Source organism: Brevibacillus sp. WF146, from assembly GCF_001673705.2.
GTDB lineage: Bacteria > Bacillota > Bacilli > Brevibacillales > Brevibacillaceae > Brevibacillus > Brevibacillus thermoruber.
In genome coordinates this window covers 2,838,823-3,069,508 of sequence record NZ_CP109943.1, presented here as the reverse complement: position 1 = coordinate 3,069,508, position 230,686 = coordinate 2,838,823, and the positions used below count along the sequence as shown (strand labels likewise).

Sequence of the window (230,686 nt, the reverse complement as noted above, 5' to 3'; positions counted from 1 at the left end):
CTACCGCCATGTAACGGTAGCCACCTCGGTCGTGCGTGCAAGTCAACCGGAGGTGTATCGCTTACTGACCGAACGGATTCGCGGGAATCCGTCTTATATCGAGACATTCGAGCGTCAGTTCTCGGATGATCCCGCCGACCGGATCAAGTCGTTATACCTGTACTCGCGCGAGCCTGGTACCGGCAAAACAACGACGGCCGCCGCGATTGCGAACGCGTATCTCATCGCGCACTATATCGGCAGCCTTCAACGGAATAGGCGACCGCTGGAGCGACCGGTATACTTCCTCGATGTGAACGAGTGGCAGACGCTGTTCAACCGGTTCAATCGTCCGCGCGTGCCGGACCATATCGCAGGGCCAGCGTCGGCGGCGTATTATCGCGCGATGGAGGCGGCGATGAGCGCGCCGTTCGCGGTGCTGGACGATATCGGCGTGCGTGACGCGACTGACGCGTTTAGGGGCGATCTACACGCGATTATTAACGCGCGGGTGACGAACCGGCTGCCGACCGTGTATACGTCGAACGTGCCGATCGAGGAACTCGCGCAAGTGTTTGACGCGCGGCTGGCGGATCGGGTCCGGGATCAATGCGCGGTGGTTCCGTTCGTTGGCGAATCGAAAAGGGGGGTGCGGAGATGAGACCGAGGATAAAACGAAATGCGATTCGGTGCTTACATTGCGGGGATGTCATCGAATCGAAACACCGCCACGATTACGTGACTTGTTCTTGCGGAAAGGTCGCGGTGGACGGCGGGCTGGATTATGGTAAGCGTTCCTTTCCGAGCCACCCTGGCGAGGACCATTACGAGGACTTATCCGAATATGAGGAGGATTCGCGATGACCCAACCGAAGCGCACCCGTCAGCGCCGCCAAAAGCCGCAACTATCCGCGGAAGAGTACGCGTATTGTAAGGACGCTACCATTCGGTATGACCACGCGCTCGACGAACGGTTTGGATACGGCGAGTTTGACTGGGACCGATACGTGTTTCTAAACGGTAAACTGGCGGAATGGTACGAATTGCTGCATAAACGCGGAGGTGTGACGGAATGATCCGATGGTTCCTGACGAAGTACCACGCGTGGCAACTGCGTCGGTCCATCCGGTTGGAGGCGAAGGCTCGCCGGTTGTGGGATCGGCATTTCGCGGAGTGGTACGTGTTGCACAGGTAAAACAAATTTGTACTATTGCCAAAATAACCCGGTAGGTGTACAATCTACTTGTACCTAACGGGAACAAACGTTCGTGAAACGAGGTGACTGCGTGTGGCATATGGCGAGCAGCTTTTATCGAAGGTGATCGACGCGAACGACCCGGCCGCCCTAACCCGTTACGACATCCGCGAGGAACACTTTGGCACGGAGGCCGAGCGGAGGGCCTACCGGTTCATCCGCGACTATGCGGCAGCCAACGGAGGGGCCGCGCCGGATTACCGGACGGTGGCGGCAGAGGTCGCGGGCTTTACGTACATGCCGGAGGTTGCGGATTCGTTCGAGTGGCTGGCGCGCAAGGTGAAGGAAGACGCGGGCAAGCGGTCGCAATACGCGTTCTTTACCGGCCGCGAGTTCAACGAGAAATACGCGTCGCTCCCGCCGGAGAGGTTCGCGGAGTGGGTGACGGAGGAGCTCGGAAAGATAACGGACCGCACCCGCGTTCGGACGAAAGTGGGAACGGACCTCAAACGGGATACGGACGCATTTCTCGACGAGTACCGCAAGCGCAAAGAGGGGCGCTCGTTCAAGATTTGGCGCAGCAAGTTTCCGACGATCAACCGCGAGATTGGCGGGTACCTTTCCGGCAACCTCTATACGTGGTACGGGCGGTCGGGGCGCGGTAAATCGATCTTTACGATGGAGGAGGCGATCGAGGCCGCGTTCCAGGGGGCGACCGTTCTCATATGGGCGATAGAGATGTCGCGGTTCGAATGGATGGCGCGCGCCTACTCGTCGATTAGCGCTCGGCTTGGCGTCTGCAACGCGCAAATTGACGGCGTGGATTACGAGGCGGGCTTCGAGAACCGCGCGTTGCTGGCCGGTAAGCTGACGGAAGAGTTCGAACGCGGGTTTGAGGCGTTCCTAGCGCGACTTAACGACGTGGTGCCGGGTACGATTATCGTGCGCGCGGTCGATGATCCGGACTTTACTTCGCGGCGCGTCCGTGATCTGGAAGCGGACATTATCGCGACAAAGGCGGATGTGGTCGTGATCGACCCGTACTACTACCTGACGTACGAGGCGAACACGTCGAAAACGGCGGGCGGGGACGCGGCGGAGACGTCGAAGAAGCTCCGGGCGTTGGCCGGACGTACGCAAACGGTGATTCACGGTATCACTCAGGCGGAGGAAGTCCGCGACGATAAAGATGACGAGGGGAATCGCGAGTTGCGGCCGCCGACGCGTGCTGAGTTGAAGAAGTCGAAGGCGTTCCTGGAGGATTCCGCGTTGACGCTCGGGATTGACACGCTGGACGGGATCGGCGTCATTCAACTGAACAAAGGGCGTAATGGAGGCGAGGGCGTCACGGTTGAGGTCGTGTATCTGCCGAATTATGGGATTGTGAAAGAGTTGGAGACGGGGGATGTGGCCGTTCAGCAATTCAAATCAGTTTTTTAGAAAAATCTTCTTGCAATACGAAATCGTATCTGGTAAATTTGAACTACGATACGAGATAGTATCGAAGATTTGAGGAATGGTAGGTAATTGAAATGGATTGCTTGAAAGAGGTACTAACCGCATCAGAGGTTGACCAACTGTGGAATAAGCCGCAAGGAACCACGAAGTTGAAATGCGTTCGCGGAGCCTTTACTGAAGAAGAGGCACGTAAATCAGGCGGCACATGGCTAGTCACTTATAGCGGCGCGGTTAGAGTCTTCGGCAACCCACCGGAAAGGAGTGATGAATCTGAAAGTAGACATCCGCGCTGAGCTCGAAGTCTTCCCGTGGAAGCGAGCTACCTGGACGCCGGACAAGTTAATCGCAGCCTCTCCGTTCCGCTACGACAGCACACCGTCCTTCTACGTCTGGCTCCACGATAACCCGGTAACTGGCGCGCGTGCAGGCGATTGGGGCGATTACGGCGCGGCCGATCCGGAATACCGACGCGGCGGCTTCGTCAAACTCCTCGCATTCCTCCGCAACGAAACGGAAGAGGAAACGCGCGAGTACCTGCGGTGGAAGTACGGGGACGGCCCGGTCGCTGCCGATGTCGAGCCGTTAACGCTAGACCTGTCGGGAGTTCTGCGGTTACACGAGCGAAAGCAGCCGTTGGACCCACGAATCCTAAACGTATGGGACCGCGAACATCCGTATCTTGGCCTACGCGGAATAAGCCCGGAGATACAGAAGGAGATGCGCGTTGGGTACGATATAAAGAGTAAAGCGATTACAATTCCGTGGTTCCTTCCGGACGGTTCGCTAGCCAACGTGAAGTTCCGTCGAGTCGATTTGAAGACGTTTTGGTACGTCAATGGCGGTTGGCCGATACGCGAGTTAATTTACGGAATAGACCTAATCTACCGAAAACGGGCGAAGATGGCCGTACTGGTCGAGGCGGAGATTGACGCGATGTACGTCATGACGGCGGGTTTTCCGGCGGTTGCGGTTGGCGGATCGTCATTTAGCGAGGAGAAGGCGGAGTTGTTGCGGAAGAGTCCGATAGAGGAACTGCGGATCGCGACGGACAATGACGAGGCGGGCGAGCGGTTGAAGGCGCAAGTGATCGAGAAGATGGCGGGATACTGCGAGTTGTATGACGTTGAGATTCCGGTTGGGTGCAAGGATGTTAACGAGGTGGGATCGTTAGAGGAGGTGGTGTCTATCGTGAAGGAAGCGGTGCCTTGTAGAGATTTCGCTGGCAAATTACTCTTTAAAGAGTAATCGGTGTCGGAGAGTAGGTAGATCCCTACTCCTTTTGACGCCTACGTCGCTTACGTTCCGACGGTTTCACCGGAATCCATTCGTACAGATCGTCGATATGGATTCCTAGTGCGTGGGCTACTGATTTTGCGTTGCCTAACGACATCTTCTTGACGTCATTCACCCAGTCGGAAACTTGAGAGGGCGGCATATTGAGCTTCTCACAAAGCTCCTGCTGCGTCATTCCGGCCTCTCTTAGCCTTCTTGCGAGTAGGCACCTTCCGACTTTGAAAGACATCAGGCACCTCTATACTTTTAATTAAATTTAATCCTCACAACTTCCTCAATCGGGACCCGTAGATAGCAGCACACCTTGTTTATGGTCTCGAGGGTAACACTTTGGTTCTTCTTGAACTTTGCCACCGTTGCCGGAGACAGTTTGCATTCCCTAACAAGGTCGATCAGTTGTATGTTTTTCTTCTCAATGGTCCGGAAGAGGGGGTCGTAGTTGATCATGGCCTTCCCTCCAGAAAGTAACTTTTCCGTATTCACAAAACTGTATTTTTGGAATATACTTCTATTATACAGGAAAGGAGGGAAAACATTCAAAAAAAGTCCGTAAAGCATGTACCAATTTTACTAGAAATCGTGCTTATTAAAGTATAGGGCGAATGGAGGGGACGATAAAGTGATCACAAATAAACAACTGAATAGGCTTGCAACAAGCGCAAAGCTAGGTTGTCCTGAGGCAAAGGATGAGCTGCTAAGGCATTACATCCCAATTATCGAAAGATTGTCTAAGAGCATCTGGTACTACATCGAGGACACGGACGCTTTTGAAACATACTGTTACAAGCGTTTAGAAGACGCTATCAAAAGGTTTGACCCAAGTCGAGGTTCTTTCTCGTGGCAAATGCAGTTCAGGTTACGTCAAGCAAAAAGCCATTTTCTGAAGAATAGGGGACGAAAGCTAAAACAGATACAGTCCCTTGACGATTTAGGCGAGGTTTCTGATTCTAAGACAAAAAGGAAAGAGTACTTCGAACCAATCGACGATTTGGCGGTCGTCGAGGACGAATTACTTGTGAAAGAAAAAATCGCCCTTTTGGCGAAGGGCGACTCCCGAAAGAAAGCGATTTTACTCGCTTGGTCCGATGGCTTCTACAATGACTCCGCACTCTCAGAGTTGTTGGCGCAACTCTTCGGAGGTAAACCGGAATCACATAGGCAAGCCATCAAAAGGTTTAGGTCTTTTTGTCAAGCATCTTTGGCGGAGATTGCTTGACGACCGTTGAGGGAAATGGAATAACGGCGTTTAGGCGTTACGTCGTTATTCCGCCCTCACTTACAGTATAACCAACGTTGATAAGCGTAATCAACCCAATGTCGATTTTTTCCAAGTTGAATAACTACAATATACAGTTTAAAAGTTTGACACCATTATGTCAAGCGTATTTGTCACGCCTAATTTTCGACAAACGAACGGAGGGACTACGATGCCTCACGCTAAGAATATACGAAAACCTAACGAAAGAGTTTCGCATCATCGCGATTTCTTCGATCCATTTGACGTATACGAGCGTTTCATTCGCGTAGGTTGCGAAGGCACGACGCTCGACTACGATTTGTTCACGGGCGGCCGCGAACGCCCTAAGCGCGGCAAATCGCTGCCCAGGGCGGTGAGGCTCGCATGACCCTCGCGATTGCTGCCGCCACCCCGCAGTTCACCGGCAAAATCACGGTCACCCAACACGCGATCGATGAAGCCGTAAAGGACTTCCGTGTTCCGCGTCAGACCGCCGAAGAGTGGATTCGGTCGAACCTGCGCAAGGCCCGGTTTATCACGAACACGATCTCGGAAGAAGGCAAACCGTCGCGCCTCTTCGGTTATCAACGGATCGCCTTCGTTCTCGCACCGGAAGAAAACATCGTTATCACGGTCTATCCAGCGAATCCAAAAGCGTTCCTGCGCGAAAAGGTCAACGCCCTGGTCACGCGAGAACTACGCAAGATCGAGCGGCACGAACGCGTATTGGAGCGCAAGATCGCGCTGACCAAAGCGGAACTCGAAATCGAGAAGGCGCAGTTACAACTCCGGCTTCTCCGCGCCAGATCGGCGGCGACGAAGCTCGCGTGCCAAGCGCGCATTAACGCAATTAACGAATACTTCACGCAACTTGACGCGGATTTGCTCGCGGTCAAGCACGAGAAGCGCGCGGTGGCTAAGACGGTGGTTGCGTATTTATGACGGAAAATGCCGACCATTCCGCGTCGGCAGCGTAGTATCAACGTACGGAACGGGACTGACCCGTGACGGTTGGTGCTACGCCGCGGGCGCGGGAAATTCCGGCGTCCGAAACGAGAAAATCCGTAAAGGAGCGTGAGCGAACGATGGCAAAACGCAATCGAAACCGCAAGGACCGTCAGACGCCGCAGTTCAAGTTTTTCCAGGTGTTCCGCGTTAACAAAGTGCCGGACGGTCCGCTGGGCGACCGACTGATGACGTGGATGCTGCGCGATTACAGCTAAAGCTAACGCGGCGTAACGAAAACTAACGAAAAGGAGCGATTGTATGAGCGGTATTTTCACGAAACGAGGCGCAGAGGCGGTCGAATCCGCCACGGCCGAAAAGGACGCGAAATCGAGCGCAATTGTTTCGTTCAAATCCGGCACGACGTTGAAGGTGCGCGTGAAGGGACCGGCCGATTCCGCCGAGTATTACGCGTACGGCATTTTTAACCGGGTGAATACGTTCGTTCCCGCGCAGCCAGCGACTCGTAACGCAAAAGGGTTCATCACCGCGAACCCGACCGTATGGGACCGCGCAGCCGACTACCTGTACGCGCAGGCCAAGGCGGCCAAGGACGCGGGCGATGCGGCGGCTGCCGAGGAACTGTCGAAAGAGGCGTACCTGTACAAAGGGAAACCGCGCTACCTGATCGGATTCGGTTCGCTTGAAACCGGCGAGGACATCGTCGTCGATTTGTCCGCGAAACAGGCGCGCGGCGTGCTCGATACGATCAAAAAGTACGCGAAGAAACTCGATAAGGTCGCGTTCGAACTGTCTAAGTCCGGCACATCGACGAGCACGGCCGTAACGCTCACGCCAATCCTCGATATGGACGAAGACCTCACGGAAGCCGAGCGCGCCAACTTCGTCAAATGCGGCGAGAAACCGTTCGACTTCGCGCTGTTCGACGACTGCCTCTATATCGCGGACGAACAGGAGCAAATCAAGAATCTCGTCGTGGCCGGGTTTGACGTCGCGAAGATCGGCCTGACGCTCGGGGCGGGCGCGAGCACGGATGAGGCGGAATCTGACGACAGCCTGCCGCAATTTTAACGAAGGGAGGCGGCCACATGGCGCAAGTAACGCAACGCGAACGCAAGATCACGCTCGCGATCAACGTGAGCAAAGCGGATGAACTCCCGCAGACGGCCGATCACATCCGCGATTTCCTCGACGCTCTCGACGCCGCGAACGAATACGATGTCGACCTCCACGTCGGCGTTAGCACTCCGCAAGAGGACGATAGGCAACCGATCGGATTCGGGGCGCACGCGGTTGGGCCGACGGTAGAAATCGAGTTAGACGAAGATGACGAGGAGGAACCGGATGGCCTCGAATACTAACAAGCGTGGAACGCACGCCGAGCTCGTCGCCATGACCGCGTTATTGGCGGCGGGCTACGAGGTGGCCGAACCGGTCGCGGCGGAAACCTACGATCTCGTCGCGAAGGAACCGGGCACGGGCGAGTGGCGGACGTTCCAAGTGAAGACGTTGCGATACCGCGACGATAAGGGCGGGGCGGGCGGCTATTACGTGCTAAACGGGACGCGCAATAACGGCGAGACGTACGAACCGGGAGCGGTCGACTATATGATCGGCGTGCTTGGTAACGTATGCTATCTCGTTGAGTGTACGGGGCAGTCCGAGTATTGGGCGGCGGCGGACGCGATTGACGGGAAGTGGCGGAAGCTGACCGTAAGTATGAACGAAGCGGAGGCGGTTTGATGAGCGATATCATCGTTCACGAAGGGAAGAAGTACCGGAAGGTTGACCGAAAGGCGACCGTTGGTGATCGCTTTCTCATCATCACACGCGCAACTGGGCCGCACTTTACGGAAGGCAAAGTATACACGATAGCCAACGTGTATGAAAATAAACCGGAAGTAGTGGATAATTTCGGGACGAAGATACCGATTATTGATTCGAGGTACGTCGTTCTGGAACCGGTAGTCGCCGACCTGTCCGCGCTCGAATCCGAACTGGCCGCGATGAAGGCGAAGGTGGCCGAAATGGAGCGCCAGTTGACGGAGGCTAAGGCGGCAAATCGGTTGAAGGTCGGGGATTATGCGAAAGTTGTAAATCAGATTGCGGGCTTTAGCACGAAAGGCCAGATCGTAAAGATTACGGAGGACGACGGTACAACCATTCCGTTTAGAACCGAGGGGTTGGACGGTAATTATACGGGCTGGTACTCGGAAGAAAGTCTCGTCCGCGCCACCGACGAAGAAGTCGCGGAGGCCAAGCGTAAACTGGCGCAAGACAAGATTCAGCCGGGCGTTTACGTTAAATTGCAAATTCCGGAAGGATCACGGCCGCGATACGGTTGGGGAGACGCCAGGAACGGAGACATCGGAAAGGTGGCGAGCCGTGACGGTAAGGAGGTTTGCGTTGACTTTCCGTCACACTCCGGATGGTGCGGAATTGTCCACGAACTCGTACTGGCAACGGAAGCTGAGCGCAAGCAAGCGGAGGAAGCCGCCAAATGGGCCGCGATCGGACGGAAGCCTGGCGAGTTTAAGGTCGGGGACATCGCGGAGGTAGTGGATAGTCCGGCAGCGTTACCGAACGGAACGTTTTTCGAGGTTAAAGAAGTAGGTGGCAGCTACGTTTACGACCACAAGGGGTACGTTTATATGTCACCGGGGAAGCAATTAAAACTCGTCGCACCCGTCGAATCCGTCGTCAACCTGCGCGTATCCTAACCGCCTTACGGCGACTACGCAGGGAGGTGACGATTATTGAACGTCCAACTTCGTCTCAGCCTCCGTTCCCCGACCGCAGAGGACAGCGAAAAGAAGGCGCGAGCAACCGAGGCTCAACGGAAGAAGGGCGCGGCTGAAACGGTCGAGCAGGCGTGGGAACGGATTCTATCGATGAAAAACTCTCCGACCGATCAAGAACGTTTGCTGGCGGTAAAACGCGCGATGGAGTCGGGTATTATAGGCGGATACCCGACCGTCGCGGGCAAACGGTTCAGCAAGGCGGAGGCGTTGCGGTTGTGGGCGGAGCTAAACGCCCGGCAGCGCGAGGAAAAGTTGGCGGAGATGGTACGGAACACCCCCGCCAACTACCGCCTGATCCAAACGGTCGCGCAGATGGACGCGTTAATGGCGGACCTGGCGAACGAACCGATCATCGCGGTCGACACGGAGACGACCGGCCTGGACTACTACGATGAAGACGTGATTGTCGGGATTTCCTTAACGCTCCCGAACGCCAACTATCACGTTTACATTCCGGTAGGGCACGATGAGGGCGAGCAACTGGCGCGAGAGTACGTGTTGGCGCGGCTGAAACCGGTGCTGGAAGACGAGTCGGTTGGCAAGGTCCTTCACAACTACAAGTTCGATGCGCACATGTTCATCAAACACGGGATTCGGATGCGTGGCCTCCGGTGGGATACGCAAATTGCGATGCACATTCTCAACGAGAACGAACCATCGTACGCGTTGAAGAATCTCGCGACCAGGTATTTGAACGAGCCGTCCGACACGTTTGAGACGCTTTTCGGAAAGGCGAAGTTCAATACGATTCCGCTGGACATCGCGCTCGTGTACGCGGCGAAGGACACGGATTTGACCTGGCGGCTGTACCGATTTCAACGGGCGCACTTCGAACGACTGCCGAAGCTCCTGGACGTGTACGAACGGATCGAAAATCCGTTGATTGACGTGGTGCTCGATATGGAGCGCGCAGGCTTCGTACTGGACACGGAGTACGCGAGCAGACTGGCGGAGGAGTTACGGACCGAGTTGGCGGAGATCGAACGGCAACTGACGGTTCACTTCGGAGACATCAACTTTAACTCGCCGGTCCAACTCAAGCCCGCGATTGAGGCGCTTGTTCGCGAAAAGATTGACTCGACCGATGTAAAGACGCTGAGGGCGTTACAGGACCGGCACGATGCGATCAAGCTGCTGTTGAAGTATCGCGAGGTTACGAAGTTGCTCGGTACTTACGTCGAAGCACTTCCGCAGCAGGTACGCGGTGACGGCCGGATTCACGCGAACTTCAACCAGGCGGCGACGGTGACCGGACGGTTCTCGTCGAACAACCCGAACTTCCAGAATCAACCGAAGTACGCGCGCAAGATGTTCATCGCGCCGCCGGGCATGGTCATCCTTTCCGGTGACTTCTCGCAGCAGGAACCGCGATTACTGGCGCACTTTAGCGGTGAGCCCGTACTGATCGAGGCATACCGAGCCGGACGCGACTTGTACACGACGGCCGCGGCGGAACTGTTCGGTGTGCCGGAAAGCGAGTGCGGTGACGGTTCGAAATACCGGAAGATGATGAAAACCGGTATCCTGGCGGTTATGTACGGTACGGGAACGAAGACTCTCGCGGGCCAGCTCGGCATCTCCGAGAAAGAGGCGGAAGACTTCATTCGCCAGTTCTACGCGAAGTACACGAAGGTCAAAGCGTGGATCGACGGTAATATCGCGTTTGCACGCCGTCACGGGTACGTCGAGATGTTGTACGGGCGGAAACGCCGGCTGCCCGAGATCAAGTCGCGCGACAAATGGGAACGGCTGCGGGCCGAACGCCAGTGTACGAACGCGATTGTCCAGGGGTCTGCCGCGATCCAAACGAAGCTGACGATGATCGAACTCGATAAGCTGTGCAAGCGCAAGGGCTGGCAGATGGCGTTTACGATCCATGACGAGATCGGGCTGTACGCGCCGAAAGATATTACGCTCGATGACGTTCGCGAATTTGAGTCGGTCATGTTGAACACCGTGACTCTTGCGGTGCCGAACAAGACGGATATTGAGATTAGCGAACGATGGGGCGAAGGAAAAAACGTGAAGGAGTGGTTCGGATTAGTCAGTTAGCCGACGATTTCAAAGCGATGCTCGACCGGTATCATTCCGCGCCCGAAGTTTGGGACGATCAACTTGACGCGTTGATCTACGAACAGCAAGCGAAAATTCTGCGGACCCGACGTTTCTTCGATTTCAAGTCGCAGCCGTACTTTTCCCCGTCGAGCGCTAACGCGTGCAAACGCGAGCTATACGAAAAGTTGCGCGGCGCGAAAAATGACGTTCAGCCCCGGCCGCCACATCAGGGCCGCTGGACCCGGCTGGGCACCGCGATCGGCGCGATGATCCAACGCGACCTCCTGTTCATCGAAAAGCATTACGAGAAGATATTCGGGGAGGCCCCGCCGTTCACCGTCGAGCGCACGCCGGAAGGCTACCCGGTCTGGGAGGATTTCGCAACGCGCCTCCACGTCATCGAACACGGAGGCCACCGGTTCGCCCTCTACGGAAAGCCCGACGGTATCCTCCGGTATAAAGACGGTCGTCGCGTCGGCCTCGAAATCAAGTCGAAGCAGACGACCGCGAGCAAGACCGGCTCCATGCGCGAGGCCGAAGGCAAGCACGTTGCGCAAACGGTTGTGTACACGGAGATGTACCGGGAGCCTGACGCGCCACTCGACGATTACCTCATTGTCTACGTCAACGCCGCGAAAAAGGATTGGGCGATGACGGACGAGGAGTACGCAAAGAACCCGGATTTGGTCGCGTTCCATATCACGGTATCGGATCGCGATAGGCACGTGCTCCTTGACGATTTGGCGAGCGTGGTGCAGGCGGTGAAAGACGGGACGCCGCCGCCGTTGGAACTCGACAAGTGGACGTTCAACAACTACAAGACCGCGTGTGCTCTTTCGCTCACGGACGAGGAGTTTGCGGCCTTGCGCGAGCAGGTACGGGCGATGCTCAAGTCGCGGCTACCGGAGTGGAAGAAGCAGCAGTATTATGACGCGTTCGAGCAAATCAAAGCGATGCGTGAGCAAAACGAGGTTGCCGGTTAGGCACGAAAGGAGAGTTGTGAAATGAACTCTATCAGAAAGCGCGAGATTGCGAGTACCGTATTCCGGAAAATTGACGATGGCAAGTTCATAGTGGTGAAAAATCGTAACGGAGAACTCTTCAAATCCCCGGCCACTTACACGGAACGCTTCGTACGTGCGTACGCCGCAATCGAGGATGACGTCGTGATTGAATCGACGAACGGACCGGACGGGGCGCCCGTCAATGCCTAACGTCTCCTACGAGTTTATCGAGCAGCTCAACGAAATGGACGACGAAATCCGTAATCTCCGCGCCTCCGCCCATGTGGCCGCCGACGACCTCCGCCAATTGGCCGCGACGTTGCACACGGTTGACCCCGAGGAGATTTACGATGCGCTGATTGATATTGCGCGAGCACTCGAAAGGGACGCGGGGATATATCGAAGGGAGGACGCGGAATGACGTATACAATCGAACGTATACGCAAAAAGAACGGCGAGGTTCACGAACGTGAGTTGCGCAGAAAGGGGCAACGCGTAGGTGTCGGCATGTTAGCGCTAGGCGCTCCGTTGATTCTCGTTTACGTCGACGACGAAAACAAGGTGCTGACGACATCCCCGGTCGAGGCATATAGCGAAACAGGAGACGCGCTGATCGTCCAAACGCGAAACACCGTGTACTGCCTACGCAAAGTATCGGAGGTGGCCGCGCATATCTCGTAAGAAAACCGAGTTACTTACGCTTTACCTCGGCCTCGACCTCTCGCTAAACCCCGGGTTCGCGGTAATTGGCGTAACCAACCGAAAACCGCACCTGGTCGCGGTCGCCCACGCCAAAACGGACGCGTCCGAGAGCCAAACGCTGCGTTACGAAATCATCGAATCGGTCGCGCTCCTGTTCATTCGCGAGCAATTGCGGGCGGGGCCGTTCTCCGGGGTCATCCGCGAGATTTGGCCGCCATCGCGCGATTACCGGTTGAACGACAAGATTCACGGGGCATGGTCGGCGGTGGACCGGGCGCTCGCGCGGTATGGGTACGAAGTTACCGCCAACATCACGCCAACGACCGTAAAGAAAACGGTGACCGGCAACGGTAAGGCGGAGAAGGCGGAAGTGGCCGCGGCGGTCCGGCGGTTGCTCGGGTTGGCGGAGGATTACCGGTTTGCGACCGATGATGAGTCGGATGCGGCGGCCGTGGTGCTGGCGTGGCTGATCGGACAAAACTTGATTGACGTGGAGGAGCGATAGAATGACTTTAACGGTACACGAACGTTACGCAATCGCGATGAAACACGCGAAGAAATTCGCGGGTAAATCGGCAGCGCGTCCGATACTGGCGGGTGTCTATCACGCGCCGGATGGATCGCTGGCCGTAACGGACGCACACCGGTTGCTGCGTGTCGAGAACGCACATGAGCGAACGGAACCCATCGTGCTTGACGCGAAGACGAACGCGCTCATCGACGGTATGTTCCCGGATATTTCACGCGTGATTCCGACATCATTTTGCGCGGAGTATACGGTGGGCGGCGAAACCCTGGACACGCTCATATTGGCGCATGAGATCGCGGTCAAGGTCGGGGGCAAGAAAACACCGTACGCTGCCATCACGGTAGTCTGCGGTGGGCCTACCGTTAAGACAACGTGCGGAACTGGCGTTTACGAGTACGCACCAACCGTTCGCATAGACCGTAGTGGTGACGACTTCACCGTCCACTACAACGCGCAATATGTTCTGGATGCACTGGTGGCGCTACGCGATTTCCGTCCGCAGACGGTAAGTATCCGTTTTACGGGCGCTCTGAGTCCGTTCGTGCTCGAATCGGATAACGGAGTGTTGACGCTGATTCTCCCGATTAAACGTCCGGAGGTGACGGAATGATGCATACATTTCTCGCTTGGACTCTTGCAGTCATCGGAGTAACCGCAGTATGGTTCGCGGGCGTTTCAATCACGGCATGGCTCGTTTCTACGCTCGTTGAATACCTGTTCGCGGTCGATTTCGGATTCTGGAAGGCGTTCGCAGCAATCGTGCTACTCGGCGTTATCAGTAACGTAGCATTCAGCGGTCTGCGCCGCGCGAATACGAGATGACCCGCCATTACGACGACTGGAACGCGCCATTCCCCGTCCGCAACCTCCGGTACTTGTGGCAGGAGCTCACGGACATCAACCGGAGAATCGCGTTGTACGAACGTAGGCTTGCGCAGTTGACCGCGCAGCGTGACGAAATTAGGCGTGCGATTAACGAGTTAGAACGTGATATAGCGAAAAGGAGCGGTGGAATTGACGAATACCCGACTACTGACCGATGAATTTATCGTGAAATACCCGGATGCACCCGCGCACATGAACGAGTTGGCGACGTTTGTGTTCTACCGGACGTACTCGCGTTGGCTGCCGGATAAAGGGCGGCGAGAAACGTGGAAAGAAACGTGTCGTCGCGCGGTCGAGTATAACGTTGGGTTGGCCGCCAAGCATTACGAGAAAATCGGGTACGCCGTGCCGTGGGACGAATTGCGTGCGGAGGCCGAGGCGCTGTTCGATAACATGTTCAACCTGCGCCAGTTCCTGAGCGGCCGTACACTCTGGGTGGGTGGTGCGGAAGGCGGCGTCGCGGATAAGTACCCTCTCGCGAACTTCAACTGCTCGTTCCTCAACATCCGTTCATGGTCGGACCTTGGCGACCTGTTCTATCTCCTGCTCGTCGGCACCGGCGTCGGATTCAAATGTACACGCAAAATGGCCGCCAACCTCGCGCCAATCCGCACGAACGTGACGCTCATTAACGCGCCATACGAGCCTGTTCCGGTCCACCAACGCCTGGAACGGACGCGCATTACGGAGCTGGACAATGGGTACGCGAAAATCTACGTCGGCGACTCGAAAGAGGGCTGGGTCGAGGCGCTGCGCTACTACTTCGCCGTCCTGACGGAACCGCGTTATGAACACGTCCATACCGTAAAAATCTCGTACAACAGCGTGCGCCCGAAAGGCGAGCGGCTGAAAACGTTCGGGGGCACCGCGTCAGGCCACGAACCACTCGCGGAAATGTTTACAGGGATCGACCGCGTACTGAAGAATCAGCTCGACCCGTCACTGGAGCCGTTGGAGCAGGTTTACAAATACGCTGGAGCATTCCGGATTCCAACAGAATATCGTCGCGTTCGTCCGATTCACGTTTTGGACATCGGAAACCTCATCGGCGCGAACGTAGTGGTCGGTGGCGTCCGCCGAACCGCCGAAATCTTCCTGTTTGACGCGGACGATTACGAGTGTCTGCTCGCCAAGTACGGAATCAACGGGATTTGGACGGAGGAGCAACTCGCGCAACACCGGAAGGTTCGCGCCATGTTGGAGGCGCGCGGTATCTGTCCGCAATGGATGTACGAGATCGACAAGATCGGAGACGGTCGTTTCGGATTGGATCACCGTCGCATGTCGAACAACTCTATCGCGTTCGAGACGAAGCCGAGCCGCGAGTTCCTCAACCTCGTGTTCGAGATCATGCAGCTTGAAGGGGAGCCGGGATTCATCAACCTGGAGGAAGCGCGTAGACGGAGGCCAAATGCTGAGGGCCTAAATCCCTGTGCCGAAATTTTGCTAGATTCCTACGGGGTTTGTAACCTGACAACTGTTAACGTGACGCGATTCGTCAACGAGAACGGTCTGGATATTCGCGGTTTAATGGAGGCACAAGCCATGTCCGCCCGTGCTGGTCTGCGCATGACTCTCGTGACGCTGGAATTGCCGCACTGGGATGTGGTGCAACAACGGGACCGACTGCTTGGTACGTCGCTGACCGGCTGGAAAGATGCGATGGCAGCACTTGGGTACGATAAAAGACGAGAGCGGGGCCTGCTGGCGCAATTAGGCGAGATAGCGCGTGTGGCCGCCGAAAGCTACGCGAAAGAACTCCGCGTCAGCGCGCCGCTCCTCGTAACCACCGTCAAGCCCGAAGGCACGTTGTCGCAGGTCGCGGGCGGCGTATCGTCCGGCCTCCACTGGTCGCACTCGCCGTACTACATCCGCCGTATCCGCATAAACGCGGCCGACCCGTTGGCCCGCGCCGTCATCGACCTCGGATGGCCGGTACATCCCGAAGTCGGCACGCCAGGTGAAACCGAAGAGGAACGGATGGCGAACGCGCGAACGCTCGTCATTGACTTCCCAGTGGCGTCCGGCGCGACGCGAACGAAAGATGACGTGAGCGCTGCGGAACAGTTCGAGACGTACTTCCGGTTCCAGCGGTACTATACCGAGCACAACTCGTCGAACACGATTACTGTGCGCCCACATGAATGGCCGGAGGTCGAACGGGTCGTGTACGAGAATTGGGACGATTTCGTGGGCGTATCGTTCCTAGCGCTCGATGGCGGAACGTATCAGCTCGCGCCATATGAGGCGATCACGCGCGAACAGTACGAGGCGCTGAAAGCGAGGATGAAGCCGTTCGATCCTGCGGTGTTGCAGCGGTATGAGACGGACGGGCAATCGGAACTTGACGCGAATGACGATTGTGCTACGGGCGCTTGCCCGATACGCTAACGGAGCGCCCCGCGCGCTCCTACCGGCTCCGGCCGTAATTAAAACGGAGGTGGCAATGTGAAGGTCATCCTTTGGTTCTTCGCGATATTTTGGTTCAGCGTTTTCGCAGCATTTCAATTCGGTTACACCCCGACACCTTGGACGATCGGAATTGCGCTGCTTCAATCCGCACTCCTCTTCGTGACCCAAGCGTTAGACACACGATAAAGGAGGCGCGCCCATGCCGTTACCACGCGATCACATCTTTTTCGGACTCGGCCCGAAATTGACCGATGAGCAGCGCGAATACGTCGATTCGATCTTTGACCGCCAGCTCACGATATGTAACGCGAAGGCCGGGACCGGCAAAACGACCCTCGCCGTGGCCGCCGCGAAACTCATCGGTAAACCGTTACTGTACGTGTTCAACCCGACGGAAGAACGCCGCATGGGCTACCGTCCGGGCACGCAAGAGGAGAAGGAGTCCGCGTACGTCGTACCGTTAATGGACGCTCTCCTCGCGATCAACGAGAATCCAGCGCAGGCAATCGTTGGTCACCCGCAGCAACAAGGCGGCTCCGGCAAGAAGTACGCAGCCGATCACGCGTGGGTCACCGCAAAGTCCCACGTATTCGCTCGCGGCACGAACATTCGCGGCATGACCGTGATAGTGGACGAAGCTCAAAATTTCACACGGTCGGACTTGCGGAAAGTGCTGACGCGAATACACGATGATTGTACCGTGGTCCTTATCGGCCATACCGGACAATGCGATCTCGTCGGCAGCCGGTCGGGGTTCGCGGACTATATCAAGCATTTCCGTGATAAACCGTACGCAAAGGTGTGCGAGCTGACGCGGAACTTCCGCGGGCGGTTGGCGACGGATGCGGACGCGATAGAGGAGGCGAAGTGATGTCGTACGGACTAACGAGAGAACAGCGTGAGCTGATCGAGAAAATCCGAATGCCTGGCGAAAGCGACGACCGTTTTCGCCAACGCATAATAGCGGAAACCGAACGGAGGGAAAGCGAATCTATGCGAACTATCCCCGTAAAAATCAAACGGCTGCACCCGGACGCAGTGATCCCGCAATACGCAACGGCAGACGCGGCTGGCTTCGATCTCGTCGCGGTTGAGGACGTGATCATCGCGCCAGGGGAAACGGTGAAGGTCTGCACGGGCCTTGCGTTTGAACTGCCGCCTGGCTACGAGTTGCAAATCCGGCCGCGGTCTGGAATCAGCGCGAAGACGAAGTTGCGGGTCGCGAACGCACCGGGGACGGTGGATGCGGATTATCGCGGAGAGGTTTGCGTGTTGATCGATAATGTTGCGCCGGTAGAGTACGAAATCCAGCGCAATCCACGTTTACTCGAATACGAAAGCGTAGTTGTCAAAGACAAGTTCATTCGGGAAATTGATGGATCGGAGTTCGTGACCGACGGGTGGGTTACGAAAGGAACGTACATCATCCGTAAAGGAGAAAGGATCGCGCAGGGCGTTCTCACCGAAGTCCCACGGGCGGCCTTCGAAGTAGTCGACGAGTTGAGCGAGACGGAGCGCGGGGCCGGCGGGTTTGGGAGCACGGGAACAGCCGTGTAAAAGGGAAAAGGCTGCCGTTAGGACAGCAGCCATATTCCGACCCACGGTACAATCTGCGCGACTGTCCGCAGGAACGCGGGTGTGATGTTGATATTGATCTTCATCACAAATCCCTCCTTTCACAATAGACTCACACTCTCACCACCATGTCCCTTTCAGTCATTTGCCCCTCTGGTTTAGGTTGGTTTGGTTTGTGAGCCCTTGAGAAAGGACTTGCTCATATTATACCACATAGACGAAACAATGGAAATTATTAGTTAGGAGGCGCGTTGGTTGCGACAATACCACGATCTTTGCCGACATATCCTCGAAAACGGCGTTGAAAAGTCCGACCGCACCGGAACCGGTACGTCGAGCATTTTCGGATACCAAATGCGCTTCGACCTGCGCGAAGGGTTCCCGTTACTCACCACGAAACGCCTCCACTGGCGCTCGATTGTCTACGAATTGCTCTGGTTCCTGCGCGGAGACACCAACGTCAAGTACCTCAACGACCACGGCGTAACGATCTGGAACGAGTGGGCGGACGAGTACGGTGATCTAGGGCCCGTCTACGGTAAGCAATGGAGAAAGTGGGATCGGTTCGATCTCGACCGGGTGTACGGTAATTATTCGCGAAAGCCGATCGACCAAATCGCGCAGGTCATTGAACAAATCCGCACGAACCCCGATAGCCGCCGCCTGCTCGTATCGGCCTGGAACGTCGGCGAGCTCCACGAAATGGCGCTGCCACCGTGTCACTTCGCGTTCCAATTCTACGTTGCGAGCGGACGCCTATCGTGCCAACTCTACCAACGGTCGGCCGACGTATTCCTCGGCGTTCCGTTCAATATCGCAAGCTACGCGCTTCTTACGCACATGGTCGCGCACGTAACCGGTCTCAAAGTCGGCGAGTTCATCCACACGTTAGGCGACGCGCACATCTACGCGAACCACATCGAACAAGTACGGACACAGCTCGAACGCGAACCACGCCAACTCCCGCAACTCGTAATCAAGCGCCAGGTAACGGACATTGACGATTTCACGTTCGAAGACTTCGAGATCGTCGGTTACGATCCGCACCCGCATATTCCCGGCAAAGTCGCAGTTTAAACGGTAACGAAAGGAGCGCGCAATCATCGCATCCATCACGCTAATCCACGCATTGCTCACCGCAATCTCAGTCGCTACGTCCGTACCATTCGCAGAAACGGAGTTATACGAAGTTACTGCGTACTCGGTTAGCGATGATTTCACGCCAGCCCACGGCATCACGGCATCTGGCGAGAGGGTCCGCGAGGGCGTAACCGCTGCCTGCCCGCCGGAGCTCCCGTTCGGCACGCGCGTCCATATCGAAGGCGTGGGCGAGCGCGTGTGCCAGGACCGTGGCGGCGCGATCAAAGGGCGGAGGGTGGACGTGTATATTGCGGACCGATCGGAGGCCTTACGGTTCGGGCGGCGGAAGTTGGGCGTAACGATTTGTGCGAAATCGGAACTCGCACGTTTAATACGGTAGAAGGCGCTTGACGCGCCGAAAAGAAAACGGGAGGGATACGATGAGCAACACAAACACAACGATTCTGACGGATGAAAACGGCGTGCAACGTGAATATCGTGAGGTCAGGCGGAAGGCGAACGTGGGGGAACGGATTAAAGTCGTAGATGACCGAAAAAGAGGCGATCACGACTTCGAATTAGGGGAGATACTTTATGTCATCCACGACAACCGGTGGCCTAACTCCAACCCGAATGGCGGCGTATCCGTGTCTGAGCACTTCCAGAAGGCCCGCAGTAAGTTCGAGGGTCGCGGGATTTACAACGACCGATACGTAGTACTTGAGCCGACCGACATTGTGATCATCGACGGCGTGCGGTATCGCGAAGAGAAACGAAAGGCGCGCGTGGGTGATCTGATCTATTATCCGGAAGATCAACGTTTCGCGGTGGTTATTGCCGATGAGGACGATCTAGCTAACGGTGATTGTACCTACTACTCGACCGCGATGAAGTACCCACACATTGTCCTCACGCCAATCAACGAGCCGCAAGCGCCAACGACTGTCGCCCCGCAGGTCATCAACGTCAATCTCACGATCACTGTCCAGCCGGGCGACGACGTGGCCCAGGCGGTCGCCGACGCGGTGAAACGCGAGTTGACGAAGTCTCAACGCCTATCATCCGCTGATCTATTCGTAAAGGCTGCGGAATCACTCGCGAACGAACCCGCACCGAAACCGAAGTCACCGCAACAACTCCGCGACGAGGTCGTGGAACGGGCGAAACGGGATGTAGCGGAGTTGGAACGAAGCTGGATTGCGAGCTGGCAATCAGCAAAAGGGGTCTCGTTCTGGCCGAAAGCGTGCGCAGAAAAAGGGCTAACACCAGTGCACTACGTTGAATACGTGGTCAACCGTGAAAAAAGAACCGTGGTAGCGTTGGTGAGGCGGATTCGCGGTAATGAAGTTGACTATCGCGGCATCGCCAAATGCGCGCCAGGCGGCGTATTCAACTCGCATATCGGCCGTGCCATTGCGTTGCGCCGAGCGTTAGGGCTTCCGGTGCCGACAGACTACGTCAATACGCCGCAGCCGACGGAGGTTCGCGTTGGGGATGTTGTTGAAACGGTCATCGGTGTATACACCGGAACGCGCGGTACAGTTGACGCCATTAAGCCGAGCGGCTTCGTGAGTGCTGATCGAGGCCTTACGTTTATAGACGAAAAGGGCAGTAGTCAGTGGCGATTTATCGATCGCGTAAAAGTTATCGACGACTCCCGCGAAGAAACGGAGGTGTCCGCCTAATGCCGATAAAACTCGCCCTCACCGGCCGGATGCGCTCCGGAAAGGACTCGGTTGCCGACTACCTCGCGCGCCAATACGGATTCGCCCGGTTCGCGTTCGGCGACGGCATCCGTAAGGTCTGCCGCGAGTTGTTCCCGGATCAATTCCGCGATAACCGCAATGGCTCCGCCAGGAAGCCCCGCGCGCTCCTGCAAGGCGTGGGGCAGGCGATGAGGGCGTTCGATGAGAGCGTTTGGATCAACGCGTGTATGCGCCACATACAAGACACGCGCGAATACCTCGTTTCCCCGATAAACGTCGTAATCACCGACCTCCGGCAGCCTAACGAGTACGAACGCCTCCGCGCGGAAGGCTTCGTCATCGTCCGCGTAAACGCCTCGGACGAAACGCGAATCCAACGCATGATCGACGCGGGCGACGCGTTCACGGCGGCCGACCTCGAGCACGAAACGGAGCGCCATATCGACACGTTCGCGGTCGACTACGAGATCGAGAACAACGGGAGCCTGGCGGAGCTGCACGCGAAGGTGGACGCGGTGATGGCGGAGATTATGGCGAAGGAGGCCGCCGAATGACCGGTTCTCGCGACGACCTCCGGTATTGGTACGAAATGGGCTACTTTTACGGGCGCAACGACGCGCTCGACGTCCGCCCGTATGACGCCAGGCTACCGCACGAGCGCGCTGATCTCACGGATTCAACAGGTCTTCGCGCCGAAACGCGTACCAATTGTTCACCCGCTCAATGTACACGTACCGACCCGGCTTGATATCTCGCTTCCGAATGAACGAACGGACGGACGCGTAGTACCGTTTCCCGTCGAAGGTGGCCGGAACCACCGTGTCGGGCACGTTGACCTCGCCCGGCCGCGCGATCCCGATGTTTCCGTTATCTTCGTCGTATCCGACGTGGCATTTGAACGATGCCCCTTCGGGTATGCCGAGTTTGGCGCGCATGGCTGCGTTCAAATAGAGGCGGCCGTGTTTATCAATAGTGATCGCGGGCTCTCCGCCCAATCTGAAATCGTGCGCAACAAACGCCATAAGAAGATCACACTCCGATCCGCATTATCTACCATTATACGCGGACGGACGGAGAGTATGCAAGGTTAACGAAAGGGGACGATTGATTGACGAATAGCATAACGCCACAACTCCGCTCAAGCGCAATAGGCGAGCGTTTGAGAACGGAGGCGAGCGCGTAATGGGCGTCTGCCGAGTAGACGTGGCGAAGCCTCATCGCGAACTAGCGGTCAGGTACGCGCTAAACGACCGGGAGGGCGTCGACGCGCTCCTCTCGGACGTTCACCGGTTGGGCGCGCGTCGGTTCGAACGCGGCGATTACGCGGCCTGTGACGTGTTGATCGATTTGGCGAGCGCAATAAAGGCGGCCGGACTGACACCACGCCAACGTGAGGCCTTGCGGTTGTATTACGTCGAGGATTTGACGTTAGAAGACGTGGGGGCCGCGATGGGGCTCACAAGCGGACGGAAGCGCGCGAGCCGGCTGGTGATTACCGGGTTGAACCGGATTGCGGCGGTGTTCGCGCGGTGGAATTACGGGGAGTTGACGCGGAACGAATTATGGGAACGGGAAACGAACGAAGGGGAGGGACCGAAAGATAACCGAGATTATGTATGAAAACGGAGACTATTGGGTACGTTCGACGAAACATCCTCGGAGTGGGAAAACGTATTACGAGGTTATCCGAAACGGAGCTACACACGGAATCGTCGTCGCAACTATCGGAGAGGGACCTGGCCCATATCTCGGCATAGAGCGAGCAACAAAGGAATGTGATCGTCGTACCGCCGCGACGAATAAGGAGGCTGCCGAATGAGTCGACGCAATAAACGAAAGTCTAACGAAACCACTACGAAACACTTCCGCGGTCATGCCGACTACAAATCCGCCTTTTCCGCGGCCGTCACCGAACTGGTTAACGGAGTGCGCGCCGGTTTGTTCCCGGACCGCACCGAACGGTCCCGCGCGATCGAGGCGCTCATCGACGAGTACATCGCGTCGACCGGCGAGTGCCCGGACCCTGCCGAATTGGAACGGTTGGCGAACACGGTGCTGCACGAGGAGTTGACGGACCAACGCCGAAATAAGCTGACCGCGCCAGAATACCCGTTTATGTCCGAGTGGCAGCTTGCCGTCCGACAGAACCGCGAGTACGACATCAAGCTAGCGGAAGAGATCGCGACGGATGGGCGGAGCCATAAACCGCCAACGCGAAGACACCGGACGGCGCGCGAGAACCGATTCGTCGACATGTACGCGAAGAGTAAGAACGCGGAGAGACGCAGGCAATATCGAAAGGATACCGCGCCGGGACATATCATTAGTTATCGTCTAAACGGAACAGATCGCCAGGAGCAACGTTGAGGTAATCGCAGAGTTTAGTGATCAGGTCGCGTGGGTAACGTTCCATTTCGTCGTTGTACATTTGGCGCACAGAATCGAAGCGGTAATCAATGTCTCGCGCGACCTTACGAATTGATAGATTGCGTGAGTCTATGATTTCTTTAAGTTTTGAACGAACTACGGGCATAGGGCGACCTCCTTTCGAGTTGATTTTAACACAGACACGGAAAACGTATCAAATATTTGTTGACACGTAAAGCGGGTCGTGTTATTCTAAAGACAACCAATCGACACACTAAAGGGGTCAAAAAGAACGGAGGTCGTCTGAATGAGAAGAACAAAGAAATCCGCGTACAATTGCATCGCCTACTTAGCGCTCAAAGTTAAGAACAGCGGAATCATCCAATCTCTCGCGGCTAAGTGTGAACGGGAAGGTGCTACACCCGAGATCGCCAAAATTCACTCCTCGCTTGTTTACTTTGTTGACGAATTCCCGTTGGATGGATTCGGTAAGTTCCCGAAATGTTGGACGGTTGCCAAGTACGATGACCTCTACCGCGAGTTATCCGAAGCATACGAAAATGCCGAAGCCGTTCTCGCGGAACAAACGGAGCTTCCCGACCTATCCGCGATGACCACCGTCGAAGCCATCGTTTGGTACACGCGAGAGGTCGCCCGTGTCTCTGCGATCAAACCGGGAACCCCCGGCCGCACTGAGCGGATGCAGGCACTCCTCGCGTGGAAACGCGCGCTAAACGAGCGGATCGACCTCGAACGCGAATACGCCGCCAAACTCCGCGAAATCTGCCGGTATGCCGGGTTCCGTAACGCGGGCAACTGGTTCGGCCTAACATACCGGTCCCTGCGGCACTCGCCAGACCAACGACTGCGGCGGGTGGCGCTCCGTAATGCTTGGCGCGATTTTGCGGAAGCGGGGCTAACGACAAGCCCGCGAAAATGTGACAACACGTTATAGACGCTGCAAGAGGACGGAACAGGCAGCCGCCAGACGCCGGACAGCTACGCGTTAGAGCGCCGTCCGGCCTTGCGGACTATTTTGCCCTTGAGGCTTCGCGAAAGTTTTGCCGTAAAGGCTTGCGCCGATGACTCCGGTACCTGCCGGATGAGGCGCGCCCTTAGCGGCCATAAAACTACCGTACCTTAGCGGAGGAATCCGCCGGTCACCTTTGATCCCGGCTTTCGCGCTATCAATGCCGCTTATCGAGAGCGTCGGCGCACCGGATTGGGGCGCGCCCCGGTCTTTTCACGACGCTTTCGCGCGGTTGAGCCGTCCGAAAACCGCGCACACACCGCACGTACGCGGACCAGGGCGGGTCCCGGCGCTCGACCCGGAATAGTACCCGCCGCGCTTAGTCGTGCGGAAATACGAACCCAAACGGAGGTACTCACGTATGAAAAAATTCGGCAAACTCGGTCTCATCGCATTCTTCGCCATTATCGCGGCCCTGTCCGTAGCATCCAGCGCGTTCGCTGACGGCGGCCCCGGTTGGTAATCGCGTAAGCTAACGGCTCGCTTCGGCGGGCCCCGGCGTTGGGATTCCGAATAAGCCGCGAGAGTAGAGCGGGTTACTGCCGATACGCCCGATCAGCGGCGACGGGCATGCGCACGTTTATAACGGCAAGCGTGCGTAATGCCTTTCGGAGTCCGAACGCTGGAAGATACGCAAGAGTCGTCCGAATCCGGGCGGCTTATTTTATTTTTACGAAAGGTAGGCGTTGTGACATGGCGGAAAATCCGCGCGAGTCGAACGGATACAAAGCGAAACTTTACGAGGGAGAACGCGTCATTCCTGCGCGCGAACTCGCAACTGGCGGGATTAGCGGAGAAGCGTTAGCGGAGATCATCGAGAGAGTCCGCGCGAAACCGGGCAGCGACCGTACGGCGATCACGTTCCGCCTCGACGTGGACGTATCGGACGCGCTAACGGGATTGAAGGCGCTCAGGCGCGAGGCTGACCGGGCGGTGGCCGCGTTGAAGGCGTTGGAGGCGGCGCTGGGTAGCGTGTCCTTGCGCCATGTTCGCGTTGGAGATTACGAGGAAACCGAGATACTTCCGTTGCGACCGGAGGTAAGCGAATAACCGAATAACGCAGGCTAAACGATGGCTCCCGACGGCGGTTTCGGGGGCCTTATTTAGGTTGCGTTGACGCTAAACGGGCGCTAGACATGCGCAGTCGAACGCGAGATATCCCCGACACTCGCTGCGCCCGTCGATTTAACAATAGTCGGGAAAATATCGCGAAGGGGAGCGAACTGGATGAGAGTTTCTTTTGATTGGCGGAATATCCTTTTGTGGGGCGTTGCATTCGGAACGGGAACAACGATGATTTGTCTCGGACCGGTAACGATATTCACCGAGAGGCCGGTTAAGGTCATTCGTAGAGGTGAACGCGAGTGAATCGTGAATACGGACCACACTCGCGCCAATCCATCCGTATCCTGCTCGAACATTTCGGTTATCGCGGAGAGTTCAACGTATATGAGGCCGCGGATAGAATCGTGGAATGGCTCCGGGGTCATTTCGTTAACGCCGATCGCGATGACGTGGTGCGACGAATATTATACGAGGTGAAAACGATTGAGTGAGCTACGCAAGCGAATGATGCGCGTTAGAAGCGGCGCACCAATCGGCAATATCGTTCCAATAGGTAATAACGGATACGGACGCGATGAGGCGGGCCGTATTTTTCGTTATATGACCGTTGAGCAAATCGAAGCGATCCGCCGGTGGAAGCAACTCGGAAAGGACACGCGGAAGTTCTCGTTCACCAACATGCGGAACATCCGCGAGATCACCGAGGGCCTATCGAGTAAATATTGCGGATACATCCTGCTCCTGCAGCCGCATATCCAGTACGAGACAAACGTATTGATCGCGGATGATTCGTCGGGCCGACCGGTCACAATCGATGACCTCGCGAAGATATGGAACGCGTCAAAACGGACGGCTCGTACGGTCATGGGCGAATTGGAGGCGCGGAGCATCGTATTTGACCTCGGAGGCCGGTTCGAGATCAACGACCGGTACCATTTTCGAAAAAAGGCGAGCGATGACGTTGACATGCTGATCAAGACGTTTTTTACCGCACTCAAACGGTTCAAGATGTCGGCGGCCGATTTCGGCTTCGTGTATAAGCTGCTCCCGTACGTCCACTATTCGACGAACGTGATTTGTTCGGACCCGTTCGCGGAGAATCCGGAGGACATCCGGTTCCTTAACGAAAAGCAGATCGCCGCGATCGTTGGGATGGCGGAGAGCAAAACGAAAGAGGCGCTCGCCCGGTTGAGGAAGGCGGGCATTGTCGGTGAATGGCGGAAGGGAGCGGACAAACGCGAGACGCTAACGGTGCTCAATCCGTACGTGTTTTATCGGAAGAATGGGCAGCCGGACGAAACGCTCCGGGCTCTGTTCGAGGCACATTCGTACTAGGGGCGTACAAAAATACGTCCCCTTTTTTGCACGATTTCGGGCAGATACGTCCCCTTTTTTGCACGCGATGCGAGGTGGGTTCCGCCTTACAGCCGCAAGGGATTCGGCGATTTTTCGAGGGCAAAACGGGTAAAATCGTTCTTTATCTTATACAACGTAAAGCTAACGCAGCCGAGGAGGAATCGGCTAACGCCGAGCGAGTTCGCCTGACGGCTCCTCGCCATCATCCCTTCTTCGCGAAGAAATATCATACATGAATGTCTTGCGCGGAGAAAGGCAGGGTAACCGAGGCGCGGAGCGTAGCGACGGGCCGACAGGCCGCAGCGTTAATCTTTTATCCTCGTTCTATTCACCCGCGAATACAAACGCGAAGGCTACCGCCTTCCACGGTGTATTCCCGTTATATCACGCAAAGGAGGCGTCACCAAACGATGGCGAAACGGTTGTCACCCGAACAGTACATCGCAATTGGATACCTCGCACAACCGCATAATGGCGGTAAGACAATCGCAGAGATCGCGAAAGAGTGCGGTGTATCGGAGCGTACGATCTACAACTGGAAGAACGACGAGACGTTCGAACGCGAGTTGATTGCGCAGATGAGGCGGAATGTCCGCGATATGATCCCGGCCGTAAATAAGGCGATGTTTGACGCGGCGATTGACGAGAGGAACGCGGCCGCAGCGAAACTGCTGTACCAGCAGGTCGGGCTGCTTACGGATAAGGTCGAGGTGGAAACGAAGGCTAGCGCAGATGTCCCGGACATTGACGAGTTGAAACGGATGGTCGCTGAAATGGACGCGGAATAGTGCGCTATTAATGTAGGGACGCGATAGGACGGTTGCGCTCCGTTTCATGCGCGGTCGATTTCGTCCGCTGCACGCCTCTGACGCGCGACCCCTCCGAAAATTTTCGAGCGGCCGCCTTCACCGTTGTATAAACGTTGCATAAACGGTCGATCACCGTGAAATCTACTTCGGTGGGGTATGTCGTAGAACCCGCGCCGTTATGCGGATGTATAAACGGTGCATAAACAAGGAAAACGGGTGACACGCGGAACCCGCGTCGTTACTGCGTTTGTGCGAACGCGGTGCGACCGAGGATAAATCTTATGTAAACAGCGTTATGCAACCGGATGAATAACGGAGTGGTTACGATTTGAGGAGGGGTACACCACCCCCGGCACCCCCTCTTCGGCCCGTCGACAGGCGCCGCTCAAATCCGCGCGTCAAAAATAAACTTTGAACTTTACCCCGCGAAAGCAGACGCAAGGCTACCGAAGCGCCTAATCGGTGGTCTTTTTGTGTTTTCGCAAGACCAACGGAAGGAGGACGAAAGGTATCGCTTGGGTCAACGGTAAATGGCTCGATAGACCAGCGCGCCAAGAATTGATCGATACGCTCCGGTTAGGCCGCGATAAGCTCCGCAAGAAACTCGATAAGGGCACGATTACCGCGGACGAAGCGGTACAACTCCGGTCCTGGCTCGTGGAGTTGAAGCGCCTCGAACGTATTCATCGCGCGGAGGTCGATCTCCTCTACTTCGCGTACGAATACTTTGGCGAAAAGTATAACCCGGACAATTCCGGCAACTGGATTCCGTGCGACATATCGGAAGCGCCCGAGTTCCACCACGAGTTATGCTCGATCATGGATACGGTCTCGACGCGCGAGGTTAACGCAAAGATCGCGTGGGCAGCTCCGCGTTCTCACGCGAAGTCCTCGTTCTTGTCGAAGGCGTTCCCGTTGCGAGAAATATGCTTCCGTAAGCGCCGGTATATCATCATCATATCCGAGACGCCATCGGTGGCAACCGCGAACCTCGATTGGCTCGCGAATCAGCTCAAGTCGAACGCGAAATTACGCGCGGACTTCGGCCCGTTGCTCCACCCGAAACAACAGGTGAACCCGAAGGATAATACGTCCGAATTCATCGCGTGGGAGGCGCGTGAAAACGACGAGCAGCGGTTGCTCACACTCGTACAAGCGGCATCTACCGGTCAGGCGTTGCGCGGACGGAACTGGAACGGGTATCGACCGGACTTGATCATCTGCGACGACCTTGAATCGAAGAAGAACACGAACACGGCCGAGCTCCGCCAGGAAATGCGCGACTGGTTTACGCAGACAGTAATGCCGCTCGGGGACCCGGCCGGAAAGAAAACCGCGATCGTGTTCATGGGTACGATGGTACACGCGGAATCACTGTTACGGTACGTGCTCGACCGCGCCGACTTTAAATCACGGCTGTTCAAAGCGTTAATAGACGAGCCAGAGCGTATGGACCTGTGGGAGAAGTGCCGCGACATCTATCTGAACGTGGACAATCCGAATCGCGCCGAAGATGCCGAGGCGTTCTATCTCGCGAACAAAGACGAGATGGACCGAGGTGCTCGCGTGCTCTGGCCGGACGTGCAGCCGTTGTGGAAGCTGATGAAATGGAAATGGGATAACGGCTCCAAGGCGTTCTCGACCGAGTATCAGAACACGCCGATTGACGAGGAATCGCAAATCTTTAACCCGGAGAAATTCCGGTATTACGACGAATCCGACTTGATCGACACAACCGGCCGCCCGTTGCCTCTCGATTTGTACGCGTTTTGGGACATAGCGTTCGGGAAGTCGAGCCGCGCGGACTATAACGCAGTCGTTACGGTTGGGCGCGATAGACGGACCGGTGTGATCTACGTATTGGACGCGTGGGCCAAACGGTGTCCGGCGCATGTCGCGCTAGAAGAGGCGGTCGATAAGATTAAATCGTTCGGCCACCGGATATTCGGCGTGGAAACGGTGCAGGCGCAGCACGACTTTTACCGTCAATTGCAGGAGAGACTCGCGAAAGAGCGGATATACGGCACGAAGTTGAAACCGATCGTCTCGCGCAAGAAAAAAGAAGAACGGATCGAAGCGTTGGAGCCGTTGGTCGAAAACGGCTTTTTGCGGTTTAACCGGAGTCATCGGCTGCTTCTCGAGCAAATGGAGCAGTTCCCCGGTGGCACGTACGACGACCTTCCTGATGCTCTCGCTGGCGCGGTAGAGTTGGCAGGCGGTGTCCGGCCGAAGCGTCGCGTGTTTTATACGAAACCTGACGGCATTTAACGACTTAAACGGAGGTGATGGCGTGTGTTCCAAATCGGCGAGTATTATCCGCCGTTAGAGCACGAGAAGCGGATCAATAGGTATCGCGCTAACAAAAAGCTCGTGCAGGGCTTCCATTACGACGTATTTGAACGCGTCCACAACCGATTATCGAAAACCCAACGGGATTTGATCTACGTGTCCGCGAACCTTCCAGGCGTTATCGCCAAGAAGAGCGCGGATTTTTTGTTCGGCGAAACCCCGACGATTACGGCCGGCAAGGAAAGCTCGCCAGAACAACGTGCGATCGAACGGATTATCGAAGAGAACGACCTCCACATCACGAACTATGAGGCGGCGCTCGGTAATTCGTACCGCGGGGACACGTTCTACAAGATCAAATGGGCGCAGACGTGGCGCGGTGCCTTACCGGAATCGATCGATCCGTTCCGAGTGATCATCGAGGCTCAAAACGCCTCGTACGTGTTTCCGGAAACGCTGCCGGGTAACTCGAAACAGATCATCGCGTACCACATCGCGGTACCGGTTCCGGTTGAAGATTCGAAAGGGCTAGAATGGATTCTAAAGGTGGAGTCGCACTATCCCGGCCGGATCGTGAACCGTGAGTACCGGATGCAGGCGATTCAGACCAATGTCGACAACGAGGTCGTCCTCTGGAAGATTTACGCGGAGATCGCGCCAGCCTTTAAGGTGACGGAAACTGGCGTCCCGTTCCCGTTGGTCGTTCACGTTCCGAACTTCGCGCTCGATGATTCGTGGGAAGGCATCGACGACCTTACCGAGCACCTTGCGTTGTTTGACGAAATCAATAACCGATTGAGTCAGATCGCGGTCATTCTCGACAAGCACGCGGACCCTGCCATCGCGGTTCCGTCCGGTGTGATCGAAACGGACGAGGACGGTAACGCGGTGTTCCGTGTGGGCTCGATGAAAGTGTTTGAGGTCGCCGATAAGAACGAGGTTATCCCGCAATACATCGTGTGGGACGGTCAACTTGAGGCCGCGTTCAAGGAGTTAGAGCGCTTGGTCGACTTACTTTTGACGGCGGCGGAGTTACCTGCGGTCGCACTCGGTAAGGATAACGCGGGTACTTCGGGAGCGTCCGGGCTGTCGATCAAGTGGCGGATGAACTCACTCCTCGCGAAGATCAACCGCAAGCGACAGTATTACGACAAAGGGCTTCGCAACGTCCTGTATATCGCGCAACTCCTTGAGCACGCACAATCGGGCGAGAAACTCGACTACACGCCTACATGGCCGAAAATCAACTTCAAAGATGGTCTGCCGGACGACGATCTCGAAATGGCGAATATCATGAGCATTCGTACCGGTGGCAAGCCGACGATTAGCCAGCGCACCGCGATTAAGCTGCTCGATGACCTGACCGACGAACAGGTCGAGGAGGAGTTGCAGCGCATTCAGAAGGAGGAGTCGTTCGCGGACCCCTCGATCTTTAACAAGGAGAGCGGAGGAGGCGGTGAATAATGCCGTTACCTCCCGACCCGACGTACGAGTACGAGATTAGCCGGTTGGTCGCGTACTATAAGCGGGCAATTGCCGATATTCTCCGTGAGTTAGAACGCTTGGACCTATCGGACATATCACGAGCAAACGTGCAAGCGGCGCTCGCTAGTATCGCGAAAATCCTCAAGGAGTTAGACGCTGATGCCACGGCATGGGTCGAGGAAAACGTACCCAAGGCGGCGCTCGACGGCGTTGCTCGCGCGATCCTCGCTATCGGCGTCGTTGATACGTTGGCCGAGGCGCAATCCATCGCGAGGTTTAACCGGTTGAACCAGAATCTTGTCGCGGCGGTCGTCGCGGATACACAAGCGGATTTGCTTGCCGTTACGAAAAACGTGAGCGGAAAAGTTCGTGCGGCGGTCCAATCGGCAGTCGCCGAATCTCTTCGCGCTAACTTGACGAAGGGAATTAGCGGTCGCCGTACGCTCAATCGCGATATTCTCACGAGTATGAAGCGGTCGCTCGGCGAATCGGTAAATACCGGTATTGTTGACGCGGCCGGCCGCCGGTGGAAGCCGGAAGTGTACGTTGATATGGTGTCGCGAACGAAAATGATGTACGCACACACGGAGGCAACGATAAACGAGGCGTTGGGGCGCGGTGTTCTGTACGGGCAAATTTCTCGTCACGGCGCGACGGACGCGTGCCGGAACTACGAGGGAAAGATCGTGAAGTTGACGCCGGACGCACCCGGTCCTTATCCGTATATCGGGGACCTCCGTGGTGGTCGCGACATCTTCCATCCGAACTGCCGCCATCTTGTGAATCCAATACGTAAGCCAGAAGGTGTCGAGTAATCTTGTCCTGGCGGATGACGTTAAAAGCCGCAAATTTTCGAGGCGTTGCTCGTTAAACACGAATTGGAGGTATTTCGATGTTCAAGCCGCTTAGTTTTCAATTCCCGGTGGATATTCAATACTTTGCGGAGGGTTCCGAACAAGGCGAAAGCCAACCGTCTGCGGAGACGAAAAATACCGAAACACAATCGGACACCACCGCCGATCAGCAATCCGACAAAAAGCCGGACGAGATTATGATTCCGAAATCTCGTTTCGACGAAGTAAACACAAAATTTAAGGACGTCCAAAAACAACTTGAGGAGCTCCTGAGAGAAAAACAAGAGCGCGAAAAGGCTGAGGCTGAAAAGCGCGGTGAGTTTGAAAAGCTGTACCAGGAGACTTCCAAACAGGCGGAGACGCTCAAACAGCAGGCCGAATCCCACGAAAAGCGGGTTCAGCAGTTAGAGAGTGTAATCCAACAGCTTCTTGATTCAAAACTTGAGGCCATTCCAGAAGAGTTTAGGGACTTGATCCCGAGCAACTTTACAGTGGAGCAAAAGCTCGAATGGATCGCGACCGCTGAGAAGAAAGGGCTGTTCGCGAAAAAACAGCAACAGCAAATTGGTGGCGACACAAACGCATCCGACAAACAGACGACGGACCTTAACTCTTTGTCCCCGATTCAGTTACTCAAGGCCGGTTACGGCTCTAAATAAGACGCCTTCTAAGGCGTCTTTTTATTTTCCATCAAACACTAAAGGAGAGATTTTTCAATGGCATTGACTCTTGTTGAAGCGTCTAAACTTTCTCAAGACACCCTGCAACGCGGCGTAATCGAAACATTCGCCCGCACTTCTTCTGTTCTGGAACTGTTGCCCTTTATGAACATCGCAGGTAACGCGTACGCCTACAACGTCGAGGGCACGCTGCCGGGCATCGGGTTCCGTGATGTAAATGAGGCGTACACGGAATCTACTGGCGTGATCAATCCGGCGTCCGAAAAGCTGTACATCGCCGGTGGCGACGTAGACGTTGACCGTTTCCTCGTCCAAACCCGCGGTAACATCAATGACATCCGCGCGATCCACACCGAAATGAAGGCGAAAGCCCTCGCGCTGGCTATTACAAATCAGTTCTTCAACGGTGACCAAGCGGTTGACCCGAAAGGTTTTGACGGTCTGAAAAAGCGCCTGACTGGTTCGCAAGTTATTTCCGCGAAGCCTGACGAGACTTCCGGGGCTGCCCTGACCATTACGATGCTGGATGAACTTATCGACGCCGTTGAAGGTGAACCGGATGTAATCTTCTGCTCGAAAGCTATGCGCCGCGAGATCAAGAAGGTAATCCAAAACCACAACGGTTACCAAGAGTCCTCCTATGACGCTTTCGGTCGTCCGGTAATGACTTACGGCGGTATCCCGATCCGCGTAATCGAAACCGACCAGCAAGGTAACGAAATTCTCCCGTTCAACGAAACGGTAGGTACCGACAATAACACCGCATCTATCTACGCCGTGAAGTTCGGTCCTGAGCAATACGTATCCGGCCTGCAAAACGGCGGCGTATCCGTGCGCGACCTGGGCGAGCTCGACAGCAAACCGGTATTCCGTACCCGTATCGAATGGTACTGCGGTATGGCCGTGTTCCATCCGCGCGCTGCTGCCCGCCTGAAAGGCGTTAAGAAATCCTAATGTCTGACTCTTGGGCGATCGGTTAACGGTCGCCCTCGTTTTCTAACGGAGGTGTTTGACGATTTATACGATTAAAACGCCTAATCCGAACTACAACGGCGTAACCGAAGGCGTCCCGTTCGTAAACGGAATAGCTCGCGTGGAGAGTGAGATCGTGCGGAACGTTCTCGTTAACAATTACGGATACATCGATGCGACTGAAAAACAAGAAAAAACGGAGGAACCCGCCCCTAAGCGCAAATCCTCCGGCAAATAAACGCCCGACGGAGGTGACCGCGAATGGCAGTGAATGTAACGGACGCAAACGCTTATATCGCGGAATGGGTCGTAGATAACGAGGATTGGACGGACGCGGACGATGCGAAAAAACAACGGATGCTGAACGTCGCCTCTCGTACGCTCTCCGTCAAGTACCCGACGTACGTGATACCGGACGCGGCCGTATACGAAACAGCGGCGGCGTTCGCGACCGCGTTCAACGACACGATGGTCCAGGCGCAGCGCGGCGTCCAATCGTTCTCGTTGTCCGGCGTCGCCTCGTTCAATTTCCGTGAGGCCGCACGCGATCTTGTCGATTTGATCCCGCAGACGGCGCTCGATCTGATCGCGGAGGAAAACCCGGACTTGCCGGGTCCGGCGAAACGGCGCGTGGGGTGGACGGTGCTATGACATGGCGTTAATTCCGTTGAAGAACACCGTTACGATCACGCCGGCGTCCGGAGGCACCGACGAATGGGATCGTCCGATTCCGGGAACGCCGTATCAATTGCGTTGTCGCATCCAGGAGGGCACGAAGTTGGTCCGGTCGGCAAGCGGTGCAGGCGGCGTCCACGGCGTCACCGCGCAAGAGGTCGTGTCGGTCGCGCAAATCTACTTCGATAAGATACCGGTCGATCCCGCGACGGGCCAAGCGCTCGGACTGACCGACACCATCACGTTCACCGACGAGACGGGAACGGTGCGAACCTATACGCCCATATCAATCGAGATCAAACGGGGGCTGAACGGTAAACCAATCCAGACGGTGGTGAATGTGTAGTGGCGCGCGAGTTCGAACTTGATCTGTCGAAGTTTATCCGCGACCTCAACGGCGCGACCGAGGCGATAGCGCGCGGGGCCAAACGGGGCCTCCACGATGCGCTCGACGACTGGCGGCGGGAGGCTACGGATATTGCGCCGTTAGACAAAGGGACGTTGCGGCGCGGAATCGATACGCGCATCGACGGCGAAGGTCTGGACCTGACCGGCGAAATCAGCGCGGTCGCTATCGAGGATTCCGGCAAGGGGCGGTTTAACTACGCGTACTACCTGCACGAAATCAAGGGTGAGATTAAGAATCCGACCACGCCCGGCACCGTCGCGAAGTTCCTCGACGAGCCCGCCAAACAACACGCGGACAAGTGGATGCGCGAGATCGAGGCGGAGATTAAACGCGAAGTTAAGAAACACGGATTCTAAGCGTGAGGTGAGCGGTTATGGCGCTACTTAACGAGTTGGCCTCCGTCGCCTCCTTCGTCGCGTCCGCCGTACCGGGCGCGTCCGTCAAATACGAAGTCCCAACGCAACCAACGAAAGACACGCTTGTCGTCCGCGTCCAGAACACGGATACGGCGTCGGAAACGGGCTACCATTACCGCGTTGAACGCACGTATCAGATCGTTGCGTATGGCGCGGACTCGCCCGCGTGCCTGACGAAAATGGACGCAATCACGCGCAAGGTTAACGATGGGGCAACGCTAATACCGATAAACGGCTCGCTCCGGTATATCCGTTGCGGGCCGTTCGCATTTGGCGCGGCGTTCCGGACGGAGAGCGGTCTGTGGGCGTGTGTTGGCGTGCTACAGACGGAGGTTCGCGAGGCGAGGACGCAAGAGCAATACGACAAGATCATGCACGTTTATCCGCGGTATTAACTGCGGATTCCGGTCGGGTGAAAGCCCGGCCTTTTACATTTGAGGGGAGTGATACGATGGCTGCTGGAACCTGGGACCCGACCGCGTTGCCGATTGAACCGGGCCTCTACATCAACTTCCAAGAGGCGGCCGCTACTGCCATCCGGGGCGGTGCGCGAGGGACCGTTGCGATTCCGTTGCTCAAATACGGAGCAAACGCAACTGCAAAGCAATTTTACACGGTAAGCAAGGAGAAGGAAGCGCAAGACCTGTTTGGTGCGGACAACATCGCATCCATCCGTCTTGCCCTCATGGGCGGCGCGAGAGACATTCTTGTCTACACGATGCCTACCGATCCTCAACCGGAGGACTACGCAGACATGCGCGATGCCTTCGATTCGCGCCAGTTCAACGTGTTTGTTTTCGACCAAGAGGCGGACGCGACCGAACAAGACCTGACGAAAGCGTGGGTCGAACGGAATCGGACGGAGGGCAAGCACTTCATGTTCGTTGCCGGAGGTACGGCGGACGAAGACGCGGACCCTGCGCTTGGCAACGCGCGTTCTACACGCTTGAAGCACGACTATATCGTGAACTTGATCGTGGGCGGTACGTTGAGTGGCAAAACGTACACGTCTGCAGAGTACGCGCCTTACCTGGCGGGGCTTATCGCAGGTACCGCGATTAACCGGTCGATCACGTACGCGCAGGTGGCGCTTGAAGACGTGAACAAACGCTTGACGACGACGCAGGTAAGGGAAGCGTTGGAGGCCGGATCGCTCGTGCTCATCCACGACGGCGAAAAGGTCAAGGTCGTAACGGGCCTCGTAACGTCCGGCAAGAAAATCCGCGTGATTCGCGCACGTCAAGCGATTGCGACGGACATTACGATGACGGCGGCCGACGCCTACATCGGCAAGATCGACAACAACCCGGACGGTCAGGCGGCGCTCATCTCCGCCATCAAGGCGTACCTCGAGCGGTTGGAGGCGAACAACGTGCTGATGGACCCGGCGGTCATGCTTGACCCCGAAAACGAGTCCGTGGGCGATTCGGTGTTCCTGCTGATTTCGTTCGCGCACGTCGACTCGATCGAGCGGATTTTCCTGACAATCAACGTATGAGGACGGTGAACGAATAGATGCCTGCTTTGGACTCGACGCGTTCGATTAACGGTAAGTTCGGAGAAATCTGGAAGGACGGGCGCTGGTTGAGTAACTTCTACTCGGGGGAGGCAACGGCCGACCTCCAATATGAAAAGGTTAAGCGATCTGGCAAGCGCGCAGACGGGAATAAGGTCGTGGGAGTCGAGTACTCCGGGACAATCAGCGGTTACAAGGTCACTTCCGAACTCGCGCAGGAGGTCGGGCAAGTCTTTGACGATCGCAAGGGCGCGTTTGTCTGCGAACTGGTCATGAAGCTCGATGATCCGGAAGCCTACGGATACGAGCGCGTACGTTTGAAAGGCGTTCAGTTTACGAAAGTGAACATCATGAAGTTTGAACACGGGAGTCTCGTTGAGGAAGAGTGGCCTTTCGTATATGACGGAGTGGAATGGCTCGACGCGATCACGGCTCAGTAAGAAAGGCGGCTTCGGCCGCCTTTTAATTTTCGCACGAAAACAACCTTTTGGAGGATGAAATAGATGGACGATCTGCTGAAAACCCTGCTTGATCGGGATACAAAGCCCGAAAAGGACGTCGAGATTGAGGGTCTTGGTACGGTAAGGGTTCGGGCCTTGGATGACAGCGACATCAAGAGGATTTCGGAGCGAACAACTTTTGGAAAGAAAGTCGATGAGGAAAAGCAGTCACTCCTGTTCATCAAGGAAGGGACTCCTTATATCGACTGGTCTAATCCCGAGCTGCTGGCTAAGTTTCAGACGGATGACCCTCTAACAGTCATCAAGAAAGCGCTGTTACCTGGTGAAAAAGTCAAGCTGGTTAACGAGATTCTGGGCATTTCCGGCTTCGACTTGGCCGACCTTGTTGCGAAGGCAAAAAACTCATAAAGGGCGGAGGCGAGGCGTTGCTGCTCCACGCGATCTTTCAGCGCCACGGTCTTCCGCCACACGAAGTATACAACGCTCCCCCAGGAGCAAAGGCGTTCATGTACGCCAGCATGTTACTGGAACTTGAGAACGAAGAAAAAGAGCGTCAGAAGGCGGGAAGGAGGTAGCGCATGGCCTACGATCTTATCGCAAGGTTACGCTTGATCGACGACATGTCGTCTCCTCTCCGCAGAGCCACCGCGAGCATCGAGCGGACAAACAACGCTGTTAAGCGGGTTACAAGAGCTACGAACGTGTACCGTGACGCTAACGGTCGGCTACGCGATGAAAACGGTCGGTTCGTGGCAGAAAACAATGGTCTAGCAAAGTCGTTTGGTTTGCTCAGCAAGGCACTCGGTGGCCTTGCGGTCGGGGCTGCTGCTACCACGGCTGCGGTCGCTTCGGTCGGCAAGGCGATGGACTTCGAGGCGCAACTGTCCAGCATTAAGGCGCTAACCGGTGCAAGCAGCGCGGAAATGGCGCAAATGTCGAAGTTGGCGCTGGACATGGGCGCACAAACGAAGTACAGCGCGCTCGAAGCTGCGCAGGGTATCGAGGAGCTGTTGAAGTCCGGCCTTACTCCGGCACAGGTGCAGGCGGGTGGCCTCGAAAGCGCGCTAAACCTCGCGACGGCTGGCGGGCTTGGCTTGGCGGAGGCGGCCGAAATCATGTCTACCGCCCTTAACGCGTACAAACGCGATGCCCTGTCGGCGGAACAGGCGTCGAACATTCTCGCGGGCACGGCGAACGCCTCTGCGACAAGCGTCCAGGAGCTCCGTTACTCGCTCGCGATGGTATCAGCGGTCGCGGCAGGCGTTGGCATGACGTTCAAAGACACGAATACCGCGCTTGGTTTGTTCGCGAATAACGGCTTGAAGGGTTCGGACGCGGGTACTTCGTTGAAAACGATGCTGGCGAACCTGCAGCCGACAACGAAAGAACAAATTGCGCTGTTCAAAAAGCTCGGACTGATGACGCAATCGGGAGCGAACGCGTTCTTCGACGCGAAAGGCAAGCTGAAAAGCCTCGAAGAAATCGCGGGCATTTTGCGCAAGTCGCTCGGTGGCCTCACGGATCAACAACGTATGATGGCGCTCGAAACGATGTTCGGCGCGGATGCTATCCGTGCTGCGACGATCCTCTTCAATGAGGGCGCGGACGGTGTACGGAACTTCCAGGCGGAGATGACGAAAGTATCCGCGTTGGACGTTGCGAAAGAAAAGATGAATAACGCGGCGGGCGCGGTCGAGCAGTTCAAGGGCGCGATTGAGACGTTACAGATTGCGGCGTTGACTCCGTTAATGCCGAAGATCAAGGAAGTCGCGCTGGCCGCAGCGGATGCTACCGAACGGTTTACGAAATGGTTAGGTACGCGTGAGGCTAAAGAGTGGGGAGACACTCTTATCAACATTTTGTCCATAGTGGGGCCGTTGATCGGCGGAGTGACTGCGGCCTGGGTCGCGTATAGGACTGCTATCGGCATCGCCACTGCGGCTCAGTGGGCATTTAACATCGCTGCTAACGCGAACCCACTCGGATTGATCGTCGTCGCCATCGGCCTTGTAATTGGCGCCGGGTACTTGCTGGTTAAGCATTGGGATACCATCAAGCAGGCGGCAAGTGACTTGTGGGTTACGCTGAAAAACGCGTTCGCCAAGGGCGTAAACTGGGTGATCGGGCACCTTAACAAGATGATCGACGCCATGAACAAGGTGCTCGAACATGTCGGAATCACTATTCCGCAGATTCCGGAAATAGCGTTGGACTACTCGGTGCAACAGCGTGAAATGGAGGATTTCCGCCAAAAACGCAACTTGGACATCGACGGATCGCACGCGGGCGGGCTCTCGTACGTGCCCTACGACGGGTATGTGGCGCGATTGCATAAAGGGGAGCGCGTTCTTACGTCCGCCGAGAATGAGCAATACACGAATGGCGGAGGCGGCGGAGTTCATATCGCAAAACTTGCGGACCAAATCGTTGTACGAGAAGATGCGGACATCGATCGGATCGCTATAGCTCTTGCGCGCGAAATCCGGAGACTGATGTAACCACTTTAAAAGTCGCCCCCACGTTGCTAAAATATAGAAAACGGAATCGGAGGCGATTATTCATGTTCTTCGGGCAGAAGCAGGCCGAAGTCGAAATTCACGATCTGCTCTTTGAGGGAGAGGAAGTCGTCGGGCACTATAAGTTAGTGCAAGACTTTATTTGTCTGACGAGCAAACGCATCATTTTCGTCGATAAAGCGATAACCTCAAATAAACGCGCGATCATATCCATTCCCTACGATAATGTGGAGTCCGTTGAGATGGAGCGCGGCAAAACGTTTTCGATTGGGCACGAGTTTACCATCGTCACGAAAAAGAAGGACTACGACATACACCTGGCGAAAGACGCAGACCCCAACGACTTCTACCGCACTTTGTCAAAACACATTTGCGCATAATTAAGATTCCCGGAGGTGATCCGCCATACCCAACGCGATCCAATTTTGGCTCTCGTTCAATAACGGAGCCGAACGCTTGCAACTCCCGGTCAACCCTCCGTCAATCCAAATATCGTCGTCCCACTCGTACGAGGAAGTCAACGTCCTGCAATTAGGCGAATACACCGTTATCGGTGACGCCAACTTGCGGGACTTTTCTTTTTCCTCGTTTTTCCCACGCGACTACAACCCGTCCTATTGCGAATACGAGGCGATTCCGGCGCCCTGGGACGCGGTACAGACGATTGAGGGCTGGATGAAGTCACGCCGTCCCATCCGCCTGACCATCACGGGAACGCCGATCAACGTCGCGGTGACCATCCGTTCGTTCAATTATGAACCGGAACGCGCAGGCAATCCAGGCGACATCTATTACGACCTCACGCTGAAAGAGTACGTGTTCGTCGACGTGAATAAGGTCGAGATTACCGGGAACAAGGCGATAGTCAGCACGCAAACAACTCGCCCGAACACGCGCGAAGTCCCGTCAACTTACACGGTAAAGCCCGGCGATAACCTGACGAAGATCGCGCTCCGGTACGGTAAAAAATGGCCGGAGATATACGCGAAGAACAAGTCCGTTATCGGCCCGGACCCTAACCGTATCTATCCCGGACAGGTGTTGACGCTCTGATGAACACGCAAGTTCTATACGATGGAACCCCGTTACCCGTCCAATCCGTAACGTGGTCGGGCGACATTACGCAGGCGGCGCGAAAGCTCGACGTATCGCTCGTCAACACAGTGGACGGTCGGACGCAGGCCCGGCGGATTGAACACGGAAAGGAGCTCCGGCTCTTGTACGATGGGCGCGAACTGTTCCGTGGGCCGGTTTTTGCGTTCGATATTGACGCGCGCGGACGGATGACAGCGACAGCATACGATGAAAACACGTACCTGACGCGTAACCAGGACACGCGCAAATTCGTGAATATGACCGCGAGTGCGATTGTTAGAAGGTTGTGCGCGGACTTCGGGATTCCGACGGGGACGATCGCGGATACCGGTTACGTGATCCCGAAGTTGATCCTCCGCGACAAATCGTTGTGGGAAATGATGATTACGGCGCTTACCTACACGCGCAAGCAAACAGGTAGGCGCTATTTTATTACCTCGCGCGAAGGCCGGTTGCAACTTCTCGAACGGAAAGAGCAGATCGTCCGGTGGGTTCTCGAAAATGGCCGGAACATCATCGACGCGTCCTATTCGCAGTCCATCGAGGACATGCGAACGCAAGTCAAGGTGATCGGTGGCGACCCGGATAAAAAGCCGATTATCGCGGTAGTGAAGGACGACGCGCTCATAAAACGGTTCGGTATCATGCAGCACCTCGAAAACGTGGACCAGGACATGACGGCCTCACAGGTTCAGCAGCGCGCGAAACAGTTGCTCGCGGAACTCGGCACAATCGACGATACCGCCCGTATTGACGCGCTCGGCAACCCGGACGTGACCGCAGGTACCGCGATCTATGTCCGTGAGTCCATGACGGGATTGGTCGGCGGCTTCTACGTTTCAACCGATTCGCACACGTTTAGCGGCGGCACACACCGGATGTCGCTGACGTTGAGCGCGACTGATGATCTCCCCGTCATGGAATACGAGGAGCCGCCGGAAGAAAAACGGAAGCGACGGAAAGGAGCGGACGACAAAGTTGACCTCATCCTCAACGCGAAAGGCATCGGATAGGATCGAAGGCTCCGGCGCGAGCCAACTCGTTCAACTTATCCGCCAGATCGGCTATAACGATTATGACCGGTTCGAACTCGCCACCGTCGTCGCGCCACCGCCCGAACTCCGTATCAAAATCGACAATATGGCGCTCGAACTCGAAGCCGACGACGTGTTGGTCGCGGAACACCTAACGCGACACAAACGAATCGTCACGATCAAACACGAACAGGACGCGGAGCGCGACGTTGGCGACACGGAACCGAAGCCGCGCGATAACGATAGCACCGGGTCGCTCGCGTGGACGTATTCGTACGTTGAGATGCAGTTTGAAGACGTGTTGAAGGCGGGCGACCGCGTACTCGTCGCGTCCATGAACGACGGGCAATCCTACGTCATTCTCGATAGGGTGAGGAAATATGGCGCTGAGTCCTCTTAGGCCGCTGGAAGAACGCGCGGTCGAAGTCGCGCCCACACCGCAACCATCGCGGACGTACGCGCTTGACTTCGAAACGGGCGAGGTTGGCGGCATTATCGACGGTGAGGCCGCGATCCGGCAGGCGATCCGGAAAGCGATCATGACGGCCAGGTTCCGGTATCCGATATACGGGGCCGAGCACTTATACGGTGCGGAACTCGAAGATCTCATCGGCCAAGACCTGCCGATCGAACTCTTGAACGCGGAAATCCCCCGGTTGATCTCCGAGGCGCTTCTCGTGGACGACCGGATTACTGACGTATACAACTTCACAATCACACGCGAAGGAGACGGCCTGTACGTCTCTTTTTTCGTTGATACGGCGGACGGCACATTACGCGAGGAGGTGACGTTATAAGCGTGGCTTACGAAGATCAAACGAAAGACGTGATCCACCAACGGATGCTCGATGCGAGCCCTCCGGACATCGACAAGCGGCCGGGTTCGGTCACATACGACCTGACGGGGCCGGTCGCGATTGAGGCGGAGGCCCTTTACGTCGAACTCGGCACGTTCAACGATAAGGCGTTCGCGGACACGGCGTACGACGAGTGGCTCGATAGGCGCGCGGCAGAGGTCGGACTGACCCGCAAGCCAGCCGTAAAGGCCACCGGTTTCGTCACGTTTACAGGCAACGAGGGGACGGTCATTCCGAAAGGGACCGAAGTGTACACGGACGGAGACGCGCCAATTTACTTCGTGACGACCGCGGACGCGACGATCACAAACGGAACGGCAACGGTCGCGGCCGAGGCGAAAGAGGCGGGCGCAACGGGCAACGTTGGCCCCGGCGCGATCAAGCTGACCACCGGTAATATCACCGGCATCACCGGCGTAACCAACACGGTGGCCTTCGATGGCGGCGTCGACGCGGAAAGTAACGAGGACTTCCGCAAACGCTACTTCGACCGTGTGCGCCGTCCGATCACGTCAGGCAACGCGTACCAATACCGGCAATGGGCGCTCGAAGTCGTGGGCGTCCGGGACGTGCGCGTGTATCCGGTATGGAACGGCCCTCTCACGGTGAAAGTCGTTGTGCTCGCGGACGAGGGCGTTCCCTCCCAATCGCTCCTTGACGCGGTTAAGACGCATATCGAATCGGTGCGGCCGATTGGCGCGGACGTGGCCGTAATCGGCGCGATCGACTACGGAATTGACGTGGCCGCGACGCTGTACCTGACGAGTGGGGCGGATTTGGGCGCGGTGCAGGCCGCCATTGTCGCGGAGATTAACGAGTACTTCCGCGAGCTGGCGTTCGGCGACCCGATCGTCCGCATTTCGCAGATTCAGCGGATTCTCCTCGATAACCCGAACATCACGGACTACGCGAACCTGACGCTGAACGGCGGTACGTCGAACATCGTGATTACTGGCGATGCGATTCCGGTACTGAGGACGGTGAACTTCGTTGCAGGCTAATGAGCGCGATATTCGGCAGGATATGCGGGATTATCTGCCCGGATATTACCGCGATTCTCGCGTAGTCAGCAACCTCATTGACCGCGAGGCCGACGAAATCATCGCGCTTAATGCGGCGGTCGCCGATACACTGGCGCAGTTTTTCGTCGATACCGCAACGTGGGGCCTCGCGCGGTGGGAGGCCATCTGCGGTATCAAAACGGACGAATCCAAACCGTTAGACGTCCGGCGCGCCATCGTCAAGTCCCGCCTGCAAGGGTTCGGAACGGTCACGGTCGAGGTCGTGCGGGGGCTTGCGGACACCCTGTACGGGGCGGCGACGCAGGTTACCGAGGACTTTACCGGGGCGCGAGTCGTGGTCAAACTCGTCGGCAAACGGGGCGTGCCGATCAACGCGGAGGACGTACGGAAGGAACTACGCGAACTCATACCGGCTCACCTGGACATCGCGCTTGAATTCTCGTGGTTCGTGTGGGACGAATTTGACGCGATGACCTGGGACGAGGCGGACAGCTTCGCATGGGACGAATTGGAGGTGTATATGCCGTGAGTAGCGGACAAACGAACACGCTTGGCCTTCACCGGTGGGTCGGAACGGACCGGGTATCACGCGCCGAGATCGTCGAGAACTTCGATATTATCGACGCGACCGCCGAAGACCTGTACGGGCAGATCGAGGACCTGCGGTTACTTATCGCGCGCCTTGACGTTGGTTGGTCGATCGCGGACGAGATCAACTTCCGGTATCCGGACAATAACGGAATCTTCTACGACATCCTAGACGGCAAGGGCGGCCGCGTAACGGCGGTACTCGCGGATGCCGCGACTTACACGACGGCGGCGCTGACGGCCGGGGCCACAACGGTTCCTGTCGGAAATAGCGCCGTTTTTGCGGTCGGCGAGGAGGTCACGATTTTCGACGATGTGAACGCGGAGAACGTGACGATCACGGCGGTCGCGGTCGGTGAGTTAACGGTGACGGCGCTCGCGCACTCGTATAAAGCGAAGGCGACCGTGGCGCGGACGACGGCCGTGACGGATGCCGTGAATGCACGGATGGGGTTCCCGACATGGGGAACGAGTGATATTGCGATTACGGAGGCGTGAGGATGCGCGATTCCAGAACGTGGATAACTTCGGATAACGGCCATTGGGAAGGGGGAGGAACATGTCGAGGATATTTACGACTTCTACTGGCGCTCAAACAGCCAATTCCGGATTTTGGGGTAATGCTCCGTCAACCTTTGCAAGAAAAATCAGGGTGGATAAACGGACTAAATTAACCGGCATTTATTTTCAAAACAGAGATACCAGCCAAGTCACCGTTAAAGCAGTGCTTTACACTCTAGGTGGTACAAGAATCGCTGAAAGTAATGCCACTACAGTTAACACCAACACCGACGCGATATTGTCTTTTATCTCGCCAGCAGAGATCGAACCTAACACAGACTTTTACATTGGTGTATATACCAGTGTTGGCAGGTTGGAAACGTATATAGCAGAAAATATCACAGCAAATGTAAGTGTGACTAGGGATGGGGTTACGTTTACATTTTATCCCTCAACATTTAGTTCGACTTCGGACGTTGCTCCAAACGGATCTACTGTCTCAACTAGTGAATTGTCAATTGGAATAGAGTTTACAACAAACAACCTACCGACGCTAAACCTAGCCTCGCCTACGGATAATCAAACATTATCCGGAGGTTCCACGTACACACTCGAAGGCACCGCGTCCGACCCCGACAACGGCAACGCAGTCACCGTCAAGTACGCGATCAACGGCGGCACCGCCCGCAACATCACGTCCGCCATCTCGGACGGCTCGACCGCGATCCCGTTCTCGAAGGCGCTGACGTTCCAAAACGGTCGCCTCTACGATGGCGGAACGGACGTGTCCGGACCTCTTGCGGAAAACACAACGTACACCGTCTCGGTATACGCGGTCGACGACCAGGGCGGAACGTCCACGGCAATCACTCGTTCGTTCACCGTGATCCTCAACCGGCCGCCCACGATCAACCTCGATCCGTACAACGCGAACCGAACGGGCGTATCCGAATTGGAGACGTTGACGTTCGCGGGCACGGTAACGGACCCCGAAAATGACAACGTATCGCTGACGGTGGCGGTCAACGGCGGCGCGCCCGTTACGCTAAAATCCGGCGTCGCGTCCGGCACCGCGTTCTCGTACAGCATTCCGGTATCGTCGCTCGTATTCGGCGCGAACACGATTACTTTCGTTGCGACCGACGTGAAGGGCGCGAGCACAACGAAGGCGCTGACGGTGAACAAAGCGGGAAGCCTAGCGCCAGTCAAAACGGCGGTCGTCCGGTACGTGATTACGCCGCCACTCGGTAGCGCGGCCGAGATTGCCGCGTGGGTGCAGCGGGAGGACGGCGACCTGACCATAGACGCGGCGGCTTCTATCGTCGGTAGCGCGGACCCGGAGACCTACGTGGCACTCACGAAGAATGCGTCGGTGCCGTTGGGCGACGGGACCATTGTCGAGGACGAGTTCGTGGGGGCCGCGGCGCAACCGGGCGCGAAGGTAGCGTTGAGGCTGACGTTCACGCGCGAGAACACTTCGTCGACCGCCGCAGTTAAAAAGATTATGGGAGGGATCGGTTGATGCCAAAGTTAAGGCCGCGCCGACCTGACGGCTGGTTCGGGCCACTGGTCGACGTGAATCCGGGCGAGCGACCGCCGACCGATCGCGAACGCATCCAACAGCTTGAGCGCGAAAACATCGACCTGATGCTCGCGCTCACGCAAGTATACGAAGAACTACTCGCACTTCAATCGGGAGGTACACCGTAGTGGCAACGATTTACTACCGATTAATCAAGGCCGGGCTCAAAACGCTGGACGACGTACCGGATAAACATAGAGCGGAAGTTCAAGCGCTACTTGACGCGGAGGCTGAGGCGTAGCCAATGCGTACGGTGGCGCTTTTTCTATTGCGAATCATATTCGGAGGTGGAAACGATATGGCGGTAATCTACGCGACGCTCATCGTAAAAGGGTACAAAACCATCTGCGACGTACCGAAACTGATCCGTAACGACGTACGCCAGGTCCTGATTCAATTGGACGCCGGGCACCTGGCAGAACCGACGTGCGCTGACGAGGTATAACGCGTATGGACGATATGAAAGAGATTCGCACGCAGTTGGCGGACGTCCGCGAATGGCTCGTGCGGCTGGATACGAAACTTGACGGAATGGCCGACGTCAAGAAAACGGCCGACGCAGCGAACGAGCGGTCGAGGGAGGCGATGGCTCTCGCGCAAGAGAACGCCCGCGACATCGCCGAGATCAAAGCGGACGACCGGCGTAAGTGGGGCGTCATTATCGGGATGGGCACGAGTTTTATCGGGTCCATCCTCATCTATTTTCTGACGAGGTGACGGGATGAAAACGTTCCTCAACGATCAAGACGGTCTTAGTGAAAAGGATTACCTCCTGCTCGTATCCACGACCGTCTTTTTCCTCTTCGTCGCGGTCGGCCTCGTACTCGTGCTGATGGGCCGGACGCTCGACCCCATGTACGTGACGCTGCTCGATATGGTCGCGCCGGTACTCATGACAGTTGCAGGCGGCGTATACGGTGTTCGCGCGGTACAGGAGTTTCGGAAGCAGCCACAGACTGCCGACGAGGTGCCACCGCGCAGAGAGGAGGAAGACAACCGTGGAACTACGAGTCCAATCTAAGTTTCTGACGCCCAACCCGTACTCTCGCCCCGGCACCCGTTTGAAACCCGTTAAAGGTGTCGTCATCCACTGGGTCGCGAACCCAGGCAGTACCGCGCTCAACAACCGCAATTTCTTCGAACGCAGAAAGGACGGCAAATCCGGTTACGGGTCCGCGCACTATATCGTGTGCCTCGACGGGTCCATCGTTCAATGCCTGCCGGAAACGGAAATGGCGTACCACGTCGGGAGCACCACGTATACGAGCGCGGCCCTTACGCGGCTATCCCGGTACCCTAACGATTGCACTATCGGAATCGAATGCTGCCATACGGATTGGGACGGGCGGATGACGGCAGAAACGTGGCGCGCGACCGTGAAGTTGGCGGCACAACTGCTGAAACGGTACGGGTTGACCGAGAATGACCTGTGGCTTCACAAGGAAGTCGTCGGCTGGAAGGATTGTCACCGCTGGTTCGTGAACAACCCGGCTGACTGGACGCGGTTCAAACGGGAAGTTGCGGAGGAAATGAAGGGCGGCAGCGCCAAGCCCCCGGAGGACAAAAAAGCGGAGGTCGTTTATCTGATGAGTAAATACTTCAAGGACATTCCCAAAGAGCTGGAGTGGTGTAAGGATCACGCGGACTCTCTGTACGAGAAGGGCGTGCTGAAAGGCGACGGGCAAGGCCATCTGAAACCGACCGACCCGTTATCGCGCGCGGAGGCCGCCGTGTTGATCGACCGCGCGATCGACTACGTCATGAAGGAGTTGACGCGGAAATGATCGACTGGAAAGCGAAACTCGGCTCTCGTAAGTTTTGGGCGCTGATTGCCGGTGTTGCAACGAGCGCTCTCGTTTTGTTCGGAAAAGACGCGGATACCATCACGAAGGTTGTCGCGTTGATCGGCGCGATCGGCTCGTGTGCGGTCTACATGTTTGCGGAAGCAAGCGTCGATGCCGCCCGCGCGAAAAACGAATAAACTACGCCCTGGTAGCGGAAACTCTCCGCCGCCGGGGCGTTATTTTTTTTGTCCCAAACGGTCGTGTTACGCTCTAACGGAAAGGAGCGTGTTATACCGGGAATCCATCGTTCTGGCGCGATACCGCCGCCAACTCAACCGGGTCGGACCGATACCCTACGCGGTAACATCGTTACCAACTGGCAAGGCAGCAGTCCTCTGCCGGTATCCCGACAGCGGGTTTACACTTATCCGACATACTTTTCTATGTACATATCGATGTTTGCCTTAAAGTCAGACCAATCCACACGTTCAACCTCTTCCACAAACTTTGCGATATCTTCCCCGTCTTCCCCAACTTCGACGAAACGACCCTTGAAGATCAGCACATAAGCAATTTCGTCGTCCACGCCGCCGCGAGACTCGAAGTAGTCCACCAATTTCTCCGGATCTTCAAAGCAGGAAACTCCGTTCTTGATACCCGTTTCCAAGCCCGCTTTTTCTAAAGCTGTTTCCCATCGTTCGTCGAGATCTTCAATAGCCTCAATCTCTTCAATTAACTCGTCGTCTACAATGTACTCCAGTGCACGGTCGATCTCACCTTGTTTCGCCTCTTCTAGTGACTTCCACAACCAAGGCCAGCTTACCGATTCCGGGGTAATCTCATACGCTCTCTGTTGTACCCGAAAGAAAATTTTCATATCCGTTCACCTCATTGGTTTATCTATCCTTATTATATCGCATAAACGATATTTGTAAACCCTTTTTCTTGAAAAAATATTGTATATACGATATGATTTATCCGAGGTGATCCAATGAAACGGCTGAAATGCGTAATAAAGATTGCGGAGCTGCGCGAACGGCTAGGAATCAGCAGTCAGAAGGATCTGGCTGATATGGCTGGGCTGCGTCCCAATGCTGTTAGCCAGCTGGAGCATGGATACAGGTGGAAGTCAGGAGAAAGGACATCACTGCAACGCGTTGATTTAGAGCACTTGGAAAAGATCGCTAACGCAATCTGGCGTGAGAAAGGAGTACGTGTGCAAATCAGTGATTTGATTGACTTCGTGGAAGTGGAGGAGTAAGCCGTGGAAGAGGCGGTGTACCAAGTATTCGAAGATTTGCTGCGTCGAGAGGACAGGCGCCCTCGTATGCGGGACTACATCAAAGAAGCTAGTAAACGGGAAGTATCCGGGGTTAAAGTTTTAAAAAAGCTATACGGAAGCTACAATCATGCAGTCGACAGGTTTTTGCAGTTGTACCACGAGCGGAACGGTTTCTACGAGATACCCGACTACCTTCTAGGGTGCATTGTTGGGACAGCTACGTTGGTCAAATCGACAGCACGTTCGGGCTTGGCGCTTCTGTTTTCATCATCAAACGCAAGCGAGTTGGAAACAATCAAGCCATTTCTCAACAGATATGCAGAGTGGGGGCCGAACGAGAGGGGGATGCATTTTATTGAGTGCTACGACTATAAACTGATATCATCGCTACATCACATGGGCTTCCCGGATCATCTACCGTTTCGCGCAACAGTTGATTTTGTCCGCGGTTACTGTGACACCCACGCTAGCCTCTTTTCGTATCAAAATAGACACGGGAATACTTGTCTCAGACTGGAGGTAACGGGTACGGAAGAGTTCGTCTCCAAGCTGCGCGATTTTCTAATTCAATTGAGTGCAAGTGAGACAAAGCTACAAAAAGCTCGTACAACTTGTAAGTGGCACATAAACACTCTTTCGTTAGTCAAGATTCGGGATCACCTGTATCCAGATGGCTGTGTGTGTAATCAAGCCAAAAGACAGTTGTTGTATTCTGTATGATTTGTTTTTCTCACGCTATTGCATAACGGAGTCGCTTCCGATTACAATAAGAACAAATGTTCGTATATTATCGGGAGGGATCACGTTGAAGAGAACGAAAATTAACGATCTATTCGGCAGCATGCGGATTATCCTGCCGGAACACAAGGCGGAGATTCAGCGGATGAATGCGGAACGGGGCCTCGAACCGCGCCCTACCGTTGATGAGGACGATTTTGGCGAGATGTGCTTCCGCATTTACGACAGCACGCAGTACGATTACGCGATTACCGTTAAGTGGTTCCGCGAGGTGAGCCGTGGCCTTGGCGTGTTTGAAACGGCATGGGGCGTGGTCAAAGAGATTGACGCGAATAGGCGGATGTTCAAACTCGTGAACGTTTGGGATTCCGTGTGGATTCGCGTTGAGGATGTCGTGAGTGTAACGAAGTGACCGCGTAACCACGAAAAAATTTCGCTCGGACGTACATATTCCAGCGCGCCCGCACATACGCTGATTGCGTAGGCACAGCGTTGGGGAAGAGTCTGCATATCGAAATAATACGGCCCTGGTACGGTAAAAACCCGCGCCAGGGCTCGTTTTTTATTTTCGGGACGCGCATAGGTAACGTAGTAACCGCGTAAGGTTACGACGAGGAGGTGGTTAGCGTGCCGAAACGAAAACGCATTAACCTATCGCCCGACGACGATACGAACGCGAAACTCGAACGCCTTGCGCACGCGTGCCGGAAGCATCCGACCACGTTCGCGCACTATCTCGTTAAGCTGTGCGTCAACAACGCCAACATCGTCGAGTTCGTGCAGCGGCAGCATAACGTTGAGGAACGGTTTAAAGTGCGGTGTCGGGTCGAAGGTGACACGTTGGTTTACGATTGAAAACGAAGGGGGAGCGTCACATGATCATTCTCTTTGTGCTATATTGCACCCGGTGCGGAGTTGAGATCGGAATAGGAACAGGAAATCTTTGCAGTCGCTGCGCCAAAGAACGGTAGCCTATCGCGTAAAATCAACGATAAGTTTCAGCGCGAGGAGTCCGGTTCCACTGGCAACAAGCGCGTATCCAGCGTAGACGAGAAACGGCATTTCACGACCTCCTAACGTTATGGATACGCGTAGTATCGCCAAACGAGAGGAGTGTTATACCGTGTTTTATTCGGTAGCTCTGCCGAGATTTCGGCGACAAAAGACCGAGGTGATACCGTGGCGCGATTTTTTCGACGAGATGGGGAGCGTATTAACTGCGCGGCAGAAACGGAAACTAAGCGCTCTCCTGGCGGGGGCAACGGCGGTATACGCGTTGCGATTGGAGCACGCGGAGGCGGCGGGGATTGCCGACAAGATCATCGGCGCGTTCGATCCGATCATACAGTTGGCGCAGGGGGTGTCGTACCCAATTGCGTTCCTAATGATATGCGGCGGCTTTCTCCTGATAATGGTCGGGCAGCGGTCGAAGGGCCTGTCGATGCTCAAGTGGGCGGCGGTGGGCTACGTGGGGATGCAGTTCGCCCCGGCGATCATGCAGATACTCGTGGGCGTGGGCAAGGCGATGGTAGCGCGGTAACCCCGTTCGTCCACCTACGGATAACGCCAGACTCACGCCTGAATAACGAATCCGTCGAGCAGTTCGCGCAAACACTCTGCGTTTACCAATCGCCACTCGAACGGTGGAACTCCGGCAAACGCCGCATCGAACGCGCGCCTTTTGTTTCGTTTGAGACGGTCCTGCAACGTGAAGGAACGTCATTCACCGTTACCGTCCTGCGGGAATACGAATCGATCGCGCGCAAGGCCATCGAATCAACGTGGCCGAACGTCACAAATACGGAGGTAGCCGATCCGTTCATCGCGCGCCCGGACGTAACGGCGACGCTCGAAATGAACTACCATTACATGTTCGCGATTCGTGTGGACCGGCGCGAAATATCGTTCTTGGCGTCACTCCTCGAAACGATCAACGCGCTTGACGAAGGCGACGCGGTTTACGTGCAGATGCTCGCGGTCCCGGCCGAGAAAGACTGGTACGAAGGCGCAGCGCAAGCGTACGAACGATTCAAGGCGGGCGAGATGCCGCAGAAATTCGCGCTGAACAAGCGAACGGCGGGACGTACGGCACTCAAACTCGCGACCAAAACGGTCCTCGGCGCGATTTCGATTGTAACCGAACTCATGACGGGCGAGGAACCGGAGCCGATCAACATCGACGGCGGAGAGCGCGCGGTCATCCTCCGCGACGGCAAACTCCGGTCGGAAACGCTGAACAAGACGCGAGGGGACGCGTACGACGTAACGGTGCGTATAGGTGTTGTGTGCGCGGATAAGGCGCGGGCGAAAGCGGTCATGCGGATGGTTACGATGGCATTCCGCGAACTGGACGGAGACAACCATTTCGTCGCGCATGAAACCGACGTAGACCGTACGTGGCGGAAGATGCGGGAGCGCACGGTAGGGCTCCGGCTTGCTCGCGATTACATGAGTATACCGGAGGTCTCCCGCCTGTTCCTGTTGCCGACGCGACCGTTGCAGGAGCGTTATCATATCGAGAACGTCCGACTGCTTGAAACCGGCATACCGGCGGAGATATCGGCGGGCGGCCTACGGTTGGGCACGGTAACGCACAAAGGCGCGGCACAAACGGTATACATGCCGACGGACAATTACGACGAGCTATGCTTGCCACGCGTAGTGATCGGCGGAATGGGCAGCGGCAAAACCACGTTCGGCGCGAACCTTATCGTCGAGGCAGTCCGTAATGGTTTCGGTGGCCTTGCGATAGACCCCGCGAAAGGCCAGATCGGCGATATGGTGGCGGCCGCGTTACCGAGTGACCGCGTTACCCGGATACGCATTGACGGCACGGCTCCGTTCGCGCTCGATTTCTGCGAGATCAACCGGTCGCCACGCGCCAGAAACCGACTGGCTAACGCGATCATCTCGTTCTTTAACACGGCGACCGACGAGGCGGGCGCGCAGACCGCACGTTACCTTCGCGCCGCGATCATGGCGATGCAAACGGCGCGGCTGGCGGAGATCATGCGTATTTTCGAGGACGACGCGTACCGGACCGCGTGTATCGAACGGATGAGAGCGGGAATGCACCGGTCGACACTCGAAGACTTCGGGCGAATGACGGAGGGGAAACGCGCTCAGATTCTCGCGCCGATATACAACCGCCTCGATACGATCCTAGGCGACGAGTATCTCGCGGAATGTTTCGAGTCCGATCGGTCACTCGATATGGTCGCGCTGATGAGCGGGCGGCGCGCGGTCGTCATTGACGTGCCCAAAGCGACACTCGGCGCTGAGGCGGTCGACCTCATCGTGAACCTCCTGTCGGTCAAAATTGACCTCGCGATGGTTCTGCGTGAGGAAGCGGATCAGTTCCCGTTCTTTATCGTATATGACGAGCCGCATCAGTTCCTCCGGTCGGCGCGTACGTGGAAGACAGCGGCGGTCGAATCGCGGAAATGGCGCGTGGGTTACGTGTGGATGTTTCACTCGTGGGAGCAGATACCGAACGACCTCGCGGAGATCATACGGAGTGCGGGGCCGCACTATACCGTGTACCGCGCGAGCAAGAAGACGTTCCGGGAGCTGGCGGAGGAACTTGCGCCGTTTACCGTGGAGGATTACGTGAAGATGCCGAGGTTTCACGCGCTGAACGTATTACGCGTGGGGGAGGCGCAGCATACCGTGGTGATGGCGAAGATGCAAAACTTGTCGAACGCATATAAATAGGTAGGAACTCGTGATAAAAGGTTACTATTGACTTCGAACGCTCCCTTCGTGTATACTTCGTAATTGTTAAGACGAGTCCGTAGGAAGAGTTTGAATCCGTGTGTCACCGTCGAATGACCGAATCAGGCAACCGTAAGGAATCGGGCAAATACGGATACTTCCGATACCTTCTAAGCCGTCGGTCGGGAGTTCGAATCTCTCCTGGGACGCCATTTTTCATATGCGGTCGTGGTGGAATTGGCAGACACACCATCTTGAGGGGGTGGCGGGGCGACCCGTGCGAGTTCGAGTCTCGCCGACCGCACCATCATGGCCCGTTGGTGAAGTGGTTTAACACAGCAGCCTTTCACGCTGTCATTCAGGGGTTCGAATCCCCTACGGGTCACCAAACGCGCATACGCATCCACGAAGCCTTTTGTGACAAAGGCTTTTTTTTCTGCTTATTGTCATGTACCGGAATAGAACCGAATAAAGGTGGGAATGGTGATAGAAGTGCCGCCGTTTTTCCCACTTTTGGGTCATTGCGATATGACGGGTTTTGAGGTACACTCCCAATTGAGAGAAAAACAAGAGAGAAATTTTGGAAAAACACTACCTGAGTCAAAACCGCGCAACATTTGACTCAGGTCGAGGAGAAGAACCCATGAGTGCATTGAGAGAGATCATTGAGGGATTATTCATCGGATTCACTTCTACGGTAGGGGTGGTGAGCACCTACCAAACGTTGGTATCATGTGCCGGCCTGTTCCGCAAAAACGAGCAGGTCACCCACGAACCGCAAAAGACATTTGCGGTGCTGGTGGCGGCACACAACGAAAGCGCAGTCATTGCGCCGCTCATCGAAAACCTGAAGCAACTGGATTACCCCCGCGACATGTACGATATCTTCGTGATCTGCGACAACTGTACCGACAATACGGCGGAGATTGTCAGAGCGCACGGCGCGTATGCGTGCGAGCGATTTGACGCGTCCAAACGCGGGAAAGGCTACGGCATCGAGTGGATGCTGGAGAACCTCTGGGCGATGCCCAAACAGTATGACGCTGTCGTTATGTTTGACGCGGACAACCTGGTGGAGAAAAACTTCCTGCGCGTGATGAACGATCGTCTCTGCAAAGGGGCGCGCGTCATCCAAGCCTACCTGGATTCCAAAAACCCGTTTGACTCGTGGATTACCCTCTCGTACGCCGTCACGTACTGGTTTACCAACCGGATGTGGCAGTTGGCCCGCCACAACCTGGGGCTGCCCAACACGCTGGGCGGAACCGGCTTGTGCATCGAGAGCAATCTGCTCAAGGAGATGGGTTGGGGAGCCACCAGCTTGACGGAAGACCTGGAGTTTGCCACCCGCTGTATCGAACGAGGCATTTACCCGACGTGGGCGCACGACACAAAAGTGTGGGATGAAAAACCGATTGATCTGAAGGCATCCATGCGTCAGCGGCTTCGCTGGATGCAGGGACATTACGACGTGGCAGGGCGTTACATCGGCACCGTCTTGAAAAACGGCCTGAAGCAACGCCGTCTCGGCATGCTGGACGCGGCGTTTTACCTGTTTCAGCCGATGTATGTGCTGATCGTCACCATGATGTCGCTGTTGTTCCTGGGACGCTTTTTTGAGATGGAGGCGTTGATGCCGATCGCCAGCTTCCTGCCGAACTGGATGATCTACGGATCGACGGCCGTTTTCTACCTGCTGCCGATTTTGGCCCTGTACCTGGACAAAGTGCCGCTGAAGGGATACTTCGGGCTGCTGCTGCTCCCGTTCTTCTTCCTGACCTGGCTGCCGATTCTGTTCTACGCGTTTTTCACCAAGAACAACCAGGTGTGGAGCCACACGTCGCACACGCGGGCCATTCGCATCGAAGAAATTCAACAGTAACCATAAACACGGAGAAAACCACAGGGAATTGCCCTGTGGTTTTCCTGTCTTTCGGTTCGCACGTCCAGCCTGACTTCTGTTATAATAAATGGATGGATGAATCGCCAGGCGGTGCCTGCCGAAGCCCGTTTGGCCGGCATCCCGACGGAAAGGAGCACAGCCATGAAACCAGCACCTGTACACGCGGAGGCCCCGCGCCTGTGGGGCGACAAGCGTTACCATACATGGAACTATCACTTGCGCCAGACGTTTCACGAGAAGGTATTCAAAGTGCCGCTGGACGGCGGTTTTACCTGTCCCAACCGGGACGGCACGGTAGCCACCGGGGGATGTACGTTTTGCAGCGCCCGCGGCTCGGGCGATTTTGCCGGCGACCGGCGGATGGATCTGGAGCGCCAGTTCCACGACGTGAAAACCCGCATGCACGAGAAGTGGCCGTCCGCCAAGTACATCGGGTATTTCCAGGCGTACACCAACACCTACGCGCCCGTGGACGAACTGCGCGAGATGTACGAGGTGATTTTGAAACAGGAGGGCGTGGTCGGCCTGTCCATCGCCACGCGGCCCGACTGCTTGCCGGATGACGTGGTGGAGTATCTGGCCGAGCTGAACGAGCGGACGTATCTCTGGGTGGAGCTGGGGCTGCAAACCATTCACGAGCGTACCGCCCAACTGGTCAATCGCGCCCACGATTACCAATGCTACCTGGACGGCGTGGAAAAGCTGCGCAAACACAACATCCGCATTTGTTCCCACATCATTTACGGATTGCCGGGCGAAACCCACGAGGATATGATGGAGACGGCCAAGGCCGTGGCCCATCTCGACGTGCAGGGGATCAAGATCCATCTGCTTCATCTGCTGCGCAAAACGCCGATGGTCAAGCAGTACGAGGCGGGGTTGCTGGAGTTTCTGACCCAGGAAGAGTACACCAAATTGGTGGTGGACACGCTGGAAATCCTGCCGCCTGAGATGATTGTCCACCGGGTGACGGGGGACGGGCCGCCCGACTTGCTGATCGGTCCGATGTGGAGCCGCAAGAAATGGGAAGTGCTGAACGGCATCGACGCCGAGCTGGAGCGGCGCAACAGTTGGCAGGGCAAGTTTTACGAACCGAAGACGACCTGACGCCATCCATGGCCAACAGGGACAAAGGGAGCCTGTACAGGGCTCCCTTTGCTGTTTTGTACGCGGTCAAGACCGTCGCAGCACTTTCCGCGCCTTCCCCGGGTAGTTGGTGATGATGCCGTCCACCCCCATTTCGGCTGCCTGCCGGATGCGGGCAGACTTGTCAATCGCCCACCCGAGCACTTGAAAGCCGCGTGCTTTCGCTTCTTCCACCAGGGGGCGGGTCAATTGGTCGTCCGGCACGTGGAGCTGATTCGTTCCGTAGCGGGCGCCCACTTCCCAAGGTTGCTGAAGCGGTCCGACGTACAGCAGGGCGGTGGCTTGCGAGGGCTCCAGCTCTTTTATGCGCAGCAGGCTGTCAAAGTTGAACGAGGAGACGACGGTTCGCTCCGTCAACTGGTAGCGCTTGATCAGGTCGATCACCCGTTCCTCCAGGTGAGGCTGGGGGACCAGAAAGTTTTTCAATTCGATGATAAACCGCAGTGGAGTAGGGGCGAACGCGTCCAGTACTTCCTTCAGCGACGGTATCCGCGTCTGGCTCGTGGGCGGTCGGGCGCCCTTGTCGGCCCGCAGCCGCCTAAGCTGCCGCCAGGTGTGCTGCTGAACGGCGCCAGTGCCGTTGGTGGTGCGCTCCAGCCGATGATCGTGAATGACCACCACTTTTCCATCGCGACTCAACTGCACATCCAGCTCCAGGCCGTCAGCGCGCCGCTTGAACGCGCCGTGAAAGGCTTCCATCGTATTTTCCGGATAGAGGCCGGAAGCGCCGCGATGCGCGTAAACGAGAGGGATCACGTGGCTTCCTCCTTCCGTAGGTCCTCCGCTTTGCCGCTTCTCCCTTACATGTATATGTATAAAGCCCCTCACTACGACCAGGTGGGAGGGGCTTGCGACGCCCCTTACGTGCAAGCGCACAGCACGATCACGAGCAGCACAAACAGCACCAGCACCAGGGCAAAATCGTTGGTATGGCGGAAACTCACAACGGACCCTCCTTCCCGGCAGTGAACCTTCTTGTTATTCTATGGCCGGCAGAAGCAAATGGCGCTCGCAAAAAACCGATCGGGCCGAAAGGAGGCAGCGGGCAATTTGTACACTGTGGAGAATGACCCTGGGCGCCAACGTGTTACAATGGGAGAAAACCGGAGAAAGGGGAACGCACATGAGCGATGTAGCCGCGATGCAGGCAGCAGGAGATTTGGTGGTCGATCACCGCAATCGGCGGGTGAAGCTGCATCTGTACGACAGCGGCCGAATCGGCGAGATGGACGCCGTCATGAGGCGGCTGGCCAGAGAGGCGGAAGCGACCAAACTGATTGTATACGGCAAAAAAAAGGACGTGCCGCAATGGCTTTCCCTCGGCTACAGGCAGGAAGGGACGATCGACGGTTTTTTCCGGGGGGAAAACGCGCAGATGCTCTCCTGCTTTCTGACGGAAGAACGGGCCGTATCCGCCGCGCCTCAAGTCGCGGAGGACATCTTGCAGCTCAGCCTGGCAAAAGCGGGCCGCGGGGAAGCCAAGCCGCTTCCGCCAGGGTACAGCCTCCGGGCGGCCACGCCGGCCGACGCAGACGAACTGGCCCGATTGTACCGGCTGGTGTTTGCCACCTACCCGACGCCGATGGACGACCCGGACTACGTGCGCAGGACGATGAGCGAGAGCACCTACTACGTCGTCGCCGAGCATGACGGCCGGATTGCCTGTGCCGCATCGGCGGAAGTGACGGAACGCTTCGGCTCCGCCGAGCTGACGGACTGCGCCACCCACCCGGACCACGTCGGAAAAGGGCTGCTGCAGCCGCTGTTTGCCGCTCTGGAAGAAAAAATGGAGGAGATGGGCATCTACTACCTGTACACACTGACACGGGCCCAATCTCCCGGCATGAATGTGACGGCAGCCAAGCACGGCTACCGGTACCGCGGACGGCTGATCAACAACTGCACCATTTTTTCCGGATACGAAGACATGAACATCTGGGTGAAGCCGCTGCGTCCCACCCGCGAGTAGGCCTACGCCTCGGCGGGGTACAACTGCTGCTGCAGGCGCCGGGCCATGAGGGCCAGTCGAAGCTGCCAGCGCTGATGGGCATCCTCCAGGCTGACCCCGGTTTTTTCTTCGATCTGGGTCAATCGGTATTTCAGTGTGTGCCGGTGAATATATAACGCTTGGGATGTCTGCAGGCCGTTGCCGTTATGATCCAGATAGGCGCTCAGCGTCTCCAGGAGCTGCTGGTTGTGCATGGCGTCGTAGCGGATCAGCGGGTCGAGCAGCGGCTGCCAGAGGGCCTCCAGCGTCTCCGGGCGGCGGTGGTACGGAAACAAAAACTGGTACCCCCGCATCTCCCCGAAGCGGAGCAAGGCGGGCGAGCGAGTCAGGAGCGGATACGCCTGCAGCGCGAACAGGGCCTCCTCGGCGGCCTCCGCCAGCGCGGTCAACTGGCCGCGCGGATTGCTGAGCGCCATCTGCAGGGGAGACGCAGGGTGCAGCCGTTCCCAGCGGGCAGCGAACTGCTCCAGCAGCAGCAGGCTGGTTCGGTCATGCGGCAGGATGAACAGCAGACAGTGGGGGCGTTCGCGGAGCAGGTAGGAGCGATGGTGCTGATCGCAGAGACGCCGCATCAGCGTAATGCACGCCTGATGCAGGTCGGACAGAGCGGCGCCGTCGCCGGTGCCCACTTTGACCGCGGCCACCATGTGACTGCCGGAGAGCGGGTAGCCCAGCATGCGGCTGCGGCTTTCCAGTTCGTCCGCACGTAGGGTGCGGCCGCTTAGCAATTCGTCCACGAAATCTCCCTTCAGCCGCCATTCCGTGGCCGCCACCGCCCGTTCCTTGACGTATTCCAGCGCGCAGAGGGTCGCCGCGTGCTGCAGGGCGACGTCGTCCAGCTCTTTCCACAGCCCGTCCGGTTTGGTCAGCGTGAGCGTGCCGAAATGTTCCCGGCTGGCGCGGATGGGCACCGCGTGCTCGCTGGTCTTTCCGCCCGCGCTCGTTTCACCGCAAGAACCGCCGTGTTGGACCACTTCAAACCCGAGCGCATCCACTAGTTTGACCGCTCCGCCGGTCAACTGGGCCAGCTCCGCCGCGATGGCGGGCAGCCCGCCTTTGGACAGCGCCGCCTCGATCATCCGGTTGTGGATCGCCTGCGAGTAGGCCAGCGTCTCAAACTGCCGGTTGACGATCGGCTGCAGGATCGCCTTGGTGATCGTGGAAAAGTTTAATTCCACCGGGATTTCGATCAACGGAAGCCCGAAGCGGTCCGCCATGTCGACGAGGTCGGCGGGAATCTCGCGCAGGTAAAAGCCCGTGTGCAGGGCGACGCCGCTCAGCTTCCGTTCGGCCAGCGAGGGAATCAGCGACGCCCGGCGACGGTCGTCCTCGGACAATCCAAATCCGGTCGTGATCAGAAACTCGCCTTCCTGCAGCCGGGTGACATCCTCCAGCACTTCCACGATCGTGACCCAGCGAATCGGGTTGTCCAATCCGGCGGCCCCTCCGACCAGCCGCGTTTGGACCATGTCGGGCAATTGCAGCGCTTCGCGAATCGTAATGGTCATGTTCAGTCCTCCCCCCTGTTTCCATCACCCGATTTCTTATACAAAATGTACAAAAGATTTCGTCTCTTTTCCACGCTTTTTTGCCAGCTCGTCGAATGGCGCGGACGCTCTCTTCCGCTAGGATGAAAAGAGAGAAAAGGCGAGGTGGCTATCATGCAGAGAAGCTATGTGATCAAGCCCGAATTGGGCAAATCGTATCCGTTCGTGTCCCACGGCAAGGGCATCTACCTGTACGACAAGGAAGGGAAGCGGTACATCGACGGCTGCTCCGGCGCGGTGACGGCCAGCATCGGCCACGCCGTGGAGGAAATCGCCGAGGCGATGTACGCGCAGGCCCGCAGCGTCTCCTTTGCCTACCGCTCCCACTTCAGCAGCGATGCGGTGGAGGAGCTGGGGGCCAAACTTGCGGAGTGGGCGCCGGGGTCGCTCAACTGGAGCTTTTTTGTCGGGAGCGGCTCGGAGGCGACGGAGACGGCGCAGAAGATCGCCATTCAGTACTGGCAGGAAAAAGGGTATACGAACAAAAACCGGATCATCTCCCGCTGGATGAGCTATCACGGCATTACGATGGGGGCGCTCTCCATGTCCGGCCATGTGCTGCGGCGCAAGCGCTTCGTTCCGCTGCTGGCCGACTGCCCGACGATCGCGCCGCCCTATCCGTACCGCCGGCCGGAGGGCATGCCGCTGGAAGCGTACGCGCTCGCCTGCGCCAACGAGCTGGAGACGGCGATTCTGCGCGTCGGTCCGGAGCATGTGGCCGCGTTTATCGCTGAACCGGTGATCGGCGCTTCGGGCGGCGCGGTGGTGCCGCCGGACGGCTATTTCCAGCGCATCCGCGAGATTTGCGACAAGTACCAGGTGCTGTTCATCGCCGACGAGGTCATGACAGGTGTGGGCCGCACGGGCAAGCGGTTCGGGATTGATCACTGGGGCGTGCAGCCCGACCTGATGGCCTTGGGCAAGGGGATGAGCGCCGGATACACGCCGATGGCGGCGGCGATGGCGACAGACGAGATCATCGAGACGATCGCGCGCGGGTCGGGATTGATCATGGCCGGCCACACGTACAGCGCCAATCCGCAGTCGGCGGCCGTTTCGCTCGCGGTGCTCCGATACGTGGAACAGCACCGGCTGGTGGACAGGGCGGCGGAACGAGGCGCCTACCTGTTGAGCCGCTTGCGGGAACTGGCCGACGAACTGCCGCTGATCGGAGAAGCGCGCGGACTGGGGATGCTGTGCGGACTGGAGTTTGTCAAAGACAAAAAGACCAGGGAGCCATTCCCGCTGGCGCAGGGCGTCAGCGCCCGGATTATCAAGCGGGCGTTTGAAAAAGGGCTGCTCATCTACCCGGCGACGGGCGGATTGGAAGGCGTGGCGGGAGACGCCGTCATCATCGCACCGCCGCTGACCATCACGACCGAGGAAATCGACGAATTGATCGCCATGCTGAAAGAAGCGGTCTCAAGCGTGCAGCAGGAACTGCGTCAGGAAGCGCTGCTGGTCTGACGGGCAGGGGGGAGGAGAAACATGGCCAACCGGTTTGACAAAGTGATTTCACTGGAAGAAGCATTAACGTATTTTCACGACGGGATGACGCTGCTTGCCGGCGGTTTCGGCGGGGTGGGCAATCCGCCCACCCTGATCCAGGGCATCCTCGACAAGGGCGTGCGGGACATCACGCTGATCAGCAACGACACCGCCTTTCCGCACATCGGCGTCGGCAAGCTGGTCACCGAGCGGCGGGTGAAAAAGGTGATCGCCTCCCACATCGGCTCCAATCCCAACGCCGGCGCCCAGATGACGGCCGGGGAACTTGAGGTGGAGTTCTGCCCCCAAGGCATCCTCGCCGAGCGCATCCGTGCCGGCGGAGTGGGGCTGGGCGGCATCCTGTCCGACATCGGGATTGGTACCATCGCCGAAAAAGGCAAGGAAAAAGTGATCGTCGACGGCAAGGCGTACCTGCTGGAGACGCCGCTGACGGCTGAGGTGGCGATCGTCTACGCCAAGAAGGCGGACCGCTTCGGCAATCTGGTGTACGACACGAGCGCCCGCAACTTCAACCCGTTGGTGGCGATGGCGGGCGACGTCACCATCGTGGAGGCGGAGGAGATCGTGGAGATCGGCGAGCTGGACCCTGAAGAGATTGTCACGCCAGGGGTGTTCGTCCAGGGAATCGTGCAGAGTGAAGGGGTGAACTGGCAATGGGCCTGGGAGAAGTAAACCGGACGGAAACCTACCGGGAGCGGATTGCCCGCCGGGCAGCGCAGGAGATCGAGGACGGCATGATCATCAACCTGGGCATCGGCATTCCGACGCTGGTGGCCGACTTCATTGCGCCGGAGAAACGGGTGCTGTTTCACGCGGAAAACGGCATTCTGGGCACCGGCCCCAGTCCGGCCAAAGGGGAGGAAAACCCGATGCTCTGCAACGCCGGCGGGTTTCCCGTCACGCTGGTGAAGGGAGCGGCGTTCTTTGACAGCGCCACCGCCTTCGCCATCATCAGACGGGGGCTGTTGGACATGACCATTCTCGGCGTGCTGGAGGTAAGCCAGCGGGGCGACATCGCCAACTGGATCGTGCCGGGCAAGCGCGTTCCGGGCATGGGCGGGGCGATGGAGCTGGCGCAGAAGGCCAAACAGGTGATGGTGCTGACCACCCATCTGGACAAGAACGGCCGTTCCAAAATCGTGCGGGAATGCTCCCTGCCCCTGACGGCGACGGCCGCCGCCGATCTGATCATCACCGACATGGCGGTGATGGAAGTCCGGGAAGACGGGCTGTATCTGCGCGAAGTGATGGAACCGTACAGCGTCGCGGACGTGATCGGCGCGACGGAGGCGGAGCTGAAGCTGGACGGCGATGTCGGCGTATTCCGCTGAGGCGGCTCGCGAAGGCCTGCTTTTATCAGGCAGGGGCGGGAAAGCGGCAGCGGTGATGCGGACAAAGCCGCCCGCCGGCTCCCGCATGCGAAACGGGCGCGAGGCAGATACCATTCGCCACGAAGGAAGAAGGAGGGGTACGATGGCAAACTGGCAGACTCTGATCCGCGAACAAATCGCCAAGGAGAAGGCGGCGGCCACGGAACTCCTGCAGGCATGGGTGCGGGAGGCAAGCGTGCAGGGCAAGGAGCGTTCCATCCAGGAGAGCATCGCCGAGACGCTGCACGCGATGGGGCTGGAAGTCGATCTGTGGGTCATGGAAGGGGACGAACTCCTACAGCATCCGTATTTCGTCTCCCCGCGGACTGTGTTCGCGGACAGCCCCAACGTGGTGGGCGTATGGAAAGGAACGGGCGGCGGCCGCTCGATCATTCTCAACGGGCACGTGGACGTGGTGCCGGCCGGCGACCCCGCCCAGTGGTCGCACGATCCGTTCAGCGGCGAAGTGGTGGACGGCAGGCTGTACGGCCGCGGCGCGACCGACATGAAAGGGGGAAACCTGGCCTCGCTCCTGGCGATCCAGGTGCTGCAGGCACTGGGGGTGCGGCTCAAGGGGGACGTGATCTTTCAAAGCGTGGTGGAAGAGGAGAGCGGCGGCGCCGGCACGCTGGCGACCATCCTGCGCGGCTACAAGGCGGACGCCGCCCTGATCCCCGAGCCAACCAACATGAAGATTTTTCCCAAGCAGCAGGGCTCGATGTGGTTCCGCCTGACGGTAAAGGGGCGTTCGGCCCACGGCGGCACCCGCTACGAAGGGGTGAGCGCGATCGAAAAAAGCATGCGGGTGGTAGAGGCCATCGCCCGATTGGAAAAAGAGCGGAACGACCGGATTGACGATCCGCTGTACGCCAAGCTGCCCATTCCCATTCCGATCAACATCGGGGTGATCGAAGGGGGCAAATGGCCGTCCTCCGTGGCCGATCTGGTCAAGCTGGAGGGACGGATGGGGGTGGCGCCGGGCGAGCGGATGGACGACGCACAGGCGGACATGGAGGCCGCCCTGCGCCGCTTGGCCGACGAAGACCCCTGGTTTGCCGCGCATCCGGTGGAACTGGAGTGGTTCGGGGCGCGCTGGGTGCCGGGGGCGGTGGCGGAGGATCATCCGCTGATGGACATCCTGCAGCGGCAGTTCGCGGCCGTGACCGGCCGGCGCGCCGTTGTGGAAGCCTCCCCGTGGGGCACGGACGGGGGCCTCTTGACGACGCTTGCCGACACGCCTGCCATCGTGGTGGGGCCGGGCGTCACGCAGGTGGCCCACTACCCCGACGAGTACATCGAACTGGACGCCGTTTTCCAATGCGCCGAAATCTTTGCCCTGACGCTGCTGGAGTGGTGCGGAACGGACGACGCGGCGAACTAGCTGGTGTGAGGCACGCAGCAAAAAGGGAGCGGCTCTCATGAGTCCGATCCCCACCTGCCGGAGCGTGCTGGTTGTGCGCACCTCTGGGCTGTACAGAAGCGTGATCCGCCACCTCTCGCCGCTTGCATGGCCGACGACCCGTTGGAGGAAGGCTGAAACGTGATGGAGAATGAGTTAGAGGAGCTGTGCACACCCCATCGCGAATGGAGGGAGGAAGAGGACGATGAAAAAAGGTTGCTATATTGGCGGACAGTGGGTGGAGACGGGTGCGTACGCGCCGCTGTACGCTCCGTACAGCGGAGAGGTGATCGCGGAAATCGCCCAGGCCGACCGGGAGACGGTGGAACGGGCGATCGGCGCCGCGCAGGAAGCGGCGGCGGTCATGCGGCGAATGCCGGCCTACCAGCGGGCCGCCATTTTGGAAAAAATCTCCGGACTGATGAACGAACGGCTGGAAGAAGCGGCGAAAATCATCGCGCTGGAAGCGGGCAAGCCGATCAAAACGGCGCGGGGCGAAGTGATCCGCACCATCCAGACCTACAAGTTTGCCGCGGAAGAAGCCAAACGGATTCACGGCGAGACGCTGCCGCTGGACGCCGCCATCGGCGGAGAAGGGCGCCTGGCGTACACCGTGCGCGAACCGTTGGGCGTCATCGGCGCCATCACGCCGTTCAACTTCCCGATGAACCTGGTTGCGCACAAGGTGGGGCCGGCCATCGCGGCAGGCAATACGGTAGTGCTGAAGCCGGCGTCGCAAACGCCGCTCTCCGCCTTTTTCCTGGCGGAGCTGGCCGAGCAGGCGGGGCTGCCGGCCGGCGCGCTCAACGTCGTCACAGGCAGCGGCGGCACCGTCGGCGACCTGCTGGTGACCGATCCGCGCGTCAAGGCGATCACGTTTACGGGCAGTCCGGCTGTCGGCATCAACATCCGCAACCGCGCCGGCCTGAAGCGGGTGACGCTGGAACTGGGCTCCAACTCGGCCGTGATCGTGGATCGCGACGCCAATCTGGACGACGTGATCCCGCGCTGCATTTTCGGCGCGTTTGCCTACTCCGGCCAGGTGTGCATCTCCGTCCAGCGGATTTACGTGGTAAAGGAGCTGTACGACACGTTCATGGAGCGTTTCGTCGCGGAGACGCGCAGGCTGCGGGGCGGCGATCCGCTGTCCGAGGAGGCCGACTACTCGGCGATGATCAGCCCGAAAGAAACGGAACGCGCGCTGGCCTGGATCGAGGAAGCCAAGCAGCGGGGCGCCCGCGTCGAATGCGGCGGCGAAACGGACGGCCGCGTACTGCAGCCGACCGTCTTGACCGGCGTCCCGACCGATGCCAAAGTCTCCTGCCAGGAAGTGTTCGGCCCTGTCGTCCTGATCAACCCCGTCGAGTCGGTCGCCGAGGCGATCGAACTGGTGAACGACTCCCGGTACGGCCTGCAGGCGGGACTGTACACCAACAATCTTTCGCTCGCGCTGCAGGCGGCTGACGCGCTGCACGTGGGCGGCGTGATGATCAACGACATCCCCACCTTCCGCGTCGACCACATGCCGTACGGCGGCGTCAAAGAGAGCGGCATGGGCCGCGAAGGCGTCAAGTACGCGATCGAGGAGATGACGGAGCTGAAGCTGGTTGTCGTGAAACGGTAGGGGAAGGACAAGAGAAGGAAAGGGTCAGCATCATACGGCACGGCGCCGCATCTTCGTCCAAACGATGCGCCAGCGCAGGAGAACGACCCGGCTGCCCCGCTGATGGCAGCCGGGCCGTTTTTTGCGGAGAAATTGCAGGAAAGTGTTGCAAAAATAGATGCAATTATGCTATAGTATAACTTGTCCATATCGCGGAGGGATACCGAAGTGGTCATAACGGGGCGGTCTTGAAAACCGTTAGGGCGCAAGCCCACGGGGGTTCGAATCCCTCTCCCTCCGCCATACCAGTAGTACCAAGGGTTTTACCAAATTGGACACTTTCTAAACAGACCGCGTGAAAAAGTCAAAAAAGATTGAGTCCGTCAGGGTAAAACTTACTACTTATAAACCAGACCGTTAGGGATGCAGGTAGAATTTTTCTACCTGCTTTTTCGTGTTTTCAAAAGGAGGTCTGTACATTGTAATGAGAAGGATGAAAAAGGAGAGGACGAATCTGCAACCAGTTTTGAACATCATGAAAAAGTGAGTCCGTCCGTTTCTCTCGAAGAGTTGATGAACGAGTTTATTTTGACAAAGAATAACGCTTAGTGAACTCTATATAGGTGGAACGAGAGTACCCCAATACCATGACAAATACCGGCACTTTTCGGACTGTACCGTCCACATCTACGTAATCACAGTCCCCAGTCGACCTGTGCATATTCACCAGGTTTCGTCTCGTAACGAAGAACAGCGGGAACTTGTTTGAGAGGACGGAAAACCTTCACATAGTCTTTCAAGATGGTACGCCCCCCGGTATCCCCCTTTTCTCGTAGAAGATCGAATAAAACCCCGCAGTTATAGATACCTTCTTGAAGACGTTCCTGCAGGAACGGTTTATACGGATCAAGCTTTGAACCACGAGATTTACGGGTTCCCTTTTCGGGGGAGAATTCACCCCGGAGATATCGGTGAACTGTATTTTGAGAATGCGGATTATTCAGAGTATGTCTCGAAAAGGGAATTGTCTGGACAATGCCTGCGTCGAATCCTTTTTCGGCCACTTGAAAGTAGAACTGCGCCCGCATTTGTTTGATGAAGCCGTCGATGTGGGAACAGCAATCAAGAAGTATATTGAATTTTATAACCACGAAAGGCCGCAAATACGATTGAATGGCATGTCGCCAAGCGAATTCCGAAACATTTTTCTCCAAAGTGCCTGACGGGTCAAATTCAATCCGTCTACAAAAAGGGGGTCAGATCAGCGAACCTGGGTCAATTATATCCCGGCGGTGACAAAATCATTGTACCCTATTGTGAAGGGTAGGAATTTATACAAAAAATCATTATGTTATTCGTTACCGCTCTCCAGTTATCTGGTCGGACAAGTCATGAAGCAGACAAAGGGCAAGCCCAACCCGCCGATGGTTAACAAGCTGTTTGTAGAGGCGATTGAACAGTGGTAATCCCGGTCATGTTACGCAACCTGAGCCCGATGTTCATGCGGGCTTGTGTTGTTTTCCTTTCGCAAAAAAAAAAATCCCCGCCAGACGCATGGCAGGGATTCAATCCATACTGTAAACGAAATCGACCAAACTGCGATGATCCTTTGGAAGCGGGTAATTTTCAAATACATTGCTTACATTCTTTGTAACCATATCATAATAAAAAAGTCCATATTGGTTATTGACATCCCTTCCTAAAATAAATAGACCTTCCGCATGAGCCCTCGGGTAAAAAGATTTCACTTCCTTAATACCCGGAACATCAAAATCTTCGACCTTTTGACTGTCGATATACAACATTTTTAACGTCCTGGGTTTGGACGAACCCATAAATGGATCATATGTCAGTAAGATTCTATTTGAATCAAGCTGCCTGGTCAGTCTGATTTCAAATTGATCCGTATGGTAGATCGGCTGATATTGTCCAAAATCCAAATCCATCAAATACAGAGTTTTTGGTCTAATATGTGTAACTTCCGTAACTTTAGGTGTTCTCATTTCGGAATCGGAAGCAGTAAGACTCAATAACTTCTTCGTCGTATAATTATAGGACAATGAGAAACACCAGGTGTCATCGTCGTCTGGATTTAGATAAGTAAATTCTCTCGTCGTCCGATCAAAAATTGCCGGTTGAGTAACGGTAGCGTATCGCGGTGCAACGTTTGTAATCATTTTGTTATCTACGATAAACAAATCGTTGAAAAGAAACTTGCCAAAGGTTAATTGTTTTCTTTCTTTCGTTATTAGATTATATTCATACAAATTATCAACTTCGTCACCTGTAACGCTATCACTAAAATACACCTTATTGTTCCGAAGATCTGCAAAAGCCACCGGATATCCAGGATCTATAGGAATCCTCAAGATCTCCGACATGTTTTGATCCCGAATCGAATAAAGGTATAACACCAAAGAAACCCCGTCATCATCATTTTTTCCATTATTATAAGCTGTAGCCGTTATATGTAAATATTCCTCTGATTCCCTTTTTGTGTTAACCTCGCGTGTATGATGATTTATAGCCAGGATAGCTAAGATAACAACAGCGATGATGCCGCTAAACGCTATCATTTTCTTTTTCATGTTCAAATAATACTCCTAAGCTAAAGATTTTGAATGATTTCTTTGTTGAAATGGTATACGCCATTACTTCTAAAACTTTTAAGAGAACAGCGTATACCATTTAAAGGATTAAACCCTAACAAACAACAATTGGCATATCGACTCGCGGTTAATAATAGGCTATCTAGGTATGCTCTGATCCGAAAATCTCTTATGGTAATACCTTACATTAGGCACTGAAGTATCTCTTGTATTCCCCGCAACCTTTTGCAAATTGCTTAATCCCCAAATATCGATAATAGCATCAGGCAAAGACCCTACAGATGCCTGATAAAAAGTAAAAACTTTATCTGTATCTAAATTTCTTAAGGTAATATCCATATCTCCCTTTTTCGAATAATCATACTCCTTATGAGTAGCACAATCATTGTCTTTCAGTTTATTATCTCTATTGCCGATTGAACCCGTAAAATAAGTCGCTCTGCCTGTTCCTAAAAAACTATCGTCACCAGCTTGATACGTCAATACGTTTCGATTATTCGTCCCCCATTTCCACTGAACATCGCCAGCAGCACTGGGAACCGCTTGTCTCGAATTGGCATTAGGATTCAACTCTGAAACTGGCTCATTATGAAGGGAATAACCAGAAGGATCGTTTTCGTCCACATAATAAATGTTGTTTAACTCGCCCGTAACTTCGTCGTAAACTACTTTCATTCCCGGATAGATTTTAGGTGGAGGCGCTTGAATATAATCACCCGCCAAACTCATTTGAAACGCTTTTATTGCCAATTCATTCTCAAGCTCAATCTGCCTGGCCTCTTCTTCTGTGGCATCTTCAGGAACATTCGCAATATGCGGTCCATCCAGGCTTCTGGAAGCCGGTCTAACATCGGAATTGGGATACCCGCCTTTTTTAATGACAATCTGAAGATTATCATCATAAATCAATACTGTGCCGGGCAACATGTATTGCGGTATCGGTTTGTCCTCACGAGCAGATGCTTCAAACGAACTCAAAAGTAACGTAGCCGACATGGTAACAACTAATAATGCACGTAACGTTCTTTTCATGAATGATCCCCTTTCTAAAAAATCCGCACTTACTGCTGTTTGAGTAGATAAATCGGTGAAGTCGCATCGTCGATTCCAGCAAACGTTCCACCTCACTTCTTTCCTCCATTTTTATGGTTCAAGCAGAATATACTCCCCCTTTCTTCCAATCTGCATTTTCGGAATAGCAGCAATCCTGTGTCAGATCGGTTTTAGTGACTCGGTGGATTTGGAAAATATTAGTTAATTGCATTTTACTGAGGGCTGGAATAAGATGTCAACCCAAATTTTACCTCATTACTATACTTGCATACTATTGAGGCCAGTACGATGAAAGGCGTTGACCAAACTGCGTGGAGGAGATGTAAATGGCCACTGTATATTCGACAGTAGCGGCCACGTTATGATAGGAACAGTAAGGCTGATCGTGATAGTTGGTTTGGAATAGGAAAAGCGCCCGCTTGTCCACAAACGGGTGTGCGCACCATTTCAAGGGGGAGATGTGTTTGGTAATATATTACAATTATAGAATTGGACATTTTCGCCGATATATGAAAGGAGGCCTGAAAGGAGCGTGTTTTGAGAGTGAATGCTGAACCCATTACCCCCACGTTTTATTTCGCCGTCTCATGGCGCAAAGCGGCAGCCATCCGCCGCGAACTGAACAAGCGATCCATCCCGCGCATGATCACTTCGCTGCCGAGCGGGGAAGTCGCCTTTCTGTTCCCGGACCTTCCGGTACACCTGTACGTACGCGTCCGGCAAATTTTCGGCATGCATGGAGTCCCGCTGTCCATTGTGGAGCCGACCCCGATCGTGCAGGAATAAGGGCCGCGGTCGGCACATTTTCCGACGCCGGTTGTGCCATTTCCCACGTCACCTGTACCAGGTGAGGCTGCAGCGTGGAGAGCCGGGCGAAACAACCGGAGACGTTTTCCTGGGAATGAGCCAAAGTTTTCATCGCCATCCATCCATTTGCGATCGATTCGTATGTACTCATTGATATATCCTATAGACGAAGCACCCGTGTTTCTTGGGGGCCTGCGGCGGCTTAGTACTGCAGATCGAGCCGCCGCTCTTTTTTGCAAAATTCAGCGGGCAGGGATTGTGACCAGCATCGGCCTGAGCAGAAGAGCGTTCGTTTTCCATATATTGATTGGAATAATATGCTGATTGAATATATACTACTCTCTATACTATGATATAGAAAACAACCCATAACCTTGAGTTCTTCTCCCTGACTTGCTTGGTCAGGGACTTTTTTTGTCTTCCCGGGTTTTTGTTTGCCCGGGAAATGTTTTTGTAATTTACATACTATACAGAATTTTTGGGATATAATAAAAGAAACGGGCAAGGAGGAGTCGGTATCATGAGCGACATGCAACGGGCGAGGCGTAACACGCTGGGGGATTTGCTGCGCCGCAGCAGGGGCCGTTTTCCGCACAAACCGGCGCTGCGTTTCGAAGAAGAGACACTTACCTACGAACAGTTGGACAAGGTGGTGAATCAGGCGGCAAACGCGCTGCTGGCGGCGGGACTGCGCAAAGGGGAGCGGGCAGCAGTCCTGTCGCGCAACTCCATGGATTTTGCCATCCTCAACTTTGCCCTGGCCAAGGCGGGGGTGGTGATGGTGCCGATCAACTACATGCTGAACACCGAAGACGTGGCGTATATTCTCGGACATGCCGAGGTGAGCGCCTGTTTTGCCTCACCGGAGTATCGGGCGGTGGCGGACGAGGCGATCCGGCTGTCCGGCTGTTCGCCGCTGCTGCGCTGTCTCATCTCCAAACCGGCCGTTCCGACGGGGGCATGGCTGCCGTTTCGCGAATGGATTCGGGACTGCGAGACGACGGAGCCGGAAGTGGATCTGGCGGACGACGACGTTGTTCACATCCTCTACACCAGCGGCACGGAATCAAAGCCAAAAGGCGTCATGCTCACCCATGCAAACGTGATTGCCGAATACGTCAGCACGATCATTGACGGCGGCATGACGGCAGACGACATTGCGGTACACGCGCTGCCGCTGTTTCACAGCGCGCAGCTTCACTGCTTCCTCGGTCCGTACGTGTACCTGGGGGCGAGCGGGATCATTCTGGAACAGGCCGTGCCGGACGTGATGCTGGAGACGGTGGAGACGTTCCGGGCCACCCAGTTGTTCTGCCCGCCGACCGTCTGGATTGCGCTGCTGCGTTCCCCGTCGTTTGCCGAACGGGATCTCTCCTCCCTCAAAAAATGCTATTACGGCGCGGCGATCATGCCGGTGGAAATTCTCAAGGAACTGAACGCGCGGCTGCCCAACGCACGGTTTTACAACTTTTACGGACAGACGGAAGTGGCTCCCCTGGCAACCGTTCTGAAGCCGGAGGACCAACTGCGCAAGGCCGGTTCTGCCGGGAGACCGGCGCTCAACGTGGAAACGAAAATCGTCGACGACAGCGGACGCGAGGTTCCTCCGGGGACGGTGGGGGAAATCGTGCATCGGACGAGTCACGCGATGCTCGGCTACTTCCGCGACGAGGAAAAAACGCGAGAGGCGTTTCGCCAGGGCTGGTTTCACAGCGGCGACCTCGGCATCATGGACGAGGAGGGGTACATCACCGTCGTGGACCGCAAAAAAGACATGATCAAATCCGGCGGGGAAAACGTCGCCAGCCGGGAAGTGGAGGAACTGATCTACCGCCATCCGAAAGTGTCGGAGGCAGCGGTGATTGGCGTCCCGCACCCCTATTGGATCGAAGCGGTCACGACAGTGGTGGTGCCGAAAGCGGGCGAGACGCTGACCGCGGAGGAAATCCTGGCGTTCTGCCGGGAGCGGCTGTCATCGTTCAAGGCGCCCAAATACGCGGTTATCACCGACAGCCTGCCGCGCAATCCGAGCGGGAAGATTCTGAAACGGGAGCTGCGTCTCCGTTACCAGTCGCTGGCGGCGGAAGATGAAAATCAAGTCGTTCCCTAAGCGTGCAGGTAGGGGCAGCCGCGTTTGCGCACATGAAACACCCCGGGCGAGCAGATGCTCGGGGTGTTTTGGGGTGGTGCAGATGGTTTTCCGGATTGACTTCCATTGACTGCCAATGGAAAAGTGTGGTATCCTTTCCTTACCGACCGGTAAGTAAGGGGGTCATGACCATTCGAACCGTGGACAAAATCACGAACCTCGCCCGTTCCCTGTTTGCCGAGCGGGGGTACGAGGCGACGGCGATGAATGACATAGCCGAAGGGGTGGGCATCAAAAAGCCTGCCATCTATACGTATTTCGCGGGAAAAGACGAGTTGTTCCTCGCCGTGTTCCGGCAGCTCGCGCAGGAATACCGGGAAAAAATGGACACCCTGTGGGATCGCGTCCGGGGAAAGAGCGTCCAGGAACGCCTGTCCGCCATGTTTGCGGGATACATCCGGGTCTTTGCCGGGCAGCCGGAATCTTCGATGCTGTGGAACCGGGTACTGCTTTATCCCCCTGCTCATCTGAAGGAGCAGCTCTGGGCCGAACTGCTGGAGACGGAGCGGCCGTTTGCCGAACGGCTGCGCCAGACGTTGGCGGACGGGGTGAACGAAGGGATCATCAAGGCCGATGGGCTGCATGAGCTGGAGCTGTCGTTTCGCTCGCTGCGCGAAGGCCTGCTGATGGCCTATCTGATCAATCCCGAACTGGATGCGGCCAAGATCGAACGGGTGTGGCATCATTTCTGGAACGGGATCGGCGGACAAGCGGCAAAACAGGAGGGAGAGGTGTGAGTCGGATGAATACGGGGACCGTGGTGGAATGCAGGGGATCGTTTCGCGAGATCGGGCGCCAGTACGGCGAGGCGTGCAGGGAAAACCTGCGAAACTCGCTGGACTTCATCTTCCGGGTGCTGACCAACGGGTACCGCACCACAAAGGAAGACGTCATGGCCCAAGCGGAAAAGTACATCCCCAACGTACAGGCGTTTGACCCCGATTATCTCGAGCAGGTGAAAGGGACGGCAGAAGCGGTCGGGTGCGACTGGCGGGAGATGTTCACGCTGCGCTGTGTCCTGGAACTGGGGGTGTACTATCAGAAGCTGCGCGGGCTGTGCACCTCGTTTGCCGTCGCGGGTGACAGGACGAGGGAGGGAAAGACCATCCTGGGGCAAAACATCGACTGGTTCCCTCACGTCCCGCTGGACATCGTGAAGATGGAGTACGAGAACGGCGTGCGCGTCCTCTCCGTGTCGCTGGGCGGGTTCGTGGAGTATTCGCTCAATTCGTCCGGGTACGGCATGTCGGCCAATTCGTTGTTTACCGCGCCCGACGGATTCCGCATCCACCTGCCGATTGGCTGCTACCTGCCCAAAGTGATGCGGCAGTCGTCCTTTGAGGAGGCGTTTTCCCTGCTCTGTCAGGCTGCGAGAGGCATCGGGTACTTTCATCTGGCCGACGCGTCGGGCAGGCTGCGCGGGATTGAGAGCGTGTTTGACGGCTATACGGTGATCGAGCCGTCCGGCGGCATGCTGTACCACACCAACTGCTACCTGACGGATTCCTACCAGGGGCAGGACACGGCCGGGACGATTCTGCCAGACAGCTTCGCACGCAAGGAACGGATGGCCGACCGCTTGGCGGATCTGGCCGGCGAGCTTACGGCGGAGCGGATGATGGACGTCCTGCGGGATCACGACAACGCCCCGACGTCGATCTGCAGGCACGTGGACCCCAATCAACCCGCCGAGTGGCAGATGACCACGGTAGCCTCTCTGGTCATGGTGCCGGAGGACGGCGTGATGCATGTCGCTTGGGGGAATCCGTGCGAAGTAGCATATCGCACCTATACGGTGTGACAATCGGCACGGTCTTCCTAAATGGGAAAGGAACAGCCCGCTTGACGGACGTGAACAGCCGTCAAACGGGTTTTTTTGTGTCTTGTGCGGCCGTCATGGACAAGCGGCCGCGCTTGGGGCTGGCGTGCGACGTCCTCCCGACGGTCTCGCCATCGCCGCCGGGAGGGCTTACGGCTCTACCTTCAACCCTTCCAGCCAATCGGCGTAACAGGTGTCGCAGACGAGTTCGTCGCGTTCCTGCTTGCCCTGGAAGAACGTGATCAGGTGAACGCTGTCCGTTTCATGCTCGCAGTGGCAGCACTTGTAGCTTCCCATGATCTTCCTCCCGTTTCACGTGTTGCTGGCGGACGCCGGCAGGAGCTGTCCGGCTCCTTGCTTATTGTGCCCCAAACAAAAAACCAACTCCCCCAAAGGGAGCTGGTGATGGTTGGCTGCCGCTACTTCACGGTGGCGACTGTCGGCTTGTCGGCGTGAATGACGTCGAACCGGTAGCCCTGCTGCTTCAAGAATTGAATGACTGCGGGAAGCGATTGGACCGTCGCCGCTTTTGTGGAGGCATCATGCATCAGCACGACGATTTCCCGCTGGTGTTTCACCTGGCTCTTCACATTGGCCAGCGCGCTCTCCGGCGTGTAGTGGTTGCTGCGGGCATCTCCGTTGGTGATGTTCCAGTCGATGAAGACATAGCCGCGTTTGGTCGCTTCCGCCTTGATGTCCTGCATGACCGTGTGGCTGTTGTTGTACACGTTTGGATTTTGGTACTTTCTGCTCACCGTGTTGGTGCTGCCGCCCGGGTAGCGGAACACGGTCGGCTTGACGCCCGTGGCGTGTTCAATCAACTGGTTGCCTTTTTCCAGATCGGCAAAGAAGGACGCGATGTCCCTGTAGATCAGGCGATAATCGTGCGAATAGGTGTGACCGCCGACCACGTGTCCTTCGGCGATGGCCCGTTTCAGCACGGCTTCACGGCCGGGAACATTTTTGCCGACCACGAAAAAGGTGGCTTTCACCTGATGCTGCTTCAGGATGTCCAGCACCTTGTCGGTAACTGGCGAAGGGCCGTCGTCAAAGGTGAGATAGGCCACTTTTTCCTGGGGCTGTTTGCTCTCGGCCGGCTTTGCCCCGGGCACTGCTGCGGAAGGAGCGGACGGTTTGGCCGTCGCCGGCGGTTTCGCCGTCTGCGCAGCGCCGGCTGGCGCCGGTGTGACGGATGCTGCCGGTTTGGCTGCGGGCGGCACAGGTTTTTCCGGCGGGACCGCCGGGTGAATCGCCGGAACCTGTTGATTCGCCGCCGGCTTGGTAACTGCGGGCTGCGGCTTCGAGGCCGGCTCCGAAGCGGGCACAACCGGCTTGCTGCGGATCGGTTCGATCGGCTGGTACGGCTGATCGCCGTAAATGAGAAACGCTTTCCGCTGTTCGCGGAATGCCGCCAGCTCGTCGGCGTACGTGCTTTCGATCGCCTGCGGCGACAATCCCTGCTCCAGGTACTGCCCGATTTTCCCGGTGCCCATTTCCTTGTCAAACACGCTGATCGTCTGGCCGCTCTTCGGCACCGGATAATGGTTCAACTGGCGGGCGTAGGCGAGGGTGTAGATGCCCGTCTTCGCCGGATTGAACCGGTACGGGTCGGTAATGTGCAGGCGCACCCCGCCGCGCGTTCCCTTGTCTTCCGGCAGGAACATCACCCCGGGAAGCAGGGCCCCGTTCAGCAGGTCGGCATACGCGTGGGAGTCAATGCCTTCGCCGCCGATCCAGGTAAAGTTGTCGGCCGGCGTGATTCCCGTTCCTTCGCCCAGCCCGGTCGCCATGTAGCCGAAAACGGCGGCCAGGTCGGGAATCTGGGGGGAGCTGGGAATCCAGGGCAGCCCGGTATCCTGGTACAGCATCTGGCGGGTGTACCCCTGCATGGGAATGACGGTCAGATCGACGCCGATGCTGCGGTTGAAGAATCGGGCCAATTCACCGATGGTCATGCCGTGCGCCAGCGGCAGGGTGTCGACCCCGATGAACGAACGGTACGGTGCCTCCAGCACGGGACCATCCACGATGGTGCCGCCGACCGGGTTGGGCCGGTCCAGCACGACGACCGGTTTGCCGAACTGTTTGGCCGCGGTCATGCAGGCGTGGAGCGTGGAGATGTAGGGAGAGGTCCGGGAACCGATGTCCTGCAGGTCGACGAGCAGCACGTCAATGTTCGCCAGCATCTCCTTGGTGGACATTGGTGCGGAGCCGTTCAGGCCGTACACCGGGATGCCGTAGACGGGATGGGTGTAAGCGGCGGCGTGTTGGCCCGCAGGCGTTTTTCCATCCAGCCCGTGTTCGGGGGCGTACAGCGCGGTCAGCGTGACGGTACGGTCGCGCCGCAGCATGTCGATCGTGCTGATCCCCTGGCTGTTGACGCCGGTCTGGTTGGTGACAAGGCCCACCTTTTTGCCCTCAATCACGTGGTGGAATTGATTGAACAGCACGTCGCTTCCCAATTGAATGACAGACGTGTTGGCGGAACTGCCGCCGGGAGGAATGATGGTGAGAATGAGTGCAAGGATGAGTAAAGGGAGCAGTTTTTTCATGGATCTTCGGCCTCTTTCGCGATGAAATGTCGTCGTTGTAAGTCCATTGTAACGGTTTTACGGGAGTAATTGGTTGCATTTTTGCAACAATTTGAAAATGGGTATTTGGGCGGAGGAAAAAGGTTGGAAGTGCGCTGCGGTTCCCAGCCTGCCAAGTGTCTGGCTGTCTGCTGCCCCGTACGCGTGCGTCCATTTATTTGACGCCGCATCTCGTCGAAACGTTGCGCGTCTCCCTTCAAAACTTGCAGATGGACAGGCGTCGGCGTCGAAACGTTCCGAAGCGGAGCGGCAGGTGTAAGAAAAGCTCGGCTTCGTGTGCCCGGCGGCCCTGCAGTGGCATTTGGAAAAGGGAAGATAAGGAACGCTCCTGCGGAGTAAGAACACCTCCGAGACTACACACTAGGGTGTAAGGAGGTGTTTTTGCGTGAAGCGAGTGGGAGTGCTGTGCGCAGCCCTATGGTTGGCCGCGGGAATTGCCGGCTGTACGCCGAACAAGCAGCAGGGGACGGAAGACTACGCTGGCCAGCCGGCGCGGTTTGACCCGTACGGCATCAACCTGAAAAATGACAACGTCGGACGGGACAAGGGACCGGCGGCGATGATCTACCAAAAGAACATCCACAACCGCGAGCCCCATCTGATCGCCCTGCTGGAACGCCGCGCGGAACGGATACCCGGCGTGCGGGACATCAAGGTGCTGGCGTACAAGGACAATCTGCTGATTGGCGTGCTGACGGCCGATACGCCCAAGCCGGACCAGGTCGATCCGACCCCGTCGATCCCCTTCGAACCCGGCTCGCCGAAACGGATCGACAACGGCCATACCGACCACATCCAGCAGCGGGTGGCGAGTGAGATGCGCAGCCGGCTGCAGGCGGAGACCCGTTACAACGTCATGTTCGTCTCCACCAACAAGGCCATCTACCAGCGAATCGCCGACCTAAACGAGCGGATCTCGCGCGGGGAGACGGCGAGGGAAGAGGAGTTCCAGACACTGTTGAACGACATCGGGTACACGACAAAAGGCTTTGACCTCGTCCATTGACGGTCCGGACGTCGGGCTGTTCCGTTGACGGTGCGCGGGGCCGTGCAGCAGGAGTCCGGTACCATGACGCGCACAGGCCGGAGCGGCTTTCCTCATCAGGGAGGCGCGGGGCGGCTGCCCTCATCGGGGAGGCGCTGTGCTCGCGGGCCGGGGACGATGTTGACATACGGCACAGGGAAAGGACCGCCTGACGGGCGGTCTGCCTTTTTTCGGGGGCTTGACGAAAAAAGGAAAAGGGCGTACACTCATTTTTGTACTGACCGGTCAGTTCAGAATTCGTACTAAGGAGGATGGGGAGGGATGGCCCGATCCAAGAAAGATCAGATCGCACAGGGAGCATTGAAGGCTTTTGCCCAGTACGGGTATAGCGACACCACGATGGATGCGATTGCCGAGGTGGCGCAAGTGGCCAAAGGTACGCTGTACTACCACTTTTCCACCAAGGAGGAACTGTTTCTGTACGTGATTGAAAGAGGAGTGAAGATGCTGATCGATTCCGTGGACAGCGTGATGAAACGCGGCCATGTGCCGCTGGATCAGCGCATGATGGGCGTATTGGATGAGCATCTTCGCTTCTTTTCCGAACACCGGGAGCTGTGTCTTCTCCTCCTGAGCTTTTTCACCGGCGACGAGCAGCGGGATCAGATGATCGGCAAGCTGCTGGCCGGGTATTTCAGCACGATGGAAAAATACTGGACCGAACTGAAGCAGGCCGGACATGTCGCCGAGGAGGCGGATGTGTGGACGCTGGTATCCGCGCTGTTTGGCATGGCCGGCATTACCGTGCTGCGCAAGCACTTCCGCAAGGAGCAGGCGACGGAAGCGGATGAGCGGACGCTGCGCCTGCTTTTGGCCGGCGTGCTGCGCGGTGAGCCTCAGAGCTGACGAAATCACAGGCGTTCGCAGGTAACAGACAAATCGGAAGGAGAGGAGAACGAACATGAACAAACGCGCATGGATCGGAATCGCCGGGTTCTTGACCGGCATTGTCGTGCTGGGGACGTATTTGCTGGGACCGGGAGCGGCCAACGTGGCGGGACAGCGTGGAACGCAGGTGACCGGCGTAATCGAGGGAACCGAGGTGGATTTGTCGTTTAAGATGGGCGGCTCGATTGCCGAGATCGCCGTAAAGGAAGGTGACGAGGTAAAAGCGGGGCAGTTGGTGGCAACGCTGAACAGCGACGAACTGCTGGCGAAACGGGAACAGGCGGAGGCCGCCTATCGCCTGGCGCTGGTCCGTCTGGAACAGGCGAAAAAAGGCGTGGCGATCACCGACAGCACCGTAAGCGCGCAGGTGGAACAGGCGAAAGCGGCAGTGGACGCGGCCAAAGCGCAGTACGAGGCCAGCAAGAACGGGGCGCGCTCCGAAGAAGTGGCCCAGTTGAAGGCGAAGCTGCAGGCCGCCCAGACCGCCAAGGACATCGCCGCCACCCAGTTGGAGCGGATGAAAAAGCTGTTTGCCGACGGAGCCGTTCCGCAGGCGAAAGTGGAAGAGGCGCAGATGCAGTACGAACAAGCGGAGGCCGAACTGAAAGCGACAAACGAACAGCTCAAGATGGCCCAGTCCGGAGCGCGCCAGGAGCAGCTGGAAGCGGCCAAGGCGCAGTGGGAGCAGGCGAAAGCCGCTTACGACCAAGCGGTGGCGTCGCGCGGACAGGTGGGTGTGAAACAGCTTGACGTCAAATCGGCGGAAGCGGGCGTTCAGCAGGCCAAAGGGGCGCTGGACGAGATTGACGCGTACCTGAAAAACACCAAGCTGACCGCACCGGTGGACGGCATCGTCAAGTCGGTCGCCGTGCAAAAAGGGGAGCTGGTGGCGCAGGGCTATACGGTTGTGACGCTGCAGGCGAAAACGGACAACTACGTGAAGTTTTACGTGGACGAATACGCGCTGTCCACGGTAAAGGTGGGCGACAAGGCGGCCCTGCACGTGCCGGCGCTGAACCGCGACGTGCAGGCGAAGATCGTCAGCGTGGCGCCCGCAGCCGATTTCGCCGTGAAGAAAGCGACCCAGGAACTGGGCGACAGGGACATCCGCTCCTTCCAGGTCAAAATGACGGTGACCGATCCCGAACTGCGACCGGGCTTGACGGTCGAGTGGAACGTCGAAGGGGCTGGTGTCGGTGAGTAACTTCTCCCGCCTGCTCCTTCAGGAGTGGCGCAACATCTATACGAACAAGACGATCCGCCTGGTGCTGTTCGTGGTGCCGCTGCTGTACATGACCCTGTTCGGGTTTTTGTACAGCCAAAAAAAGGTGATGGAGATTCCCACCGTGCTGGTGGACGCGGACCAGTCGGAACTGAGCCGCGAGCTGTACCGCGCCTTTGAGGTGGACCAGACCTTCCACATCACCCACATCGTCGGCACGGAAGCGGAGGCGATGAACCTGATCGACCGGGGACAGGCGCACATGGCCGTAATCATTCCCGCCGATCTGGAGAAAGACGTGAAGGCGGGGCGGGAGGCCGAAGTGCTGACCGTCATCGACGGCAGCAACATGCTGATTTCCAACACCGCGGTCCGGGCCGCCAACACCGTGATCAAGACGGTCTCGGCCGGCGTCACGCTGAAGAAGCTGGAGGCCCAGGGCGGCTGGGGAGAAGAAGGGAAAAACCTGTTCACGGGCATCGACTACCGCTACCGTGTATTGTACAACCCGACGTTCAGCTACTTGACGTTCATGGTCTTCGGTCTGGCCGGAACGGTGCTGCAGCAGGTGCTGTTTTTGGGCGTAGCCCTCTCCGTCGCCCAGCAGAAAGAAGCGGGGACATGGTCGTCCACCCTGAGGGAAAACGGCTTCTGGACGATTGCCTTGAGCAAGCTGCTGCCTTATCTGCTGGTGGCCACCTTTAATCTGATGCTGACATTTGTTTTATTGTTAAAGGGATTTGAGATCCCGTACCACGGCAGCACGGCCCATCTGCTGATCGTGGGCACCGCCTTTAACCTCGCCGTGCTGGCGATCGGATTCGCCATCTCGTTCTGGTCCAAGGACCAACTGCAGGCCACCCAGATCGCCATGCTGATCGCGGTGCCGTCGTTCATGCTGTCGGGGTACACCTGGCCGCTGATGTCCATGCCTGCGGCCGTTGCGGCCATTGGCAAGTCGCTGCCACTCACGTATTTCCTCAACGGCGTCCGGGAAATCCTGAACAAGGGACACGACCTGTCCTACCTGACACACGATCTGGCGGTCCTGGCGTTCATGGCGCTGCTCGGCCTCTTTGCGGCGTACGTCGCCTACCAGTTCCAGACGCGGAAAGCGGCCCTTCCCGAGGCGGAGTCGACAAGTGCATAGCAGGATATGGTGAAAAGAAATTCTTGTGTTGTAAAGAACCTATCCTTTATACTATTCAGAAAAGGGCGGATTCTTTCAACGCGAGGGGGACACTATGTCAGCGACTCATCTGAAGCAATTGTGCGAAGACACGTACACGAAGTTGAAGAAGGTAAGCATGGAGCTGGAGCGCTTTCTGAACCAAGTGACACTGGCGGGGCTTGTGGCCCAATCCGGCGATCCGGAGGAGTACGAGGCTTACTACCGCGACTATCTCTCCGACTTGCGGCACCTGCTGGTCTACTGCGAAAATGCATACGAGCGGCTGGGTGTGGCGCTCCGGCGAGCCAAGTTCAACGAGGAGTTTGCCGAAGAGGTTCTGTACCAGGTGTATCACTCCTGTGTGAACAACTTCTACTACCCCAAGGGGGAAGTGTACGACGAAGACGGACGTTATTCGTACACCGGTCATGACGCAATTATTTTCCGCAAAGAGGTAACCCCTGAGCTCAAACAACTGACCATTTCCCTGTCCAAGGTGTTTGAGCAGCTGCGTGACGATCTGCAGTACTACGAAACGGATTACATCACAAAGAAACGGATGCAAAAAGCGTAAATCGAGAACAGCCCTCCGAGGCAGACAGGCACGATCGGACCGTGCCGCTGCCGGGAGGGCTTTTTTGCGCAGTTGTCTGATCGATGCTTACACCCCAACGGGCTGCCGGATGCGGCGAACCAGCGCCTCCACCTCGTCCAGCATGGCGGCCCGTTCCGCTTCGCTCACGTACGGAACGGCGGCAAAGTTGCGGTAGGTCACGTCATAGCCGATCAGCTTCAGCGTCCCGTCCACAATCTGCTTGCGGATCACCTCGTCAAACCCGTCGGCGCGCATCTCCTGTTCCGACTGGCGGGTGGTGGTAAAGACGAGCGCCTGCTTTCCGCTCAGCATGCCGACCGGTCCGTCATCGCCGTAGCGGAACGCGAACCCGTCCGTAAAGACGCGGTCCAGGTACCCTTTCAGGATGGCGGGCGGTGACCACCACCAGACCGGGTAGATCATGACCAGCAGGTCGGCGTCGGTGACCAGTACCTGCTCCTCTTCCACATCGGCCTGGGCCCGGCCTTGACTGGCCAGGCGCATGTCCTCCCCGTCAAAGACCGGCTGAAACCCGATCCGGTACAGGTCGCGGACAACAGGACGGATGCCGGCCGCTTCACATGCGGTGACGACGCGCTGCAAGATTTGGTGGGCAAAGCTGGTGTTTCCTTCGTGGGCAAACACGATGCACGCTTTCATCGAACCCCTCCTGTTGCGGAATCACTCGTTCTTACAGTCCAAAGCGAAGACGGAGCAAAAACTTGTGCAGCAGTTCGCCGATGGTCTCCGGCTGCTTCACCTGGCCTGTGGCTGCCGGTTGAACCTGCCTGAGCGCCGCATTCACGTCGATCATGCCGAACCCGTACAGCTTGTCCTTGCCGGGAGGGCCCAAATCGACCGAGGACTGGCGAATAATCTGCATGACCTCCGTGTTTTTCAGGTGGGGACTGACGGAGCGGATGAGCGAAGCCAGCGCCGCTACGTGCGGACACGCCATGGAGGTGCCGGACAGGGCGGCGTAATCGCTGTGAATGTAGGTGCTGGGGATGTCGACACCGGGCGCGGCCACATCCACATAGTCCCCGAAGTTGGAAAAATCGGCCCGCTGTCTGTTGTGGTCGACGGCGGCGACGGACATGACCTCCTCGTAGGCGGCCGGATAGCTGGGCTGGTTGGTCGCGTCGTTGCCGGATGCGGCCACCAGCACCACGTTGTGGTCAAACGCGTAGCGGCATGCTTCCTTCAAGGCGGCCGACGAAGTGTAGTTGCCCACGCTCAGATTGATCACGTCGGCGCCGTGGTCGGTCGCCCAGTAAATCCCTTGGGCGATGTCGAATGCGGAGCCGGCCCCGTCTGCGCCGATCGCCTTGATCGGCATCAGCTTGCCGTTCCAGGACATGCCGGCGATGCCGTCGGCGTTGTTGGTCTTGGCGGCTATCACCCCGGCGACGTGGGTGCCGTGACCGTTGTCGTCCTGGGGGACGTTGTTGTCTTCCAGCACGTTGTAGCCGTCCACCAGTTTGCCGGCAAATTCCGGGTGGCGCAAATCAATGCCCGTGTCGACGACCGCCACCACGACGTCGCTGGAGCCCCGGCTGATGTCCCAGCTTTGTTCCATGCCAATCAGGGGGAGGTTCCATTGGTACTCGCGGTAATAGGGGTCGTTGGGCCGGCGGTTGGGCAGCAGCAGGTAGTTGGGTTCCGCGTAGACGGAATCGGGATGCTCCGCCAGTTTTTTCATCAACTGCCGGGTGGTCAAACTGCGCGACTTGATGATCATCGCCTGCCCATAATCCCGCTTGATCCGGCCGTCCACCGAGGCCAGCAGCTTCTGGATGGCGGCTTGATCGGGGCGGGGAGAAAAGCGAACCACGACCTCATGCTCCACATAGTGGCTGCGGTCGCGTGTATTGTGGCGCAGGGTTTTGATGTGGGCGCTCTTTTCCAGCCCGCGCCGCGTGTCTTTTACCTGCTCGATGTAGTTGATCCGCGGAATGTTCGCCGAAAGCGAAGTAACCTGGGGGTGAGGTTCGCTCATTTCCTGCTGCTGGTGCCAGCGAAGCGGGATCACGGCCAGCCCGACCAGAGCGATCGCTGCGATAATCGGGGGTAAGACTCGCACAAAAAACTCACTCCCTCCATGCTGTATAGATATAGCGTGCGCACGGAGGGAGCGATTATGACGGAAAAAGCTGACAGGCTTCCTCGTCTTAGTATTCCTCGTCTTCTAGATCAGGCCGAGCTGGCGCAGCCCGTACTGGATGCCCGCTTCATTGACGTGGCGGGTCACCATGTTGGCCAGCGGCTTCAACTGCTCGTGAGCGTTGCCCATCGCCACGCCCATGCCGACGTAGGCGAGCATTTCCCTGTCGTTCAAGCCGTCGCCGAACGCCACGGCCTCTTCCGGCTTGAGTCCGTAATGGCGCAGCACCGCTTCAATGCCGCGCGCCTTGGAGCCGTTGGGGGGCAGCACGTCGAGTACGACGCGGTGCCAGCGAACGAACGACACGTCGTCACGAAACCGGGTGAAGTAGAGGTGTTCCTCCTGTTCACTGCAGTAGAGAAACGCCTGGTAGATGGACGCGTCCTCCCAGAAGCGCTCACGACAGACGGGGGGCGCCAGGCGCAGGGAATGAAACGACTCGATTACGTGCGGATGATCGGCGGTGTTGGCATAACAGGAATTGGCGCTGAGGAATACCATCGGGTGGCCGTTGGCGCGGGCCGTCGCTTCCAGGTCGGCCAGCGTTTCTTTGGCCAGCGGCGTCTCGCGGATCAGCCGTCCCTCCGCGACCACGTACGAGCCGTTGAACCCGACATAGGTGTCGATCCCCAGTTCCTCGGCAACCGGCAGCAGATGGTACGGAGCGCGGCCTGTGGCGATTGCGACCCGGACGCCGTTTTCCTTCAACTGCCGGACAGCCCTCCGCGTCTCTTCGGGGATGGCATGATCGGTATTCAGCAGCGTCCCGTCAATGTCAAAAAACACAATTTTGTATGACATGATCTCTCCCTCTCCACAAACAGGAAAAAGGGAATGCCGGCGGGGACATCCCTTTTTTTCTCTTTAATTCGTTTAGAATACAGCCGTTTCCGTCTCGCTGTCAAACACGTGGCACTTGGACAAATCCATGCCCAGTTTGACGGACATCCGCGGCTTTATGCCTTCGCGGGCGTCGACGCGGGCCACAAGCTGCGTGCCGCCGACATTGGAAAAGTAGACGAACAGTTCGGAGCCCATGTTCTCGACGACGTCCACCTCCGCCGTGACGGTGCTGTCGAACGGATTGGCTTCGATAAACTGATTGTCGCTGTAAATGTCTTCCGGGCGGATGCCGAACGTGACCTGCTTGCCGGCATACCCTTTCTCCCGCAAAACCTTCGCCTTGTCTTCCGGGAATCGGACCCGCAGGTTGGCGGCTTCGAAAAGAAGCTGGCCGTCCTGCTCGGCGACGCGCCCCGTAATGAAGTTCATCGCCGGGGAACCGATAAAGCTGGCCACAAACTGGTTGACCGGGTGGTTGTAAATGTCGGTCGGGGTCGCCACCTGCTGGATGACGCCGTCTTTCATCACGACGATGCGGTCGCCCATGGTCATCGCTTCGGTCTGGTCGTGGGTCACGTAAATCACGGTCGTGTTGAGCCGCTGGTGCAGCTTCAGGATTTCCGTGCGCATCTGGACGCGCAGTTTGGCGTCCAGGTTGGACAGCGGTTCGTCCATGAGGAACACCTGCGGCTCGCGGACGATGGCTCGTCCCAGGGCGACGCGCTGCCGCTGGCCGCCGGAGAGCGCCTTTGGCTTGCGGTCGAGCAGGTGGGCGATGTCAAGAATCCGCGCCGCTTCCTGGATGCGCTTGTCGATCTCCGCTTTGGAAAACTTGCGCAGCTTGAGGCCAAACGCCATGTTTTCGTAGACGTTCATGTGCGGGTAGAGGGCGTAGCTTTGAAACACCATGGCGATGTCGCGGTCCTTGGGGGCCACGTCATTGACCCGCCGGTCCCCGATGTACAAGTCGCCTTCGGAGATTTCCTCCAGTCCGGCGATCATCCGCAGCGTGGTCGATTTGCCGCATCCGGACGGACCGACCAGCACGAGAAACTCGCGGTCTTCAATCTCCAGGTGAAAGTCGTGTACGGCGGTTACATGGCTGCCGTACCGTTTGTACACGTGATGGAGCGTTACTTTTGCCAACTCCGGCACCTCCGTCTTCCCGAAAGTTGCAAAGCTGTCGTTCCTGATCGCTGTACCCACATGTTACCAGTCGGGAATCGGCGGCTCTACGGTCAAATTGTACGAATTGTTTGGTCAATGTTGCCGAAACAGGAGAAACAACTGCAGCAGCACGGCATCGGGAAACTGCCGGGGGTCCAGGCCGGTCTCTTCCGTCAGCTTGTCCAGACGGTAGAGCAGGGAATTGCGGTGCAGAAACAACTGCCGGGCGGCCTCGCTCACATTCAACTGCCGGGCAAACAAGGTCTCCAGCGTCTCGATCTGTTCGCGGCTCAGCTTTGGTGCCGGCATCATGCGTGAGAGCGTGTCGCCCAACAGGGAGGCGGTGTCGGAAGGCAGGGAGGCGGCCCACCGCTCCAGCGGGAACTGCCGCCTGTCCGCGACCATGACCCGCGGCCGGTATTTCTGCAGGGCGCGGGAGAGGCGGAGGCAGTCGTCCAGCGCCTGGCCCAGGAGGGCTGGCGTCTCCACGGCCGGTCCGAGAATGACGCGCACGTTTTCCATCAGCTCGGTGGAGATCAGGTCGTGCAGGCCAAAGGCCCACTCCAGCCAGTCCTCCGTATCGCCGCCGTCCAGGGCGGAGACGGGAACGGCCAGGAGCAGGTGGGACGGACGGACCGGAAACAGCGAGACGGGGGCTCCTTTGAAAAAATTGTGCAGGAGCGGCTGCACTGCGGGCAGCTCAAACAGCCCTTCGCTCCGGGAGGATTCCAACAGGAAGCAGACGCGCCTCTCCCGCCACGCCCAGAGCCGTTCCAGTCCGTCGGGCGGGGAAGCGGGCTGGCCGGCCGCCACTTCCGTCAGCCAGGCGGTGACCTGTTCCTGGGCGGAGCCGGCCTGTTCGGGCTTGGCCAACAGCAGCGTCAGCAGCGCACGTGCGGCATCGGGCCACTGGGCCGGCCAAATGGCTACCATCCAGGTCCGGCCGGCGGAAGACCCGCTCTGCACGATCTCCCAGCCGGCCTGCTCCTGTGCGGCGCGGACGGCCTCGCTGTCCTCCTGCGCCACGTTCAGATACGCGATCGGCAGACCTGTCGCCTGCCGAATTCGTTTCACTTCCCGTTTCCATGCGTCCATATCCGGCACCCCGTTTCACAGCGAGATGCCATTATTATACCTTACTCAAGGGCCAGTGTGCGGGCGGCTTCTGTCGCAACCGCGCCCGGCTTGGCTGCGACGACGCCTGGTTTTGCGGCGGGGCTTTTCGTTCGAGCTGCAGCGGCTGTCTCCGCTGTCGGATGGCCGGACAGCGAGCCTGCGGGAACCAGCGTGTGCAGCGTGATCTCCGGACGGGAACGGAGACGGATGTTGATCCCCGTCTGCCCCAAGCCCTCGCTGATGTAAAAGGGGCGTCCCTCGTAGCGATGCAGCCCTTTTACCATGTTCAGCTTGGGCAGGCGGCCCATCTTGACGAGGTGAAACGGTTTGGGCCAGTGAATCTGCCCGCCGTGAAAGTGGCCGGACAGCAGATAGTCGTACGGATAGTCCCGCATTTCCAGGACGAGGTTGGGATCGTGCGTCAGTACGAGGCGCACGCCTTCTGCCGGCACATGCTGAAACGACGCGGCCAGGTTGCTGCGGCCGGTGGAGTAGTCGTCCACGCCGATCACGTGCACCGGCACTCCGTTGTGGAGCACCGTCTCGTGCTGGTTCACCAGCACCCGGCAGCCGATCCGTTCCAGCTCCGCTTTCAACAGCCCCAGCTTCGGGGGAGCCAGCACGTAGTCATGGTTGCCGAAGACGACGAAGGTGCCGAGGCGCGGTTTCAGTTTCATCACGGTTTCCACGTAGGCCACCGCTTTGGGAATATTTTTATGGCGGTCCAACAGGTCCCCGGTAATTGCGATCAAATCGATGCGCTGTCCGGAAAAGTCCCGGACGATCCGCTCCGCGTCGATGGAGATGTTTTCCATGTGCAGGTCGGACAGGTGCAGCACGGCAAGCGGCTCGAAGCTGGCGGATTCGCCGAGGCGTTCCGACGGCTGGACGGCCACGTTGACGCGGCGGGTGTTCAGATCAAACGTATTGCGGTAGGCGCGCGCAAGCAAAACGGCAAAAAGAGACAATATCAAAAACCAGAACATCTGGTGTCACCTCCGCTTTCTAGCAAACTACCTGATCATTATACAAGATTTTTTCCGCTTTCTCATAAGTAGGTTTCTGGCAGCAGGAATTTGTCGGGAAGTGCAGAAATATTATGAAAAAGCTGAATGAAGCAGTGATCCTTCAGTCATACAAGGAGAGTGAGAGAATGAAAGTCGAACTGATTCCGCCCACGGAAGGACGGTTCAACCTGCAGAACTACGAAGAGGCTTACGCCAACTTTGACTGGGCCGACGTGGAAAAGCAGTTTTCCTGGTACGAAACGGGAAAAGTCAACATCGCGTACGAGGCGATCGACCGTCACCTGCAGACGGAGCGCAAAGACAAAATCGCCCTGCTGTACAGCGACGCGACCAGAGACGAGCGCTACACGTTCGCACAGTTGAGCGAACTGTCCAACAAATTCGGCAATGTGCTGCGCAGCCTGGGCATTGCCAAGGGCGACCGCGTTTTCGTGTTCATGCCTCGTTCGCCGGAGCTTTATGTAAGCGTTTTAGGGACGTTGAAAATCGGTGCGATCGTGGGGCCGCTGTTTGAGGCGTTCATGGAAGCGGCTGTCCGCGACCGGCTGGAGGACAGCGAGGCGGTCGCCATCGTCACCACGCCTGCGCTGCTACCCCGCGTTCCGGTGAAAGATCTGCCGGCCTTGAAGCACGTCATCCTGGTCGGGGCCACGGACGGTCTCGAGGAAGGGCAAATCAGCTATGAAACAGCGATGGCATCCGCATCCCCCGAACTGGAGATCGAGTGGGTGGACCGCGAAGACGGCATGCTCCTGCACTACACCTCCGGCTCCACCGGCAAGCCGAAAGGGGTGCTGCACGTTCACAACGCGATGATCCAGCACTACCAGACCGGCAAATGGGTCCTCGATCTCCAGGAAGACGACATCTACTGGTGCACCGCTGACCCGGGCTGGGTAACCGGTACGGCCTACGGGATTTTTGCCCCCTGGCTGAACGGCGCCACCAACGTGGTGCGCGGCGGACGGTTCAAGCCGGAAGAGTGGTACGACACCATTCAAAAGTACAAGGTGACCGTTTGGTACAGCGCCCCGACCTCCTTCCGCATGCTGATGGGGGCAGGCGACGAAATCGTGAAGCGCTTCGACCTGTCGTCGCTGCGCCACATCCTCAGCGTCGGCGAACCGCTCAACCCGGAAGTGGTCTACTGGGGCATGCGCGTCTTCCGCCAGCGCATCCACGATACCTGGTGGATGACGGAGACGGGGGGACAGCTCATCTGCAACTACAAGTGCATGGCGATCAAGCCTGGCTCGATGGGCAAGCCCTTCCCCGGCGTCTACGCGGCCATCCTGGACGATCAGGGAAACGAACTGCCGCCCAACCGGATGGGCAATCTGGCCATCCGCACCGGCTGGCCGTCGATGATGCGCAACATCTGGAAAAATCCAGCGAAGTATGAGGAGTACTTCCGCTTCCCGGGCTGGTACGTGTCCGGCGACTCCGCCTACAAGGACGAGGACGGCTACTTCTGGTTCCAGGGCCGCATCGACGACGTGATCAACACCTCCGGCGAGCGCGTCGGTCCGTTTGAAGTGGAAAGCAAGCTGGTGGAACACCCGGCGGTGGCGGAAGCGGGCGTCATCGGCAAGCCGGACCCGGTACGCGGGGAAATCATCAAGGCGTTTATCTCCCTGCGCGCGGGCTACGAACCGAGCGAAGAGCTGATGGAAGACATCCGCAAATTCGTCAAGGAAGGCTTCGCCGCGCATGCCGCGCCGCGCGAAATCGAATTCCTCGACAAGCTGCCGAAGACGCGTTCCGGCAAGATCATGCGCCGCGTGCTCAAAGCGTGGGAGCTGGGCCTGCCGACCGGCGACCTGTCCACGATGGAAGACTGATCCCCGCCATAAAAGAAAAATCTCCTGTGCAGGATGCGCAGGAGATTTTTTGTGGTGCGCCCGGCATGGGCGGTAGCTATAGGGTGAAAGTCCCGAACGGGGGTTGGCTGTACCAACCGTTAGCCTAAGGCAAGGGTGTCCGCCGCGAGGCGGAATCTGAAGGAAGCCGGCGGCAAAGTCCCGACCTGAGGTACACGAACCCGATTTGAGGCTGTTGTACTTGGGCGAGCCTGCCGCACAAGGTGAAGCCCCATACAGCCAAAGGGTACAACAGTAAATTGGGCAGGTACATGGGACGAAGGCTACCGCTCTTACCCGGGGAGGTCTGCATGGTACGCCTACTATCGTTGGCAACCGCCTCCGTGAGGGGGCGTTGAACATGCAGAAGTCAGCAGAGGCCATAGTACCCCAATCGGGGACGCCTGAGGGGGAAGGGCCGAACATCAAGTCAGCATATGTCCCAACCTCTTTCGATACGGTGTGTCGAAGCAGAATTCAGAACTGGAACTTCCTCTGGAGAGTAGGGGTGAAGCCCCGAGGGTACAGAGAAGGGCTGAGCATCGTACGGCAAGCTTGGCGACATGTGCGCGGAGGAAGGAGTATCGTTATGGATCTGCTGGAGAAGGTTCTGTCTCGGGACAACCTCACGGCCGCCCTCAAACGAGTGGAAGCCAACAAAGGCGCTGCGGGAGTCGACGGTGTTTCAACTGAACAACTGCGCGACTACCTTCGCCTGCACTGGGCGACCATCCGGTCGCAAATCGAGACGGAAACCTACAAACCGACTCCTGTTCGCAGGGTCGAAATCCCGAAACCTGACGGGGGAATACGGTTGCTAGGCATCCCTACCGTGGTAGATCGCTTCATCCAGCAGGCCATCCTGCAGGTATTGACTCCCATCTTTGACCCAGAATTCTCCGATTCAAGCCTCGGATTCCGCCCGGGTCGCCGCGCTCACAATGCTGTGCAGAGAGCGCAACAGTACATCAAGGAAGGATTCCGGTATGTGGTCGACATCGACCTGGAGAAGTTCTTCGACCGGGTCAACCATGACATCCTGATGAGCCGGGTAGCCCGCAAGGTGAAGGACAAGCGTCTCCTTAAACTAATCCGCGCTTACCTGCAATCCGGAGTTATGGTCAACGGAGTGTGCGTCTCAACGGAAGAGGGTACACCGCAAGGTGGCCCCCTGAGTCCGTTGTTGGCCAACATTCTGCTGGACGACTTGGACAAGGAACTGGAAAGGAGGGGACACCGTTTCTGCCGCTATGCGGACGACTGCAACATCTATGTCCGCACCAAACGCGCGGGGGAACGGGTAAAGGCGAGCGTGGAGCGATACTTGACCAGGGTGCTCAAACTCAAGATAAACCAACAGAAAAGTGCGGTAGATCGGCCGTGCAATCGAAAGTTCCTCGGCTTTAGCTTTGCTCCGGGAAAAGAGGCACGGATACGCCTGCATCCCAAATCGATCATCCGGTTAAAAGAACGAATTCGCCAACTGACCAACCCGCATTGGAGCATCCCTATACAGGAGCGAATTCAAAAACTCAACCAATACCTCATGGGATGGATCGGATATTTTGCGTTGGCTGAGGCGAAAACCCACCTCCTGCGGATTGAGGAATGGATTCGCCGAAGGCTCCGTCTCTGCCTGTGGACGCAATGGAAACGAATCCGTACGCGATACCGCGAACTTCGTTCCCTCGGTCTTCCCCACAGCAAAGCACTGGAGATTGCAAATACCCGCAAGGGTGCATGGCGAACAACCAAATCTCCGCACATTCACAAAGCCCTTGGTATTACCTACTGGCAACAACAAGGGCTCATGAGTTTGGTGCAGCGATATTTCGCACTTCGTCAAGCTTGATGAACCGCCGTATACCGGACGGTATGTACGGTGGTGTGAGAGGACGGGGGTTAGTCGCCCCCTCCTACTCGATTTACGAATGGGAATGGCCGTGCGCATGGCCGCCTTTCGCGGGTCCCCCGTGTTCGCATGCCAGTTCGGCGTGCCGGACCGTTTCGTCTTCGATCTGGATGGTCACGTGGGAGATGCCAAACTCGTCGTGCAGCAGCCGGATCGCTTCGTTCAGGATCGGATAGCTGGGCCGGTCGTCCTCCACGGTCAGATGGCAGGTGAGCGAATCAAATCCGGACGTGACGGTCCAGACGTGCAGGTCGTGCACACCCTTTACCCCGTCGAGGTGCAGCAGGCGTTCGCTGACGCGGGCGACGTCAATGCGGGCCGGCGATCCTTCCATCAGGATGTTGACCGATTCCTTGGTCACGCGCCACGAGCTGAGCAGGATCAGGACGGCGACGACGATGCTGATCAGCGGGTCGGTGATGTACCAGCCGAACCAGAGCATCAGGAGCCCGCCGATGATGGCCCCGACGGAGCCGAGCAGGTCGCCCAGCACGTGCAGTAAGGCGCTGCGCACGTTTACGTTTTCCCGATAGTCGCCGCGCATCAGCACGTACGCGGCGGCGACGTTGGCGGCAAGCCCCAGCGAGGCGATCAGGATCATGGTGCCGCTCGCCACTTCCGGAGGGGTGCGCAGCCGCTCGTACGCCTCCCAGAGGATCGCCAGCGAGATCACGGCCAGCGTGACGCCGTTGGTCAAAGCGGCCAGGATTTCCAGGCGGCGCAGCCCAAACGTCTTTTGGTTCGAAGGAGGACGGGCGGCCACGTGCAGCGCCACCAGACTCAAGAGCAGGGCGGAGGCGTCGCTGACCATGTGACCGGCGTCGGACAGGAGCGCCAGACTGTTTGTCAGAATGCCGCCGACGATTTCCACGACGAGAAAGGCTGTGATGATCAACAGCGCGATCAGCAGGGCGCGCTTGCTGGCCCCTTTGCCGTGATGGTGATGGCCGTGGCTGTCGTCGTGGGCATGGCCGTGATGGTGATGCAAACCCATGCGGATTCCCCCTTACGTCACATGATGTCGGCCGGACGTGTGCAGGATGTGCGAGAACAGGTAACGCGCATCCTCGCCAACCCCGCCCAGGAGAGCGGAGGTCCGGCGGTACTGCCACGGCAGGCCGAGAAAGTAGAGGCCGGCGGCTGGCGTGACGCCGCGCCGGTGAATCGGACGGCCGTTTGCGTCCAATACGCCCGGGACATGAAGCCAGTCATACGTGCACCTGAATCCGGTCGCCCAGATGATGTTGGCCGCTTCCGCCTGACTGCCGTCCGAAAAGGTTGCGATGCGGCCGGACAGGCGGACGGTCCGCCCCGTCACGCGCAGCCGTCCCTCTTGTTCCAGGCGGTGGAGCTGCCGCTTGTAGCCAATGATCGGATCGGGCCGCCTGCTCAGCCATTGTCCCGGCAGGGTGGTGACGGGAATGGAGGTGAACCCGGACAGCTTGAGGTACCAAAAGATAGGTTTTCCCAAAAGACGCAGGGGAAGAAATGGACGCGGCCGCCCCATGGAGAGAACAACCGGTCTGGAGGCGGCCAGTTCCACAGCGATCTGGACCCCCTGAATTGCCGGACCCGGCCACCAGGACCGGTCCGGGGCGGAGCTGGCATTCGTTTTTGTACGCAGCCGTATGCAGTTGGACGACATCCGGGGCAGCATCCCGGTGGATCGCGGGGATCCACGGTGTCTGAAACGGTCCCGTGGCGATCACGACCTGCCGGGCGAACCACTGCTCCTGTCCACTGGCGACGAGAAACCCATCGCCGTGCCTCTCAACCGACGAGACGGGCGATTTCGTCCGGACAGGCAGGGAGAAGTGGGCGGCATACTGTTCCAGGTAGTCAGCCACGTCGTCTTTTGCAGGCAGTCCGTCCCGCTCTCCGGGGAAGGGCAGGCCGGGCAGGTCGCTGCAAGAGCGCGGGGTGAACAGGACGAGCGTGTCGTACCGCTGCCGCCAGCTATCGCCCACCCGCTCGCACTGGTCGACAATCAGGAAGCGGAGCCCCGCCTGCCGCAGGTAATAGCCCATGGCCAGCCCCGCCTGGCCGGCGCCGATCACCAGCACATCATACGCGTTCATACGATTGTCCCCTTTTCCCATGTGATGGCAAGAAAATCATAACATATTAACGTATGAACACTCAATCATATGTTTGGATGTTTGGGATGCATCTGCCCCTTCCAGGCGGTCAAACCTGGCGCAATGCCGGACGGCGACAAGCAAAGAAGCATGTTTCCGCGTTCTCCGCGGAGACATGCTTCTTACAGTGCCGATCAATTCGAAATAGTCGAAACAAATTTGCTGCCCAAACGGCCCGGTGTGTGCCGGATCAGCCGGTGGCAACCGACTCGGCGGCAGGCCGGGTGTAGACCCGATGGGGCTGGAGATCGCCCCGATGTCTGACGTACAGCGGCCCCCATGCCGGATTGGCATCGTGCATGCTTTTCAACACGGTGACCATGCGTTGGAAAATCTCCGGGATGTTGGCGCCCTGTCCCAGCGCGCCGGTGACGGCGGCAGCCACCACATGGGCGGCGTACATCCCCGACACGTAGCAATCGTTCAGGTCGCCGGCGGAGGCGAGATGGGAGCGAATGCTGGCGGCAATTTGCTCGTCGCGGTCGTGCCAGTTCTGGATCTGGGCCAGCGCGTGGTCCTCCAGGCTCTTCAACGGCGACTCCGCGATGGCGGCGGCGACGGCGGCGGCGGAACGCTTTGCCGTATCGGCGTCGACGGTCGTTCGCCCCAACACGATCGTGCCGAGGTCTTTGTCCGTTTCCGCCGCGAGGGCGTCCGCCCAGAGCGGCGCGCCGTCAAAACGGAGCAGCCGGACGGTCTCGGCCGCCAAGTATCCGCGCAGGATGTCAGCGGGGTGGGGATCGTAGTCGGGACCCGTATTGCGCAGCTTGGGCGTGCCTCCCCAAGCGCCGTTCAAGGCGCGGAAGTAACCGATCAAGCCAATGCCCGCGGCCGGACCCATGTTGAGAACGCCCAGCACGTCGGAGGCGGTTTCATCGATGCGGAGCGCCCAGTACTCGGCCAAGCTCCGGCTGAACTTTTGTCCGATAAGTTCCTGGCGGACAACCTGTGACAGCTCCTGCAGCAGCCCCGTATCGGCGTGCAGAATGTCGTGTCCGGCCGTTTCGTGGGCGAGCGCGGGCCAGGCGAGCAGGCCCTGCTTGGCATGGGAGGGGGGCAGGTTGACAATGCCCGTCTCCAGTCCAAAGTGGGCCGCGGCGTCCACCGGCCACGTGTACGGCCCGTACTGGGGCCGTCCCCATTTGACAAGCGGGGCAATCACGCTGTGGTCCGGAGGTTTGATTCCGGCTCGGTCACCCGCGCTGAGAAAACCGTCGTACAAGTCGCTGACCACTTCCTGAAAGGCATCCGTCGCGGTCTGTTCGTACCCTTCCCCGTTTTGCAGAATCGCCTGGACGATGTCCATGAGAAGACCCGCTTCCCGTTCCCGGTCCGGGTCGCGCTTGAGCAGTTCGTCAAATCCGGACTCGGACAGCTCGTCCAGTGCGCGTGCGATCGGCTGGAACACTTTCTCCCGATAAAGCGGCGGCAGTTTCTCCCGTGCCGCTTCCAGGCGAATCAGCAGCTGCCGGTAATCCGTCGGGTCGGCCGGTCCGGCGTTTGTATCCAACGCGGCCGTTTTCGCATCTTCCACACACGCCTGCAGGTTGGAAAAATCAGGGTGGTTCATCCGTAGCGCCTCCCATCGTCAAGAGATTTTCTCCGGACATGCGTCAACGTCAACCATCGTGAAAACGGACCGTGATCGGGGGGATCACCTCCTTTTCAGGTGTGGGCGAGACGGTTCGGCTTGGATGAGTGATGGATAGGAAACAGCGATAGGGAGAGGAAGCGATTCCGGAGCCGGGCAGCGGAGGAGAGATGAGCTGGCTCGGGAATCATGCCGGAATGGCTGCAGGGATTTGAAGTGGAACGGTTTGTGTGTGGCGGCGCTCCACGCCTGACAGGATGAGGTGTCGCACGCGATCGCCATCGAGCGCCTTGAACATGGCGGCCGCGCCTTTCGTTTCGTGCACGCGGGGGATCAGGCGGTCCCCTTGTGTCCGGCAGCGAACCGAATCCCGCATGCGTCGTGCGCAGGTTCCTCGTGCCGTTCCCTGGTGTTCACGCGATCACCTCTTGCAGCTATTATAAAACGGAATGGCTGGAAAAAAAAGTGTGTGAGTCATTTTCCGCCAATTCCTTTGTAAAATGATGAGGACAAGAATGGCTGCAAAGGGATGGAGGTAGCGAACGTGCTGGCCAAACTCCGAACGTTTTTCATTGAGATAATGGGCGCCGTCCTCCTGGGGCTGGCCGTCGTCTGGCTGACGGCGAGAAGCGGAGACGGCTTGTTTTCCCCGGGCAGGCTGGAGTTGTCCGGGCGCTGGCTGGACGTCAAAACCCTGTTTCTTAGCATTGTGCTGGAGGCAATTCCGTTTGTCCTGCTGGGCGTGTTTTTCTCCGCCTTTATCCAGACGTTCGTCACGGAAGAGCAGGTCCGCCGCTGGACGCCGCGCAATCCGCTGCTGGCGCTCCCGTTTGCCGGACTGCTCGGTTTTCTGTTTCCCGTCTGCGAATGCGCCGTCATCCCCGTGGTGCGGCGGCTGATCCAAAAAGGCATGCCTGTCCACGTCGGGATCGTCTTTTTGCTCGCCGGGCCGATCGTCAATCCGGTCGTGCTGTCGTCCACCTTTCTCGCGTTTCAGCGGCAGCCCGACATGGCGCTGTACCGGGCGGCAGCCGGTTTGATCGTCGCGCTTGCGGCCGGCGTGCTCGTCTGGCTGTTTGTCCGCCGCAGTCCGCTGCGCCTAGGAGTAGAGCGGCAGATTCTGCATGAGGCCGCCCATACGGAAGCGATCCGCGGAAAGCTGAGCGCCACCCTTTCCCACGCGGTGGACGAATTTTTTGACATGGGAAAATACTTGCTGTTCGGTGCCCTGATCAGCGCGCTGCTCCAGGTCTTCGTCAGCCGGGACACGCTGCTCTCGATCGGGCAGACGCCGCTCACCTCCCACCTGGTGATGATGGGGATGGCATACCTGTTTTCCCTGTGCTCGGAGGCGGACGCGTTTATCGCCGCATCCTTTGCCAACACGTTTCACGCGGGCTCGCTGCTTGCGTTTCTCGTCTACGGCCCGATGCTGGACCTGAAAAACACGTTGATGCTGTTCAGCACGTTTCGGGCCGGGTTCGTCGTGAAGCTGCTGGTGACGGTGACGCTCCTGGTGCTGGTCGTCACCATGCTGATGCCGACATGAGGGGAGGAAGATCGAGGTGCAACCGTCAACAGTCAAACGTCACTACATCATGCGCAGCCTGATCCTGCTGGGATTTACCCTGCTGCTCGCCGATCTGATCGTCACCGGCCGCCTCAGCCACTACCTGGCGCCCCGGCTGCACATGCTCAGCTACGTAACCGTCGCCATCCTGGCGCTTCTGACAGCCGTCAGCATCCGGCAGGCAGTGGTCGGTCCGGACTCGTACGAGTGCGACTGTGGAGACGCCCACAAGGTGCCGCGCAGTCCCTTCACCGCGCTGGTGGTCTACGGACTGTTTGCCCTGCCGCTGGTGATGGGGCTTGTGCTGCCGGACAAGACGCTGGGCAGCGCGGTCGCGGAAAAGCGCGGCGTCACGCTGCTGACCGGAGAGGGAAAATGGGTGCAATCCGTCGGCAGTTCGACAAAGCCGGGGTCGGATCAGGCGGGTTCGCCCGCGCCTGACGCCAACGCGATGACGGACGGGACGGAGAAGGCGAAAGGGGCGGGTGAGACGGGGAATACAACGGTGTCCGGCAATGGCGGCCCAGGCAGGTCCGATGCCCCCGAAAAAGCGGGGGACAGTGGGAGTCCCAACCAGTCGGCTCCGAAAACCGACGAGGAGATCCGCCAGCAATTTGCCGCCAACAGCTTCGGCGATTTTTACACGGACATCGCCGTATCCCTGTACAAGCAGCCGGTGATTCACCTGGACGACAAGCTGTTTCTCGACGGCCTGACGACGATGGAGCTGTACGCCAAGGAATTTGCCGGCAAGGAGCTGGAAACGCTCGGCTTTGTTTACCGCGAACCCGGTTTTACGCCGCAGCAGTTTGTCGTCGCCCGCTTTTCCGTCTCCTGCTGCACCGCGGACGCCACCGTCTTCGGCATCCTGGTGGAAGACAAGGCGGCGAGCAAATGGGCGACGGACAGTTGGGTGAAGGTGAGGGGGAAACTGGAGCTTCGCAGCGTGGACGGATACGACATGCTGGTGCTGAAGGCGACCCGGATCCAGCCCGTCAAGGCGCCCAAGGATCCGTACGTGTACTACGACTTCAACGCCGCTGCCCCATAGAAGCGGCTGGGGGACAGGTGAACGCATCACCTGTCCCCGTCATTTTTTCAGCAGACGGTGGCGGACCGCATAGGCGGCCAACTGTACCCGATTGGCCAACTGCAGTTTTTCCAAGATGTTTTTGATGTGGTTTTTTACCGTGTTTTCCGCGATAATCAGCGCGTCGCTGATCTCCCGGTTGGTTTTGCCGGCCCCCACGTACATGACGATCTCCCGTTCGCGCGGGGTGAGCACGTCCGGCGTCGGCTCGTCCAGTCTTTCCTCCTGGCGGAAGCGGTGAAGCAGCCGCGTCGCCATTTCGCGGGAGACGTCGCTGTCTTCCCCCAGAAGGGCATGCAGATAGGTGATCCAGTCGTCCGGCTCCAGGTTTTTCAGCAGGTACCCCTGGGCGCCGAACTGGATGGCGGTGATCAGGTCGCCGACATCGTCGGATACGCTGAGGATCACCACCTTGATGTGCGGGTACGCTTTTTTCACTTCCCGCGTGGCTTCGAGGCCGCTCCACCTGGGCATGTTGATGTCCATCAGCACCAGATCGGGCTGAAGCTGTCCGCAGAGGGTGTACGCCTCCTCTCCGTCGGCCGCCTCGCCGATCACCTCAAAGGACGGATCTTGTTCCAACAGGCTGCGGATCGCCATTCGCGCCATGGGATGGTCGTCGGCAATCAACACCCGGTATGCGTTCATCTCCCCATTCCTCCGTTTCCGGCCGTCAGCCGAATCTCCGTGCCACCTGCCGCGCGCTGGCGGATGACGATGGCGGCGCCCAACTGCTTGGCGCGCTCGCACATCATCGCGAGGCCGTATTTTTTCGCTTCGCCGTCAATCGGCGGGATTCCGATGCCGTCGTCTTCAATCACGAGCTGCCAGTTTCCGGGACCGGCGCCAACCAGCTTCAGCCACGCGTGGCGGGCATTGGCGTGCTTGCGGATGTTGGCAAACGCCTCCTGGATGACGCCGAACAACTGCACCTCTTCGGCCGGTGAAAAAAAGCCGTCGTCCAGCTTCACCTCCTGCGTCACATCCACTCCCGACAGCGCGCTCCACTGGGAGAGCCACTTTTCCACGCGCTGCGTGAAGCTGCTGCCTTCTTCGGGCAGGGAGCGCAGGTTGAAAATCGCCTGCCGGACGTGATTGTCGATGGCCGAAACAGCCACCCGCGCATCCTCAAGCTGTCCCTGCTTCAGCTTGACGTTGAGGAAAAAGAGCGACTGGGCGATGCCGTCGTGCAGTTCCCGCGCCAGCCGTTCCCGCTCCTCATACACTGCGCGGCGCGCCTGTTCTTCCACCAGCTTGGCATTCATCCGCTCGATCTTGCGGAACATCCAGGTGGCAAACAGAAACGAAAGCAGCAGGGTCAGGATCGTAATGTAGACGTTGCCTGTTTCCATCGACAGGTATTCGAGCAGAAAATCGTGCCGGACAAATTCAAAGCCGCCGATGATGAATGGCGGCAGGAGAACGGTCAGCCAGTAGAGGCTGCGGTACGTCATGCCAAAACCCCTTCCTTTTGCCTGATCCTTCAAACCTCGTATCTAGTATACCGAAGGAGCCGGGCGGATGATATACTCGGGTAAGAGCGAGAGACTGACAGGAGGAGAAAACATGAGCACGGTTGCAAAAGCGATGACCATCGCGGGTTCGGACAGCGGAGGCGGCGCCGGCATCCAGGCGGACCTGAAGACGTTCCATCAGCTCGGCGTCTACGGCACCAGCGCCATCACGGCGGTGACGGCGCAAAATACCCTGGGGGTGGCGGGGGTCTACCCGCTGCCGACCGAAGCGGTGACGCAACAAATCCGCGAAGTCCTGCGGGACATCGGCGCGGACGCGGCCAAGACGGGCATGCTGTTTGACGCGGCGATCATCCGGGCGGTGGCGGAGGAAGTGCGCGCGTTTCGCCTGGAAAAGCTGGTGGTCGACCCGGTGATGGTCGCCAAGGGCGGGGCCAAGCTGCTGCTGGACGAAGCGATTGACGCGCTGAAAACACACCTGCTCCCGCTGGCCGAAGTGGTGACGCCCAACCTGCCGGAAGCGGAGTGCCTGACCGGCATGACGATCCGCACGCCGGCGGACATGCGGGAAGGGGCAAAGGCGATTCACGCCCTGGGCGCACGCCATGTGCTGATGAAAGGCGGACACCTGGACGGCGAGGAGATCGTCGACATGCTGTACGATGGACAAGCGTTTTACGAAATGGCCCACAGCCGCATTCATACCCGGCACACCCACGGGACCGGCTGCACCTTTTCCGCGGCCCTGACGGCGGAACTGGCCAAGGGGAAACCGCTGGTGGAAGCAGTGGAGCGGGCCAACCGATTCATCGTCCAGGCCATCGCCACCGCACCGCAAATCGGCGGTGGGCACGGCCCGACCAATCACTGGGCAACCATTGAATAAAACAGCAGCAGAGAGCCCGAGGAGACCTCGGGCTCTTCGTTATGGAGGAAGGGCGGTCGAACGTCCGGGTGACGGCCCGAGCCGCCGATGCCAAACGTTCCGTCCGGCCGATGGCAGCCGTTCCAACTGACCGCAGCCGATCATTTGATGGAGACGGTAAAATCCCCATTCAGTTTCGCGGGATAATAGGACAGGGTAAACCGATACGTGGACGGAACGCCCTTCTCCGTTTTCCGTTTGAACAGTTCCCCATAATGCTGGAGGCCGCCGTCCGCGTAGGAAGTCCCCTGGACATGCTCGTACTCGTTGCCCCGGTCATCGGTAAAATCCCGGACATACGGGTGAAACTGGTGAAGATCTCGCTCCTCCACCCGCAGACCGAGGTCCAGCCCCACCACGTCTCCGTTCTGCCGCAGGGCTTCCACCCGCAGTCTGTCGTCCGGCGCCTGCAGCAGCCGGCCGGTTTTCGCGTCGATGACCACGTGCAATTTGTCCTTGTCCAGGGCCCGGATGCCGTCGGCTGTCACGTACAGCTTTTCCGGCGGGGTAAAGTAGCTGCTCTCCAGGTAGTAGACCACGCTGTCCTCGTCGACGGGACGGCTGGATACGCCGTTCCCCCAGAAGGCGAACGTCTCCCCTTTTTCGTTGACCAGACGCAGGTTGTCAAAGCCGAAGATGCGCTTGCTGTTTTTCGGGTCGAAGCGGATGGCCACCTCCGTCTGCGTCGGATAGACGGTGACGCGCTCCACCGTGATGGCCTGACCGTCCACGATCACCGTTTTGTTGACGGGGTACACCTTTTCTGTCAGGTCGGCGAATGTGGACTTGTCGATCGGGATGTCCACGGACAAGGGTTCCCATACCTGACCGTCCACGGACAGGGTGACCTTGGCGGTGATGCGGTCCGGGATCGGGACGTCATCTTGCATGTAGACATCCAGCTTGTTTTGATTCACGACCGCCTCCTCGTCAACAGGCAGGAGAGACCAAGAGATCCCCGCCTCCAACTGTTTTCCCGCCGGATCGTACAGTTCCAGATTTTCCAGCTCCGTCACATGTCCCGGCTCCGTGTACTTAATGGTGTAAAAAATCAGCATCCGTTTTTTGTCCATCAACACCTGATCCACCGTAAAGCTCACCTTGTCGCGGACGGCTGAAATGCCAACCGGCTGGGTCAAACCGTGGCGGGCTGCCATCTGCAGTCCCTTGTCGTACTGGATCAGCTCCACCAGCGGCTTCAAGCCGGGCACATGGCTGACGTAGGCGGCGACGGCGGGGGAGAGGCGGATGGAGAAGACCAGCCCCAGCATCAGCACGCAGGCGGTCAGCGCCGACCAGCCAATCCGGCGCAGGCGTTGCGTGCGCATCTGCCGCCGCCGCGCTTCCACCATGCCGGCCAGGATGTAGTGATCCGCCTGTTCCGGGACCGCCACATGCTGATACCGCTCCCTGATCTCGGTCAACTGCTGTTCCGTTTTTTCCCGGTCACGCACCGTGATCACCATCCTTTTCCCAGATCTTCGCGCAGGGCGCCGAGCGCCTTGTGCAGCCACGTCTTGATCGTGCCTTCCGGGTGGCCGAGCAGGGAGGCAATTTCCCGGATGGTCAAATCTTCAAAGTACTTCAAAATGATCACCTGGCGCTGGACGGGAGTCAGGCGGGACAGTGCCTCGTCGATCTGCATCCGGCTGTCGGTGTCCTCCACGTGGGCGGCCTCCCGTTCGGTCGGCTCCACCTGCCAGCGCCGCTTTCGCTTTTGCTCGTCAATGCAGGTGTGAATCATGATCCGCGTCAGCCAGGTGGACACGTAGGCGGGAGTTTTCAGCTTGGAGAGCTTCAGGTAGGCCCGGCAGGTCACTTCCTGCAGCGCTTCCAGGGCGTCCGTCTCGTTGCGGAAAAAAGCGTAGGCCACCTTGTACAGTTTTTCCTTGTGTGCGCGAATCAATTGGTAAAACGCGTCGTCGTCTCCGCGCTGCGCGGCCGCGACAAGCTGTTCCAGGTTCACGTCGACCCCTCCCGTCTTATTAGACGCCCGGGAGCGGCAAACGGTTTTGCCTGCGCGCGGTTGATCCGCTGTCCAGGTTGAACCGGATGCCCTGCAGCTGCTTACAGTATGGTATCGAGCATGGAAAGGACGGGTGGAACCAAACATGTGGATCAAATGGAGGACTATTCACGAATCATACGGATTGCCGCGAATGGCCCAGGAGTGCCGGCGGTATCTGGAAACGAGGGGAGTGCGGGTGAGGCTCTTGGCGCAGCGGACAAAGCGGGCCGGACACGTCTACGTGCTGCAGGTGCCTGCGGAGGAGCGGGAAGAGGCCGAGCAGTGGCTGCGCCGCTTCAAACAGACCTTGCAGTAGGTGCCAGCCAGGTTTCTCCGCGGTGGACGTTCGGCGGGCAGGAGATACTAGCCGGAGGAGGGAACCTGCCATGGAAACGACAAGGTTGAACAAGGCGGCATCGACGGACGGCAGCGAGGCGAACCTGTTTGAGCCGGATTTCGTCTTCTTTGAACCGGCCGCACTGGACTACCCGCTCGGCCGGGAACTGTACCGGCGGTATCAACAGCGGGGCCTGCCCATCCGGATGACGACCAGTCACAATCAGGTGCGCGGCATTCCGGGAGAGACGGAGGTGCAGCAGTACCGCAACGCCAAGCGGACACTGGTCGTAGGCGTGCGCAAGACGCTGAAGTTCGAGCCGTCCAAGCCGTCGGCCGAGTACGCCCTGCCGCTCGCCACCGGCTGCGCGGCCCACTGCCATTACTGCTACCTGAACACCAACATCGGCACCAGGCCGTACGTCCGCGTCTACGTCAACACGGACGAAATCTTTGCCCAGGCCGAGCGGTACATCCGCGAGCGGGCCCCCCGGATCACCCGGTTTGAGGCGGCCTGTACCTCCGACCCGGTCGGCATCGAGCACATTACCGGCAATCTGAAGCGAGCCATCGAGTTTTTCGGCAATCAGCCGCTTGGGAGGCTGCGGTTCGTCACCAAGTTTCACCATGTGGACTCCCTGCTCGACGCCCGGCACAACAAGCAGACCCGCTTTCGCTTCAGCATGAACGCGGACTACGTGATCAAGAACTTCGAACCCGGCACGTCCAGCTTTGAACAGCGTTTGGAAGCGGCCGGAAAAGTGGCCAGGGCCGGCTATCCACTCGGCTTCATTCTGGCGCCGCTTTACCGCTTTGACGGATGGGAAGCGGGCTACACCGATCTCCTGGAAAGGCTTCGGCAGCAGTTGGTCCCCGAGGCGATGGAGGACCTGACTTTTGAACTGATCCAGCACCGCTTTACCACAGTGGCCAAGAAGCTGATCTTGCAGCGATATCCCAAAACCAGACTGGAGATGAACGAAGCGGAACGCAAATACAAGTGGGGCAAGTACGGCAGAGGCAAATACGTCTATCCGGACGAGCAGGCCAAAGAACTGCAAGCCCACCTGGAGCGGGAGATTGCCCGGCTGTTTCCGCAGGCGAAAATCGAGTACTTCACCTGAAGCCGCTGATGATCAAGGGGCCATGCTCCGCCGTCCAGGGTATGCCGTATCAGACAACACCGGTTCGTTCGTTTTCATATCACGGGTCGGCCTGGCAGATTGCTGGCCGGCCCACAGGTTGTTTGCTGCCACAAAGCTGCCAATGTTTCCCCCATGAATCGAATCTTTTCGACAAACCGTGACCGTCCATGCTACAATATGGAGTGCTCTCATATCGTGGGAAAGGATTTGTACATAGTCATGAAGTCCATTTTGCTTACCGTCGAGGGGCCGATCGGAATCGGCAAAACATCGCTGTCCCGGGAAATCAGCAAGGCTTTCGGGCTGCAGTTGTTGGAAGAGATCGTCTACGAAAACCCGTTTCTGGGGAAGTTTTACGAGAACATCGCGGAGTGGAGTTTCCAACTGGAGATGTTTTTTCTCTGCAACCGATACAAGCAGCTTCAGGACATCCGCTCCCGGTACCTGCAGCAGGGCGTGTCCGTCGTGTCCGATTACAACATTTTCAAAAACACGATCTTTGCCAAAAGGACCCTGGACGGTGAAAATTTGCCAAAGTATTTAAAGATTTACGACATCCTCACCGAAGGTCTGCCGCAGGCCAATCTGGTTGTCTATCTGACCGCTTCGATCGACACCGTCATGAAGCGGATCGCGATGCGCGACCGGGACGTGGAGCGCAACATGGATGTGGGGTACATGAAAAACCTGATCGCCGATTACGACGAATTTATGAAAGCGTTTGAACGGTGTCATCCCGATACGCCGGTGATCAAGTTTCACTGCGACGATCTGGATTTCGTGCACAGGCCGGAGGATCTCGCCTACGTGCTCGGCCAGATCGGGCCGCAGATCAGGGCGCTGCAGGAATCGTGAGCGTTTCCAAAGGGCCAACCGCAACTACAGGAGAAGGAGTTACGTTCATGTCAGGATTTAGGAACAGCCATCTTCGCGAAAAATACGGCATACCGAGCAACGCCGTGATCACCATCGGCGGAACGGTCGGGGTGGGCAAGTCCACGTTTACGCGCGCGCTGGCCGAGCTGCTGGGCTTCCGCGTCTCCGTGGAAAAGGTGGACAACAACCCGTACCTGGGCCGCTTTTACGAGGATCTCTCCCGGTGGGGCTTTCACCTCCAGATTTTCTTTCTGGCGGAGCGCTTCAAGGAACAGAAGCGCATGTTCGAATACGGCGGGGGGTTCGTTCAGGATCGCTCGATCTACGAGGACACGGGCATTTTTGCCCGCATGCTGTACGAACAGGGGCACATGACCGAGGAAGATTACCAGACCTACTCCCAGCTTTTTGAAGCCATGGTGATGACGCCGTACTTCCCCCATCCCGACCTCTTGATTTACCTGGAGGGCAGCTTTGAGGACATTCTCAGCCGGGTAAAGGAGCGGGGGCGGCCGATGGAACAGCGGACGCCGGTCGAATACTGGCGGGATTTGTACGAGCGGTACGAACGCTGGATTCGCTCGTTTTCCGCCTGTCCCGTCCTGCGGATTAACATCAACGAGTACGACGTGGTGGCCGATCAGTCCTCGGTGGAAGTGGTCCTGTCCCGGGTGGCGGAAAAAATCCGCCTGGGTCGGTCGTTCCGCCGATAAGGCCAAGTGAGTGCATCACCCCCTGGCGGCGTGTACCCATGCCGATCGAGGGGGGTTTTTTCTGCGCGGAGGAACGGCTGCCGGTCTGGGGGATGACGCCCTGTCCTGTCGCGAGGGGCGTGGGTCTTCCGTCTTGCGCTGCACTTCGAGCCGGGCGAAATGGGCTTTGGCCCAATCCGGCTGTGGTATAATAGTGGCATCTTGGAAATCAAAGGAGCACAGAAATGGCAGAAGAATGGTTTGAACGCAGCTTTCGTGAAGATTACGTGCTGGTGTACCAACACCGCGACGATGCTTCGGCGGACGAGGAGATCGCCAATCTGCTGAAGCGGCTGCCGATTAAGCGCACGGGCAGGGTGCTGGACCTCTGCTGCGGGAGCGGGCGTCACTCGCGGGCCTTGGCTCGCCGGGGATATGACGTGGTCGGGGTGGACTTGTCGTCCGTCCTGCTGCAGTTGGCGGAGGAACAGAACTCGTTTTCCAACCTGCGTTTTTACCGCTACGACATGCGCCACATCCCGTTTCGGGAAGAGTTTGACATCGTCGTCAACCTGTTTACCAGCTTCGGCTACTTCGCTTCCGACGAGGAAAACGCACAGGTGGTCCAAAACATGGCCGCCGCATTGAAACCGGGCGGGGAAGTCGTCATCGATTACCTCAATCCGGCCTACGTCAAGGCCCATCTCGTGCCGCGCTCGACGAAAGAGGTCGCCGGCCTCTTCATCGAGGAGGAGCGCTGGATCGAAGACGGGTTTGTCAAAAAGCGGATCGTCGTCAACGATGCGGAGCAGCCCGAGCCCCGCGTCTATCTGGAGCAAGTGCGCCTGTTCTCCGTGGAGGAAATGACGGCCATGCTGCGCCGGGCCGGATTTGAGCGGATCGAAACCTACGGCGACTACGAATTCCGGCCGTACGAGGCGGAAACGTCGCCGCGCATGATTTTCTACGCCCGCAAGCGGCAGGCTGAGCGCTGATCAGCGTGACTAACCGGACGTGTCGGTGAATATGATGGTGGTAATTCCGTTCACCGAGCGAAGGGGGCGTGCTGATGAGCAGACTGACACTGGAACAGGTGAAAGTGTACATGAACAAAGTGCCCGGCTGGAGGCTGGTGGAAGACCGGATGGCGTTGGCCCGCACGTACCACTGTCCCGATTTTGCCGCCGCCGTCAGCTTCGTCAACCGCGTGGCGGAGCAGTTGGAACACGACAGCCAGCACGTCGAGATCCAGATCTCCGGCGGGGCGGTCACGTTTACGCTGACGACCCGGGACGCGAGAGGACTGACGGGCAAGGATTTTGCCCTCGCCCAGACAATCAGCAAGGTAAGCTAGAACGGCCGATGCGCCGCCCCGTTCATCCGGGCGGCGTTTTTGTTTGGCGGCCGCGGTCTGGTAAGATGGAGTTGTGTACATAATGAAACGGAGGGATTCACATGGAGATTCACCAGCACGATCAGTTGATGGCGGTGATGGAAAAGGAATTTCGCGGACAGGCGGCGGAGATTCAGTTTACCCAGTGGGACAGTGACGGCGAAGACGAGGAAGTGACGCAGTTTCGCGGTGAGCTGATTGACGTGCGGCTGTCGGACAACGAGTTTGGGGAAAAGGATCTGCAGTTGTCATTTGCCGTTGACGGCGACCAGGTCGTGGACATCCTGATGGAGATTCCTGCGGACGAAGAAGACCTGGCCGCTTTTGCCGACGGGCGCCTCTCCATTTTCGGCACGGAAGCGGAGATCGTTCTGAAACGATAAGCGGGCCGGCGGCTTGTTCACGCTGCGGAAACGGCCCGTTCGGCTGCAGCACGACAGGCGGCAGCAAATGGCGGCGGAAAACGATGTTCACTCGTTTGAAACCTGTCCGCCTTGTGGTATGATGGGAACGTCAACAAGTTGATTGGCAAAGGAGCAACAGCGATGAAAGCTAAGACGACAAAAGAGTCCCGAACCATTCAGGCTTCACTGGTACTGCCGTCCGATACCAACTTTCACAATACCATGTTTGGCGGAAAGATGATGTCCTACATCGACGAAGTGGGGGCCATCGCCGCCATGCGCCACTGCCGCCGGCCGGTCGTCACCGCATCCATCGACTCCATCGACTTCCTGACCCCCGTCAAGATGGGCCAATCCATCTGCCTGGAGGCGATCGTCTCCTCGACGGGAACCACGTCGATGGAAGTGTTCGTGAAAATCATCTCCGAGAACTTGATGACCGGGGAGCGTGCCCTGACCGCTACCTCGTTCCTCACCTTCGTCGCTCTCGACGAAGACGGCAAGCCGACACCGGTTCCGCCGGTCATTCCGGAAACGGAAGAGGAAAAATACCTCTTTGAGACCGCCGAAGAGCGGAAGCAGATGCGCAAGGAACGAAAGCGCAGCACGGAAGCTTTCATCGGCCAGTTGAACATCAAGAAAAGCATTTGACCTGCATCGTCAAATCGTTAAAACCCCGCGGATGGTCACGATCCGGCGGGGTTTTTGTTTGTGCGGTATGCCGATGGGGCCGAACGGTCACAATAATCGCGAACGAACGGTCGTGAATCGAGGGATGGGCATGGAACACGTGGAATGCGACGTCTCCCCGATGAAGGAACAAATCAAGCGGGATTTGCAGGAGATCGTCGAGAATTTGCAGCAGAGCATTTCCGTATTGGCAGACGAGAACAACTGCCTGCTGGGAAGGCTGGAAGAGGTCAAGGAGTGGTTTACCCGGATCGAGGCGAAAGCCGCCTCGTTTTATTTGCAGTGCTACCTGGGGCCTTACACTGATACCTACATGGACCTGACCATCGCCATCCGGCACCTGTCGGAGAGGCGCCACGGCGCGCTGATCGTGGTTCAGCGGAACGATCCGCTTGACCGCTTGATTCAGGCGGGCGTTCCCATCGGCGCGACGCTCAGCCATTCGCTGCTGGAGTCCCTGTTTTATCCGGGAAGCCCCCTGCACGACGGGGCCGTTCTCGTCCGCGCCAACCGGATCATGTCGGCAGGCAACGTCCTGCCTTTGTCCAGAGTGGACACAGGCGGACGCAAGCTGGGCACCCGTCACCGGGCGGCGATTGGACTGACGGAGCAAAGCGACGCGCTCGTCCTGGTCGTGTCGGAGGAGACGGGGAAGACCTCGTTTGCCTTCAAGGGGAAACTGTATCCGATCATGACCGGCGCGCCGGTGCCATGACCTCCCTCACTCCACAAAACGCTGACGGATCTCCGGCGTGGGGAGCAGGCACTGTTCCTGCCGCCCGAACCAGCGGTAGCGGTTGCGGGCAATCCAGTTGTACACGCAGTCCCGTACAGGACGGGGAATCACAAGTCCCAGCGACGAGAGCAGGGGCCACCACCCGTTCAGCTTGCGGCAGACGCGAAGCATCGCGTCCGAGCGGGTGTACAGGTTGTCCCCCTCGATCAGCACGACGGTGCGCAGCTCGTCTGCGGGAAAGCCGTGTCGGGCGAGGAGACGGCGGCCTGTCTCCGACTGGAGCGAAGCGAAGCAGATCCGCCCGGAGGGGTCGCGCGGGATGATAAACCGGACGGCGCCGTGGCACAGGTTGCACACGCCGTCAAACAGCAGAATGGCTTCGGAGCGGGGCGGCTTGTTCATCAAAAGCGCCTCCTGTCACAGAAGTCGGTGCGGAGAGGAGGCTGCGGGAACGTGTCAGGCTTGCCGCAGACGGTATACCCCATGACGTATCCGCCGCATAATCCTCTCCCTTTCAGCATAACAGATCGGCGGCCGCTTCTCCATTACGCGGATTCGATGGAGGTGTGGCTTCGGGGAACGTCACCAGACCAGCACGCCGCTTCGGATGAGTTCTTCCGCTTTGGCCATGTCGGTGTGCATCTCCCGGTCTTCGGTCAGGCGCGGAATGGTGCGACGGATGTGCTCATAGGCCCGCTGCGTGCCGTCACCCAACCGGCCGCTGCCAAACTCGATCGCCTGGGCGGCCGCCAGGTATTCGATGGCCAGCACCCTGGCCGTATTGGCGACAACGGCGCGCAGCTTGCGGGCCGCCGTCGTGCCCATGCTGACGTGATCCTCCTGATTGGCGGAGGAGGGAATCGAGTCGACCGAAGCGGGGTGGCACAGCACTTTGTTCTCCGAGACGATGGAAGCGGCCGTGTATTGGGTGATCATGAAGCCGGAGTGCAGCCCGCCGTGTTCCGTCAAAAAACCGGGCAGGCCGCTGAGCTGCGGATTTACCAGACGCTCCGTTCGCCGTTCGGAAATGTTGGCCAACTCGGCCATCGCGATGGCGAGAAAATCGGCCGCCAGCGCCATGGGCTGACCGTGGAAGTTGCCGCCCGAGATCACCTCCCCTGTGTCGGGGAAGAGGATGGGATTGTCGGTTGCGCTGTTGCATTCCCGTGTGACGGCCGCCCAGACGTATTCCAGCGCGTCGCGCGTCGCCCCGTGGACCTGGGGAATGCAGCGCAGGCTGTACGGGTCCTGGACGCGCAGTTCTCCCGGGGCGGTCGTCCGTTCGCTGCCGTGCAGGTGGGCGAGCAGACGGCGCGCCGACTCCTGCTGCCCCGGATGCGGGCGGGTGAGATGGAGCTGCGGATCAAACGCTTTCGGGATGCCGCGCAGCGCCTCCACGGTCATCGCGGCGATCACCTCGGCACTCTCCATCAGGATGCGGGCGTCATGCAGGGCGATGGCGAGCAGGGCGGTCATTGCCTGCGTGCCGTTGATCAGTGCCAATCCTTCCTTGGCCTCCAGGCGGATCGGCGCCAGGCCGGCGGCGTGCAGCGCCTCCGCGCCGGACAGTCGCTTGCCCCGAAATTCGGCTTCTCCCTTGCCCAGCATCACCAGCACCATGTGGGCGAGCGGGGCGAGGTCTCCGCTGGCGCCGAGCGACCCCTGCTGGGGGATGACGGGATGGACGCCGCGATTGCACATCTCGATCAACAACTGCAGCGTTTCTTCCCTGATGCCGGAATACCCTTTGGCGAGCGCGTTGATGCGCAGGGCCATGATCGCCCGGACCACCTCCGTCGGATACGGCTCCCCCATGCCGCAGGCGTGACTGACGATCAGGTTTTCCTGCAGGCGGCGGATGTCTCCGGCGGGAATGACGACATCGGAAAATTTGCCAAAGCCGGTGGTAATGCCGTACACCACGCGCCGTTCCCGCACCATGCGGTCCACCAGGGCGCGGGAGCGGCGGACCTGTTCCGCCGCTTCGGGCGTGAGCCGGATTACTGCCCCGCAGCGGGCAATCGCTGTTACCTGGTCGATCGACAAATGGTCGCCGTCCAGGAAAATCACGGTCGGTTGTTCGCTCATGAGCGGCCTCCTTCACCATAAGTGTGTCGTGCGCATGGATTTTCTCCGTTAGCAAAGCAGAGAACGAAAAAGGAAGAGGGGATAGGACGTTTGTTCCTAATCCCCTCTTCCCGGGTACCTATGCGATTGGCAAAACGTGCGAGACGCCCGCCCGGCATGCGTTTCCCCACTTTCTGTCCTTTTGAATGATTCAGATGATTTCATCTTTTTTCATTGTACCTGATAGAGGGAAGCAGTCAAGGGGAATCCCGACACGGCGTTCGCACGACCAAGGCAAAATCGGGCTCAGCTTTATCGGCGGGAGTGGGCAGGTGTCGTTTCTCGGAAAGGGTGAATGTCATACCATGTACTGTGCGATTATACCAGAAAGGACGTGTGACTGTGGAAAAACGCCGCAAGATCCCGCCAATGCCTCCGGCGCTGCCAAGGCCCAGGCGCAAGCCGAAGGAGAAGCCGCTGCCTCATTTGCCGTCGCCGAACGTGCCGTCTCCGAACCTGCCATGGCCGAACATGCCATCCCCGAACCTTCCGTCCCCGAACTGGCCGTCGCCGAACGTACCGTCGCCCAACCTGCCGTCTCCGAACCGGCCGTCGCCGAACGTACCGTCTCCCAACTTGCCGTCCCCGAACCTTCCGTCACCCAATCTGCCGTCGCCCAACATACCGAGGAGACCGCCGCGCGTCCGGCCCAACATCCCGATACCGCCGAATGTCAGCCCCAACATTCCGATACCGCCGAATGTCAGCCCCAACATTCCGATACCGCCGAACGTCAGCCCCAATATCCCGATACCGCCCAGTTCTGAACGGCGCAGGCATGGTAGAAGGGAGGACATCGACTACGATCTGGATAAGTACCATTACCACCTGGAGCGGATGCACCACTACAAGCAAAAATGCGAGCAGTACCGCCATCACCGCCGGAAATACGGCAGGTACCACGAACTGTACTCCCACCACAAACGGAGAATGCGTCACTACTACGACCGCTGCACGTATGAGCGCACGGGCAGCAGTTCGGGCGGATACGGCTCGTCGTCCTACCGATCCAGCTCCAGTTGTGGCTGCGGCTGCGGCGGCCGGTGCTCTTCCTGCTCCTAACATGATACGCAGCAACGCCGTTCCCAGTGAGCGGCGCTTTTTTTTGTGACGCGCTCCTGCATGAAGCGGTTCGTTTGGGGAAACCTAACCTATCGACAAACGGATCATCTGGAGGAGACTGGTAATGGAGCACTACTTGGCAGAGCAGTATCGGGAAGGGCTGCAGGCGTTTGGCCGGCTGATGCCCGACGCGCTGAACGCCTACACCCGGTTTACCAGCGAGTGTTTTACGCCCGGCGAGCTTTCGTCCAAGGATAAGCACCTGATGGCGCTCGGCATTTCGCTGTTCGCGGGCAATGAGCACTGCATCGTTTATCACCTGGAAGCGGCGCTGGCGGAAGGCGCGAGCGAACGGGAAATCACGGAGACGGTAGCGGTGGCAGGGGCGTTCGGAGGTGGGACGACGCTGTCCCACGGCGTCATTCTGATCAATGAGGTCATGGAGGAAAAAAAGCTGGACGTGCAGTAGCGCGTCGAATCAGTGGTCACTGCGGAGCAGACCCATGGGGGGTCTGCTCCTTTTTTGGCTGTCGAAGCCGCTTTCGAACCGTCCGCTTGGCTCACTTCCCAGGTATAGCCGATCGATTGGCACGTACAATGTACTAATCGTTGCACAACCTGTGGCGGTGTCGTGCCGAGAGGAGGAATGGCAGTGACAAACGGAACGCGGGATCAGTGGAATCATTGCTGGATCAACGGGGAGAAGCACTCCCTCCCGACTGCGCTGGACGTGACGAATCCGGCGACGGGGGAGGTGGTCGGACGGGTGCCTCTTGGAGGCGAGCGTGAAGCGCGGCTGGCCGTCGACGCGGCGGCGCAGGCATTCCCGCTGTGGGCCCGGCTTCCGGCCCAGACGCGCGCCGGTTACCTCATGGAGTGGGCCGAGCGGATCGTCCGGGACAGGGACGTGCTGGCGGAACTGCTGACAGCGGAGCAGGGCAAGCCGCTGGACGAAGCGCGGGACGAGATCGAAGGCGCCGCCGCGTTTATCCGCTGGTACGCGGAAGAGGGGAAGCGGGCCTACGGCGAGGTGATTCCCGCCTCCAGGGAACAGCAGCGAATCCTGGTGCTGCGCCAGCCCGTAGGCGTAGCCGCTCTGATTACGCCGTGGAACTACCCGGCCGCGATGGTGGCGCGCAAAATGGCCCCGGCGCTCGCAGCGGGATGCACCGCGGTGCTGAAGCCGGCGCGGCAGACGCCGTTGATCGCCGTAGCGCTGTTCGATCACCTGATGGAGACGGGGCTGCCCGCCGGAGCGGCCAACCTGGTGACGGGCGAGGCCGATGCGATTGGCGGCGCGTGGCTGTCCGATCCCCGCGTGCGCAAGCTCTCCTTTACCGGCTCCACGGCAGTGGGCAAGCAGTTGATGCGCAGGGCGGCCGACCAGGTCAAGCGGCTGTCGCTGGAACTGGGCGGAAACGCCCCGGTGATCGTCTTTCCCGATGCCGATCTGGAGCGGGCCGCCGAGGCCATCGTCGCCAACAAGTTTGAAAATGCCGGGCAGATGTGCAACGGCATCAACGTCATTTACGCCCATCAGGAGATCGCGGACGCGCTGACCGAGCGGATTGTCGCCCGGGTGCGCAGTTTGCGGGTGGGGGCGGGGACGGAACCGGGCGTGCAGGTGGGACCGTTGATTGACGAGAACGCCGTGCGCAGGGCAGAGCAGTTGGTGGCTGACGCCCGTGAAAACGGAGCACGCATCCTGACGGGCGGCTACAGGCTGGCGGCGGGGGCGTATGCGCGCGGCCATTTCTTCGCTCCCACCGTCCTGGACGGCGTCACCCGCGCCATGGCTGTCACCCGCGAGGAAATTTTCGGCCCGGTTGCCCCCATTGTCCGCTTTGCATCGGAGGAAGAGGTGCTCCGCTGGGCCAACGAGACACCGTACGGGTTGGCGGCGTACGTCTTTACGCGCGATCTGGGCCGCTCCTGCCGGATGAGCGAAGGGCTGGAGTTTGGCATGGTGGCGGTAAACGGCACGTCGCTCAGCGTTCCGCAGGCGCCGTTCGGCGGCATCAAGGAAAGCGGCGTTGGGCGGGAAGGCGGGCATCACGGCTTGGCCGAATACCTGGACGTCAAATACGTGACGTTGACACTGCCCGATTGAGAGGGGAAGGCCAGCCTGACGAAGGTCAGAGAGGAGGGGGTACCAATGACGGAGTCCGCGAAGGGACTGCTGAGCGTGGAGGAATTGGAGCACGCCATGCGCAGGGGAGAGATCGACAATCTGATGATCGCCATCGTCGACATGCAGGGGCGTCTGATGGGGAAGCGGTTGACGGCCGATTACTGTCTGCGCGGCGGTCTGCGCAAAGGGACGCACTTCTGCACCTACCTGTTGGGGACCGACATGGAGATGAACACGCCGCCCGGCTACGCGCTGATGAACTGGGAGAGCGGGTACGGCGATTGGCTGGCGAGGCCCGACTGGAGCACGCTGAGGATCGTGCCCTGGCAGGAAAAGACGGCGCTGGTCCTGGCCGACGCGGTGGACGAACAGACCGGCCAGTTGATTCCCATCGCGCCGCGCAGCGTGCTGAAACAGCAGTTGGAAAAAGCGGCAAAGCTGGGATTCAGGCCGTTCATGGCGAGCGAGCTGGAGTTTTACCTGTTCCGGCAGACCTACGAAGAGATTCATCGCGGCGGGTACGAGGAGCTGCGGCCAGCCGGCCACTACAACGAGGACTACAATCTGCTGCAGGGGACGAGAAATGAGAAGATTTTACGGAAAATTCGCAGTTTTATGCAGGAAGCGGGCATTCCCGTCGAATCGTCCAAGGGAGAGGCGCATGCCGGCCAGCACGAGATCAACATCCAGTATACGGATGCGCTGCAGTCGGCCGACTGGCACGTGCTGTTCAAGCACGGGGCAAAGGAAATCTGCATCCTGGAGGATCACGCCGTTACGTTTATGGCCAAACCGCATCACCAGTGGACCGGCTCCAGCGGCCATCTTCACCTCAGCTTGTGGGATGCGGACGGCAGCCGCAATCTGTTTTTTGATGCCCAGAGCCAGCCGTACGGCATGTCGGCGCTGATGCAGCATTTCCTCGCCGGGGTGATGGCCCATGTGCGGGAGTTTTCGCTCTGCTACGCCTCGACGGTCAACGCGTACAAGCGCTACGCCCCGGAGAGCTGGGCTCCGGTGCATGCGGTGTGGAGCCGTGACAACCGCACCGCCGGCTTCCGCATCGTGGGCGAGGGCAGCAGCCTGCGAATCGAGTCGCGGATTCCGGGCGCGGACATCAACCCGTATCTGGCGTACGCGGCCATGATCGGATCGGGCTTGCTGGGCGTGGAGGAAAAGCGGTCGCTGCCGGAGGAGTGGCGGGGCAACGCGTACGCGGCCGAGGGCGTTCCGCGCGTGCCGTACTCGCTCTACGAGGCAATGTCCTTGTGGCGGGATAGCGAAGCGGTTCGCCGCGTGTTTGGCGAAACGGTTGCCGACCACTACTACAACATGGCCCGCGTGGAACAGCAGGCGTTCAACGCCGTGGTGACGGCGTGGGAGCGGGCCCGTTATTTCGAACAGGGATGAGGAGGCGTACAGGCATGCGTTTGCAGGACAAAGTGTGTGTCATCACCGGAGCAGGCAGCGGCATGGGACAAACGGCGGCGGTCATGTTTGCGGCCGAAGGAGCCAGGGTGGCCGTCTTTGAAATCAGTGAAACGTCCGGCCAGACGACGGTGGAACGGGTACAGGCGGCAGGCGGCGAGGCGTCGCTGTTCGTCTGCGATGTGGCCGACGAGGAGAGCGTCAAGGCGGCCGTAAGCGCCACCCTGGAGCGGTACGGCAGGATTGACGTCCTGTACAACAATGCGGGGATCATGCCTGCGGAGGATCACTCCGTCCTGGATACGCCCGTCGAGGTGTGGGACCGCGTGATGGCCGTCAACGTGCGCGGCACGTTCCTGATGTGCAAGCACGTGATCCCGGCGATGATCCGGCAGGGAAAAGGCTCGATCATCAACATCGCCTCGTTCGTCGCCTTCATGGGCTGCAGCGTCCCGCAGGATGCCTACACCGCTTCCAAAGGGGCGGTCGTTTCGCTGACGCGCTCGCTGGCCATCCAATTCCGTCCCAAAGGCGTCCGTGCCAACGCCATCTGTCCCGGTCCGATCGAAACGCCGCTGTTGACCGAATGGCTGGTCAGCGACGAGGAGGCCCGGCGCATCCGTCTGGGCCGGCAGCCGTCCGGCCGTTTCGGCAAACCGGAAGACATCGTCCACTGCGCCGTCTATCTCGCCTCCGACGAGTCCGACTGGACCAACGGGGCGATTCTGAACGTGGACGGCGGCATCACCTGCAACTACTTTTAAGCGGCCCGGCTGCTCGCGGCGTGCGTTTCACCCGAGACGGGCTTCAAACCAACAGGGGGAGGGGAGCGGGATGATGCTGCTGGGCCTGGTCCTGGTGCTGCTGACAATCGGCGTGGCGGTCGCCATCGGCTACCGCGCCAACGAAAGCGTCCGCCGGTTTGACGAAAGCCGGCACGAGAGCTTTATCGGTTCCAACCGGAACACCTGAGCGAAAGGAGGAGTCGCGGATGCAACGGGACAAACAGCGGCAGATTCTGGAGGACAAAAAGGACCTGAACAGGTTCGGGTATGCCCAGGAACTGCTGCGTGACATGGGGGGATTCTCCAATTTCGCCATCTCCTTTTCCATCATCTCGATACTCACCGGAGCGGTGTCGCTCTACGGCCACGGCCTGACCTACGGCGGGCCGGGCATGATGGGCTTCGGCTGGACGATCGTCGCCCTGTTCGTCCTGCTGATCGCGGCTTCCATGGCCGAACTGGCCTCCGCCATCCCGACCGCGGGAGCGCTGTACCACTGGGCGGCCGTCCTCGCCAACAAGCGCTGGGGTTGGTACACGGCCTGGATCAACCTGATCGGCCAGATCGGGATCGTCGCCGGCATTGACTACTCGTTCGCCCTGTTCGCCGATCCGCTCCTGGCCGGCGCGTTCGGGTACACGTCATCGGAGACGACGACCCTGGTGCTGTTCGGGATCACCTTGCTTTTGCACGGCGCGTTCAATCACATCGGGATTCGCCTCGTCGCCAGGCTGAACGACTTTTCCGCCTGGTACCACATCGGCGTCGTCGTCATTCTGGTCGGCAGCCTGGCCTTTTTCTCCCGGCACGAGCTGCAGCCGCTGGCGTACCTGTTTCAGGTGGGGCAGACCTTCTCCGACCAACCGTACGCCCTGGCGTTCCTGATCGGCCTTTTGCAGGCGCAGTGGACGTTTACCGGCTACGACGCGTCCGCCCACACGATCGAGGAAACGATCAACCCGCGGGTTCGCGCCGCCTGGGGCATTTTCAGTTCCGTGGCCTTTTCGTTCATTTTCGGGTTTGTGATGCTGGCCTTTGTGACCCTCTCCATCAAGGACGCAGCTGCCGCGAGCGGGGCGGAAAACGCCTTCATCCACGTCATCAGCGAAGCGCTGGGCGGGACGTTCGGGACGGCGGTGCTTTGGCTGGTGACGTTTGCGATGTGGTTCTGCGGCCTCTCGTCGGTCACCTCGTTTTCGCGGATGCTGTACGCGTTTTCCCGCGACAAGGGTATTCCGTGGAGCCGCCACTGGGCGGAAATCTCCGTCCGATACCGCACGCCGGCCAAGGCGATCTGGCTGGTGGTGATCCTCTCCTTTGCCCTGGCGCTGTTTGACTACATCCTGAAACGGATCAATCCGGACACCAGCTACACCACGCTCGCCTTCCTCACCGCAGTCAGCGTCGTCGGTCTTTACGTCGCCTACGGCATCCCGCTCTACCTGAAACTGCGGGCGGAGGCAAAAGGACTGTTCCGGCCCCAGCACTACGGCCCCTGGAACCTCGGCACATGGAGCAGGCCGATCAACGTGCTCAGTCTCGTCTGGATCGTCTTCATCAGCGTCGTGATGGTGATTCCGCCCAATCAAAACGCAGGGTTTGCCCTGATCGGCATGTTCCTGCTCCTCTTGGTCATGGATCTGGCCTACTACCATCGCCGCTTCCCCGGCCCGCAGGCGGCGCTCGACACGACGGCGGAGGAGATCAAGCGACAGGAATCGCGGTTCGGCAAATGAGAGAAAACGTCCAGCCCTTCCGATTGGAGGGGCTGTTTCCATGTGAATGCCAGCACATAAGCGGGTGATGATATGACAAAAGAGCCGTTTTTAGCAAAATATGAGAAGTTGTGTTTGACAACTAAACCGCAGTTTGCCTGACAAAAGAGAGAGGGGGGCGTCCGCGTGCGGAACTCTCCCTCTCTTTTCCTTTCTCCAATCGCAACCTGTCTGGAAAGGTGGTCAATTCGCGTGGAACTCGGCATATGGCAAAAGCGACTGCTTGCGTGTTTTCCCGTGCTGCTGGTTGCCCTGATGCTGTGGCATTTCAACACCTGCAAAACGACTTCCTCATCGTCCTGTCGATGTACGCTTCGGTCATTGATGAAAATGTCGTGCAGTTTGATGAAGCAGCAGTGGAACCGCGAAGGGAAGATGGCCTGGGGCAAATGGATTCAGTATTCGCTCTTGGGGGTTGTCCTCAGTTCCCTGCTGTTTACCTTGTGCGTGCTGGCGTTCCGAACGGTCGAGCCCGCCCTGAAGCCGCTGCTGGTGTCGCTGTGGCAGGCCGCCTCGCTTCCGCCCGAGCATTTGAACGGCACCGGATTCGTCACCAGTTTTCTGGAAGTGGTGGAGATGCTGCTCTACGCTTTACGCTCTTTTTGGCGGTTTATCTGCCCTACGAACGGTTTATCAGGGAAGCGCCGCAGGGACCGGAGCACACCCGCCTGGAAAACAGCGGACTGGTCTGAAAAGCCGGCAGCCGCCAGAAACAGCCATCCCGCAGCCCTCTTTGCCGGGAGGGCTGTTTTGCCTTTCCCGGATGGCAGCCGTTCCCTGCACCCGGCGGAAAGAAATCCGTGCCATTCCGCCGGGCTCCTAGTATACTCATAATAGTCGCAATTTTTCGCAGAAGGAGTGGAGAGAGATGAACGAACAACTGGCCATCGAACTGCGGGACGTTTCCTGGCAGCGAGAGGACCGGTATATCCTGCGCGGGATTGATTGGCAGGTAAAACAGGGGGAGCACTGGTGTCTGGTGGGGCAGAACGGCTCCGGCAAGACCAGCCTGCTCAACATCATCTGCGGCTACGTCTGGCCGACGACGGGGCAGGTCTCCGTAATGGGACAGCGGTACGGCACGGTGGACCTCCGCGAGGTGCGAAAATCCATCGGCTGGGTCAGCTCCGCGCTGATGGCCCGACTGCACGAACACGAGACGGCACAGCGGGTCGTCCTCAGCGGGAGGGAGGCGACCATCGGGTTGTACACTGCGCCGGAGGAGGAAGATCTGCAAAAAGCGGCAGAGCTGCTGGAGATGTTTGGCTGTGCATCGCTCATCCACAGCCCGTACCGGACGCTCTCCCAGGGAGAACGGCAAAAGGTGCTGATCGCGCGGGCGCTGATGGCTTCGCCGCGCCTCCTGATTCTGGATGAGCCGTGTACCGGTCTCGACCTGCTGGCGCGGGAACAACTGCTGGAGATGATCGACCGGATCGCCCGCCAGCCGGACGGTCCCACGCTCTTGTACGTCACCCATCACATCGAAGAGATTCTGCCGTGCTTCACGCATGCCCTGCTGCTGAAAAACGGCGAAGTGGATCGGGCGGGGCGCACGGTTGACGTCTTGACGGAAGCCGAACTGAGCCGCTTCTTCGGGGTGCCGATCGCGATTCGGCAGGTACAGGGGAGAACCTGGGTCAGCCTGGCGGAGCCGGCGTCCGCCCGTTAGCCGCTTTTTCAGCCGCATGCCTCTCCGCATTCGTGTATAATACGAGGTAGAATGAAATGCATTTTCGGAAGGAGAGGAGAGATGGAGGCTTGACCAATGTTACCGCGCTGATTGCCGAATCCACCTGGGCGATTCTCACCTATGAAGAAGCTTGGAAAAGCTACATCAACAGCTACGTCATCGCCAAAAACGACGCGTTCGTGCTGATTGACTCCCATCTGCGCAAGCACCGCCCCTATTTTCAGCAGGCGCTTGCGGAGATTGGAGTCAAGCCGGAGCGGATCGGTTACGTGTACTTCACGCACCGACACGCTGACCACATCGGTAACGCCGACCTGTTCCCCTCCCGTCACAATTGGATTCACCTGGAAGACTACTACGAGTTGGACGATTTTTCCCAAACCTTGTTCGGACATACGTTTACCGGTTCCGGTGGGGACCTGCCGCTTCTGCAATTCCGCCATCTTCCGTTTCATACCGAAGGCTCCGTCGCTTTTTTTGACCCCGATACCAAAGTCTGTTTTGTCGGCGATCACCTCAGCTTTTTTGCCAGGCCGGCGGAACGGGTGGTCGACTACGGGGCGGAACTGCGGGAATCGTGGCGGCAGTTTCTCCTTCGCTGGAAAGAGCAGGAGCCCGAGAAGGCGGCCGGCATGGCGGAAGGCCTGGAAATGCTGCTCGGCTGGCCGATTGAGCGGCTCGCCACCGGTCACGGCACCGTTCTTTCGGGGGACATCGCTCCGTTTCTGCAGGAACTGATTGCGTTGGCCCGCCAGCCGTAAAGCGCCTTCAAGCGCAAGACAAAAGCCTCACCCGGCATGGGTAGAGGCTTTTGTCCATTCTTGCAAACGCTTTTCCAGCTCCGCCCGGTTCAGGCAGAGCGAGACACCGGCATGCGTCATCAACTGGTGCACGTGGGTGATGGCCCGCTCATAGTTGCCTTTGGCCGCTTCGATTTCGGCCAGGCAAAACAGCTTCCAGTCGCGTGCCGAACGCCTGCCGTCGATCAGGCGGAAGGCTTCCAGCGCGCTGTCGATCTCGCCCAGCCGGGCGTGGGAGCAGGCGATCACACCGAGCGAGTCGGTCATGCCGTGGTCGCGCTGATAGACGCGAAACGCGATTTCCAGGGCCTCGCTGTACCGCCCGAGGCTGAAGTAGACGAAGGCCAGATTGTAAAACAGGTAGTGGATCAACGCCTGGTTAAACAGGGACGGCTGTTCCTTGCAGACGTTCAGCCCCTGCACGATGTACTTTTCCGCCAGTTCGTAATTGCCGGCCATGATCTCGTGGGTCGATTTGTCCAGCATCGCCACGGAACGAGAGCGGTTTCGCCGATAGGAGGCGTCCAGCCAGCGCATCCGCTTTTCCGGATGGCGCTTGTACAGATTGCCGATGTATTGAAAGCGAAACGGCCAGTGGAGCCTGAGGAAGGCCACGAGCAGCACGGCCGCCACGCCAGACAGTGTCGAAGTCACGTTCAAGGCAAAGTATTCCAAGCGGTTGACACCCTTTCTCTCTGCTGCATCTCCTCTTCATCTTAGCACAGATCCCGCTGGCGTGACAGATGTTTGCGGCGATGGGAAAAGGGGAAGGCCGCCGAGCTTCTGCATCGTGGAGAGGTCGTGGGCCTCGACGGCAGCCCGGGATACGGTGTACAGCGTATCGCCGATCAAGAGGATGCGCTGCACGTTTTTCTCGCTCTCGTACCAGTCGTCGCCGGCCTGCTTGTAATCCGCCGCGCTCAGGTGGGTGATCCTGCCGCGCAGCGTAAAGCCGTGCTGCAGGTCCAGCCGGTAGACGTACGCCCCCTGGAAAGCAAACCGTCCGTGCTCGCGGACATCGCCGGCTGCCTTTTGCGCGTCCGTCAGCTCCCGCACCGTAACCGGGAAGGCGAGCAGGTGCTTCTCCGGGGAGAAGAGCAGGGCCTTGTGGTTGGACAGCAGTTCCGACTCCGTGCCGCGATCGCCGATCACCGTCTTGAACGTCTCTTTCGGGTTGTTCAAGTCCGTGACGTCGAATAGCGCCACTTTCATCCCCTGGTAGAAGGCCCATTCCTTGTCAGCGACCGCATCCTTGCCGAAGCCGATGATGTGGTGTTCGTCGTAGGGGTGCAGGTAGTCGCTGTAGCCGGGGATTTTCAGCGCGCCCAAAACAGCGGGAGCATTGGGCTGCTTCAGGTCGATGACAAACAGCGGGTCCACTTTTTGAAACGTGACCACGTACGCCCGATCGCCCATGAAGCGGACCGAGTAGATGCGTTCCCCCGGCGCGATGCCTTCCAGCTTGCCCGTGACGTTCAACCGGTCGTCCAGCACGTACAGGTTGTTTTTCGAGATGCCTTCGTCCGTGCGCCAGACATCGCCGCTGGTGGTGGCGATCCGCAGGTACTTGCCGTGTTCGTCCATGGAGAACTGGTTGAGGATGCGGCCGGGAACCGAACCTTTGCCGGTAAAGGACAGCGCGCCGGCTTTCAGCGCAAACCGGTACACGGCCGTCCTGGCGTTGTCGGGCGGCAGCGGTCGGGACAGGAGCGCCCGCTCGAACGGTTTGACGTCCCGGGCAGGAGCCGGCTGTTCGGTGACGGCGACGTACAGATTGCCGGGAGAGGCGTAGATGTTTTCGCCCGCGCCCAGATAGGCGTGCACCGACATGGGCTGGCGGGGATCGTCCAGGTTGACGCCCGCTGCCAGCAGGTAATCCGGTTGGAGCGCCTCCGGGAAATAGCGGATCTCCTGATAGGGGACGGTCCGGTAGCCGTCACCCCGGACGCTGTCGCGATAGACCGGTCCCGGCGCTTCTTCCTTCTGTTCCAGGATGAGGGAGGGATCGATCCGCTTGTTGGCGGTCAGGTAGAGGCTGGAGCCGATTTTGCGGGAGGAGAGGTACTGGCCGTCCAGTTCCAGCCGCCGCGTCAGCTTCGGATGCTGCTTGTCCCCGATGTCGTACACCAGCGCCTGCACCGTCACCGGCACGTGAGCGGCGAGGCGGGAATCGCCGCGCAGCGCGGGAGCGTTCGAGTGGCCGATCACGATCAGCCGCTTCTCGTCCACATAGATTTCGAGCGGGTCGAACTGGCCGTCCTCGTAGGTCAGACGGCTCATCAGCTCCATGTGGCTCGCGGGAGCGGCCCGGATGATCCGCACGTCGTCCGGTGTCGCCTGATACAGATAGGTGCCGTCCGTCTTGACCACGTCCGCTTCGTCGACGCCCTGCACCTGGACGTTGGTCGTGGAATAGGCGGCGTTCCTGCCGGTGCTGCCGCCCGCGACGGGAGGGGCCGCGGACGCCGCGCTCTGTGTTTCCATGGCCAAGTCTCTGGTGGGGTAGAGGTAGGCGCGCTGCTTCCAATTGGTTTTCAGCAGCTTCTTCAGATGGTCGTACGAACCGACGACCGGCAGCTCGTCTGTGCCGGCGGCGGCCGCCTCTTCGTCGCCGATCCCGACGGCGGCGACAAAGGCAGGCACGGCCGCAAACAGGAGGGCGCCGGCCAAGAACCACGCGATGGGTTTTTTCATGCAGATCCCCCTTTCGATACTCATAAGACGGCAGCTCAACGAAAATGTTTCAGCGCCGTCCGAAGACGGCAAAAAACCCGGCAGGCGTGCCGGGTTTGCACGTGTGCCGGGTTATTGCGGAGGATTTCTGTCGGTGACCGCCGCCGTGCCGTTCTGCAAAGCGGGGATCAGGTTGCTCTCCAGGATCAAATCGGAGATGCGCAGCCGGTTTTGCGCCGCCAGCGTGGCTTCCTGCGCCCCTTGTCCGTCGACCGGTTTGCCGCTGGTTCTGTCCAGGTACTGGCCCTCCTCCCACAGGCCGTTCTGGACCAGAAACACCCGGTTCTGCGTCACGTAGGAGCCGTCCCGGAAGACCACCTGCTTGTTGCTGCCGGAGGGAACATCGAAGAGTCGCTGCCCCATGAAGTAATGGCCTTCCTGGGGAACGCCCAACAGGTACAGGAGCGAAGGGGTCAAATCCAGATGGCCGGCAACCTGTTCATCGACGGTCCCGTTTTTCTTGCCCAAGGCGGAGCTGTAAATCACCAGGGGCACCTTGTCGTACTGCTTGTCGTACTGCGGCCGGATGCCGATGCGCGCCAGTTCCGCGTCGGGCAGACCGGCGTCGTGGTCGCCGTACACGGCCAGCACGGAGGAGTCGTACAGTCCGCTTTTTTTCAGCGATTCGATAAATTCGCCGAGCGCCTGATCCGCATAGTGCACGGAATGCAGGTAATCGCCCATCATCGTTCCTTCCAGCTCGCCCAACTGAAGCGTTTTGTAGGCGGCCGGCACTTCGTTGAACGGATGGTGGTTGGAGAGCGAGATCAGGAAGGCGAAGAACGGCTGCGGCAGTTCCGTCAGCTTTTCGTTGATCTGCTTGAAGAAGTCCCGGTCCGACAAGCCCCAGCCGACCTTTTCGCCGTCTTCCAGATTCTCCATGAACATGGACTGTTCGAAACCGAGCTTGCGGTGCATCACCGCGCGGTTCCAAAAGGAGCCGGCGTAGGCGTGCGCCGAAAAGGTGGTGTACCCCTCCCGCTTGAGCGCCTTGGGCAGCGAATCAAACTCGTTTTCGACAAAGTTAAAGTAAATGCTGCCGGGAACCGAAGACGGGTAGAGCGACACAAGCGACGTAAATTCGCCGTCGGACGTGCGGCCGTGGTACGTCTGGTCGTAGTAGTTGGGATAGTAGACGCCTTCGCGGACCAGCTTGTTCAGATTGGGCGTCACTTCCTGACCGTTTACCTTCAGATTCACGACAAACGCCTGCAGCGATTCTTCCTGGATGACGATCAGGTTTTGCCCCTTCGCCTTTCCGAACAGCGGGCCGGGCTGCCATTTGCCGTTTTCGGCGGCAAACCATGTCTTCACGTCGTTGATCTCTTCGGGTGTGGCCTTTCGGTTCTTCAGGGCGCGGTTCACGTATTGATAGATGTCAAACAGGTGATAGTGGTAAATGCCCAATTCCTGCAGGACCGCCTTGTTGGAATAGCGGGAGTCCAGCAGGGAAGGCACCTTCGCCAGCGTCCGCTCGATGTTGAAGGTGGAACCGAACACCAAGAGAAACACGATCGCCATGGCGAAGATCCGGCTTGCCGTTTTCCAGACCGGTCCGCGATGCGCAGACAGCATCTGCTTCATCTTGAAACGGTACAAGAGGATCAGCAGCGGAATGTCGACAAAATAAAGCAGATACTTCCCGTCCGCCAGCGTCCAGATGCTGCCGCTGATTTCGTTGACCTGCCCGATCTGGCGCAGCAGGCTGATCGACGTGACGTCGTGGAAGTAGCTGTGGTAAATGGAATCGATAAACATCAGAGTGCTCAAAACCAGGTCGACCAGCATCACATACGCAAACCGGAAGGCAAACGGAAACGCGTTGCGGCAGATCAACAGGCTTGCCACGACCAACAGGGAAATGGCGTACACGGTGCCGTCCAGATTCATGTTGACGATGCGGTAAAACAACGGCACTTTCCAGGCAAAGATGGCGACGAGCAGGATGAAGTCGATCTTCGCCTGGAGCAAGAAGGTGATGTTTCGTACAAGCTGTTTTCCTTTCATGACCCTACCTCTCCACTCTCTGAACAAACCTTGTCCTCGTGTTTAACATATTCTTCCAAAATCGCTGTTCATCCTTTTTTCTAGCGTGAACCCTTTCTGTCGATCATCCCCTCTTGACATGATAATCCCCTTTGCGCCGGTTCACAAGCCAAATAAATTTCCTGGATTTTTCCGAACCGCTCCGCAAGTGCATACATTCTACGGACAGAGGGGAGCGGGTGTGATATAATAAGAGGCGGTTTACGATACCTCGCACACCACTTGGTCAAAAAGGGGCGACATAGATGGAAAAGCTAAAGCAAAGCATTCTGGAACTGATCACGGAGACGTCCACCAATCTGCCGCCGGACGTGCGCCGCGCGATCAACGCCGCGAAAGCGAAAGAAGATATGGGCACCCGTGCCGCTCTGTCTCTGTCCACCATTGCGCAAAACATCACGATGGCGGAGGAAAACGTCTCGCCGATCTGCCAGGATACCGGCATGCCAACCTTTGAAATCAAAACGCCGGTCGGCGTCAATCAACTGGTGATCAAAAAGGCGATTCACGAAGCGATTGCCGAAGCGACCAAAACCGGGAAACTGCGTCCCAATTCCGTGGACTCCCTCACCGGTGAAAACAGCGGAAATAACCTGGGACCGGGTACGCCGGTCATTCACTTTGAACAGTGGGAAGAAGACGAGATCGAAGTCAAACTGATCCTCAAGGGGGGCGGCTGCGAAAACAAGAACATCCAGTACTCGCTCCCCTGTGAACTGGAGGGGCTCGGCAAGGCGGGCCGCGACCTGGACGGCATTCGCAAGTGCATCCTGCACGCCGTCTACCAGGCGCAAGGACAGGGCTGCAGTGCCGGCTTCATCGGCGTCGGCATCGGCGGCGACCGGACGTCCGGTTACGCGCTGGCCAAGCACCAACTGTTCCGCCGCGTCGACGACGTCAACCCCAACCCGACCCTGGCCGAACTGGAGAATTACATCATGGAAGCGGCCAACCAACTGGGGATCGGGACGATGGGCTTCGGCGGCAATTCCACGCTCCTCGGCTGCAAAATCGGCGTGGAAAACCGCCTGCCGGCCAGCTTCTTCGTCTCCGTTGCCTACAACTGCTGGGCGTTCCGCCGTCAGGGCGTGCGCCTCAACGCGGAGACGGGCGAGATCATCCGCTATCTGTACAAGGATGAAGAGGTCCCCATGGACATGACGCCGGCCGCCATCGAGCAGCCAGCCGGCGAACGCCGCGAAGTGGTGCTGGAGGCACCGATCACGGAAGAGCAGATCCGCAGCCTGAAAGTGGGCGACGTGGTCATCATCAACGGCCTGATGCACACGGGACGCGACGCCCTGCACAAGTACCTGATGGATCACGACTGCCCGGTCGACCTGAACGGCGGCATCATCTACCACTGCGGTCCGGTGATGCTGAAAGACGAAGCGGGCAAGTGGCACGTGAAGGCAGCCGGTCCGACCACGTCGATTCGCGAGGAGCCGTACCAAGGCGACATCATCAAGAAATTCGGCATCCGCGCCGTCATCGGAAAAGGCGGCATGGGAGCCAAAACGCTGAAGGCGCTGCAGGAACACGGTGCCGTCTACCTCAATGCGATCGGCGGTGCGGCCCAGTACTACGCCGATTGTATTGAAGAAGTGGAAGGCGTCGACTTTATGGAGTTCGGCATTCCGGAAGCGATGTGGCACCTGCGCGTCAAGGGCTTTGCCGCCATCGTCACGATGGATGCGCACGGCAACAGCCTGCACGCCGACGTGGAAAAAAGCTCGAAGGAAAAGCTGGCGCAGTTTGCCGAGCCGGTCTTCAAATAAAAACGGATACACGCACAAAAAACCTTTGGTCACCCGCTGCGGGGCCAAAGGTTTTTTTCGCCCGTGCCAGGGGGGCTGTTCTGCGGCGCAACCGTCACCCGCCGCCTCGCCGCAAACGTTCGTCCGTCGGGGTTGCCGTGGTTGGGCGGAGCCTGCCACGGCGAATTTCATGGGTGTTTGACCAATCTGGCGAAAATGGGTATTGGTTTATTTCCTCGCTCCGCGGGCGGGCATAGGTTAATAACGAATCAGAACCCCAAAAAGGAGTTGGTCATGCGTGAATTATGTAGTCCGACCCGGTGACACGCTCAATTCCATCGCCGCCCGCTTTGGAGTGTCGGTGCAGGAACTGATCCGCGCCAACAACCTCCAGCCTCCGTACTATATCTACATTGGACAGACGCTTTTCATTCCGATCCGCGAGACGCCGACACCGCCGCGTGATGACGTGGACCGCCGCCTGCGCCGCCTGGAGGGACAGGTACGCGATCTGGACCGCCGCGTGGACCGCCTGGAAGTGCGCGTTTCCCGTCTGGAAGGCCGCCCGCGCCCCCGTACGTAAACGACCCGTTCGTCTCCCGAGGAGCTTCCTCGGGATTTTTTTCGCGCCGGAAGCCTGCGCCACTAGACATTATGCTTGAACTCCAGATAGCGGAAAGCTACGATAAAGACAATACAGATAGGGGGGAAACGCATGAAGTGGAATGTTGCCTTGCTGCAGATGGATATCGCTTTCGGCCGGCCGGATCTGAACGCGGCAACGGTGCGCAGGTTGGTGAATCAATTGGCGGAGGCGGAGCAGCAGCCGGATCTGGTGGTTTTGCCTGAACTGTGGGACACGGGGTACGATCTGACCCGTCTGGACGAGATCGCCGACGACAACGGAGAACGGGCAAAAGCGCTGCTGCGGGAAGTCGCCGTGCAGCTAAAGGCCCACGTCATCGGCGGTTCCGTTGCCGAACGCCGGGACGGACGCGTCTACAACACCACGTTTGTGTTTGACCGGGAAGGAAATCTGGCGGGGAGCTATTCCAAAGCCCACCTGTTTCGCCTGATGGACGAAGAAAAGTATCTGGCGGCGGGAGAGAAGCCCGGATTGTACATACTGGACGGACAGACGGCGGGTTCCGTCATCTGTTACGACATCCGCTTTCCGGAGTGGCTGCGCGTCCACGCCCTCAAAGGGGCCAAAGTGATGTGCGTGCCCGCGCAGTGGCCCCACCCCCGGCTGGATCACTGGCGCCAACTGCTGATTGCGCGCGCGATCGAAAACCAGATGTACGTCGTCGCCTGCAACCGCGTCGGCGAGGGAGGCGGCAACACCTTCTGCGGCCATTCGATGGTGGTCAATCCGTGGGGGGAAGTGATCGCGGAAGGGATGCAGCAGGAGGAGATCGTTTACGCCGAACTGGACCTCGCGCTGGTGGACGAGGTGCGGGGCCGGATTCCCGTGTTTGCCGATCGGCGTACCGAACTGTACGAACTGTAGTCCGGCCTTGTCCGGCATCGCGGCTGGGGGCGGCCGGGATGTGACGTGTTCCAAGCAGTCGGACATTTGACCGGCACGCCTGCGGACCAAAAATGGGCGATTGCGACCGCCCCATCCGATTTTCCTTTCGGGCCTATTTGGCATAGGGTGATAAGAGAGGAACAGAAGGAGGTGCGGTCATGTTTCGACTGAACGGCAAATCGGTTCGCCACCATTTTGACGGCGTTTACGGCAAAGTGGTGCAGATTCGCGAGCTGGTGGAAGTGCTCGACCAGATGTTCGATTCCTTCCACAGGGTAAACGACATCAGCCGCTCCATGCTCGGGCCGCGCAAGCCGAGCGCCAAGCAGTTGGATCGTCTGCGCTGAGCGCACAATACGAAAATCACAGGGGAACCGCGACGACCATCAAGCGGTTCCTTTTCCACTTTAAAGAGGGATGGCAGCGAAACAACCGTGCCAGCCGGCAGCACGGCCGGCGGTAAGGGATCGCCGCGCCCGAGCCTGCCACAAAACTTCCAACAGCAGATCGGCGGAACGCAAGCCTCGGAAGCAGCAGCAACCGTCCAAGGACCGGTGCGCATTTTACAGAAACAGGCTGCTCTGCAAGCAACACCGGTCAATGAAACGGCCGCTGGTCCGGGGGCGGAATGCGTGCTTCATGGGATACAACAGTTACGTCCAGTAAAACTTCTGAGAACGAACGGGAACGAATTCGTCTGTGCTGTCGTCAAAGAGTAAAAAAGCTGGGAAGGAGTGAACAGAATAAACAAGAAGATACACTCGCTGTCTCTCGCGTTCGTGTTGGTGGCATCGGTCGGTGCTTATGCGCTCGCATTTCAAGGCGACGGAAACGAGGGCGCAGGCACTTCAGATGCGAACGTGGAGGTGAAAGCCGACAGTAAGCCGCTCAACAAAAATCCCGAACCCATTCTGAAAGGGAACGCAGATAAATTGGGCTTGCATAGCCAGTCCTTCAAAGCCACCAAAAGCAGTGTTCTTGACGAAAACTATTTGGAAGAACAGAACGCGGAAGTGAAGCTGACCGAGTACATGACGTACGAGGAATTTGTGAAACTTGCGGGAGATGACGCCGTTTCCATTGAAATCGCCAAAGACGCGTCGTCTTGGCGGTTCAGGTCTATTATCCGAATGGGCTTGAACATCCTCGTTTCGGCCTCATCAAAAACTGCCTGGCCACCGGCATGTATGATGCGGAAACCGGGGAGTATCTCGGCGGTAATTTTAAAACAATGAAAGGAACGGTCTGCACACGAAAAGGACGGGGAGCGCCCGTCCTTTTTCATGCCGCCGGCCATTTTGCACGTTTCCCTGGTTCCGCTGCGATTGCCATGCGGGCGGAGGTCACGGACGCGACTTCATCCGCTCCATGGCCATCCGCACCAGTTCCTTGACCATGCTGCCGCCCAGTTGACCGCCGATCCGGCCGGCGTCGTGGGCGGTGAGGTGGCCGTTGTAGCCGTTCGTCAGGGGAATGTTCAGCTCTTCCGCCACTTCATACTTGGCCTGCTCAGGTTCGTTCACCCGGGCCGCCTGGGCTTTCAGCCGGTCCAGCCCGTGTTGCGCCTGCGGGACGAGGGGACGTCTGCGCCTGCTCATCCATCATCACCTCTGTCCCTAGTCTGCCCGTTCAGACCAGCGCTTTACGCTGCTTGAAGGTGGTGTCGGGATAGTAGGTGTTGGCAACCAGCAGATTGGGGCCGGCGCAGTTGACCGCCGGGCAGTGACAGTTGATGGTCTGGTTGAGCGGATGCTCCTGCCAGCGCTGAAACATCGTCTGCAGCCGGTCGGTCTGAATGTTGCCGAGCGGCTCCACGTCGCCGAAGTCGGTGACGATCACGTCGCCGGTGAAAATGTTGACGTTCAAGCGGTTCCGGCCGTCGGGGTCGTTGCGCACGGTGACGTTTTTCGCTTCCCGCAGGCGGCGGATCAGCTCCCGGTCCGCTTCCAGCGGGCTGCAGGCGAAGAAGGGAAGCGTGCCGAACAGCATCCACACCTCTTCGTTGCGCACGTCCAGGAGCGAGTGAATCGCGCTGCGCAGTTCATCCAGTGTCAGCACCTGCAGATCGCGGGCAAAGTCGCTGGCGTACATCGGATGGACTTCGTGACGGCGGCAGCCCATCTCTTGAATCTGCTTGTGCAGGATGTCCATTTTCTTCCACGTCCGCGTGTTGAGCATCGTCTCCGCAGAGACAAACACGCCGGCCTCCGCCAGTTTCCGCGCATTTTCCCCGATCAGGGCAAATTGCTGCTCCGCCTGTTTGAGTGAAACCGTACGCCCGCTTTTTGCGTAGACAATAGCAAGGAACTCCTCGGGCGTAGACCAGTTCCAGGAGATGTGCATCACGTCTATGTACGGCAGGATCTGTTCGTACCGGGAGAACGGCAGGGTCATGTTGGAGTTGATCTGCGTGCGCAGACCGCGGTCCGCCGCGTAGCGCAGGATCGGCAGAATCACCTCTCGCACGGTCCGTTCGCTGTACATCGGTTCCCCGCCTGTTATACTGAGAGTAAGCAGGTCTTCCGCTTCGTCCAGCCGGCGCAGAATCAGGTCGACGGGCAGAGCGGGATCGTCCTTGAAACGCAGCGTATCGCCGACGGCACAATGCTCGCAGCGGAGATTGCACAGATTGGTCACGGTCAATTCGACGCTGGTCAGCTTGTAAGCGGGCGGCGTCGCGTTAAAAAGCGGCTCCCATGGGTCGTGCCGCGGAGTCAGTGGTGTGGTTGGAACCATGCGGATCATGGTGAGACCTCCTTCAATTACACACGTACATTCATATAATTATACTGACTAGGGAGCGGAAGGAGAATAGCGAACAACATGATAATGGGCATTTCTTTTGGACGCGGCGTCTTTTTTCACGACCGGAACGTGCTGGCCTGCGCAGAAGTGAAGGACGGCGTCATTCACCTCTGGGCGGAAAAAATCACCTTTCGGACCATCGGCAAAATGTGGCTTCGCATTTGTTTTTCCTTCCCCTGGCCGTATCAACTGCTGCATCTGGCGCTCGTCCTGTACGTGATCGCTGCGGCGGCGTTCCCGCGTCTGGCCGTGGTCGATCCGTGGTGGGCGGCCGTGTATGTGGCGGGATTTCACTTCATCTTCCCGCGGGAGCTGAAAAAATTTCACGGCGCGGAGCACAAGGTCTTCAGCTATCAGGGGGAAAAGCGGCTTGAGTCCTGGAAAGAGATTGCCAAGGCCGACATCGTCAATGCCGGCTGCTCCACCAACCTGGTGGTGTGGTTCTTCGCCGGATTTTTGCTGGCGCTGCCGTTTGCGGCGCTGCCCTGGTGCGTGGCGGCGGGCGTCGCGTGCCTGCTGGTCGGCGCGGCAGGAGACCGCCATCTGCGCAGGTACTGCCGCTTGATCTACAGCTTGTCGGCCTTTTTTCAACGTCATGTGACCACAAAAGAACCGGCCCGCCTGCACCTGGAGACAGCCATTCGCTCGTACCGCCTGTTTGAGCATATCCGCAGCAGCGAACAGCAGCGGGCGGCGTGACATGCGGCATGAAAACAATGGCGTGTTCCTGACGAACGCGCCTTTTTTGCGAACGGATGTGGGGCAAGCGGCCCGATCTGCCAATAAAAAAAGCCGCCAAGACGCGGCTTTTGCGACTTACCGGCTGAGCGGCTGTTCCTCCAGCTTCCGGTAGATTTTCCCCTTGTCCACATAAGACTGCTGGATACGGCGCAGCTCGCGGAAATCGTCTTCCGTCAGTTCCCGCTTCACCTTGGCGGGAGAGCCCACCACCAGGGTGCGGGGCGGCACCTTCATTCCCGGCGGAACCAGCGCGCCGGCGGCCACCATCGCTTCTTCGCCCACTTCCGCGCCGTCCATGACGATCGCGCCCATGCCGATCAGGGCACCGCGGCGGATGATGCAGCTGTGCAGCACGACGTTGTGGCCGACCGTCACTTCGTCTTCCAGGATGAGCGGATTGCCGGGGCTTTGATGCAAGGTGCTGTTGTCCTGAACGCTCACCCTGCGGCCGATGACGGTGGGAGCGATGTCGCCGCGGATGACGGTGTTGTACCAGATCGAGGTGTCTTCGCCGATGGTCACATCGCCGGAGATGACCACGCCGCGGGCGATGAATGCGGATTCGTGAATTCGGGGAACGCTATTTTCAAATGGAAGCAGCAGCATGAAAATCCCTCCTGTCAATGAGATAGCGGGCAGCCGGTCTGCGGCGGACGGGAATGCGCGAGGGAAAAACGGCCGGTCACCGGGTCGAAGTCCACGACGATCCCGTTCAGCAGCTCCTTCTCTTCGTCGCGGTAAAACAGACGGATGCCGGTCACGTCGACCGATTTGTCCAAGCGACCCGCCTCCGTGATGGCGATGCTGTACGCAAGACTGCCGCAGCCCGACGTCGTCGCGATGATTTTGATGCCCAGCCGGTCGGCGTCCCGCTCTTCCGCAATCAACGCGGACAGACGGGCGGCAGCGGTCGGGGTAATGGTGATCACGCTCAGCCCTCCTTTGTCCCCCATTGTACTACAGGCGGGTCATGTTAACAATTTGCCACGTTTGCCATTAGATTCGGGTTGACCGATCTTGCGGCATGTGCTAAATTAAATGGTACTGATTCGGTAATGGCAAGGAATGCGGGTAGTCGCTGCCGCGGCCGTTTTCGGTCGGCGGTAGAGGAAAGTCCAGGCTCGCCCAGGCTGAGATGCCTGGAGTGTTCGTACCTGGTGCAAACCAGGGCAGTGAGGCTTCGGCTTCGCTGACGGCGCGGAAAGGGTTCTCCCTGAGACCCGAGTACGCTGAAAGTGCCACAGAAACGGAGCTTCCCTGGCGACAGGGGAGATGGAACGCGGTAAACCCTGCGAGCGAGAAACCCAAATTTGGTAGGGGAACCGTCCCGAAGGAAATGAACGGAGGGACGGATGGCGGCCTCGGCTGCCATAGATAGATGACTACCGCTCTTGGTGCGAGGGGAACAGCCCCGCTTGCAGCACGGGAGACACAGAACCTGGCTTACAGCATTCCTTGCTATCACGACGCACGCAAAAACCGTCTGGCTTCCAGACGGTTTTTTTCATTCTCCGCATCCCCCGCATCAGAGAAGACCGTGCTGCGGGAACCTCCCGCCCGCATCCGTCCGCGTCCGTGCCTGCCGGTACTGCCGGCCGACAGGAGCGGACGTTCCCGCCCATCCTTTCTCCACCCAGCATAATCGATGAACAGGGCGAATAAAAAACAGTGGATGGGGAAGGCGGCTCACTCTTTGGAAGCGTTCACCTCCTCCCGACGGAATATCTGAAACGCATCCTCCCGGTTCGACAGGCACCCGAGCAGGGGGGAGGACAAGCGGACAGCCTGACGGCTCTTGTCGGAAAAACAGGCGGTCAAACGGGCGTACTAGCACAAGCCCTCCCCCATAGGGTTTAGGAGGAGGTGATTTCTTGGATCACGAACGCTTTTTCCGAAACATGATCGAACAGGCGGAACAGGTCTGGAGCAGGGTGGTGTCCTCTCCGCGACGTAAGGTTGTCTACACGGTCAACGGAGTCGACTACACCCCCCTTCCGGACCGGTTTAACACTCGACGCAAAATTGCCCGGTATTTTCGTCGGTTTTGGGGGAAACGGCTGACGCGGGTGATGGTGTGCAACCTGAACCTGCGCGTCGTCAAAGGCAAACTGTGTGTGCCGGCAGGGGACGTGCCTCCGCTCCCAACCATGGTCCAATCGCTGCGCATTGTGCGAAATCGCCCCAATCAAAAAGTGATCCGGGCCGTTCTCACCGGTGGCTCCACCCGCGTTCGCATCGATTACCGGTTAGTCCGCACAGGGCCGTCCAGCCCCTTTTCCATCGCCAAACGCACGGCCCGAGAGTTCGATATCCGATACCGCTCCTGTCCGGCGAAGCCAGCGGCAGCTGCCAAGCCAACCATCAGACCAGCGGCCAAGCCAACCATCAAACCGGCCGCCAAACTGGCCGCGAAGCCGACCGCCGTCAGGAAGAAAAGGAAGCTCCTCAAGACCCCGTAAGGCTGGGGTCGAGGAGCTTTTTTCCCGTCAGGACCGGATCGTGACGTGATACGCCCGCATCCACACATCCATTTGAGCCAGGTAGGCAAACAGTTGGGGGGTGCTCATCAACTGGCCGAAAAACGGAACGTCCGAGGCTTTCGCGTCCGCCAGGGCCAGCCGGCGGACCGCTGCCGTGTCAATCAGCCGGTGAAGGGGAGAGGAGGAATCGTCCAGAATCTCCAGGAGCCAGGAGCGGGTCGCTTCCGTGTACGCGGGATTATGCGTCTTCGGATAGGGGCTTTTTTTGCGGTACAGGACGTCGTCGGGCACGATGCCCTCCAGTGCCTTGCGCAGGATGCCCTTTTCGCGGCTGCCCCACATTTTCAGCGACCAGGGGATGTTCCAGACGTATTCCACCAGCCGGTGGTCGCAAAACGGCACACGGGCCTCCAGGCTGGCCGCCATGCTCATCCGGTCCTTGCGATCCAGCAGGGTGTTCATGAACCAGGTGAGGTTTAGGTAAAACATTTCGCGGCGGCGTGCCTCCAGCGGACTTTCGCCGGGCAGATGCGGCACCTCGTCAAGCGTCTCCTCGTACCGCTGCGCCGCGTATTCCTCCGGCTTCACCCACTCCCGCAGTTCGGGCGAAAGCCAGGCGGCCCGCTGTTCGATGGCCCGCGACCAGGGGAACGTGCGGGCGTGGAGCAGCTCTTCGCGGTGGAACCAGGGATAGCCGCCAAACACTTCGTCCGCGCACTCCCCGGACAGGACCACCGTCGTTTCCTTTTTGATCTCGCGGCAAAACAGGTAGAGAGACGCGTCGACGTCCGCCATGCCGGGCAGATCGCGGGCGTACGTGGCGGTGCGCAGGGCATCCACCAGCTCGGGCGTGTCAAACTCGATCGCATGGTGAACGGTGCCAAAGAAAGAGGAGACCCTCTGCACGTACGGGGCGTCGGCGTTGGGCTGGAAGGCGTTCGCCTGGAAGTGGCGATCGTTGTCCACGTAGTCGATGGAATAGGTGTGCAGCGGTCCCCGCCCGTCGCATCGGAACGCCTCGGCCGCGATCGCGGTGATGGCGCTGGAGTCCAGCCCGCCGGAGAGCAGCGTGGCGACCGGGACGTCCGCGACCAACTGCCGCTGGATCGAATCGATCAAGAGCTCCCGGACGGTTTGGGCGGTCCGCTCCGCGTCGTCGGTGTGGGGGCGGCTCTCCACCTGCCAGTACCGCTTGATGGAGAAGCGCTCGCGCGTGACGGTCAGGTGGCAGCCGGGCCGCAGTTCGAAGACGTCGTGAAAGACGCCGTGTCCGGGTGTCCGGGCCGGTCCGAGGGCAAAGATTTCGGCGATCCCTTCCCGGGACAGGACCGGTTTGACAGCCGGATGGGCCAGCAGCGCCTTCAGCTCGGACCCGAACAGAAACGAGCTGCCCCGTCTGGCGTAAAAGAGCGGCTTTACCCCCATGCGGTCGCGGGCCAGAAACAGGGATTGCTCCCGTTCGTCCCAGACCGCGAAGGCAAAGATGCCGTTCAGCTTGCGGACGCACTCGCTGCCCCATTCGATGTAGGAGGCGAGCAGCACTTCCGTGTCCGAGTGGGAGTGAAACGCGTGGCCTCTCGCCAGCAGTTCCCGGCGAAGATCCTCCGTGTTGTACAGTTCTCCGTTGTATATCAGGGTATAGGCGTGTCCGCCCAGTTCGCGCGTCATCGGTTGACGGCCGCCCGCAGGGTCGACGACGCACAGCCGTCGGTGTCCAAATGCGACCCGCTGCGACAGCCAGTACCCCTCATCGTCAGGTCCCCGTCTGGTCAGCGTCTGTGTCATGGCTTCAATCGTGGCTCTCTCCTGGGAAAGGTCTTTTTCCCAGTCAACCCATCCGGTAATTCCGCACATTATCGATCACCCTTCTCGCATGAAACGTTGCACATCCAGGGTATGCAGGGCGCCCAGCCGAGTTGTCTGTCCAGCAGGGAAAGCGAAAGAGAAAGCGGAATTGTTAACAGACGGAATGAGTTGCGGAGGGATGGCGCAGTGGAACAGTTGACGCTGTTGTTGATCGAGCGCATGGGGATTCTGCTTACGCTCGCCTTTATACTGACGCGCATCCCGCTGTTTCGCCAACTGCTGGACCGGGACGTTCACCTCGGGACGTCGATCGCGTATTCGCTGCTGTTTGGCCTGTTCGGGATGGCCGGCACCTATGCGGGCGTGGTGGTGCGAAAGGAGGCGTACCTCCCCGCTTTCTGGATTTTTTCGCTGCAGCCCCATGAAGCGATCGCCAACTCCACCCTGGTGGGCGTGGTGATCGGCGGGCTGTTGGGCGGGCCGCTGGTGGGGCTGGGAGCAGGCTTGATCGCCGGAGCTCATCTGTACAGCCTGGGCGGATTTGCCGCCTGGCCGGCGGGGCTTTCCGTGCCGATCACCGGGCTCTTCGCCGGCTACGTGGCGCGCTTTTTTTCCCAGGAGCGGGTGATCTCCCCCGCCAAGGCGCTGTTTATCGGCATGTTCGCCCCCATCATCCAAATGTCGCTGCTGCTGATTTTCGCCCACCCTCCCGAGCTGGTCCGGACCGTCGTCAACCTGATCGGCATACCCATGGTGCTGACCAACAGCATCTCCATCGCCATTTTTACCACGATGATCCACATCGCCCTGAAAGAGGAGGAGCGCTCCGCCGCGACGGAAGCGGAGCGGGCCTTTACCATCGCCGAGCGGATCCTGCCTCATCTCAAGCAGGGCTTGACGCCGCAGACGGCCCAAGCCGCTGCCCAGCTCCTGCTGCGGGAAGCGAAGGCGGCAGCGGTGGCGGTCACCGACCGGGAGCGCCTGCTCGCCCACGTCGGGGCCGGCGCGGATCACCACCTGCCCGGCGAGCCGGTGGGGAGCGAGTTGGACCGGCGGGCGATGGTCAGCGGCGGCATCGAGACGGGGCTTACCCGGGAGAGCGTCTCCTGCGAGCGAAAGCACTGTCCGCTGCACGCGGCAGTGGTGGTGCCGATCCGGGAAGGGGACAGCGTGGTCGGGCTGATCAAGCTGTATTTCCGCCGTCCCCAACAGATCGGCAAGGTGCAGGAAGCCCTGGCCAAGGGGCTGGGCAACCTGCTGTCCAACCAGCTCACGCTGACGCTGGCCGAGAAAATGAAGGGGCTGATGAAAGACGCGGAGCTGCGGATGCTGCAGGCGCAAATACAGCCGCACTTTCTGTTCAACACGCTCAATTCCATCGTCACCCTGATCCGGATCAATCCCGATCTGGCGCGGCACATGACGATCCAGCTCGGCGTGTTCATGCGCCTCAACCTGAAGCTGACCGCAAGTCCCCTGGTCACCGTCGGGCAGGAGCTGAACCACCTGAACGCGTATCTGGAGATCATCAACATTCGCTTTGCGGAACAGTTTGTCGTCCGCTGCGAGGTGGACGCCGGCGTCGAAGAAGCGCTGATCCCGCCGGGGACGCTGCAGCCGCTGGTGGAGAACAGCATCCATCACGGCCTGCGGGGCAAGCCCAGCGGCGGGGAGATCGAGGTGAGCGTGAAGCGGGACGGAGGACGGGTGGCCGTGGTCATCGAAGACAACGGCGCGGGCATCCCCGCGTCCATCCTGGACAAGCTGGGCGCGATGCCGCTGGAGAGCCGCGACGGAAACGGGATCGGCGTCTACAACGTCAACCAGCGGCTGGTCAGCCTGCTCGGCCCGTCCGCCCGTCTGCGCTTTGCCAACAAACCGGAGGGCGGCTGCCGGATCACCTTTTTCATACCTCACAGAGGAGGAGAGGATGTCTGATGCGCATTCGCGTCATGATTGCCGAAGACGAACACCTGGCCCGGGAAGAGCTGGCCTACCTGCTGCAGCAGGAAAGCGACGTGGAACTCCTGCCCTGTGCCGCCAACGGCAGGGAACTGCTGCGCCTGGTGGAGGAGCACAACCCCGACGTGGTGTTTTTGGACATCAAAATGCCGGAACTGGAGGGGGACCAGGCGGCGCGTATGCTGGCGGCGCGCAAGGATCGGCCGCTGCTGGTCTTCTCAACCGCCCATGAGGACTACGCGGTGGAAGCGTTCAAGCTGAATGCCGTCGATTACCTGCTGAAGCCGACGGAACCCCACCGCCTGCGGGAAACGCTGCAGCGCGTGCGCAAGCGGCTCGCCGAAACGCCTGTGCCTCACGCGGGAAAAGTCTCCAAGCTGATCGTGGAAGAGAACAACCGGCTGGTGGTGATCGACCCGGCCGCCGTCATGTACGCCGTCCGGGACGACCGGGTGGTGCAGATCTGCACGGAGACGGAGGTGTACACCACCCGAATGACCCTGCAGCAGTTGGAGGAAAAGCTGCAAGCCCATTCCTTTTTCCGCACGCACAAGAGCTACCTGGTCAACCTGCAGTACGTCAGCGAGCTGGAGCCGTGGTTCAACGGGGCGTACAACCTGATTCTGAAAGGGCCGAAAAAAGTGCGCGTACCCGTCTCCCGCACGGCTGCCAAAGACCTGCTGAAGCGGCTGGAAGGGTAGAGGTTTCCCTGCGCTGATTCCTCGTTTTGTGCATGTGGCGCACGGGATTGTGCAGGATGCGCAAAAATGTACGCAATATTGGAATTGTTTTGTAAACTAAAGGAAGCGCTTACAATCCGGTGGGCGCCACATTTGCAAGAGGGGGAGATCCAATGGGAAATACGAGCCCGGCGGCCAAAGGGACGTCGAAGCCGCCGTCGATTGACTACGCGGCCGTGAGCCGTTCCGCCGCCTTCCAGGAACTGTTGAAGCGGAAAAAAGCATTCATCCTGCCTTATTCCATCTTCTTCTTCGTGTTTTACTTCACCCTCCCGATCATGACCTCCTACTTTCAAGTCCTGAACCGGCCCGCTTTCGGGGCGATCACCTGGGCCTGGGTATTCGCTTTTGCCCAGTTCATCATGACCTGGGCCCTCTGTATCATCTACACGAAGCGCTCGGAAGAGTTTGACCGGATGGTGGAACAGATCAAACAGGAGACGGGAGGAAAAGGGGTATGAACGTAACCGCGTTTTTGCTGTTTCTGGCCATCGTCATCTTGACGCTGATCATCACCTACTACGCTTCCAAGCGGACCAACACGACCAGCGAATTTTACACCGCCGGGGGCGGCCTGACCGGCTGGCAGAACGGCCTTGCCATTGCGGGCGACTACATGTCGGCGGCTTCGTTTCTCGGCATCGCCGGGATGATCGCGCTGTCCGGCTTCGACGGCTTTTTCTACAGCATCGGTTTTCTCGTCGCGTATCTGGTCGTGCTGTACCTGGTGGCCGAACCGCTGCGAAACCTGGGCAAGTACACGATGGCGGACATGATCGCGGCCCGCTTCAACAACAAGCAGATTCGCGGCGTGGCCGCGCTCAATTCCGTCGCCATCTCCATTTTTTACATGATCGCGCAGTTGGTGGGGGCCGGCGCGCTGATCAAACTGCTGCTCGGGCTGGAGTACACCACGTCCGTGCTGATCGTCGGCGCCCTGATGACGGTGTACGTGGTCTTCGGCGGGATGACCGCCACCTCCTGGGTGCAGATTGTCAAGGCGGTGCTCTTGATGGCCGGCACGTTCATCATCTCGGTGATGGTGTTCGCCAAGTTTGGCTTCAGCGTCACGGCCATGTTCGAACACATGAAGACGGCCACGCCGCTGGGCGAGAAGTTTCTCTATCCCGGCAACAAGTTCAAGGACGGGCTGGACACGATCTCGCTCAACCTGGCGCTGGTGCTGGGCACGGCCGGTCTGCCGCACATCCTGATCCGCTTCTTTACCGTGAAGGATGCGCCGACCGCGCGCAAGTCGGTGGTGTACGCCACCTGGATCATCGGCATTTTCTACGTCATGACCATTTTCCTGGGCTTTGGCGCGGCTGCGTTTGTCGGCCAGGACAACATGGACCCGGCGGGCAACATGGGCGCTCCGCTTCTGGCGCAGTACCTCGGGGGGAACTTCCTGTTCGCGTTCGTCTCCGCCGTCGCCTTCGCCACGATCCTCGCCGTGGTGGCGGGGCTGGTCCTGTCCGCCGCCTCCGCCTTTGCGCACGATTTTTACAGCCATGTGATCCGGCAGGGCAAAGTGACGGAGCGGGAGCAGATGCTGGCCGCCAAGTGGGCGTCGGTCGGCGTGGCCGTCATCTCCATCCTGCTCGCCTTGTTCGCGCAGAAGCTGAACGTCGCCTTCCTCGTGGCGCTTGCTTTTGCGGTGGCGGCCAGCGCCAACCTGCCTGTGATCATCTTTACCATTTACTGGCGCCGTTTTAACACGACGGGAGCGGTGACCGGCATGCTGGTGGGGCTGTTCAGCGCACTGATCCTGGTCGCCCTCAGCCCGAACGTCTGGAATCCGGAGCCGGGCAAGGCGATTCTCGTCGGCCATGCCCTCTTCCCGCTCAGCAATCCGGGCATCGTATCCATCCCGCTGGGCTTTTTGGCCGCCTGGCTCGGCACGTACTTCTCCCGCTCGCGGGACGACGCCAAATTTGAAGAAATTCAGGTCAAGGCCAATACGGGCATGAAGGAAACGGCATAGCCCGCGGATAAGTAATGAAGAAACTGGAGATGCTGGGGTGAATGCCCCAGCTTCTTTGCCATTCAGGCGGAAGTGGGGGATGGCATGTCTGCGGTGATTTTCTTTTGCAGCGTGATTATCGGCACGCTGTTCATCACGTATTCCGCGGCCAGGCGGGCGGTCAACCCGCGCGAGTTCTACGCCGCGGGGAACCGCCTGACCGGTTTGCAGAACGGCGTGGCCATCGCGGGGGACTACATGAGCGCCGCGTCTTTTCTCGGCATTGCGGGGGCGATCGCCCTGTACGGGTTTGACGGCTTTCTCTACGCGATCGGTTTTTTCGTCTCCTATCTGGTGATGCTGTCGGTAATCGCGGAGCCGCTGCACAACCTGGGGCGGTACACCTTGGCCGACGCGATCGCCGTCCGCTTTGACAGCAGGGGGCTGCGCGGGGTGATCGCCTGCACGACGCTGTTGATCACGATTTTTTACATGATCGCCCAACTGGTGGGGGCGGGGGCGCTGATTCACCACCTGTTTGACATCGAGTACGAGACCGCGGTGATGGTGGTGGGCAGCCTGATGACGATCTACGTCGTCTTCGGCGGGATGGAGGCCACCTCCTGGGTGCAGATTATCAAGGCCATTCTGCTCCTGACAGGCACGTGCATCGTCTCCATGATCGTGCTGGCCCGCTTTGATTGGAGCCTGGCGGCGCTGTTTGATTACGTCAGCACGGCCACCCCGCTCAGGGAGCGCTACCTCTATCCGGGCAACCAGTACGTCAGGCCGCTGGACATCCTTTCGCTGCATCTGGCGCTGATCCTGGGAACGGCCGGCCTGCCCCACATCATCGCCCGACTTTTTACGGTAAAGGACGCGGTCACCACGCGCAAGTCGATCATCACGGCCACCTGGATCATGGGGGCGTTTTACCTGATGACCATTCTGCTGGGATTCGGCGCGTGCGCGTTTATCGGCTGGCAGACCCTGGAGCAGGCCGGGTTCGGGGGGAATCTGACGGTGACGCTTTTGGCCGACGCGCTGGGCGGCGAATTCCTGATGGCCTACATCTCGGCCGTCGCCTTCGCCACGATACTGGCGGTCGTGACGGGATTGGTGCTCGCCGCGTCCTCCGCGTTTGCCCACGACGTCTACAGCCACATCGTCCGCAGCGGACAGGCTTCCGAACGGGAGCAGGTGCTGGTCGCCAAGGCTTCGTCCGTCGCCGTCGGCCTCGTCTCCATCTGGCTGGCGATCGGCGCGCAGAAGATGAACGTGGCGATTCTGGTGGCGCTGACGTTTGCAGTGGCCGCTTCGGCCAATCTGCCGCTGATCCTGTTTACCCTGTACTGGCGGCGGTTCACGGTGCAGGGAGCGCTTGCCGGGGTCATCACCGGCGTACTGGCTTCGCTCCTGCTTGTCTGTCTCGGCCCGTCGGTGATGCATCCCGAGCACGGCTTGATCCTGGCCGAGCCGCTGTTTCCCCTGGCCAATCCGGGACTGGTCTCGATCCCGCTCGGCTTTCTCGGCGCGCTGCTGGGCACCTGGCTGAGCCGACCGTCGCCGGGGGCGTCGGAGCGGTACGACCGGGTGCTGGTGCAGGCGCATGCCGGCATCCGTCCGCCCGCTGACCGGGCCAGGCGCGAGGCCGACGCATAAAGCGGCCGCAGCTCCCGTGACGAGGCGGGCACAATCAGGGAGAGATGCAGGAGAAAAGCGGGGAGCTTCCGGCAGCAGCCATTTCCCCACCCGGCGACTGAAACGAGGAAGAGTGGGGGAAACTGGAAACAACTTGCCAGAGGGAGGGAGCTGCGTGTACGTCGGATGTCACGTCAGCATTCGCGGCGGGTATCTGGCCGCGGCGAAGACGGCTTTGGCGCTGGGGGCCGGAGCGTTTCAATACTTTCCCAAGAACCCGCGCAGCCTGGCGGTCAAAGCGTTCGACCCCAGGGATGCGGAGGCGTGCCGCTCCTTTTGCCGAAAGCAGGGCATCGTCTCCATCGCCCACACCTCCTATCCGGCCAATCTTGCCGCGGCGCCGGGCGCACTGTTTAAAGCGACGGCCGACTCGCTGCGAAACGATCTGGAGATCGCGGAAGCGTGCGGCTCCATCGGGGTGGTCGTCCACTTTGGCCAGTACAAGGGGGCGGATGTGCTGGAAGGGTACCGGCTGATGATCCGGATGGTGAACGACATCCTGGACGGCTGGAGCGGAGTGGCGAAGCTGCTGGTGGAAAACAACGCGGGCCAGGGCAGCCGCATGGGAACGACGCTGGAAGAGCTGACCCAGGTGCGGGAACTGCTGAACCATCCGCAAAAAGTGGGGTTCTGCTTCGACACGTGCCACGCCTTTGCCAGCGGGCTCTGGACGGGAGACGACTGGGAGCGGGTGGCTGACAGCATGCGGAAGCTGGGGTATCTGGACGCGCTGGCCGCCGTCCATCTGAACGATTCGGTGTATCCCGCCGGTTCCTTTCGCGACAGGCACGCGCCGATTGGGCGGGGCGCGATCGGGAGGGAAGCGTTTGTCCCTCTGCTGCGGACGCCGGAGCTGCAGGGAATCCCGGTCGTACTGGAGACGCCCCGTCCGCCTGGTGGCGGCCATCGGGAGGAGATCGCCCTGGTGCGAGAGCTGGCCGGGCCGTGACAGGCTGACCGCCCGTATGGTAGAGTGTGAGAGGAAACCGTACAGTGCGCTGTCAGCGAGGAGGAGTCTGCGTGAAACGAAGAGTCAAGGTAACCATCGAGGATTTTGCCCCGCTCAAGGAAAACCTGAACAATCCGGAAGAGCTGGCCCTGTATGAGGCGGCGAACGGACATATCTATGACGCCGAAATCGAACACGACGGCTATGCCGTGATCGACCTGCCGGACGGGGAATACATCGAACTGGCTCCCGGCGAGTATCAGATCATGATCGAGGAATGGACGAAAGCGGGGGCCATCGGCGAACTGACGCTGGAAACCAAGTCGGACCCGGCCGACGACAAGGCGCTGTTGTATCGTCTCGTCGACGCATCGGGAGCTGAAAAAGAACCGCCGCGCTCGCTGCCCAAGCAGGTGGTGGAGCTGCTCGGCAAGACGTGGTTTGGGAAAAAGTAGGGAGCGTTCCCAAAGGAAAAGAAAAGCCGACTTCCTGTCAAAGCAGGAAAGTCGGCTTTTTTGATGGACGAGAGGCAGTCTCGCCAACAGGCGATTACATCTCTTCCGGTGCGGCGAGTCCGAGCAGGCGCAGCCCCTCTTTCAGCACCGTCACCACTGCGGCGACCAACTGCAGGCGGGCCGTCTTGACGTCCTCTTCTTCCGCCAGAATGCGGACGTTGGCGTAGAACTTGTTGAACGCCTGCGCCAGGTCGATCACGTATTTGCCGATCTGCGACGGGTCGAACTGTTCCCGCGCCCGGTCGATCACTTCCGGGAAGCTGTTCAACAGCGTGATGACCGCCCAGGCTTCCTTGCTGTCCAAGGCGCCTGCGGGCAGCTTCACCTCTCTGGTCGGCTCGTAGCCGCCCTTGCGCAGCAGCGAGCAGGCGCGCGCGTGCGTGTACTGCACGTACGGACCGGTCTCGCCTTCAAACGTGAGCATCTCCTCCCAGGAGAAATTGATGTCGTTCAGGCGGTAGTTTTTCAGGTCGTGGAAGATAACCGCGCCAACCCCAACCTGGCGGGCCACCTCTTCCTTGTTTTCCAGCGACGGGTTTTTCTCCCGGATCACGTTCAGCACGTCCTCGATGGCCTGCGCCAGCACTTCTTCCAGCAGGACCACTTTTCCTTTGCGGGTGGACATTTTCTTGCCGTCCTTCAGCATCATGCCGAACGGAATGTGGTACATCTCCTTGGCCCATTCGAAGCCCATCTTTTCCAGCACCTTGTACAACTGCTGGAAGTGCAGGCGCTGCTCGTTGCCCACGACGTAGAGGGCCTTGGCGAAGTTGTAGGTCTCATACCGATACAGGGCGGCTGCCAGGTCGCGCGTCGCGTACAGGGTGGCGCCGTCCGATTTTTTGATCAGGCACGGCGGCATGTCGTACTCGTCCAGGTTGACCACCAGGGCGCCGTCCGATTCGGTCAACAGCCCTTTTTCCTCCAGCATGGAGACGACGCGGTCCATCTTGTCGTTGTAGAACGCCTCGCCGTGGAACGAGTCAAACTGAACGCCCATCAAGTCGTAGATTTTCATGAACTCCTTCAGCGATTCGTCGCGGAACCACTGCCAGAGGCGACGCGCTTCCTCGTCCCCGTCTTCCAGCTTTTTGAACCACTCGCGGCCCTGATCTTCCAGCGACGGGTCTTTTTCCGCCTCTTCGTGGAAGCGGACGTAGAGGTGGAGCAGCTCCTTGATCGGCTCGGCCTTTACTTTTTCTTCGTCGCCCCACAGCTTGTAGGCGACGATCAGCTTGCCGAACTGCGTCCCCCAGTCGCCCAGGTGGTTGATGCGGATCGGCCGGTAGCCGTGTTTTTCCATGATGTTGGCGATCGCGTTGCCGATCACGGTGGAGCGCAGGTGGCCCATGGAGAACGGCTTCGCGATGTTGGGGGAGGAGAGGTCGATCGGCACGTTGCGCCCTTGACCGATGTCGCGGCTGCCGTATGCGCTGCCCTGCGTCAGGATCGTGCCGATCACGTCGCGGGCGACGCTTTCCTGATCGAGGAACAGGTTGAGGTACGGACCGACCGCCTTGGCTTCGCGAATCGGCGCGCCGCTTACCTCGCCGGCCAGCTCGGCGGCGATCAGCGGCGGAGCCTTGCGGAGCGCCTTGGCCAGTTGGAAGCAGGGGAAGGCGATATCCCCCATGCTGGGATTGGGCGGGGTTTCCAGCATGTCGTATACGGTTTCGGCGGTAAATTGGTCCGCGCCGAGGCGGGTGAGTGCTGCGGCAATGATGCTGGCCGCTTGATGCTTATAGCTCATGGAAATCTCCTTTCGTTTCTGGGAATCTGAAAAAAATAGAAAAACCTCTGCGTCTCATCGGGAAAAGAGACGAGAGGTTGTACTCCCGCGGTGCCACTCTTGTTGCTCTCGCCTCCCGTACGTGGACAGGCGAAAGCCGCTTTGCCTGCGGTAACGGGCAGACCCGGCGTGCCCTACGCAATCCGGTCGTCCGGACCTTCAGGACGCGTCTCCGAGGTGCGCTTCCCCGCGTCATTCCGCACCGGGCTCCCACCGTCCCCGGCTCGCTTCCGCTTTCTGACGGAGTACTCTCCTCTTCGGCGACGACTATGTTTCTCTAGCATTATAGCGGACATCTCCCGCGGGATGCAACTCACTCTTCCGGTTTTTTCAGCAAATCGTCCAAGTCGTGGAACAGGTCCCGCGTCAGCCGTTCCTTGTCGTCTGCGGACTGCCACTGCCGCTTGTACTCGACCAGCTTGGCGAGCAGCGCCCGTTCTGCTTCGGCCTCTTCCTCCAGGTCGTGGTTTTCGCTGGGATCAAACGGCATCAGCCGCTCATCCGTCCCGCTGCGCAGATAGGGGGAGCGCCAGTGATCGGGAAAGCGGTAGGGCTGGTCGCCAAACAGAATGCCCAGCACGTCGTCCGATTCCAGCGGGAGGAAGTGGTCGTATTCGTCCCGCCTGCCTCCTTCGGACAGGTTGATGTGCTCAAACGAATAGCGAAGGTAGTGCTGCCCCGTCTCTCGATTCTTGACGATCGAGTAGGTCTCAAAATCGGTGTGCTCCAGCTCTTTCACCGTCTCCAGGCGGGAGAGGAATTCCTGACGGTCACAGGGTACCAAATGATTCACAGCGGTTCGCTCCTTTGTACCGGATCGCTTTTCATCATAGCAAAAACGGGCGGCGGCTGACAACGAACGGGGCGCAGGCGGGGAGTCCCGCAGGGAACGGCGAACGGACAGGGTTGTCCAGCGCAAAAAGAGCCTAGCAGCTAGGCTCCTTTTCATGTAAGCGCCCGTTTAGTTGCAGTCGTTCGAACATCCGACGATGACCAACAGGATAAACAGAACGAGCACCAGCGCGAACGTGTCACCGAAAATGCCGGATCCGCAGAAGGAAGTACTCATTGTTGTTTCCCCTCCTTTCCGTTATGCTTCAGTCTATACACGAATGTGCCGGTTGTTGTGGGCGGATGACCAGCTTCACAAAAATGGGCGGGGGTCACGGGCTGGAGAAAATAGACAAATTCTTCATTGACGCGGGGAGAGGGGGGTGTTAAGATACATTCAAACATCGTTGCCGTTTGACAAAACCGCATAAGAGATAGTGACGACTCTTATCCAGAGAGGCAGAGGGACTGGCCCAATGAAGCCTCGGCAACCGGATTACCAGGTGCCAATTCCAGCAAAGCCGTGTGCTTTGAAAGATAAGAGGATGGTCATGCGTGTATGTTTCGCGGACAAATCCTCTTCTGGCACACAGGAGAGGATTTTTTGCTGTACTCGAACCGATACGTTTGTGAGTTTGTGAGAAAAGGAGTCTGCCCATGAAACCAAGTCTTCGCGAACAGCTTTACCGGAAAATTCTGATTCTGGACGGTGCGATGGGGACGATGCTGCAGCAGGCCAGTCTGACCGCCGACGATTTTGGCGGCGAGGCCTACGAAGGCTGCAACGAGCTGCTCAATCTCACCCGCCCCGACGTGATCCGCTCCATTCACGAAAAATACCTGGAGGCGGGCGCCGACATCGTGGAGACCAACACGTTTGGCGCCACCTCCATCGTCCTGGCCGAGTACGACGTGGCGGAAAAAGACCTGGAGATCAACATCGCCGCGGCCCGGCTGGCGCGGGAAGCGGCTGACGCCTATTCCACCCCGGAGTGGCCGCGTTACGTCGCCGGCTCGATGGGACCGACGACCAAGACGCTGTCCCTGACGGGAGGCGTCACCTTCGAAGAACTGGTGGAAGCGTACTACCGGCAGGCGAAAGGGCTGCTGATCGGCGGCGTGGATGCGCTGCTTTTGGAAACCTCGCAGGACACGCTGAACGTCAAGGCCGGGGGCATCGGCATCCGCCGGGCGTTCGCGGAGCTGGGGAGGGAAGTGCCGGTGATGGTCTCCGGCACGATCGAACCGATGGGCACGACCCTGGCCGGTCAAACCGTCGAAGCGTTCTACGTCTCGCTGGAACATCTGAAGCCGATTACCATCGGCCTGAACTGTGCCACCGGCCCGGAGTTCATGCGCGACCATCTGCGCACGCTGTCCGGTCTGGCCCAGTGCGGGGTAAGCTGTTATCCCAACGCCGGCCTGCCGGACGAAAACGGCCATTACCACGAGACGCCGCACGGACTGGCCGCCAAGATGCGGGCGTTTGCCGAGCAGGGCTGGCTCAACGTCGCCGGAGGCTGCTGCGGCACGACACCGGAGCATATCCGCGCGCTGGCGGAAGCGTTGAAGGACTGCAAGCCCCGCGTCCCCGCCGGACAGCCGGTCAGCGCCGTGTCGGGGATCGAGGTCGTCTACGTGGAACCGGACAACCGGCCGCTGCTCGTCGGCGAACGGAGCAACGTGATCGGGTCGAAAAAATTCCGCGACCTGATCGCGGCCGGGCAGTACGAGGAAGCGTCAGACATCGCCCGCGCCCAGGTGAAGCGGGGGGCGCAGATCATCGACATCTGTCTCGCCGACCCGGACCGGGACGAGTACGGGGACATGGAGAAGTTCCTGCAGTTTGTCGTCAAAAAGGTGAAAGCGCCGCTGATGATCGACTCCACCGACGTGCGCGTCATGGAGCTCGGGCTAAGGTACTCGCAGGGCAAGGCCATTCTCAACTCGATCAACCTGGAAGACGGGCTGGAGCGGTTTGAACAGGTGGTGCCGCTGATTCACCAGTACGGCGCAGCCGTCGTCGTCGGCACGATCGACGAGACCGGCATGGCGGTCAGCCGGGAGCGGAAGCTGGAGGTGGCCAAACGCTCCTACGACCTGCTGGTCAACCGGTTCGGGGTCAACCCGCGCGACATCATTTTCGACCCGCTGGTCTTTCCGGTGGGCACCGGCGACGAGCAGTACATTGGCTCCGCCCGCGAGACGGTGGAAGGCCTCCGCCTGATCAAGGAGGCGATGCCGGAGAGCAAGACGATTCTCGGCATCAGCAACGTCTCGTTCGGGCTGCCGGCGGCCGGACGGGAGGTGCTGAACGCCGTCTTCCTCTACCATACGACCTTGGCCGGGCTCGATTACGCCATCGTCAATACGGAGAAGCTGGAACGCTACGCCTCCATTCCCGAAGAGGAGCGGAGACTGGCAGAGGCGCTCCTGTTCGAGACCAATGACGAGACGCTGGCAGCCTTTACCGAGTTTTACCGGCAGAAGAAAAAGGAAGTCCGGGTGGAAGCGTCGTCGCTCACGCTGGAAGAGCGGCTGGCCCGGTACGTGGTGGAAGGCTCCAAGGACGGGCTGATCGACGACCTCAAGCGGGCGCTGGAGAAATACACGCCGCTGGAAATCATCAACGGCCCGCTGATGGCCGGGATGGAAGAAGTGGGCCGGCTGTTCAACGCCAACCAACTGATCGTCGCGGAGGTGCTGCAGAGCGCCGAGGTGATGAAGGCGTCCGTATCGTTCCTGGAACCGTTCATGGAAAAGACGGAGACGGCCACCAAAGGAAAAATCCTGCTGGCGACGGTAAAAGGGGACGTGCACGACATCGGCAAAAACCTGGTGGAGATCATCCTCGCCAACAACGGGTACGAGGTGGTCAACCTGGGGATCAAGGTGCCGCCGGAGCAGTTGATCGCCGCCTGCCGCGAAGAGCGGCCGGACGCGATCGGCCTGTCGGGCCTGCTGGTCAAGTCGGCGCAGCAGATGGTGATTACCGCCCAGGACCTGCGGGCAGCCGGCATTGACGTGCCGCTTTTGGTAGGCGGCGCGGCCCTTACCCGCAAGTTTACCTCCAACCGGATCGCGCCGGAGTACAAGGGAATCGTGCTGTACGCCAAGGACGCGATGGACGGGCTGGACCTGGTCAACCGCCTGCAGGACCCCGCAGAACGGGAAAAGCTGCGCGCGGCCCAGCAGGCGGTGGAAGAGGAAGCGTCGACTCCGCCGCAGGCCGAAGCAGCGGCGGCATCGCTCAAGCCGAAGCGCTCCGCCGTCAGCCGCACCGTGCCGGTCCACGTGCCGCCCGACTGCGAGCGCCACGTGCTGCGCCACTATCCGATCAGCCATCTGCAGCCGTACCTCAACCTGCGGATGCTTCTCGGCAAGCATCTCGGCGTCCGCGGCAACGTGGAGAAACTGCTGGAGGCCGGGGACGAAAAAGTGACCGGGCTGTATCAGTTGGTGCAGGAACTGCTGGCGGAAGCCAAGCGGGACGGCACGATCACGGCGCACGGGATGTATCAGTTTTTCCCAGCCCAGGCGGATGGCGACGACATCCTCGTCTACGATCCGCGCGATCACAGCCGTCTGCTGGAGCGCTTCCGCTTTCCCCGCCAGCCGGAGGAGCCGTTTCTCTGCCTCTCCGACTTCCTCCGACCGGTGGAGAGCGGCGAGATGGATTACGTCGGGTTCCTGGCGGTGACGGCCGGCTCCGGCATCCGCGAGCGCTCCGCCCTTTTGAAAGAGCGGGGCGACTACCTCCGCTCCCACGTCCTGCAGGCGCTGGCGCTGGAATTGGCGGAAGCCTTTGCGGAACGGGTGCACCACGTGATGCGGGACGTCTGGGGCTTCCCCGATCCGGCGGAGATGACCATGCTGGAGCGGTTTGGCGCCCGTTACCAGGGGATTCGCGTCTCGTTCGGTTACCCGGCCTGCCCCAACCTGGAGGATCAGGCCAAGCTGTTCCGTTTGTTGAAACCGGAGGACATCGGCATCCAGCTTACGGAAGGATTCATGATGGAGCCGGAAGCGTCCGTCTCGGCGATGGTCTTCGCCCATCCGGAGGCGAGGTACTTCAACGCCGGCCCGTCCGTGTTTGACCTATAGGCGTTTCACAGAGCAATGGGAGAGAAGGGATGGATTTGACAACGAAAAAAGATTTGCGCGAATATTTGCAAGACCACCTGCTGGTCGGCGACGGGGCGATGGCGACACAGTTGTACCGCTCGGGGGTTCCGGTGGGCGTCAGTTTCGAGGAACTGTGCCTGACCAATCCGCGCCTGGTGCACGACGTTCACAAGGCGTACTACGAGGCGGGGGCGCGCATGATGGAAACCAACACGTTCGGCGCCAATCGGGACGCGCTCGCCCGCTACGGACTGGAGCACAAGGTGACGCGCATCAACCGCGTCGCCGTCACGATCGCCCGCGAGGCGGCGCAGGACGACGCCTATGTCGTCGGCAGCATCGGCTCCATCCTCGCCGGACGGGTGCGGAAAAAGGTGCTGGACGAGTACCGCGACCAGTTTGAAGAACAGGCGATCGCGCTGCTGCACGCCGGAGTGGACGGCTTGATTCTGGAAACGTTTCTCGACCTGGAAGAGCTCCTGCTCGCCATCGACGTGATCCGCCCGCTCACGGGCCTGCCGCTGATTTGCCAGTTGGCGACGCTGGACGTGGGGCGGACCCGTGACGGCTACACGCTGACGGAGGCGTTTTCCCACCTGCAGAAGGCGGGAGCGGACATCATCGGCCTCAACTGTCGGCTGGGGCCGGCAGAGATTCTCCGCTCGTTCGAGAGCGCCCGCGTGCCGGATGGGGCGCTGCTCTCCGCCTTTCCCAACGCGGGACGGCTCGGCTTGAGCGACGGCGAGTACGCCTACAAGTCCTCGCCGGAATACTTCGCCGAGAGCGCGCTGCGCCTCCGGGAACAAGGGGTGCGCCTTTTGGGCGGCTGCTGCGGCACCACGCCGGACCACGTCCGGGCCATGGCGGAAGCGCTGAAGGGGCTTGCTCCGCAGGCGCGCGTCAACCCGCCCGACGAGTTGACGGAGCGGCCGTCCGTTTCCTCGTTCAGCGTCAGGGACCGGCAGAAACCCAGCATCGTGGAGCGGGTCAAGACCGGCACGACGATCATTGTGGAGTTTGACCCGCCGAAGGATCTGGATACGGAAGGGTTTTTGACCGGCTGCTGCGAGCTGCACAAGGCGGGGGCGGACGCCATCACCCTGGCGGACAACTCACTGGCCAACGTGCGGATGAGCAACATGGCGCTGGGCGCGATCATGAAAAGCCAGTACGGCATAGACCCGCTCGTCCACATCGCCTGCCGGGACCGTAATCTGATCGGGCAGCAGTCCCACTTGATGGGCCTGCACGCGCTCGGCATCGACCAGGTGCTGGTGGTAACCGGCGACCCCTCCCGCTTCGGCGATTTGCCGGGAGCCAGCTCGGTGTTTGACGTCACCTCGTTTGACCTGATCCGCATGGTCAAACAGCTCAACGAAGGCATCTCGTTCTCCGGCCGTCCGCTGAAACAAAAGGCGCAGTTCATCGTGGGGGCGGCCTTCAACCCCAACGTGCGCCACATCGAAGCCGCGATCAAACGGCTGGAGAAAAAGGTGGAAGCCGGGGCTGACTTCATCATGACGCAGCCCGTCTACGACGCGGAGTCGATCCGGCTCGTCCACGAGGCGACGAAACACATCGGCATCCCGGTGTTTATCGGGATCATGCCGCTGACCAGCTCGCGCAACGCGGAGTTTCTGCACAACGAAGTGCCGGGCATCAAGCTCTCCGACGAAGCGCGGGAGCGGATGAAGCGGGTTCAGGGAGAAGCGGCCAGACAGGAAGGTCTCAAGATGGCCAAGGAGCTGCTGGATGTGGCCATCACCTATTTCAACGGCATCTATCTGATCACGCCCTTCAACTACTACGCGATGAGCGTGGAGCTGATCCAGTACGTGCGGCAGCAGAGCCATCTGCTGAAAGCGGCCGCGAAGGCCTGACACCTGCAACCATCCATGCAAAAAAGGCTCGGGCGGCGGTATCGCGATCGGAACCGTCATGCCGGAGCCTTTTCATTTGTTTTGGGCATGCAGGCCGTCTGCCGTTCCTTCCGGCGCACATGTGACGACACTCACTCGCGTTTCGGATCGAGCGGATGCCACCCTTTCTCGCGCAGGAACCGGCTCAGTTCGCCGAACATCGCCAGCCGTTCTTCGCGCGTGTAGGAGGCGTTGGCGCCGCTGGTGGAGGGGATGACGAACAGATGGCTGCCGGCCCATTCGCCGGTTCCGAAGGCGAGCTGCGGCTGCAGGCCGAGCGAGACCGGTTCCTTTTTGCGGCCGGTGGCGTGGCGGAACGCGGTGATGCCGTTGAAGCAGATGACCCGCGGACGATACGTCTGGACCATCTGCCGGAACTGTTCCGCTCCGGTCGTGAAATCCGCTTCCCGCAAATCGCCGGAGGAGCGGGTGGGGCGGGAGACCAGATCGGTGATGCCGTAGCCGTACTCGAGCAGGCGCGCCGTCTCTTCCGGCTTTAGCTGCCGGTGCGTGAGGCCGCCTTCGTACAGCCCGCGCCAGAACAGATTGGCCGGATTGGCGTAGTGAAAGCCGGCTGTCGCCGACACGCGGCCCGGATTGATACCGCAAAACAGCACTGTCAGATCGCGGCGGATGTAGGTGGGCAGCCATTTTTCCGTAAAGTGAACCAACCGTTGTCCCTCCTTTCGCCCCATTGTACCACAGCGAAAGCGGATTTCCCTTCCGGCCCAAAAAATGCCGGGATCGGCGGCGGGCAAAGAAAAGAGCGCCTCGAAACGCGAGGCGCCCGGTGTTCTTACAGCTTGTAGATGTCCGTGTACTTGGTTTCCAGATAGTCCATCAGGTACGACGCGTTGATCCCCTCGCCGGTGATCTCCTTCACCAGCTCGTTCGGGCTCTTCATCTTGCCGTACTGGTGAATGTGCTCCTTCAGCCACTGACGGATCGGTCCGAACTCGCCCTTGGCCACCAGGTCGTCGTAGCCGCTGATCTCCCGGCGCATCACATGGGTGAACTGGGCGGCGTAGACGTTGCCCAACGAGTAGGTGGGGAAGTAGCCGAAGCTGCCGCCCGCCCAATGCACGTCCTGCAGCACGCCTTCCTTGTCGTTGGCCGGCACGATGCCGAGGTACTCCTTCATTTTTTCGTTCCAGATGGCAGGCAGGTCGGCCACGTCGATCGTCCGGTTGATCAGCCCTTTTTCAATCTCGTAGCGGATCATGACGTGCAGGTTGTACGTCAGTTCGTCCGCTTCCGTGCGGATAAACGACGGGGTAACTTCGTTGATCGCGCGGTAGAACTGCTCGACGTCGACGCCGGCAAACTGGGCCGGGAAGGCCTTCAAGAGATCGCCGTAGAAATGTTTCCAGAACGGCAGGCTGCGGCCCACCATGTTTTCCCAGAAGCGGGACTGGGATTCGTGGATGCCCATCGAAGTGCCGTCGCACAGCGGCGTGCCCAGCAGCTCCGGATTGATGTTTTGCTCGTACATGGCGTGGCCGGCTTCGTGAATGCAGCTAAACAGCGCCGAGTTGAAGTCGTTCGGGTGGAAACGGGTCGTGATCCGGACGTCGCCCGGGTTGAACGACGTGCAGAACGGGTGTACGCTGCGATCCATACGGCCGGCCTGGAAGTCGTACCCGATCCGCTCCAGCACAAAGCGGCTGAACGCTTCCTGCTCGCTCTCCGGGAAGTGCTTCTTCAGGAAGGACGTGTCCGGCTTGTTCGGCGACTCGGCGATGGCTGCCACCAGCTTGACGGTTTTCTCGCGCAGGGTGGCAAACATCGGGTCCAACTGGTCCACGGTCATGCCCGGCTCGTACAGATCAAGCAGGGTGTTGTACTTGTTCCTGCCGTCGTAGCCCCAGTAGTCGATAAACTCAAGCTGGAAGTTGACGATCTTTTCCAGATAGGGGCGGAACATGGCGAAGTCGCTGTTGGCCCGCGCTTCCTCCCAGATGGTCTCGGCCTGCGAGGTCAGCACCACAAATTCCCGGTACCGGTCTGCCGGGATTTTCTTGTTGCGGTCAAACTCTTTCTTGCACTCCAGCACGGTCGCCCGGGTGATGGCGTCGAGCGATTCCAGCGCGGCCGGTTCGCTCAGCGCCTCCAGGTGTTCCTCCATCTCCTTGGAGGTGGCCAGTTTGAACTGCTCGCTGGACAGCACGCCGATCACCTCGGAGCGGGCGTCCATCCCTTTGCGCGGCGCCTGCGTGCGCATGTCCCAATGCAGGACGGCGAGCGCCTGGCTGTAGCTGGTCATTTTTTTCACGTACTCGCGAAAGGCGGCTGCGCGTTTTTCCACAGAGCTTGTCATAGGGTTCCTCCCTTTGCTATGTAGGATGCACATACAGTCAAAAAATTTTTACTACTTCCATCCCTCTATTATACCCGATCTGATGGAAAAGGAAAGATACGAGCTAGCTCACACGCCTGTTTGTCGTTATAATCGTTATGGAATACGCTATGGCAGAGAACAACGACAGGAGAATGAAGATGAGTCAGAAAAACCCCCAATGGGAACAAGAAATTGCGAAACGGCGCACCTTTGCGATTATCTCCCACCCGGACGCGGGCAAGACGACCATGACGGAAAAGCTGCTGTACTACGGCGGAGCGATCCGTGAAGCCGGGATGGTCAAAGGGCGGAAGAACTCCAAGCACGCCACCTCCGACTGGATGGAAATCGAAAAGAAGCGCGGCATCTCCGTCACCTCCAGCGCGATGGATTTCGAATACAAGGGGCACCGCATCAACATTTTGGATACGCCGGGCCACCAGGACTTCAGCGAGGACACGTACCGGACGTTGACGGCGGCCGACGCCGCGGTGATGATCATCGACGTGGCCAAAGGGGTGGAGGCGCAGACGATCAAGCTGTTCAAGGTTTGCCGGATGCGCGGCATCCCGATTTTTACCTTTATCAACAAGCTGGACCGGCACGGCAAGGACCCGTTCGAGCTCCTGGAAGAAATCGAACGGGTGCTGGGCATCCGCTCCTATCCGATGAACTGGCCGATCGGCATGGGCAGCCACTTCAGCGGCGTGTACGACCGGATGAAATCGCGCGTGGAGCTGTATCAGGACGGCTCGCAGCATGAGGACATCCGCTTCTTCGAGGTAAGCGGCCCGGACGATCCGCTGATCGGCGAACGCGTCGGCCAGGACCTGTGGCAGCAGCTTCAGGAGGAAATCGCCCTGCTGGACGTGGCGGGCGACGCCTTCGACATGGAACTGATCGGCAAAGGGGAGCTGACCCCCGTCTTTTTCGGCAGTGCGATCAACAATTTCGGGGTGCAGACGTTCCTCGACAACTTTTTGCAAATGGCTCCGCCGCCGTCGCCCAAGAAGAGCAGCGTCGGCCTGATTGATCCGTACAGCCATCCGTTTTCCGGCTTCATTTTCAAAATCCAGGCCAACATGAATCCGGCGCACCGCGACCGCGTGGCATTTCTGCGGATTTGTTCGGGCCGCTTCGAACGCGGCATGACCGTCAAGCACGTGCGCCTGGGCAAGGAGATCAAGCTGGCCCAGCCGGTGCAGTTCATGGCCCAGGACCGGGAGATCGTGGAGGAGTCGTACGCCGGTGACGTCATCGGCCTGTTCGACCCGGGCATCTTCCAGATCGGCGACACGCTCTGCGTCGGCCAGCCTTTCGAGTACGAAGAGATGCCGCACTTCTCGCCGGAGTTCTTCTCCCGGGTCATGGTGAAGGACGCGATGAAGCACAAGCAGTTCCAAAAAGGGATCATGCAGTTGACGGAGGAAGGAACGGTGCAGTTGTTCCGCACCTACCCGATGGAGGAGCTGATCCTCGGCGTGGTCGGGGTGCTTCAGTTTGAAGTGCTGGAGTACCGGCTGAAAGCGGAGTACGGGGTGGAGATCACGCTGACCCGCCTGCCGTACCAGATCGCCCGCTGGCTGGAAGGAGAAAAAGCGGCGCTGGACGCGCTGAAGAACAAAACCGTGACGGACCGCTACGGCCGGCCGGTGATGCTGTTTGAGAGCGAGTACCAACTGCGGATGGCGATGGAGAAGTATCCGAACATCAAGTTCCACGAAAGCTCGTTGGGCTTGAAATCGGTGCATGCGTAGACGCCGGCCGTGCACAGAGCGCAGAAAAACAGACGTTTTCGCCCAAGCTGGTGCGAATGACATTCCCGAGACCGAGACTCTCCCTTAGGGAGAGTCTCCCACTTTACGGAAAAATGGCTGCCCACCTACATCCGCCGCGATCTAACGGTACTGTTTTGCGGCATCAATCCGGGCCGCGTGTCGGCGACAGCCGGCTTTCACTACGCCAATCCGGCCAATCTGTTTTGGCGCGGACTGTACGAAGGCGGCCTCACGCCCCGGCAGCTAAAGCCGGAAGAGACGGCCCGCCTGCTCGAGTACGGCTACGGCATCACTGATCTGGTCTCCCGCCTCACCCGCTCCTCCGGCGATTTTGTCTAGCGCCTGATAATCCCTTCAAACGCGCCTTCCAATACCTTCTTTCCCGCCTGGTTAAAGCACTCCACAGCGGCAGCGATTTCCACTTTGATTTCCTGCCGTTCATAACGGGTGACGGTAACTTCACAGCGGATCGTGTCTCCCGTAAACACCGGCCTGAGAAAGGTAAACTCCATTTTTCTGGCAAGAACATGCAAGTCCCCACCGATTTTTGTCGGCAAGGTTGCGGTGAGCAAACCATGTACCATGAAACGCCCATGTTCGTCAGGCGTAATATGGTGCGCGCCGTTGTCGCCGGAAATTCTGCAAAACTCTTGCACATCCTGCTCGGTAAATGTTCTCTCCCACGTTAGGACATCGCCTGCCTGCATAAGCTTCCCCCTTTCTTCATCATGAATGATAACCTTCCGTTGTCCAAACGCGAGGCTTGCTACTCCGCTCCATCCATTCCCTGGTTGGCGGCTGATAGGGTGTAGTGGCAATCAGATCATCACCACGCCAGCTTGCGGCTTTGGAGCGCAGCATTTCATCAAGCAGGATGGGGACAAATTCGTCCGGTTGCAGCTGGAACGAGTAGCGGGCAAAATCCCGGAACCATCCACACGATGGGAGGTAGGTATCGATTTCATCTTTTGACAGTCCGTCGTACATCATCAGGGTATAGGCAAAAATTCTCTTGCAAGCGTGCCATGCCATCTTTTCCGGCGCATGGAGCCACTTTTCCAGCCGATTTCTCGCATGATCAATCGCAACCAGAGGATTATCCAACGCAGGACCATGGCCGGAGTAGGCGTGTCGAATCGGAAGACTGGCCAGCCGCTCCAGGCTTTCGATTGATTGCTGAACGGCAGCGACTCCTTCACGAAAGATATTGATCCAGCCGATGTCATTCTTATGGAAAAGATCGCCACAAATCAATACCTTCTCCTCAGGTTCGTACAAAGAGATATGCCCCAATGTATGACCAGGCGTGTGAACAACCTGCAGGATTCGGCGTCCTGTATGAATTTCATCGCCGTCAGATAGTCTTCTGTCGATCCGGTACTGCTCTACAGGCTGGTCCAACCACTCGGCACAGCATGCCTCCGGGTAGCCATGTTTGCACTGGAAACATACGTTCAAAAAAGAGAACCACGTGACAGTTTCCGCTTCCCAACACATTTTGATTGAGCGATCGTTCATTTTTGGCATTATACAAAATATTCCGTCAAAATGTCAACGTAGAAAACGCGAATACCACCCCGAGGAAATCAACATTACCCGTAAACCAAGCGTCCCGTCCCACTAAGACAGTGAGACGGGATGTTTCTTGGCTGCTTTTTGGGATTCAATCATTCGGGGTGCCTCTTTTGAGACAGCCCCTTTTCTATGGGGACGACCTGCTTCATATAGATAGGAGATAGAGAGGGGAGTGGAAGGGAATGCGAATTCTCCTGTTTGTCGTCTTGTTTCTCGTGTCGTTTGACATGCATGCGCAGACGCCGCTGCTCGCGCCGTACATGCTCGTGCTGGGGGCGTCGGGGGCGATGATCGGCGTGGTCCTGGGGGCGTACGCGATCAGCAATCTGGGCGGCAACCTGATCGCCGGACCGTTTTTGGATCGCTTTCCGAAAAAGTGGTTTGTCGCCGGGGGACTGCTCCTGGCCGGGCTGATCCTGAGCGGCCAGGGAGTGGTGCAGGTGCCGGAGCATTTCTTCGTGCTGCGCCTGATCCTGGGGTTTTTGATGGCGTTTGTCTCGCCGGCCTGTTTTGCCATGCTGGGGGAAACCGGACGGACGAGGGCGGAGCAGGGCGAACTGATGGCGAAAAACGGGATGGTGCTGACGACGGCGGCGATTGTCTCGCCTGCGGTGGGCAGCTTCTTCGCGGTGCAGTTTGGCTACGGGCAGTCGTTTGTCATCCTGGGCGGCATCATGGCGGCTGCCGGGGTGTTTGCCCTGCTGGTCCTGCCCGGCCGTCGAGCGGACGGCCGGAGCGTTTCCGACAGCGCTGCCAGCACCGCCAACAGCGCTGCCGTTGCTGCCCGCCTGCCGCAACAATCCTCTTTGATGGCCGTGGTGGCAAATCCGTACCTCTATCCCGCCTTTCTCGGCGGGTTTGCCGTCGTCTACGCGCAGGGGACGCTGATTTACGAGGTCCCGCTGCTGATCCAACGGCACGATCTTTCGCCTTCGGTGACGGGCATTTTGTTCAGTCTCAAGGGATTGGGGGCACTGGCGACGCTCAGCCAGTTCTGGCTGGCCCGCACGTCCCCGGAGCAGCGCACGCTGGTCGGCCTCTGCCTGATGAGCCTGCTGACGTATGGGCTGGCGATCGGCCTGGATGTGTCGCTGTATCTGATGATGTTTCTGTTCGGCATCTGCTCCGGCCTCCTGTTCCCGGCTTTGTCCACCATCCTGATGCTTCACGTGCCGCGCGACCTGTACGGGAGCGCGTTCAGCCTGTTTTCCGCTGTCACCTCCGCCGGTGCCATTCTCAGCCCCATCGTGGCGGGCATCATCGACAACTGGAACCACTCGTTTTTTATCGTCTTCTTCGTCACCGGCGGCGCGTTTTTGCTCGGCGGTCTGCACCGGCTGATCCAGCAGGGAGCGGCATCGCCGATCGATCGCTAAACGGGCGGGAGGCGTCCCTCCCTCACTTTTCAACGTCGTCGGCCGGAGTAGGTCCTTTCGCCACCGGCAGGTCGTAGGAGCACCAGTCGCTCCAACTGCCGGGGTACAGTTTGGCGTCGGTCCGGCCGGCGGCGTGCAGGGCCAGGAGGTTGGTGCAGGCCGTCACGCCGGAGCCGCAGTAGACGATGATCTCCTGTCCGTCCAAGGGGGCAAACCGCTCCCGCAGCCGTTCAGGCGGCAGCATCGTGCCGTCCGCGGAGAGATTGTCCTTGTAAAAGAAGTGCAGGGCGCCGGGGATGTGTCCCGCTTTCGGATCGAGCGTTTCCTGTTCGCCGCGGTAGCGTTCGCCGGCGCGGGAGTCGAGCAGCGCCGTCCGTTCGCCGCGTTCCTGCACGCCGCGGATGTCCACCAGCATGTCCGGCTGCAGACGGGGGACAAAGGTGCGCGGGGCGGGAGTGGGCACGTCGGCCGTCACCGGGTAGCCGGCCCGCTTCCAGGCGGCAAATCCGCCGTCCAGCACGGCCGCCTTCTCGTGCCCCAGGTAGCGGAGCAGCCACCAGAGCCGGCCGGCCATGGACATCTCCTGGTCGTCGTAGGCAATCACGGTGACGCTCTCGTCAATACCCGCGCGGGACAGCCGGGCGGCGAGCGCTTCCGGATCGGGCAGCGGATGGCGTCCGCCATGCGTCTGTTTGGGGCCGGACAGGTCCCGCTCCAGATGGAAATAGAGGGCGCCGGGGATGTGCTCCTGGCGGTACTGTTCCTCGCCCAGGGCGGGGTTGTTCAGGGCAAAGCGGCAGTCGATAACGATCAGCCGGTCGTCCTGCAGGTGTTCGTACAGCCAACGGGGGGTAACGAGCGGTTGCATGATTCACCCTTCTTTCTTTTTTCTTCCATGATAGCAGATGGGTTGTCCCCGCGGCTATAACCGCGATCGCGTTTCCGAAAATCAGCGGGATGCGGAGGATTTCACGCAAAACGCTCGCAGCGGACCATTTTCTCAATGTAAGAACAGGAGGGTTCCAACTAGAACGGGACCAAAGTCACATGAAAAATCTGCCAAAATCATATTGACAATGATTATCACTATCAAATATAATTTCTTCGTAACAATAATTGAAAATGATTTTCATTATTAACAAAATGCCTTATTGGGAGAGAAGGTGCCGATGATGAATCGTTCAGGAATCGAATGCAACCGTACCAGCACCCCTGTTTCTGATTCCATTGTTGCTTGCGTGGGAAACACTCCGCTGGTTCACCTGAAGAGGCTGTTTTCGGGCAGCCAGGTGGACGTTTTCGCCAAGCTGGAGCTGATGAATCCCGGCGGCAGCATGAAGGACCGTCCGGCTCGCTATATCATCGAGCAGGGACTGAAGGACGGTACCATCCATGAGAAAACGCACCTGATTGAAAGCACCTCCGGCAATCTGGGCATCGCCATCTCCATGATGGCACGCGTGCATGGATTGACTTTCACCTGCGTGGTCGATCCCAAGATTACCAAGACAAACCTGGCCATTCTCAAGCAGCTGGGAGCCCGTATTGACATGGTTCAGGAACCGGATGACCAGGGAGGGTATTTAAAGACGAGGATCAGGCGTGTACAGGAACTGCTGCAAACGACTCCAAACGCCTATTGGATCAATCAGTATGCCAACGAGAACAACTGGAAGGCGTACTACTACGGCACAGCCAGCGAAATTTTGGAACAAGTCAGCGGCTCGATTGATTACCTCGTCATGGCCGTCAGCACAACCGGAAGTATTCTGGGAACGGCGAGACGGATTCGGGAAGCGTATCCACACGTCAAAGTGATCGCCGTCGACGCGGTCGGTTCCGTCATCTTCGGAGCGCCTCCCGCCCCGCGCGAACTTCCCGGCATCGGTTCCAGCCGCGTTCCGGAGCTCCTCAGGAGGGAGGAAATCGACGAGGTTGTCTATGTGAACGACGCCGAATCGGTATCGGGCTGCCGCGACCTGTTGGCTGCCGAAGGGATTTTTGCCGGCGGCTCGTCGGGCTCGGTCATCGCGGCCATCCGGAAGATCATCGCGTCGGTACCGGCCGGTTCCCGCGTGGTCACGATTCTCCCTGACAGGGGAGAACGTTATTTGGACAGTGTGTACGATGACGCCTGGGTGCAAAAGCTCAGCCGCTCAACCGTATCGGTATGACAGCAAAAGGAGAGGAAATCGACATGTCTCGCCATCATTCCATCTTGTATTTGAGCAAGGAAGACATCATCGCGCTGGGAGGAAACGCTTCCGATCTGTACGTCACGGCTGTAAGCAGGGCGCTGGAGCTGCATGCCAAACGCGATTTCGTGCAGCCGCTGAAACCGTACCTGCGCGTCAACGAAAACGACGGGCATATCGCCGACCGCATCATCGCGATGCCGGCCTACATCGGCGGAGAAGCGCCGGTGTCGGGGCTGAAGTGGATCGGAAGCAAGCACGACAACCCCAGTAGGAGGGGAATGGAACGCGCCAGCGGCCTCATCATCCTGAACGATCCCGAGAGCAACTATCCGATCGCCGTGATGGAAGCCAGCCTGATCAGCGGCATGCGCACCGCAGCCGTGACCGTCATTGGAGCGCGTTACCTGGCGAAAAAAGGATTTGAACGTGTCGCGTGCATGGGATGCGGCGTGATCGCCCGCATGCAGCTTCGGTCCATGCTGGAACAGTTTCCGCAGATTACCGCCATCCATCTCTTTGATCTGAACCCGGAAGCCGCTCGCGCATTGGCCGATCACTTGCGGGAAACGTATCCGTATGTAACGTTCGTGATCGCTCCGGATGCAGAAAGCGCAGTCCGGGCAGGGGAAGTGGTCATCACGTGCACAGTGGTGGACCAGCCGTACATTCCGTATGAATGGCTGCAAAAAGGGGCGTTTGTCAGCAACATTTCCATCATGGACGTACATAAAGAAGTGTTTATCAAGGCGGATAAAGTGGTCGTGGACGATTGGGATCAGGCAAACCGCGAGAAAAAAGTCATCAACCAGCTCGTTCTGGAAGGGAGGTTCTCGCGGGAGCAGCTTCATGCCGAGCTGGGGGAAATTCTGATCGGAGCGAAGGCCGGCAGGGAATCGGATGAGGAAGTGATCATCCTGAATCCGATGGGGATGGCGGTAGAAGACATTGCCAGCGCACAGGAAATCTACCGGAAGGCCGTCGCGGAAAACAAAGGCACCCGGTTACCTCTGTAATCCCGCCTGAAAGGAGGTACACCACGGATGGCTACCACGAAAGCGGAAAACATAGTGTTTTGCGATCTGATCAACGCGATGCTGCACGAGAATCTGCTGGGATTTCGGGAAAAGGGGATCGTGTCGTCCGCATGGATGAACGCATCGGGCAGCGGGCCGTACCCGCTGGACGAAGGGGAACGCTACTTTTATGTCCCGCTGGATGGGCAGCGAACGGTGATGTTTCGCGTATTCCCGCGGCGTTTTCTTCAAGCGTACAAGATCAGCCGATTGCCCGTCGTGCTGCTGACGGAGCGGGAAGGCAGCCTGACTGCGCAAGAGCTGCATCCGGCAGAATTCATGCGCGTCGTTGCCGATTCCGTATCCGAAGCGGAGCGTGCCGCCGCCTTGACCAACGTGCACGACTTTCTCGACGAATTGAGCGATGCCGTCCGGCATACGGAGCTGTCGCTTGCGGCCATGAGAGAGCATGCTATAAAACGAAATGAGTACGATTCTCCCTTGCTGCAGATGGAGCGGTTTTCCGCCCTTCGGGATCGGCCCTTTCATCCGACTTCGCGGGCGAAACGCGGGTGGAACGACGACGACTATCAGCGATACAGCCCGGAGTTTGGCCAATCATTCGGCCTGGATTGGATTGCGGTACGGCGCGATCATATCCAGGCGAGCACAGGTCAAGAGGCGGCCGCCTTCATCCTGAATGAATCGGAACGCGAGACGCTTCGCCTGGCAGCCGCACGTGCCGGCATCGACGACGAGAATTATCTACTGCTCCCCGTTCACCCCTGGCAGATGGAGCATGTGCTGCCGTCGCTTTACCAGACCGAGATGGCCCGAAAGATTTGCGTACCGGTCATTCGAGGGTTGGGCGCGTTTCAGGCGACGTCGTCCGTTCGCGCGCTGGCTGCCCCGGGAAATGAACAATACCACGTCAAGGTGCCGATTGGCATCTATTCCCTGGGAGCACTGCGTGTGCTTCCGCCGCGTTACCTTCACAACGGACAAAAGGGGCAGGCCTTGCTCAGGCAGCTCATCGAAAAAGACGCCCTGCTGCACAAACGGCTGCGTGTGTGCGACGAGTCCAACTGGTGGGGATATTCCGAACCGGACGGCGATCCGTTTGCTGACAAGCCGGGGCATCTCGCCTGCCTCATCCGGGAGTATCCGCGCGATCTGCTCGAGGATGAGCAAGTTGACCTGATCCCCATGTCTGCCCTGGCGGTGCTGGATCGCAGCGGGGAAAATCCGGTATTCGCCCAATGGGCGGCGAAGCGGTTTGGTGTGCAGACGGGCAAAACCGAGGTGCTGGCGCTGTTTCGCGAGATTGCCCAGGTCTTTGTCGAGACGACGCTCACGTGCTTCCGGTATGGAATCATGCCGGAAGTTCACGGCCAGAACGTGCTGGTGATCGTTCGGAATGAGCGGGCCTGCGGCTTGCTGCTGCGCGACCATGACACGATTCGCGTACATCTCCCGTGGCTGGAGCGGGAAGGCCTGGCTGATCCCGCGTATGTGGTCAAGCCGGGTACCCCCAACAGCCTGATCAACGAAACACCCGCCCACCTGCTCTCGTATTTTCAAACGCTCGGCGTGCAGGTAAATCTTTACGCCATCGCGGATGCGCTGTCCGCCTCGTACGCCATCGAGGAAGCCCTGTTCTGGCAGGAGATCAAAAGCGTGATCGGCATGTGCCTGTCCCATATCGATGTTCCGTCTGCGGTGCGGGACGTACTGCAGCAGCAGTTGGTGGAAAGCGAGACATGGCCTACCCGCCTGCTGCTGACCCCGCTCTTGAAGCGAACGGGAACAGGCGGAGGCAGCATGCCCGCCGGTGTCGGGACAACGATAAATCCGCTGAAATGTGTAGGGGCCGAAGATGAATCCATCCAGCTTCGCTGATCGAAACTTTCGCATGCTGTGGACGGGCCAGTTTTTCTCCATCTGCAGCTTGACCGTCATGGTTCCCCTCCTGCCCTTTTATCTCGCGGAGCTGGGAGCGGTGACCCCCGAAGCGAACGGGTTATGGACGGGGCTGTCCCTGGCGGCTCCCGCCGTGACGCTGTCGCTGTCTTCCCCGGTCTGGGGAAAGTACGGGGATCGCTTCGGAAGGAAGTGGATGGTCGTCCGGGCGCTGATCGGGATTGCGGCCAGTCTGGGATTGATGGGTCTGGCCCAAACCCCCATGCAGTTTTTCCTGGCGAGACTGCTCCAGGGCGCGTGCGGAGGGGTGGTGGATGCCGCCGCTGCCTTTACCGGATCGCAGGCGAGAGAGGGAACGGAAGGCCGCGTGATGGGAAGCCTGCAGAGCGCTACTGCGGCCGGTTCCCTCTTGGGGCCGCTTGTTGGCGGAACGTTGACGGATGTGTTCGGCTTTCGGCCGATTTTGTGGGCGACGGCGCTGCTGCTTGGTTTTTGCGGATTGGGGGCGGCGATGGTGCTGAAGGAACCACCTCGGGAGATGCACGTCCCTCATCGGGAGAACGTGTCGCTGCCTCACGCGTGGAGAAACGTGCTGCGGCACCGCCGAATGCGAAATGTCCTGGTGGCGGGGATGCTGGCTCAATTCGGAGCGTTTGGATTGGTGACGGTGTTTGCCCCCCGTGTGCAGGAAATGGTCGGATCTGCGTACGCCGCCAGTTGGGTGGGCGTGCTGCAGGCCGTGACCTGGGGCGCAACATTGTTCGGCTCCCTGTGGTGGGGGCGTTGCAACGACCGGATCCAGGTGGAAAAAAACGTGTGCGCCGCCTTGGCGGGATGCGGCGTAAGCGTGATGCTGCAAGCCATCCCGGCGAGCGTGGGCTGGTTGATTCCGCTGCGCGTCCTGCAGGGATTTTGCTTTGCCGCCCTGGTTCCGTCGATTTTCCTGGTGGTTGCAAAAGCGTCCCATGAAAAACAGAGGGGGGTTAACATAGGGATCTCCAATTCCGTTCTCGTCATGGGGCAAATTGCCGGCTCGTTATGGGGGGCCGCATTTGCCGCCTATCTTCCCATGGAATGGACATTTGCGATCATGGGGTTCTCGTTTATGGCAGGGGGTGTTTGGCTCGTCGCAAGCACCCGGCATGCCGTGTCCACTCCGTCCTTTACAACCATCATGATGAGGTGGAGAACGAACGATGACAAACAAATCGATCTCTGACACCGTTCACGCGTCGATCGATATCGGGCGCGTACGGGCTGAAACAGCAGCGGCGGAGAGACTGCTCAATGCGTATCTGCGTGAAACGGGCGCAGCGGATCCCAGACTGTCCCCGGATGATCCCCGGCTGGGAGACCTTCCTGCCGAGATTCTGGAGGAGATCACCGGACAGGGTGCGCCGATGCAAGTCGTGCTGGAGGCGACAGGAGTTGTCCTTCTGGGTTCGGTTTCCTATTACTCGCCGTTCGGCCATCATCGCTACGGCCGTTCGTTTTGGATCGCCCGGAACGACACCGCCGATGTCACGCGGATCGGCCACTGCCGTGAATTGGCCAAGGCGCTGCTGAATGAACTCGCGGCGTCCGCGACCCTTCCGCTCTCGCGAACCGATCTGGTCGACACGCTCTTGTCCCACCTGGAGAACTCGCTGGAGAAGACGCGCACATACGTCGAACGCAGTCTTCGGGAAGGCCGCTCCTTCTCGCAGTTGTCGGGTGCGGATCGCTTTTCTGCGGCAGAGCAGTCGCTCGTGTACGGGCATCCGTTTCATCCTGCTCCCAAGAGTTCGCAAGGCTTTTCGGCAGAAGATCTGCGCAGGTACGCGCCGGAGATGGGAGCGTCGTTTGTCCTGCACTACTTCGCCTGCGCGCCTGAAATCGTGCGGGAAGTGACTGTCGGTCCCGACGCGGCGGACGAATCATGGGCTCCTGCGGGGGTGCGGGAAGCGGCCGCGCAGCAGTTGGGGCCTTCCCGGCAGCATTACCGGCTGATCCCCTGCCATCCCTGGCAGGCGAACCACCTGAAACAATGGGGGGACGTGCAGGACCTGCTGGACAGCGGACTGCTGGTTGACCTGGGAGCACTCGGGGGGAACGTTTACCCCACATCGTCTGTCCGGACGGTGTGGGACCCGCGGCACCCCTATTTTTTCAAGCTGCCGCTGAATGTGCGCATCACCCATTTCATCCGTGTCAATCCGCTTGATCAATTGGAGCGAACGATGGATGCCAGCCGCGTGCTGGCGTTTCTGGCCAACCAGATGCCGTTTTCCGCGTTTACGATTTTGCTGGAAGCGGGGTATCGCACGATTGCGCCCGCCCATGTGACTGCCGAACAGCGGGAGAGACTGACGGAGAGTTTCGGGGTGATTTTCCGGGAGAATCCGATCACCGCACCTCAAGACGACGAGGTGCCCATCGTGGTCGCTGCCGCGCTGGAACAGCCGCCTTACGCGGAAGTGCCGCCGATCATCGAAGCGGTGCGAATGGCCGCCCGTCAATGCCCGCATCTCTCCTGGAGCGAGCTGTTGGAAAAATGGCTGAGACAGTATCTGGAGATGTCCCTTGTGCCGCTGTTATGGCTGTTTGTGGAACATGGCGTCAGCATGGAAGCGCACGTCCAGAATTCGATGGTCACGCTTCGCGACGGATGGCCGGTTCATTTCTACGTCCGCGATCTGGAAGGGGTCAGCATCGGGCGTACGCGCGCTCGCCAGCAGGCGATGTTCCAAAACCGGCTGGCGGAAGACAGTCCCGTGCTCTACACGGAGGAAGAAGCGTGGAATCGTTTCAAGTATTACGTCGTGGTCAATCATCTGGGCCATCTGATTCACACGCTGGCCTGCTGCGGGTCGACGGAGGAAACCGCTCTGTGGAAGATCGTGGCCGAGGTTGTTCACACATCGCCAGCCTTGCAAAACGGCAAAGACATCCTGCTCGATCTGATGCGGAATGAAGGACTGCCTGCCAAAGCCAACCTGATCAGCAGCTTTCATCAGCGCGGCGAACGGCCGTTGTATGTGACCATACCAAATCCGCTTGCACATGTTGGGGGGAACGTATGAATAACACACGCGTAGAGTTGGGGCATGATTTCGCCGACCGGGCATCCATCGTGGAAGCGGCGATTCAGTCAGACCAGTTTGTGGCGGTGCGGCGGCGAATTTTCCGCCAACTGCTTGAGGCACTGCTGTTCGAAGGCGTGATTGCCGCCGAGACGGAGGAAGCGGACAGCGAAGTGGTTTTCCGCATCCCGACCCAATCTGAAACAGGCGAACCGGTTGTCTACCTGTGCCGGGGACAGCGGCGATTTACGTTCGGACGAATCCGTCTGTCCGACACGCCGATCATCCGCATGGCTGGTGACGACTGCCGGGAAGCGGAATCACTCGCTCAATTCCTCCTGGAGATTCGCCGGTCGGTGGGAGCTGACGAAGGCCGACTGACGGCGTTCATCAACGAGCTGGAACATACGCTTCTCAACGACACGCTGGCGCAGCACCAGCGCCATCTGGAGGGAAGAGCGCTGCAGGCAGGCGGTTACGACGAGCTGGAAGGCGACATCATGGACGGCCATCCGTACCATCCCAGCTACAAGTCGAGAATCGGGTTCGATTACGAGGATCACTACGAGTATGGTCCCGAGTTCAAACGAGAGCTGCGTCCGCTCTGGGTGGCGGTGGCGAAAACGCATGCCCGTCTTGCGATCGCACGGGACCTGGAGTATCAGCGCTTTCTGCGCGAGGAGCTGGGAGAACGGCTGTTTGCCCGGTTTGCCCAGAAGCTCAGGAGCCGCTCTCTTGATCCGGACGACTATTGGTTTGTGCCCGTCCATCCCTGGCAGTGGAAAACCATCATCACGGTGCTGCTGGAGGATGTGCGGGAGAATCGTCTGGTGCTTTTGGGCGCATCCGAGGACGCTTATCGGCCGCAGCAGTCCATCCGAACGCTGGCCAACCATACGTCACCGGAAAAATCGTATGTCAAGCTGTCGATGAGTCTCATCAATACGTCGACCGGCCGCATCCTTGCGCCCCATACGGTATCCAATGCGCCCGCCATCTCCGATTGGCTGCGGGAGCTCGTCATGGCAGACCCGTTCCTGCTCGATGAGGCACGAGTGGTGCTGCTGCGCGAAATCATGGGGATTTCTTACGATCGTCCCGCCCTGTCCGATGTGGTGCAGTCCAAAACCTACGGCGTTCTGAGCTGCATCTGGCGGGAGAGTTTGCACCGCTTCCTGGAGGAGGGGGAAGAGGCCCTACCATTCAACGGTCTGTGCTCGGTCGATCACAGCGGTCGGCCGTTGATCGAGCCGTGGATTCGCCGATACGGAGCGGAGGCGTGGTTGACCAGGCTGTTTGAATCGAGCGTCCTGCCGATTGTCCATATGCTGTACGCCCATGGAATCGCCCTGGAGTCGCACGCGCAGAACATGGTGCTCATCCATCGGGAGGGAATGCCGGAGCGAATCGCACTGAAAGACTTTCACGACGGCATCCGTTTTTCCAAAAAACTTCTGGCCCAGCCGGACAAATGCCCGGCGCTGCTCGGTACACCGGAATACCATGCGCGGGTCAACCGCAATTCCTTCATCGAAACGGACAACCTGGCAGCGGTTCGCGACTTCATGCTTGACGCCTTTTTCTTCATTAATATGGGGGAGCTGGCCTTATTCATGGCGGACGCATTCGGCTACCCGGAGCAGACGTTCTGGGGCTTGGTGCGCCAGGTGATCGAAGCGTATCACAAGCGCTTTCCCCATCTGGCGGAACGCTATGCCGCATTCGATCTGTTTGTGCCCGTGATCGAGGTGGAGCAGTTGGCAAAGCGCCGCTTGTTCCCGGACACGGAGCTGCGGGTTCACAACGTGTCCAATCCCTTGGCGTGGTTGGCGTAACCACGCGGCGAAGGGAGAGTGTGTAAAGTGCTCAAGGAAAACGCGCTGAAACGCAAACTGAAAGAAGGAAAAGCCGTGTACGGCTTGTTTTGCTCGATTCCCTCCCCTGTCATGGTCGAACTGATCGGATGTGCGGAGTTTGATTTCGTGATCATTGATACCGAGCATGTCCTCATCAATCCGGAGACGCTGGAAAACATGATCCGGGCTGCCGAAACGGCCCATCTCACCCCGTTGGTACGCGTGGCCGATTCCCGGCCGGGAACGATTCTGCGCGTTCTGGACAGCGGCGCGCAGGGCGTGGTGGTGCCGCATGTCCAGAGCAGGGAACAAGCGGAGAGCATCGTCCGTTTCAGCCGGTACCATCCGCTGGGAAGCAGGAGTTTGAACAGCGGCCGTCCCGGGGCGTTTGGCAAGAACGACCTGGTCGCTTACATGGAGCGGGCCAATGCAGAAATCATGGTCGTCCCCATGATTGAGAGCAGGGAAGGGGTCGATCGGATTGACGACATCCTGTCAGTCTCCGGTATCGACATGGTGCTGGAAGGAGCGGCCGACCTCTCGCAATCGTACGGGGTGCCGTGGCAGACGCGCGGGGATACGGTGAAAGCGGCCCTGCGCCGGATCCACTCGGCCGCCGTTCGCCATGGGGTACCGTACTGCGCCATCCCGCGCGCGGAAGAGGACATGGCGCTGTGGTGGGAAAAAGGGGTGCGGGCCTATGTGCTGGGTGACGAGCGGGGCATTGCGTTCCGAGCGCTCCGGCATCAGCTTCGCACGTGGAAAGACCGGGAGAGAACGCGTGCGGAAGAGGACCGCTCATGAACCGCGTTGATCAAGGCTGCCGCTGGCTTGGCAGCTCAGCCATCCGTTTCTGGACGAAGACTGGTCGTGACGGGGACAGGAGGAGGTAAACATTGATGAATGTACTATCTTCGTTACAGGTGATGGAAGCCGAACGAATCTGCCTGCATGAAGAGCATGAACCTGCGAGGTTGGATGACACCTGCTCCGCTCTTTGCCAAGACGGCGTGCTGCGCCATCCGCCGCTGGCCATGCGGATGAAGGACGGGAGATACCTGATCCTGGACGGCGCCCATCGGACGGCAGCCCTGCGCCAGATGGGCTGCAGATGGATACCGGTGCAAGTGGTGGATCCTGCGGACTTTCGACTGGAGGCCTGGGATCATCTCGTGCCGATGGGGACATGGCTGTACGGGCTGCTGCATGATGCGTCCCTGCGCTGGGAAGCCGAGCGGCGCCACAAGCAGTTGGTGGCGGAGGTGATGTATCCGAGCGGGAAACGGCTCTATCTGTACGCCAGGGAGAAATCGCATGACCGCTCTGAAAAACTGCACGCCTGGCATCGGATTGTCGGTGCGTACAGCAGGAAATACGCGGTTCAGCGAGTCGCGCGGGGCAGCGTTTCCCTGCCGGAGGAAGGAACCGTCTGCCTGCGCTATCCTGTTTGCACCATCGAGGAAATCGAAAAAATCGTTGCGTCCGGGCAGGTCATGCCGGCGGGCGTGACGCGATTTCTTGTCAGCGGCCGCCTGCTGAACCTGAGAATTCCCCTTTTCCTGTTGACAGGCAGCACCTTCAATCACCAGGAATGGGAACACTATCGGAAGCAGTGGGAAGGGGCGCTGCGCCTCTACGCCGAAGCGGTATATCTTTGCGAAAAGGAAGTCGTGGCCGCACAAACCCCGGCAGAATAACCGTTGATGCGAACTCCCTCGCTGCCAATGGCAGGCGGGGGAGTTTGTCTTTCATCCGCATCCGGCCGGATGCGCGCAGTCGTCTGAGGCAAGCGCCGGGAGTACGGCCTGTCCCGCAGCGGAAACAAAACGACGCCATTGACAAGACGTGCATCGTGCGTGTAAAGTGAGTGTGTTATTTCTTGTATCTTCAAATAATCAAAGATTCAAAGAGAAGAAGGGTTGCAGACATGAAGTGGACGGGACGATTTGCGGGTTACAACGCGGAGTCATTCCGGAGAGACTGCCTGTCGGGATTGATTGTGGGGATCATTGCCATTCCGTTGGGGATGGCATTTGCCATTGCATCCGGGGTGAAACCGGAGTACGGCATCTACACCACGATCATCGCCGGGATTCTCATTTCCATGTTTGGAGGCTCCCGGTTCCAGATTGGCGGTCCCACTGGCGCATTCATTCCCATTTTATTCGGGGTTGTCATGCAGTACGGATATGAAAACCTGCTGATTGCCGGTTTTTTGGCGGGGATCATGCTTGTGCTGATGGGGCTTTGCCGGATGGGAGGCCTGATCCGCTATATTCCTCGCCCGGTGACCATCGGATTTACCACCGGGATCGCGGTCATCATTTTTAGCGGACAGATTGCCAATTTCCTGGGCCTTCGCGATATTCAGAAACATGAGGATTTTCTTTCCAACATGAAGGAAATCGGGATGCACTTGTCCACGGTGAACGTCTACAGCGTAATCACGGCCGGCATATGCCTGGCCGTCATCCTGATTACACCGCGGCTGTTCCCAAACGTTCCCGGATCGCTGGCGGGACTTGTCATATCGAGTGTCGTTGCCGCATTATTGTTTGAGGGGAAAGTGGCGACCATCGGTTCCACGTTTGGCCCCATCCCCAGCACGCTGCCGAGCTTTCACTTCCCTGACGTGACGCTGGAACGAATCGGGCAGCTGCTGGTTCCCGCCTTCACGATTGCGATGCTGGGCGGTATCGAATCCCTGTTATCCGCCGTTGTGGCGGACGGGATGACCGGCACGCGGCACAACAGCAATCGGGAGCTGATCGGTCAAGGCATCGCCAATATGGCGGCTCCCTTGTTCGGAGGCATTCCGGCGACCGGAGCCATCGCTCGAACGGCGACGAACATCAAAAACGGGGCGGTGTCCCCGATGGCGGGGATCATTCATGGACTGGTGGTACTGCTCGTGCTGATGCTGTTTGCTCCGTACGCGTCGCACATTCCGCTGGCCAGCATGGCTCCCATTCTGATGGTCGTCGCCTGGAACATGAGCGAACGCAGGGAATTTTTCCACGTTCTCCAGTCAAAGACCAGCGATTCCGTCGTGCTGCTGGTTACGTTTCTGCTCACGGTGTTTACCAACCTGACAACCGCTGTGGAAATCGGGTTGATCCTTGCGGTGATCCTGTTCGTGAAGCGGATGGGCGAACTCATCACGGTACACAAGGTGCTGCCCGATCCGTCTTCGAAACATGCAAAGGTAAGGCCGCACATGGTCACGGAAGGGCACGATTGTCCGCAAATCAGCATCTTCACCGTGGAAGGAGCGCTCTTTTTCGGTGCGGCATCCACGTTTGAACAATCCGTGATGCGCACCCTTCAGCATCGTCCGAAGATTTTGCTGCTCAGAATGGGAAAAGTGCCGTTCATGGATACGACGGGTGAATCCAAATTGGCCAGTGTGGTGAAAACATGGAAAAACAACGGGGGGATGGTGCTGATTTCGGGCATCCAATCCCAGCCCAGGGAAGTCCTCAAGCGTACCGGACTGTATGCGTACATTGGCGAGCAGCATTTCTTCGACCACACAGGGGACGCGATCAATTTCGCCCTGGCCCGCCTGGATCAGAACCGCTGTACAGGGTGCCGGCATTTTGCCTTTCGGGAATGTGCGGGTTTGTCGAACCCTGAGCTTTCGCCGAAACAGGCGAACCCGGACATGCATCCGGCCCATCAGGTGTAACGAGCGAAAACGAACGGCGTCTATACGAAGAGGAGAGCGGCGGCACCTGGCAGTATTTCATGAGAGGAAAATGAAAAATGGGGGGATCGGTCGTTGAATTTGGAACTGCAGCAGTTCAAAGCAGATTTTTTCAAGGCTCTGGGGCATCCATTGCGGATTCGCATTCTGGAGCTGCTGTCAGAAGGGGACAAAAACGTCAATGAGCTGCAAGCGTTGATCGGGAGCGAAGGCTCCGCGGTTTCCCAGCAGCTCGCGATTTTGCGAAACAAGAACATCGTGTACGGGACCAAGGATGGAAACAAGGTGACGTACTCGCTTCGTGATCCCATGATTATCGAACTCTTGGCCGTCGCTCGGCAAATCTTTAACAACCATTTGATCGACACGATTTCGATGTTGGATCGGTTCAATGAAGAATAAGACAGACAATGCGCAGCCCTTGGTTTTGCCGGCAGGCAGGACCAGGGGCTGATTCGTCTGGCTGCCCGATTGCATAGGTGATTCATCGGGGATGTACAATGTCACGGTACTCCCATAAAACATAGTGGTTGACTAGGATATACTGCCTATCGTATATTATTTTCTGAATTTACTTGATGAAGATTGTGAATTTCCTCACAAACCCATAATTGGGTGTAAATGTAATTCATATTATGCGCATAGAAATAGTATGTATATGGAGGGGGACAACATGAAAAAGATTCTGGGTGGACTTGCTTCCGGCCTGCTCGTTCTGGCGTTGGCCGCATGCGGCGGAAAAACGGGCGGTGCACTGGATGAGAAGAAAATCGTCGTGGGGGTTACGTCCGGCCTGCACGAACAGATTATGGAAAAAGTAAAGGAAGTGGCGGCAAAAGACGGCGTGGAAGTGGAAATCAAGGCGTTTTCCGATTTTCAAATGCCCAATGTTGCCCTGGTGGAAGGGGAGATCGATGCCAACAGCTATCAAACCATCCCCTTTCTCGAAACCTACAAGCGAGAGCACAACGCGGACCTGACCGCTGTGGGAGAAACCGTCCTGAATCCCATGGGCATGTATTCCAAAAAAGTGAAAGACATTTCCGAGATCAAAGAAGGCGATAAAATTGGCCTGCCGAACGATCCGACGAACTGCGACCGGGCGCTGCATCTCTTCCAAAGCGCCGGACTGATCAAGCTCAAGGATGGCATCGAAGGGGAAGCGACTGTGCTGGACATTGCGGAAAATCCGCGCAAGCTGGAGTTTGTCGAGCTGGACGCCGCGCAAATCGCGAAGCAGTTGGACGACCTGACTGCCGCCGCCATCAACACCAGCTATGCGCTGAAGAACAATCTCAATCCGGGGCGCGATGCCATCTTCCTCGAGCAGAAAGAGTCCAAGCATCATAACGTCATTGTGGTCCGGACCGAAAACAAGGATGATCCCGTGGTGCAAAAACTGGTGAAGGCGTACCGCTCCGACGAGGTGAAAGCATTCGTCGAAGAAACGTTCCAGGGATCGGTAATTCCGTTGTGGTAAAATCCCGGGCCGCCCGTGAAGCTTCATTTCGGTGAAGCTTCCTTTCTTGTACCGGATGGTGCTGCGCAGCACCGACGGGGACGGGTTTTCCGGGGGGACGGAACAGGGAGGTACAGTGCAAGCGTGATCAAGCTGACAAACGTGTCCAAACATTTTCATACGGAAAAAGGCATCGTTCGTGCGCTTACCAATGTCTCGCTCGAAGTGGAAAAAGGGGAAATCTTCGGAGTAATCGGGTACAGCGGCGCAGGCAAAAGCACGTTGATCCGATGTGTCAATCTGCTGGAGACCCCGACGTCCGGGACGGTTGAAATCAATGGCACGGATGTCACCCGTCTGCCCGAACACGAGCTCCTTGCGATCAGGCGAAAGATCGGGATGATTTTTCAAGGGTTTCACCTGCTGAAGACAGCCACGGTCTACGACAACATCGCGATCCCGCTTCGCCTGATGGATGTCGGTCAACAGGAAATCGACAAGCGTGTGGGCAAGTATCTGAGCATCGTCGGATTGGAAGACAAGCACGACGCCTACCCCAGCCAACTGTCCGGGGGACAAAAGCAGCGGGTGGCCATTGCCCGTGCGTTGGCGCAGGAGCCGGAACTGCTGCTCAGCGATGAGGCGACCAGTGCGCTGGACCCGGAAACCACCGAGTCGATTCTGGAGCTTCTCCTCACGATCAATCAGGAACTGGGGATCACGATTCTCCTGATTACCCATGAGATGAACGTGATCCAGAAGATTTGCGACCGTGTGGCGGTGATGGAAAAGGGAGAAGTGATTGAACAGGGGAGAACGGTGGACATCTTCACCAATGCCAGACACAGCACCACCAAACGGTTCGTCAACGGGACCTATCACCGAGAGCTGCCCCCGTCCCTGCTCAGGGAACTCCGGGAGACCGGGCCCGTGGTCCGACTCTCCTTTGTGGGGGAAAGCACCGGGAAGCCGGTGCTGGCAGCGGTCAGCAGGAAGTTTGACGTTTCTCCCAATATCCTGGCCGGAGGAATCATCCAGTTGAAGCAGGAGAAGATCGGGTCGCTGGTGGTCCATCTGCAGGGAGAGGGCGAGGAGACGAAGAAGGCGATTGCCTTCCTGGAGGAACAAGGAGTAAACGTGGAGGAGATGGAGAGCGGCCATGTCTGATCTGCAAGAATTTGTCCAGGAACGCCTCCCCATTATCGGGGAATCCGTGGTGCAAACCTTTCAAATGGTGTCCGTATCCCTGCTGTTCTCCGTATTGATCGGCCTGCCCATGGGCGTGCTGCTGATCCTCACCCGACCGGGAAACGCATGGGAGAATCGCTTTGTCTATCAACTCCTGAACGTCGTGATCAACGTCATCCGGTCGATCCCCTTTATCATCCTGCTGTTCTTCATCCTGCCGTTTACCAAGCTGGTGGTGGGAACAACGATTGGGGTAAAAGGGGCGATTGTCCCGTTGATCGTGCATTCCGCGCCGTCCATTGCCCGCCTGATGGAAAGCGCCTTGCTGGAGGTGGACAGCGGCGTGGTCGAAGCGTACAAGTCGATGGGCATCCGGACGCGGGACATCATTTGGCACGTGCTGCTTCGGGAAGCCCGTCCCTCCATCGTGTTGGGCCTGACCATCGCGGTGATCAGCCTGGTCGGCGCCACGGCCATGGCGGGTCTGGTCGGCGCGGGGGGGCTGGGTGATCTGGCGTACCGCTTCGGGCATTTGCGTTACGAAGTGGATGTCATGTACGTCACCGTGTTCATCCTGATTCTCCTCGTACAGGGCTTGCAGACCATCGGCAACCGGATGGCGGCGAAATACAAGAAAGACTGACGGCACGTACGAAAGGAGCGAGCGATGTGGGAGAACAGCATCTGTTTGTGGAAAAGGAAGGGGCCGTCGCCACGATTGTGCTGAATCGGCCGGAAAAGCGGAATGCCCTCAATCTGGAGATGTGGGGCACCTTGTCCACGCTGCTGCAGCAGTTGGAGGAGGACCGGGAGACGAAAGTGGTGGTCATCCGCGGGGTGGATGACACCGCCTTTTCCGCGGGAGCGGATATCAGCGAGTTTGTATCCAATCGGTTTTCCCCGGAACAGGCGAAACGCTACAACGACCAGTCCATGGGAGCGGTGGACCGGCTGCACCGCTTTCCCAAGCCAACCATTGCCATGATCCAAAAGTACGCGGTCGGCGGCGGGCTGGATATTGCGCTCTCGTGCGATTTTCGCTTCAGCTCGGAGGACGGCGTCTTCGCCATTACGCCGGCCAAGCTGGGGATTGTGTACAATCTGACCAGCACCAAGCGTCTGGTGGATCTCGTCGGTCCCTCCAGGACCAAGGAGATCCTCTACACGGCCAGATCGCTGGATGCGCACGAAGCCTACCGGATCGGCCTGGTTGATCGCATTTATTCGCAGGATGAGATCGTCGGGCAGACCTACGCATTTGCCCGCCTGCTGACGGAGCGCTCCCAGGTGTCCATACGCGGAACCAAAAAAATGGTGCAGGCGATTCTGGACGGCCATATCGAGGAAAGTCCGGAGCTGGCGCAGATGGTACTGGAATCGTTTCACTCGGAGGATTACCGGGAAGGCGTACAGGCGTTTTTGGAGAAAAGAAAACCGCGATTTTCGTAAAGGGAAAGGAAGCGAACAGCAAATGGTGGAAGCAGAAAAACGGACGGCAACCGCACTGTTTACCAAAATCGACAAGGACACACAGTCACTGCCCATCTCGAGCGAGGATTGGGAACAGCGGGCACGAGCGATACTGCCCGACGGACCGTTCGATTACATCTGCGGCGGATCGGGAGCGGAGGAGACGCTTGCGGCCAACCGCACCGCGTTTCAGCGGTGGGCCATCGTGCCGAGAATGCTCCGGGACGTGTCCGACCGCACGCTGAGCATCACGCTCTTTGATCAACACCTGGACACGCCCATTCTGCTGGCCCCGATCGGCATGCAGGGCATCGCCCATCCGGAGGGGGAGCTTGCGACTGCACGGGCGGCGGCTGCCTATGGCGTTCCGTTCATCGTCAGCACCGTGTCCACCTATTCGTTGGAGCAGATCGCCGAGACCATGGGGGATGCGCCCCGCTGGTTCCAGCTCTACTGGTCCAATGACCGGGAGGTGTCCGCCAGCATGGTGCGGCGGGCGGAAGCGGCCGGGTACGGTGCCATTGTGCTGACCGTCGACACGATCATGCTCGGATGGAAGCGGCGGGATTTCCGGAACGGGTATTCGCCGCTCAAGGAAGGCAAAGGACTGGCCAACTACATCAACGACCCGGTCTTCTGCTCCCGGCTGCCGGTCGTCAACCAAGAGACTGCCGTGCAGGAAATTCTCCGCAATATCTATCACCCGGCATTGAGCTGGGAGGACATTCGCTTTTTGCGGCAGCAGACCCGCCTGCCGATTTTGCTCAAAGGCATTCTGCATCCCGAAGATGCGAAGCTGGCCGTCGAGCATGGAGTCGATGGCCTGATCGTCTCCAATCACGGGGGACGGCAGTTGGACGGAGCCATCTCCAGCCTCGATGCGCTGCCGCCCATTGTGGAAGCGGTGGGGGGACGAATCCCTCTCCTGCTGGACAGCGGGATTCGCACGGGAGCGGACATCATCAAGGCGCTCGCGCTGGGAGCAAATGCCGTCCTGATTGGACGTCCGTTCCTGTACGGCCTGGCTGTTGCGGGGGAAAAAGGGGTAGCGCGCGTCATCGATACGCTGATCAGCGAGTTGGACGTGTCACTGGCCTTGTCCGGCAGCAAATCCGTCAGCGACCTGAACCGCGGCATTCTCACTCGCCTGTAATCCACTGCGGGAGGCGTCCAACATGCAGCAAGCGTTGCAAAACATGAGAGTCGTTGATCTGACGCAGGTGCTTGCCGGTCCCTACTGCACGATGGTGTTGGGGGATCTGGGAGCCGACGTGATCAAGGTGGAGAAGTATCCCGACGGGGACGACACCCGGACGATGAGACCGTTCGTGAACAATGAGAGCTACTGCTACATGATGGTGAACCGGAACAAGCGGGGAATCCGCTTGAACATCAAGGAAGAAGCGGGCCGCGCCATCCTGTATGACCTTGTCAAAACGGCCGATGTCTTTATCGAGAACTTTCGGCCCGGCACGACCCGCAAGCTGGGGATTGATTTTGAAACCCTGCGAGCCGTCAACCCCGGCCTGATCTACTGCTCGATCTCCGGATACGGACAAACGGGGCCGTACAGCCACAAAGGCGGGTTTGACATTATGGCACAGGGCCTGTCGGGGATCATGAGCATGACGGGTGAAAAAGGCGGCAGACCGGTCAAAAGCGGCATCGCCATCCACGACATCGCGGCGGGCGTTACCGCGCTCTACTCCATTTTGGCGGCGTATGTCCACAAGATGAAGACAGGTGAAGGCCAGTACATTGATTTGTCGCTGGTTGATTCGGGACTGGCGTGGACGGTATGGGAAGCGGCCGCCTATTTCGGGGCGGGGGAAGTGTCCGGGCCGAACGGGTCGGCTCACCGCGTCTCCGCCCCCTATCAAGGGTTCCGGACCAAAAACGGGCACATTCTGATCGGCGCGGCCAATCAAAAGCTGTGGGAGCGTTTTTGCCAGGACGTCATTGACCGGCCGGAGCTGATGGAAGACCCCCGGTTCCTCACAAACAGCGACCGCATCCGGCATGTGGACGAACTGGAAGCCATCATCCAGGAGATCATCATCCGCGAAGAGTCCCACTACTGGCTGGAAAAGCTGGACAAGGCGGGCATTCCGTCCGGTCCCATCTACCGGTATGACGAAACCATGAACGATCCGCATATCCGGGCGCGCGAGATGATCATCGAGTATGAGCATCCGGTTGCCGGCCCCATTGTGAATCTGGGGTTCCCCGCGAAGTTTTCCAAAACCCCGGGACAAGTCAGACGCCCGGCTCCCTACCTGGGCCAACACACCAGGGAAGTGCTCCGGGAACTGAATTATTCGGAAGACGCAATTCGGGAGCTGGAGGAGAACCACATCATCTGACAGCTTCCTTCTCCGTCCCAAGCGGCCCTCCGCCTCGGTTTTCTTTGCGAGGTGGGGGGCTGCTTTTTCATGACGGGTGCGGCGGCGCCAAGTGGATGAGCTGCTCATCACGTTGGCCGTGATGCGATTTGCGGATCGTCTCCGGACTAGCGGGCTGCTCTTCCGACGCGGCCACAGCCGGAGACAACCCGGGCAGTCAAGCGGGCGGAGCGCCGGCAGGCGTGAAAAAGGTGGTGGTGGGGACCGGGACGGAGTTTCCCAACATCTGCTTCATCGACGCGAACGGCAAGCTGACCGGGTATGTATAGTTCCGAAAATGACCTCCGCCGTTCGGGCGGTAAAGACGGCGGAACATGTACAGACGCTGCTGTCATGCCTGTAGAGGGTGGCAGCCAGCCTGAAGTCCTGCTGTTTCCCATGAAAAAAGGCGCACGTACGCAGAACGGGAAATGGTGCTGTCGTTCTCCCCGTCAGTCGGGTACAATGATCGGGGAGAAGGGAGCGAAAGGAGAAACGTCTGTGAAACGTGTCGTGCGCTATTTCCTGGAAGGACTGCTGTACGTCATCCCCTTGGCCGCCACCGTCTACATTTTGTACACCATCTTTGTCACGGTGGACAGTTGGCTGGGGCTGCCCGTGCCGGGAGCGGGATTCCTGCTGACGATCGCGGGGATTACGGCCATCGGCTTTCTTGCGTCCAACGTCCTTACGCGCGGGCTGCTCTCGTTGGTGGCCGCCTTGTTTGAAAAAATGCCGGTCATCAAGCTGATTTACTCGGCGATCAAGGATCTGATCGGCGCATTTGTGGGGGAAAAGAAAAGTTTTGACAAGCCGGTGCTGGTCACGCTCACCCGTGACGGCCACGCCAAGGCGATCGGCTTTGTCACCAGAGAGAGCCTGGAGGCGTATGGCCTGCATGACCATGTGGCCGTCTACCTGCCGCAGTCGTACAATTTCGCCGGCAATCTCCTGCTGTTTCCCAAAGAGCAGGTGCAGCCGCTGGAGGTGGACAGCTCGGAGGCGATGACCTTCCTCGTCTCCGGCGGGGTGTCCGGAAAACAGCCCAATATCGAACAGACCCCTTCCTGACTGATATTATCCCCTTTAAGTAGACAGTAAAGGATAAGCCCCTTTACAGTTTACTTGGAGGGGATTTCTTTATGGGGAAAGTAAGGCAGACATTCCCACTGGAAGTGAAACTAAGAGCCATACAACTATACGAAGAGGATGGAATGGGATCGAAAGCTATCGCAAAAGAACTTGGGCTCACTTGCCACAAAATTGTCCTGAGATGGGTGAAGCATTACCAAAACGAGGGTTTTTCCGGACTTGAGGAAAAACGCGGTAAAAGCATAGGCCCGTATACAGGAAGACCAAGGAAACGTCCCTTAAGCTTAGAAGAGGAAAATATGAGGTTACGAGCGGAGAATGAATATCTAAAAAAGTGGCTTGGACTCGAAAGGCGGTGAAGAATCAAAGAGGACAAACCAAAGCCTACGCCATCATAAAGGAACTGTCTGAAAGATATCCGATTCTTTTGCTGTGTTCCCTCGCAGGTGTTTCGCGAAGTGGTTATTACAAGTGGGTAGCCCGGCAACAGGATCTGTCTCGCAAGATGGTGGAGAATGAGGATTTGAAGGCAAAGATTTTGGAGTGTCATCAAGAGGTAAACAAAATATACGGTTATCTTCGAGTAAAGGTGTGGCTTCGCCAAAAGTATGGGATTCATGTGAATCATAAGCGGGTGTATCGACTCATGAGGGAACTAGGCATCCAGGCTTGCATTCGGAAGAAGCGAAAACATTTCGGCCGCAAAGAGAAGGTCGTGATTTCCGAAAACAAACTGAACCGTGAATTTACTGCTTCACGTCCGAACGAAAAATGGGTAACGGATATTACTTACGTAATCTTCAATGGACGCCGACTGTATCTATCCGTGATTTACGATTTATTCAACAACGAAGTTGTTGCCTACAAAATGAGTAAGAGGAACGATCTGAAACTAGTGATAGACACAGTAAAGGCAGCCATAAAAAAAGGAGATGTGAGTGGGGTCCTGTTGCATAGCGATCAAGGATTCCAATACACATCCCGACAATATAATCACCTACTCCAACAATATAACATCACAGTGAGTATGTCCAGAAAAGGAAATTGTCTGGACAACGCTTGTATCGAGAGTTTTTTCAGCCATCTGAAATCAGAGTGTCTGTATTTGCACAACTTCCAAACGGATGAAGAAGTACAAAACGCCATTCGTAGCTACATTCGTTTTTACAATCACAAACGTTTTCAGTCCCGTTTAAACAACCTGAGCCCGGTACAATACCGAGCTCAGGCAGTTTAAAACTATAGGGCTTGTTAAAGTCTGTCTACTTGACAGGGGTAAGACCAGACGGAGAGGGGTCTGTTTTTTGCGTAAAAAGGAATTGATCTTGAATCAAAGCCGTCAACTGCTGAAAAAGCCGCTGCGGCTGGAGTGCTTGCGGCGGTAGTGCGCGTGGCCGTAAGAAGTGTGACCGGTGTGGCCGAAGGGGCCGCGGTGGCGGTAATCGCTGCTGCTGTATCGGCGGTGTCCGCCCGTTTTCATCAGCAGGCCGGCCCCCTTTTTCAGCAGGGCGATCACCACGACCGCCGCGATGATCAACAGCAGCAGGCCGATGCTGAGTATGGCGAGAATGACTGACATGCTCATCGTCTCCTTGTCATGTGGGTCTACCTGTTTGTACGAACGGGCCGGCGTCCGGTTTCAGGAGAACGGCGAGCCTACGATTCCGCGTGCAGATATTGTTCGTACGGCGTGTAATCGATCTGTTTTTTTTGCAGGTGCTGAATCAGCCACTTGTGATCCCGCTTCGGCGTGGCGATGATGTAGCCTTTGACGATCAGCTCGATGGTGATGGTCGTCGCCTTTTCCTCCAGGGCGAGCTGGCCGATCTTCGCCGCAATCGAGCGGCGGGCCACATCGCGGAACAGCTTCGGCACCGGCTCCACCAGTTCGTTGAGCAGCGCAAGCCCTTCATCCGTCCACATGGAGCGGGTCTGTTCGATATAGTAGTCCTGCCAGTCCAGATCGGATTTGCCGTCCTGTTTCGGCATGGATTTCAAGAACTTGCGGAACATGAAATACCCGCCGATGCCCATCAGCGCGACCAGAACAAACGTCCAGCCGATGATAAACAAGGAAAAACCCGTGGACATTTGCATAGCGTGTGCAACACCTCAATCCTGTTCTTCTAAGCGCAACTATAGCGCATTTCACGCTTTCCAACAAATCTTTTTTCCACGCGCTGTACGCCGCTCTCACCAGGGGTGCTTGGATACAGCGTACTAGAAGCGCAGGCTGTTTGCAAACGGACGGGCCGGCCGGCAGCGGCGAGCGAAAGGCGGCATTCCGTCCGCGTTGTCGGGCGGATGTGCAGAGTGGGCGGTTTGCTCTTCCCAAGCGCACATACAATTTAGTATTATTAGAATGAGACTCAAAAGGAGCTGACGCCCATGTTCAAGCTAGGACAACGTGTCGTCATCGTTGCTGACTCCTTTGAACAAGGGATGCCGATTGGTGAATACGGGTATCTGATTGGTCGTGACCGAAATCCCGACAGCGCGTTTGCGTGGATTGTACGCATTCCGAAGATAGATAAGCAGTACGCTGTGCCGGAAGAGGACATCGCCTTGGAAGAGAAGCTGATCGAGCAGGAGGCGGAACGCATCCAGCGGGAAGCTCTGCTTGACTTTGCGCTGGCTACGCGCAACGAGGCCCTCTTCCGCCAACTGATGGGCATGCAGGACGAAGCAGCGGACAATGGCGACCCTGTTAAGGAATCGATGGAAGAGTTCATTCGCAAAGTGAACATAAAAGCCTGGATCTAACGGGGGCCCATGGACAGCGAACGGTTTCCTTTCGGGGAAATCGTTCTTCTTCTTGGGGACATTTCCCTGTTTGACATGGCACAGAGACGAAAGCGAGGCTGTTGCATGTCGGAATTTGTGACGTTTACTAACGAATTTGGCCAAACGATCCAGATGTCGCGCGAAGATTACCAGAAGAAAGTGATTCCGAACTATCTGGACAAGTACTGGGACGAGAAGGAAAAGCTTCGCGATTTTGCGATGGGGCTGGTGCGCGACCAGTTCACCGAACAGGCGGCCGTCGCGGCCGATCGCCTGCTGGAACTGTACGGACCGATCGAGTCTGCGCTCATTTTTCGCGCCGTGGTGCACATGCAGGCGCGCGAGTTCGACAAGGCCAAGACGATGCTGATCGACTGTCTGGAGCGCTTTCCCACCTCCGGCACCGCCTGCACCAATCTGGCCAAAATCTACGCGTTTCAGGGCGAAGAGGCCAAAGCGTTTGAAACCCTGGAAGCCGGGCTGTTCAAGGACCCCAATCAGGAAAACGGGCTGAACATGTACGTGGAAAGCTTCCTGCAGTTCAGCAAGCGGGACGAGCTGAAACAGCGGCTGGAGGCGCTTGCCGCCAAAGAGGGGGCGTGGATGCCGCAGCTCCACATGGCGCGCCTGTTCCTGACGGAGGGCAATCTGCTGAAGGCGATGCAGTGGTACAGGCAGGCCATCGAGAGAACCAAGGGGAAGGACGAAGTGGTCATGACCGTCACCGGCGAGCTGGGACAAGCCGGGTACGTCTATCAACTGATCCAGATCTGCGAGGAGTACTGGTCACCCGCGTTCCCCTTTCCGTACGCGGGGTTCAACTACGCCAACGCGCTGCTGGCCACCGACCAGAAGGAGAAGGCCATCGCCGTGCTGCGCGAGATGCAGCAGCATCTGCCCGACAAGTACAAGCCGATGGTGGACCATTTTTTGGCCCGGGTGCCGGGAGCGCAGGAGACGGAAGCGGCGATGCGGGAGCAGGCGCAGACGGTACCCAGACAGGAAGAATCGAACAAAAAGAGCTGGTGGAAGTTTTGGCAATAGCCCGCTTGCGTCCAGGTGTCCGGCAGTACGTACGGCCGGACGCTTTTTTTGTACAGGGGAGGGGACGGCAATGCTGCACCATGTGGAACTGTACGTGTCCGATTTGCGCCGGTCGGCCGCCTTTTGGAGCTGGCTATTGGAACAGTTGGGATACGAGCCGTTTCAGGAGTGGGAAAACGGCGTCAGTTGGCGATGCGGGGAGACGTATCTGGTCTTTGTCCAGGCGGAGGAACGGTTTCTCGACATTCCCTACCACCGCTGCCGGGTGGGGCTCAACCATCTGGCGTTTCACGCCCGCAGCCGCAGGCAGGTGGATGCGCTGACGGAGGAACTGCGAAGGCGGGGCGTGACGATCCTGTACGAGGACCGTCATCCCCATGCCGGAGGGCCTGATCACTACGCGGTGTACTTTGAAGATCCGGATCGGATCAAGGTGGAAGTGGTGGCGCCGGTGTGGGGATGAGGGCGCGGGCATGCTTCACGGCGACCGGTGGGAGCGGAGCACGGAAAGGAGCGGGTCGCGGTCTTCCGGAAAGGAAAGTTCCAGATGTTCCAGCGCCTCTGGTGAAATCCATGCCACCTCGTGAATGAGGCCGTCCGGATCGTGGAGACGAGGATGGCCGCCGATGATCTCCGTTTCAAAGTAGTGGACCGTAATCTGGGCATCGTTCGATTTCATTCGCTTCACCCACATCTCGCGCCGTATCCGCACCACGAACCCGGTTTCTTCCCATACCTCGCGGACGCAGCACTCTTGAAGCGTTTCGCCCGGTTTTTTGCCGCCGGAAGGAACAGACCAGCGTTTTGGCTCTTCGGGTGTTCCCTGAAGCACCATCAGCAATTGCCTGTGGTCATTGACACACACGGCGGCAGATCCTTCCCACACGAACAAGTGAGCCACCTCCTTCGTCTTGGCATCATTTTACCATGGACAAACGGAACGTGCTTCACGCAGACCGGCGCCGTTCCCCGCGAGAGCGGAACGGCGCCGGTGCCAAGCCTCTATTGAAACTGGCGGGTGAGCAGCCGTTCGAGAACGGCGACGCCTTGATACATCAGGGTGGCGACCACCGCGATGATCGCCAGGCTCACCATCACCAGGGTAAAATTGAACACCTGAAAACCGTAGATGATCAGATAGCCCAGCCCTTTTTGCGAGACGAGAAACTCGCCGACGATCACGCCCACCCAGGAGAGGCCGACGTTTACCTTGAGCGTGGAGAGAATCGTCGGGATCGTGGCGGGCAGGATCACCATCGTAAAGGTTTGCCGCTTGTTGGCGCCCAGCGTCTGGACCACCTTGACGTAGTTGGGGTTCACTTCCTTGAAGCTGGTGTAGATCACGATGGTGGTGATGATGACGGAGATGGCGCAGCCCATCGCGATCACGGAGAGCAGGCCGGGCCCCAGACCGACGATGAAGACGGGGCCCAGCGCCACCTTGGGCATGCTGTTGCCGACCACGAGGTACGGCTCCAGCACCCGGGAGAGGAAGGGGGACCACCAGATCAGGGTGGCGAGCAGCGTGCCGAGCAGCGTGCCCAGCAGGAAGCCGACAACGGTCTCCCCCACGGTCATCGCCACGTGCGGCAGCAGGCTGCCGTCCAGCAACAGCGACCAGAACAACTGCCACATTTTGGACGGGTAGCTGAAGATCAGCACGTTGATGGCGTTGGCGCGGGCGAGGCCTTCCCAGACGCCGATGAACAAGAGAAACAGGGCCAGTTGGGTGGCGACGATCAGGCAGCGCTGTCTCGCTGCCTGTCTCAAATGGCTGCGGTGGATCGCGTCAATCTCATTTGGCTGCATCGGACACCACCTCCATCTCTTTCCATACCTGGTGAAACAGCTCGTGAAACCCGGGATGATTGCGGGCGTCAAACGGCAGCGCTTCACGGATCGCCGCCGGCACGACCACTTCGCTGCTGATGCGGCCGGGATTGCGCGCCAGGATGTACACCCGGTCGCCCATCGCAATCGACTCGGACAGGTCGTGCGTCACCAGCACGGCCGTTTTTTTGTGGCGGCGCAGGGCGGAGAAAATCAGGTCCTCCAGCTTCAGTTTGGTCTGGTAGTCCAGCGCCGAAAACGGTTCATCCAGCAGCAGGATGTCAGGCTGGCAGGCGAGCGTGCGAACCAGCGCCACCCGCTGCCTCATCCCGCCGGAAAGCTGCGACGGATATGCCTTGCGCACGTCGGCCAGTTCCATTTCCTCCAGCAGATGCAGGGCGTACGCTTCCGTCTCCCGGTTGCGGATGCCTTGTATGTCCAGGCCGAGGAAGATGTTTTCCTCGATCGTGCGCCAGTTGAACAGAAAATCCTGCTGCAGCATGTAGCCCACCTGGCGGGAGGTGCCCTCCACCGGCCGTCCTTCGATCAGAATCTTGCCGGCCGTCGGTTTTTCCAGCCCGGCGATCAGGGAGAGCAGTGTCGTTTTGCCGCAGCCGCTGGGGCCGACCAGGCAGATGAACTCGCCTTCCTCCACGCGCAGGTTGATGTCCCTGACCGCCATGAACGCCCTGGACGTCGTGACGTAGAGATGGGTGACGTGGCGCAGCTCGATCTTGGCCGGCAGAGAAAGAAGCTGGTTCATGGAGCTTACTTCCCTTCCTTTGCGGTTTTGGCGAACGTGGTGTTGACCAGCTTGGCGTAATCGACGCGCTGTTTCAGTTCACCCGCCTGGTCCATGATGTCCTGCAGGAGGTTCCACTCGGTTTCGTCGAGAATCGGGTCGGTGGCGTACGAGCCCTGCTCCAGATAGCGTTTGACGGAGCTTTCCAGAATCTCCGGCTTGACCTCCTGGAAGTAGGGCGCGATCACCTGGGCGGTCTCTTGGGGAGAGTGGCTGGCCACCCATTGTTGCCCTTTGTAGATGGCATTGGTAAACTTTTGGATAGCGGTTTTCCGCTCGTCGAGATAGCTTTGTTTGGCCATGTACGAGGTGTAGGGAACCGTGCCGCTTTCCTTGCCGAACGAGGCGACGACGTACCCGATGCCGTCCGCCTCGAATTGGGACGCCTGCGGCTCGAACAACTGGACGTACGCTCCCGTCCCCGAGGCAAAAGCGGAAGCGACGTTTTTGAATTCGATGTTCTGAATCAACTGCAGGTCGGCGTGCGGATCAATGCCGTGCTTTTTCAGCACGTACTCGCCGACCATCTGCGGCATGCCGCCTTTTCGCTGGCCGAGAAAGACACTGCCCTTCAGTTGGTCGAAGCTGAAGTGCTCCAATTTTTGGCGCGACACGAGGAAGGTGCCGTCCGTCTGCGTCAGCTGCGCAAAGGTGATGACCGGATCGGCCGCTCCCTGCTGGGCGACGTAAATGCTCGTCTCCGAACCGACCAGCGCCACGTCGATGCCGCCGGAGAGCAGGGCGGTCATGGTTTTGTCCCCGCCCCACGTGGTGGTCAGCTCCACGTCGAGCCCTTCCTCTTTGAAAAAGCCTTTTTCCAGCGCGACATACTGGGGGGCGTAAAAGATCGATCGGGTTACTTCCCCGATCCGTATTTTTTCCGGGGCGTCGGCACAGCCGGTCAACAGCGCCGTCAGCGCCAGTCCGGCGGCAAGCCCCAGAGAGAGCAGTCGCTTCATCATAATCCCTCCTGACAGGTCAAGTGCCTGAACGATTTGCCTGATGTAGGGTATGCGCCCCCTGAAAAAAGGGTGAATGCCCAGCGTCCGGACAGGCACCTGGACGTCAGGATGAAAAGGAGACCAATCACAGCATGATCGTTACCTTCCTGGGAACCGGATCGGGTGCCCCGTCGACGCGACGAAACGTCAGCGGGATTGCCCTTCGCTTTGTCCAAACAGGCAAGTGGTGGCTGTTTGACTGCGGCGAGGGCACGCAGCACCAGATTCTGCGTTCGCCGCTAAAAGTGAGTCAATTGGAAAAAATCTTCATTACCCACCTCCACGGGGATCACCTGTACGGCTTGATCGGCCTGCTGGCCAGCCGCTCGCTGCGCAACGACGAGGCATCGGCAGTGGAACTGTACGGGCCGCCGGGCGTGGACCGCTACATCCAGGCGGTGATGGACGTCAGCCCCGTCCATCTGCATTACCCGCTGCATGTGCACATCATCGAGGAAGGGACCGTCTGGGAAAACGAAGAGATGACGGTGTCCTGCCGCCGGGTGCAGCATCGGGTGCCGGCGTACGCCTATGCCGTGGAGGAAAAGGATCGCCCCGGCGCGTTTCTGGCGGACGCGGCCAAACGGGCCGGCATCCCGCAGGGGCCGCTGTACGGAGCGCTGAAGCGGGGAGAGCGGATCACCCTGTCCGACGGCCGTGTCTTCGATGGCCGCGATTTTGTCGGTCCGGCCCAGCCGGGGCGGAAAGTGGTCTACAGCGGAGACACGCAGCCGTGCCGCGCCGTCCGGGAACTGGCGGCCGGGGCCGACCTGCTGATTCACGAGGCGACGTACGCCTACCGGGACAAGGAACTGGCCGTGCGCAGCGGCCACTCCACGGCCCGGGAAGCGGCCCTGCTGGCCCGGGAAGCGGGGGTGAAGGCGCTCTGCCTCACCCACTTCAGCCCGCGCTATGAAAATGAAGACGGGGACCTGACGATGGCCGATCTCTTGGCGGAGGCGCAGGACGTCTTTCCCAATACGACGCTGGCGGAGGATTTTGCCAGCATCCCCGTAAAACGGGTACGCGGCACGGTGGGAGAAACGGAAAATCCCTGCTATAATGAATGATCATCATCAGGAAAGAGGGAGAGCATGAAACGGGTTACCTTTGCAACACCGGAAGAACTGCGGGAGCACTGCCTGCGGGAGAACCTTTCCCTGATCGTGGAGTACCGTGACGAGGAAAACCGGCAGCGGCAGGTCGTCCTGGCGGGAGAGCGGCTGAACGAGCTGGAAGCCTACATCGACCGCCCGAAAGCGGAGGCGTACTTCCGCAAAGACGGCATCTTTCACGAAGTGGTGGCCGGATGGCGGTAACCGGCGAAGAACAGAGAGAGAACCGGAGAGGATAGGTGAACGGGAGTGTCCGGGAAACGAATCGGCGGGCCGCTCGTGGTTCGCTATGCCATGTTTGTACTGGGGCTGTTCATCGGCGCGTTTGGCTGCGCGCTGACGATCAAGGCCCACCTGGGCGTCTCGCCCTGGGATGTGCTGCACATTGGCCTGCAAAAGACCTTTGGGCTGACGATCGGCATCTGGTCGCAAATCGTGGGGGTCATCGTCATCCTTCTTTCGTATGTGCTGGCGAAAATCAAGCCGACGTTTGGCATGTTTTTAAATATGGTCTGCTTTGGCAGTTTTCTCGACTTTTTTCTCTGGCTGGACGTCGTCCCGACAGCCGAGACCATGCTGGAACGGCTGCTGATGCTGCTCGCCGGTGTGCTGGTGATGGCCGTCGGCACCGGGATGTACATCTCCCCGCGGCTGGGCGCAGGGCCGCGCGACAGCTTCATGCTGGCGATGAACGAACGGATGGGATGGAGCATTCAAAAGGTGCGCATCGCCATCGAGGTAACCGTCCTGTTGGCGGGAGCGGCCCTGGGCGGACCGGTGTCGATCGGCACCGTGCTGATCGCGCTGCTGACCGGCCCGCTGATTCAGCGCACGATCCCGTTCTGGCAAACCGTCATGCAAAAACCGTACGGGATGGCGCCTGCCCCCCAAGCCAAAAAGCCTGCAGCTTCTTGACGGAGCGCAGGCTTTTTTGGCGTTTGCAAACGGCAGGGAGGACAGACGACGGGCGGTTTTGCCGTTCGGCTACGGCTGAAATTTGTTCCGGTACTGGGCGAGCGCCAAGAGCGGCCAGATGTAGCGGTAGCTGTGGTAATGAATGTAAAAGCCTCCGGGCAGGGCGGCGCCTGTCGGATAAGACAACGTCCAGTCCCGCCGCATGCGGCGGAACGGGAACCGATGGGGCAGGCCTGCCAAATTGGACGGCGCTGAAATGCAGCACATGGGCGTCCGTCCAATCAATCCATACGTTTGACTCATACCGTATGAGTAGTTGCCGACAAAGGAGGGTAAGCGTAATGAGTAGTCTGTTTAATGGCGGTTTTTTTGACGATTTTGCCTTGGTGCTGGTGTTGTTTGTCTTGCTGACGATCGTCGGGTGCGCCTGCGACAACTAATCCGGACACGCAAAAGGCGGGTATGAGCAAAGGGGGAGCGGAAGCGCTCCCTTTTGCTTTGCGGTTTTTTTGCGCGTGAGGCACAGCAGCTTGGCGGGCGGCTGGAACAGCGCACAGCCATTCGCCCTTTTTTTCCATCCTGTGTGAACACCCAACCCCAAACGCGGCATCTGTACATAGGATGATGCAGACATTTGTCACGACAGGGAGGAATCCAGGTGAAGATCTTGACGTTTCATCATCAAGCGCCGTTTGCCGACATTTTGGCGGAGCTGAAGGAGAAGTTGGCCACCCGGGCGGTGAAACAGCCGTGGCGCTGCTTTGACGACGTCTCCTGCATGTGCATTCGCGATGAACTGTTTCAGATGTACCAGGACCACTTTTTGCGGCACAATCCGATCGTGGAAGAAAACGTGGTGGTCAGCGTGCACACGGAAGAAGAGGTGCCCTGGGGCGTGAAGTATGTAGGGGCGGAACGGATGTGGAAGAGAAGCAAGGGAACCGGGGTGAAGATCGCCGTCATCGATACGGGGATTGACCGCAGCCATTTCGAACTGCGGGATCGGGTGAAAGGAGGCATCGAACTGGTCCGGGGCAAACGCAACGGACACGGCACTCACGTGGCCGGCATCATCGTGGCGGAAATGAACCAGCGGGGGATTGTCGGCGTCTCGCCGGAGGCCGATCTCTACGACGTGCGCACGTTCCGCGAGGACGGCACCGCCACGCTGTCCGACATCATGCGGGCGCTGAACTGGTCGATTGAACACAACATGGAGATCATCAACATGAGCTTTGGCATGCCGCAGTACAGCGAGGCGCTGGCGCGGATCGTCAAAAAGGCCGCGGACCGGGGCATCGTCATGGTGGCGTCGGCCGGCAACAACGGGGGGACGGTGGAATACCCGGCCCGGTATCGGGAGGTGATCGGTGTCGGGGCGGTGGGCCCAAACGGCAAGCTGGCCGAATTCAGCTCGCGCGGAAAAGGGATGACGACGACAGCGCCGGGCGTGGACATTTTGTCCACCTGGCCGGGCAACAGCTTCAAGAAGCTGAACGGAACGTCGATGGCGGCTCCGCACGTGACCGGATTGATTGCGCTGCGCTTGGCGCGGCGGAAAAAAACGGCCGCGAGTTGACCGGCCAAAGGATCCACAATGACGGGCAGGCGATGCCGATGATCGCCTGCCCGTTTCCTTTGTGCCGTCCTGTTCCGCCTGCGGTTATGGTATTATCCCCTTTGAGTAGACAGTAAAAAGCAAGTCCCTTACTGTTAACTCGGAGGGGATTTTCTATGGGGAAAATACGCAAGACGTATCCAATTGAAATAAAGAGAAAAGCGGTACATTTATACCTTGATGGCGACAAAAGTTATAAAACCATCGCAAAGGAACTTGGCATCTCAGATAAAAACATTGTGATGAGATGGGTCAAGCATTTTGAGAATGAAGGGATGAAGGGACTCGAAGAAAAACGAGGGAAAGCGGTTGGACCGAGGAAAGGAAGGCCGAGAAAATGTCTTTTCACCCTAGAAGAGGAAAACTTGAGATTGCGAGCTGAGAATGAATATCTAAAAAAGTGGCTCGGACTCGAAAGGCGGTGAAGAAGCAAAAAGAACAATCAAAATCTTACTCCATCATCCATGAAATGATGGGAACATACTCCGTTTCCTTGCTGTGCTCGGTATCCGGTGTATCACGGAGTGGCTTTTACAAGTGGGTAAAACAGCAGCAGAATCCGTCTCGAAAAATGGTGGAAGACGAGAAATTGAAAGAAATGATTAGGGAATGCCATCAAGAAGTAAACGGCATTTACGGGTACCCGCGAGTAACGGTTTGGCTAACTCAAAGATATGGTATACACGTAAATCGTAAGCGTGTGTATCGACTCATGAAGGAAATGGGGATCCAGGCACGTATTCGCAGGAAACGGAAATTCTTTGGCCGCAAAGAGCAAGTTGTCATTTCCGAAAACAAACTGAACCGTGATTTTATCGCTTCCCGTCCTAACGAAAAATGGGTTACAGATATTACCTATCTGATCTTCAATGGACGTCGACTCTATCTCTCCGTCATTTACGACCTTTTCAACAACGAAGTCGTCGCCTACAGGATAAGTAAACGGAATGACATACGGCTTGTCATGGACACGGTAAAGGCAGCCATAAAAAAAGGAGATGTGAGTGGAGTCCTGTTGCATAGCGACCAAGGATTCCAGTACACATCCCGACAATATCATAACCTACTCAAACAATATAACATTACCGCAAGTATGTCCAGAAAGGGAAATTGTCTGGACAACGCTTGTATGGAGAGTTTTTTCAGCCATCTGAAATCAGAATGCATGTATTTGCACAACTTCAAGACGGATGAAGAAGTACATCACGCTGTTGATCGCTATATTCGTTTTTACAATCACAAACGTTTTCAATCCCGGTTACATAACCTGAGCCCGGTACAATACCGAGCTCAGGCATCTTGAACTAGGGCTTGTTTAAAGTCTGTCTACTTGACAGGGGTAATACCAGTTACTGGTGCGTTTTTGTTTCGTAGTCTTGCTGGACGCGAAACCATATATTAAGATCGTTTATAACGCTGGCCAATTCGTGAATCTCGCTGTTCAACTCGCAGGAGCGGGCGAAGTTTTCTTCCTCGAACATCTGTTTTTGCTTTTCGATGATGATGGCTTCTAACTGAATGATGCGGTCGGGAATCGTTGCGCGAATTTCTTCCCACTCCAGCAGCATGCTGGCCCGCTCTTCCGGCGAATACTCGTCCCAGTCGTGGTAGAGGACGGGAAGCCGAATGCCCAGCCGTTCGTCGTACTGAAATTGATAACGCAAAGCCCTTTCACTCCTCTCCGCTCCCATCATACCAAAAAAGGAGCCGCAGGGGGAGGGCCAAGCCCGCAAAGAGGTGAACCATTGTGACGACTGCAGCCAACGGCCGCGTGCTGATTGACGCCGACGCCTGTCCGCGAAGCGCGCTGGAGATTGCCCGGGCACTGTGCGAGGAAAAAGGGTGGCGCTGCGTCACCTTTGCCAGCTACCATCACCAGCTTCACGGCGAAGATCACGTCGTGGTGGACGCCGGCCCCCAGGCGGTGGACATGAAGCTGGCCAACGAAGCGGGAGCGGGCGACATTGTCGTCACCCAGGACATCGGACTGGCCGCTCTCGTGCTGGGGAAACGGTCCAGGGCCGTGACGCCGCACGGGTCGGTGTTCGATGCGGAACGGATCGCGTTTCAATTGGAAGAACGAAACGAAAAAGCGCGCTTCCGCCGGGGAGGCGGGCGAACCCGCGGACCGTCCGCGCGCACGCAGGAGGACGATCAGCGGTTTGCGGACGGGCTGCGCTTGTTGATGGAGGAGGGAGGACGAGGATGAATCGCCATTTGGCCGGTCTCCTGTGGGGAGCCGGATTCTTTTTGATCTTGTCGCTCGCCCTGATTGCGATGTGGCGCCGGGATTGGTTCGGCCCGCTGGATCAAGCGGCGTTTGCGGCAGCCGCCGGGATGCGGTCCGCGCCCCTGACGGCGGCCATGACGGCGGTGACCCAGTTGGGCGGGGGAATCGTGCTCGCGCCGCTCGGGTTACTTGCGGCCGCGCTGCTGTTCGTGAACGGGTACCGTTCGCAAGCGGCTGCCGTCCTGATCGCCCTCCTGGGCAGCGAACTGTTGAACGAGGGGCTGAAGCACTGGTTTGCCCGGCCGCGGCCGATCGGCTTCAACCTGATCGAGCGGCCCGACTCGTACTCCTTTCCCAGCGGTCATGCGATGGTGAGCCCGCCCTTTTACGCCATGCTCGCCCATCTTCTGCGCGGGCGGCTGGCGGACAAGGCGTGGTCCGTGTACATAACACCTGCTGGTGTGCTCTTGATCGTTCTGATCGCCGCAAGCCGCGTCTACCTCGGCGTGCACTACCTGAGCGATGTGCTAGCCGGCCTCTGTCTGGGCGCTTTCTGGTACTGCCTCGTCCGATACGGTCTGGAAGCGTGGGGCAGCCGGCCGCGGCCGCAGACGGTCGGTCCTGTCACGCCCGCTCAGACGGAATAGCCGAATTCCTGCATCAGGCCCAGCCATTTTTCCACGCTGGGCTTGTTCTTTTTGTCCCGGGGCAGGACGATGTAGGCGGAACGTTTGGGCGGTCGGCTGCCGACAATGGCGATTTCCTTCAGTGTTCCGGCGGCGAGGTCGGCCTTTACCGTCGAACGGGTCAGCAGGCTGACGCCCAGCCCTTCCTTCACCAGGTCGATGGCCAGCTCCGCCTTGTCCACGTGCAGTTTGGGGACAAAGCTGCGCGGCAGCGTCTGCCGGATCCACTCGTCAAACGGCGGCCCCCAATTCATGAAGAGCAGGGGGAGGTTGCGCAGTTCACGAGCGTCCACACGGGTCGCCGCGAGTATCGAGTCGTCCGGGGGGCTGACCAGCACGATCTCGTCTTCCCAGGCGGGAATCACCTCAAAGTTGGGCAGGGACGGTGGCACGTAGACGATCCCGATCTGGATGACGTTGTCCAGGAGAAATTGAATTACGTCGGCGGAGTGGCCCGTTTTGGTGCTGATGGCAATGTGCGGGTAGCGGTAGTGGTACTCCTTGAGAATTGGCTCCAGGATGGAGGTCCAGATCGAATTCAGGCTGCCGATGGAGAGGTAATCCTCGTACGGCTGGAGGGCGGCCACTTCGTTCAGCGCCTCGTTGGCGAGCTTCAGGATCCGTTCGGCGTACGGCAGCAGCGTCAAACCGGCCTGGGTGATCTTCACGCTGCGCTTGTCCCGGGTAAACAGCGGCTTGCCTACTTTTTCTTCCAGTTGTTTGATTCTCGTCGTAACGGTCGATTGGACAACGTGCAGCATTTCTGCAGCTTTTGTGAAGTTTTTCGTTTGCGCCACGGTATAAAAGGCACGCAACTGTTCGAAATCCATATGCTGGGTTCCCTCTTATCACATTCTTTGATTACTCTGTGCAAAAATGTTCGTTTCTCAAATTATACCCGCTTCCGTAAGCTGAGGGTATCGCGAATTGTTTGACAGTTGGTAGAGAGAGTGTGAGAGAGATGAAGAGGGAAGTGTGGAGCGAAACGCCGTTTTCCGTCAAGTTGCTGCTGGCCACCTCGTTTTTGATGAACCTGGGGTTTTACGCGCTGATTCCGTACCTGACCCTGTACTTGACGGGCAGCATCGGGTGGACGGTGGCGATGGCCGGCCTCGTCCTTGGCGTGCGTCAATTCTCGCAGCAGGGATTTGCCTTTCTCGGCGGGGTAGTGGCCGACACCTTTGGCTACAAGGGCACCATGGTACTGGGCCTGTTGATTCGCGCCGCGGGTTTTGCCCTGTTTGCGTTCTGTACAGAGCCGTGGCATTTTTTTCTGGCGGCCGTTCTCTCCGGTTTGGGCGGCTCGCTGTTTGAACCGGCCATGTCGGCCGCTTTTGCCGTGCTGACTCCCGAATCGATCCGCAAAGACGTGTTTGCGTTTCGCAACGTGCTGACCAACATCGGCGTCGTCGGCTCCCAGGTCGTGGGGACCGCCCTGGCCGCCGTCGATTTTACGTACCTGTCGCTGTTTGCCGGCGCCATTTTCGCGGGAAACGGGCTGATCGCGCTGTTCCTGCTGCAGCCGATTGAGGCGAAACACGAGCGGCACGGCGTCTGGGCGAGCATGTCGCTGGTCCTGAAAGACAGGCGCTTTGTCCGCTACACGATGATCCTGATGGGCTACTACTACCTCAACATGCAGATTTTTCTCACCATCCCGCAATTGGCGGAGGACGTGACGCACAGCAAAACCGCCGTCGGCATCGTCTTGTCGGCCGTCTCCGTTTCCGTCATTTTGCTGCAGATGAAGGTCAGCCAGTGGCTGGAGGGGTACGCGCAGCGCCTCACCCTGATCGGATTGGGCACCCTGGTCATGGGATTCGGCTTGTTTTTGCTGGCGTTTGCTGATACGCTGTGGATGTTGATCGCGGATGCGCTCCTGTTCGCCCTGGGCACGATGATCGCCGTGCCCCATATGATGGACATGGTGCAGCGTTTTGCGCCGCGCGAGCACGTCGGTGCCTACTACGGCTTCAACGGGTATTCGCTCGCGATCGGCGGTTCCGTGGGCCAGTTTGCCGGCGGTTGGGTGTACGATGCGGCCCAGCGGCTGGAGATGTCCTGGCTGCCGTGGACGCTGTGCCTGTTCGTCGGCCTCTGGGTGGCCTGGAAGCTGTACCGGATGGAGCAGGAGATGGCTCAATCCGGCAGCGACTGTATGAGGATGGCCCGCTCCTGAAAAATTTTTTTGTGCTGGCTTGAAACATTTTCCATCTTCCGCTCGTATATAACGGTAGAGATGGTTGGCACAAGAGAAAGGGAGGGAATCACATATGGAAGACATGAAGAAACTGAAACGGATGCTGCTTGTAACCAGTTCCCTTGGATTTGCCGTCTTTGCCATGGTGGTAATCACGGAGATTGTACGCGTAGCCATGTAACACGCCGTACGACGCACGATAACAACTTACATGAATCGCTCGCGGAAACGAAAAGCTTGCGGTCCCTCAAAGGCCGCAAGCTTTTCTGTGTGGAAAGGCGCGTTCCGCGTTCGGTTCGGTTTGGCTTGGTGCGGGAAACAGGGGACCGCCCGCGCCCCCATCCCGGATCAGCGGTGCATCCGGCCGGTCAGGCCGCGTTTTGATCCGTCCAGCCGTTCTTTTTTTTGACATGCAGATGGTAGATGAGGATGCAGGCCGCGAGGAACGGAATCCCGCAGTACAGCGCGATCCGCTGCTCCGGGTCGAATGCCAGGCTGACCAGCACGGTGATGTTGAGAATCAGCGCGATCAGCGGAAGCACCGGGTAGAACGGCGTCCGGAACTTCAGGTCCTCCAGCAAGCCGCCGTTTCGCAGGTAATGGCGGCGGAATGCGAGCTGGGACAGGGAGATGGAAATCCAGCCCACCTGCGCCCCCAGACCGGCGATGGACAGCAGGACCATAAACACGGTGTCTTCCGCGATGAAGCCGGACAAGAGCGACAGCAGGGAAATGGCAAAGGTGATCAGGAGCGCGTGCATCGGAATCCCCTTGTGGTTGACCGTCGCCAGTTTGTCGCTGGCCATGCCTTCTTTCGACAGGGAGTAGAGCATCCGGGTGGCTGCGTACAAGCCGGAGTTGGCCACGGACAACAGCGCCGTCAGCACGACGAAGTTCATGATGTCGGCCGCATACGGGATGCCGATGCTGTCAAAGACGACAACAAACGGACTTTCGATCACGCCCGCCTGCTGGTAGGGGATCATGCCGGCCAGGACGAAGATCGCCAGCACGAAAAAGACGAGCGTGCGCCAAACGGTGTTGCGGATCGATTTGGGAATCGTCTTTTCCGGCTCCTTGCTCTCGCCGGCGGCAATGCCGATCAGCTCCGTTCCCTGGAAGGAAAAGTTGACGGTGATCATCGTCAGCAAGAGACCGGTGATCCCGTTGGGCAGAAGCGGGCTGTCCAGGTAATGGGAGAGCATCGGGGCGGGTTGGCCGTTTTTCATCTCGATCAGGCCGAACATGGCGGCGCCGCCCAGAATGATGAACAGGATGATAGCGCTTACCTTTATGCTCGAAAACCAGAATTCCGTCTCCCCGAACGCCCGCGCCGAAAGCGCATTCAATACGAACAAGACGGCACCGAAAATCGCGCACCACATCCAGACCGGTGAATCGGGAAACCAGCGCTGCATCAGCATGCCCGAAGACAAGAGCTCCAGCGCCACCGTGACGGCCCAGCCGAACCAGTACAGCCAGCCGACGGCAAACCCGAGCGACGGGCTGACAAACCGGGTCAGGTAGGTCTGGAACGAACCGGCCACCGGCATCGCCACGGACAGCTCGCCCAGGCAGAGCATCGTCAGATACATGATCAGGCCGCCAACCAGGTAGGAGACTATCGTTCCGATCGGTCCCGCCTGGCTGATGGTATAGCCGGAGCCCAGGAACAGGCCGGTTCCGATTACGCCGCCGAGCGAAATCATGAACAGGTGGCGGCTGCTCATGGCCCGTTTCAATTCGTGGTGGTGCTCTTTCCGTGATGTCATGTAACCCTCTCCTTCAGGAAAAATACAAACAGCCTTGCATAACCTGCGAGGACATGTCATGCAAGGAGTGTACCAAGTCGGAATTGTTTTACGTTTGCGGACAATTGCAAAAACGGGGACAGCCTGTGCAAACGAATTGGGCAGCAAGCGCAAAAAAGTTCGTCAGCCGCCAAAAATGTTGGCGCACCTCACGAAGGCTTCACGCCCAGTTTGCGCAGGCGGTACTGCAGGCTCTGCCGGCTGATTCCCAATTCCCTGGCGGCGCGGGAGATGTTGCCGTTGTGCTTTTCGACCACGCGCTGTATGTAGTATGTCTCAAACTCCCGCATTTTTTCTTTCAGCGGCTTGATCTCGTCCGCAAACGGCTGAACCGGCATCTTTTCCTTGGCGGCTCCTGCCGTGCGGCGCAAAAAGTGATAGGGAAGATGCGCGGAAGTGATGACCGTTTCGTCCGCCATCAGGTTCATCGCGCCTTCGATGACATGCTGCAGCTCCCGCACGTTTCCGGGCCAGTCGTGGGAGAGGAAAAAGCGCATGACCTCGTCGCTGATCCCCGTCACGTTCATCTGAAACAACTGGTTGTACTTGCGGATAAAATGGTCGACGAGCAGGGGAATGTCCTCTTTTCGCTCGCGCAATGGCGGGATGAAGAGCGTGACCACACCCAGCCGGTAGTACAGGTCCTTGCGCAGCCGCTGTTGGGAGATCGCCTCGATGGGGTCTTCGTTCAGCGCGGCGATGATGCGCACGTCGATCGCCCGGTCCTTCGTGTCGCCGATGCGCCGGATGGACTTTTCCTGCAGGGCACGCAACAATTTGGCCTGCAGCGGCATACTAAGCGAGTTAATCTCGTCCAAAAACAGCGTGCCGCCTTCCGCCTGTTCAAACAGCCCCGGCCGCTCCACCGCTCCGGTAAAGGCGCCGCGCGCGGTGCCGAAGAGCAGCCCCTCGATCAGGGTATCGGGCAGGGCGGCGCAATTTTGCGAAATAAACGGGCCTCCCGCGCGCAGGCTGGCGTTGTGGATACTCTGCACGAACAGCTCCTTGCCGGCGCCGGTTTCACCCACCACCAGCACGGAAGACGAGGTCCGCGCCGCACGTTTGGCGCTCTCGATCACTTCGCGGATGGCCGGGCTCTCGCCGATCATGGTGTCAAACGTGTAGCGGGCGCCGTTTTTGTCCCACAGATTTTCGCGAATCAGCCGCTCCATCTTGGTGACGTCGTTGGCAATCTCCATCGCCCCGATGATCCGGCCGTCCTCCATAAGCGGGAAGGTATTGTTGATGGTGGTGATTTCGATCCCTTTGTCGTTGAAGTAGGTTTGCCGCACGTTGCGCACGCTTTTGCCCGTCCGCAGGCAGCGAAGGAGCGTGCTCTCCTGCCCCTGCGGAAACTGGAACACCTCTGCCAGCGGCCTGCCCAGCACGTCGCGTTTGTTCATCGCCTCCAGTTCCGTCATCTTCCGGTTGTACACGATGGACGTCCCCTGGGCGTCAATGACGTGGACCCCTTCGCTGATGCTGTCGAGAATGTGTTCGTAGATGCGCAAGAAGGTTTCATGCGACTCGTTCGCCATCATCATGCACCTGCCTGTCATTCCTATGAAGGTTATCATACCATAGGAGGAGGCATGTGCAAAATGATTGTGCACCTGTGCGAAAACATACGAGGGACATGCAAAAAAATTTTGCAACTGCTGGAATGGAACCACCGGAGGTTCAAGCTGCGGCAAGATTTGGCTTGGTTGGCATCATTCTTGAATGGATGAACAGGACAACAAGCGATTCAAGGAGGCAGACAACATGAACAAGACCAAGGCGGTCATCGATCAAACCGAGAAATACGGCGCGCATAACTACCATCCGCTGCCGATCGTCATCTCCAAAGCGGAAGGCGTTTGGGTGGAAGACCCGGAAGGCAACAGATACCTGGACATGCTGAGCGCGTATTCGGCACTGAACCAGGGCCACCGCCATCCCCGCATCATCCAGGCGCTGAAGGACCAGGCGGACAAGGTGACGCTGACCTCGCGCGCTTTTTACAACGACCAGTTGGGCGTGTTCTATGAAAAACTGGCGCAGTTGACCGGCAAGGAGATGATCCTGCCGATGAACACCGGAGCGGAGGCGGTGGAGACAGCGCTGAAAGCCGTGCGCCGCTGGGCGTACGAGGTGAAAAAGGTGCCGGAAAACCAGGCGGAAATCATCGTCTGTGAAGGCAATTTCCACGGCCGTACCATCACGGTTACGTCGTTCTCATCCGATCCGTCCTACAAGCGCGGGTTCGGGCCGTTCACCCCGGGCTTCAAAATCATCCCGTACGGCGACATCGAGGCCCTCAAGCAGGCGATCACGCCGAACACGGCGGCGTTCATGCTGGAGCCGATCCAGGGCGAAGCCGGCATCATCATTCCGCCGGACGGCTTCCTGAAGCAGGCGTACGACGTGTGCAAAGCCAACAACGTGCTGCTCGTCTGCGACGAGATCCAGACCGGGTTTGGCCGCACGGGCAAGCTGTTCGCGTCCGATTGGGAGGACGTCAAGCCGGACGTGTACATCATGGGCAAAGCACTGGGCGGCGGCGTGTTCCCGATCTCCGCAGTGGCTGCGGACAGGGAAGTGCTCGGGGTCTTTGAACCGGGGTCCCACGGCTCCACGTTTGGCGGCAATCCGCTGGGCTGCGCCGTCGCCGTGGCCGCACTGGACGTCCTGATCGACGAAAAGCTGGTGGATCGTTCCCGCGAACTGGGGGCGTACTTCATGGAAAAGCTGAAAGAGATCCGCAACCCGCTGATCAAGGAAATCCGCGGCCGCGGCCTGTTTATCGGACTGGAGCTGAAAACGGCCGCCCGTCCGTACTGCGAGCAGTTGAAGGAACGGGGTCTCTTGTGCAAAGAGACGCACGAGACGACCATCCGCTTTGCGCCGCCGCTGGTCATCAGCAAAGAAGAGCTGGATTGGGCGATCGAGCGGATCAGACAGGTGCTGCACATCGCCGAGCCGGCCAACGCGTAAAGCACGGCTGCGCCCATACCGCTGAAAAACGAAAACCACCCCGACCGGGTGGTTTTTTGCTGCGTTTTACCTTGATCCTGACGCCGGGGATGGGGGCGGAGTCCGGCTGCCGCTCCTGACCGGCCACAATCGTTCGACAAATTGTGACATGGTGTGGATAAGCGTTCGATGGAAATCCACAGAGACAAACCGGTATCTTTTTCCAGTTGTCAACAATTTGCCCACAGCTTACCCACACGATGTCCACATGGGCTGTGGATATCGGAACGGTTGTTCGCGCACGTCCCTTCTGCTACAATGGGCACATGAAACAGATGGAGGTGACCAAGGTGAAATACTTGAGCGACCAGATGTTGATAGAAGTATATCAGCGTGCCGTCGACCTTCAATTGGATCCCGCCTTCATCGAGCTGCTCTGCGCAGAGATGGAAAGGAGAAACCTCCGCATTACACAAGTCAGCGCTTGATGGGCAAACCTCAAGACAGCATCCATCATAGAAAAGCCATCCGTTTCGGCGGATGGCTTTTTTTGATGCGTCTCCACACGTATGTTCGGGACACTGTCCCTCGCTTGTGCCGCACCGCTCGGGTACGGCGGCTGTCTTCCGCGGCATGTCCGGTTGGGGGCAGCCGCTTACTCTGCCGTGACGAATTCGAACGCGGTGATGGCCTTGAGCGGCGGTTCGCCAGACGCAAACCACTCCGGCAGGAAAAAGTAGACGGGGCCGTCTTCGCGCAGCGGTTTGCCGTCTCGGGAAAACTGCAGGATCGCCCGTCTGGCCTGTTCGATCGGCAGCGTCACCGGCTCCTGTCCGTGCCGGTGGATGCGCACGTGCGTCGCTTCCGGCAGCGGGTTGGCGTTGTCGATAAACGGGGCCAGCCGCATGCCGTAATCGCCCTCAAGCGCTTTCCGTTCTTCCGCCAGACTCCGCCGTTCCGACGGCAGTGTGGCTCCTTCCCGCAGTTCCTTGTCCCACTGGGAACCGGTTCCCTGCAGGTAGGCGGATTGCCGTCCGTCCGTCTGCTCTTCTTCTCCCCGGTAGGTGCGCAGGTCGATTTTTCGTTCGTCGAAGATCCACACACTCGGGTCCAGCGTGATGGGGAACGACACGGCCCCCTTGAACACGATCACATCTGACATCCAGCATTCCTCCGTTTGTACAAAATCCTACCCTTGATTGTACTGTACATGCCGGGATGCGGCAAACGGATCTTGGAAAAGAAAATTTTCTGAAATAAGAGTAATTTTGTAATTGACTCATGATTTTGAATTCATTAATAATAGTAACCAATCAATACGGAAACCTGTCTGCTTTTTACCACTCTGGGCTTACGGCAGGATGGACAAGCATGTACGGAAAAGGGGTTGTTGTCATGAACAGGGAAAGCGTTCGCGCCCTGCTGGACTCCGTTGCGGACGACGTGATCCAGTGGAGGCGGCACCTGCACAAGCATCCGGAACTGTCGTTTCAGGAGGAGAAGACAGCGCAGTTCGTGTACGACCGGCTGCAGTCGTTCGGGAATCTGGAACTCTCCCGGCCGACCAAAACCAGTGTGGTCGCCCGTCTCGTCGGCGCCCAACCGGGACCGGTGATCGGTCTTCGGGCCGACATGGACGCACTGGAGATCCAGGAAGAGAACGACTTTCCGTTCGCATCCGCGGTTCCCGGCGTCATGCATGCCTGCGGGCACGACGGGCATACGGCGATGCTCCTGGGCGCGGCGAACGTGCTCTCCCGCCTGCAGGACCAGATCAGGGGAGAAGTGCGCTTCATTTTCCAGCACGCGGAGGAGATGCACCCCGGCGGCGCCCGTGAGATGGTGGAGGCAGGCGTGGCGGAGGGCGTCGATGCCATGCTCGCCATCCATCTGATGTCGTCTGTCCCGGTCGGCAAAATCGGGCTTGCCTACGGTCCGGTCACGGCCAATTCCGACCGGTTCGACATTACGATTCAGGGCAGGGGCGGTCATGCCTCCACGCCGCATTCGGCGATTGATCCGGTGGCGATCGGCGCGCAGGTGATCGCCAATCTGCAGCAGATCGTCTCCCGCAACACCGATCCACTGGAACAACTGGTCATCTCCGTGACCAATTTTCACGGAGGAACGGGGGCCTACAACGTCATCCCCGACAAGGCGGAACTGCGCGGCTCCGTGCGCAGTTTCAGCCAAGCCGTTCGCGAAGCGGCGGCGAAGCGAATGGAACAGATTGTCAAGGGGATCGCGGAAGCGCACGGCGCCGCGTACCGCTTTGACTACCGGTACGGGTACGCTTCGGTGGTAAACGATGAACAGGTCACCAGGGCGGTGGAGGAACTGATCGTGGAGGAATGGGGCGAGCAGGCGCTTCTGCGCATGCCGCCGATGATGGGCGGCGAAGATTTTTCCGCGTTCGCCGCACGCGTGCCAAGCTGCTACATCTGTCTGGGCGCCGGCAACGCGGAAAAGGGCATCGTGTATCCGCATCACCATCCGCGCTTCACCGTTGACGAAGACGCCCTGCGGGATGGGGTTGCCCTGTTCGTTCGGGGCGCATTGAAATGGACGGCTGCGGAAACCGGCCAACCAACAGGAAGCACGTAGGAGGCGATAGAGAATGGCAAATGGCGCGGCAGGCTTGCAGCCAGACCTGCAAAACCAAAAAGGGATTTTGAAATGGATCGAAACCGTAGGGAACAAACTGCCTCACCCGTTTATGCTCTTTGTGTATCTGTGCCTGATCCTGATGGTGATCTCAGCCATTCTCGCCGGACTGGACATCTCCGTGATGCATCCCGGCAAAGGGGAAGCCGTCCCGGTGAAAAGTCTGCTGAGCGTCGAAGGGATCCATTGGATTCTTACCAGCATGTTGAAAAACTTCACCGAATTCCCGGCACTCGGCCTCGTGCTGACCATGACGTTGGGGATCGGTCTGGCGGAAAAGGTGGGCCTGCTCACGACCGTCCTGCGCAAAATCATGACCCGCGTGCCGAAAGTGATCGTCAGCTACGCGGTGGTATTTGTCGGCGTGCTGGGCAACCTCGCCTCCGACGCGTCCATGGTGATCATTCCGCCGCTGGGCGGTCTCGTCTTCCTGGCGATGGGCCGCCATCCGATCGCCGGTATCGCCGCCGGCATGGCCGGGGTCTCGTCTGGGTTCACGGCCAACCTGTTCATCGCGGGCACGGATGCCCTGCTCTCCGGCATCTCCACGGAGGTGGCCAAGACGATCGATCCCCACGCCCACGTCTCCCCGCTGGACAACTGGTTTTTCATGTCCGCGTCCGTCTTTCTCCTGTCCTTCATCGGCGCCTGGATTACGGACAAGGTGATCGAGCCGCGCCTGGGCGTGTATCAGGGAGAAAAGCAGGTCCGCTTTGAGGAGTTGAGCGAGCGGGAGAACAAGGCGCTGCGCGCAGCCGGCATCGCCGCCCTGGTATTTGCGGCAGTGACGGCCCTGCTCGTCGTTCCGGAGGGAGCGCTCCTGCGCGATCCCAAGACAGGAGACTTTTTGACGTCGCCGTTCCTCAAGGGCATCATTCCGATCATCCTGCTCTTTTTCGTGACCGTTTCCGCCGTGTACGGAAAGAAGATGGGGCTCATCACGACTACCAAGGACATTCCGCGCTACATGACGGAAGCGGTGAAAGACATGTCCGGCTTTATCGTGATGGCCTTTACGGTCGCCCAGTTCATCGCCTTCTTCAACTGGAGCAACATCGGCATTCTGCTGGCCGTAAGCGGCGCTGATTTCCTGAAAAGCATCGGGCTGACCGGGCTGCCGGTCGTGCTCGGGTTCACGCTGTTCACCGCATTCGCCAGCCTGTTCATCACCAGCGGTTCGGCGTTGTGGGCGATGCTGGCTCCGGTGTTCATGCCGATGCTGATGCTGCTCGATTATCATCCGGCGTTTATCCAGGTGGCGTACCGCATCGCCGACTCGGCCACCAACACCATTTCGCCGGTGAATCCGTACCTGCCGCTGATCCTGGCCTACTATCAAGAGTACAAAAAGGACGCGGGAATGGGCACGATCTTCGCGACGATGACACCGTACGCGCTGTCCTTCCTGCTGATCTGGATCGTACAGATGATCGTCTGGTTTGTCCTTGATCTGCCGGTCGGTCCCGGCGTCTATCCCCGCTGAGGCCGACAGGCGAAGAGCCGCATGCTGTCGAAGCTGCGGCTCTTTTTGCCGGAACGGAAGACATTCAGGCTTGGACATTTGCGGGAGAAAGGGGTATGGTGAAAAGGAAGAAACATGCAAAGCGAGGGGAGAACAGTGCCGCATCACTTTGACATCCGGATTGAACGACGAGGCACCAACAGTTTGAAATGGGATTACAACAAGCGGATGATGGGAGAAGAGGACGTCCTGCCGATGTGGGTGGCCGATATGGACTTTGCGTGCCCGCCGGCGGTGACGGAGGCGCTGGTTCGCCGGGCGCAGCATCCCGTTTACGGGTATCCCGGGCGGCCGGCCGAGCTGTACGAGGCGGTGGCGGACTGGTTCGCCAGGCGGTTTGGTGTCACGGTCGACACCGGTTGGTTGGGAACGGTGCCGGGGGTCGTGCCGGGAATGCACATCGCCGTCGAAGCGTTTACCGAACCGGGCGACAGCGTCCTGATCCAGACGCCGGTCTACCATTCGTTTTTTTACGCGGTGGAAAGCTTGGGCCGCCGGATCGTGCAAAATCCGCTGCGGGAAGAGAACGGCCGGTACGTCATGGACTGGGACGGCCTGCGGCAGGTCTTGGACGAGAACCGGCCGAAACTGTTTTTGCTGTGCAGTCCGCACAATCCGGTGGGACGGGTGTGGACCCGGGAGGAACTGGTCCGGCTTGGACAGATGTGCGCGGAACGGGACATCGTGGTGGTGTCGGACGAAATCCACGCCGACCTCGTCTACGAAAAAGGGCGGCACGTGCCCTATTTCTCGCTCCCGGATCCCCTGGCAAGCCAAAGCCTTACCTTGGTCTCTGCCAGCAAGACGTTTAATCTCGCCGGGTTGACCAGCGCGTTTGTGATTTCCCCCGCTCCCCGGCTGCTGCAGGCGTTCAGGCAGGCGGCCAGGCGGATGGGGCACCCATTCCTCAACCTGTTCGGCATCGAAGCGACCATTGCCGCCTATCGGCACGGCGAGCCGTGGCTGGATGAACTGCTCGTCTATTTGAAGGGGAATGCGGAATACATCCGGGACTTTCTGGCCGAGCGAATTCCCGAAGTATCCATGGCCGTTCCCGAGGCCACCTATCTCGGATGGATGGACTTCCGCCGGTTGGGCCTGAGCCAAAACGAACTGAACGCACTCGTGCGCAAGCGGGCGAAGCTGGGCCTGCATGACGGGACGGTGTTTGGAAAGGAAGGGGCAGGGTTTCAGCGGATCAACTTTGCCTGCCCGCGCGTCGTCCTGGAGGAAGCGATGTCCCGCCTGGAGAGGGCTCTCCATGAGTAGGGCGGCAGCGCTGTGCGACCTTCGCTACACCATCTGCTTCGTGACGAGCGGCGAGTACGTGCTGATGCTGAACCGCCGCCGCGCCCCCAACATGGGCTTGTGGAACGGGCTGGGCGGCAAAATCGAGCCGGGGGAGACGCCGACCGAGAGCATCCTGCGGGAAGTGAGGGAAGAGGCCGGGCTGGTTCTGCCGGACGTCGTCTACGGCGGTGTCGTCACCTGGCAGTGGGAGGGCGGAGCGGGCGGCATGCACGTCTTTCTCGCTTCCGTACCTCCCAAGACCATTGTGCAGGGCGTGCGGGACACGCCGGAGGGCATTCTTGCCTGGCAGCCGCTCGCCTGGGTGCTTGATCCCGCCAACCGGGGCGTGGTGAGCAACATTCGCCACTTCTTGCCGGTGATGCTGCGCGATCCGCGTCCGTGCCGCTTCAACTGCCTGTACGATCAGGAGCGGTTGGTCAGCGTAGAGCAGTTCCCGTTGGAAACGCGGTGAACTTCCTGAATTTGACATCGGCATGCCCGCTTATTACAATGAGGGAACGGGCAGCCATAAGCGCTGCAGGCTGTACACTGGCAGCGAGGGCGATATGAGATGAACAGGATGGGTCTGAAGGACATGCAGTCGCAGTTGGAAGCGGCCGTCGAGCAGGCGGCCCGGTTCACCGGCGAAGGAAAAGTGGCCGCGTACATACCGGAACTGGCCAAACAGGACAAAAACCGGCTGGGAGCGAGCGTCTGCCTCCTTGACGGCACCCTGCTCACGGCGGGAGACGCGCATGTGCCGTTTACCCTGCAGAGCATATCCAAAATCTTTTCGCTGATGGTGGCCTTGTGCGACCACGGACAGCGGTACGTGTTTGAGCGGGTGGGAAAAGAGCCGACCGGCGACCCGTTCAATTCCATCGTCAAGCTGGAATTGATCAAGCCGCACAAACCGCTCAACCCGATGATCAACGCGGGGGCGATTGCCGTCGCCGGGATGATCGCGGGCGCGAACGTGGAGGAGCGGCTGGCGCGCATGCTGCGCCTGCTGCGGAAGATGACGGGCAATCCTGACCTGTCCGTGAACGAAGCGGTATACCGTTCGGAACAGGAGACGGCCAACCGCAATCGGGCGCTCGCCTACTTTCTGAAGGACAGCGGCATCCTGGAAGGCGACGTGGAAGAGACGCTCGACTTCTACATTCGTCACTGCGCGATCGAGACGACGGCCGCAGAGCTGGCCCGGCTGGGGGCGGTGCTGGCCGCCGACGGATGCGATCCCGCGAGCGGCGAGCGGTTCATCCCGCGGGAGGTGGCCCGGATCTGCAAAACGTTTATGGTCACATGCGGCATGTACAATGCGTCCGGCGCGTTTGCCATCGACGTCGGCGTACCGGCCAAAAGCGGCGTGGCCGGCGGCATCATGGCCGCGGTTCCGAACCGCATGGGAATCGGCGTGTACGGCCCGGCTTTGGACGACAAGGGCAACTCGCTGGCCGGGGTCAAACTTCTGGAAACCATTTCCGCCGAGTGGAACCTGAGCATCTTTTAGGAGCGCGGTTGTAGGTCTTCGGAACGATCTGTGCCGTTCGGGAGGGTGGACCGGTTACAGTTGTCTCCCCATCTCCCCTTTTCAAATGGGCCAGAATGGCGTACTATGTATGGTAAGGATGGTGGCAAACGGAGGGATAGGTTTTGACAGAGATTAAGGTTCCCGATCTGGAACAAAAAGCGCTAGCGTTGCTGCGAGCGGACGCAGAAAAGATCTATAAACTGATCGACGTACAGATGGAAAACCTGACCATGCCGCAGTGCCCGTTGTATGAAGAAGTGCTGGACACGCAGATGTTCGGGCTGTCGCGTGAAGTAGAATTTGCCGTCCGTCTGGGACTGATCGAGGAGGAAATCGGCCGCGAGATCATGGGCTCGTTGGAGCGGAAGCTGGCCGATCTTCATGAGCACCGGCAGAAGTAAAGCGAGGGGGTGGCGACGTTCCTCGCTTTTTCATTTTCACGAAAAAAACCTTGCATTTTTTCAATGACTGCATTACATTTATACATATCATTTTCATTGTGCCAAAAGCGATGACAGAGACCAGTACACGGTCCAGCGGCTTGACAGGGAGGAATCGCCGGAGACTGAAAGCGGTTCTGAAGCGCGCCCCGTGGAATTCCCTCTGGAGCTGTCCTCTGAACGGTTGTCCCAGTAGGAGGAGCACCGGGTCATTCCCGTTACCAATGGCAAAGAGAAGCTGAGCTGTCCTTCACCCGAAGGCACCTCAGGCTTAAGCAGGGTGGTACCGCGAGCAGACTCGTCCCTACAGGGGCGGGTTTTTTTCATGGGCCCGTTGCCACACCCACACAACCGCATCCATCATCAGCGATGACAGAGACCAGTAAGCGGACCAGCGGCTTCACAGGGAGGATCGGTCCTGACTGAGAGCCGATCCGAAGCGCGCCCCGCCGAATTCCCTCTGGAGCTGTCCTCTGAACGGCTGGCGCCCCCAGTAGGAGGAACCGGGTCATCCCCGTTATCAATGGCACGAGTGAGGCCGGGTGTCTGGCAGCAGCGTCTGTTCCTGGCCTAACAAGGGTGGTACCGCGAGTAAATCGACTCGTCCCTTTCAGGGGGACGAGTTTTTTGTTTCTCCATACAGGACATACGATTTGGTGAAGGAGGGGTTCGTGTATGACGAACCAAACGGAACAATGGACGAACCGGTTGGGGTTCATCCTGGCGGCCGCCGGGTCGGCGATCGGGCTCGGGGCCATCTGGAAATTTCCCTACGTGGCTGGCACGAGCGGGGGCGGGGCGTTTTTTCTGCTGTTCCTGCTGTTTACCGTGCTGATCGGTCTGCCGCTGCTGTTGGGGGAGTTCGTCATCGGACGGAGCACCCAGCAGGAGGCGATTTCGGCTTACCGCACCATCGCTCCGGGTACGGGCTGGCATTGGATCGGGCGGCTGGGGGTGGCCACCTGCTTCCTGCTGCTGTCGTTTTACAGCGTGGTCGGCGGCTGGATTTTCACCTATTTCTTTCGCGGCCTCACCGGTCAGTTGATCGGGCAGCCCTATGAGCAATTGTTCCAGGACGTGATCGCCGACCCGATCGGCTCCGTCGCGGCGCAGTTCGTCTTCATGCTGGCGACGATCGTGGTCGTGGCCCGCGGGGTGCAGAGTGGGATCGAATCGGCCAACCGGTACATGATGCCGGGGCTGTTTCTCCTGTTCCTGGTGCTGATGGTCCGCTCGCTGACGCTGGACGGGGCGGGAAGCGGGGTGGCGTTCTTCCTGATGCCCGACTTTTCCAAGCTGTCTGCGGAGTCGATCCTGTACGCCATGGGGCAGTCGTTTTTCTCGCTCAGCGTCGGGGTGTCGGTGATGGTGACCTACAGCTCGTACCTCGGCAAAGAGGAAAACCTGGTGAAATCGGCCGGGTCGATTGTCGGCCTGAATCTCCTGGTCGCCTTTTTTGCGGGGCTGGCGATCTTCCCGGCGGTGTTTTCGCTCGGCATGAAGCCGGAGGCGGGGCCGGGCCTGCTGTTCATCATCCTGCCGTCGGTGTTCGAGCATATTCCGTTCGGCACCGTGTTTTTGCTGGTGTTTCTCGCCTTGTTCCTGTTTGCGACGCTGACGAGCGCCTTTTCCATGCTGGAGGTGATCGTGGCTTCGCTCGCCAGGGGGAACGAAGAAAAACGGAAGCGGCTTTCCTGGATCGTCGGCATGCTGATTTTCGCCGTCGGGATTCCGTCCGCGCTCTCGTTCGGCGTCTGGTCGGACGTCACCTTCTTCGGCAAAACGATGTTTGACGCCGCCGATTTTCTCGTGAGCAACGTGCTGATGCCGCTGGGGGCGCTGTTGATCGCGGTGTTCGTGCCATTGAAGATGAAGCGGGAGGTCCTGATCCAGGAGCTGCAGGCCCGTACGCCGCTGGGCAGAAAGCTGTTTGCCGCCTGGCTGCTGCTGCTCAAGTACGCGGCGCCGCTTGCCATCATCGTCGTCTTTCTGCATTCGCTCGGCTTCCTGTGAGAAAAAAGACTGCCGCGTCGGGCAGTCTTTGCCTGCAGACAAGGTTTCGTAAGGAACAGGTCTGCAGGCTTTTTTGTTGAATACAGGAATTCATATCAGCAATCGTTTTAAGAGGCCTCTACAATCGACAGGATGAAGGCCGTCGGCTGTTCTCGCATGGGAGTGTGGAATGCATGTCTGAAGTAGTCTAGGAGGCTTTCCCGCCGCCCTTCGGAAATACGGTATACGAAAGAGCGACGATGCTGTCGATTACGAAGATCAAGGTCCAAATTCTGCTAAGGTTGTTGACAGTTGGATTGGCAAAAGGCAGTGTTCCTTCCTTGGCTGAGAAAAACTCGTCAAAAAACTGGTTCATGCTTGCCATTTCATAGACGCGTGAGGACAGCCCGAACAGTAAGAAGAAAACCAGGTGGGCTGCCGCATAGACGGCCAGATGAACGTAAAAATGCTTCCGTTCTTTTTGTGCGTGTTCCTTGCCGACCAGCTTCTTCGGCGGAGCGATAGCGGGAGCAGGCTCCCCTTTCCACTTGGCTACATAGATTTGGATGTAGGAATCAAGTTTTTTGAAGTCGCTTTTCCCATACGTGATCGCATAGAGGAAAACAACCACGATCACGACTTGGTAACTGGAAAACTGCCCTGTTTGCAAATAATCGAAAAAGCCTAAGGAAGCGATCCACAGGTCATTGATAATAAAGAGAAGAAAAAACACAAAACTGAGAGTTTTTTTGCCAAACCAATACCTGAGGACCAAGAAAGTGATGATGGAAATCCAAAAGATGACTTCTGCGAGAATCAAGAACATCCATTTATGGCCTAAAATGTAATCCATGGTTGTTGTCTCCCTTTACAAAGAGTGTGAAAACATGGTGAGCCACTTCATGTCGGCTTCCAGATGGAGGATTTTTCCCTCGATCAGGTACAGAATGTATTCATTGTCGCCGGTTGGATCGATACTTCTGCGCAGCCTTTGCAATTGAAAAATGGTTTGAATAATGAGCTCCTGTTGGCTTTTGATCATGTCGTGCAACGAATCAAAGCGGAGCTTCTTGGCGCACAGCAGCTTGAAGAAAAACTCGTCCTTCAACAATGTTTTTTCAACGGGCTGCAGAAGCCAGGCAGACAAATCTTCCTTTCCTTTATCGGAAATTTTGTAAACTTTCAGTTCGGAGGATCCGTCCCTTGCCTCCTCAACCCGTCCGTCACGGACAAGCCGGTCAATGGTTGTATAGATTTGACCGGCATTCAGTTCCCATTGATGGTAAACCATACGCTCGAATGAAACCTTCAGATCGTAGCGGTGACGGGGTGCTTCCGATAACAAGGTCAATATCGCGTACTTCACAGACATAAAAACCCATTCCTTATTGTTTAGTCATGTTTAAGCGCTTGACCAAGTTTGTATCTCGCCGCCTTTTGGGCAGGAACGACAGCTGCCAGCAGACTGATCAGCAAACCGCTGAAGGTAGACAGCAACAGCGTATCTATAGAAATGACAAAGGAGGCGGCCGTGTCCTGCATGGTCAACGCATTTACATACGTCATCGCGATTCCCAGAAGGATGCCCATCAAGGTCCCGCATATTCCCATCACAACCGACTCGCTCACGATTGATGTTATGACTTGCCCGGAAGTAAACGCCACTGCCCTCATTACGCCAATCTCCCGCATCCGATCCATGACATTCATGATCAACGTATTGAGAATGCCTATCCCGACGACGGCGATGGAGATCATTAACAGGCCGTTGAACAGACTCTTTACGCCTGGAAGGGCGCGCTTTTGTTTTTCCAGCTCCTCGGATAAAGTCTGCACGCGCTCAAGATCAAACGGGAACGTATTCAGGAGAAAGTCCTTCACACTGGTTTCGGCAGCGCGATCCGCGACTGTAATCAAGCCTTTGTAGGCATTCGTTTCGGGGAACAGCTTGTCGAAATGGCTTTCTTCCATAAAAGCGGTATAACCGCCGTATTGAGAAGTGCTGACCTTGCCGAGCACGATCAGCTCTGTCGGTACGTTATTCCGGATGATTCGTATCGGATCGCCTGCTTTTCCGCCCCATTCGCGAAAAGCATAGTCGCCTAGCAATACCCCGTTCGGGTGCGCTTTCAGAAGCTGGAGCAAATCCGTATTTTTCCTTTGGGGATCATAAAACAACGGGTGTTTTTGGTACCAGTCCGGATTGGCACTGATGATGGTAAACCGGTTTATTTTCTTGTCTCCACTCCATAGAACCTCTTTTTCTTTGTAAGCGGTGACGCCATGAATGCCTTCGAACTGTTGGATCGCATTCAGTTTCTCGGGAGTAAGTGGGGTTTCCGAGGACAACTGCAGGTTTCCCCCGAAGGAGTGATTCACCTCTGATTCAATGCTCGTTTCCATGGAAGCGAAGATGGAGGAGACGAACAGGCCTAGACAAATGACGAAGGCCAGGATGACCGACATGTTGGCCGAGCGATTGAGCGTGCGAAGAATGTTGTTGCTGGCGATCTTTCCCTCGTAGCCCATGAAGCCGATCCTTTTGAAAAAGCGCGTGAACAGGCTGAGTATGAACGGGAACAGCAGTGTGACCCCCGCCAATAAAAACAGGAGCGAGACAATGCTGTTCAAGAACACGCCAAATAACAGCACAATGCCAGCTACAACCCGATAGGTTGTTTTTTCCTTCTGTTGAGCAGGAACTTGTTTCAGCGTGGCGATCACATCGATTTTACTCGCATATGCAACCGGGATGTGCGCAGCGGCCAACGGGATGCACAAGCCCAAGATGATCGTGATCGGCAGAGCGATGGCAAACTCCGGCGAATAGCTGATGTTGGCTTGGAAGGAATGGAATAATCCTTTCTGCATCAGGGATGCCAGCCCCAACCCGAGAGGAATTCCAAAAATCAGCCCGATCAAAGAAAGAATCAGAACCTCGCACAAAAACAGCTTTTTGATTTGTGAGGGGATGAAACCGACTGTTTTCATGACGGCAATCTCATTTTTTCGCTCCACCACGCTGACATACAAGGTGTTGTACAAAATAAAAGCACTGATTATCATAGACAGGCCGCCAATGGCATAAAGCATGAGATACAGCTCTTCCAGTTGATTGGTTTGTTTTTCGTCCAGCACAATTTTTTCCATGAAAACAGACGGATCGCTAATTTTATTGCCGATAGAGGCAAGAGCGGACTGTTCCTCCGCTGTATCGTTCAATTTGATGCGTATCTCCTGGACTTGGCCGGTCAGAGAGTACCATTGCTGGACTGTCTGGAGGGGAGCCAAAGCCCGCCAGCTTTTGCTGCTGGCTTCGTCCCAACTGCTTGGCCCTTCCAACAGCGGAGTGTCTTTGACAATCGCCGCGACAGGGACCTCCATATTGCCCGTAGGCAACTGCAAACGGACAAGATCCCCGGCGTTCTTTTTCCACAAGCCAGCAGTTGTTTGAGGGAGAATGATCCCCTCGTTTGTAAGGTTCCCGGAAACGGCCTCCAAAGTAAGCAGTTCGTTCCGGAGCGATGACAGACCCGTTATGCGCAAGCGTGTTTGGGCAAGGTTCTCGGGACCGCCCAAATCAAATCTTGCCTGCTTGTGAATGACGCCTATGGCGGCTTTTACGTTGCTGTCTTGCTGTATGTCGTCCAGGACGCTGCCGGAAAAGGTATGGCTGCTTGACTGTATGGAATAGTCTGCGTTTCCCGTGTAAAGCTTCAACCGTTCCATCGTCATCTTTTTGGCGGTCTCGACTGTGCTCACGACGGCAAAGATGCTGGATATTCCGATGAGGATGGACAGTATCGTATAAAAGGAGCGCAGTTTATTACGTGTTAAGTAGCGCCAGGATACCCGCCAGTACATCATGCTTATCTCCTTCCTTGTGCTTGATATCCATTTCGATAACCCCATCCCTCAGGAAAATGATCCGATCAGCATAGCTGGCAGAGAAGACGTCGTGCGTCACCATGATGATCGTTAAACGGTCTTGCTGCTGCAAGGACAGCAGCAAATCCAGCACCTCTGTTCCCGTTTTTCGGTCGAGGTTGCCCGTAGGCTCATCGGCCAAAATAACGCTCGGTTTCATCGCAAGCGCTCTTGCGATTGACACCCGCTGCTGCTGGCCGCCGCTTAATTGCGAGGGGAAATTCCCTTCTTTTCCTTGAAGATGTACGGCTTTCACCAGGGAAGATACCGTTGCTTTCACCACCGATTTAGGCAGGCCTTCCGCTTCCATCGGGAACGCAATGTTTTCCTCGACGGTCATCGCAGGAAGCAATTGGTAGTTTTGAAAAACGAAGCCGACGTTTTTCCGGCGAAACAACGTTCGCTCTCGCTCCTGCAAGTCATGTATCGACTTTCCTCCAATGGAAACCTCTCCCGAATCCGGGGTATCCAGGCCACCCAACAGATTGAGCAGCGTACTTTTCCCCGAGCCAGATGGTCCCATGACGGCAACAAATTCCCCCTGCGCAATTTCCAGATCAATCCCCTTTAGTACCTGAAAGGACGTTTCTCCTGTCTGATACCATTTCGTCAGGTTTTTTACCGTGATCATTGGCTACCTCCCAAGAAAGTATATACCGAGTATATACAGGGAGTCGTGGCATTATCAAGAGAAACATGCAAAAATAGGAAATCGAACACTTCCTGTTTTTCCTAACATGGTCACAACGATTCAATTCCACGGTAATCGTGTGGAAGTGAATTGTTGCGGGATTTACGGATGTATGAGAAAACCTCCCTTTGTATGATAGGGGTAAATTGCTGGGATAAAGGGGACTCATCATGAAAAGACGTGTGGTTGTGACCGGGATGGGTGTCGTTACGCCAATAGGAGTAACTATCAAAACATTTTGGGAAAACCTTGTACGGGGCGTGAGCGGGGTTGATTATATTCAGGCTTTTGATACCGAAGGGTTTCCGACGACTATCGGTGCAGAAGTGAAAGACCTTGACCTCGATGAATGGTTTACCCACAAAGAAAAGATACGGATGGAAAGCAATACGCAATATGCGATTATCGCCGCAAGGCAAGCCATTTCCCAGGCAAAGCTGGACATGAGTCAACTAGACCCCTACCGCGTGGGAGTCATTGTCGGAACAGGCATGGGGGGAACGAGGCTCATACTGGAGAACAACCGGGACCTGCTTCAGCACGGGTATCGAAAAGTCAGCTCTTACTTGGCATTTGCCTCGCTTGTGGAAGCCCCGACAAGCGAAATCTCGATGATGATCGGCGCAAAAGGAAAAAGCGGGGCCTGGGTAACCGCATGTGCAACAGGAAACAACTGTATCGGCGAAGGCTGCCGAGCGATTCAACACGGAGAAGCGGATGTTATGATTGCTGGCGGAACGGAAGGTCAATTCACGCCCATTGATTTGGCCTCTTTTTGTAAAATAAAGGCTTTATCCACCCGGAATGACAATCCGCAAGCGGCTAGCCGTCCTTTTGACAAGGACCGGGACGGTTTTGTGATTGGCGCGGGAGCGGGTATTGTTGTGCTGGAATCGGAGGAATCAGCCAAGAAAAGAGGGGCTGCGATTCTCGCGGAAATAGCGGGATACGGCTCCACCACAGATGCCTATCACGTTACGGCGCCAGATCCGGAAGCGAAAGGTGCGATTATGGCGATGAAAAATGCAATGGCGGATGCCAATGTTTCGCCTGCTGACATCGACTACATCAGTGCCCACGGTTCCAGTACGCGATTGAACGATCAAATCGAAACGCTCGCGATAAAGAAACTGTTTGGCGAAAAGGCCAGGTCCATTCCCGTCAGCTCCATCAAGTCGATGACAGGGCATTTGCTTGCCGGGTCCGGTTCAGTCGAGCTGATTGCCTGCATCCTGGCTCTTCAGCATCAAATCGTGCCGCCAACCATTAATCACCATCAGCCTGATGAAGGATTCGATCTCAACTATGTGCCAAATGAGGCGCAGGCGCATCGGGTGCGGACCGTTTTGAACAACTCGTTTGGTTTCGGCGGGTACAATGCTTGTATCGTCGTCAAAGAATGGCAAGGGTAAGTTGTCGGATCGGAGGGAGGAAGAGCAATGAGTGGGATCAATCTACGGGAAAAACACGTGAATATAGAGCAGTTTCCGAACATGGACGCATGCATTCATCATTTATTCGAACGACAGGCAGCGCTGACGCCTGATCAGACCGCAGTCATGTATGAAGAAACCGGGCTCAGTTATCGGCAGCTTAACGAAAAAGCAAATCAGTTTGCGCATTACCTCGTGACATGCGGGCTGCAGATAGAAGAGCCTGTCGCTGTTTGCATGGACCGCTCTCTGGAGATGGTCATTGTATTGCTGGGCGTGTTGAAAGCGGGAGGCGCCTATGTTCCGATTGACCCGAATTATCCGCAAAAGCGCGTGGAATACATGCTGACGGATGCGAAGGCCCCCATCGTTGTCACTTCCAAGAGCAGGGAAGGGATCCTGGCAAAACAGTCTTTGGGGGATGCGACGCTGATTGTTGCCGACAAGAGCGGGGAATGGCAGGAGCAGCCTGCAACGAATCTTGACCTTCCGATAACTGCCGACAATCTCATGTACATGATGTATACGTCCGGTTCCACGGGAAATCCCAAAGGGGTCATGAATACACACCGGGCTCTAAACAACCGGCTGCAGTGGATGCAAAAAGAGTTTCGATTAAACAGTTCCGACCGCATCCTGCAAAAAACGCCGTTCAGCTTCGACGTCTCCGTCTGGGAATTTTTTTGGCCGCTGCTTGCCGGGGCAACCCTTGTCATGGCCAGACCGGAAGCGCATAAAGATCCCGAATACCTGATCCACACCATCCAAACGATGAACATTACGACCATGCACTTCGTACCGTCGATGCTGCAAATTTTTTTGGATGTGTATCAAACGGGTACGCCGCTTCCGTCTCTCAAGCGGATTATTTGCAGCGGAGAAGCACTGACGAAGTCGATGGAGCTCGCTTTCTTCGCAAAATTTGACCAGGTGGAGCTGTACAACTTATACGGTCCCACAGAAGCAGCAATCGACGTCACCTACTGGAAGTGTACAGGCGACAAGCATGAAAAGTCGGTGCCCATCGGTTTTCCGATCAGCAATATTCACCTGCTGATTCTGGATGGGGACAAGCTGATAACGGAGCCGGGGATAGCAGGCGAACTGCATATCGGAGGAATTGGGCTTGCGAGAGGCTATCATAACAAACCGGAGCTGACAGCGGAGAAATTTATTGCCGATCCCTTCCGAGAAGGGGGACGTTTGTATAAAACCGGCGATTTGTGTAAATACCGCGAAGACGGTGCAATCGAGTATATCGGCAGGGTCGATTTTCAGGTAAAGATACGCGGATACCGGATTGAACTGGGGGAAATTGAAGCGGCACTGGAGCGTTTGCCCTATATCAAACAGTGTGTCGTCAAGGCCATTCGCGAAGGCGACAACACCTACCTCGCCGCGTACGTGACGGTCCCGGACGACGAGAAATGGGAAGAGAGTCGCGTTCGCGAACAAATCGCGGAGCAACTGCCCGACTACATGATTCCAGCCTTTTTCGTCCGTCTGGATGCATTCCCTTTATCGGCCAACGGAAAGGTTGATCGAAACAGTCTGCCCGCCCCTCAAAAAAGCGGGTTTGTTCCTGCAGACTGTCAACCAAAGACCGAGATCGAAAAACTAGTCGCTTCGTTTTGGAAAGAGCTTTTGTCATTGGACGAAGTAAGTATTGACACGCCGTTTCTCCACGCAGGGGGCAATTCGCTTTTCGCTGCCCGGCTTGTGGCTCGCGTAAAACAGCGGTTCCAGATTCCGCTTGCTTTGAAAGATGTCTTTCAGCATCCAACCATTTATGAATTGAGCAAATTTATCGAGTCACAGTCTTGCATCGCGGAAGAGCCGAAATTGCTGCCGGCCGGAAACAAGGAGCAGAAGAGAGACTTGTCGTTTGCACAAAAGCGGCTCTGGTTTATCAATGAATGGCAAGGAACCAGTTCCTTGTACAACCTGCCCAACTATTTTGAAATAACGGGACCTCTAGACTACGATGCGTTTGTTGCCAGCCTGGAGTCTGTGCTGGCCCGTCATGAAGTGTTGAGGGCCAACTTTTTCGAGGAGGATGGCCGTCCTTTCCAGATTGTTGATGCCTCAAAAAAGAGCAATCTGGAGCTTGTCTCTTTATCCGGGCTTCCATACGAATCAGCCAGGCAAACAGCTCTTCAGGCGATGGCGGAAGACGCGAGGATCCCGTTCGACCTGACTTCCGATCCGCTATACCGGTTTACGCTGTATCATCTGGCGGATAATCGGCATCTCTTTTACTACAATGTCCATCATATCGTCTGGGACGGCTGGTCGAATTACGTGTTCCAATCCGACCTGCTCAAGAAATACAACGACATGACGGGCGGGACGGACTGTGAGTCGCAGGAAGGCCGGGAAGGGCATGTCATTCAATACAGCGACTATGTGTGCTGGCAGAATGCTTTTATCGATTCCCCCGTTTATCGGGAGCAGATGGATTTTTGGAAAAAGCAGCTTGCAACCGAGCCCCCGTCTATCAAGCTCATGGCGAATCAGAAAAAAACACGTCCGGATTCTCATGATGGGGCAGTAAGTATGTTCCGGATCCCGAATGAACTGTTGGAGCAATTGAAGGCGTTTTGCAAACAACATCATACGACCCCGTTCATGGCGATGCTTTCGCTCTTTACACTGTTGATTTATCGCTTGTCGCAGGAAAAAGACATTGCGATTGGTACGACTTCCGCAGGGCGGAATCACGCCAAGCTGGAGGGGTTAATCGGCTTTTTCGTAAACACGTTGGTGATCCGAAATGAAATCCGCGAAGGCTCCAGCTTTGCAGAGCTTGTACAGCAGGTAAGCGACACTGCGGTAAAAGCATTCTCATATGGCGACGTCCCGTTTGACAAGGTGGTGGAAGAGCTTCAACCGCATCGTTCTGTCAACCGGCAGCCTCTGTTTCAATATATGTTCAGCTTCCAGGACTTTTCGTTTGAGTTTGACCATGGAAAGAACCTGACTGTCAGCGAACCGGTTCCCCTCCATAACCAGACTGCCAAGTTTGATCTGACGCTGTTTATCGAACGGAGCGGCGACGAATATATCGGGAAATGGGAGTATCGGACCGATTTGTATCAGGAAGAGACGATCGAGCGGTTTAGTTCGCATTTTCTGCAGCTTTGTCGGGGGGTGCTGGAACAGCCGTTCATTCCTGTTGAACAGGTTCCCGTGATGAGCGAGACGGAAAAACGGTTCATGATCCACACGTTTAATGAGACGGCCTGCGAGTTCCCGGATGTTGCCCTGCACGAATGGTTTGAAGCCCAAGCGAAGCGGACGCCGGACAACATCGCCGCCGAGTATGAAGGGGAGTGCCTGACTTACAAAGAGCTGGATGAAAAGGCGAATCAGCTTGCTCACTTGCTGCGGGAAAAGGGCGTAACGGTCGACACGCCGGTGGGGGTATGCATGGAGCGCTCCTTGGAGCTGATCGTGTCCATCATGGGAATTTTGAAGGCGGGTGGAGCTTATCTGCCAATCGATACGGAAGTCCCCTGGGAACGGGCTTACGCCATTTTGCGGGATGCGCAGGCTTCGATTTGCCTGACACAGCCGGGGACAAGTCTACAGGAAGGAACAGATATCGAACTGCTTTCCTATTTGCTGCACGAGAGCCTTTTGGACGGATATCCAGTCACGAAGCCGGATGTTTCCGTCACTCCGGAGAATCTCGTATCCATCTATTACACGTCAGGCTCGACCGGAAAGCCAAAAGGTGTCAGCAACACGCATAAAGGCTGGGTCAACCGGATGAACTGGATGCAGAACAAGCATCGTTTGAAGGCGCATGAAGTCGTACTGCAAAAGACGATTTTGACGTTTGACGATTCCGCCGTTGAAATTTTCTGGCCATTGACCGTCGGAGCGAAAATCGCGTTTCTTCCCAAGGGAGCGCACCGGGACCCTGTCAGCATCATCGAATATGCGATAAAGCACAATGTTTCTTTGCTTCAGTTTGTACCGAGCATGCTGAAAATGGTCCTGGAGCAAATCACTCCTCTTCAGAGACGACAATTGACAAACCTGCGCATTGTCGTGTCCAGCGGAGAAGCATTGCACGCCGACGTGGTCCGCTCGTTCTATGAAAGGATGCCGGGCAAGCTGTTTAACACATGGGGGGCAACGGAGGTTTCTATTGATTCCACCTGCTATGATTGCGAGCCTGAGCCGGAGAACGGCTCGGAAATCGTTTCCGTAGGACGTCCGATAGACAATAACCGCATCTATGTTCTGGACAAGTTCCTGGAACCGGTTCCGCCAGGCGTCCCTGGTGATTTGTATATTGCCGGCATAGGCTTGGCCAGAGGATATATCAACAATCCGGAGAGAACGAGTCAGTCCTTTATCCCCGATCCGTTTTATCCGGGAGAGTGCATGTACCGGACAGGCGACAGAGGGTACTTCAAGCCGGATGGAAACATTATGTTCCTCGGCCGTCAGGACAATCAAATCAAGTTGAGAGGAATGCGGGTCGAGCTTGGAGAGATCGAAACCACGCTCAGGTCCATCGACGGGGTTTCCGGGGCTGTGGTCATCGTGCATAAAACCGAGAGCGACGTCCAATATTTGGCTGCTTACTACACGTCCGCAAAAGGCAGTATTCCGCCCGGCGCATTGAAGCATGAGCTGAAAAAGTTGCTGCCGGAGTACATGGTACCGAGCTATTACGTACAAGTACAGGCATTCCCGCTAAATGCCAACGGGAAAATCGACCGGCAGCAGCTGCCCAAGCCAACCGAACGCGATCTGGCTTCCGCCGGCGCTTACGTCGCCCCGAAAAACGATAGAGAACAAGCCATTTTATCTATTTGGCGTGAGAAATTAGGAGTGCAAAAAACGGGTGTCCAGGATAACTTTTTCGAATTAGGCGGCCATTCTTTACTAGCGGTGCAGATTATTTCAGAAATCAACAAAAAATGCGGGTCAAAGCTTTACGTGAAAGACTTGTTTGAAAATCCAACGGTTGAAACATTGGCTGGCGTTTTGGAAAGACGTGCGACCAGCGACGCAAACAGTCCGGTTACCCAGGCCGCTGACCGCGATCAGCAGTTCCCCCTGTCGGATTCGCAAAAGCGGGTTTGGTTTTTGGATCAGCTCTATCAAGACACCAAATACAACATGCCGCTGGTGTTGAAATTCCACGGGTCTGCTGATGCGGAAAAATTGCGCGATTGCCTCAACCAACTGATCGCCCGACATGAATCGCTGCGTACCGCTTTCCGCAATAAAAACGGGGAGCCCGTGCAGATCATCCTGCCCCAGGCCGACATTTCTCTGCAGGTGGAGGAGTGGGGAGAGCAGGAGTTGCAGCGGATTGTGCGACGTGAGACGTCCATTCCGTTTGATCTCGCTGCGGCACCTTTGGCAAGAGCTCGTCTGGTGAAAGGGAAGTCAGCCGATGTGCTGATTCTCGTCTTCCATCATATTATCTGTGATGGCTGGTCACTAAAGGTAATCAAGGAAGAACTGCTCAAGCTGTATGGCGGCGAAGAAACGTTTTTGGACGATCAACCTGTACAATATGTCGACTACCTTTTAAGACACAATCATTTTATCAATCAGGCCGAGTACCAGGATCAGCTTTCCTATTGGATCAAAAAGTTTGACGGAGAGATTCCGCTGCTGCAGCTTCCCATGAACAGACGGCGAAAAAGGGAGGGCGAGGTAGAGAATGAAACGCTGAGAACAGCCTTGTCTTCAAAAGTCTCAGCAGATATCAAAGCGTTCAGCCAGCAGCGAAGGGTCACTCCCTTTATGACGATGCTGTCTGTTTTCGGCCTGCTGCTGTCCAGACTGTCCCAGCAAAACGATCTTGTCATCGGAACTCCCGTAGTCAATCGGAATTCTTCTGAATTGGAGCAATCGGTGGGACTTTACCTCAATACGCTGCCGTTGCGGCTGGTTCTGGACCAACATGCAGCCTACAGGGACGTATTGGACCAGACAAAACAAACAGTGCTCGAGGCGTTTGCCAATCAAGATATTCCGTTTGAAAAAATTGTGGAAGTAGTGAATCCGAATCGAAATCTAAACCAAAATCCGCTGTTTGATGTGTTGATCAATTACCGCAATTTTGAAGAAACCAAAACATCTGTCACCCAGAACCTGTTGGTTGAAGAAATCGAACAGGACGAAATCGAATCGAAATTTTTCATGACGCTCTACATTGAAGAAACAAGCAGCGGCTTCCAACTGGCGCTTGCCTATCAAAACCATATGTTTGAAAAGGCGAGAATGCAGGAATTCCTCAATCAATTCGTTCACCTGCTAAAGCAAGCCATCCAGTCGCCGGATCTGGCTGTCGGGTCCTTTTCGCTGGTGACGCCGGAAGCAAAGAGGATTTTGCCTGATCCTGCAGAAAGCCTGCGGACGATCAAGTTTCCGCGCATCACGCGGAACATAAAGCATTGGAGCGAGCTAATCCCCCAACAGATCGCCGTGGAAGATGCGGGTACAAGCTATACCTATCGGCAGTTGTTCCAGGATTCCATGCAGATTGCCATTGGCTTGCGCAGGCGAGGGGTAAAATCGGGGGATGTCGTCGCGCTGTATGGGGACAGAAGCTATGAAATGGTCGCCGCCATGATCGGCGTACATTTGGCAGATGCCGTTTTTATGAACCTGGACACGCAGTTGCCTGTCAAAAGAATGGAATCGATGCTGCAAAGCGCAAATCCGCGCCTGATGCTGACCGCCGGGCCTCTTCAGCCGACGCATCAAGGCACGGAATCGAAGCTGCCTGCCTATAAAGTAAGTGAGCTGATCAGTGACAAGACAGAGGAAAACGAAGGCTTTGCACCGGAAGAGGCTTGCGGGTATGCCTATATTTTCTTTACTTCCGGAACGACAGGGGAGCCAAAGGGCATTCTGGGCACGCATAATGGCTTGGCGCATTTCCTGGATTGGCAGCGAAACCAGTTTGCCGTGACACCGGCGGATCGCAGCGCGCAGTTAACCAATAGTACATTTGACGTGTTTTTGCGGGATGTCTTTTTGCCTCTGACAAGCGGCGCTACACTCGTCATTCCTTCCAGGCAGGAGACGGAAATCGTCGATTGGCTCGCCGAGAAAAGGATAACGCTGCTTCATGCGGTGCCGTCACTGGCCGACCATTGGTTGTCGCAGTCGAAAAACGTCAAGCATCTGCATACGCTCAGGCATATATTTTTCGCAGGCGAACCATTGACGGGCGCTCTGGTTCGTTCCTGGCGGAAAGTGACCGATGCGCAAATCAATAACTTCTATGGCCAAACCGAAACAACGCTGGCGAAATGCTTCCATATCGTGCCGGAGGAATTCTGCGAGGAAGTGATCCCGATAGGAAAGCCGATTCCGGATACGCAATTGCTCGTTGTCAATCAGCAGAATCAACTGTGCGGGGTTGGGGAACCAGGAGAGATCGTTGTTAGAACCCCCTATCGGACGGCCGGTTACCTGGACAAGCAAGCAGGGCCGTTTACGCCAAATTTCTTCCGTCCGCAAGACGATGACCGTTTGTACCGTACCGGCGATCTCGGCTTGTATCGTCCCGATGGAAGTCTGGAGATTATGGGGCGGGCAGACGATCAAATCAAGATCAGAGGCGTTCGCATCCATAAAAATGAAATAGCTGCGGCGATTTTGCGGCAGATCGACGCAAAACAGTGCGTGATCATGGACATGATGGAGGCCGGCCACATCCAGCTGCATGCCTACATTGTGATGGAAGGCAAGCGCAAGCTGCATTCCGAACAGCTGCGGAAGCAGTTGCGCCATGAATTGCCCCTCGCCATGATCCCGAACCGGTTTGTGCAGATCGACGAGGTGCCTGTAACCAAAAACGGCAAGGTCGATCGAAAGAAACTGGCTGCCATGCGAGCTGCCGAAGCTGGCAACGAGAACGATCACTTGCAAAACCCGGTGGAAGGGGAACTGAAGAAGATATGGCTTGAGCTGCTGCCTGTCTCATCCATTGGAGCAAGCAGTAACTTCTTTGAATGCGGGGGACATTCGCTTCTGATGGTGAAAATGATCGCCCGCATAAGCGAACGGCTTGGCTACGAGGCCAGCCTGATGGAAATTTTTGAGCATCCAACCATCCGAGAACTGGCTGCTTGCCTGCAAAAGAAGAAAAAGAAAAGCGATCTTCCCATTCAAAAAGTAACAAGGGTTAGACAAAAACTGTAATGTGTCCAACCCGAAAAGGAAGGGATAACATGTGCTCATTTTCAGCAGGAAATGAAGTATACTTGCTGCCATCTTCCTACGAACAAAACAGAATCTGGTTTTTTGAACAAATGGTCCCACATAGCGCGACCTATCATATTCCGCTGCAGCTAAAAATAACAGGAGAATTGAAGCCGGATGTCCTGACGAGAACACTTCAAAAAATCATAGAGCGACATGAAATTTTGCGAACCACTTTTGTTGAAATAGAAGGGGAACTGAAGCAAAAGGTTTCCCTTCAAGCTCCCCCCTTGACGCTTGAACCAAAAAGAATGGAGGAGTTGGAGCGGGAGCAGCCCTTTTCGGAATACCTCCAGAAATTTGCGCTGGAGCCTTTTGATTTGGAGAATGGCCCGTTAATCAAATTTCAGTTGATCGAAGTCAATCCAGGCTACCATTATCTGTTGATCAATATTCACCATATTATCTTTGATGCCTGGTCGCTGGAGGTTCTGAAAAAAGAACTGGTAACCATCTACCCGATGATCGAACAGGGCCGAGTCGAGAGATACGAGGAGCTTCCTTTGCAATACGCAGACTACGCAAACTGGCAAAGAGAGAGGCTGGAAGGAGAGCATTTGCAGAAAAAGCTGCACTTTTGGCAGCAGCATCTGGATCAAGTCCCTGCGTTGCTGGAGCTCCCGACCGACCGACCGAGACCCAAGGAACAGTCTTACGCGGGGGGCAATGTAAAATTTGAAATTCCCGGCGCCTTGGTCGAACCGATCAACATGTTTTGCCGATCCCATCAGGCCACTCATTACACCTTTTTTCTGGCCGTATTCAATGTGCTTCTCTACCGCTATACCGGGCAAAAAGACATTGTGATCGGTACGCCGATTGCCAACCGTTCTCATCCGTTTACGCAAGACATGATCGGCTTTTTCGTCAATACGTTGCCGGTTCGGACCTTTATCCGACCGTACAGCAGCTTCCACAAAATCATCAAAGAAACGATCAAATCCTTTCTGCTGACGTATGAAAACAACGAGGTTCCTTTTGAAAAACTGGTACAGGAATTGAACCCGGACCGAGACAGCAGCTATCATCCGTTTTTTCAGGCGCTCTTTACTCTCCATGAGGGTCAGGAAGAGTATACAGACGTACCATTTGCGATTGAAAACGAAAAGATCAATACGAATACGTCGAAGTTTGACCTGGTGCTGTACATTTCATGCGAAGGCGGGAAAATGTCAGGCGAGATCGAATTTAGCACCGATCTTTTCAATCGAAAAACAATCGAACGTTTTAGTCAGCACTACATAACATTGATCAGAGAAATCTTGAGCAACCCGGAAAAGCCGATTTGTAAGCTGAATCTGTTAACGAAAGAGGAGAGGAAGAGGCTGCACTCCCAAAATCTGCTGCTTGCCAGGATGACTCCCCAGTTTATCCATACCCTGGTGGAGCAAAAGGGACGGCTGATGCCGGACAGGATTGCGGTCAAAGGGCATGAGCAAGCCTTTACATATAAAGAGCTGAATCAACGGTCAAATCAAATCGCACATGAGCTGGTCAGCCGAGGAGTTCAGCCGGGCAGCATCGTCGGCATTCGTCTGAAGCGATCACCCGAGCAAATCGCAGCTTTGCTGGGAGTGTTGAAAAGCGGCTGCGTGTATATGCCCGTCGATCCTGCGCTGCCGATTGAGCGGGTGAGAATCATGGCGGAAGATGCCCAATCGACTGTCATGATCACAGACGATCCCTTGTTCCATGCGTGGAAAGAGAACATGACGATTCTTGCGCCTCGGGACATTTTCGACAGGCAGCCTGCCGACGAGCTTGAAGGGACGCTTTCTCTTTGCCCCGAGGAAGCCTTGGCCTATGTCATTTATACGTCGGGAACGACAGGGAAGCCCAAGGGGGTCGGCATTACGCATGCGTCTCTGGTGAACCATATCACCGGTTTTCTTCAGGAGTTTCCGTTCAGCCCAGAGGAAAAGGTGCTCCAAAACATCGGCTGCAGCTTTGACCCGGCGATGACAGAGATTTTTTGTTCGCTGATCGGCGGGGGAACATTGGTTATCACCCACCCTGACAAGCAATTCGACACGGACTATTTGGGAGATTTGATCAGAGACGAACGGATTACGCGAGCCCAGCTTTTCCACAGCTTGCTGGAGAAGCTGCTGGATCAGCCTGCGTTTACCCAAAACAGCCATCTCCGATATGTATTTACGGGCGGAGAGGCCTTGCAGCACAAGCTCGTTCGAAAATTTGCCGAAAAGATGGACAGCGGGATTCCGCTGATTAACTTGTACGGGCCGACAGAAGCGTGTGTGGCCGCAAGCTACTGGAAGTGCGACGCTGACCAGGACTGCTTGATTGCACCGATCGGCAAACCGTTCCCCCATTATCATCTCGTAGTGCTGGACGAACATTTTCAACCGGTCCCGCAAGGTGTCATCGGGGAGCTGTTTATCGGCGGGCCCGGTGTAGCCAAAGGGTACGTAAACAATCAAGAGCTGACGGAAAAGGCCTTTCCTCTGATCGACATAACGGGGACAGCGCAGCGATACTATCGTACCGGAGATTTGGTCAAACAACTCGACTCGGGAGATTATTTGTTTGTTTCGCGGAAAGATAGCCAAGTCAAAGTCAGGGGATTCCGCATTGAACTGGAAGAAATTCAACATGCGCTGCTGCAGCAGCCGGAAATCAGCGAGGCGGCCGTTCTGGTCGAAGAGGTGCACGGCGATAAAAAAATTTTCGCGTTTCTTGTCAAACAAACCGGGATGTCGCTTACGGCCAAGGAATTGAAAAAACGCCTAGCCACAAAACTGCCTCATTACATGATTCCGCACGTGGTCAACTGGCTGGACAAATTGCCGGTGACGCTTCACGGAAAGCTGGATAAAAGCCGGCTCTCGTTTGAAAAAAATGCGTTGGAAAGCGAAGAGAAAATACAGCCTCGAACCAAGCTGGAACAGCAGCTGGCTGCTATCTGGAGAGAAGTATTGCATGTTAGCGAGATCGGGATCAACGAAGACTTTTTTGATCTGGGAGGACACAGCATCAAAGTCATTGAGATCGTCGGTTTGCTGCGAAAACGCATGAACGTAAGGCTTGCTCCTTCACATTTGTTTCTTTACAGAACCATTGAAGCTTTGGGAGAGTACTTGCAAGCGGAAGACGACACTCCAGATGACAGCGGGATTGTTGTGAAGCTGAAAGAAAGTCGCTGCGATGACCCCCCCTTGTTTCTGATTCATCCCGGGGGAGGAGGAACGATATGCTATGTTCCCCTCGTCAGGAATATTGATCGGGACATCAGCATGTACGGGATACAGTCACAAGGCTATGAGAAAAATACGGCCCCGCTCCATGATATAAGGGAGATGGCGGCCTTGTATGTAAAGGAAATGCAAAAGATTCAGCCCAAGGGACCGTACCAGCTCGCGGGGTGGTCGATGGGGGGAACCATCGCTGTTGAAATGGCCCGGATTCTGGAAGCAAACGGGGAACCGATCGTGTTTCTCGGTTTACTCGATGCGCATCCGTTTGATGAGGCAGCCACCAGGGAGCATCGCGAAGATCCGTTGACCGTGTGGGCAAGCAGCCTGTCGATTGATACGGAAACATTCGCCGGGCTTACTGAAACGGAAAAATGTCAGATGATTTTGGAAGCAGCGGTGCGAAGCAAGCGATTGCCGCCAAATGCCGAATTGGAAGACGTACATCGCATTATCAACGTCATGGCTGCCAATAACATGGCATGCGACCGCTACGTCTTCTCTGCCCCCATCAAAACGGATTTGCATATTCTCGCTTGCGAGGAGATCGATCCGAGCAACCCCCATGAGC

General features: G+C 57.9%; 230 protein-coding genes, 3 tRNA genes, 1 other RNA gene, 3 pseudogenes, 1 riboswitch and 1 other annotated feature (2 of these 239 running past the window's edge). Of the genes and pseudogenes, 176 read left to right on the top strand and 61 right to left on the bottom strand.

Going from position 1 to position 230,686, the window contains the following annotated elements:
• The 5 genes from A6764_RS15270 to A6764_RS15255 all read left to right on the top strand — a co-directional run.
• On the top strand, positions 1-640 hold the 3' portion of the coding sequence (locus A6764_RS15270; RefSeq protein ID WP_083989949.1) for an ATP-binding protein. The gene continues 155 nt to the left of window position 1, outside the view; the window shows 640 of its 795 coding nt (coding positions 156-795); the start codon falls outside the window, past its left edge; the stop codon is at positions 638-640.
• Positions 641-839: 199 nt separating this feature from the next.
• Positions 840-1,055: a hypothetical protein gene (locus A6764_RS15265; protein ID WP_065068345.1), complete on the top strand. Its 216-nt coding sequence runs from the start codon at positions 840-842 to the stop codon at positions 1,053-1,055.
• 212 nt (positions 1,056-1,267) lie between these two features.
• Positions 1,268-2,614, top strand: a complete 1,347-nt coding sequence (locus A6764_RS15260) for an AAA family ATPase (RefSeq protein ID WP_065068346.1) — start codon at positions 1,268-1,270, stop codon at positions 2,612-2,614.
• Between the two features lie 92 nt (positions 2,615-2,706).
• Positions 2,707-2,925, top strand: a complete 219-nt coding sequence (locus tag A6764_RS22450) for a helix-turn-helix domain-containing protein (protein ID WP_082059676.1) — start codon at positions 2,707-2,709, stop codon at positions 2,923-2,925.
• Positions 2,897-3,877 (top strand): toprim domain-containing protein, encoded by a 981-nt coding sequence (locus A6764_RS15255; protein ID WP_065068347.1) that lies wholly within the window; start codon positions 2,897-2,899, stop codon positions 3,875-3,877. Before A6764_RS22450 ends, A6764_RS15255 begins: the two co-directional genes overlap by 29 nt.
• A gap of 25 nt (positions 3,878-3,902) precedes the next feature.
• Here A6764_RS15255 and A6764_RS15250 read toward each other — a convergent pair whose 3' ends face one another.
• Both A6764_RS15250 and A6764_RS15245 read right to left on the bottom strand, forming a co-directional pair.
• A complete protein-coding gene (locus A6764_RS15250; RefSeq protein ID WP_065068348.1) occupies positions 3,903-4,154 on the bottom strand; it encodes a helix-turn-helix domain-containing protein in 252 nt (83 codons plus the stop codon).
• Positions 4,155-4,171: 17 nt separating this feature from the next.
• Positions 4,172-4,372, bottom strand: a complete 201-nt coding sequence (locus A6764_RS15245) for a helix-turn-helix domain-containing protein (protein ID WP_065068349.1) — start codon at positions 4,370-4,372, stop codon at positions 4,172-4,174.
• A 172-nt stretch (positions 4,373-4,544) separates the two neighbouring features.
• Between A6764_RS15245 and A6764_RS15240 the strand changes: the two genes are divergently transcribed.
• From A6764_RS15240 to A6764_RS15145, 21 genes are all read left to right on the top strand, one after another.
• Positions 4,545-5,141, top strand: a complete 597-nt coding sequence (locus tag A6764_RS15240; RefSeq protein WP_083989951.1) for a sigma-70 family RNA polymerase sigma factor — start codon at positions 4,545-4,547, stop codon at positions 5,139-5,141.
• Between the two features lie 405 nt (positions 5,142-5,546).
• The gene (locus A6764_RS15235; RefSeq protein WP_065068351.1) at positions 5,547-6,104 is read left to right on the top strand and encodes a hypothetical protein; all 558 of its coding nucleotides are present in this window, start codon (positions 5,547-5,549) and stop codon (positions 6,102-6,104) included.
• A 143-nt stretch (positions 6,105-6,247) separates the two neighbouring features.
• A complete protein-coding gene (locus A6764_RS15230) occupies positions 6,248-6,385 on the top strand; it encodes a hypothetical protein (RefSeq protein WP_176703387.1) in 138 nt (45 codons plus the stop codon).
• 43 nt (positions 6,386-6,428) lie between these two features.
• Entirely contained in the window at positions 6,429-7,199 is a 771-nt protein-coding gene (locus A6764_RS15225; RefSeq protein ID WP_065068352.1) for a hypothetical protein, read from the top strand.
• Between the two features lie 17 nt (positions 7,200-7,216).
• Complete coding sequence (locus tag A6764_RS15220; RefSeq protein ID WP_065068353.1) at positions 7,217-7,489, top strand: hypothetical protein; 273 nt, start codon at positions 7,217-7,219, stop codon at positions 7,487-7,489.
• Positions 7,473-7,871 (top strand): group I intron-associated PD-(D/E)XK endonuclease, encoded by a 399-nt coding sequence (locus A6764_RS15215; RefSeq protein WP_065068354.1) that lies wholly within the window; start codon positions 7,473-7,475, stop codon positions 7,869-7,871. Before A6764_RS15220 ends, A6764_RS15215 begins: the two co-directional genes overlap by 17 nt.
• Positions 7,871-8,848 (top strand): hypothetical protein, encoded by a 978-nt coding sequence (locus tag A6764_RS15210; protein ID WP_065068355.1) that lies wholly within the window; start codon positions 7,871-7,873, stop codon positions 8,846-8,848. The genes A6764_RS15215 and A6764_RS15210 overlap by 1 nt, the downstream gene beginning before the upstream one ends.
• Positions 8,849-8,884: 36 nt before the next feature.
• A complete protein-coding gene (locus tag A6764_RS15205; RefSeq protein ID WP_065068356.1) occupies positions 8,885-10,981 on the top strand; it encodes a DNA polymerase in 2,097 nt (698 codons plus the stop codon).
• A complete protein-coding gene (locus tag A6764_RS15200) occupies positions 10,960-11,967 on the top strand; it encodes a hypothetical protein (protein WP_141669816.1) in 1,008 nt (335 codons plus the stop codon). Before A6764_RS15205 ends, A6764_RS15200 begins: the two co-directional genes overlap by 22 nt.
• A 187-nt stretch (positions 11,968-12,154) precedes the next feature.
• A complete protein-coding gene (locus A6764_RS15195) occupies positions 12,155-12,409 on the top strand; it encodes a hypothetical protein (protein ID WP_264622272.1) in 255 nt (84 codons plus the stop codon).
• Positions 12,406-12,669 carry a hypothetical protein gene (locus A6764_RS15190; RefSeq protein WP_065068360.1) on the top strand — a complete coding sequence of 88 codons (264 nt, stop codon included), beginning with the start codon at positions 12,406-12,408 and terminating at the stop codon, positions 12,667-12,669. The genes A6764_RS15195 and A6764_RS15190 overlap by 4 nt, the downstream gene beginning before the upstream one ends.
• Entirely contained in the window at positions 12,659-13,195 is a 537-nt protein-coding gene (locus A6764_RS15185) for a crossover junction endodeoxyribonuclease RuvC (protein ID WP_065068361.1), read from the top strand. The genes A6764_RS15190 and A6764_RS15185 overlap by 11 nt, the downstream gene beginning before the upstream one ends.
• A gap of 1 nt (position 13,196) precedes the next feature.
• Positions 13,197-13,829, top strand: coding sequence for a beta clamp domain-containing protein (locus A6764_RS15180; RefSeq protein ID WP_065068362.1), 633 nt, complete (start codon positions 13,197-13,199; stop codon positions 13,827-13,829).
• On the top strand, positions 13,826-14,041 hold the full coding sequence (locus tag A6764_RS15175; protein WP_065068363.1) for a hypothetical protein: 216 nt from the start codon (positions 13,826-13,828) through the stop codon (positions 14,039-14,041). Before A6764_RS15180 ends, A6764_RS15175 begins: the two co-directional genes overlap by 4 nt.
• A gap of 255 nt (positions 14,042-14,296) precedes the next feature.
• Positions 14,297-16,495 carry a ribonucleoside-triphosphate reductase, adenosylcobalamin-dependent gene (nrdJ, locus tag A6764_RS15170; RefSeq protein ID WP_413541994.1) on the top strand — a complete coding sequence of 733 codons (2,199 nt, stop codon included), beginning with the start codon at positions 14,297-14,299 and terminating at the stop codon, positions 16,493-16,495.
• Between the two features lie 220 nt (positions 16,496-16,715).
• Complete coding sequence (locus A6764_RS15165; protein WP_065068365.1) at positions 16,716-17,387, top strand: PhoH family protein; 672 nt, start codon at positions 16,716-16,718, stop codon at positions 17,385-17,387.
• A 122-nt stretch (positions 17,388-17,509) separates the two neighbouring features.
• On the top strand, positions 17,510-18,073 hold the full coding sequence (gene dut / locus A6764_RS15160; protein ID WP_065068406.1) for a dUTP diphosphatase: 564 nt from the start codon (positions 17,510-17,512) through the stop codon (positions 18,071-18,073).
• A gap of 273 nt (positions 18,074-18,346) precedes the next feature.
• Entirely contained in the window at positions 18,347-19,168 is an 822-nt protein-coding gene (locus A6764_RS15155) for a thymidylate synthase (protein ID WP_065068366.1), read from the top strand.
• A 52-nt stretch (positions 19,169-19,220) separates the two neighbouring features.
• Positions 19,221-19,571, top strand: coding sequence for a 3D domain-containing protein (locus A6764_RS22445; protein ID WP_413541957.1), 351 nt, complete (start codon positions 19,221-19,223; stop codon positions 19,569-19,571).
• A 40-nt stretch (positions 19,572-19,611) separates the two neighbouring features.
• The gene (locus A6764_RS15150) at positions 19,612-20,856 is read left to right on the top strand and encodes a hypothetical protein (protein WP_065068367.1); all 1,245 of its coding nucleotides are present in this window, start codon (positions 19,612-19,614) and stop codon (positions 20,854-20,856) included.
• Positions 20,856-21,431: a deoxynucleotide monophosphate kinase family protein gene (locus A6764_RS15145; RefSeq protein ID WP_218059956.1), complete on the top strand. Its 576-nt coding sequence runs from the start codon at positions 20,856-20,858 to the stop codon at positions 21,429-21,431. The genes A6764_RS15150 and A6764_RS15145 overlap by 1 nt, the downstream gene beginning before the upstream one ends.
• Positions 21,432-21,545: 114 nt before the next feature.
• Here the strand turns inward: A6764_RS15145 and A6764_RS15140 are convergent, their stop codons facing one another.
• Positions 21,546-21,899, bottom strand: a complete 354-nt coding sequence (locus A6764_RS15140) for a hypothetical protein (RefSeq protein WP_065068368.1) — start codon at positions 21,897-21,899, stop codon at positions 21,546-21,548.
• Positions 21,900-22,059: 160 nt separating this feature from the next.
• On the opposite strand from A6764_RS15140, the gene A6764_RS15135 reads away from it, so the two are divergent.
• Both A6764_RS15135 and A6764_RS15130 read left to right on the top strand, forming a co-directional pair.
• Entirely contained in the window at positions 22,060-22,497 is a 438-nt protein-coding gene (locus A6764_RS15135) for a sigma factor-like helix-turn-helix DNA-binding protein (RefSeq protein ID WP_065068369.1), read from the top strand.
• 195 nt (positions 22,498-22,692) lie between these two features.
• Positions 22,693-23,244 (top strand): hypothetical protein, encoded by a 552-nt coding sequence (locus tag A6764_RS15130; RefSeq protein ID WP_065068370.1) that lies wholly within the window; start codon positions 22,693-22,695, stop codon positions 23,242-23,244.
• On the opposite strand, the gene A6764_RS15125 is transcribed toward A6764_RS15130, so the two are convergent.
• Complete coding sequence (locus A6764_RS15125) at positions 23,201-23,410, bottom strand: helix-turn-helix domain-containing protein (RefSeq protein ID WP_083989952.1); 210 nt, start codon at positions 23,408-23,410, stop codon at positions 23,201-23,203. The genes A6764_RS15130 and A6764_RS15125 overlap by 44 nt on opposite strands.
• A gap of 141 nt (positions 23,411-23,551) precedes the next feature.
• Between A6764_RS15125 and A6764_RS15120 the strand changes: the two genes are divergently transcribed.
• From A6764_RS15120 to A6764_RS14970, 32 genes are all read left to right on the top strand, one after another.
• Entirely contained in the window at positions 23,552-24,199 is a 648-nt protein-coding gene (locus A6764_RS15120) for a hypothetical protein (RefSeq protein ID WP_065068371.1), read from the top strand.
• Between the two features lie 768 nt (positions 24,200-24,967).
• Positions 24,968-25,324: a hypothetical protein gene (locus A6764_RS15115; RefSeq protein ID WP_065068372.1), complete on the top strand. Its 357-nt coding sequence runs from the start codon at positions 24,968-24,970 to the stop codon at positions 25,322-25,324.
• Positions 25,325-25,939: 615 nt separating this feature from the next.
• On the top strand, positions 25,940-26,674 hold the full coding sequence (locus A6764_RS15110) for a hypothetical protein (protein WP_255309815.1): 735 nt from the start codon (positions 25,940-25,942) through the stop codon (positions 26,672-26,674).
• Positions 26,675-27,105: 431 nt separating this feature from the next.
• A complete protein-coding gene (locus A6764_RS15105) occupies positions 27,106-27,483 on the top strand; it encodes a phBC6A51 family helix-turn-helix protein (protein ID WP_065068374.1) in 378 nt (125 codons plus the stop codon).
• A gap of 492 nt (positions 27,484-27,975) precedes the next feature.
• Positions 27,976-29,772 carry a phage terminase large subunit gene (gene terL / locus A6764_RS15100; RefSeq protein ID WP_319800787.1) on the top strand — a complete coding sequence of 599 codons (1,797 nt, stop codon included), beginning with the start codon at positions 27,976-27,978 and terminating at the stop codon, positions 29,770-29,772.
• 24 nt (positions 29,773-29,796) lie between these two features.
• Positions 29,797-31,257, top strand: coding sequence for a phage portal protein (locus A6764_RS15095; RefSeq protein WP_065068375.1), 1,461 nt, complete (start codon positions 29,797-29,799; stop codon positions 31,255-31,257).
• The gene (locus tag A6764_RS15090; RefSeq protein ID WP_065068376.1) at positions 31,257-32,093 is read left to right on the top strand and encodes a phage minor capsid protein; all 837 of its coding nucleotides are present in this window, start codon (positions 31,257-31,259) and stop codon (positions 32,091-32,093) included. Before A6764_RS15095 ends, A6764_RS15090 begins: the two co-directional genes overlap by 1 nt.
• Positions 32,094-32,170: 77 nt before the next feature.
• Positions 32,171-32,791, top strand: coding sequence for a hypothetical protein (locus tag A6764_RS15085; protein ID WP_065068377.1), 621 nt, complete (start codon positions 32,171-32,173; stop codon positions 32,789-32,791).
• A gap of 57 nt (positions 32,792-32,848) precedes the next feature.
• Entirely contained in the window at positions 32,849-33,766 is a 918-nt protein-coding gene (locus A6764_RS15080; protein ID WP_065068378.1) for a major capsid protein, read from the top strand.
• Between the two features lie 279 nt (positions 33,767-34,045).
• Positions 34,046-34,435 (top strand): hypothetical protein, encoded by a 390-nt coding sequence (locus A6764_RS15075; protein WP_065068379.1) that lies wholly within the window; start codon positions 34,046-34,048, stop codon positions 34,433-34,435.
• Between the two features lie 127 nt (positions 34,436-34,562).
• Complete coding sequence (locus A6764_RS15070; protein ID WP_255309816.1) at positions 34,563-34,805, top strand: hypothetical protein; 243 nt, start codon at positions 34,563-34,565, stop codon at positions 34,803-34,805.
• Positions 34,805-35,224, top strand: coding sequence for a hypothetical protein (locus tag A6764_RS15065; protein ID WP_065068381.1), 420 nt, complete (start codon positions 34,805-34,807; stop codon positions 35,222-35,224). The genes A6764_RS15070 and A6764_RS15065 overlap by 1 nt, the downstream gene beginning before the upstream one ends.
• 511 nt (positions 35,225-35,735) lie before the next feature.
• A complete protein-coding gene (locus A6764_RS15060; RefSeq protein ID WP_065068383.1) occupies positions 35,736-36,782 on the top strand; it encodes a phage tail sheath subtilisin-like domain-containing protein in 1,047 nt (348 codons plus the stop codon).
• 17 nt (positions 36,783-36,799) lie between these two features.
• Positions 36,800-37,240 carry a phage tail tube protein gene (locus A6764_RS15055; RefSeq protein WP_065068384.1) on the top strand — a complete coding sequence of 147 codons (441 nt, stop codon included), beginning with the start codon at positions 36,800-36,802 and terminating at the stop codon, positions 37,238-37,240.
• Between the two features lie 63 nt (positions 37,241-37,303).
• Positions 37,304-37,669, top strand: a complete 366-nt coding sequence (locus tag A6764_RS15050; protein ID WP_065068385.1) for a phage tail assembly chaperone — start codon at positions 37,304-37,306, stop codon at positions 37,667-37,669.
• Between the two features lie 170 nt (positions 37,670-37,839).
• Complete coding sequence (locus A6764_RS15045; protein WP_065068386.1) at positions 37,840-39,759, top strand: phage tail tape measure protein; 1,920 nt, start codon at positions 37,840-37,842, stop codon at positions 39,757-39,759.
• 62 nt (positions 39,760-39,821) lie between these two features.
• Complete coding sequence (locus tag A6764_RS15040) at positions 39,822-40,157, top strand: PH domain-containing protein (protein WP_065068387.1); 336 nt, start codon at positions 39,822-39,824, stop codon at positions 40,155-40,157.
• A gap of 184 nt (positions 40,158-40,341) precedes the next feature.
• Positions 40,342-40,830: a LysM peptidoglycan-binding domain-containing protein gene (locus tag A6764_RS15035; protein ID WP_264622271.1), complete on the top strand. Its 489-nt coding sequence runs from the start codon at positions 40,342-40,344 to the stop codon at positions 40,828-40,830.
• Entirely contained in the window at positions 40,830-41,885 is a 1,056-nt protein-coding gene (locus tag A6764_RS15030) for an XkdQ/YqbQ family protein (RefSeq protein ID WP_065068389.1), read from the top strand. The genes A6764_RS15035 and A6764_RS15030 overlap by 1 nt, the downstream gene beginning before the upstream one ends.
• Positions 41,851-42,306, top strand: a complete 456-nt coding sequence (locus A6764_RS15025) for a DUF2577 domain-containing protein (RefSeq protein WP_065068390.1) — start codon at positions 41,851-41,853, stop codon at positions 42,304-42,306. Before A6764_RS15030 ends, A6764_RS15025 begins: the two co-directional genes overlap by 35 nt.
• Positions 42,287-42,703, top strand: a complete 417-nt coding sequence (locus A6764_RS15020) for a DUF2634 domain-containing protein (protein WP_065068391.1) — start codon at positions 42,287-42,289, stop codon at positions 42,701-42,703. Before A6764_RS15025 ends, A6764_RS15020 begins: the two co-directional genes overlap by 20 nt.
• A 2-nt stretch (positions 42,704-42,705) precedes the next feature.
• On the top strand, positions 42,706-43,764 hold the full coding sequence (locus A6764_RS15015) for a baseplate J/gp47 family protein (protein ID WP_255309819.1): 1,059 nt from the start codon (positions 42,706-42,708) through the stop codon (positions 43,762-43,764).
• A complete protein-coding gene (locus A6764_RS15010; protein ID WP_141669819.1) occupies positions 43,754-44,314 on the top strand; it encodes a putative phage tail protein in 561 nt (186 codons plus the stop codon). The genes A6764_RS15015 and A6764_RS15010 overlap by 11 nt, the downstream gene beginning before the upstream one ends.
• Positions 44,311-44,871: a hypothetical protein gene (locus tag A6764_RS15005; protein WP_065068393.1), complete on the top strand. Its 561-nt coding sequence runs from the start codon at positions 44,311-44,313 to the stop codon at positions 44,869-44,871. The genes A6764_RS15010 and A6764_RS15005 overlap by 4 nt, the downstream gene beginning before the upstream one ends.
• Before the next feature lie 61 nt (positions 44,872-44,932).
• Entirely contained in the window at positions 44,933-46,396 is a 1,464-nt protein-coding gene (locus A6764_RS15000; RefSeq protein ID WP_065068394.1) for an Ig-like domain-containing protein, read from the top strand.
• Entirely contained in the window at positions 46,396-46,584 is a 189-nt protein-coding gene (locus A6764_RS14995; RefSeq protein ID WP_044899736.1) for a hypothetical protein, read from the top strand. The genes A6764_RS15000 and A6764_RS14995 overlap by 1 nt, the downstream gene beginning before the upstream one ends.
• Positions 46,584-46,697: a CD1375 family protein gene (locus tag A6764_RS22440; RefSeq protein WP_413541956.1), complete on the top strand. Its 114-nt coding sequence runs from the start codon at positions 46,584-46,586 to the stop codon at positions 46,695-46,697. Before A6764_RS14995 ends, A6764_RS22440 begins: the two co-directional genes overlap by 1 nt.
• Positions 46,698-46,754: 57 nt before the next feature.
• Positions 46,755-46,901, top strand: coding sequence for a CD1375 family protein (locus A6764_RS14990; protein WP_162836747.1), 147 nt, complete (start codon positions 46,755-46,757; stop codon positions 46,899-46,901).
• A gap of 5 nt (positions 46,902-46,906) precedes the next feature.
• Positions 46,907-47,173 carry a hemolysin XhlA family protein gene (locus A6764_RS14985; RefSeq protein ID WP_255309820.1) on the top strand — a complete coding sequence of 89 codons (267 nt, stop codon included), beginning with the start codon at positions 46,907-46,909 and terminating at the stop codon, positions 47,171-47,173.
• A 4-nt stretch (positions 47,174-47,177) separates the two neighbouring features.
• Positions 47,178-47,477, top strand: a complete 300-nt coding sequence (locus A6764_RS14980; RefSeq protein ID WP_065068395.1) for a hypothetical protein — start codon at positions 47,178-47,180, stop codon at positions 47,475-47,477.
• Positions 47,455-48,240: an N-acetylmuramoyl-L-alanine amidase gene (locus tag A6764_RS14975; RefSeq protein ID WP_065068396.1), complete on the top strand. Its 786-nt coding sequence runs from the start codon at positions 47,455-47,457 to the stop codon at positions 48,238-48,240. Before A6764_RS14980 ends, A6764_RS14975 begins: the two co-directional genes overlap by 23 nt.
• A complete protein-coding gene (locus A6764_RS14970; protein ID WP_065068397.1) occupies positions 48,237-48,437 on the top strand; it encodes a hypothetical protein in 201 nt (66 codons plus the stop codon). The genes A6764_RS14975 and A6764_RS14970 overlap by 4 nt, the downstream gene beginning before the upstream one ends.
• Positions 48,438-48,664: 227 nt before the next feature.
• Here A6764_RS14970 and A6764_RS14965 read toward each other — a convergent pair whose 3' ends face one another.
• Entirely contained in the window at positions 48,665-49,117 is a 453-nt protein-coding gene (locus A6764_RS14965) for a hypothetical protein (RefSeq protein WP_065068398.1), read from the bottom strand.
• 114 nt (positions 49,118-49,231) lie between these two features.
• Here A6764_RS14965 and A6764_RS14960 point away from each other — a divergent pair, with 114 nt between their 5' ends.
• From A6764_RS14960 to A6764_RS14920, 9 genes are all read left to right on the top strand, one after another.
• The gene (locus tag A6764_RS14960) at positions 49,232-49,501 is read left to right on the top strand and encodes a helix-turn-helix domain-containing protein (protein WP_065068399.1); all 270 of its coding nucleotides are present in this window, start codon (positions 49,232-49,234) and stop codon (positions 49,499-49,501) included.
• Between the two features lie 826 nt (positions 49,502-50,327).
• The gene (locus A6764_RS14955) at positions 50,328-50,672 is read left to right on the top strand and encodes a YolD-like family protein (protein ID WP_255309821.1); all 345 of its coding nucleotides are present in this window, start codon (positions 50,328-50,330) and stop codon (positions 50,670-50,672) included.
• Between the two features lie 215 nt (positions 50,673-50,887).
• Positions 50,888-51,115: a hypothetical protein gene (locus tag A6764_RS14950; RefSeq protein ID WP_065068401.1), complete on the top strand. Its 228-nt coding sequence runs from the start codon at positions 50,888-50,890 to the stop codon at positions 51,113-51,115.
• A 268-nt stretch (positions 51,116-51,383) separates the two neighbouring features.
• Positions 51,384-51,800 (top strand): hypothetical protein, encoded by a 417-nt coding sequence (locus tag A6764_RS14945; RefSeq protein ID WP_065068402.1) that lies wholly within the window; start codon positions 51,384-51,386, stop codon positions 51,798-51,800.
• Between the two features lie 314 nt (positions 51,801-52,114).
• Positions 52,115-53,974, top strand: coding sequence for an ATP-binding protein (locus tag A6764_RS14940; protein WP_065068403.1), 1,860 nt, complete (start codon positions 52,115-52,117; stop codon positions 53,972-53,974).
• Positions 53,975-54,196: 222 nt separating this feature from the next.
• Positions 54,197-54,281 (top strand) — tRNA-Leu (locus tag A6764_RS14935).
• Positions 54,282-54,285: 4 nt separating this feature from the next.
• Positions 54,286-54,362, top strand: a tRNA-Glu gene (locus tag A6764_RS14930).
• A 255-nt stretch (positions 54,363-54,617) separates the two neighbouring features.
• Complete coding sequence (locus tag A6764_RS14925; protein WP_029099228.1) at positions 54,618-55,856, top strand: glycosyltransferase family 2 protein; 1,239 nt, start codon at positions 54,618-54,620, stop codon at positions 55,854-55,856.
• Positions 55,857-56,018: 162 nt separating this feature from the next.
• A complete protein-coding gene (locus A6764_RS14920; RefSeq protein WP_065066110.1) occupies positions 56,019-56,984 on the top strand; it encodes a tRNA modification radical SAM protein MnmL/YtqA in 966 nt (321 codons plus the stop codon).
• Positions 56,985-57,050: 66 nt separating this feature from the next.
• On the opposite strand, the gene A6764_RS14915 is transcribed toward A6764_RS14920, so the two are convergent.
• Positions 57,051-57,779: a glycerophosphodiester phosphodiesterase gene (locus tag A6764_RS14915; protein ID WP_083989687.1), complete on the bottom strand. Its 729-nt coding sequence runs from the start codon at positions 57,777-57,779 to the stop codon at positions 57,051-57,053.
• A 104-nt stretch (positions 57,780-57,883) separates the two neighbouring features.
• Positions 57,884-57,967: a YjcZ family sporulation protein gene (locus A6764_RS14910; protein ID WP_081656522.1), complete on the bottom strand. Its 84-nt coding sequence runs from the start codon at positions 57,965-57,967 to the stop codon at positions 57,884-57,886.
• Positions 57,968-58,146: 179 nt separating this feature from the next.
• Here A6764_RS14910 and ablB point away from each other — a divergent pair, with 179 nt between their 5' ends.
• The gene (ablB, locus tag A6764_RS14905; RefSeq protein WP_065066115.1) at positions 58,147-58,992 is read left to right on the top strand and encodes a putative beta-lysine N-acetyltransferase; all 846 of its coding nucleotides are present in this window, start codon (positions 58,147-58,149) and stop codon (positions 58,990-58,992) included.
• A gap of 2 nt (positions 58,993-58,994) precedes the next feature.
• Here the strand turns inward: ablB and A6764_RS14900 are convergent, their stop codons facing one another.
• Positions 58,995-60,539 carry a PucR family transcriptional regulator gene (locus A6764_RS14900; protein ID WP_065066111.1) on the bottom strand — a complete coding sequence of 515 codons (1,545 nt, stop codon included), beginning with the start codon at positions 60,537-60,539 and terminating at the stop codon, positions 58,995-58,997.
• Between the two features lie 153 nt (positions 60,540-60,692).
• On the opposite strand from A6764_RS14900, the gene A6764_RS14895 reads away from it, so the two are divergent.
• The 6 genes from A6764_RS14895 (at position 60,693) to A6764_RS14870 (ending at position 66,762) form a co-directional block, all read left to right on the top strand.
• Positions 60,693-62,045 carry an aspartate aminotransferase family protein gene (locus A6764_RS14895; protein WP_065066112.1) on the top strand — a complete coding sequence of 451 codons (1,353 nt, stop codon included), beginning with the start codon at positions 60,693-60,695 and terminating at the stop codon, positions 62,043-62,045.
• Positions 62,046-62,066: 21 nt separating this feature from the next.
• On the top strand, positions 62,067-62,759 hold the full coding sequence (locus A6764_RS14890; protein ID WP_029099234.1) for a CoA transferase subunit A: 693 nt from the start codon (positions 62,067-62,069) through the stop codon (positions 62,757-62,759).
• A complete protein-coding gene (locus A6764_RS14885; RefSeq protein ID WP_035298222.1) occupies positions 62,741-63,418 on the top strand; it encodes a 3-oxoacid CoA-transferase subunit B in 678 nt (225 codons plus the stop codon). The genes A6764_RS14890 and A6764_RS14885 overlap by 19 nt, the downstream gene beginning before the upstream one ends.
• Before the next feature lie 142 nt (positions 63,419-63,560).
• Positions 63,561-64,838, top strand: coding sequence for a peptidase (locus tag A6764_RS14880; protein WP_264622270.1), 1,278 nt, complete (start codon positions 63,561-63,563; stop codon positions 64,836-64,838).
• Between the two features lie 223 nt (positions 64,839-65,061).
• Entirely contained in the window at positions 65,062-66,480 is a 1,419-nt protein-coding gene (locus tag A6764_RS14875) for an aldehyde dehydrogenase family protein (protein WP_065066116.1), read from the top strand.
• Between the two features lie 193 nt (positions 66,481-66,673).
• Positions 66,674-66,762 (top strand) — tRNA-Ser (locus tag A6764_RS14870).
• 298 nt (positions 66,763-67,060) lie between these two features.
• Here the strand turns inward: A6764_RS14870 and A6764_RS14865 are convergent.
• Positions 67,061-67,451, bottom strand: a pseudogene (locus A6764_RS14865) (IS21 family transposase); the annotation flags it as partial.
• On the opposite strand from A6764_RS14865, the gene A6764_RS22435 reads away from it, so the two are divergent.
• Complete coding sequence (locus A6764_RS22435; RefSeq protein ID WP_083989688.1) at positions 67,449-67,682, top strand: IS3 family transposase; 234 nt, start codon at positions 67,449-67,451, stop codon at positions 67,680-67,682. The pseudogene A6764_RS14865 and the gene A6764_RS22435 overlap by 3 nt on opposite strands.
• 69 nt (positions 67,683-67,751) lie before the next feature.
• Positions 67,752-67,925, top strand: a complete 174-nt coding sequence (locus A6764_RS14860; RefSeq protein WP_319800786.1) for a hypothetical protein — start codon at positions 67,752-67,754, stop codon at positions 67,923-67,925.
• Positions 67,926-68,024: 99 nt separating this feature from the next.
• Here the strand turns inward: A6764_RS14860 and A6764_RS14855 are convergent, their stop codons facing one another.
• Both A6764_RS14855 and A6764_RS14850 read right to left on the bottom strand, forming a co-directional pair.
• Complete coding sequence (locus tag A6764_RS14855) at positions 68,025-69,047, bottom strand: hypothetical protein (protein WP_065066117.1); 1,023 nt, start codon at positions 69,045-69,047, stop codon at positions 68,025-68,027.
• 159 nt (positions 69,048-69,206) lie between these two features.
• The gene (locus A6764_RS14850; protein WP_065066118.1) at positions 69,207-70,100 is read right to left on the bottom strand and encodes a hypothetical protein; all 894 of its coding nucleotides are present in this window, start codon (positions 70,098-70,100) and stop codon (positions 69,207-69,209) included.
• A gap of 564 nt (positions 70,101-70,664) precedes the next feature.
• Here A6764_RS14850 and A6764_RS14845 point away from each other — a divergent pair.
• From A6764_RS14845 to A6764_RS14830, 4 genes are all read left to right on the top strand, one after another.
• Positions 70,665-70,907 (top strand): hypothetical protein, encoded by a 243-nt coding sequence (locus A6764_RS14845; protein WP_035289631.1) that lies wholly within the window; start codon positions 70,665-70,667, stop codon positions 70,905-70,907.
• 541 nt (positions 70,908-71,448) lie between these two features.
• A complete protein-coding gene (locus A6764_RS14840) occupies positions 71,449-73,038 on the top strand; it encodes an acyl-CoA synthetase (RefSeq protein ID WP_065066119.1) in 1,590 nt (529 codons plus the stop codon).
• A gap of 164 nt (positions 73,039-73,202) precedes the next feature.
• A complete protein-coding gene (locus A6764_RS14835) occupies positions 73,203-73,814 on the top strand; it encodes a TetR/AcrR family transcriptional regulator (protein ID WP_035298209.1) in 612 nt (203 codons plus the stop codon).
• A 5-nt stretch (positions 73,815-73,819) separates the two neighbouring features.
• Positions 73,820-74,878: a C45 family autoproteolytic acyltransferase/hydrolase gene (locus tag A6764_RS14830; protein WP_255309581.1), complete on the top strand. Its 1,059-nt coding sequence runs from the start codon at positions 73,820-73,822 to the stop codon at positions 74,876-74,878.
• Between the two features lie 168 nt (positions 74,879-75,046).
• Here A6764_RS14830 and A6764_RS14825 read toward each other — a convergent pair whose 3' ends face one another.
• Positions 75,047-75,193 (bottom strand): hypothetical protein, encoded by a 147-nt coding sequence (locus A6764_RS14825; protein ID WP_162836752.1) that lies wholly within the window; start codon positions 75,191-75,193, stop codon positions 75,047-75,049.
• Between the two features lie 122 nt (positions 75,194-75,315).
• Positions 75,316-77,448: an exo-beta-N-acetylmuramidase NamZ domain-containing protein gene (locus A6764_RS14820; RefSeq protein ID WP_065066121.1), complete on the bottom strand. Its 2,133-nt coding sequence runs from the start codon at positions 77,446-77,448 to the stop codon at positions 75,316-75,318.
• A 424-nt stretch (positions 77,449-77,872) separates the two neighbouring features.
• Between A6764_RS14820 and A6764_RS14815 the strand changes: the two genes are divergently transcribed.
• From A6764_RS14815 to A6764_RS14795, 5 genes are all read left to right on the top strand, one after another.
• Positions 77,873-78,493 carry a YhcN/YlaJ family sporulation lipoprotein gene (locus A6764_RS14815; RefSeq protein ID WP_065066122.1) on the top strand — a complete coding sequence of 207 codons (621 nt, stop codon included), beginning with the start codon at positions 77,873-77,875 and terminating at the stop codon, positions 78,491-78,493.
• Between the two features lie 300 nt (positions 78,494-78,793).
• Positions 78,794-79,378, top strand: coding sequence for a TetR/AcrR family transcriptional regulator (locus A6764_RS14810; protein ID WP_065066123.1), 585 nt, complete (start codon positions 78,794-78,796; stop codon positions 79,376-79,378).
• A 55-nt stretch (positions 79,379-79,433) separates the two neighbouring features.
• Positions 79,434-80,624, top strand: coding sequence for an HlyD family secretion protein (locus A6764_RS14805; protein ID WP_065066124.1), 1,191 nt, complete (start codon positions 79,434-79,436; stop codon positions 80,622-80,624).
• A complete protein-coding gene (locus A6764_RS14800; protein WP_065066125.1) occupies positions 80,617-81,792 on the top strand; it encodes an ABC transporter permease in 1,176 nt (391 codons plus the stop codon). Before A6764_RS14805 ends, A6764_RS14800 begins: the two co-directional genes overlap by 8 nt.
• Positions 81,793-81,886: 94 nt before the next feature.
• On the top strand, positions 81,887-82,387 hold the full coding sequence (locus A6764_RS14795) for a DUF3907 family protein (RefSeq protein WP_035298197.1): 501 nt from the start codon (positions 81,887-81,889) through the stop codon (positions 82,385-82,387).
• Positions 82,388-82,474: 87 nt separating this feature from the next.
• Here A6764_RS14795 and A6764_RS14790 read toward each other — a convergent pair whose 3' ends face one another.
• From A6764_RS14790 to A6764_RS14765, 6 genes are all read right to left on the bottom strand, one after another.
• Entirely contained in the window at positions 82,475-83,068 is a 594-nt protein-coding gene (locus tag A6764_RS14790) for an NAD(P)H-dependent oxidoreductase (protein WP_065066126.1), read from the bottom strand.
• A 31-nt stretch (positions 83,069-83,099) separates the two neighbouring features.
• A complete protein-coding gene (locus tag A6764_RS14785; RefSeq protein ID WP_029099257.1) occupies positions 83,100-84,491 on the bottom strand; it encodes a S8 family peptidase in 1,392 nt (463 codons plus the stop codon).
• A 105-nt stretch (positions 84,492-84,596) separates the two neighbouring features.
• On the bottom strand, positions 84,597-85,373 hold the full coding sequence (locus tag A6764_RS14780; protein WP_065066127.1) for a Cof-type HAD-IIB family hydrolase: 777 nt from the start codon (positions 85,371-85,373) through the stop codon (positions 84,597-84,599).
• 72 nt (positions 85,374-85,445) lie between these two features.
• A complete protein-coding gene (locus A6764_RS14775; protein WP_029099259.1) occupies positions 85,446-86,561 on the bottom strand; it encodes an ABC transporter ATP-binding protein in 1,116 nt (371 codons plus the stop codon).
• Between the two features lie 114 nt (positions 86,562-86,675).
• The gene (locus tag A6764_RS14770; protein WP_264622269.1) at positions 86,676-87,677 is read right to left on the bottom strand and encodes a PucR family transcriptional regulator; all 1,002 of its coding nucleotides are present in this window, start codon (positions 87,675-87,677) and stop codon (positions 86,676-86,678) included.
• Positions 87,678-87,718: 41 nt separating this feature from the next.
• Complete coding sequence (locus A6764_RS14765; protein ID WP_081904233.1) at positions 87,719-88,684, bottom strand: metallophosphoesterase; 966 nt, start codon at positions 88,682-88,684, stop codon at positions 87,719-87,721.
• A 167-nt stretch (positions 88,685-88,851) separates the two neighbouring features.
• On the opposite strand from A6764_RS14765, the gene acsA reads away from it, so the two are divergent.
• Positions 88,852-90,567 (top strand): acetate--CoA ligase, encoded by a 1,716-nt coding sequence (gene acsA, locus A6764_RS14760; protein ID WP_029099261.1) that lies wholly within the window; start codon positions 88,852-88,854, stop codon positions 90,565-90,567.
• Between the two features lie 607 nt (positions 90,568-91,174).
• Positions 91,175-92,437, top strand: a complete 1,263-nt coding sequence (gene ltrA / locus A6764_RS14755; protein WP_065068426.1) for a group II intron reverse transcriptase/maturase — start codon at positions 91,175-91,177, stop codon at positions 92,435-92,437.
• Positions 92,438-92,510: 73 nt separating this feature from the next.
• On the opposite strand, the gene A6764_RS14750 is transcribed toward ltrA, so the two are convergent.
• The 3 genes and pseudogenes from A6764_RS14750 to A6764_RS14740 form a co-directional block, all read right to left on the bottom strand.
• Entirely contained in the window at positions 92,511-93,491 is a 981-nt protein-coding gene (locus tag A6764_RS14750) for a cation diffusion facilitator family transporter (protein WP_065066129.1), read from the bottom strand.
• A gap of 12 nt (positions 93,492-93,503) precedes the next feature.
• Positions 93,504-94,575, bottom strand: a pseudogene (locus tag A6764_RS14745) (flavin-containing monooxygenase).
• A gap of 250 nt (positions 94,576-94,825) precedes the next feature.
• Positions 94,826-96,205, bottom strand: a complete 1,380-nt coding sequence (locus A6764_RS14740; RefSeq protein ID WP_065066130.1) for a hypothetical protein — start codon at positions 96,203-96,205, stop codon at positions 94,826-94,828.
• Between the two features lie 565 nt (positions 96,206-96,770).
• Here A6764_RS14740 and A6764_RS14735 point away from each other — a divergent pair.
• Together A6764_RS14735 and A6764_RS14730 are read left to right on the top strand one after the other, a co-directional pair.
• Positions 96,771-97,775 carry a permease gene (locus A6764_RS14735; protein ID WP_083989690.1) on the top strand — a complete coding sequence of 335 codons (1,005 nt, stop codon included), beginning with the start codon at positions 96,771-96,773 and terminating at the stop codon, positions 97,773-97,775.
• A gap of 49 nt (positions 97,776-97,824) precedes the next feature.
• Positions 97,825-98,847 (top strand): TIGR03943 family putative permease subunit, encoded by a 1,023-nt coding sequence (locus tag A6764_RS14730; protein WP_413541993.1) that lies wholly within the window; start codon positions 97,825-97,827, stop codon positions 98,845-98,847.
• 39 nt (positions 98,848-98,886) lie between these two features.
• Here the strand turns inward: A6764_RS14730 and A6764_RS14725 are convergent, their stop codons facing one another.
• Together A6764_RS14725 and A6764_RS14720 are read right to left on the bottom strand one after the other, a co-directional pair.
• On the bottom strand, positions 98,887-99,534 hold the full coding sequence (locus tag A6764_RS14725; RefSeq protein ID WP_035298184.1) for a response regulator: 648 nt from the start codon (positions 99,532-99,534) through the stop codon (positions 98,887-98,889).
• On the bottom strand, positions 99,531-100,340 hold the full coding sequence (locus A6764_RS14720; RefSeq protein ID WP_065066132.1) for a sensor histidine kinase: 810 nt from the start codon (positions 100,338-100,340) through the stop codon (positions 99,531-99,533). The genes A6764_RS14725 and A6764_RS14720 overlap by 4 nt, the downstream gene beginning before the upstream one ends.
• A gap of 112 nt (positions 100,341-100,452) precedes the next feature.
• Here A6764_RS14720 and thiD point away from each other — a divergent pair, with 112 nt between their 5' ends.
• Positions 100,453-101,247 carry a bifunctional hydroxymethylpyrimidine kinase/phosphomethylpyrimidine kinase gene (thiD, locus tag A6764_RS14715; protein ID WP_029099268.1) on the top strand — a complete coding sequence of 265 codons (795 nt, stop codon included), beginning with the start codon at positions 100,453-100,455 and terminating at the stop codon, positions 101,245-101,247.
• Positions 101,248-101,387: 140 nt separating this feature from the next.
• On the opposite strand, the gene A6764_RS14710 is transcribed toward thiD, so the two are convergent.
• Both A6764_RS14710 and A6764_RS14705 read right to left on the bottom strand, forming a co-directional pair.
• Positions 101,388-102,740: a DUF4179 domain-containing protein gene (locus A6764_RS14710; RefSeq protein WP_255309582.1), complete on the bottom strand. Its 1,353-nt coding sequence runs from the start codon at positions 102,738-102,740 to the stop codon at positions 101,388-101,390.
• A 5-nt stretch (positions 102,741-102,745) separates the two neighbouring features.
• Positions 102,746-103,252 carry a sigma-70 family RNA polymerase sigma factor gene (locus tag A6764_RS14705; protein WP_065066133.1) on the bottom strand — a complete coding sequence of 169 codons (507 nt, stop codon included), beginning with the start codon at positions 103,250-103,252 and terminating at the stop codon, positions 102,746-102,748.
• A gap of 145 nt (positions 103,253-103,397) precedes the next feature.
• Between A6764_RS14705 and A6764_RS14700 the strand changes: the two genes are divergently transcribed.
• The 9 genes from A6764_RS14700 (at position 103,398) to cdaS (ending at position 109,545) form a co-directional block, all read left to right on the top strand.
• Positions 103,398-103,610, top strand: a complete 213-nt coding sequence (locus A6764_RS14700) for a hypothetical protein (protein ID WP_029099271.1) — start codon at positions 103,398-103,400, stop codon at positions 103,608-103,610.
• 70 nt (positions 103,611-103,680) lie between these two features.
• Complete coding sequence (splB, locus tag A6764_RS14695; RefSeq protein WP_029099272.1) at positions 103,681-104,754, top strand: spore photoproduct lyase; 1,074 nt, start codon at positions 103,681-103,683, stop codon at positions 104,752-104,754.
• A gap of 240 nt (positions 104,755-104,994) precedes the next feature.
• Positions 104,995-105,630 (top strand): deoxynucleoside kinase, encoded by a 636-nt coding sequence (locus tag A6764_RS14690; RefSeq protein WP_029099273.1) that lies wholly within the window; start codon positions 104,995-104,997, stop codon positions 105,628-105,630.
• Positions 105,631-105,677: 47 nt separating this feature from the next.
• Complete coding sequence (locus A6764_RS14685; protein WP_029099274.1) at positions 105,678-106,364, top strand: deoxynucleoside kinase; 687 nt, start codon at positions 105,678-105,680, stop codon at positions 106,362-106,364.
• 224 nt (positions 106,365-106,588) lie between these two features.
• Positions 106,589-107,338 carry a class I SAM-dependent methyltransferase gene (locus tag A6764_RS14680; protein WP_065066134.1) on the top strand — a complete coding sequence of 250 codons (750 nt, stop codon included), beginning with the start codon at positions 106,589-106,591 and terminating at the stop codon, positions 107,336-107,338.
• 74 nt (positions 107,339-107,412) lie between these two features.
• Positions 107,413-107,697 carry a 4a-hydroxytetrahydrobiopterin dehydratase gene (locus A6764_RS14675; protein WP_029099276.1) on the top strand — a complete coding sequence of 95 codons (285 nt, stop codon included), beginning with the start codon at positions 107,413-107,415 and terminating at the stop codon, positions 107,695-107,697.
• A 101-nt stretch (positions 107,698-107,798) separates the two neighbouring features.
• Positions 107,799-108,119 (top strand): hypothetical protein, encoded by a 321-nt coding sequence (locus tag A6764_RS14670; protein ID WP_035298178.1) that lies wholly within the window; start codon positions 107,799-107,801, stop codon positions 108,117-108,119.
• A gap of 162 nt (positions 108,120-108,281) precedes the next feature.
• Complete coding sequence (locus A6764_RS14665) at positions 108,282-108,791, top strand: acyl-CoA thioesterase (RefSeq protein ID WP_065066135.1); 510 nt, start codon at positions 108,282-108,284, stop codon at positions 108,789-108,791.
• Positions 108,792-108,921: 130 nt separating this feature from the next.
• Positions 108,922-109,545: a sporulation-specific diadenylate cyclase CdaS gene (cdaS, locus tag A6764_RS14660; protein WP_065066136.1), complete on the top strand. Its 624-nt coding sequence runs from the start codon at positions 108,922-108,924 to the stop codon at positions 109,543-109,545.
• 6 nt (positions 109,546-109,551) lie between these two features.
• Here the strand turns inward: cdaS and A6764_RS14655 are convergent, their stop codons facing one another.
• The 3 genes from A6764_RS14655 to A6764_RS14645 form a co-directional block, all read right to left on the bottom strand.
• Positions 109,552-109,968, bottom strand: a complete 417-nt coding sequence (locus A6764_RS14655) for a thiol-disulfide oxidoreductase DCC family protein (protein ID WP_065066137.1) — start codon at positions 109,966-109,968, stop codon at positions 109,552-109,554.
• Between the two features lie 180 nt (positions 109,969-110,148).
• Positions 110,149-111,654, bottom strand: coding sequence for a histidine ammonia-lyase (hutH, locus tag A6764_RS14650; protein ID WP_065066138.1), 1,506 nt, complete (start codon positions 111,652-111,654; stop codon positions 110,149-110,151).
• Positions 111,655-112,115: 461 nt separating this feature from the next.
• Positions 112,116-112,409, bottom strand: coding sequence for a hypothetical protein (locus A6764_RS14645; RefSeq protein WP_176703201.1), 294 nt, complete (start codon positions 112,407-112,409; stop codon positions 112,116-112,118).
• Positions 112,410-112,530: 121 nt separating this feature from the next.
• Between A6764_RS14645 and A6764_RS14640 the strand changes: the two genes are divergently transcribed.
• The 10 genes from A6764_RS14640 (at position 112,531) to A6764_RS14595 (ending at position 121,328) form a co-directional block, all read left to right on the top strand.
• Positions 112,531-112,755, top strand: coding sequence for a hypothetical protein (locus A6764_RS14640; protein WP_141669558.1), 225 nt, complete (start codon positions 112,531-112,533; stop codon positions 112,753-112,755).
• A gap of 124 nt (positions 112,756-112,879) precedes the next feature.
• Positions 112,880-113,224 (top strand): carboxymuconolactone decarboxylase family protein, encoded by a 345-nt coding sequence (locus tag A6764_RS14635; RefSeq protein ID WP_065066140.1) that lies wholly within the window; start codon positions 112,880-112,882, stop codon positions 113,222-113,224.
• Positions 113,225-113,407: 183 nt separating this feature from the next.
• Entirely contained in the window at positions 113,408-114,865 is a 1,458-nt protein-coding gene (locus A6764_RS14630; RefSeq protein ID WP_413541955.1) for an NAD-dependent succinate-semialdehyde dehydrogenase, read from the top strand.
• 45 nt (positions 114,866-114,910) lie between these two features.
• Positions 114,911-116,296 (top strand): glutamine synthetase family protein, encoded by a 1,386-nt coding sequence (locus A6764_RS14625; RefSeq protein WP_065066142.1) that lies wholly within the window; start codon positions 114,911-114,913, stop codon positions 116,294-116,296.
• A gap of 14 nt (positions 116,297-116,310) precedes the next feature.
• Positions 116,311-117,078 carry an SDR family NAD(P)-dependent oxidoreductase gene (locus tag A6764_RS14620; RefSeq protein ID WP_044900148.1) on the top strand — a complete coding sequence of 256 codons (768 nt, stop codon included), beginning with the start codon at positions 116,311-116,313 and terminating at the stop codon, positions 117,076-117,078.
• Positions 117,079-117,148: 70 nt separating this feature from the next.
• Positions 117,149-117,286: a hypothetical protein gene (locus tag A6764_RS14615; RefSeq protein ID WP_176703202.1), complete on the top strand. Its 138-nt coding sequence runs from the start codon at positions 117,149-117,151 to the stop codon at positions 117,284-117,286.
• A gap of 19 nt (positions 117,287-117,305) precedes the next feature.
• Positions 117,306-118,835: an amino acid permease gene (locus tag A6764_RS14610; RefSeq protein ID WP_029099287.1), complete on the top strand. Its 1,530-nt coding sequence runs from the start codon at positions 117,306-117,308 to the stop codon at positions 118,833-118,835.
• 245 nt (positions 118,836-119,080) lie between these two features.
• A complete protein-coding gene (locus A6764_RS14605; protein ID WP_141669559.1) occupies positions 119,081-119,566 on the top strand; it encodes a hypothetical protein in 486 nt (161 codons plus the stop codon).
• Positions 119,567-119,742: 176 nt separating this feature from the next.
• The gene (locus A6764_RS14600; RefSeq protein WP_370512094.1) at positions 119,743-120,546 is read left to right on the top strand and encodes an ABC transporter ATP-binding protein; all 804 of its coding nucleotides are present in this window, start codon (positions 119,743-119,745) and stop codon (positions 120,544-120,546) included.
• Positions 120,547-120,635: 89 nt separating this feature from the next.
• A complete protein-coding gene (locus tag A6764_RS14595) occupies positions 120,636-121,328 on the top strand; it encodes an MBL fold metallo-hydrolase (RefSeq protein WP_065066144.1) in 693 nt (230 codons plus the stop codon).
• 27 nt (positions 121,329-121,355) lie between these two features.
• On the opposite strand, the gene A6764_RS14590 is transcribed toward A6764_RS14595, so the two are convergent.
• The 3 genes from A6764_RS14590 to A6764_RS14580 form a co-directional block, all read right to left on the bottom strand.
• Entirely contained in the window at positions 121,356-122,042 is a 687-nt protein-coding gene (locus A6764_RS14590; RefSeq protein WP_065066145.1) for a tetratricopeptide repeat protein, read from the bottom strand.
• Positions 122,043-122,078: 36 nt separating this feature from the next.
• Positions 122,079-124,061, bottom strand: coding sequence for a beta-propeller domain-containing protein (locus A6764_RS14585; RefSeq protein ID WP_264622268.1), 1,983 nt, complete (start codon positions 124,059-124,061; stop codon positions 122,079-122,081).
• Between the two features lie 111 nt (positions 124,062-124,172).
• A complete protein-coding gene (locus A6764_RS14580; RefSeq protein WP_065066149.1) occupies positions 124,173-126,107 on the bottom strand; it encodes an LTA synthase family protein in 1,935 nt (644 codons plus the stop codon).
• Between the two features lie 284 nt (positions 126,108-126,391).
• Between A6764_RS14580 and A6764_RS14575 the strand changes: the two genes are divergently transcribed.
• The 5 genes from A6764_RS14575 (at position 126,392) to A6764_RS14555 (ending at position 130,669) form a co-directional block, all read left to right on the top strand.
• A complete protein-coding gene (locus A6764_RS14575) occupies positions 126,392-127,924 on the top strand; it encodes a fumarate hydratase (RefSeq protein ID WP_035298157.1) in 1,533 nt (510 codons plus the stop codon).
• Positions 127,925-128,201: 277 nt separating this feature from the next.
• On the top strand, positions 128,202-128,486 hold the full coding sequence (locus A6764_RS14570; RefSeq protein ID WP_029099299.1) for a LysM peptidoglycan-binding domain-containing protein: 285 nt from the start codon (positions 128,202-128,204) through the stop codon (positions 128,484-128,486).
• Between the two features lie 132 nt (positions 128,487-128,618).
• Positions 128,619-129,413: a carbon-nitrogen family hydrolase gene (locus A6764_RS14565; RefSeq protein WP_065066150.1), complete on the top strand. Its 795-nt coding sequence runs from the start codon at positions 128,619-128,621 to the stop codon at positions 129,411-129,413.
• A 179-nt stretch (positions 129,414-129,592) separates the two neighbouring features.
• Complete coding sequence (locus tag A6764_RS14560) at positions 129,593-129,781, top strand: hypothetical protein (RefSeq protein WP_029099301.1); 189 nt, start codon at positions 129,593-129,595, stop codon at positions 129,779-129,781.
• A gap of 387 nt (positions 129,782-130,168) precedes the next feature.
• The gene (locus A6764_RS14555) at positions 130,169-130,669 is read left to right on the top strand and encodes a hypothetical protein (protein WP_065066151.1); all 501 of its coding nucleotides are present in this window, start codon (positions 130,169-130,171) and stop codon (positions 130,667-130,669) included.
• Positions 130,670-130,777: 108 nt separating this feature from the next.
• Here A6764_RS14555 and A6764_RS14550 read toward each other — a convergent pair whose 3' ends face one another.
• Both A6764_RS14550 and yfkAB read right to left on the bottom strand, forming a co-directional pair.
• Positions 130,778-131,032: an alpha/beta-type small acid-soluble spore protein gene (locus A6764_RS14550; RefSeq protein WP_029099303.1), complete on the bottom strand. Its 255-nt coding sequence runs from the start codon at positions 131,030-131,032 to the stop codon at positions 130,778-130,780.
• 31 nt (positions 131,033-131,063) lie between these two features.
• Entirely contained in the window at positions 131,064-132,179 is a 1,116-nt protein-coding gene (gene yfkAB / locus A6764_RS14545) for a radical SAM/CxCxxxxC motif protein YfkAB (protein ID WP_044900156.1), read from the bottom strand.
• A gap of 78 nt (positions 132,180-132,257) precedes the next feature.
• Here yfkAB and A6764_RS14540 point away from each other — a divergent pair, with 78 nt between their 5' ends.
• Entirely contained in the window at positions 132,258-132,938 is a 681-nt protein-coding gene (locus tag A6764_RS14540) for a DUF1385 domain-containing protein (RefSeq protein ID WP_029099305.1), read from the top strand.
• A 117-nt stretch (positions 132,939-133,055) separates the two neighbouring features.
• Here the strand turns inward: A6764_RS14540 and A6764_RS14535 are convergent, their stop codons facing one another.
• Complete coding sequence (locus tag A6764_RS14535; protein WP_065066152.1) at positions 133,056-133,586, bottom strand: gamma carbonic anhydrase; 531 nt, start codon at positions 133,584-133,586, stop codon at positions 133,056-133,058.
• A gap of 14 nt (positions 133,587-133,600) precedes the next feature.
• Positions 133,601-133,909, bottom strand: coding sequence for an iron-sulfur cluster biosynthesis family protein (locus A6764_RS14530; RefSeq protein ID WP_065066153.1), 309 nt, complete (start codon positions 133,907-133,909; stop codon positions 133,601-133,603).
• A gap of 134 nt (positions 133,910-134,043) precedes the next feature.
• On the opposite strand from A6764_RS14530, the gene rnpB reads away from it, so the two are divergent.
• An RNA gene (gene rnpB / locus A6764_RS14525) (RNase P RNA component class B) lies at positions 134,044-134,431 on the top strand.
• Positions 134,432-134,851: 420 nt separating this feature from the next.
• On the top strand, positions 134,852-135,439 hold the full coding sequence (locus A6764_RS14520; protein ID WP_065066154.1) for a DL-endopeptidase inhibitor IseA family protein: 588 nt from the start codon (positions 134,852-134,854) through the stop codon (positions 135,437-135,439).
• A gap of 27 nt (positions 135,440-135,466) precedes the next feature.
• Here the strand turns inward: A6764_RS14520 and asnB are convergent, their stop codons facing one another.
• Positions 135,467-137,314 carry an asparagine synthase (glutamine-hydrolyzing) gene (gene asnB, locus A6764_RS14515; RefSeq protein WP_264622267.1) on the bottom strand — a complete coding sequence of 616 codons (1,848 nt, stop codon included), beginning with the start codon at positions 137,312-137,314 and terminating at the stop codon, positions 135,467-135,469.
• Positions 137,315-137,452: 138 nt separating this feature from the next.
• On the opposite strand from asnB, the gene A6764_RS14510 reads away from it, so the two are divergent.
• The 7 genes from A6764_RS14510 to A6764_RS14480 all read left to right on the top strand — a co-directional run bounded on the left by A6764_RS14510 (position 137,453) and on the right by A6764_RS14480 (position 145,036).
• A complete protein-coding gene (locus A6764_RS14510; protein WP_264622266.1) occupies positions 137,453-139,204 on the top strand; it encodes a LytS/YhcK type 5TM receptor domain-containing protein in 1,752 nt (583 codons plus the stop codon).
• Positions 139,204-139,929: a LytR/AlgR family response regulator transcription factor gene (locus tag A6764_RS14505; protein WP_029099311.1), complete on the top strand. Its 726-nt coding sequence runs from the start codon at positions 139,204-139,206 to the stop codon at positions 139,927-139,929. Before A6764_RS14510 ends, A6764_RS14505 begins: the two co-directional genes overlap by 1 nt.
• 152 nt (positions 139,930-140,081) lie before the next feature.
• The gene (locus A6764_RS14500) at positions 140,082-140,429 is read left to right on the top strand and encodes a DUF485 domain-containing protein (RefSeq protein ID WP_029099312.1); all 348 of its coding nucleotides are present in this window, start codon (positions 140,082-140,084) and stop codon (positions 140,427-140,429) included.
• Positions 140,426-141,952 (top strand): solute symporter family protein, encoded by a 1,527-nt coding sequence (locus A6764_RS14495; RefSeq protein ID WP_029099313.1) that lies wholly within the window; start codon positions 140,426-140,428, stop codon positions 141,950-141,952. Before A6764_RS14500 ends, A6764_RS14495 begins: the two co-directional genes overlap by 4 nt.
• A gap of 84 nt (positions 141,953-142,036) precedes the next feature.
• Positions 142,037-143,593 carry a solute symporter family protein gene (locus A6764_RS14490; protein WP_065066156.1) on the top strand — a complete coding sequence of 519 codons (1,557 nt, stop codon included), beginning with the start codon at positions 142,037-142,039 and terminating at the stop codon, positions 143,591-143,593.
• Between the two features lie 154 nt (positions 143,594-143,747).
• Positions 143,748-144,581: a deoxyribonuclease IV gene (locus A6764_RS14485; protein ID WP_029099315.1), complete on the top strand. Its 834-nt coding sequence runs from the start codon at positions 143,748-143,750 to the stop codon at positions 144,579-144,581.
• A gap of 71 nt (positions 144,582-144,652) precedes the next feature.
• Positions 144,653-145,036: a hypothetical protein gene (locus A6764_RS14480; protein ID WP_035298135.1), complete on the top strand. Its 384-nt coding sequence runs from the start codon at positions 144,653-144,655 to the stop codon at positions 145,034-145,036.
• Between the two features lie 94 nt (positions 145,037-145,130).
• Here the strand turns inward: A6764_RS14480 and argS are convergent, their stop codons facing one another.
• From argS to A6764_RS14465, 3 genes are all read right to left on the bottom strand, one after another.
• The gene (gene argS / locus A6764_RS14475; protein WP_065066157.1) at positions 145,131-146,846 is read right to left on the bottom strand and encodes an arginine--tRNA ligase; all 1,716 of its coding nucleotides are present in this window, start codon (positions 146,844-146,846) and stop codon (positions 145,131-145,133) included.
• 352 nt (positions 146,847-147,198) lie between these two features.
• Positions 147,199-147,678 carry a hypothetical protein gene (locus A6764_RS14470; protein ID WP_029099318.1) on the bottom strand — a complete coding sequence of 160 codons (480 nt, stop codon included), beginning with the start codon at positions 147,676-147,678 and terminating at the stop codon, positions 147,199-147,201.
• A gap of 168 nt (positions 147,679-147,846) precedes the next feature.
• Positions 147,847-147,954 (bottom strand): YjcZ family sporulation protein, encoded by a 108-nt coding sequence (locus tag A6764_RS14465; RefSeq protein ID WP_029099319.1) that lies wholly within the window; start codon positions 147,952-147,954, stop codon positions 147,847-147,849.
• 206 nt (positions 147,955-148,160) lie between these two features.
• Positions 148,161-148,260, top strand: a riboswitch (SAM riboswitch).
• 113 nt (positions 148,261-148,373) lie between these two features.
• Between A6764_RS14465 and metH the strand changes: the two genes are divergently transcribed.
• Positions 148,374-151,820 carry a methionine synthase gene (metH, locus tag A6764_RS14460; RefSeq protein WP_264622265.1) on the top strand — a complete coding sequence of 1,149 codons (3,447 nt, stop codon included), beginning with the start codon at positions 148,374-148,376 and terminating at the stop codon, positions 151,818-151,820.
• Positions 151,821-151,849: 29 nt separating this feature from the next.
• A complete protein-coding gene (locus A6764_RS14455) occupies positions 151,850-153,721 on the top strand; it encodes a bifunctional homocysteine S-methyltransferase/methylenetetrahydrofolate reductase (protein WP_065066159.1) in 1,872 nt (623 codons plus the stop codon).
• Positions 153,722-153,852: 131 nt separating this feature from the next.
• Here the strand turns inward: A6764_RS14455 and A6764_RS14450 are convergent, their stop codons facing one another.
• Both A6764_RS14450 and A6764_RS14445 read right to left on the bottom strand, forming a co-directional pair.
• Positions 153,853-154,431, bottom strand: coding sequence for a mismatch-specific DNA-glycosylase (locus tag A6764_RS14450; protein WP_029099322.1), 579 nt, complete (start codon positions 154,429-154,431; stop codon positions 153,853-153,855).
• A gap of 125 nt (positions 154,432-154,556) precedes the next feature.
• Positions 154,557-156,077 carry a carboxypeptidase M32 gene (locus A6764_RS14445; protein ID WP_044900169.1) on the bottom strand — a complete coding sequence of 507 codons (1,521 nt, stop codon included), beginning with the start codon at positions 156,075-156,077 and terminating at the stop codon, positions 154,557-154,559.
• Between the two features lie 179 nt (positions 156,078-156,256).
• Between A6764_RS14445 and A6764_RS14440 the strand changes: the two genes are divergently transcribed.
• Positions 156,257-157,855, top strand: a complete 1,599-nt coding sequence (locus A6764_RS14440; RefSeq protein ID WP_029099324.1) for a peptide chain release factor 3 — start codon at positions 156,257-156,259, stop codon at positions 157,853-157,855.
• 117 nt (positions 157,856-157,972) lie between these two features.
• Positions 157,973-158,215, top strand: a complete 243-nt coding sequence (locus tag A6764_RS14435) for a mismatch-specific DNA-glycosylase (protein ID WP_319800812.1) — start codon at positions 157,973-157,975, stop codon at positions 158,213-158,215.
• Here A6764_RS14435 and A6764_RS14430 read toward each other — a convergent pair.
• Positions 158,212-158,583: a hotdog domain-containing protein gene (locus A6764_RS14430; RefSeq protein ID WP_029099326.1), complete on the bottom strand. Its 372-nt coding sequence runs from the start codon at positions 158,581-158,583 to the stop codon at positions 158,212-158,214. The two genes, A6764_RS14435 and A6764_RS14430, sit on opposite strands and share 4 nt — an antisense overlap.
• A 19-nt stretch (positions 158,584-158,602) precedes the next feature.
• Positions 158,603-159,403, bottom strand: coding sequence for an MBL fold metallo-hydrolase (locus A6764_RS14425; protein WP_081656528.1), 801 nt, complete (start codon positions 159,401-159,403; stop codon positions 158,603-158,605).
• A gap of 230 nt (positions 159,404-159,633) precedes the next feature.
• Here A6764_RS14425 and A6764_RS14420 point away from each other — a divergent pair, with 230 nt between their 5' ends.
• Positions 159,634-160,827 (top strand): MFS transporter, encoded by a 1,194-nt coding sequence (locus A6764_RS14420; RefSeq protein ID WP_029099328.1) that lies wholly within the window; start codon positions 159,634-159,636, stop codon positions 160,825-160,827.
• Between the two features lie 22 nt (positions 160,828-160,849).
• On the opposite strand, the gene A6764_RS14415 is transcribed toward A6764_RS14420, so the two are convergent.
• Complete coding sequence (locus A6764_RS14415) at positions 160,850-161,695, bottom strand: sulfurtransferase (protein ID WP_143862039.1); 846 nt, start codon at positions 161,693-161,695, stop codon at positions 160,850-160,852.
• A 301-nt stretch (positions 161,696-161,996) separates the two neighbouring features.
• Here A6764_RS14415 and sbnA point away from each other — a divergent pair, with 301 nt between their 5' ends.
• The 20 genes from sbnA (at position 161,997) to A6764_RS14315 (ending at position 183,409) form a co-directional block, all read left to right on the top strand.
• Positions 161,997-163,001, top strand: a complete 1,005-nt coding sequence (gene sbnA, locus A6764_RS14410) for a 2,3-diaminopropionate biosynthesis protein SbnA (RefSeq protein WP_065066160.1) — start codon at positions 161,997-161,999, stop codon at positions 162,999-163,001.
• A gap of 23 nt (positions 163,002-163,024) precedes the next feature.
• Complete coding sequence (gene sbnB, locus A6764_RS14405) at positions 163,025-164,038, top strand: 2,3-diaminopropionate biosynthesis protein SbnB (protein WP_065066161.1); 1,014 nt, start codon at positions 163,025-163,027, stop codon at positions 164,036-164,038.
• Positions 164,039-164,065: 27 nt separating this feature from the next.
• Positions 164,066-165,937: an IucA/IucC family protein gene (locus A6764_RS14400; protein ID WP_065066162.1), complete on the top strand. Its 1,872-nt coding sequence runs from the start codon at positions 164,066-164,068 to the stop codon at positions 165,935-165,937.
• The gene (locus A6764_RS14395) at positions 165,915-167,177 is read left to right on the top strand and encodes an MFS transporter (protein WP_065066163.1); all 1,263 of its coding nucleotides are present in this window, start codon (positions 165,915-165,917) and stop codon (positions 167,175-167,177) included. The genes A6764_RS14400 and A6764_RS14395 overlap by 23 nt, the downstream gene beginning before the upstream one ends.
• A complete protein-coding gene (locus tag A6764_RS14390; protein WP_083989694.1) occupies positions 167,155-169,020 on the top strand; it encodes an IucA/IucC family protein in 1,866 nt (621 codons plus the stop codon). The genes A6764_RS14395 and A6764_RS14390 overlap by 23 nt, the downstream gene beginning before the upstream one ends.
• On the top strand, positions 169,017-170,855 hold the full coding sequence (locus A6764_RS14385; RefSeq protein ID WP_083989695.1) for an IucA/IucC family protein: 1,839 nt from the start codon (positions 169,017-169,019) through the stop codon (positions 170,853-170,855). Before A6764_RS14390 ends, A6764_RS14385 begins: the two co-directional genes overlap by 4 nt.
• Before the next feature lie 27 nt (positions 170,856-170,882).
• Positions 170,883-171,680 (top strand): HpcH/HpaI aldolase family protein, encoded by a 798-nt coding sequence (locus tag A6764_RS14380; protein ID WP_044900176.1) that lies wholly within the window; start codon positions 170,883-170,885, stop codon positions 171,678-171,680.
• 95 nt (positions 171,681-171,775) lie between these two features.
• Positions 171,776-172,573, top strand: coding sequence for a ParB N-terminal domain-containing protein (locus A6764_RS14375; protein ID WP_081656529.1), 798 nt, complete (start codon positions 171,776-171,778; stop codon positions 172,571-172,573).
• A 230-nt stretch (positions 172,574-172,803) separates the two neighbouring features.
• Positions 172,804-174,564 (top strand): SulP family inorganic anion transporter, encoded by a 1,761-nt coding sequence (locus tag A6764_RS14370; RefSeq protein WP_065066164.1) that lies wholly within the window; start codon positions 172,804-172,806, stop codon positions 174,562-174,564.
• A gap of 93 nt (positions 174,565-174,657) precedes the next feature.
• The gene (locus A6764_RS14365) at positions 174,658-174,984 is read left to right on the top strand and encodes an ArsR/SmtB family transcription factor (RefSeq protein WP_029099336.1); all 327 of its coding nucleotides are present in this window, start codon (positions 174,658-174,660) and stop codon (positions 174,982-174,984) included.
• Positions 174,985-175,255: 271 nt separating this feature from the next.
• On the top strand, positions 175,256-176,062 hold the full coding sequence (locus A6764_RS14360) for a MetQ/NlpA family ABC transporter substrate-binding protein (protein ID WP_029099337.1): 807 nt from the start codon (positions 175,256-175,258) through the stop codon (positions 176,060-176,062).
• Between the two features lie 123 nt (positions 176,063-176,185).
• Positions 176,186-177,208 carry a methionine ABC transporter ATP-binding protein gene (locus tag A6764_RS14355; protein ID WP_065066165.1) on the top strand — a complete coding sequence of 341 codons (1,023 nt, stop codon included), beginning with the start codon at positions 176,186-176,188 and terminating at the stop codon, positions 177,206-177,208.
• Positions 177,201-177,872 (top strand): methionine ABC transporter permease, encoded by a 672-nt coding sequence (locus A6764_RS14350; protein ID WP_044900181.1) that lies wholly within the window; start codon positions 177,201-177,203, stop codon positions 177,870-177,872. The genes A6764_RS14355 and A6764_RS14350 overlap by 8 nt, the downstream gene beginning before the upstream one ends.
• Before the next feature lie 26 nt (positions 177,873-177,898).
• Complete coding sequence (locus A6764_RS14345) at positions 177,899-178,678, top strand: enoyl-CoA hydratase/isomerase family protein (RefSeq protein WP_029099339.1); 780 nt, start codon at positions 177,899-177,901, stop codon at positions 178,676-178,678.
• A 22-nt stretch (positions 178,679-178,700) separates the two neighbouring features.
• Positions 178,701-179,852: an alpha-hydroxy-acid oxidizing protein gene (locus tag A6764_RS14340; RefSeq protein WP_065066166.1), complete on the top strand. Its 1,152-nt coding sequence runs from the start codon at positions 178,701-178,703 to the stop codon at positions 179,850-179,852.
• A 22-nt stretch (positions 179,853-179,874) separates the two neighbouring features.
• Complete coding sequence (locus A6764_RS14335; protein WP_065066167.1) at positions 179,875-181,062, top strand: CaiB/BaiF CoA transferase family protein; 1,188 nt, start codon at positions 179,875-179,877, stop codon at positions 181,060-181,062.
• A 128-nt stretch (positions 181,063-181,190) separates the two neighbouring features.
• On the top strand, positions 181,191-181,370 hold the full coding sequence (locus tag A6764_RS14330; protein WP_065066168.1) for a hypothetical protein: 180 nt from the start codon (positions 181,191-181,193) through the stop codon (positions 181,368-181,370).
• 211 nt (positions 181,371-181,581) lie between these two features.
• Complete coding sequence (locus tag A6764_RS14325) at positions 181,582-182,151, top strand: DUF502 domain-containing protein (protein WP_035298064.1); 570 nt, start codon at positions 181,582-181,584, stop codon at positions 182,149-182,151.
• Between the two features lie 71 nt (positions 182,152-182,222).
• Positions 182,223-182,531: a transposase gene (locus A6764_RS14320; protein ID WP_065068439.1), complete on the top strand. Its 309-nt coding sequence runs from the start codon at positions 182,223-182,225 to the stop codon at positions 182,529-182,531.
• Positions 182,528-183,409, top strand: coding sequence for an IS3 family transposase (locus A6764_RS14315; RefSeq protein WP_264622264.1), 882 nt, complete (start codon positions 182,528-182,530; stop codon positions 183,407-183,409). The genes A6764_RS14320 and A6764_RS14315 overlap by 4 nt, the downstream gene beginning before the upstream one ends.
• A gap of 102 nt (positions 183,410-183,511) precedes the next feature.
• Here the strand turns inward: A6764_RS14315 and A6764_RS14310 are convergent, their stop codons facing one another.
• Positions 183,512-183,751, bottom strand: a complete 240-nt coding sequence (locus A6764_RS14310) for a hypothetical protein (RefSeq protein ID WP_065066171.1) — start codon at positions 183,749-183,751, stop codon at positions 183,512-183,514.
• A 77-nt stretch (positions 183,752-183,828) separates the two neighbouring features.
• A complete protein-coding gene (locus tag A6764_RS14305) occupies positions 183,829-184,263 on the bottom strand; it encodes a DUF2621 domain-containing protein (protein ID WP_029099357.1) in 435 nt (144 codons plus the stop codon).
• 297 nt (positions 184,264-184,560) lie between these two features.
• On the opposite strand from A6764_RS14305, the gene A6764_RS14300 reads away from it, so the two are divergent.
• The 3 genes from A6764_RS14300 (at position 184,561) to A6764_RS14290 (ending at position 186,463) form a co-directional block, all read left to right on the top strand.
• Entirely contained in the window at positions 184,561-184,935 is a 375-nt protein-coding gene (locus A6764_RS14300) for a hypothetical protein (RefSeq protein ID WP_029099358.1), read from the top strand.
• A 105-nt stretch (positions 184,936-185,040) separates the two neighbouring features.
• On the top strand, positions 185,041-186,000 hold the full coding sequence (locus A6764_RS14295; protein ID WP_065066173.1) for a tetratricopeptide repeat protein: 960 nt from the start codon (positions 185,041-185,043) through the stop codon (positions 185,998-186,000).
• A 70-nt stretch (positions 186,001-186,070) separates the two neighbouring features.
• Complete coding sequence (locus A6764_RS14290; RefSeq protein ID WP_065066172.1) at positions 186,071-186,463, top strand: VOC family protein; 393 nt, start codon at positions 186,071-186,073, stop codon at positions 186,461-186,463.
• 15 nt (positions 186,464-186,478) lie between these two features.
• On the opposite strand, the gene A6764_RS14285 is transcribed toward A6764_RS14290, so the two are convergent.
• The 4 genes from A6764_RS14285 to A6764_RS14270 form a co-directional block, all read right to left on the bottom strand.
• Positions 186,479-186,886 carry an NUDIX hydrolase gene (locus tag A6764_RS14285; RefSeq protein WP_413541992.1) on the bottom strand — a complete coding sequence of 136 codons (408 nt, stop codon included), beginning with the start codon at positions 186,884-186,886 and terminating at the stop codon, positions 186,479-186,481.
• A gap of 116 nt (positions 186,887-187,002) precedes the next feature.
• Positions 187,003-187,809, bottom strand: a complete 807-nt coding sequence (locus A6764_RS14280) for an ABC transporter permease (protein ID WP_065066175.1) — start codon at positions 187,807-187,809, stop codon at positions 187,003-187,005.
• Positions 187,796-188,593, bottom strand: coding sequence for an ABC transporter ATP-binding protein (locus tag A6764_RS14275; protein ID WP_029099363.1), 798 nt, complete (start codon positions 188,591-188,593; stop codon positions 187,796-187,798). Before A6764_RS14275 ends, A6764_RS14280 begins: the two co-directional genes overlap by 14 nt.
• A 5-nt stretch (positions 188,594-188,598) precedes the next feature.
• Positions 188,599-189,591, bottom strand: a complete 993-nt coding sequence (locus A6764_RS14270; protein ID WP_065066176.1) for an ABC transporter substrate-binding protein — start codon at positions 189,589-189,591, stop codon at positions 188,599-188,601.
• A gap of 134 nt (positions 189,592-189,725) precedes the next feature.
• Between A6764_RS14270 and rnz the strand changes: the two genes are divergently transcribed.
• The 3 genes from rnz to A6764_RS14255 all read left to right on the top strand — a co-directional run bounded on the left by rnz (position 189,726) and on the right by A6764_RS14255 (position 191,663).
• Positions 189,726-190,703, top strand: coding sequence for a ribonuclease Z (rnz, locus tag A6764_RS14265; RefSeq protein ID WP_035298056.1), 978 nt, complete (start codon positions 189,726-189,728; stop codon positions 190,701-190,703).
• 24 nt (positions 190,704-190,727) lie between these two features.
• The gene (locus A6764_RS14260; RefSeq protein WP_029099366.1) at positions 190,728-190,952 is read left to right on the top strand and encodes a hypothetical protein; all 225 of its coding nucleotides are present in this window, start codon (positions 190,728-190,730) and stop codon (positions 190,950-190,952) included.
• Between the two features lie 90 nt (positions 190,953-191,042).
• Positions 191,043-191,663, top strand: a complete 621-nt coding sequence (locus A6764_RS14255; protein ID WP_051967959.1) for a YczE/YyaS/YitT family protein — start codon at positions 191,043-191,045, stop codon at positions 191,661-191,663.
• A gap of 69 nt (positions 191,664-191,732) precedes the next feature.
• Here A6764_RS14255 and A6764_RS14250 read toward each other — a convergent pair.
• A pseudogene (locus A6764_RS14250) lies at positions 191,733-191,861 on the bottom strand (squalene--hopene cyclase); the annotation flags it as partial.
• Between the two features lie 143 nt (positions 191,862-192,004).
• Here A6764_RS14250 and A6764_RS14245 point away from each other — a divergent pair.
• The 4 genes from A6764_RS14245 to A6764_RS14230 all read left to right on the top strand — a co-directional run bounded on the left by A6764_RS14245 (position 192,005) and on the right by A6764_RS14230 (position 194,584).
• Positions 192,005-192,103, top strand: a complete 99-nt coding sequence (locus A6764_RS14245) for a YjcZ family sporulation protein (protein ID WP_029099369.1) — start codon at positions 192,005-192,007, stop codon at positions 192,101-192,103.
• Between the two features lie 218 nt (positions 192,104-192,321).
• The gene (locus A6764_RS14240) at positions 192,322-193,242 is read left to right on the top strand and encodes a S8 family peptidase (RefSeq protein ID WP_065066179.1); all 921 of its coding nucleotides are present in this window, start codon (positions 192,322-192,324) and stop codon (positions 193,240-193,242) included.
• A 155-nt stretch (positions 193,243-193,397) separates the two neighbouring features.
• Positions 193,398-193,706 (top strand): transposase, encoded by a 309-nt coding sequence (locus A6764_RS14235; protein ID WP_065068441.1) that lies wholly within the window; start codon positions 193,398-193,400, stop codon positions 193,704-193,706.
• A complete protein-coding gene (locus tag A6764_RS14230) occupies positions 193,703-194,584 on the top strand; it encodes an IS3 family transposase (RefSeq protein ID WP_264622263.1) in 882 nt (293 codons plus the stop codon). Before A6764_RS14235 ends, A6764_RS14230 begins: the two co-directional genes overlap by 4 nt.
• 46 nt (positions 194,585-194,630) lie before the next feature.
• Here A6764_RS14230 and A6764_RS14225 read toward each other — a convergent pair whose 3' ends face one another.
• Positions 194,631-194,972, bottom strand: coding sequence for a hypothetical protein (locus A6764_RS14225; RefSeq protein WP_035289805.1), 342 nt, complete (start codon positions 194,970-194,972; stop codon positions 194,631-194,633).
• A gap of 56 nt (positions 194,973-195,028) precedes the next feature.
• On the opposite strand from A6764_RS14225, the gene A6764_RS14220 reads away from it, so the two are divergent.
• On the top strand, positions 195,029-195,490 hold the full coding sequence (locus A6764_RS14220) for a YaiI/YqxD family protein (protein WP_065066177.1): 462 nt from the start codon (positions 195,029-195,031) through the stop codon (positions 195,488-195,490).
• Positions 195,487-196,158, top strand: a complete 672-nt coding sequence (locus A6764_RS14215) for a phosphatase PAP2 family protein (RefSeq protein WP_264622262.1) — start codon at positions 195,487-195,489, stop codon at positions 196,156-196,158. The genes A6764_RS14220 and A6764_RS14215 overlap by 4 nt, the downstream gene beginning before the upstream one ends.
• Here the strand turns inward: A6764_RS14215 and A6764_RS14210 are convergent.
• On the bottom strand, positions 196,146-197,027 hold the full coding sequence (locus tag A6764_RS14210; protein WP_029099373.1) for a LysR family transcriptional regulator: 882 nt from the start codon (positions 197,025-197,027) through the stop codon (positions 196,146-196,148). The genes A6764_RS14215 and A6764_RS14210 overlap by 13 nt on opposite strands.
• A gap of 131 nt (positions 197,028-197,158) precedes the next feature.
• Here A6764_RS14210 and A6764_RS14205 point away from each other — a divergent pair, with 131 nt between their 5' ends.
• Positions 197,159-198,376 carry an MDR family MFS transporter gene (locus A6764_RS14205; protein WP_029099374.1) on the top strand — a complete coding sequence of 406 codons (1,218 nt, stop codon included), beginning with the start codon at positions 197,159-197,161 and terminating at the stop codon, positions 198,374-198,376.
• Between the two features lie 389 nt (positions 198,377-198,765).
• Here A6764_RS14205 and A6764_RS14200 read toward each other — a convergent pair whose 3' ends face one another.
• Both A6764_RS14200 and A6764_RS14195 read right to left on the bottom strand, forming a co-directional pair.
• On the bottom strand, positions 198,766-200,169 hold the full coding sequence (locus A6764_RS14200; protein ID WP_029099375.1) for an amino acid permease: 1,404 nt from the start codon (positions 200,167-200,169) through the stop codon (positions 198,766-198,768).
• Positions 200,170-200,357: 188 nt separating this feature from the next.
• Entirely contained in the window at positions 200,358-201,749 is a 1,392-nt protein-coding gene (locus A6764_RS14195; protein ID WP_370512100.1) for a sigma-54 interaction domain-containing protein, read from the bottom strand.
• Positions 201,750-201,972: 223 nt separating this feature from the next.
• Between A6764_RS14195 and A6764_RS14190 the strand changes: the two genes are divergently transcribed.
• Positions 201,973-203,184, top strand: a complete 1,212-nt coding sequence (locus A6764_RS14190) for an ornithine--oxo-acid transaminase (RefSeq protein WP_029099377.1) — start codon at positions 201,973-201,975, stop codon at positions 203,182-203,184.
• A 329-nt stretch (positions 203,185-203,513) separates the two neighbouring features.
• Positions 203,514-203,651: a sporulation histidine kinase inhibitor Sda gene (locus tag A6764_RS14185; RefSeq protein ID WP_029099378.1), complete on the top strand. Its 138-nt coding sequence runs from the start codon at positions 203,514-203,516 to the stop codon at positions 203,649-203,651.
• A gap of 167 nt (positions 203,652-203,818) precedes the next feature.
• Here the strand turns inward: A6764_RS14185 and A6764_RS14180 are convergent, their stop codons facing one another.
• Positions 203,819-204,325: a molybdopterin-binding protein gene (locus tag A6764_RS14180; protein WP_029099379.1), complete on the bottom strand. Its 507-nt coding sequence runs from the start codon at positions 204,323-204,325 to the stop codon at positions 203,819-203,821.
• A gap of 233 nt (positions 204,326-204,558) precedes the next feature.
• Between A6764_RS14180 and A6764_RS14175 the strand changes: the two genes are divergently transcribed.
• The 7 genes from A6764_RS14175 (at position 204,559) to A6764_RS14145 (ending at position 212,626) form a co-directional block, all read left to right on the top strand.
• Positions 204,559-205,767 (top strand): amidohydrolase, encoded by a 1,209-nt coding sequence (locus A6764_RS14175; protein WP_065066196.1) that lies wholly within the window; start codon positions 204,559-204,561, stop codon positions 205,765-205,767.
• Between the two features lie 13 nt (positions 205,768-205,780).
• Positions 205,781-207,310 carry an AbgT family transporter gene (locus A6764_RS14170; RefSeq protein ID WP_065066181.1) on the top strand — a complete coding sequence of 510 codons (1,530 nt, stop codon included), beginning with the start codon at positions 205,781-205,783 and terminating at the stop codon, positions 207,308-207,310.
• A 114-nt stretch (positions 207,311-207,424) separates the two neighbouring features.
• Positions 207,425-208,618: a MalY/PatB family protein gene (locus A6764_RS14165; RefSeq protein WP_065066182.1), complete on the top strand. Its 1,194-nt coding sequence runs from the start codon at positions 207,425-207,427 to the stop codon at positions 208,616-208,618.
• Entirely contained in the window at positions 208,611-209,111 is a 501-nt protein-coding gene (locus tag A6764_RS14160) for an NUDIX hydrolase (RefSeq protein ID WP_065066183.1), read from the top strand. Before A6764_RS14165 ends, A6764_RS14160 begins: the two co-directional genes overlap by 8 nt.
• 108 nt (positions 209,112-209,219) lie before the next feature.
• Positions 209,220-210,152: a glutaminase A gene (gene glsA, locus A6764_RS14155; RefSeq protein WP_065066184.1), complete on the top strand. Its 933-nt coding sequence runs from the start codon at positions 209,220-209,222 to the stop codon at positions 210,150-210,152.
• A gap of 143 nt (positions 210,153-210,295) precedes the next feature.
• On the top strand, positions 210,296-210,574 hold the full coding sequence (locus tag A6764_RS14150) for an Fpa/YlaN family protein (protein WP_029099385.1): 279 nt from the start codon (positions 210,296-210,298) through the stop codon (positions 210,572-210,574).
• Between the two features lie 399 nt (positions 210,575-210,973).
• Positions 210,974-211,225: a binding site (T-box leader), on the top strand.
• A gap of 63 nt (positions 211,226-211,288) precedes the next feature.
• Positions 211,289-212,626 carry a sodium-dependent transporter gene (locus A6764_RS14145; RefSeq protein ID WP_065066185.1) on the top strand — a complete coding sequence of 446 codons (1,338 nt, stop codon included), beginning with the start codon at positions 211,289-211,291 and terminating at the stop codon, positions 212,624-212,626.
• Between the two features lie 187 nt (positions 212,627-212,813).
• On the opposite strand, the gene A6764_RS14140 is transcribed toward A6764_RS14145, so the two are convergent.
• Genes A6764_RS14140 through A6764_RS14125 form a run of 4 tightly spaced genes read right to left on the bottom strand, consistent with a single transcriptional unit; the run spans position 212,814 to position 217,163 of the window.
• Positions 212,814-213,458, bottom strand: coding sequence for a hypothetical protein (locus A6764_RS14140; RefSeq protein ID WP_029099387.1), 645 nt, complete (start codon positions 213,456-213,458; stop codon positions 212,814-212,816).
• Between the two features lie 15 nt (positions 213,459-213,473).
• Positions 213,474-213,977 carry a PadR family transcriptional regulator gene (locus A6764_RS14135; protein ID WP_065066186.1) on the bottom strand — a complete coding sequence of 168 codons (504 nt, stop codon included), beginning with the start codon at positions 213,975-213,977 and terminating at the stop codon, positions 213,474-213,476.
• A gap of 20 nt (positions 213,978-213,997) precedes the next feature.
• Positions 213,998-216,472, bottom strand: a complete 2,475-nt coding sequence (locus A6764_RS14130) for an ABC transporter permease (protein ID WP_176703204.1) — start codon at positions 216,470-216,472, stop codon at positions 213,998-214,000.
• Positions 216,432-217,163, bottom strand: a complete 732-nt coding sequence (locus tag A6764_RS14125) for an ABC transporter ATP-binding protein (protein WP_029099390.1) — start codon at positions 217,161-217,163, stop codon at positions 216,432-216,434. Before A6764_RS14125 ends, A6764_RS14130 begins: the two co-directional genes overlap by 41 nt.
• 230 nt (positions 217,164-217,393) lie before the next feature.
• Here A6764_RS14125 and fabF point away from each other — a divergent pair, with 230 nt between their 5' ends.
• The 3 genes in view from fabF to A6764_RS14110 are tightly spaced (at most 29 nt apart) and all read left to right on the top strand, a layout consistent with a single transcriptional unit that may run on beyond the window.
• Positions 217,394-218,635 (top strand): beta-ketoacyl-ACP synthase II, encoded by a 1,242-nt coding sequence (fabF, locus tag A6764_RS14120; protein ID WP_029099391.1) that lies wholly within the window; start codon positions 217,394-217,396, stop codon positions 218,633-218,635.
• Between the two features lie 27 nt (positions 218,636-218,662).
• A complete protein-coding gene (locus A6764_RS14115) occupies positions 218,663-226,843 on the top strand; it encodes a non-ribosomal peptide synthetase (RefSeq protein ID WP_065066188.1) in 8,181 nt (2,726 codons plus the stop codon).
• Positions 226,844-226,872: 29 nt separating this feature from the next.
• Positions 226,873-230,686, top strand: the 5' portion of a protein-coding gene (locus tag A6764_RS14110; RefSeq protein WP_176703205.1) for a non-ribosomal peptide synthetase. It continues 164 nt past the right edge of the window; the window shows 3,814 of its 3,978 coding nt (coding positions 1-3,814); its start codon is at positions 226,873-226,875; its stop codon lies off the right edge, out of view.

Excerpts from the sequence above, each read along its gene's own strand:
- A6764_RS15265 (WP_065068345.1), top strand. The coding sequence starts at position 840 with ATGACCCAACCGAAGCGCACCCGTCAGCGCCGCCAAAAGCCGCAACTA.
- A6764_RS22450 (WP_082059676.1), top strand. The coding sequence starts at position 2,707 with ATGGATTGCTTGAAAGAGGTACTAACCGCATCAGAGGTTGACCAACTG.
- A6764_RS15255 (WP_065068347.1), top strand. The coding sequence starts at position 2,897 with ATGAATCTGAAAGTAGACATCCGCGCTGAGCTCGAAGTCTTCCCGTGG.
- A6764_RS15250 (WP_065068348.1), bottom strand. The coding sequence starts at position 4,154 with ATGTCTTTCAAAGTCGGAAGGTGCCTACTCGCAAGAAGGCTAAGAGAG.
- A6764_RS15245 (WP_065068349.1), bottom strand. The coding sequence starts at position 4,372 with ATGATCAACTACGACCCCCTCTTCCGGACCATTGAGAAGAAAAACATA.
- A6764_RS15235 (WP_065068351.1), top strand. The coding sequence starts at position 5,547 with ATGACCCTCGCGATTGCTGCCGCCACCCCGCAGTTCACCGGCAAAATC.
- A6764_RS15230 (WP_176703387.1), top strand. The coding sequence starts at position 6,248 with ATGGCAAAACGCAATCGAAACCGCAAGGACCGTCAGACGCCGCAGTTC.
- A6764_RS15225 (WP_065068352.1), top strand. The coding sequence starts at position 6,429 with ATGAGCGGTATTTTCACGAAACGAGGCGCAGAGGCGGTCGAATCCGCC.
- A6764_RS15220 (WP_065068353.1), top strand. The coding sequence starts at position 7,217 with ATGGCGCAAGTAACGCAACGCGAACGCAAGATCACGCTCGCGATCAAC.
- A6764_RS15215 (WP_065068354.1), top strand. The coding sequence starts at position 7,473 with ATGGCCTCGAATACTAACAAGCGTGGAACGCACGCCGAGCTCGTCGCC.
- A6764_RS15210 (WP_065068355.1), top strand. The coding sequence starts at position 7,871 with ATGAGCGATATCATCGTTCACGAAGGGAAGAAGTACCGGAAGGTTGAC.
- A6764_RS15190 (WP_065068360.1), top strand. The coding sequence starts at position 12,406 with ATGACGTATACAATCGAACGTATACGCAAAAAGAACGGCGAGGTTCAC.
- A6764_RS15180 (WP_065068362.1), top strand. The coding sequence starts at position 13,197 with ATGACTTTAACGGTACACGAACGTTACGCAATCGCGATGAAACACGCG.
- A6764_RS15175 (WP_065068363.1), top strand. The coding sequence starts at position 13,826 with ATGATGCATACATTTCTCGCTTGGACTCTTGCAGTCATCGGAGTAACC.
- nrdJ (WP_413541994.1), top strand. The coding sequence starts at position 14,297 with ATGAACGAGTTGGCGACGTTTGTGTTCTACCGGACGTACTCGCGTTGG.
- A6764_RS15165 (WP_065068365.1), top strand. The coding sequence starts at position 16,716 with ATGCCGTTACCACGCGATCACATCTTTTTCGGACTCGGCCCGAAATTG.
- dut (WP_065068406.1), top strand. The coding sequence starts at position 17,510 with ATGCGAACTATCCCCGTAAAAATCAAACGGCTGCACCCGGACGCAGTG.
- A6764_RS15150 (WP_065068367.1), top strand. The coding sequence starts at position 19,612 with ATGAGCAACACAAACACAACGATTCTGACGGATGAAAACGGCGTGCAA.
- A6764_RS15145 (WP_218059956.1), top strand. The coding sequence starts at position 20,856 with ATGCCGATAAAACTCGCCCTCACCGGCCGGATGCGCTCCGGAAAGGAC.
- A6764_RS15140 (WP_065068368.1), bottom strand. The coding sequence starts at position 21,899 with ATGGCGTTTGTTGCGCACGATTTCAGATTGGGCGGAGAGCCCGCGATC.
- A6764_RS15135 (WP_065068369.1), top strand. The coding sequence starts at position 22,060 with ATGGGCGTCTGCCGAGTAGACGTGGCGAAGCCTCATCGCGAACTAGCG.
- A6764_RS15130 (WP_065068370.1), top strand. The coding sequence starts at position 22,693 with ATGAGTCGACGCAATAAACGAAAGTCTAACGAAACCACTACGAAACAC.
- A6764_RS15125 (WP_083989952.1), bottom strand. The coding sequence starts at position 23,410 with ATGCCCGTAGTTCGTTCAAAACTTAAAGAAATCATAGACTCACGCAAT.
- A6764_RS15120 (WP_065068371.1), top strand. The coding sequence starts at position 23,552 with ATGAGAAGAACAAAGAAATCCGCGTACAATTGCATCGCCTACTTAGCG.
- A6764_RS15115 (WP_065068372.1), top strand. The coding sequence starts at position 24,968 with ATGGCGGAAAATCCGCGCGAGTCGAACGGATACAAAGCGAAACTTTAC.
- A6764_RS15110 (WP_255309815.1), top strand. The coding sequence starts at position 25,940 with ATGACCGTTGAGCAAATCGAAGCGATCCGCCGGTGGAAGCAACTCGGA.
- A6764_RS15105 (WP_065068374.1), top strand. The coding sequence starts at position 27,106 with ATGGCGAAACGGTTGTCACCCGAACAGTACATCGCAATTGGATACCTC.
- A6764_RS15090 (WP_065068376.1), top strand. The coding sequence starts at position 31,257 with ATGCCGTTACCTCCCGACCCGACGTACGAGTACGAGATTAGCCGGTTG.
- A6764_RS15085 (WP_065068377.1), top strand. The coding sequence starts at position 32,171 with ATGTTCAAGCCGCTTAGTTTTCAATTCCCGGTGGATATTCAATACTTT.
- A6764_RS15080 (WP_065068378.1), top strand. The coding sequence starts at position 32,849 with ATGGCATTGACTCTTGTTGAAGCGTCTAAACTTTCTCAAGACACCCTG.
- A6764_RS15075 (WP_065068379.1), top strand. The coding sequence starts at position 34,046 with ATGGCAGTGAATGTAACGGACGCAAACGCTTATATCGCGGAATGGGTC.
- A6764_RS15060 (WP_065068383.1), top strand. The coding sequence starts at position 35,736 with ATGGCTGCTGGAACCTGGGACCCGACCGCGTTGCCGATTGAACCGGGC.
- A6764_RS15055 (WP_065068384.1), top strand. The coding sequence starts at position 36,800 with ATGCCTGCTTTGGACTCGACGCGTTCGATTAACGGTAAGTTCGGAGAA.
- A6764_RS15050 (WP_065068385.1), top strand. The coding sequence starts at position 37,304 with ATGGACGATCTGCTGAAAACCCTGCTTGATCGGGATACAAAGCCCGAA.
- A6764_RS15045 (WP_065068386.1), top strand. The coding sequence starts at position 37,840 with ATGGCCTACGATCTTATCGCAAGGTTACGCTTGATCGACGACATGTCG.
- A6764_RS15040 (WP_065068387.1), top strand. The coding sequence starts at position 39,822 with ATGTTCTTCGGGCAGAAGCAGGCCGAAGTCGAAATTCACGATCTGCTC.
- A6764_RS15030 (WP_065068389.1), top strand. The coding sequence starts at position 40,830 with ATGAACACGCAAGTTCTATACGATGGAACCCCGTTACCCGTCCAATCC.
- A6764_RS15020 (WP_065068391.1), top strand. The coding sequence starts at position 42,287 with ATGGCGCTGAGTCCTCTTAGGCCGCTGGAAGAACGCGCGGTCGAAGTC.
- A6764_RS15000 (WP_065068394.1), top strand. The coding sequence starts at position 44,933 with ATGTCGAGGATATTTACGACTTCTACTGGCGCTCAAACAGCCAATTCC.
- A6764_RS14995 (WP_044899736.1), top strand. The coding sequence starts at position 46,396 with ATGCCAAAGTTAAGGCCGCGCCGACCTGACGGCTGGTTCGGGCCACTG.
- A6764_RS14990 (WP_162836747.1), top strand. The coding sequence starts at position 46,755 with ATGGCGGTAATCTACGCGACGCTCATCGTAAAAGGGTACAAAACCATC.
- A6764_RS14985 (WP_255309820.1), top strand. The coding sequence starts at position 46,907 with ATGGACGATATGAAAGAGATTCGCACGCAGTTGGCGGACGTCCGCGAA.
- A6764_RS14980 (WP_065068395.1), top strand. The coding sequence starts at position 47,178 with ATGAAAACGTTCCTCAACGATCAAGACGGTCTTAGTGAAAAGGATTAC.
- A6764_RS14970 (WP_065068397.1), top strand. The coding sequence starts at position 48,237 with ATGATCGACTGGAAAGCGAAACTCGGCTCTCGTAAGTTTTGGGCGCTG.
- A6764_RS14965 (WP_065068398.1), bottom strand. The coding sequence starts at position 49,117 with ATGAAAATTTTCTTTCGGGTACAACAGAGAGCGTATGAGATTACCCCG.
- A6764_RS14960 (WP_065068399.1), top strand. The coding sequence starts at position 49,232 with ATGAAACGGCTGAAATGCGTAATAAAGATTGCGGAGCTGCGCGAACGG.
- A6764_RS14940 (WP_065068403.1), top strand. The coding sequence starts at position 52,115 with ATGAACTACCATTACATGTTCGCGATTCGTGTGGACCGGCGCGAAATA.
- A6764_RS14925 (WP_029099228.1), top strand. The coding sequence starts at position 54,618 with ATGAGTGCATTGAGAGAGATCATTGAGGGATTATTCATCGGATTCACT.
- A6764_RS14920 (WP_065066110.1), top strand. The coding sequence starts at position 56,019 with ATGAAACCAGCACCTGTACACGCGGAGGCCCCGCGCCTGTGGGGCGAC.
- ablB (WP_065066115.1), top strand. The coding sequence starts at position 58,147 with ATGAGCGATGTAGCCGCGATGCAGGCAGCAGGAGATTTGGTGGTCGAT.
- A6764_RS14900 (WP_065066111.1), bottom strand. The coding sequence starts at position 60,539 with ATGACCATTACGATTCGCGAAGCGCTGCAATTGCCCGACATGGTCCAA.
- A6764_RS14895 (WP_065066112.1), top strand. The coding sequence starts at position 60,693 with ATGCAGAGAAGCTATGTGATCAAGCCCGAATTGGGCAAATCGTATCCG.
- A6764_RS14890 (WP_029099234.1), top strand. The coding sequence starts at position 62,067 with ATGGCCAACCGGTTTGACAAAGTGATTTCACTGGAAGAAGCATTAACG.
- A6764_RS14885 (WP_035298222.1), top strand. The coding sequence starts at position 62,741 with ATGGGCCTGGGAGAAGTAAACCGGACGGAAACCTACCGGGAGCGGATT.
- A6764_RS14880 (WP_264622270.1), top strand. The coding sequence starts at position 63,561 with ATGGCAAACTGGCAGACTCTGATCCGCGAACAAATCGCCAAGGAGAAG.
- A6764_RS14875 (WP_065066116.1), top strand. The coding sequence starts at position 65,062 with ATGAAAAAAGGTTGCTATATTGGCGGACAGTGGGTGGAGACGGGTGCG.
- A6764_RS22435 (WP_083989688.1), top strand. The coding sequence starts at position 67,449 with ATGCGGATTATTCAGAGTATGTCTCGAAAAGGGAATTGTCTGGACAAT.
- A6764_RS14855 (WP_065066117.1), bottom strand. The coding sequence starts at position 69,047 with ATGAAAAAGAAAATGATAGCGTTTAGCGGCATCATCGCTGTTGTTATC.
- A6764_RS14850 (WP_065066118.1), bottom strand. The coding sequence starts at position 70,100 with ATGAAAAGAACGTTACGTGCATTATTAGTTGTTACCATGTCGGCTACG.
- A6764_RS14840 (WP_065066119.1), top strand. The coding sequence starts at position 71,449 with ATGAGCGACATGCAACGGGCGAGGCGTAACACGCTGGGGGATTTGCTG.
- A6764_RS14835 (WP_035298209.1), top strand. The coding sequence starts at position 73,203 with ATGACCATTCGAACCGTGGACAAAATCACGAACCTCGCCCGTTCCCTG.
- A6764_RS14830 (WP_255309581.1), top strand. The coding sequence starts at position 73,820 with ATGAATACGGGGACCGTGGTGGAATGCAGGGGATCGTTTCGCGAGATC.
- A6764_RS14825 (WP_162836752.1), bottom strand. The coding sequence starts at position 75,193 with ATGGGAAGCTACAAGTGCTGCCACTGCGAGCATGAAACGGACAGCGTT.
- A6764_RS14820 (WP_065066121.1), bottom strand. The coding sequence starts at position 77,448 with ATGAAAAAACTGCTCCCTTTACTCATCCTTGCACTCATTCTCACCATC.
- A6764_RS14810 (WP_065066123.1), top strand. The coding sequence starts at position 78,794 with ATGGCCCGATCCAAGAAAGATCAGATCGCACAGGGAGCATTGAAGGCT.
- A6764_RS14805 (WP_065066124.1), top strand. The coding sequence starts at position 79,434 with ATGAACAAACGCGCATGGATCGGAATCGCCGGGTTCTTGACCGGCATT.
- A6764_RS14795 (WP_035298197.1), top strand. The coding sequence starts at position 81,887 with ATGTCAGCGACTCATCTGAAGCAATTGTGCGAAGACACGTACACGAAG.
- A6764_RS14790 (WP_065066126.1), bottom strand. The coding sequence starts at position 83,068 with ATGAAAGCGTGCATCGTGTTTGCCCACGAAGGAAACACCAGCTTTGCC.
- A6764_RS14780 (WP_065066127.1), bottom strand. The coding sequence starts at position 85,373 with ATGTCATACAAAATTGTGTTTTTTGACATTGACGGGACGCTGCTGAAT.
- A6764_RS14770 (WP_264622269.1), bottom strand. The coding sequence starts at position 87,677 with ATGGACGCATGGAAACGGGAAGTGAAACGAATTCGGCAGGCGACAGGT.
- A6764_RS14765 (WP_081904233.1), bottom strand. The coding sequence starts at position 88,684 with ATGTTCTGGTTTTTGATATTGTCTCTTTTTGCCGTTTTGCTTGCGCGC.
- acsA (WP_029099261.1), top strand. The coding sequence starts at position 88,852 with ATGAAAGTCGAACTGATTCCGCCCACGGAAGGACGGTTCAACCTGCAG.
- ltrA (WP_065068426.1), top strand. The coding sequence starts at position 91,175 with ATGGATCTGCTGGAGAAGGTTCTGTCTCGGGACAACCTCACGGCCGCC.
- A6764_RS14750 (WP_065066129.1), bottom strand. The coding sequence starts at position 93,491 with ATGGGTTTGCATCACCATCACGGCCATGCCCACGACGACAGCCACGGC.
- A6764_RS14740 (WP_065066130.1), bottom strand. The coding sequence starts at position 96,205 with ATGAACCACCCTGATTTTTCCAACCTGCAGGCGTGTGTGGAAGATGCG.
- A6764_RS14730 (WP_413541993.1), top strand. The coding sequence starts at position 97,825 with ATGCGCAGCCTGATCCTGCTGGGATTTACCCTGCTGCTCGCCGATCTG.
- A6764_RS14725 (WP_035298184.1), bottom strand. The coding sequence starts at position 99,534 with ATGAACGCATACCGGGTGTTGATTGCCGACGACCATCCCATGGCGCGA.
- A6764_RS14720 (WP_065066132.1), bottom strand. The coding sequence starts at position 100,340 with ATGACGTACCGCAGCCTCTACTGGCTGACCGTTCTCCTGCCGCCATTC.
- thiD (WP_029099268.1), top strand. The coding sequence starts at position 100,453 with ATGAGCACGGTTGCAAAAGCGATGACCATCGCGGGTTCGGACAGCGGA.
- A6764_RS14700 (WP_029099271.1), top strand. The coding sequence starts at position 103,398 with ATGTGGATCAAATGGAGGACTATTCACGAATCATACGGATTGCCGCGA.
- splB (WP_029099272.1), top strand. The coding sequence starts at position 103,681 with ATGGAAACGACAAGGTTGAACAAGGCGGCATCGACGGACGGCAGCGAG.
- A6764_RS14690 (WP_029099273.1), top strand. The coding sequence starts at position 104,995 with ATGAAGTCCATTTTGCTTACCGTCGAGGGGCCGATCGGAATCGGCAAA.
- A6764_RS14685 (WP_029099274.1), top strand. The coding sequence starts at position 105,678 with ATGTCAGGATTTAGGAACAGCCATCTTCGCGAAAAATACGGCATACCG.
- A6764_RS14680 (WP_065066134.1), top strand. The coding sequence starts at position 106,589 with ATGGCAGAAGAATGGTTTGAACGCAGCTTTCGTGAAGATTACGTGCTG.
- A6764_RS14675 (WP_029099276.1), top strand. The coding sequence starts at position 107,413 with ATGAGCAGACTGACACTGGAACAGGTGAAAGTGTACATGAACAAAGTG.
- A6764_RS14670 (WP_035298178.1), top strand. The coding sequence starts at position 107,799 with ATGGAGATTCACCAGCACGATCAGTTGATGGCGGTGATGGAAAAGGAA.
- A6764_RS14665 (WP_065066135.1), top strand. The coding sequence starts at position 108,282 with ATGAAAGCTAAGACGACAAAAGAGTCCCGAACCATTCAGGCTTCACTG.
- cdaS (WP_065066136.1), top strand. The coding sequence starts at position 108,922 with ATGGAACACGTGGAATGCGACGTCTCCCCGATGAAGGAACAAATCAAG.
- A6764_RS14655 (WP_065066137.1), bottom strand. The coding sequence starts at position 109,968 with ATGAACAAGCCGCCCCGCTCCGAAGCCATTCTGCTGTTTGACGGCGTG.
- hutH (WP_065066138.1), bottom strand. The coding sequence starts at position 111,654 with ATGAGCGAACAACCGACCGTGATTTTCCTGGACGGCGACCATTTGTCG.
- A6764_RS14645 (WP_176703201.1), bottom strand. The coding sequence starts at position 112,409 with ATGTTGGGGCTGACATTCGGCGGTATCGGAATGTTGGGGCTGACATTC.
- A6764_RS14640 (WP_141669558.1), top strand. The coding sequence starts at position 112,531 with ATGCACCACTACAAGCAAAAATGCGAGCAGTACCGCCATCACCGCCGG.
- A6764_RS14635 (WP_065066140.1), top strand. The coding sequence starts at position 112,880 with ATGGAGCACTACTTGGCAGAGCAGTATCGGGAAGGGCTGCAGGCGTTT.
- A6764_RS14625 (WP_065066142.1), top strand. The coding sequence starts at position 114,911 with ATGACGGAGTCCGCGAAGGGACTGCTGAGCGTGGAGGAATTGGAGCAC.
- A6764_RS14620 (WP_044900148.1), top strand. The coding sequence starts at position 116,311 with ATGCGTTTGCAGGACAAAGTGTGTGTCATCACCGGAGCAGGCAGCGGC.
- A6764_RS14615 (WP_176703202.1), top strand. The coding sequence starts at position 117,149 with ATGATGCTGCTGGGCCTGGTCCTGGTGCTGCTGACAATCGGCGTGGCG.
- A6764_RS14610 (WP_029099287.1), top strand. The coding sequence starts at position 117,306 with ATGCAACGGGACAAACAGCGGCAGATTCTGGAGGACAAAAAGGACCTG.
- A6764_RS14605 (WP_141669559.1), top strand. The coding sequence starts at position 119,081 with ATGGCAAAAGCGACTGCTTGCGTGTTTTCCCGTGCTGCTGGTTGCCCT.
- A6764_RS14600 (WP_370512094.1), top strand. The coding sequence starts at position 119,743 with ATGAACGAACAACTGGCCATCGAACTGCGGGACGTTTCCTGGCAGCGA.
- A6764_RS14585 (WP_264622268.1), bottom strand. The coding sequence starts at position 124,061 with ATGAAAAAACCCATCGCGTGGTTCTTGGCCGGCGCCCTCCTGTTTGCG.
- A6764_RS14580 (WP_065066149.1), bottom strand. The coding sequence starts at position 126,107 with ATGAAAGGAAAACAGCTTGTACGAAACATCACCTTCTTGCTCCAGGCG.
- A6764_RS14575 (WP_035298157.1), top strand. The coding sequence starts at position 126,392 with ATGGAAAAGCTAAAGCAAAGCATTCTGGAACTGATCACGGAGACGTCC.
- A6764_RS14565 (WP_065066150.1), top strand. The coding sequence starts at position 128,619 with ATGAAGTGGAATGTTGCCTTGCTGCAGATGGATATCGCTTTCGGCCGG.
- A6764_RS14560 (WP_029099301.1), top strand. The coding sequence starts at position 129,593 with ATGTTTCGACTGAACGGCAAATCGGTTCGCCACCATTTTGACGGCGTT.
- A6764_RS14550 (WP_029099303.1), bottom strand. The coding sequence starts at position 131,032 with ATGAGCAGGCGCAGACGTCCCCTCGTCCCGCAGGCGCAACACGGGCTG.
- yfkAB (WP_044900156.1), bottom strand. The coding sequence starts at position 132,179 with ATGATCCGCATGGTTCCAACCACACCACTGACTCCGCGGCACGACCCA.
- A6764_RS14540 (WP_029099305.1), top strand. The coding sequence starts at position 132,258 with ATGATAATGGGCATTTCTTTTGGACGCGGCGTCTTTTTTCACGACCGG.
- A6764_RS14535 (WP_065066152.1), bottom strand. The coding sequence starts at position 133,586 with ATGCTGCTGCTTCCATTTGAAAATAGCGTTCCCCGAATTCACGAATCC.
- asnB (WP_264622267.1), bottom strand. The coding sequence starts at position 137,314 with ATGTGCGGAATTACCGGATGGGTTGACTGGGAAAAAGACCTTTCCCAG.
- A6764_RS14505 (WP_029099311.1), top strand. The coding sequence starts at position 139,204 with ATGCGCATTCGCGTCATGATTGCCGAAGACGAACACCTGGCCCGGGAA.
- A6764_RS14500 (WP_029099312.1), top strand. The coding sequence starts at position 140,082 with ATGGGAAATACGAGCCCGGCGGCCAAAGGGACGTCGAAGCCGCCGTCG.
- A6764_RS14495 (WP_029099313.1), top strand. The coding sequence starts at position 140,426 with ATGAACGTAACCGCGTTTTTGCTGTTTCTGGCCATCGTCATCTTGACG.
- A6764_RS14490 (WP_065066156.1), top strand. The coding sequence starts at position 142,037 with ATGTCTGCGGTGATTTTCTTTTGCAGCGTGATTATCGGCACGCTGTTC.
- argS (WP_065066157.1), bottom strand. The coding sequence starts at position 146,846 with ATGAGCTATAAGCATCAAGCGGCCAGCATCATTGCCGCAGCACTCACC.
- A6764_RS14465 (WP_029099319.1), bottom strand. The coding sequence starts at position 147,954 with ATGAGTACTTCCTTCTGCGGATCCGGCATTTTCGGTGACACGTTCGCG.
- metH (WP_264622265.1), top strand. The coding sequence starts at position 148,374 with ATGAAACCAAGTCTTCGCGAACAGCTTTACCGGAAAATTCTGATTCTG.
- A6764_RS14455 (WP_065066159.1), top strand. The coding sequence starts at position 151,850 with ATGGATTTGACAACGAAAAAAGATTTGCGCGAATATTTGCAAGACCAC.
- A6764_RS14445 (WP_044900169.1), bottom strand. The coding sequence starts at position 156,077 with ATGACAAGCTCTGTGGAAAAACGCGCAGCCGCCTTTCGCGAGTACGTG.
- A6764_RS14440 (WP_029099324.1), top strand. The coding sequence starts at position 156,257 with ATGAGTCAGAAAAACCCCCAATGGGAACAAGAAATTGCGAAACGGCGC.
- A6764_RS14430 (WP_029099326.1), bottom strand. The coding sequence starts at position 158,583 with ATGCAGGCAGGCGATGTCCTAACGTGGGAGAGAACATTTACCGAGCAG.
- A6764_RS14425 (WP_081656528.1), bottom strand. The coding sequence starts at position 159,403 with ATGCCAAAAATGAACGATCGCTCAATCAAAATGTGTTGGGAAGCGGAA.
- A6764_RS14420 (WP_029099328.1), top strand. The coding sequence starts at position 159,634 with ATGCGAATTCTCCTGTTTGTCGTCTTGTTTCTCGTGTCGTTTGACATG.
- A6764_RS14415 (WP_143862039.1), bottom strand. The coding sequence starts at position 161,695 with ATGCAACCGCTCGTTACCCCCCGTTGGCTGTACGAACACCTGCAGGAC.
- sbnA (WP_065066160.1), top strand. The coding sequence starts at position 161,997 with ATGATGAATCGTTCAGGAATCGAATGCAACCGTACCAGCACCCCTGTT.
- sbnB (WP_065066161.1), top strand. The coding sequence starts at position 163,025 with ATGTCTCGCCATCATTCCATCTTGTATTTGAGCAAGGAAGACATCATC.
- A6764_RS14400 (WP_065066162.1), top strand. The coding sequence starts at position 164,066 with ATGGCTACCACGAAAGCGGAAAACATAGTGTTTTGCGATCTGATCAAC.
- A6764_RS14395 (WP_065066163.1), top strand. The coding sequence starts at position 165,915 with ATGAATCCATCCAGCTTCGCTGATCGAAACTTTCGCATGCTGTGGACG.
- A6764_RS14390 (WP_083989694.1), top strand. The coding sequence starts at position 167,155 with ATGACAAACAAATCGATCTCTGACACCGTTCACGCGTCGATCGATATC.
- A6764_RS14385 (WP_083989695.1), top strand. The coding sequence starts at position 169,017 with ATGAATAACACACGCGTAGAGTTGGGGCATGATTTCGCCGACCGGGCA.
- A6764_RS14375 (WP_081656529.1), top strand. The coding sequence starts at position 171,776 with ATGAATGTACTATCTTCGTTACAGGTGATGGAAGCCGAACGAATCTGC.
- A6764_RS14370 (WP_065066164.1), top strand. The coding sequence starts at position 172,804 with ATGAAGTGGACGGGACGATTTGCGGGTTACAACGCGGAGTCATTCCGG.
- A6764_RS14360 (WP_029099337.1), top strand. The coding sequence starts at position 175,256 with ATGAAAAAGATTCTGGGTGGACTTGCTTCCGGCCTGCTCGTTCTGGCG.
- A6764_RS14350 (WP_044900181.1), top strand. The coding sequence starts at position 177,201 with ATGTCTGATCTGCAAGAATTTGTCCAGGAACGCCTCCCCATTATCGGG.
- A6764_RS14340 (WP_065066166.1), top strand. The coding sequence starts at position 178,701 with ATGGTGGAAGCAGAAAAACGGACGGCAACCGCACTGTTTACCAAAATC.
- A6764_RS14335 (WP_065066167.1), top strand. The coding sequence starts at position 179,875 with ATGCAGCAAGCGTTGCAAAACATGAGAGTCGTTGATCTGACGCAGGTG.
- A6764_RS14320 (WP_065068439.1), top strand. The coding sequence starts at position 182,223 with ATGGGGAAAGTAAGGCAGACATTCCCACTGGAAGTGAAACTAAGAGCC.
- A6764_RS14310 (WP_065066171.1), bottom strand. The coding sequence starts at position 183,751 with ATGTCAGTCATTCTCGCCATACTCAGCATCGGCCTGCTGCTGTTGATC.
- A6764_RS14305 (WP_029099357.1), bottom strand. The coding sequence starts at position 184,263 with ATGTCCACGGGTTTTTCCTTGTTTATCATCGGCTGGACGTTTGTTCTG.
- A6764_RS14300 (WP_029099358.1), top strand. The coding sequence starts at position 184,561 with ATGTTCAAGCTAGGACAACGTGTCGTCATCGTTGCTGACTCCTTTGAA.
- A6764_RS14295 (WP_065066173.1), top strand. The coding sequence starts at position 185,041 with ATGTCGGAATTTGTGACGTTTACTAACGAATTTGGCCAAACGATCCAG.
- A6764_RS14290 (WP_065066172.1), top strand. The coding sequence starts at position 186,071 with ATGCTGCACCATGTGGAACTGTACGTGTCCGATTTGCGCCGGTCGGCC.
- A6764_RS14280 (WP_065066175.1), bottom strand. The coding sequence starts at position 187,809 with ATGCAGCCAAATGAGATTGACGCGATCCACCGCAGCCATTTGAGACAG.
- A6764_RS14275 (WP_029099363.1), bottom strand. The coding sequence starts at position 188,593 with ATGAACCAGCTTCTTTCTCTGCCGGCCAAGATCGAGCTGCGCCACGTC.
- A6764_RS14270 (WP_065066176.1), bottom strand. The coding sequence starts at position 189,591 with ATGAAGCGACTGCTCTCTCTGGGGCTTGCCGCCGGACTGGCGCTGACG.
- rnz (WP_035298056.1), top strand. The coding sequence starts at position 189,726 with ATGATCGTTACCTTCCTGGGAACCGGATCGGGTGCCCCGTCGACGCGA.
- A6764_RS14260 (WP_029099366.1), top strand. The coding sequence starts at position 190,728 with ATGAAACGGGTTACCTTTGCAACACCGGAAGAACTGCGGGAGCACTGC.
- A6764_RS14255 (WP_051967959.1), top strand. The coding sequence starts at position 191,043 with ATGTTTGTACTGGGGCTGTTCATCGGCGCGTTTGGCTGCGCGCTGACG.
- A6764_RS14245 (WP_029099369.1), top strand. The coding sequence starts at position 192,005 with ATGAGTAGTCTGTTTAATGGCGGTTTTTTTGACGATTTTGCCTTGGTG.
- A6764_RS14235 (WP_065068441.1), top strand. The coding sequence starts at position 193,398 with ATGGGGAAAATACGCAAGACGTATCCAATTGAAATAAAGAGAAAAGCG.
- A6764_RS14225 (WP_035289805.1), bottom strand. The coding sequence starts at position 194,972 with ATGGGAGCGGAGAGGAGTGAAAGGGCTTTGCGTTATCAATTTCAGTAC.
- A6764_RS14215 (WP_264622262.1), top strand. The coding sequence starts at position 195,487 with ATGAATCGCCATTTGGCCGGTCTCCTGTGGGGAGCCGGATTCTTTTTG.
- A6764_RS14210 (WP_029099373.1), bottom strand. The coding sequence starts at position 197,027 with ATGGATTTCGAACAGTTGCGTGCCTTTTATACCGTGGCGCAAACGAAA.
- A6764_RS14205 (WP_029099374.1), top strand. The coding sequence starts at position 197,159 with ATGAAGAGGGAAGTGTGGAGCGAAACGCCGTTTTCCGTCAAGTTGCTG.
- A6764_RS14200 (WP_029099375.1), bottom strand. The coding sequence starts at position 200,169 with ATGACATCACGGAAAGAGCACCACCACGAATTGAAACGGGCCATGAGC.
- A6764_RS14195 (WP_370512100.1), bottom strand. The coding sequence starts at position 201,749 with ATGATGGCGAACGAGTCGCATGAAACCTTCTTGCGCATCTACGAACAC.
- A6764_RS14190 (WP_029099377.1), top strand. The coding sequence starts at position 201,973 with ATGAACAAGACCAAGGCGGTCATCGATCAAACCGAGAAATACGGCGCG.
- A6764_RS14180 (WP_029099379.1), bottom strand. The coding sequence starts at position 204,325 with ATGTCAGATGTGATCGTGTTCAAGGGGGCCGTGTCGTTCCCCATCACG.
- A6764_RS14175 (WP_065066196.1), top strand. The coding sequence starts at position 204,559 with ATGAACAGGGAAAGCGTTCGCGCCCTGCTGGACTCCGTTGCGGACGAC.
- A6764_RS14170 (WP_065066181.1), top strand. The coding sequence starts at position 205,781 with ATGGCAAATGGCGCGGCAGGCTTGCAGCCAGACCTGCAAAACCAAAAA.
- A6764_RS14165 (WP_065066182.1), top strand. The coding sequence starts at position 207,425 with ATGCAAAGCGAGGGGAGAACAGTGCCGCATCACTTTGACATCCGGATT.
- A6764_RS14160 (WP_065066183.1), top strand. The coding sequence starts at position 208,611 with ATGAGTAGGGCGGCAGCGCTGTGCGACCTTCGCTACACCATCTGCTTC.
- glsA (WP_065066184.1), top strand. The coding sequence starts at position 209,220 with ATGGGTCTGAAGGACATGCAGTCGCAGTTGGAAGCGGCCGTCGAGCAG.
- A6764_RS14145 (WP_065066185.1), top strand. The coding sequence starts at position 211,289 with ATGACGAACCAAACGGAACAATGGACGAACCGGTTGGGGTTCATCCTG.
- A6764_RS14140 (WP_029099387.1), bottom strand. The coding sequence starts at position 213,458 with ATGGATTACATTTTAGGCCATAAATGGATGTTCTTGATTCTCGCAGAA.
- A6764_RS14135 (WP_065066186.1), bottom strand. The coding sequence starts at position 213,977 with ATGTCTGTGAAGTACGCGATATTGACCTTGTTATCGGAAGCACCCCGT.
- A6764_RS14130 (WP_176703204.1), bottom strand. The coding sequence starts at position 216,472 with ATGATGTACTGGCGGGTATCCTGGCGCTACTTAACACGTAATAAACTG.
- A6764_RS14125 (WP_029099390.1), bottom strand. The coding sequence starts at position 217,163 with ATGATCACGGTAAAAAACCTGACGAAATGGTATCAGACAGGAGAAACG.
- fabF (WP_029099391.1), top strand. The coding sequence starts at position 217,394 with ATGAAAAGACGTGTGGTTGTGACCGGGATGGGTGTCGTTACGCCAATA.
- A6764_RS14115 (WP_065066188.1), top strand. The coding sequence starts at position 218,663 with ATGAGTGGGATCAATCTACGGGAAAAACACGTGAATATAGAGCAGTTT.